The organism is Rhizobium sp. NZLR8 (assembly GCF_019685025.1).
Taxonomy (GTDB): Bacteria; Pseudomonadota; Alphaproteobacteria; order Rhizobiales; family Rhizobiaceae; genus Rhizobium.
In genome coordinates, this window is sequence record NZ_JABDVY010000013.1 from 1 (window position 1) to 199,461 (window position 199,461).

At 60.3% G+C, this 199,461-nt stretch carries 204 protein-coding genes, 2 tRNA genes and 6 pseudogenes; 113 read left to right on the forward strand and 99 right to left on the reverse strand.

From position 1 onward, the window contains the following. Positions 1-103: pseudogene (locus tag HJB89_RS24360) on the forward strand (IS110 family transposase); the annotation flags it as partial. 166 nt (positions 104-269) lie between these two features. On the opposite strand, the gene glyS reads toward HJB89_RS24360, so the two are convergent. Beyond that, a complete protein-coding gene (gene glyS / locus HJB89_RS24365) occupies positions 270-2,384 on the reverse strand; it encodes a glycine--tRNA ligase subunit beta (protein WP_207583154.1) in 2,115 nt (704 codons plus the stop codon). Between the two features lie 228 nt (positions 2,385-2,612). Here glyS and HJB89_RS24370 point away from each other — a divergent pair, with 228 nt between their 5' ends. The 5 genes from HJB89_RS24370 to ubiA all read left to right on the forward strand — a co-directional run bounded on the left by HJB89_RS24370 (position 2,613) and on the right by ubiA (position 9,075). Then, the gene (locus tag HJB89_RS24370; protein ID WP_207583155.1) at positions 2,613-4,922 is read left to right on the forward strand and encodes a Tex family protein; all 2,310 of its coding nucleotides are present in this window, start codon (positions 2,613-2,615) and stop codon (positions 4,920-4,922) included. A gap of 133 nt (positions 4,923-5,055) precedes the next feature. Continuing rightward, positions 5,056-6,315 carry a cyclopropane-fatty-acyl-phospholipid synthase family protein gene (locus HJB89_RS24375; protein WP_207583156.1) on the forward strand — a complete coding sequence of 420 codons (1,260 nt, stop codon included), beginning with the start codon at positions 5,056-5,058 and terminating at the stop codon, positions 6,313-6,315. A 55-nt stretch (positions 6,316-6,370) separates the two neighbouring features. Continuing rightward, positions 6,371-6,952: a histidine phosphatase family protein gene (locus HJB89_RS24380; RefSeq protein WP_221133211.1), complete on the forward strand. Its 582-nt coding sequence runs from the start codon at positions 6,371-6,373 to the stop codon at positions 6,950-6,952. A gap of 184 nt (positions 6,953-7,136) precedes the next feature. Further along, positions 7,137-7,949, forward strand: coding sequence for a MipA/OmpV family protein (locus tag HJB89_RS24385; protein ID WP_221150617.1), 813 nt, complete (start codon positions 7,137-7,139; stop codon positions 7,947-7,949). 166 nt (positions 7,950-8,115) lie between these two features. Then, entirely contained in the window at positions 8,116-9,075 is a 960-nt protein-coding gene (gene ubiA, locus HJB89_RS24390) for a 4-hydroxybenzoate octaprenyltransferase (protein ID WP_207584262.1), read from the forward strand. Between the two features lie 94 nt (positions 9,076-9,169). Here ubiA and HJB89_RS24395 read toward each other — a convergent pair whose 3' ends face one another. Then, positions 9,170-9,736, reverse strand: coding sequence for a DUF6101 family protein (locus tag HJB89_RS24395; RefSeq protein WP_221133212.1), 567 nt, complete (start codon positions 9,734-9,736; stop codon positions 9,170-9,172). A 297-nt stretch (positions 9,737-10,033) separates the two neighbouring features. On the opposite strand from HJB89_RS24395, the gene HJB89_RS24400 reads away from it, so the two are divergent. After that, on the forward strand, positions 10,034-13,369 hold the full coding sequence (locus tag HJB89_RS24400) for a DUF1217 domain-containing protein (RefSeq protein ID WP_221150618.1): 3,336 nt from the start codon (positions 10,034-10,036) through the stop codon (positions 13,367-13,369). Positions 13,370-13,378: 9 nt separating this feature from the next. Here HJB89_RS24400 and HJB89_RS24405 read toward each other — a convergent pair whose 3' ends face one another. From HJB89_RS24405 to HJB89_RS24415, 3 genes are all read right to left on the reverse strand, one after another. After that, a complete protein-coding gene (locus tag HJB89_RS24405) occupies positions 13,379-14,815 on the reverse strand; it encodes an FAD-binding oxidoreductase (RefSeq protein ID WP_221133214.1) in 1,437 nt (478 codons plus the stop codon). Between the two features lie 19 nt (positions 14,816-14,834). Then, positions 14,835-15,815: an L-threonylcarbamoyladenylate synthase gene (locus tag HJB89_RS24410; protein WP_207583166.1), complete on the reverse strand. Its 981-nt coding sequence runs from the start codon at positions 15,813-15,815 to the stop codon at positions 14,835-14,837. A gap of 93 nt (positions 15,816-15,908) precedes the next feature. Then, the gene (locus HJB89_RS24415) at positions 15,909-16,517 is read right to left on the reverse strand and encodes a DUF6656 family protein (protein WP_207583167.1); all 609 of its coding nucleotides are present in this window, start codon (positions 16,515-16,517) and stop codon (positions 15,909-15,911) included. Between the two features lie 433 nt (positions 16,518-16,950). Between HJB89_RS24415 and HJB89_RS24420 the strand changes: the two genes are divergently transcribed. Beyond that, on the forward strand, positions 16,951-18,195 hold the full coding sequence (locus tag HJB89_RS24420; protein ID WP_207584263.1) for an aromatic ring-hydroxylating dioxygenase subunit alpha: 1,245 nt from the start codon (positions 16,951-16,953) through the stop codon (positions 18,193-18,195). A gap of 239 nt (positions 18,196-18,434) precedes the next feature. Further along, positions 18,435-18,911 (forward strand): BA14K family protein, encoded by a 477-nt coding sequence (locus HJB89_RS24425; protein WP_221150619.1) that lies wholly within the window; start codon positions 18,435-18,437, stop codon positions 18,909-18,911. 244 nt (positions 18,912-19,155) lie between these two features. Here the strand turns inward: HJB89_RS24425 and HJB89_RS24430 are convergent, their stop codons facing one another. Both HJB89_RS24430 and HJB89_RS24435 read right to left on the reverse strand, forming a co-directional pair. Then, the gene (locus HJB89_RS24430; protein WP_164009858.1) at positions 19,156-19,419 is read right to left on the reverse strand and encodes a DUF982 domain-containing protein; all 264 of its coding nucleotides are present in this window, start codon (positions 19,417-19,419) and stop codon (positions 19,156-19,158) included. 248 nt (positions 19,420-19,667) lie between these two features. Further along, positions 19,668-20,663 (reverse strand): transporter, encoded by a 996-nt coding sequence (locus tag HJB89_RS24435; protein WP_221150620.1) that lies wholly within the window; start codon positions 20,661-20,663, stop codon positions 19,668-19,670. A gap of 214 nt (positions 20,664-20,877) precedes the next feature. Here HJB89_RS24435 and HJB89_RS24440 point away from each other — a divergent pair, with 214 nt between their 5' ends. Together HJB89_RS24440 and HJB89_RS24445 are read left to right on the forward strand one after the other, a co-directional pair. Further along, positions 20,878-22,656, forward strand: coding sequence for an acyl-CoA dehydrogenase (locus HJB89_RS24440; protein ID WP_221150621.1), 1,779 nt, complete (start codon positions 20,878-20,880; stop codon positions 22,654-22,656). Between the two features lie 11 nt (positions 22,657-22,667). Continuing rightward, positions 22,668-23,423, forward strand: a complete 756-nt coding sequence (locus HJB89_RS24445; RefSeq protein ID WP_207583171.1) for a crotonase/enoyl-CoA hydratase family protein — start codon at positions 22,668-22,670, stop codon at positions 23,421-23,423. A 36-nt stretch (positions 23,424-23,459) separates the two neighbouring features. Here the strand turns inward: HJB89_RS24445 and HJB89_RS24450 are convergent, their stop codons facing one another. Both HJB89_RS24450 and HJB89_RS24455 read right to left on the reverse strand, forming a co-directional pair. Beyond that, positions 23,460-24,464 carry an MBL fold metallo-hydrolase gene (locus tag HJB89_RS24450; RefSeq protein ID WP_207583172.1) on the reverse strand — a complete coding sequence of 335 codons (1,005 nt, stop codon included), beginning with the start codon at positions 24,462-24,464 and terminating at the stop codon, positions 23,460-23,462. Between the two features lie 149 nt (positions 24,465-24,613). After that, positions 24,614-25,432: an oxidoreductase gene (locus tag HJB89_RS24455; protein ID WP_221117821.1), complete on the reverse strand. Its 819-nt coding sequence runs from the start codon at positions 25,430-25,432 to the stop codon at positions 24,614-24,616. An 87-nt stretch (positions 25,433-25,519) separates the two neighbouring features. Between HJB89_RS24455 and HJB89_RS24460 the strand changes: the two genes are divergently transcribed. Continuing rightward, positions 25,520-25,978 (forward strand): helix-turn-helix domain-containing protein, encoded by a 459-nt coding sequence (locus tag HJB89_RS24460; protein ID WP_207583174.1) that lies wholly within the window; start codon positions 25,520-25,522, stop codon positions 25,976-25,978. Between the two features lie 52 nt (positions 25,979-26,030). On the opposite strand, the gene HJB89_RS24465 is transcribed toward HJB89_RS24460, so the two are convergent. Next, entirely contained in the window at positions 26,031-27,281 is a 1,251-nt protein-coding gene (locus HJB89_RS24465; RefSeq protein ID WP_207583175.1) for a class I SAM-dependent RNA methyltransferase, read from the reverse strand. Next, positions 27,278-28,063 carry a TlyA family RNA methyltransferase gene (locus HJB89_RS24470; RefSeq protein WP_405049049.1) on the reverse strand — a complete coding sequence of 262 codons (786 nt, stop codon included), beginning with the start codon at positions 28,061-28,063 and terminating at the stop codon, positions 27,278-27,280. Before HJB89_RS24470 ends, HJB89_RS24465 begins: the two co-directional genes overlap by 4 nt. 92 nt (positions 28,064-28,155) lie before the next feature. Here HJB89_RS24470 and HJB89_RS24475 point away from each other — a divergent pair, with 92 nt between their 5' ends. Together HJB89_RS24475 and HJB89_RS24480 are read left to right on the forward strand one after the other, a co-directional pair. Next, entirely contained in the window at positions 28,156-29,148 is a 993-nt protein-coding gene (locus HJB89_RS24475) for a DUF4424 domain-containing protein (RefSeq protein WP_221117819.1), read from the forward strand. Between the two features lie 235 nt (positions 29,149-29,383). Next, entirely contained in the window at positions 29,384-31,330 is a 1,947-nt protein-coding gene (locus HJB89_RS24480) for a methyl-accepting chemotaxis protein (RefSeq protein WP_221150622.1), read from the forward strand. Positions 31,331-31,597: 267 nt separating this feature from the next. Here HJB89_RS24480 and dxs read toward each other — a convergent pair whose 3' ends face one another. After that, positions 31,598-33,514, reverse strand: coding sequence for a 1-deoxy-D-xylulose-5-phosphate synthase (gene dxs / locus HJB89_RS24485; protein ID WP_221150623.1), 1,917 nt, complete (start codon positions 33,512-33,514; stop codon positions 31,598-31,600). A gap of 286 nt (positions 33,515-33,800) precedes the next feature. On the opposite strand from dxs, the gene HJB89_RS24490 reads away from it, so the two are divergent. Next, complete coding sequence (locus HJB89_RS24490; protein ID WP_221150624.1) at positions 33,801-35,777, forward strand: phospholipase D-like domain-containing protein; 1,977 nt, start codon at positions 33,801-33,803, stop codon at positions 35,775-35,777. A gap of 44 nt (positions 35,778-35,821) precedes the next feature. Here the strand turns inward: HJB89_RS24490 and HJB89_RS24495 are convergent, their stop codons facing one another. After that, complete coding sequence (locus HJB89_RS24495) at positions 35,822-36,745, reverse strand: pirin family protein (RefSeq protein WP_207583181.1); 924 nt, start codon at positions 36,743-36,745, stop codon at positions 35,822-35,824. Between the two features lie 99 nt (positions 36,746-36,844). Then, positions 36,845-37,723 (reverse strand): PhzF family phenazine biosynthesis protein, encoded by an 879-nt coding sequence (locus HJB89_RS24500; RefSeq protein ID WP_221117817.1) that lies wholly within the window; start codon positions 37,721-37,723, stop codon positions 36,845-36,847. A gap of 100 nt (positions 37,724-37,823) precedes the next feature. Between HJB89_RS24500 and HJB89_RS24505 the strand changes: the two genes are divergently transcribed. Continuing rightward, positions 37,824-38,366, forward strand: coding sequence for an AAA family ATPase (locus HJB89_RS24505; RefSeq protein ID WP_207583183.1), 543 nt, complete (start codon positions 37,824-37,826; stop codon positions 38,364-38,366). 35 nt (positions 38,367-38,401) lie between these two features. Here HJB89_RS24505 and HJB89_RS24510 read toward each other — a convergent pair whose 3' ends face one another. The 3 genes from HJB89_RS24510 to HJB89_RS24520 form a co-directional block, all read right to left on the reverse strand. Next, positions 38,402-39,169: an SDR family NAD(P)-dependent oxidoreductase gene (locus tag HJB89_RS24510; protein WP_207583184.1), complete on the reverse strand. Its 768-nt coding sequence runs from the start codon at positions 39,167-39,169 to the stop codon at positions 38,402-38,404. Between the two features lie 148 nt (positions 39,170-39,317). Next, on the reverse strand, positions 39,318-39,569 hold the full coding sequence (locus tag HJB89_RS24515; protein WP_047613900.1) for an exodeoxyribonuclease VII small subunit: 252 nt from the start codon (positions 39,567-39,569) through the stop codon (positions 39,318-39,320). Between the two features lie 2 nt (positions 39,570-39,571). Next, positions 39,572-40,507, reverse strand: coding sequence for a histone deacetylase family protein (locus HJB89_RS24520; RefSeq protein ID WP_207583185.1), 936 nt, complete (start codon positions 40,505-40,507; stop codon positions 39,572-39,574). A 189-nt stretch (positions 40,508-40,696) separates the two neighbouring features. On the opposite strand from HJB89_RS24520, the gene HJB89_RS24525 reads away from it, so the two are divergent. Together HJB89_RS24525 and HJB89_RS24530 are read left to right on the forward strand one after the other, a co-directional pair. Further along, positions 40,697-41,098 carry a thioesterase family protein gene (locus HJB89_RS24525; RefSeq protein ID WP_207583186.1) on the forward strand — a complete coding sequence of 134 codons (402 nt, stop codon included), beginning with the start codon at positions 40,697-40,699 and terminating at the stop codon, positions 41,096-41,098. A 55-nt stretch (positions 41,099-41,153) separates the two neighbouring features. Beyond that, positions 41,154-41,249, forward strand: a pseudogene (locus tag HJB89_RS24530) (LuxR C-terminal-related transcriptional regulator); the annotation flags it as partial. Positions 41,250-41,287: 38 nt separating this feature from the next. Here the strand turns inward: HJB89_RS24530 and HJB89_RS24535 are convergent. Both HJB89_RS24535 and HJB89_RS24540 read right to left on the reverse strand, forming a co-directional pair. Then, positions 41,288-41,902, reverse strand: coding sequence for a 2'-5' RNA ligase family protein (locus HJB89_RS24535; protein WP_221142361.1), 615 nt, complete (start codon positions 41,900-41,902; stop codon positions 41,288-41,290). Between the two features lie 180 nt (positions 41,903-42,082). Further along, a complete protein-coding gene (locus HJB89_RS24540) occupies positions 42,083-42,469 on the reverse strand; it encodes an ectoine synthase (RefSeq protein ID WP_221142362.1) in 387 nt (128 codons plus the stop codon). Positions 42,470-42,684: 215 nt separating this feature from the next. On the opposite strand from HJB89_RS24540, the gene HJB89_RS24545 reads away from it, so the two are divergent. Then, positions 42,685-43,578 carry a LysR substrate-binding domain-containing protein gene (locus HJB89_RS24545; RefSeq protein WP_221133221.1) on the forward strand — a complete coding sequence of 298 codons (894 nt, stop codon included), beginning with the start codon at positions 42,685-42,687 and terminating at the stop codon, positions 43,576-43,578. Between the two features lie 794 nt (positions 43,579-44,372). Beyond that, complete coding sequence (locus tag HJB89_RS24550) at positions 44,373-45,620, forward strand: acyltransferase (protein WP_207583191.1); 1,248 nt, start codon at positions 44,373-44,375, stop codon at positions 45,618-45,620. Here the strand turns inward: HJB89_RS24550 and HJB89_RS24555 are convergent. Genes HJB89_RS24555 through HJB89_RS24565 form a run of 3 tightly spaced genes read right to left on the reverse strand, consistent with a single transcriptional unit; the run spans position 45,593 to position 47,463 of the window. Further along, positions 45,593-46,156 carry a biotin transporter BioY gene (locus HJB89_RS24555; RefSeq protein ID WP_207583192.1) on the reverse strand — a complete coding sequence of 188 codons (564 nt, stop codon included), beginning with the start codon at positions 46,154-46,156 and terminating at the stop codon, positions 45,593-45,595. The two genes, HJB89_RS24550 and HJB89_RS24555, sit on opposite strands and share 28 nt — an antisense overlap. A gap of 24 nt (positions 46,157-46,180) precedes the next feature. Continuing rightward, complete coding sequence (locus HJB89_RS24560; protein ID WP_207583193.1) at positions 46,181-46,789, reverse strand: energy-coupling factor transporter transmembrane protein EcfT; 609 nt, start codon at positions 46,787-46,789, stop codon at positions 46,181-46,183. Continuing rightward, positions 46,789-47,463, reverse strand: coding sequence for an energy-coupling factor ABC transporter ATP-binding protein (locus HJB89_RS24565; protein WP_207583194.1), 675 nt, complete (start codon positions 47,461-47,463; stop codon positions 46,789-46,791). The genes HJB89_RS24560 and HJB89_RS24565 overlap by 1 nt, the downstream gene beginning before the upstream one ends. A gap of 141 nt (positions 47,464-47,604) precedes the next feature. Between HJB89_RS24565 and HJB89_RS24570 the strand changes: the two genes are divergently transcribed. Next, entirely contained in the window at positions 47,605-48,795 is a 1,191-nt protein-coding gene (locus tag HJB89_RS24570; protein ID WP_221150625.1) for a winged helix-turn-helix domain-containing protein, read from the forward strand. Positions 48,796-48,962: 167 nt separating this feature from the next. On the opposite strand, the gene ribB is transcribed toward HJB89_RS24570, so the two are convergent. The 3 genes from ribB to HJB89_RS24585 form a co-directional block, all read right to left on the reverse strand. After that, positions 48,963-50,066, reverse strand: coding sequence for a 3,4-dihydroxy-2-butanone-4-phosphate synthase (gene ribB / locus HJB89_RS24575; RefSeq protein ID WP_221116887.1), 1,104 nt, complete (start codon positions 50,064-50,066; stop codon positions 48,963-48,965). A 12-nt stretch (positions 50,067-50,078) separates the two neighbouring features. Beyond that, entirely contained in the window at positions 50,079-51,176 is a 1,098-nt protein-coding gene (gene aroC, locus HJB89_RS24580; RefSeq protein ID WP_207583197.1) for a chorismate synthase, read from the reverse strand. 209 nt (positions 51,177-51,385) lie between these two features. Next, a complete protein-coding gene (locus tag HJB89_RS24585; protein WP_221150626.1) occupies positions 51,386-54,559 on the reverse strand; it encodes an EAL domain-containing protein in 3,174 nt (1,057 codons plus the stop codon). A 240-nt stretch (positions 54,560-54,799) separates the two neighbouring features. Here HJB89_RS24585 and HJB89_RS24590 point away from each other — a divergent pair, with 240 nt between their 5' ends. Both HJB89_RS24590 and HJB89_RS33380 read left to right on the forward strand, forming a co-directional pair. Beyond that, positions 54,800-55,060 carry a DUF1344 domain-containing protein gene (locus HJB89_RS24590; protein ID WP_003569889.1) on the forward strand — a complete coding sequence of 87 codons (261 nt, stop codon included), beginning with the start codon at positions 54,800-54,802 and terminating at the stop codon, positions 55,058-55,060. Positions 55,061-55,151: 91 nt separating this feature from the next. Then, positions 55,152-55,346: pseudogene (locus tag HJB89_RS33380) on the forward strand (type II toxin-antitoxin system HicA family toxin). A 14-nt stretch (positions 55,347-55,360) separates the two neighbouring features. Here the strand turns inward: HJB89_RS33380 and HJB89_RS24595 are convergent. From HJB89_RS24595 to HJB89_RS24610, 4 genes are all read right to left on the reverse strand, one after another. Then, on the reverse strand, positions 55,361-55,951 hold the full coding sequence (locus HJB89_RS24595; RefSeq protein ID WP_207583199.1) for a histidine phosphatase family protein: 591 nt from the start codon (positions 55,949-55,951) through the stop codon (positions 55,361-55,363). Between the two features lie 21 nt (positions 55,952-55,972). Next, positions 55,973-56,791, reverse strand: coding sequence for an enoyl-ACP reductase FabI (fabI, locus tag HJB89_RS24600; RefSeq protein ID WP_207583200.1), 819 nt, complete (start codon positions 56,789-56,791; stop codon positions 55,973-55,975). Between the two features lie 122 nt (positions 56,792-56,913). Next, entirely contained in the window at positions 56,914-58,104 is a 1,191-nt protein-coding gene (locus tag HJB89_RS24605; RefSeq protein ID WP_207583201.1) for a DnaJ C-terminal domain-containing protein, read from the reverse strand. 283 nt (positions 58,105-58,387) lie between these two features. Beyond that, on the reverse strand, positions 58,388-58,846 hold the full coding sequence (locus HJB89_RS24610) for an RT0821/Lpp0805 family surface protein (protein WP_207583202.1): 459 nt from the start codon (positions 58,844-58,846) through the stop codon (positions 58,388-58,390). A gap of 65 nt (positions 58,847-58,911) precedes the next feature. On the opposite strand from HJB89_RS24610, the gene pdxH reads away from it, so the two are divergent. After that, a complete protein-coding gene (pdxH, locus tag HJB89_RS24615; RefSeq protein WP_207583203.1) occupies positions 58,912-59,532 on the forward strand; it encodes a pyridoxamine 5'-phosphate oxidase in 621 nt (206 codons plus the stop codon). Between the two features lie 6 nt (positions 59,533-59,538). Here the strand turns inward: pdxH and HJB89_RS24620 are convergent, their stop codons facing one another. Then, positions 59,539-60,576, reverse strand: coding sequence for a polysaccharide deacetylase family protein (locus tag HJB89_RS24620; RefSeq protein ID WP_221150627.1), 1,038 nt, complete (start codon positions 60,574-60,576; stop codon positions 59,539-59,541). Positions 60,577-60,796: 220 nt separating this feature from the next. Between HJB89_RS24620 and HJB89_RS24625 the strand changes: the two genes are divergently transcribed. Both HJB89_RS24625 and HJB89_RS24630 read left to right on the forward strand, forming a co-directional pair. Further along, positions 60,797-62,080 (forward strand): D-alanyl-D-alanine carboxypeptidase family protein, encoded by a 1,284-nt coding sequence (locus HJB89_RS24625; protein WP_221150628.1) that lies wholly within the window; start codon positions 60,797-60,799, stop codon positions 62,078-62,080. A gap of 83 nt (positions 62,081-62,163) precedes the next feature. Then, a complete protein-coding gene (locus HJB89_RS24630; protein WP_207583206.1) occupies positions 62,164-62,481 on the forward strand; it encodes a pyrophosphatase in 318 nt (105 codons plus the stop codon). 19 nt (positions 62,482-62,500) lie between these two features. Here the strand turns inward: HJB89_RS24630 and HJB89_RS24635 are convergent, their stop codons facing one another. From HJB89_RS24635 to HJB89_RS24645, 3 genes are all read right to left on the reverse strand, one after another. Then, positions 62,501-62,992, reverse strand: coding sequence for a GNAT family N-acetyltransferase (locus HJB89_RS24635; RefSeq protein WP_221141044.1), 492 nt, complete (start codon positions 62,990-62,992; stop codon positions 62,501-62,503). A gap of 17 nt (positions 62,993-63,009) precedes the next feature. After that, the gene (tldD, locus tag HJB89_RS24640) at positions 63,010-64,425 is read right to left on the reverse strand and encodes a metalloprotease TldD (RefSeq protein WP_221150629.1); all 1,416 of its coding nucleotides are present in this window, start codon (positions 64,423-64,425) and stop codon (positions 63,010-63,012) included. Between the two features lie 399 nt (positions 64,426-64,824). Next, complete coding sequence (locus tag HJB89_RS24645; protein WP_207583209.1) at positions 64,825-65,490, reverse strand: invasion associated locus B family protein; 666 nt, start codon at positions 65,488-65,490, stop codon at positions 64,825-64,827. A gap of 317 nt (positions 65,491-65,807) precedes the next feature. Here HJB89_RS24645 and coxB point away from each other — a divergent pair, with 317 nt between their 5' ends. The 7 genes from coxB (at position 65,808) to plsY (ending at position 71,913) form a co-directional block, all read left to right on the forward strand. Further along, positions 65,808-66,692, forward strand: a complete 885-nt coding sequence (gene coxB, locus HJB89_RS24650; RefSeq protein ID WP_207583210.1) for a cytochrome c oxidase subunit II — start codon at positions 65,808-65,810, stop codon at positions 66,690-66,692. Between the two features lie 17 nt (positions 66,693-66,709). Then, the gene (gene ctaD, locus HJB89_RS24655) at positions 66,710-68,416 is read left to right on the forward strand and encodes a cytochrome c oxidase subunit I (protein ID WP_207583211.1); all 1,707 of its coding nucleotides are present in this window, start codon (positions 66,710-66,712) and stop codon (positions 68,414-68,416) included. A gap of 66 nt (positions 68,417-68,482) precedes the next feature. Further along, on the forward strand, positions 68,483-69,433 hold the full coding sequence (locus tag HJB89_RS24660; RefSeq protein WP_207583212.1) for a heme o synthase: 951 nt from the start codon (positions 68,483-68,485) through the stop codon (positions 69,431-69,433). Next, on the forward strand, positions 69,433-69,573 hold the full coding sequence (locus HJB89_RS24665; protein WP_207583213.1) for a hypothetical protein: 141 nt from the start codon (positions 69,433-69,435) through the stop codon (positions 69,571-69,573). Before HJB89_RS24660 ends, HJB89_RS24665 begins: the two co-directional genes overlap by 1 nt. Continuing rightward, positions 69,570-70,178 carry a cytochrome c oxidase assembly protein gene (locus HJB89_RS24670; protein ID WP_207583214.1) on the forward strand — a complete coding sequence of 203 codons (609 nt, stop codon included), beginning with the start codon at positions 69,570-69,572 and terminating at the stop codon, positions 70,176-70,178. Before HJB89_RS24665 ends, HJB89_RS24670 begins: the two co-directional genes overlap by 4 nt. 60 nt (positions 70,179-70,238) lie before the next feature. Then, positions 70,239-71,117, forward strand: coding sequence for a cytochrome c oxidase subunit 3 (locus tag HJB89_RS24675; protein ID WP_207583215.1), 879 nt, complete (start codon positions 70,239-70,241; stop codon positions 71,115-71,117). Between the two features lie 118 nt (positions 71,118-71,235). Continuing rightward, positions 71,236-71,913 carry a glycerol-3-phosphate 1-O-acyltransferase PlsY gene (plsY, locus tag HJB89_RS24680; protein WP_207583216.1) on the forward strand — a complete coding sequence of 226 codons (678 nt, stop codon included), beginning with the start codon at positions 71,236-71,238 and terminating at the stop codon, positions 71,911-71,913. A gap of 31 nt (positions 71,914-71,944) precedes the next feature. Here plsY and HJB89_RS24685 read toward each other — a convergent pair whose 3' ends face one another. Next, on the reverse strand, positions 71,945-72,385 hold the full coding sequence (locus tag HJB89_RS24685; protein WP_221116893.1) for a GNAT family N-acetyltransferase: 441 nt from the start codon (positions 72,383-72,385) through the stop codon (positions 71,945-71,947). Continuing rightward, complete coding sequence (locus tag HJB89_RS24690; protein WP_207583218.1) at positions 72,385-73,026, reverse strand: chloramphenicol phosphotransferase CPT family protein; 642 nt, start codon at positions 73,024-73,026, stop codon at positions 72,385-72,387. Before HJB89_RS24690 ends, HJB89_RS24685 begins: the two co-directional genes overlap by 1 nt. 119 nt (positions 73,027-73,145) lie before the next feature. On the opposite strand from HJB89_RS24690, the gene HJB89_RS24695 reads away from it, so the two are divergent. The 5 genes from HJB89_RS24695 (at position 73,146) to rnhA (ending at position 76,837) form a co-directional block, all read left to right on the forward strand. Next, positions 73,146-73,526, forward strand: a complete 381-nt coding sequence (locus HJB89_RS24695) for a DUF983 domain-containing protein (protein ID WP_221150630.1) — start codon at positions 73,146-73,148, stop codon at positions 73,524-73,526. Continuing rightward, positions 73,519-74,274, forward strand: a complete 756-nt coding sequence (locus HJB89_RS24700; RefSeq protein ID WP_207583220.1) for an SURF1 family protein — start codon at positions 73,519-73,521, stop codon at positions 74,272-74,274. Before HJB89_RS24695 ends, HJB89_RS24700 begins: the two co-directional genes overlap by 8 nt. 63 nt (positions 74,275-74,337) lie before the next feature. Further along, a complete protein-coding gene (gene ispH, locus HJB89_RS24705; RefSeq protein ID WP_207583221.1) occupies positions 74,338-75,339 on the forward strand; it encodes a 4-hydroxy-3-methylbut-2-enyl diphosphate reductase in 1,002 nt (333 codons plus the stop codon). Positions 75,340-75,419: 80 nt separating this feature from the next. Continuing rightward, a complete protein-coding gene (locus HJB89_RS24710; RefSeq protein ID WP_207583222.1) occupies positions 75,420-76,385 on the forward strand; it encodes a homoserine kinase in 966 nt (321 codons plus the stop codon). Then, positions 76,382-76,837, forward strand: a complete 456-nt coding sequence (gene rnhA / locus HJB89_RS24715; protein WP_207583223.1) for a ribonuclease HI — start codon at positions 76,382-76,384, stop codon at positions 76,835-76,837. Before HJB89_RS24710 ends, rnhA begins: the two co-directional genes overlap by 4 nt. 288 nt (positions 76,838-77,125) lie before the next feature. On the opposite strand, the gene HJB89_RS24720 is transcribed toward rnhA, so the two are convergent. The 3 genes from HJB89_RS24720 to HJB89_RS24730 all read right to left on the reverse strand — a co-directional run bounded on the left by HJB89_RS24720 (position 77,126) and on the right by HJB89_RS24730 (position 79,185). Continuing rightward, on the reverse strand, positions 77,126-78,193 hold the full coding sequence (locus HJB89_RS24720) for a putative zinc-binding metallopeptidase (protein ID WP_221116895.1): 1,068 nt from the start codon (positions 78,191-78,193) through the stop codon (positions 77,126-77,128). Positions 78,194-78,287: 94 nt separating this feature from the next. After that, entirely contained in the window at positions 78,288-78,479 is a 192-nt protein-coding gene (locus HJB89_RS24725; protein WP_007632797.1) for a CsbD family protein, read from the reverse strand. A 100-nt stretch (positions 78,480-78,579) separates the two neighbouring features. Further along, positions 78,580-79,185, reverse strand: coding sequence for a YqgE/AlgH family protein (locus HJB89_RS24730; protein WP_207583225.1), 606 nt, complete (start codon positions 79,183-79,185; stop codon positions 78,580-78,582). Between the two features lie 139 nt (positions 79,186-79,324). Between HJB89_RS24730 and HJB89_RS24735 the strand changes: the two genes are divergently transcribed. Together HJB89_RS24735 and HJB89_RS24740 are read left to right on the forward strand one after the other, a co-directional pair. After that, positions 79,325-80,164 carry a protein-disulfide reductase DsbD domain-containing protein gene (locus tag HJB89_RS24735; RefSeq protein WP_221132248.1) on the forward strand — a complete coding sequence of 280 codons (840 nt, stop codon included), beginning with the start codon at positions 79,325-79,327 and terminating at the stop codon, positions 80,162-80,164. Between the two features lie 156 nt (positions 80,165-80,320). Then, positions 80,321-80,806 (forward strand): peroxiredoxin, encoded by a 486-nt coding sequence (locus HJB89_RS24740; RefSeq protein WP_221132247.1) that lies wholly within the window; start codon positions 80,321-80,323, stop codon positions 80,804-80,806. A 396-nt stretch (positions 80,807-81,202) separates the two neighbouring features. Here HJB89_RS24740 and HJB89_RS24745 read toward each other — a convergent pair whose 3' ends face one another. Next, the gene (locus HJB89_RS24745; protein WP_221132246.1) at positions 81,203-81,412 is read right to left on the reverse strand and encodes a hypothetical protein; all 210 of its coding nucleotides are present in this window, start codon (positions 81,410-81,412) and stop codon (positions 81,203-81,205) included. A 509-nt stretch (positions 81,413-81,921) separates the two neighbouring features. Between HJB89_RS24745 and HJB89_RS33385 the strand changes: the two genes are divergently transcribed. The 4 genes and pseudogenes from HJB89_RS33385 (at position 81,922) to HJB89_RS24760 (ending at position 84,581) form a co-directional block, all read left to right on the forward strand. Then, a complete protein-coding gene (locus tag HJB89_RS33385; protein ID WP_259669774.1) occupies positions 81,922-82,050 on the forward strand; it encodes a hypothetical protein in 129 nt (42 codons plus the stop codon). Beyond that, entirely contained in the window at positions 82,047-82,796 is a 750-nt protein-coding gene (locus HJB89_RS24750; protein ID WP_221116897.1) for a metal ABC transporter ATP-binding protein, read from the forward strand. Before HJB89_RS33385 ends, HJB89_RS24750 begins: the two co-directional genes overlap by 4 nt. Then, positions 82,793-83,664, forward strand: a pseudogene (locus tag HJB89_RS24755) (metal ABC transporter permease). The gene HJB89_RS24750 and the pseudogene HJB89_RS24755 overlap by 4 nt, the downstream one beginning before the upstream one ends. A 17-nt stretch (positions 83,665-83,681) precedes the next feature. Beyond that, a complete protein-coding gene (locus HJB89_RS24760) occupies positions 83,682-84,581 on the forward strand; it encodes a metal ABC transporter solute-binding protein, Zn/Mn family (RefSeq protein ID WP_207583230.1) in 900 nt (299 codons plus the stop codon). 12 nt (positions 84,582-84,593) lie between these two features. On the opposite strand, the gene HJB89_RS24765 is transcribed toward HJB89_RS24760, so the two are convergent. From HJB89_RS24765 to HJB89_RS24795, 7 genes are all read right to left on the reverse strand, one after another. Next, positions 84,594-85,178, reverse strand: a complete 585-nt coding sequence (locus tag HJB89_RS24765) for a cation transporter (RefSeq protein WP_207583231.1) — start codon at positions 85,176-85,178, stop codon at positions 84,594-84,596. A 154-nt stretch (positions 85,179-85,332) separates the two neighbouring features. After that, positions 85,333-85,641 carry a Dabb family protein gene (locus HJB89_RS24770; RefSeq protein WP_207583232.1) on the reverse strand — a complete coding sequence of 103 codons (309 nt, stop codon included), beginning with the start codon at positions 85,639-85,641 and terminating at the stop codon, positions 85,333-85,335. A 159-nt stretch (positions 85,642-85,800) separates the two neighbouring features. Further along, the gene (locus HJB89_RS24775) at positions 85,801-87,981 is read right to left on the reverse strand and encodes a methyl-accepting chemotaxis protein (RefSeq protein ID WP_207583233.1); all 2,181 of its coding nucleotides are present in this window, start codon (positions 87,979-87,981) and stop codon (positions 85,801-85,803) included. 330 nt (positions 87,982-88,311) lie between these two features. Further along, complete coding sequence (locus HJB89_RS24780) at positions 88,312-88,737, reverse strand: hypothetical protein (protein WP_207583234.1); 426 nt, start codon at positions 88,735-88,737, stop codon at positions 88,312-88,314. A 194-nt stretch (positions 88,738-88,931) separates the two neighbouring features. Further along, a complete protein-coding gene (locus HJB89_RS24785) occupies positions 88,932-90,092 on the reverse strand; it encodes a M20 aminoacylase family protein (RefSeq protein WP_221150632.1) in 1,161 nt (386 codons plus the stop codon). Beyond that, positions 90,089-91,336, reverse strand: a complete 1,248-nt coding sequence (locus HJB89_RS24790; RefSeq protein ID WP_221116903.1) for a Zn-dependent hydrolase — start codon at positions 91,334-91,336, stop codon at positions 90,089-90,091. Before HJB89_RS24790 ends, HJB89_RS24785 begins: the two co-directional genes overlap by 4 nt. Further along, a complete protein-coding gene (locus HJB89_RS24795; RefSeq protein WP_221150633.1) occupies positions 91,333-92,544 on the reverse strand; it encodes a diaminopropionate ammonia-lyase in 1,212 nt (403 codons plus the stop codon). Before HJB89_RS24795 ends, HJB89_RS24790 begins: the two co-directional genes overlap by 4 nt. 104 nt (positions 92,545-92,648) lie before the next feature. On the opposite strand from HJB89_RS24795, the gene HJB89_RS24800 reads away from it, so the two are divergent. Both HJB89_RS24800 and HJB89_RS24805 read left to right on the forward strand, forming a co-directional pair. After that, positions 92,649-93,131, forward strand: a complete 483-nt coding sequence (locus HJB89_RS24800) for an Lrp/AsnC family transcriptional regulator (protein WP_221116905.1) — start codon at positions 92,649-92,651, stop codon at positions 93,129-93,131. Positions 93,132-93,509: 378 nt separating this feature from the next. Further along, a complete protein-coding gene (locus HJB89_RS24805; RefSeq protein WP_221150634.1) occupies positions 93,510-94,055 on the forward strand; it encodes a hypothetical protein in 546 nt (181 codons plus the stop codon). 243 nt (positions 94,056-94,298) lie between these two features. Here the strand turns inward: HJB89_RS24805 and HJB89_RS24810 are convergent, their stop codons facing one another. From HJB89_RS24810 to thrC, 5 genes are all read right to left on the reverse strand, one after another. Next, on the reverse strand, positions 94,299-94,769 hold the full coding sequence (locus HJB89_RS24810; protein ID WP_221150635.1) for a hypothetical protein: 471 nt from the start codon (positions 94,767-94,769) through the stop codon (positions 94,299-94,301). A gap of 156 nt (positions 94,770-94,925) precedes the next feature. Beyond that, entirely contained in the window at positions 94,926-97,838 is a 2,913-nt protein-coding gene (locus HJB89_RS24815) for a sensor domain-containing phosphodiesterase (RefSeq protein WP_207583238.1), read from the reverse strand. After that, complete coding sequence (locus HJB89_RS24820; protein ID WP_207583239.1) at positions 97,835-98,449, reverse strand: GNAT family N-acetyltransferase; 615 nt, start codon at positions 98,447-98,449, stop codon at positions 97,835-97,837. Before HJB89_RS24820 ends, HJB89_RS24815 begins: the two co-directional genes overlap by 4 nt. Before the next feature lie 26 nt (positions 98,450-98,475). Continuing rightward, entirely contained in the window at positions 98,476-99,774 is a 1,299-nt protein-coding gene (locus HJB89_RS24825; RefSeq protein WP_207583240.1) for a pitrilysin family protein, read from the reverse strand. A 3-nt stretch (positions 99,775-99,777) separates the two neighbouring features. After that, the gene (gene thrC, locus HJB89_RS24830; protein WP_207583241.1) at positions 99,778-101,202 is read right to left on the reverse strand and encodes a threonine synthase; all 1,425 of its coding nucleotides are present in this window, start codon (positions 101,200-101,202) and stop codon (positions 99,778-99,780) included. 276 nt (positions 101,203-101,478) lie between these two features. Between thrC and HJB89_RS24835 the strand changes: the two genes are divergently transcribed. After that, on the forward strand, positions 101,479-102,120 hold the full coding sequence (locus tag HJB89_RS24835; protein ID WP_221116988.1) for a hypothetical protein: 642 nt from the start codon (positions 101,479-101,481) through the stop codon (positions 102,118-102,120). A gap of 195 nt (positions 102,121-102,315) precedes the next feature. On the opposite strand, the gene HJB89_RS24840 is transcribed toward HJB89_RS24835, so the two are convergent. The 5 genes from HJB89_RS24840 to HJB89_RS33395 all read right to left on the reverse strand — a co-directional run bounded on the left by HJB89_RS24840 (position 102,316) and on the right by HJB89_RS33395 (position 106,648). Further along, positions 102,316-103,005: an HAD family hydrolase gene (locus HJB89_RS24840; RefSeq protein WP_221116906.1), complete on the reverse strand. Its 690-nt coding sequence runs from the start codon at positions 103,003-103,005 to the stop codon at positions 102,316-102,318. 163 nt (positions 103,006-103,168) lie between these two features. Next, complete coding sequence (locus HJB89_RS24845; protein WP_221116907.1) at positions 103,169-104,995, reverse strand: methyl-accepting chemotaxis protein; 1,827 nt, start codon at positions 104,993-104,995, stop codon at positions 103,169-103,171. 231 nt (positions 104,996-105,226) lie between these two features. Beyond that, a complete protein-coding gene (locus HJB89_RS24850) occupies positions 105,227-105,670 on the reverse strand; it encodes a hypothetical protein (RefSeq protein WP_221116908.1) in 444 nt (147 codons plus the stop codon). Positions 105,671-105,679: 9 nt separating this feature from the next. After that, positions 105,680-106,024: a hypothetical protein gene (locus tag HJB89_RS33390; protein ID WP_246762719.1), complete on the reverse strand. Its 345-nt coding sequence runs from the start codon at positions 106,022-106,024 to the stop codon at positions 105,680-105,682. Between the two features lie 51 nt (positions 106,025-106,075). Then, positions 106,076-106,648, reverse strand: coding sequence for a hypothetical protein (locus tag HJB89_RS33395; RefSeq protein ID WP_259671147.1), 573 nt, complete (start codon positions 106,646-106,648; stop codon positions 106,076-106,078). Positions 106,649-106,932: 284 nt separating this feature from the next. Between HJB89_RS33395 and HJB89_RS33400 the strand changes: the two genes are divergently transcribed. Both HJB89_RS33400 and HJB89_RS24860 read left to right on the forward strand, forming a co-directional pair. Then, positions 106,933-107,148 carry a hypothetical protein gene (locus HJB89_RS33400; protein ID WP_246762721.1) on the forward strand — a complete coding sequence of 72 codons (216 nt, stop codon included), beginning with the start codon at positions 106,933-106,935 and terminating at the stop codon, positions 107,146-107,148. 304 nt (positions 107,149-107,452) lie between these two features. Next, complete coding sequence (locus HJB89_RS24860) at positions 107,453-107,875, forward strand: hypothetical protein (protein WP_221116910.1); 423 nt, start codon at positions 107,453-107,455, stop codon at positions 107,873-107,875. Positions 107,876-108,018: 143 nt separating this feature from the next. Here the strand turns inward: HJB89_RS24860 and HJB89_RS24865 are convergent, their stop codons facing one another. Next, positions 108,019-108,912: a LysR family transcriptional regulator gene (locus HJB89_RS24865; protein ID WP_207583247.1), complete on the reverse strand. Its 894-nt coding sequence runs from the start codon at positions 108,910-108,912 to the stop codon at positions 108,019-108,021. Positions 108,913-109,131: 219 nt separating this feature from the next. On the opposite strand from HJB89_RS24865, the gene HJB89_RS24870 reads away from it, so the two are divergent. Together HJB89_RS24870 and HJB89_RS24875 are read left to right on the forward strand one after the other, a co-directional pair. Continuing rightward, positions 109,132-109,866, forward strand: coding sequence for an SDR family NAD(P)-dependent oxidoreductase (locus HJB89_RS24870; RefSeq protein ID WP_221150636.1), 735 nt, complete (start codon positions 109,132-109,134; stop codon positions 109,864-109,866). A 76-nt stretch (positions 109,867-109,942) separates the two neighbouring features. Then, a complete protein-coding gene (locus tag HJB89_RS24875; RefSeq protein ID WP_207583249.1) occupies positions 109,943-110,542 on the forward strand; it encodes an NADPH-dependent F420 reductase in 600 nt (199 codons plus the stop codon). Between the two features lie 176 nt (positions 110,543-110,718). Here the strand turns inward: HJB89_RS24875 and HJB89_RS24880 are convergent, their stop codons facing one another. Continuing rightward, positions 110,719-111,297, reverse strand: a complete 579-nt coding sequence (locus HJB89_RS24880) for a TetR/AcrR family transcriptional regulator (protein WP_221150637.1) — start codon at positions 111,295-111,297, stop codon at positions 110,719-110,721. A 166-nt stretch (positions 111,298-111,463) separates the two neighbouring features. On the opposite strand from HJB89_RS24880, the gene HJB89_RS24885 reads away from it, so the two are divergent. From HJB89_RS24885 to HJB89_RS24895, 3 genes are read left to right on the forward strand one after another with little or no spacing between them, the layout of a single operon-like run. Continuing rightward, positions 111,464-112,099, forward strand: a complete 636-nt coding sequence (locus HJB89_RS24885) for an NADPH-dependent F420 reductase (RefSeq protein WP_207583251.1) — start codon at positions 111,464-111,466, stop codon at positions 112,097-112,099. A 52-nt stretch (positions 112,100-112,151) separates the two neighbouring features. Then, positions 112,152-113,093: an SDR family oxidoreductase gene (locus tag HJB89_RS24890; protein WP_221150638.1), complete on the forward strand. Its 942-nt coding sequence runs from the start codon at positions 112,152-112,154 to the stop codon at positions 113,091-113,093. A gap of 5 nt (positions 113,094-113,098) precedes the next feature. Further along, positions 113,099-113,761, forward strand: a complete 663-nt coding sequence (locus HJB89_RS24895) for an NADPH-dependent F420 reductase (RefSeq protein WP_259672111.1) — start codon at positions 113,099-113,101, stop codon at positions 113,759-113,761. A 161-nt stretch (positions 113,762-113,922) separates the two neighbouring features. Here the strand turns inward: HJB89_RS24895 and HJB89_RS24900 are convergent, their stop codons facing one another. Then, positions 113,923-114,609, reverse strand: coding sequence for a helix-turn-helix transcriptional regulator (locus HJB89_RS24900; protein ID WP_221150640.1), 687 nt, complete (start codon positions 114,607-114,609; stop codon positions 113,923-113,925). 70 nt (positions 114,610-114,679) lie between these two features. Here HJB89_RS24900 and HJB89_RS24905 point away from each other — a divergent pair, with 70 nt between their 5' ends. The 3 genes from HJB89_RS24905 (at position 114,680) to HJB89_RS24915 (ending at position 116,635) form a co-directional block, all read left to right on the forward strand. After that, a complete protein-coding gene (locus HJB89_RS24905) occupies positions 114,680-115,009 on the forward strand; it encodes an NIPSNAP family protein (protein ID WP_221132239.1) in 330 nt (109 codons plus the stop codon). Then, entirely contained in the window at positions 115,006-115,356 is a 351-nt protein-coding gene (locus tag HJB89_RS24910) for an antibiotic biosynthesis monooxygenase (RefSeq protein ID WP_221132238.1), read from the forward strand. The genes HJB89_RS24905 and HJB89_RS24910 overlap by 4 nt, the downstream gene beginning before the upstream one ends. Before the next feature lie 124 nt (positions 115,357-115,480). After that, positions 115,481-116,635, forward strand: a complete 1,155-nt coding sequence (locus tag HJB89_RS24915) for a site-specific DNA-methyltransferase (RefSeq protein ID WP_221150641.1) — start codon at positions 115,481-115,483, stop codon at positions 116,633-116,635. 176 nt (positions 116,636-116,811) lie between these two features. Here HJB89_RS24915 and HJB89_RS24920 read toward each other — a convergent pair whose 3' ends face one another. The 3 genes from HJB89_RS24920 to mutY are packed head-to-tail and all read right to left on the reverse strand — an operon-like array spanning position 116,812 to position 118,902. Then, positions 116,812-117,177 (reverse strand): nuclear transport factor 2 family protein, encoded by a 366-nt coding sequence (locus tag HJB89_RS24920; protein WP_207583259.1) that lies wholly within the window; start codon positions 117,175-117,177, stop codon positions 116,812-116,814. Positions 117,178-117,181: 4 nt separating this feature from the next. Next, positions 117,182-117,796: an HAD family phosphatase gene (locus HJB89_RS24925; RefSeq protein WP_221150642.1), complete on the reverse strand. Its 615-nt coding sequence runs from the start codon at positions 117,794-117,796 to the stop codon at positions 117,182-117,184. Positions 117,797-117,798: 2 nt separating this feature from the next. Next, positions 117,799-118,902 carry an A/G-specific adenine glycosylase gene (gene mutY / locus HJB89_RS24930; RefSeq protein ID WP_221150643.1) on the reverse strand — a complete coding sequence of 368 codons (1,104 nt, stop codon included), beginning with the start codon at positions 118,900-118,902 and terminating at the stop codon, positions 117,799-117,801. A gap of 108 nt (positions 118,903-119,010) precedes the next feature. Between mutY and HJB89_RS24935 the strand changes: the two genes are divergently transcribed. Continuing rightward, positions 119,011-119,508, forward strand: coding sequence for a DUF721 domain-containing protein (locus HJB89_RS24935; protein WP_221116925.1), 498 nt, complete (start codon positions 119,011-119,013; stop codon positions 119,506-119,508). 186 nt (positions 119,509-119,694) lie between these two features. Here the strand turns inward: HJB89_RS24935 and HJB89_RS24940 are convergent, their stop codons facing one another. Further along, positions 119,695-120,060: a hypothetical protein gene (locus HJB89_RS24940; RefSeq protein WP_221150644.1), complete on the reverse strand. Its 366-nt coding sequence runs from the start codon at positions 120,058-120,060 to the stop codon at positions 119,695-119,697. A 238-nt stretch (positions 120,061-120,298) separates the two neighbouring features. Here HJB89_RS24940 and HJB89_RS24945 point away from each other — a divergent pair, with 238 nt between their 5' ends. Beyond that, on the forward strand, positions 120,299-120,598 hold the full coding sequence (locus HJB89_RS24945; RefSeq protein WP_221150645.1) for a type II toxin-antitoxin system ParD family antitoxin: 300 nt from the start codon (positions 120,299-120,301) through the stop codon (positions 120,596-120,598). Positions 120,599-120,672: 74 nt separating this feature from the next. On the opposite strand, the gene HJB89_RS24950 is transcribed toward HJB89_RS24945, so the two are convergent. Further along, entirely contained in the window at positions 120,673-121,344 is a 672-nt protein-coding gene (locus HJB89_RS24950) for a Fic family protein (RefSeq protein WP_221150646.1), read from the reverse strand. Further along, complete coding sequence (locus HJB89_RS24955) at positions 121,337-121,519, reverse strand: hypothetical protein (RefSeq protein WP_221150647.1); 183 nt, start codon at positions 121,517-121,519, stop codon at positions 121,337-121,339. Before HJB89_RS24955 ends, HJB89_RS24950 begins: the two co-directional genes overlap by 8 nt. 455 nt (positions 121,520-121,974) lie before the next feature. On the opposite strand from HJB89_RS24955, the gene HJB89_RS24960 reads away from it, so the two are divergent. The 3 genes from HJB89_RS24960 (at position 121,975) to ppdK (ending at position 129,599) form a co-directional block, all read left to right on the forward strand. Further along, positions 121,975-122,745: a DsbA family protein gene (locus HJB89_RS24960; protein WP_409201832.1), complete on the forward strand. Its 771-nt coding sequence runs from the start codon at positions 121,975-121,977 to the stop codon at positions 122,743-122,745. 102 nt (positions 122,746-122,847) lie between these two features. Further along, positions 122,848-126,309: a chromosome segregation SMC family protein gene (locus HJB89_RS24965; RefSeq protein WP_221150649.1), complete on the forward strand. Its 3,462-nt coding sequence runs from the start codon at positions 122,848-122,850 to the stop codon at positions 126,307-126,309. Between the two features lie 605 nt (positions 126,310-126,914). After that, positions 126,915-129,599, forward strand: a complete 2,685-nt coding sequence (ppdK, locus tag HJB89_RS24970) for a pyruvate, phosphate dikinase (RefSeq protein WP_221150650.1) — start codon at positions 126,915-126,917, stop codon at positions 129,597-129,599. A 53-nt stretch (positions 129,600-129,652) separates the two neighbouring features. Here ppdK and HJB89_RS24975 read toward each other — a convergent pair whose 3' ends face one another. Both HJB89_RS24975 and HJB89_RS24980 read right to left on the reverse strand, forming a co-directional pair. Next, positions 129,653-129,928 (reverse strand): hypothetical protein, encoded by a 276-nt coding sequence (locus tag HJB89_RS24975; protein WP_221116929.1) that lies wholly within the window; start codon positions 129,926-129,928, stop codon positions 129,653-129,655. Between the two features lie 366 nt (positions 129,929-130,294). Then, entirely contained in the window at positions 130,295-130,492 is a 198-nt protein-coding gene (locus HJB89_RS24980) for a hypothetical protein (protein WP_221150651.1), read from the reverse strand. A gap of 104 nt (positions 130,493-130,596) precedes the next feature. Here HJB89_RS24980 and HJB89_RS24985 point away from each other — a divergent pair, with 104 nt between their 5' ends. Continuing rightward, positions 130,597-130,842, forward strand: coding sequence for a hypothetical protein (locus tag HJB89_RS24985; RefSeq protein WP_207583269.1), 246 nt, complete (start codon positions 130,597-130,599; stop codon positions 130,840-130,842). A 29-nt stretch (positions 130,843-130,871) separates the two neighbouring features. Here the strand turns inward: HJB89_RS24985 and HJB89_RS24990 are convergent, their stop codons facing one another. Then, complete coding sequence (locus tag HJB89_RS24990) at positions 130,872-131,261, reverse strand: hypothetical protein (protein ID WP_207583270.1); 390 nt, start codon at positions 131,259-131,261, stop codon at positions 130,872-130,874. A gap of 367 nt (positions 131,262-131,628) precedes the next feature. Here HJB89_RS24990 and HJB89_RS24995 point away from each other — a divergent pair, with 367 nt between their 5' ends. Then, a complete protein-coding gene (locus HJB89_RS24995) occupies positions 131,629-132,537 on the forward strand; it encodes a DUF1499 domain-containing protein (protein ID WP_207583271.1) in 909 nt (302 codons plus the stop codon). A 140-nt stretch (positions 132,538-132,677) separates the two neighbouring features. Then, positions 132,678-133,100, forward strand: coding sequence for a hypothetical protein (locus HJB89_RS25000; RefSeq protein WP_207583272.1), 423 nt, complete (start codon positions 132,678-132,680; stop codon positions 133,098-133,100). Between the two features lie 275 nt (positions 133,101-133,375). Here HJB89_RS25000 and HJB89_RS25005 read toward each other — a convergent pair whose 3' ends face one another. The 3 genes from HJB89_RS25005 to HJB89_RS25015 are packed head-to-tail and all read right to left on the reverse strand — an operon-like array spanning position 133,376 to position 136,478. Continuing rightward, complete coding sequence (locus HJB89_RS25005) at positions 133,376-135,109, reverse strand: SDR family oxidoreductase (RefSeq protein WP_221150652.1); 1,734 nt, start codon at positions 135,107-135,109, stop codon at positions 133,376-133,378. After that, positions 135,106-135,564, reverse strand: a complete 459-nt coding sequence (locus HJB89_RS25010; RefSeq protein ID WP_259672112.1) for a thiol-disulfide oxidoreductase DCC family protein — start codon at positions 135,562-135,564, stop codon at positions 135,106-135,108. Before HJB89_RS25010 ends, HJB89_RS25005 begins: the two co-directional genes overlap by 4 nt. Beyond that, a complete protein-coding gene (locus tag HJB89_RS25015) occupies positions 135,561-136,478 on the reverse strand; it encodes an MBL fold metallo-hydrolase (RefSeq protein WP_221150708.1) in 918 nt (305 codons plus the stop codon). The genes HJB89_RS25010 and HJB89_RS25015 overlap by 4 nt, the downstream gene beginning before the upstream one ends. A gap of 164 nt (positions 136,479-136,642) precedes the next feature. Between HJB89_RS25015 and HJB89_RS25020 the strand changes: the two genes are divergently transcribed. After that, positions 136,643-136,716, forward strand: a tRNA-Gln gene (locus tag HJB89_RS25020). 38 nt (positions 136,717-136,754) lie between these two features. Here HJB89_RS25020 and HJB89_RS25025 read toward each other — a convergent pair. Continuing rightward, a pseudogene (locus tag HJB89_RS25025) lies at positions 136,755-137,600 on the reverse strand (helix-turn-helix domain-containing protein). A gap of 161 nt (positions 137,601-137,761) precedes the next feature. Here HJB89_RS25025 and HJB89_RS25030 point away from each other — a divergent pair. After that, a complete protein-coding gene (locus HJB89_RS25030) occupies positions 137,762-138,256 on the forward strand; it encodes a hypothetical protein (protein WP_221150653.1) in 495 nt (164 codons plus the stop codon). Between the two features lie 48 nt (positions 138,257-138,304). Continuing rightward, a pseudogene (locus tag HJB89_RS33645) lies at positions 138,305-138,881 on the forward strand (DUF429 domain-containing protein); the annotation flags it as partial. Positions 138,882-139,223: 342 nt separating this feature from the next. Here HJB89_RS33645 and HJB89_RS25040 read toward each other — a convergent pair. From HJB89_RS25040 to HJB89_RS25060, 5 genes are all read right to left on the reverse strand, one after another. After that, positions 139,224-139,559 carry a hypothetical protein gene (locus HJB89_RS25040; RefSeq protein WP_221150654.1) on the reverse strand — a complete coding sequence of 112 codons (336 nt, stop codon included), beginning with the start codon at positions 139,557-139,559 and terminating at the stop codon, positions 139,224-139,226. Positions 139,560-139,652: 93 nt separating this feature from the next. After that, positions 139,653-140,432, reverse strand: a complete 780-nt coding sequence (locus HJB89_RS25045; protein ID WP_221150655.1) for an SDR family NAD(P)-dependent oxidoreductase — start codon at positions 140,430-140,432, stop codon at positions 139,653-139,655. Positions 140,433-140,568: 136 nt separating this feature from the next. Next, positions 140,569-141,837 carry a type II toxin-antitoxin system HipA family toxin gene (locus HJB89_RS25050; protein WP_221150656.1) on the reverse strand — a complete coding sequence of 423 codons (1,269 nt, stop codon included), beginning with the start codon at positions 141,835-141,837 and terminating at the stop codon, positions 140,569-140,571. After that, positions 141,834-142,064 carry a helix-turn-helix transcriptional regulator gene (locus HJB89_RS25055; RefSeq protein ID WP_207583279.1) on the reverse strand — a complete coding sequence of 77 codons (231 nt, stop codon included), beginning with the start codon at positions 142,062-142,064 and terminating at the stop codon, positions 141,834-141,836. The genes HJB89_RS25050 and HJB89_RS25055 overlap by 4 nt, the downstream gene beginning before the upstream one ends. A 423-nt stretch (positions 142,065-142,487) precedes the next feature. Then, positions 142,488-143,093: a TetR/AcrR family transcriptional regulator gene (locus HJB89_RS25060; RefSeq protein ID WP_221150657.1), complete on the reverse strand. Its 606-nt coding sequence runs from the start codon at positions 143,091-143,093 to the stop codon at positions 142,488-142,490. A 111-nt stretch (positions 143,094-143,204) separates the two neighbouring features. Here HJB89_RS25060 and HJB89_RS25065 point away from each other — a divergent pair, with 111 nt between their 5' ends. From HJB89_RS25065 to HJB89_RS25075, 3 genes are all read left to right on the forward strand, one after another. Next, positions 143,205-143,891, forward strand: a complete 687-nt coding sequence (locus tag HJB89_RS25065) for a PspA/IM30 family protein (protein WP_221150658.1) — start codon at positions 143,205-143,207, stop codon at positions 143,889-143,891. 50 nt (positions 143,892-143,941) lie between these two features. After that, on the forward strand, positions 143,942-144,223 hold the full coding sequence (locus HJB89_RS25070) for a YiaA/YiaB family inner membrane protein (protein ID WP_003588051.1): 282 nt from the start codon (positions 143,942-143,944) through the stop codon (positions 144,221-144,223). A gap of 93 nt (positions 144,224-144,316) precedes the next feature. Further along, positions 144,317-147,712, forward strand: coding sequence for an acyl-[ACP]--phospholipid O-acyltransferase (locus tag HJB89_RS25075; protein ID WP_221150659.1), 3,396 nt, complete (start codon positions 144,317-144,319; stop codon positions 147,710-147,712). Between the two features lie 611 nt (positions 147,713-148,323). On the opposite strand, the gene HJB89_RS25080 is transcribed toward HJB89_RS25075, so the two are convergent. The 4 genes from HJB89_RS25080 to HJB89_RS25095 all read right to left on the reverse strand — a co-directional run bounded on the left by HJB89_RS25080 (position 148,324) and on the right by HJB89_RS25095 (position 152,391). Next, positions 148,324-148,608, reverse strand: a complete 285-nt coding sequence (locus HJB89_RS25080; protein WP_221116990.1) for a GIY-YIG nuclease family protein — start codon at positions 148,606-148,608, stop codon at positions 148,324-148,326. Between the two features lie 295 nt (positions 148,609-148,903). After that, entirely contained in the window at positions 148,904-150,097 is a 1,194-nt protein-coding gene (locus HJB89_RS25085; protein ID WP_221150660.1) for a TCR/Tet family MFS transporter, read from the reverse strand. A gap of 446 nt (positions 150,098-150,543) precedes the next feature. Further along, entirely contained in the window at positions 150,544-151,731 is a 1,188-nt protein-coding gene (locus tag HJB89_RS25090) for an alpha-hydroxy acid oxidase (RefSeq protein WP_207583284.1), read from the reverse strand. Between the two features lie 252 nt (positions 151,732-151,983). After that, positions 151,984-152,391, reverse strand: a complete 408-nt coding sequence (locus tag HJB89_RS25095) for a hypothetical protein (RefSeq protein ID WP_221116950.1) — start codon at positions 152,389-152,391, stop codon at positions 151,984-151,986. Positions 152,392-152,655: 264 nt separating this feature from the next. Here HJB89_RS25095 and HJB89_RS25100 point away from each other — a divergent pair. The 5 genes from HJB89_RS25100 to HJB89_RS25120 all read left to right on the forward strand — a co-directional run bounded on the left by HJB89_RS25100 (position 152,656) and on the right by HJB89_RS25120 (position 154,689). Further along, positions 152,656-152,732 (forward strand) — tRNA-Pro (locus tag HJB89_RS25100). A gap of 158 nt (positions 152,733-152,890) precedes the next feature. Beyond that, positions 152,891-153,157 carry a hypothetical protein gene (locus tag HJB89_RS25105; RefSeq protein WP_221150661.1) on the forward strand — a complete coding sequence of 89 codons (267 nt, stop codon included), beginning with the start codon at positions 152,891-152,893 and terminating at the stop codon, positions 153,155-153,157. A 339-nt stretch (positions 153,158-153,496) separates the two neighbouring features. Further along, the gene (locus tag HJB89_RS25110; RefSeq protein WP_221150662.1) at positions 153,497-153,793 is read left to right on the forward strand and encodes a hypothetical protein; all 297 of its coding nucleotides are present in this window, start codon (positions 153,497-153,499) and stop codon (positions 153,791-153,793) included. A gap of 240 nt (positions 153,794-154,033) precedes the next feature. Next, positions 154,034-154,357 (forward strand): hypothetical protein, encoded by a 324-nt coding sequence (locus HJB89_RS25115; protein WP_221150663.1) that lies wholly within the window; start codon positions 154,034-154,036, stop codon positions 154,355-154,357. Next, positions 154,357-154,689: a hypothetical protein gene (locus HJB89_RS25120; protein WP_221150664.1), complete on the forward strand. Its 333-nt coding sequence runs from the start codon at positions 154,357-154,359 to the stop codon at positions 154,687-154,689. Before HJB89_RS25115 ends, HJB89_RS25120 begins: the two co-directional genes overlap by 1 nt. Positions 154,690-154,691: 2 nt before the next feature. Here the strand turns inward: HJB89_RS25120 and HJB89_RS25125 are convergent, their stop codons facing one another. Then, the gene (locus HJB89_RS25125) at positions 154,692-155,390 is read right to left on the reverse strand and encodes a hypothetical protein (RefSeq protein ID WP_221150665.1); all 699 of its coding nucleotides are present in this window, start codon (positions 155,388-155,390) and stop codon (positions 154,692-154,694) included. Between the two features lie 80 nt (positions 155,391-155,470). Here HJB89_RS25125 and HJB89_RS25130 point away from each other — a divergent pair, with 80 nt between their 5' ends. The 3 genes from HJB89_RS25130 to HJB89_RS25140 all read left to right on the forward strand — a co-directional run bounded on the left by HJB89_RS25130 (position 155,471) and on the right by HJB89_RS25140 (position 157,644). After that, entirely contained in the window at positions 155,471-156,082 is a 612-nt protein-coding gene (locus tag HJB89_RS25130; protein WP_221150666.1) for a hypothetical protein, read from the forward strand. Continuing rightward, positions 156,079-156,375 (forward strand): hypothetical protein, encoded by a 297-nt coding sequence (locus tag HJB89_RS25135; RefSeq protein ID WP_221150667.1) that lies wholly within the window; start codon positions 156,079-156,081, stop codon positions 156,373-156,375. The genes HJB89_RS25130 and HJB89_RS25135 overlap by 4 nt, the downstream gene beginning before the upstream one ends. Before the next feature lie 96 nt (positions 156,376-156,471). Further along, entirely contained in the window at positions 156,472-157,644 is a 1,173-nt protein-coding gene (locus tag HJB89_RS25140; protein WP_221150668.1) for a hypothetical protein, read from the forward strand. Between the two features lie 453 nt (positions 157,645-158,097). On the opposite strand, the gene HJB89_RS25145 is transcribed toward HJB89_RS25140, so the two are convergent. After that, positions 158,098-158,397, reverse strand: a complete 300-nt coding sequence (locus tag HJB89_RS25145) for a hypothetical protein (protein ID WP_221150669.1) — start codon at positions 158,395-158,397, stop codon at positions 158,098-158,100. Positions 158,398-158,775: 378 nt separating this feature from the next. On the opposite strand from HJB89_RS25145, the gene HJB89_RS25150 reads away from it, so the two are divergent. The 4 genes from HJB89_RS25150 to HJB89_RS25165 all read left to right on the forward strand — a co-directional run bounded on the left by HJB89_RS25150 (position 158,776) and on the right by HJB89_RS25165 (position 160,557). Continuing rightward, positions 158,776-159,060 carry a hypothetical protein gene (locus HJB89_RS25150; protein ID WP_221150670.1) on the forward strand — a complete coding sequence of 95 codons (285 nt, stop codon included), beginning with the start codon at positions 158,776-158,778 and terminating at the stop codon, positions 159,058-159,060. Between the two features lie 12 nt (positions 159,061-159,072). Next, positions 159,073-159,426: a hypothetical protein gene (locus tag HJB89_RS25155; RefSeq protein ID WP_221150671.1), complete on the forward strand. Its 354-nt coding sequence runs from the start codon at positions 159,073-159,075 to the stop codon at positions 159,424-159,426. After that, complete coding sequence (locus tag HJB89_RS25160) at positions 159,423-159,800, forward strand: hypothetical protein (protein ID WP_221150672.1); 378 nt, start codon at positions 159,423-159,425, stop codon at positions 159,798-159,800. The genes HJB89_RS25155 and HJB89_RS25160 overlap by 4 nt, the downstream gene beginning before the upstream one ends. A gap of 199 nt (positions 159,801-159,999) precedes the next feature. Continuing rightward, on the forward strand, positions 160,000-160,557 hold the full coding sequence (locus tag HJB89_RS25165) for a hypothetical protein (protein WP_221150673.1): 558 nt from the start codon (positions 160,000-160,002) through the stop codon (positions 160,555-160,557). A gap of 16 nt (positions 160,558-160,573) precedes the next feature. Here the strand turns inward: HJB89_RS25165 and HJB89_RS25170 are convergent, their stop codons facing one another. Beyond that, on the reverse strand, positions 160,574-161,182 hold the full coding sequence (locus HJB89_RS25170; protein ID WP_221150674.1) for a hypothetical protein: 609 nt from the start codon (positions 161,180-161,182) through the stop codon (positions 160,574-160,576). A gap of 716 nt (positions 161,183-161,898) precedes the next feature. On the opposite strand from HJB89_RS25170, the gene HJB89_RS25175 reads away from it, so the two are divergent. From HJB89_RS25175 to HJB89_RS25190, 4 genes are read left to right on the forward strand one after another with little or no spacing between them, the layout of a single operon-like run. After that, complete coding sequence (locus tag HJB89_RS25175) at positions 161,899-163,359, forward strand: ATP-binding protein (protein WP_311044381.1); 1,461 nt, start codon at positions 161,899-161,901, stop codon at positions 163,357-163,359. A 1-nt stretch (position 163,360) separates the two neighbouring features. Further along, positions 163,361-166,093, forward strand: a complete 2,733-nt coding sequence (locus HJB89_RS25180) for a Z1 domain-containing protein (protein ID WP_221150675.1) — start codon at positions 163,361-163,363, stop codon at positions 166,091-166,093. Beyond that, a complete protein-coding gene (locus HJB89_RS25185; RefSeq protein ID WP_221150676.1) occupies positions 166,080-167,036 on the forward strand; it encodes a PD-(D/E)XK motif protein in 957 nt (318 codons plus the stop codon). The genes HJB89_RS25180 and HJB89_RS25185 overlap by 14 nt, the downstream gene beginning before the upstream one ends. After that, complete coding sequence (locus HJB89_RS25190; protein ID WP_221150677.1) at positions 167,033-169,132, forward strand: AIPR family protein; 2,100 nt, start codon at positions 167,033-167,035, stop codon at positions 169,130-169,132. The genes HJB89_RS25185 and HJB89_RS25190 overlap by 4 nt, the downstream gene beginning before the upstream one ends. On the opposite strand, the gene HJB89_RS25195 is transcribed toward HJB89_RS25190, so the two are convergent. Further along, complete coding sequence (locus HJB89_RS25195; RefSeq protein WP_221150678.1) at positions 169,129-170,649, reverse strand: DNA cytosine methyltransferase; 1,521 nt, start codon at positions 170,647-170,649, stop codon at positions 169,129-169,131. The genes HJB89_RS25190 and HJB89_RS25195 overlap by 4 nt on opposite strands. Before the next feature lie 58 nt (positions 170,650-170,707). Here HJB89_RS25195 and HJB89_RS25200 point away from each other — a divergent pair, with 58 nt between their 5' ends. After that, entirely contained in the window at positions 170,708-171,175 is a 468-nt protein-coding gene (locus HJB89_RS25200; protein ID WP_221150679.1) for a very short patch repair endonuclease, read from the forward strand. 427 nt (positions 171,176-171,602) lie between these two features. On the opposite strand, the gene HJB89_RS25205 is transcribed toward HJB89_RS25200, so the two are convergent. Together HJB89_RS25205 and HJB89_RS25210 are read right to left on the reverse strand one after the other, a co-directional pair. Continuing rightward, positions 171,603-172,523 carry a hypothetical protein gene (locus tag HJB89_RS25205; RefSeq protein WP_221150680.1) on the reverse strand — a complete coding sequence of 307 codons (921 nt, stop codon included), beginning with the start codon at positions 172,521-172,523 and terminating at the stop codon, positions 171,603-171,605. 164 nt (positions 172,524-172,687) lie between these two features. Beyond that, the gene (locus HJB89_RS25210; protein WP_221150681.1) at positions 172,688-173,425 is read right to left on the reverse strand and encodes a lysozyme; all 738 of its coding nucleotides are present in this window, start codon (positions 173,423-173,425) and stop codon (positions 172,688-172,690) included. A gap of 374 nt (positions 173,426-173,799) precedes the next feature. On the opposite strand from HJB89_RS25210, the gene HJB89_RS25215 reads away from it, so the two are divergent. After that, a complete protein-coding gene (locus tag HJB89_RS25215; RefSeq protein ID WP_221150682.1) occupies positions 173,800-174,633 on the forward strand; it encodes an IS5 family transposase in 834 nt (277 codons plus the stop codon). 291 nt (positions 174,634-174,924) lie between these two features. Here the strand turns inward: HJB89_RS25215 and HJB89_RS25220 are convergent, their stop codons facing one another. Beyond that, complete coding sequence (locus HJB89_RS25220; protein ID WP_221150683.1) at positions 174,925-175,191, reverse strand: hypothetical protein; 267 nt, start codon at positions 175,189-175,191, stop codon at positions 174,925-174,927. Between the two features lie 291 nt (positions 175,192-175,482). Here HJB89_RS25220 and HJB89_RS25225 point away from each other — a divergent pair, with 291 nt between their 5' ends. The 3 genes from HJB89_RS25225 (at position 175,483) to HJB89_RS25235 (ending at position 177,195) form a co-directional block, all read left to right on the forward strand. Then, a complete protein-coding gene (locus tag HJB89_RS25225) occupies positions 175,483-175,731 on the forward strand; it encodes a hypothetical protein (protein ID WP_221150684.1) in 249 nt (82 codons plus the stop codon). 3 nt (positions 175,732-175,734) lie between these two features. Next, positions 175,735-176,271 (forward strand): hypothetical protein, encoded by a 537-nt coding sequence (locus HJB89_RS25230; protein ID WP_221150685.1) that lies wholly within the window; start codon positions 175,735-175,737, stop codon positions 176,269-176,271. Between the two features lie 69 nt (positions 176,272-176,340). Continuing rightward, complete coding sequence (locus tag HJB89_RS25235) at positions 176,341-177,195, forward strand: DUF3800 domain-containing protein (protein WP_259672114.1); 855 nt, start codon at positions 176,341-176,343, stop codon at positions 177,193-177,195. A 97-nt stretch (positions 177,196-177,292) separates the two neighbouring features. On the opposite strand, the gene HJB89_RS25240 is transcribed toward HJB89_RS25235, so the two are convergent. Beyond that, the gene (locus tag HJB89_RS25240; RefSeq protein ID WP_221150686.1) at positions 177,293-178,309 is read right to left on the reverse strand and encodes a hypothetical protein; all 1,017 of its coding nucleotides are present in this window, start codon (positions 178,307-178,309) and stop codon (positions 177,293-177,295) included. 97 nt (positions 178,310-178,406) lie between these two features. Here HJB89_RS25240 and HJB89_RS25245 point away from each other — a divergent pair, with 97 nt between their 5' ends. After that, positions 178,407-179,144, forward strand: coding sequence for a hypothetical protein (locus HJB89_RS25245; RefSeq protein WP_221150687.1), 738 nt, complete (start codon positions 178,407-178,409; stop codon positions 179,142-179,144). Here HJB89_RS25245 and HJB89_RS25250 read toward each other — a convergent pair whose 3' ends face one another. The 5 genes from HJB89_RS25250 to HJB89_RS25270 form a co-directional block, all read right to left on the reverse strand. Continuing rightward, positions 179,145-180,161 (reverse strand): nucleotidyl transferase AbiEii/AbiGii toxin family protein, encoded by a 1,017-nt coding sequence (locus HJB89_RS25250; RefSeq protein WP_221150688.1) that lies wholly within the window; start codon positions 180,159-180,161, stop codon positions 179,145-179,147. A gap of 78 nt (positions 180,162-180,239) precedes the next feature. Further along, complete coding sequence (locus HJB89_RS25255) at positions 180,240-181,091, reverse strand: hypothetical protein (RefSeq protein ID WP_221150689.1); 852 nt, start codon at positions 181,089-181,091, stop codon at positions 180,240-180,242. A gap of 130 nt (positions 181,092-181,221) precedes the next feature. Next, complete coding sequence (locus tag HJB89_RS25260; RefSeq protein WP_221150690.1) at positions 181,222-181,845, reverse strand: hypothetical protein; 624 nt, start codon at positions 181,843-181,845, stop codon at positions 181,222-181,224. A gap of 59 nt (positions 181,846-181,904) precedes the next feature. Beyond that, a complete protein-coding gene (locus tag HJB89_RS25265) occupies positions 181,905-182,105 on the reverse strand; it encodes a hypothetical protein (protein ID WP_221150691.1) in 201 nt (66 codons plus the stop codon). Positions 182,106-182,485: 380 nt separating this feature from the next. Further along, positions 182,486-182,827: a hypothetical protein gene (locus tag HJB89_RS25270; protein ID WP_221150692.1), complete on the reverse strand. Its 342-nt coding sequence runs from the start codon at positions 182,825-182,827 to the stop codon at positions 182,486-182,488. A 635-nt stretch (positions 182,828-183,462) separates the two neighbouring features. Here HJB89_RS25270 and HJB89_RS25275 point away from each other — a divergent pair. From HJB89_RS25275 to HJB89_RS25330, 12 genes are all read left to right on the forward strand, one after another. Next, positions 183,463-184,926 (forward strand): hypothetical protein, encoded by a 1,464-nt coding sequence (locus tag HJB89_RS25275; protein ID WP_221150693.1) that lies wholly within the window; start codon positions 183,463-183,465, stop codon positions 184,924-184,926. Then, positions 184,923-185,765 (forward strand): hypothetical protein, encoded by an 843-nt coding sequence (locus HJB89_RS25280; RefSeq protein ID WP_221150694.1) that lies wholly within the window; start codon positions 184,923-184,925, stop codon positions 185,763-185,765. The genes HJB89_RS25275 and HJB89_RS25280 overlap by 4 nt, the downstream gene beginning before the upstream one ends. A gap of 194 nt (positions 185,766-185,959) precedes the next feature. Beyond that, a complete protein-coding gene (locus HJB89_RS25285) occupies positions 185,960-186,502 on the forward strand; it encodes a metallophosphoesterase family protein (protein WP_221150695.1) in 543 nt (180 codons plus the stop codon). Next, entirely contained in the window at positions 186,499-187,197 is a 699-nt protein-coding gene (locus HJB89_RS25290; RefSeq protein WP_221150696.1) for a hypothetical protein, read from the forward strand. Before HJB89_RS25285 ends, HJB89_RS25290 begins: the two co-directional genes overlap by 4 nt. Continuing rightward, a complete protein-coding gene (locus HJB89_RS25295; protein WP_221150697.1) occupies positions 187,187-187,636 on the forward strand; it encodes a hypothetical protein in 450 nt (149 codons plus the stop codon). The genes HJB89_RS25290 and HJB89_RS25295 overlap by 11 nt, the downstream gene beginning before the upstream one ends. Continuing rightward, entirely contained in the window at positions 187,629-187,916 is a 288-nt protein-coding gene (locus HJB89_RS25300; protein ID WP_221150698.1) for a hypothetical protein, read from the forward strand. Before HJB89_RS25295 ends, HJB89_RS25300 begins: the two co-directional genes overlap by 8 nt. Then, the gene (locus HJB89_RS25305) at positions 187,909-188,577 is read left to right on the forward strand and encodes a hypothetical protein (protein ID WP_221150699.1); all 669 of its coding nucleotides are present in this window, start codon (positions 187,909-187,911) and stop codon (positions 188,575-188,577) included. Before HJB89_RS25300 ends, HJB89_RS25305 begins: the two co-directional genes overlap by 8 nt. Next, complete coding sequence (locus HJB89_RS25310) at positions 188,567-189,208, forward strand: hypothetical protein (RefSeq protein WP_221150700.1); 642 nt, start codon at positions 188,567-188,569, stop codon at positions 189,206-189,208. The genes HJB89_RS25305 and HJB89_RS25310 overlap by 11 nt, the downstream gene beginning before the upstream one ends. Further along, positions 189,205-189,648, forward strand: a complete 444-nt coding sequence (locus HJB89_RS25315; protein WP_221150701.1) for a hypothetical protein — start codon at positions 189,205-189,207, stop codon at positions 189,646-189,648. The genes HJB89_RS25310 and HJB89_RS25315 overlap by 4 nt, the downstream gene beginning before the upstream one ends. Before the next feature lie 146 nt (positions 189,649-189,794). Continuing rightward, positions 189,795-190,085, forward strand: coding sequence for a hypothetical protein (locus tag HJB89_RS25320; RefSeq protein WP_221150702.1), 291 nt, complete (start codon positions 189,795-189,797; stop codon positions 190,083-190,085). A 248-nt stretch (positions 190,086-190,333) separates the two neighbouring features. Next, positions 190,334-190,816 carry a hypothetical protein gene (locus HJB89_RS25325; protein ID WP_221150703.1) on the forward strand — a complete coding sequence of 161 codons (483 nt, stop codon included), beginning with the start codon at positions 190,334-190,336 and terminating at the stop codon, positions 190,814-190,816. Next, positions 190,817-192,391 carry a hypothetical protein gene (locus HJB89_RS25330; protein WP_221150704.1) on the forward strand — a complete coding sequence of 525 codons (1,575 nt, stop codon included), beginning with the start codon at positions 190,817-190,819 and terminating at the stop codon, positions 192,389-192,391. It begins immediately after the preceding gene. Positions 192,392-192,543: 152 nt separating this feature from the next. Here the strand turns inward: HJB89_RS25330 and HJB89_RS25335 are convergent, their stop codons facing one another. Further along, positions 192,544-194,130 (reverse strand): hypothetical protein, encoded by a 1,587-nt coding sequence (locus HJB89_RS25335; RefSeq protein ID WP_221150705.1) that lies wholly within the window; start codon positions 194,128-194,130, stop codon positions 192,544-192,546. A gap of 267 nt (positions 194,131-194,397) precedes the next feature. Between HJB89_RS25335 and HJB89_RS25340 the strand changes: the two genes are divergently transcribed. After that, entirely contained in the window at positions 194,398-194,637 is a 240-nt protein-coding gene (locus HJB89_RS25340; RefSeq protein WP_207583287.1) for a DUF982 domain-containing protein, read from the forward strand. A gap of 26 nt (positions 194,638-194,663) precedes the next feature. On the opposite strand, the gene HJB89_RS25345 is transcribed toward HJB89_RS25340, so the two are convergent. The 4 genes from HJB89_RS25345 to HJB89_RS25360 all read right to left on the reverse strand — a co-directional run bounded on the left by HJB89_RS25345 (position 194,664) and on the right by HJB89_RS25360 (position 196,851). Next, on the reverse strand, positions 194,664-194,891 hold the full coding sequence (locus tag HJB89_RS25345) for a hypothetical protein (protein WP_221132212.1): 228 nt from the start codon (positions 194,889-194,891) through the stop codon (positions 194,664-194,666). An 11-nt stretch (positions 194,892-194,902) separates the two neighbouring features. Continuing rightward, positions 194,903-195,166 carry a hypothetical protein gene (locus HJB89_RS25350; protein WP_221141130.1) on the reverse strand — a complete coding sequence of 88 codons (264 nt, stop codon included), beginning with the start codon at positions 195,164-195,166 and terminating at the stop codon, positions 194,903-194,905. A gap of 415 nt (positions 195,167-195,581) precedes the next feature. Then, positions 195,582-196,043: a retropepsin-like aspartic protease gene (locus tag HJB89_RS25355; protein WP_221150706.1), complete on the reverse strand. Its 462-nt coding sequence runs from the start codon at positions 196,041-196,043 to the stop codon at positions 195,582-195,584. 160 nt (positions 196,044-196,203) lie between these two features. Further along, entirely contained in the window at positions 196,204-196,851 is a 648-nt protein-coding gene (locus tag HJB89_RS25360; protein ID WP_011650846.1) for a S24 family peptidase, read from the reverse strand. A gap of 83 nt (positions 196,852-196,934) precedes the next feature. Here HJB89_RS25360 and HJB89_RS25365 point away from each other — a divergent pair, with 83 nt between their 5' ends. From HJB89_RS25365 to HJB89_RS25395, 7 genes are all read left to right on the forward strand, one after another. Next, positions 196,935-197,144, forward strand: coding sequence for a hypothetical protein (locus HJB89_RS25365; RefSeq protein ID WP_259671337.1), 210 nt, complete (start codon positions 196,935-196,937; stop codon positions 197,142-197,144). 184 nt (positions 197,145-197,328) lie between these two features. Further along, positions 197,329-197,553, forward strand: coding sequence for a sigma-70 family RNA polymerase sigma factor (locus HJB89_RS25370; RefSeq protein ID WP_207583290.1), 225 nt, complete (start codon positions 197,329-197,331; stop codon positions 197,551-197,553). Positions 197,554-197,599: 46 nt separating this feature from the next. After that, positions 197,600-197,965 (forward strand): hypothetical protein, encoded by a 366-nt coding sequence (locus HJB89_RS25375; RefSeq protein ID WP_207583291.1) that lies wholly within the window; start codon positions 197,600-197,602, stop codon positions 197,963-197,965. Then, positions 197,931-198,329 carry a hypothetical protein gene (locus HJB89_RS25380; protein ID WP_207584270.1) on the forward strand — a complete coding sequence of 133 codons (399 nt, stop codon included), beginning with the start codon at positions 197,931-197,933 and terminating at the stop codon, positions 198,327-198,329. Before HJB89_RS25375 ends, HJB89_RS25380 begins: the two co-directional genes overlap by 35 nt. Beyond that, a complete protein-coding gene (locus tag HJB89_RS25385; protein ID WP_207583292.1) occupies positions 198,326-198,637 on the forward strand; it encodes a GcrA family cell cycle regulator in 312 nt (103 codons plus the stop codon). The genes HJB89_RS25380 and HJB89_RS25385 overlap by 4 nt, the downstream gene beginning before the upstream one ends. Beyond that, on the forward strand, positions 198,634-198,831 hold the full coding sequence (locus tag HJB89_RS25390) for a response regulator transcription factor (protein ID WP_207583293.1): 198 nt from the start codon (positions 198,634-198,636) through the stop codon (positions 198,829-198,831). The genes HJB89_RS25385 and HJB89_RS25390 overlap by 4 nt, the downstream gene beginning before the upstream one ends. 14 nt (positions 198,832-198,845) lie before the next feature. Beyond that, on the forward strand, positions 198,846-199,461 hold a 616-nt coding region (locus HJB89_RS25395; RefSeq protein WP_221150711.1), incomplete at its 3' end, for a hypothetical protein.

Here is a 199,461-nt window from a genome sequence, read left to right on the forward strand (position 1 = left end):
GGCCGGCAAGCCCAAGATCGTCGCAACCGTCGCAACTATGCGCAAGCTGCTCACCATCCTCAATGCCATCATCAGGGACGGACGACCATGGCAAAACGCTTGACAAATAAGACAGTCGCTCTCCCCGCAGGCGGGGCGAAGGGGGACATGCCGCGACCTCTCCGTCCCCATCTACCCCTCGCGGGGCAAGTCCCCTCGCGCCGTTTACGGGGAGAGGGTTAGGGTGAGGGGCAGATTTCGGCTCTAACCGGACAGCCGAACCCCTGTTCTTACCCCGAGATCTTCGAAAAATCCGCGACCGTTCCCGTCGCCGCACGGATCAGCCGGAGCAAGGCGAGGCGGTTGGCGCGGATGGCGGCGTCCTCGTCGTTGACGAGAACCCCTTCAAAGAAGCGGTCGACCGGGCCGCGCAGCTTGGAAAGCGCCTCCATCGCCGAGCGGAAGTCCTCGCCGGCGACGGCGTTCGAAGCATCCTTAGAGGCGCCTGAAATCGCCGAAAACAGCTCCTTCTCGGCGTCGAGCTTCAGCAGCGCTGCCGAAACGCCATCGGCGATCACGGTGCCCTTCTTTTCCTCGGCAGCGAGCAGCTGCGTCGCCCGCTTGGTGCCGGCAAGCAGGTTTTTGCCATCCTCGGAGGTGATGAAGGCGGTCAGCGCTTCGACGCGGCGTGCCACCATCAACAGATCGTCGGCATCGGCTGTCAGCACGGCGTCGATGAGGTCGTAGCGGGCGCCCTGGTCGCGCAGATAGACCTTGAGACGGTCATGGAAGAAGGAGAGCAGATCGGCGTCCTTGGTCGTCGCCACCAGCGGCAGGCGGACCCTTCGCTCCAGCAGGATACGGACGACACCGAGTGCCGCACGCCGCAGTGCGAACGGATCCTTCGAGCCGGTCGGCTTTTCGTCGATCGCCCAGAAGCCGGTCAGCGTGTCGAGCTTGTCGGCAAGCGCAATGGTGATCGCCACCTTGTCCTCCGGCACGCGATCCGACGGACCCTGCGGCTTGTAATGGTCCTCGATCGCTGCGGCAACGGAGGCATCCTCACCCTGAAGCACCGCATATTTGCGGCCCATCAAGCCCTGCAGTTCCGGGAATTCGCCGACGGCTTCGGTGCGAAGATCGGCCTTGGCGAGCACCGCGGCGCGATCGGCGAGCGCCGCATCCGCGCCGATGATCTTGGCCAATTCCTTGGCCAGCGCCCGGATGCGCGAAACGCGCGCCCCCTGCGTGCCGAGTTTGGCATGGAAGGTCACGTCGAGCGCATCGAGCTTGGCCATGCGCTGGTCGAGCGGCTTCTTCAGGTCGAGATCGAATTTCTTTGCGGAAGCCTCAAGCGTCTCCAGATCCGGCAGGTCGCCCTGATCGCGCTTCCAGAAATGCAGCGCATCCGAAAGCCGGGCCCGCACCACCTTGCCGTTGCCGTGGACGATTTCCTTGCCGCCGTCGATCGCCTGGATATTGGCAACCAGGATGAACTTGTTCGACAGCGTTTCCTCACCCGGTTTGCGCGTGACGAAGCACTTCTGGTTGGTCTTGATCGTCAGCCGGATGATCTCGGAGGGGATGGAGAGATAGTCCTCCTCGAAGCTGCCCATCAGCACCTGCGGCCATTCGACGAGGCCGGAGACTTCCTCCAGCAGACCTTCGTCTTCTACCAGCTCCAGCCCATTGGCGAAGGCGATGTCGCGGGCGTCGTGCAGGATGATGTCCTTGCGCCGCTCGGCGTCGAGGATGACCTTGGCCCTCTCCAGGTTCGCCGCATAGTCGTCGAAGCGCCGCACGGTGATCGGCTCGGGCGCGTGGAAGCGATGGCCAAAGGTGATGTTGGAAGCGGTGATACCGTCGATCTCGAAGGGGATGACGGTGGTCTCCTCATGCTCCGGGCCGAAGGTGCAGACGATCGACTGCAGCGGCCGCACCCAGCGCAGCGCGCCGGGTCTCGTGGAGGCCTTGCCCCAGCGCATCGACTTCGGCCAGGGAAAATCGCGGATGATGCCGGGCATCACCTCGGCGACGATCTCTTCGGCCGCGCGGCCCGGCCTGGAGATGACCGCGACGTAGAAATCGCCCTTCTTCGGATCGCTCACCACCTGCGCCTCGGAGACCGACGAAAGGCCGGCGCCGCGCAGAAAGCCTTCGATCGCCTTCTCGTTGGCGTCGGTGCGCGGCCCCTTGCGCTCCTCGCGCACATCGGCCGAGCGCGCCGTCAGACCGTGAATGTCGAGCGCAAGCCGCCGCGGCGTCCAGTATTCGCGTGCGCCCTCATAGGACAGACCGGCTTCGACTAGCGCATCGGTGACGAGCTTCTTGAGGTCGCCGGCAGCCTTGCGCTGCATGCGGGCCGGAATCTCTTCGGAGCGGAGTTCGAGAAGAAGGTTTGGCATGTCGAATTTCCTTGGCCCCCGCGACAGGGGAGAGGTGGCAGGGGCGCCGGGTCAAAACGTTGCTTCTGCTAGCAAAAAATGGCGTATCTGCACAACCGCAAAATCGCCGCCTTTCCGGCATGCTTTCCTGTGGATCGGCACCTGTCTGTTAACTCCAACATTGCCTTGCCGCTTTTCGCCGCTATGGTCCCGCAACTTTCGTCGAAACAGGAAATCCCAGGAAACCTCATGGCCGCTGACCTCCGTTTTCTCGCAGCTCGCATCTCGGCCGAAATCAGCGCCCGTCCCGAACAGGCCAAAGCCGCCATCGAGCTGCTCGACGAGGGCGCCACCGTGCCCTTCATCGCCCGCTACCGCAAGGAAGTGACCGGCGGGCTGGATGACACGCAGCTGCGCAATCTTGCCGAACGGCTGGTCTATCTGCGCGAACTCGAAGCCCGCCGCGATACGATCGTCGAATCGATTGCGGGCCAGGGCAAGATGACCGATGAGCTGAGGGTGAAGGTGGCTGGTGCCGAGACCAAAGCCGAACTCGAAGACCTCTATCTGCCCTACAAGCCGAAGCGCCGCACCCGCGCCGAAATTGCCCGCGAACGCGGCCTCGGCCCGCTTGCCGAGACCATTCTTTCCGACCGCGGCCGGGAGCCGGCGGTGCTCGCCGAAGGCTTCATTACTGCTGACGTGCCCGATGTGAAGACGGCGCTCGAAGGCGCCCGCGACATCATCGCCGAAGGCATTGCTGAAAATGCCGACCTGCTCGGCAGATTGCGCGCCCATATGCGCCAGGCTTCGCTGCTGAAGGCCAGGGTCGTCGACGGCAAGCAGGCGACGGGCGAGAAGTTCTCCGATTATTTCGACCATTCCGAACGCTGGGCGACCGCCCCCGGCCACCGCGCGCTCGCCATGCTGCGCGGCTGGAATGAGGAGGTGCTGACGCTGACGATCGAGGCCGACGCCGAGACCGCCTCTCCGAACAAGCCGGTCGAACGCATGATTGCGTCAGCCTACGAGATCGGGGCGAGCCGCCCCGCCGACCGCTGGTTGATGGAGGTCGCAAGCTGGGCCTGGCGCGTCAAACTTTCCATGTCGCTCTCGCTCGACCTGATGCGCGAACTGCGCGAAAGGGCCGAAGAGGAGGCGATCCATGTCTTCGCCCGCAATCTCAAGGATCTGCTGTTGGCAGCCCCTGCCGGCTCGCGCGCGACGATGGGTCTCGATCCCGGCATCCGCACCGGCGTCAAGGTCGCCGTCGTCGACGGCACCGGCAAGGTGATCGCGACCTCGACCGTCTATCCCTTCCAGCCGAGGAACGACGTGCGCGGCGCCCAGGTCGAACTCGCATCGCTGATCCGCAAGCACAATGTCGAGCTGATCTCGATCGGCAACGGCACCGGTAGCCGCGAAACCGAAAAGCTGGTGGCCGACATGCTGGCCGAGTTGCCGGCGCCGAAGCCGACCAAGGTCATCGTTTCGGAAGCCGGCGCCTCGGTCTATTCCGCCTCGGCGACCGCAGCGGCGGAGTTTCCCGATCTCGACGTATCGTTGCGCGGCGCCGTCTCCATCGCCCGGCGCCTGCAGGATCCCTTGGCCGAACTGGTCAAGATCGAGCCGAAGTCGATCGGCGTCGGCCAGTATCAGCACGACGTCGACCAGCAAAAGCTGTCGCGCTCGCTGGATGCAGTGGTCGAAGACGCGGTCAACGCCGTCGGCGTCGATCTCAACACCGCCTCTGCGCCGCTGCTTTCCCGCGTCTCCGGTCTCGGCCCGTCGATTGCCGATGCCATTGTCCGCCACCGCGACAGCGAGGGCCGTTTCGAGACCCGGCGGGACCTCATGAAGGTCGCCAGGCTCGGCGGCCGCACCTTTGAGCAATGCGCCGGCTTCCTGCGCATCCCCAACGGCAAGGAGCCGCTCGACGCCTCCTCCGTGCATCCGGAGGCCTACGGCGTCGCCAAGAAGATCGTCGCCGCCTGCGGCCGTGATCTGCGCGCGTTGATGGGCGATAGTGCGGTGCTGAAATCGGTCGATCCGCGCCAGTTCATCGACGAGAAATTTGGTCTGCCAACGGTCAGGGACATCATCTCGGAGCTGGAAAAGCCGGGTCGCGACCCGCGTCCGAGTTTCAAGACCGCGACCTTCGCCGAGGGCATCAACGAAATTTCCGACCTCAAGCCCGGCATGGTGCTGGAAGGCACGGTGACCAATGTCGCCGCCTTCGGCGCCTTCGTCGATATCGGTGTGCACCAGGATGGTCTGGTGCATCTGTCGCAGCTTGCCGATCGCTTTGTCAAGGATCCCCACGAGGTCGTCAAGGCGGGTGACGTCGTCAAGGTGCGGGTCGTCGAGGTCGATGCCAAGCGCAAGCGGATCGCTCTCTCGATGAAACGCGACGACGGTTCTTCGGCACCTGCGCAGCGGGGTGATTCTCGCGGAAACCAGGCTTCCAAACCCCAGAACGAGCGCCGTCCTGCGGCCCCGAAACCGGAAAGCCAGGGTGCTTTCGGCGCGGCTCTTGCCGAAGCCATGAAGCGAAAATAAGAGTTTAGCCGGTATTTCGGCAAAAATGCAACAGTTTGGCAACGTTCTGAGCGGAGTGCTAAATCCGGCGCTTGTAAGGCGAAAGAGAGCGACTAAGTTGATGTGACCATTCTGTCACATTTGCGAGGCGTCCATGGCGTCGGCTTTCCTATCGATCGTCCAGCAGATCATCCGCAAGGGTTCGTTGAAACTTACCCTTGCCAATGGCGAAACCCACATGATCGGCGACGGCACCGGTGAATCCGTCGCTGCCCGTCTTGCCGATCAGGAGGCCGAGGACGCCATCCGGCGCGACCCGACAATGAAGCTTGGCGAAATGTATATGCAAGGCCGGTTCATTCTCGAACAGGGCAACATTTACGATTTCCTGTCGCTGGTGAAGCAGAACACCACCAACGAGATCTTCGATTTCAAGATGGCAATGTTGCTCGTTGGCCGCATTGCCTGGCAGCAGGTGAAGAGCCGCATGCCTGGCAATCGCAACAAGCACAACGTCGCCCATCACTACGACCTGTCGGCCAAACTTTTCGATCTGTTCCTCGACGAGGACTGGCAATATTCATGCGCCTATTTCGAACCACCAGACATCGGTCTCGACGAGGCGCAGCTTGCCAAGAAACGCCATATCGCCGCCAAGCTTCTGCTCGAGCCGAACCAGCGCATCCTGGAGATCGGCTCCGGCTGGGGCGGTATGGGCATGTATCTGACGGAAGCGACCGAAGGAGCCGATTTCACCGGCATCACGCTGAGCGAAGAGCAGCTCAAGGTCTCACGCGGCCGCGCCGAAAAGCGCGGTCTGTCCGAGCGTGTGCGTTTCGAGCTGCAGGACTACCGCACCATGACGGGCAGGAAATTCGACCGCATCGTTTCGGTCGGCATGTTCGAACATGTCGGTATCGGCAATTACGGCAATTTCTTTCGCAAGGTATCGGACCTGCTCGACGACAACGGCGTCATGGTGCTGCATTCGATCGGCCGTCCGAAGCCGAGCTTCGGCACCAATGCCTTCATCGAGCGCTACATCTTCCCGGGCGGCTATATCCCTTCCGTCGGCGAAGTCGTGCCGCCGCTCGAAAAGGCCGGGCTGCTGGTCAAGGATGTCGAAATCCTGCCGATGCATTATGCCTATACGCTGCGCCATTGGCGCGAGCGTTTCGTGGCGCGCAAGGCCGAAGCGGTGGCGCTTTACGACGAGCAGTTCTTCCGCATGTGGGAATTCTATCTGGCCGGTTCCGAAATCGGTTTCCGCTGGGACGAACTCTTCATCCTGCAGATCCAGATCGCCAAGAACCAATTCGCCGTTCCCGACAACCGCAATTACATCGCGCGGAACGAGGCCAAGCTGAAGGAATTCGAGGCAAGGCGCGCACCGCTGGAAAAGGTGGCGTTCTGAGCGGCAGCACTTGTGCCGGTCACAATGAAAGCCGGCCACAATGAAAGGACTGCGGATGAGCAGTGCGTTTCCCGAAATCTATCTCGTCCGCCATGGCGAAACCGAATGGAGCCTGTCCGGGCGCCATACCGGACGCAGCGATATTCCGCTGACGGCGAACGGCGAGGACGCCGCCGGCAAACTTGCCGAACGGCTCGCCGGTCACGCCTTCTCCGCCGTCTGGTCGAGCCCGTCGGCGCGGGCCCGCAAGACCTGCGTGCTTGCCGGTTTCGGATCGGGTGCGGTGATCAAGGAGGATCTCGCCGAATGGGACTACGGCGCTTACGAAGGCATCACCACCAAGGCGATCCTGGCGGAGCGCCCCGGCTGGCAGCTCTTTCGCGATGGCTGCCCGGATGGAGAGTTCGCCGCCGATGTCGGTGCCCGTGCGGACGCCGTCATCCACGCGCTTCGCCAAGCGGACGGCACCATCCTGATCTTCTCGAGTTCACATTTCCTGCGTGTGCTCGCCGCCCGCTGGCTCGGCATGCCGCCGGAAGGCGGCGCGCTTTTGGTGCTCGATACGGCTTCTATCAGCGTGCTCGGTTACGAACACGATCTGACGGAGCCGGTCATTCGCCGGTGGAACCAGCGGTAGGGCATCTGGGGGGAGCGGGTTTGCGGAATTCGATAGCAGATGCCATCAGCCGTGTGGGCCACACGGCACGACTCCCAACAGCGTCCTTTGTTCACCGTGGTTAACATTGGGGTAACGACATCCGGATAAGTGTAGCCGTCGCCGCTCTCCGCGGCTTTGTTTTTGCGTTTTCTGGAGTGCGGACGTGTCTCATCGGTCAGTCGTATCGATCTCTTTGGCTATTGGCCTTTTTTCCTTTGGTTCGGCGGCGGCGCAGGAAAGCGGCCAGCATTTCTGGTCCGGCGACTGGTATCTGAGCGTCGGTGTCGCAGGCTTCTCCGCCCCGAAATTCGAGGGCTCGTCGCATAATGAATTCAAGGTCAGCCCGCTGATCTCGGTCGGCCGCCAAGGCGCCGGCCCGCGTTTTTCCTCGCGCAACGACAATCCGTCCTTCGCCCTCATCGACAAGGGCGCCTTCCGCGCTGGTATCGTCGGCAGGTTCGTGCCGTCGCGCGATGACGGCGACGGCCATGAGCTGAAGGGCTTGAAGAAGGTCAAGTGGGGTGCCGAAGCCGGTGGTTTCGTCGAAGTCTATCCGACCGATTTCTTGCGCGCCCGTGCCGAAGTCCGTCAGGGCATCCGCTCATACGACGGCGTCGTCGCCGATCTCGCGGTCGATGCCTTCACCGATATCGCGCCCGACCTGCAGCTGTCAGGCGGCCCGCGCGCGACATTTGCGACAAGCGGCTATTACGACGCCTATTACGGCGTCAGCGCCAAGCACGCCGCCGCAAGCGGCCTTGATCCCTACAAGCCATCGTCGGGCATCCAGTCCTATGGCGCGGGTGCCGCCCTGACCTGGAAGGCGACCGAAAACCTCTCGGCAAGCTCCTTCCTCGAATATAAGCGGCTGGCAGGTCCCGCCGCCGACAGCAGCCTGGTGCGAGACCGCGGTTCGAAGAACCAGGTCCTGATCGGCGTCTCGGCGACCTACAAGTTCAATTTCTCCCTGCAGTGATCCAATGCATGTCGCCCGGAAGTGTGTAGCGGTTCCGGGATAACGACATCCATTAAACATCCAACGCATGTCGCCCGGAAGTGTGCAGCGGTTCCGGGATAACGACATGCATGAGACAAAGAGATCGCTTCTTGACCGGATCGCCGGCCGGTCGCTAGATGGCGGCATGCAAGATACCGGCGACTTCAACGATCGCGTTTCCGACGCACCTTCCGACAACTGGGTCTATCGGATCCTGCCGCAGTGGCTCTGGCCTTATGCCCAGCTTGCGCGGTGGGATCGCCCGATCGGCTGGCAGTTGTTGATGTGGCCGTGTTTCTGGTCGGCAACCCTTGCCGCCAATGCGGCGATCGGCGAGGGCCTCTATTCCGGCAGTCTGCTGGTGTCTCACCTTTTGCTCTATTTCATCGGCGCGGTCGCCATGCGCGGCGCCGGCTGCACCTATAACGATCTCGTCGATCACGAAATCGACATGGAAGTGGCGCGCACCCGTTCGCGTCCGCTCCCCTCGGGCCGCGTTACGCGCGCCCACGCGAAGATCTTCATCGGCCTGCAGGCGCTGGTCGGCCTCGTCGTGCTCTTGCAGTTCAACTGGCTGACCGTTTTCCTCGGCGTGCTTTCGCTCGGGATCGTAGCGTTTTATCCCTTCGCCAAACGGTTTACCGACTGGCCGCAATTCTATCTGGGGCTTGCCTTCTCCTGGGGCGCGCTGATGGGCTGGGCCGGCATTTTGGGCGGCCTCTCCTTTGCCGCCATCCTGCTCTACGCCGCCTCCGTCGCCTGGACGATCGGTTACGACACGATTTACGCCCATCAGGACAAGGAGGACGACGAACTGATCGGCGTCCGCTCCACCGCGCGGCTGTTCGGCGACAGGACGAGGCAATGGCTGATCGGCCTTTATGGACTGACGCTGGCGCTGATGTTTATCGCTTTCGTTCTTGCCGGCGCCAATATCATCGCGTTCCTGGCGCTGCTCGGGGCCGCCGGCATGTTCGCCTGGCAGATCGTCCGGCTCGATATCGATGATGCCGGCCAATGCCTGGCGCTCTTCAAGTCGAACAATCGCGTCGGCCTGATCATCTTTTTCGGCTTGTTCATCTCGCTGCTCTTCGCCATTCCCTGAATGGGGCGATGACTTCAGCGATGCATGAAACGATAAACCCGGCGCGGGCGCCGGGTTTCAAAATGCTTGCCAAAACGGAGTGTCGCTATTTCGCTCAATTGCGGGCGATGATTTCCTTGCCCTCGATCTTCATGGCGACACCCAGCCGACCGGTGGTGCGGCGCACGAGGAAGCGCGGGCGCCGGTTGGCGAAGTAGGAATGACGGCGGCGCGGCTTGAGATCGCTGGTGCGCAAGGCACCAATATGGTCTTCGAGCGGACGGGCGACGCCGTCGGCCTCGACCATCAGCATCGGAATGCGGAAGGCTTCCGACCAGCTGCGCCAGTCGGCGGCGATATCGCTGAGGTCATGGGCGACGAGCAGCGGAATGCAGAGCTCCGGATCGGCGTGGTGAAGCTCGAGAGTGACGGTGACTTCGCCGTCGCCATGGTCGATGGCGCGGGCAGCGACGCCCTTGAAGACGCGCTTCGGCAGGGCAATCGAGAGCGGCAGGCCGCTGGAAGGGAGGACCTTGCGCAGCACAGCGCCGCGTTCGTCTATGGTAATGTTGACGTCATCCGAACAATCATGGATGGCGTAGCTGACCTGCTGGGGAAAGCGGGCCGGATCGAGGCGTAACGTCGTGCCAGCCCAGGCGGGCTTCATTGCGGGATTGTTCATGTCATTCTACCCTTGTCTTACCTGAGAGCCGATTTCCGGTCTTCTCCTTGGGACTTTTCGTCCTCTATGGCCGACAATAGGGGCCTGCCGTTCCGTACAGCTTAAAAATTGCGGTTAAGAAAACTTTGCCTCCTATGATGGTTATCAAAACCGAATCCGGCAGGGTTTCCGGAAGGTGAACGGTGTGGTGTGCTGAAATGATGCATCCTGAGGTAAGCCTCAGGTAAGCTTTCCGTGGCAAAATATGCTTACCAGCAGTTCGTTCTTTTAGAGAGTTTGCCGAAAAGGGCGCTTTTAATGATCACGGCTTCCCTCGCTTACACGATCCTGTCGAAGGATATGACGTCGAGCCTCAACAAGGTTGCGTCGCAGGCGACGGTCAAAAAGGACGCTCAGTACTACGCCGACCATATCAACAAGGTCACATCGGTCGACGACTTTCTCGGTGATTACAAGCTCTACAGCTATGCGATGAAGGCCTATGGTCTGGAGGATATGACCTACGCTAAGGCCTTCATGAAGAAGGTGCTCGAAAGCGATCTCACCGACGCCAACAGCTACGCCAACAAGCTTTCTGATACGCGTTATCGCGAATTTGCCTCCGCCTTCAATTTCAATGCGCCTGCCAAGGATGTGCAGACGGACGCGCAGGAGGACGATCTCATCGGCCTCTACAAGCAGTCCTTCGTCGATGCCGACAAGGCGGCGAGCACCGAGAGCACCTATTACAGCAACAATATCGATAGCGTGCAGACCGTCGACGATCTGGTCAACAACACCCGGCTGCGCACCTATGTACTGACGACTTTCAAAATCGATCCCACCTATGCGTCGAAGGATTTTCTGCGCCAGGTGCTGACGAGCGATCTCAGCGACCCCACGAGCGTCGTCAACACGCAAGGTGGCGACAAGTACAAGGCGCTTGCCGCCCAGTTCAGCTTCAACGCCGACGGTACAGTCACCGGCACGGCGCAGACGGCGGCGCAGAAGGCGTCGGTCGTCGAGACCTACACGCTGAATTCCCAATCGGTGATCATCGACAATTCGGTCGGCTCCGACGTCTACTATGTCGGCAAGACGGCGGCTGACTACAACAAGGCCTATTATACCGCCAAGATCGGCACGATCACCAATGTCGACGATCTGGTCGCCGACAAACGCCTGACCTCCTACATCACGACGGCCTACAGCATGGGCGCCGACTTTACCGCGGCAGCGTTGCGCACGGTGCTGACCGACCCCGGTTATGCCCAGCTGATGGGCTTTACCAATGTCTACAACGCCTTCAACTTCAAGGCGGACGGGTCGACCTTGAGCACGGCGCGCGTCCAGACGGTTGATCAGGCGAACAAGCTGTCATCGGCAGCGTCGAGCACCGCCAACTATTATAATGTGACCTCGCAATCGAGCGGCATCACCAATGTCGACGACCTGCTCGCCGACAATGTGCTGGCGCGTTCCATCAAGGATGCCTATGGGCTTGGCACCAATTTCAGCAATGCCGACCTGAAGAATATCCTGACGGATTCGGCCTATGCCGCGGCCCAGGGCCATGCCGGTCTCAATGCCGACTTCAATTTCCAGGCGGATGGTTCGATCAATGGTTCGGTGATCCAGACCGCGGCGCAGCGGAAATCGACGACCGACAAGTTGGCGGCGAACGCAGCGCATTTCAACAGCATGATCGGCAATGTCACCAATGTCGATGACATCATGTCCGATACTGTCGCAGTCAGCTATCTCAGAAACAGCATGCAGATCGCCGACAGCGTCTCCGATGCGACGTTGAGGACGTTCCTCGTCGACCCTGCGGCTGCCAGCACCCAGGGTTACAGCGACGTTAACGACCTCTTCAATTTCAAGGCCGACGGTTCGGTCGCGACGCTTTACGCCTCGCAGAGCGCAACCCAAAGCGCCAGCACTGCCAGCAAGGCCAATGATGCGGCCGTCTATTACCAGGCGACCATCGCCGGCATCTCAAACGTCGAGCAGTTGCTGTCGGATCAGAAGCTGAACAATTTCGTGCGCAACGCCTTCGGCATCCCCTCCACCGTCACCGACGTCGCTCTTCGCAATATTCTGACCGATCAGAGCGGCACCGGCACCTATGTCGATGTTGCCGCCGCCTTCAACTTCAAGGCGGATGGCACGCTCGAGGACGGCATGCAGGCGCAGACGGCGGCACAGATTACCAACACGAAAATTGCCGCCGGAGCCCGCACCGACGATTATTCCGCCCGGATGGCGACAATCGGTAATGTCGACGATCTCATCGCCGATGACGCCATCACCAATTTCCTGAAGAGCACCTACAATCTGCCATCGGCTACCTCGAACGCTGATCTGAAGAGCATTTTGACCGATGCGACTGCGGCAGCCGCAGCCGGCCACGCCGATCTCAATGCCGACTTCAACTTCGCCGCCGACGGATCGCTCCCGGTCGTCAGCTCGGTCCAGACGGCCGATCAGGCGCAAACCACCAATGACAATTATATGGCTCGCTATGACGACGAGCGCGACGAGGCGATCGACGAAGTCACCTCCAATTACACGAGCATGATGGCCGATAGCACCAGCCTGCTCGATTTCTCCGAGATCAAGAGCGTCAACGATTTCCTGCGCAGCAATTCCTCGGCCGATTTCAAGAAAAGCAACGACAAGCTGCCGGATCCCTACCATGTGGCGCTGCAGGCTTTCGGTCTGACCGACCAGGAGGTGCCGCGCTCGATGATGCGCAAGATCCTGACGAGCGATGCATACGACCCGAAAGGCTATATCGCCTCGCTGAAGGACGAACGCATCACCAACCTTGCCCGCGCCTTCAACTTCGGCCCCGACGGCAAGGCGGCGTCACCCTTCCAGGCGCTTCCCGATGCGACGTTGGCCAAATACGCCACCGATTATAAGGCGCATGTCACCATGCTGTTGAAGGCCGGCCCGTTAAAGGACAAGGCATCGAAGGACGCGACGACCGAGGTGGATTACTTCGCCAAGGGCATGGCGAAGGTGAAGTCGCTCGACGATTTCCTCGACGACAGCCGCCTGACGAATCTGGTGCTGAAAGCCAACAACCTCGACCCGAAGGATTACGACAAGGCGACACTGAAGAAGATCTTCACCTCCGATCCCGACGACAAGAAGAGTTATCTGAACACCAAGGCCGATGCGCGCTTCAAGGATATCGTCGCCGCTTTCAACTTCGACAAGGACGGCAATCTCACCCGCGCCAAGGTAGGCACTATCCAGAACAAGGCTGCCGAAGACCACACCCAGAAGCTTTTCGTCCAGCAGACGATGGAAGCCCAGCAGGGCGAAAGCAATGACGGCGTCCGCCTGGCGCTCTATTTCAGCCGCAAGGCCCCGAACATCACCTCGATCTATTCGATCCTCGGCGACAAGGCGCTCTATCAGGTGATCACCACCGCCTACAGCCTGCCTTCGCAGATCTCGGGCATGGATGTCGCCAAGCAGGCCGACCTCATCAACCGCTTCGTCAAGCTCGAGGATCTCCAGGATCCGAAGAAGGTCGACAAGCTGCTGCGGCGCTTCACCGCCATGTACGACGTCAAGAACAGCACGCAGCAGTCGCCGGCGCTGCAGATCCTGACCGGCGGCGGCGCGCAGCAATCCTGACCGTCGGTCTCACACGTCGAGACTGACGACCTTTCCAGGGTTCATGATGTTGGCGGGGTCGAAGGCGCGCTTGATGCGGCGCATCAGCTCGATTTCGATTGCCGGGCGGATGGCAGCCAGTTCGTCGCGCTTCAGCTGTCCGATGCCGTGTTCGGCCGAGATCGAGCCGCCGTGAGCAATTACCAGCCCATGAACGATGTGGTTCATCTCGTGCCAGCGGGCGATGAAGGCGTCCTTGTCGGCACCGACCGGCTGGGAAATATTGTAATGGATATTGCCGTCGCCCATATGGCCGAAAGCGCAGATGCGGGCTCCGGGCATTGCCGCCATCACCGCTTCTTCGGCCTCGGCCATGAAATGCGGAACCTTCGACACCGGCACGGAAACATCGTGCTTGATCGACCCGCCTTCCGGCTTCTGGGCATCCGACATGCTTTCGCGCATGTGCCAGATGGCCTTCTGCTGGGCGACCGATGAAGCGATCGCCGCATCGAGCACCAGCCCGGCCTCGAAGCCTTGTTCCAGTACGCCGTTCATCATCCGCTCCGCCGTCTCGGCCGAGTCCGACGTGGAGATGTCGATCAGCACATACCAGGGATAGGGCGCTTCCAGCGGATCGCGCACGCCGTCGATGTGGCGCGTGGTGATTTCGACGCCGAAACGCGGCATCAGCTCGAAACCGGTGAGCGAGGCGCCGCAGAGGCTGGAGGCGAGATCGAACAGACCAAGCGCATTCTCCACCGAATTCAGACCGGCGAATGCCACCTGATGGCCGAGCGGCTGGGGAAACAGCTTCAGCACCGCGCCGGTGATGATGCCGAGCGTGCCTTCGGCGCCGATGAAAAGGTCGCGCAGGTCGTAGCCGGTATTGTCCTTCTTCAGGCGGCGCAAGCCGTCCCAGATCTCGCCGGTCGGCAGCACCACTTCGAGGCCGAGGCAGAGCTGGCGCATATTGCCGTAGGCAAGCACGGCCGTGCCGCCGGCATTGGTGGAAAGGTTGCCGCCGATGCGGCAGGAGCCCTCCGAGCCGAGCGACAGCGGAAACAGCCGCCCGTGCGCCTCGGCTGCCTTCTGCACTTCGGCCAGGATGGCGCCGCCATCGGCCACCAGCACGTTCGCCACCGGATCGATATCGCGGATCTTGTTCATGCGTTCGAGCGACAGGATGATATCGGACTTGCCCTCACGCGGCGTCTGGCCGCCGACCAGGCCGGTATTGCCGGTCTGTGGCACGATCGCCGCTCCGGTCTCCGTCGCAAGTTTCATGATTGCCGAGACTTCTTCGACAGAGCCGGGCTTTAGGAGGAGAGGGGAGGAACCGTGATAGAGCCCGCGGTTCTCGATCAGATGCGGCGCCAGATCGGCCTCGCTGGCAAGCGCGTATTTGTCGCCGACGATGGCGGCGAAGCGGTCGAGAAGTTCGGCGGAAATGCTGGGGCTGCTCATCGGGTTCGATCCTCCGTCATTATTTCAAGTCGCGGGGTGCAGCTGCCCGCTGCAGGCGGTCGTTGATCGCTTCGCCCAACCCCTCCTCGGGGATGGCCGAAAAGGCAATGCTCGAAGCCCCACTGGCATCGGCCCGCTTCATGTAGTCGAAAAGATTGGCCGCCGCCTCGGCAAGGTCGCCCTGCGGGCTGAGATCGAGGACGATCCGGGCGCCGTTTGCGCCGGAGACCGCCGCGCCGCCGAAGGCGATCAGCGCTTCGCCGGGTTCGACCGTCGTCGCATTGAGGCGCACCGACGCGCCTGGCGCGTAGTGCGAGGCGAGCATGCCAGGCGCCTCGATCGCCGCCGATGCCGTTTTCGCCCGCAGCAGCGGCCGGCCTGCGACGCGCTCGATCTCGCGTGCCGCCAGACCGCCGGGGCGAAGCAGCCTTACCCGGTCGCCCTCCACCTTGACGATCGTCGATTCGACGCCGACAGCGCTTGGGCCCGCATCGAGGATCAACGGGATCTTCGCCCCAAGATCGGCCTCGACATGGGCGGCACTCGTTGCGCTGATCGCGCCTGACGTATTGGCGCTGGGGGCTGCGAGCGGCCGCCCGAAGGCGCCGATCACCGCGCCTGCAAAACCCTTCGGCACGCGGATGCCAACGCTGTCGAGCCCGGCGGTCGCCAGCGAATGGATCGGGCTTTCGGTCTTCAGCGGCAGCACGAGGGTCAGCGGGCCGGGCCAGAAGGCGGCGGCGAGAGCCCTCGACACCGGATCGAATTCGGCGTGCTCTTCGGCCATGGCGAGATCGGCCATATGGCAGATCAGCGGGTTGAAGCGCGGCCGTCCCTTTGTCTCATAGATGCGGGTGATCGCCGCCGGATTGGTGGCGTCGGCGGCAAGGCCGTAGACCGTCTCGGTCGGAATGGCGATGGCAAAGCCGTCGGCAAGAGCGGCGCAGGCCGCCTCAAGCGCTGCCTGCCTGTCTGCCTCAATGTCGATCGTGCGTGCCATGTGCTGCCTGGTGCTTCAGTTCCGGCAGTCATTAGGCTTTCCGCTCTTCGCGATCAATCGCGTTGTTGGCCTCACGCTTCGATGCGATGCGCTTTATAGCTGGCGGATGATTTCGCGCAGCTGTTCGTTGCGGGCGCCGAGCAGCAGGATGTTGCGGATCGCTGCCTGCGGATCATGGGTGCGGAAGAGCAGGCCGTTGCCGCGCACTGACCGGTCGATGCTCATTTTTTCCTGGGAGTGCTCGCCGGGTTTGATCGCGACGGCGAAATACATGCGGGAATAGCCGACATCGATGCGTTCGAAGAAATTGTCGTTCTGGCCGATGTCGGAATAGAAATTGGCGATGTAGAAGGCCCAGCTCACGTCTTCGTAATGCGCGAACTTCGTCCGCGCAGCGGTGACGTGGCAATAACCGAGATGCGGGCTGTCCTCCAGCGTCCGGTGAAAGATCATCTTCGGAAACTGGATCGAGTGGTGAAAGCCGTTGATGTGCTGATGCGTCTTTTCGCCGGCCACCTGCAGCTTGCGGCCAGTCTTTTCGGCGACCTCATCATGGGTGAAATAGCGCTTTTCCTCGGCCAGCCAGTGCCGCCGCTCGCGCGGTATCCGGCCGGTGCGCAGGAATTCGGAATGCGCGGCAATCGGCTGCCGCTCTTGCAATCTGCTTGCATCTTTCGCGTCGAAATAACGGAGTCTGGCCATGTTCGCGTTCTTCGCTCGGTCTGAATCAACGGCAGGATAGGGTGGCATGCTTAAGGCGATGTTAAAATCGCCCGCCGGCCGGCCGGCCAGAGACCTAAATGCCGGCAGCTGTCGCAAACGCGATGGACGCCGATATCACCCAGCGAACCTCTTTGCGCAACGGCCCTTTACGCCATGTCGCAATTGACGATAATCGCCTGGAGAGTCGGACGAATGTCAGCGACTGGGATCAGTAGCTTTTGGCTTGCCGCACCCTGTCGTCAATTTCGAAGCCGATGTCGCATTACAACCAAGCGGCAGGGATGCCAGGTGATTAAATGGGCCCAGGTGATTAAATGGCGCCATGAACAATTCTCCCGAAGGAGAAGGAAGCGGGCGCGCTTCCGCCGGCCTTCTGCTCGAGGGTGGCAACCGGGTGCACGAGGACATGAAGATGGATATTCGCAGCAACGTTTTGCGTCAGCTCAAGGGCCGTCGTGAGGGCTTCAGCCTCGAACGGCCGTTTTATATCGACGAGGATTATTTCCAGCTCGACATGGAGATGATCTATTATCGCGACTGGCTGTTCATCGGCCATGATTGCGAATTGCCGAAGCCCGGCGCCTATTTCACCGTCCAGATCGGCAGCTATCCGGTCGTCGTCGTCCGTGGCCGCGACAATGTCATCCGCGCCTTCCACAACAGCTGTCGTCATCGCGGCTCGCGCGTCTGCACCAAGGAGCACGGCTCTTCCGTGCGTCTCGTCTGCCCCTACCATCAGTGGACCTATGATCTTGAAGGCAAGCTCGCCTTCGCCCGCCACATGGGCGATGATTTCGATAAGACCGGCTTCAACCTGAAGCCCGTCCATTGCGAAATCGTCGCGGGCTATGTCTTCATCTGCCTTGCCGATACCGCCCCGGACTTCCAGCCGGTGCGCGACAAGATCGAGCCCTATGTCGCGCCGCACCGGATCAGCGAGAGCAAGGTCGCCTTCCAGAGCACGATCATCGAGAAGGGCAACTGGAAGCTTGTCTGGGAAAATAATCGCGAGTGTTATCACTGCGCCGCCAATCACCCCGAGCTTTGCCGCACCTATCCCGAAGCCCCGAGTGTCACCGGCACGGATGGCGGCGCCGACGATCCCGAGATCGCCGGCCATTGGGCGCGCTGCGAGGCCGCCGGCCTGCCGAGCAAGTTCCAGATGTCGCCGGACGGTCAGTTCCGCACCGCCCGCATGCCGCTGATCGAGGACGCCGAGAGCTACACCATGTCGGGCAAGAGCGCCGTCAAGCGTCCGCTCGCCGACGATATCTCGATCAGCCATATCGGCACCATGCTGCTCTTCCACTACCCAACGACGTGGAACCACCTATTGGGCGACCACGCCATCTCCTTCCGGGTGCTGCCGCTCAGCGCCAATGAGACGGCGGTGACGACAAAGTGGCTGGTCCACAAGGACGCGGTCGAAGGCGTGGATTACAATCTCGAGGAACTGACCCACGTCTGGACCGAGACCAACGACCAAGATCGCCGCATCGTAGAAGAGAACGCCTTCGGCATCCACTCGCCTGCCTATGAACCAGGCCCCTATTCCTCCCTGCACGAGGGCGGTGTCATGCAGTTCCTCGAATGGTATTCCAACTTCATGGTGAACCGCCTGCAGGGCGACCAGGCGAAAATCTCCGCCGTGGCGTAACATTTCGCCCGGAACTGTGCAGCGGTTCCGGGATAACGACATACATAAGACAAAGGACTAAAGCGCGTCCCGGCCGCAATTCCGGGCGCCGTTATCGAGGGCGGCCTCGCGGTTAATGCCCGGTTCAGATCGATTTCTTTAAAGATACGAAAGCAGCCGGCCCCCGGCCGCTTTCGGAACCATTCGGGCACGAAAGCGTTGCTAAACAGGCGGTTATCGCTGTTGAATGGGAGAGAAGAATGTTCGGTTTGAGTAACAAGATCGCGACCGCAGTTCTGGCTGCCGCCGTCGTTCTGACAGGCTTCGTGCCGTCGCAGGCAGTCCAGATGCCAACCGCCCCGCAGGTGGAAAAATCCTCCGCCGTCGAGAACGTCCAATACCGCCGCTACTATCGTCCCGGCTATCGGCCGGGCGCCTATTATCGGCCGGGCTACGGCGGCGGCTACCGCCCCGGCTATTACGGTGGCTATCGCGGATACAGCTATTACCGTCCGGGCTATCGCCACTACAACGGCTACTGGTATCCGCTCGCCGCCTTCGGCGCCGGCGCGGTCATCGGCGGCGCCATTGTCGCGCAACCGCGTTACGTCGAGCCTGCGCCCAGCATGGGTTCAGGCCATGTCGCCTGGTGCGCCAACCGATATCGGTCCTATCGCGCCTACGACAACACGTTCCAACCCTATAACGGCCCGCGTCAGCAGTGCTATTCGCCGTAATGAGGCCGGAATAGGAAGTGGGCATTGCCCTCACGCTAACCCTCTCCCCGTAAAAAACGGAGAGAGGGGACGTGGCAAACGTGGCGTCGCGCGGCCGTCCATTCGGCTTTCTCGGCAAGGTTGACCAAGCCGAGTCCCCACGCCGGCCCGTACCAGCCGCCGCGCAGGGACCTGCCCATGCAGCGGAACGAGAGGGCGGTGGCGTGAAGAAACCGTGAACTCATTTCATCATCGGCTGCGAAACTCAGTGGACGACGGTGATCACCGAAATGCCAGCTTCGTCGGCGGCACGGATAAGCGCTGCTCGCGCGTCCTGAGCCGGAATCTCCCCGTGTATTGCATCCCGGCAAGCCATAATCGCCACGAGGTATTCTTCTCCATCGTCGATCGGCCAGCCAACGGTCAGCATCTCGGCAGCCTGCACGAGAGTTGCGACGAGCTTGTATTTTTCCGGCCCACTCACCACGAGCATCAGAGGGACGAACTCTCCGGATGTGCACCATTTCATGACATTAGGTCTCCCCACGGTAAATACATTAGTAACCGTGCAAGAACCGTTCCGAGCGAGGTGGTGGCATGAACCAACGGATTACCCGAGCGTCGATCGCTGAGATTGTAAAAAACGGGGAGAGGGGACGTGCCCTTAGGGGACGTTAGCGAGGGACGGAGACGTTGCGGCATATCCCCTTCGCCCCGTTTACGGGGAGAAGGGGCCGGCAGGCGGATGGGCAGCAGCGCCCACCCCACCTCTCAGATTCAAAGAATATCCACTCGCCGCAGCAGCCACCAGGCAAAGGCAATCGAGGCGACGATGAGGGCGACGGCGTATTCGGTGCCGTAATCGCCGACGGCGAAGGGCAGGTTTGCGGTGTTCATGCCGAAGAAGCCCGTCACCAGGGTCGGCGGCAGCAGGAAGGCCGTCATGATCGACAGCAGATAGAGGTGGCGGTTGGTCTCGGAGGATTGTTTGGAATCGATTTCTTCGTGCAGCAGGCGCGCCCGGTCCTGCAGCGCGTAAATATCGTGGTCGACCGTTTCCAGCCGGCTTGTCAGCCGCCGCGCCACATCATCGAAGCCGAATGGCATCTCGTCGTCGTCGGCCGCCGCCGCACGGCGCATCAGCGCCAGCACCGTGCGCAGATGGCGATGCAGCCGGACGACGGTGCGCCGGACCGGCGCCAGCCGCCGGCGTTCGTCGCGCGGCGCATTGTCGTAGACAAAATCCTCGATCAGGTTCAGCTCTTCGGTGAGTTCCATGACGATCGCGATCAGCGTGCGCTGAAACTCGATCACCAGCAGTTCGAACAGATCGACCGGCCGTGAAAATTTTCCCGGATTTTTTTCGATCAGCGCCCGCGCCCGCTCGACGCTGCGCAGCGGCTGCAGCCTCGTGGTGATGATGAAACGGTCGGACATGGCAAAATGCAGCCAGCCGAGATTGTTGGTATCCTGGGCGAAATCGCGCTGGCAGTCGACGAGCGTGCCGTAGAGCATCTGCTCGTCGACGGTGATGGTCGCGTGCGTGTCACGCGTCGTCAGCGCCGATTTCGCGTCCTCCGTCAGTCCGGCGAGCGTTTCGAGCAATGCCGGCACGCGGGCGTCAACAAGGTTGAGGTGCAGCCAGTAGAAACAATTGTCGGCGATGAGGTCCGCCACCTTCGCACTGTTGTTCAGACGCACCGCCGTCTTTTCATCCGGCGAGAAGCGATAGGCCCAGACGAAACCGGGTATGTTGACGGGCAATGTATCCATTGGTCGCCGATCCCTTGCGAAGGCGATGTCCTTACAGCCTCTTCATGACGTTCATTTGTGCAAGAGTGCAAGAGCCGGGCTGTGATGTCGGGCAAACTATTGCACGACAGTCAATGGAATCGAAATTGACGTTTACGTAAAAATCAATTAGCCCTTTGCCTCGGAGGGGCTTTGCCCAAATACAGGAAGTGCAGGCCGTCTGCGGAGGAAAACCATGTACAAGGCGCCCGTCGAGGAAATCGCGTTCACGTTGAAGCATGTCGCCGGCATGGGCGAGGCGATTTCAGCAGGCTTGCTCCGCGATCTCGGCGAAGATCTGGTCGATGCGATCCTGGCCGAGGCGGGACGTTTTGCCACAGAGGAAGTGGCGCCTCTCGCAGACATCGGCGACCGGCAGGGCGCCCGTTTGATCGATGGTGAGGTCCGGCTGCCGGATGGCTGGCGCGATCTCTATCGCAACTGGATCGCCGGCGGCTGGAACGGCCTGACGGCACCCGAAGCTTTCGGCGGCCAGGCCCTGCCGCATATGCTGAATGTCGCAGCGCTGGAAATGTGGAATTCCGGTTCCATGGCCTTTGCGCTTGCCCCGACGCTGACGATGGGCGCCATCGAGGCGGTCAGCACCCATGGCAGTGCTGCGCTGAAGCAGAAATACCTGGCAAAGATGGTGTCCGGCGAATGGACCGGCACCATGAACCTGACCGAGCCGCATGCCGGTTCCGATCTCGGCGTGCTCAAGGCCCGCGCCGAGCGCCGCGCCGACGGCAGCTACCGCATATCAGGCCAGAAGATCTTCATTACCTGGGGCGACCACGACGCGGCCGACAATATCATTCATCTGGTGCTGGCCCGCCTGCCGGATGCGCCGGCCGGCACCCGCGGCATCTCGCTCTTCCTGGTGCCGAAATTCCTGGTGAACGATGACGGCTCGCTCGGTGCCCGCAACGATCTGTTCTGCCACTCGCTGGAGCACAAGCTTGGCATCCACGGCTCGCCGACCTGCACGATGATCTATGGCGACGGCCGGTTCGGCGACGAAAAGGGTGCCGTGGGATGGCTGGTCGGCGAGGAGAACAAGGGGCTCGCCTGCATGTTCACGATGATGAACAATGCCCGTCTGGCCGTCGGCATTCAGGGCGTGGCGATCGCCGAGGCCGCTACCCAGAAGGCGCTCGCCTATGCCAAGGAACGCACCCAGGGCAGGGCGCCCGGCTGGAGCGGCGCCGGCATGAGCCCGATCGTCGACCATCCCGATGTTGCCCGCATGCTGCTGACGATGAAGGCGCTGACGCAGGGGTCACGCGCCATTTCCTATGCCTGCGCCCATGCGATCGACATGTCCCACCGGGCGGGCGATGACAGCCGTCACTGGCAGGAGCGTGCCGCGCTGCTGACGCCGATTGCTAAATCCTTTTCGACCGATGCCGGCGTCGAGGTTGCCTCGCTCGGCATTCAGGTGCATGGCGGCATGGGCTTCATCGAGGAGACGGGGGCAGCGCGGTACTTGCGTGATGCCCGCATCGCGCCGATCTACGAGGGCACCAACGGCATCCAGGCGATCGACCTCGTCACCCGCAAGCTGCCGCTCTCCGGCGGCGATCAGGTCAAGGGCTTCATCGCCGCGCTGAAGGAGATCGCCGACAATGTCCGCCGCTCCAATCTCGGTGGTCTTGGCGAAACCGCCGCCAGGCTCGACACAGCGATCGCCGATCTCGAAACGGCGACCGGCTGGCTCATCAAGATCCTGACCGATGGCAAGGCCACCGAGGCGCTCTCAGGTGCAACACCCTATCAGCGCCTGTTCGGCCTCGTGCTCACCGGCTGTTACCTCGCCAAGGGGGCTCTTGCCGAAAGCGGCGATGGCAGAGGCGAGGGCCGCATCGCGCTCTGCCGCTTCGCCGCCGAAAATCTGATGGCCGAGACCACAGCCCTTTGTGACCGGGTGGTGAATGGCGCTGCAAGCCTCGCCGCCGCCCGCATTCTGCTTGCTTGAGGACATTTCCAATGACCGATCACATCATCGTCGAGCAGCCTTCCGCCCACCCTGGCGTCCAGCTCATCCGCTTCAACCGGCCGGAGAAGAAGAACGCCATCACCCGCGCCATGTACCGGACAATGGCCGATGCGCTGAAGGCGGCCGATGCCGATCCCGCCATCCGCGCCACCGCCTTTCTTGGTACCCAGGGCTGCTTTTCCGCCGGCAATGATCTAAACGACTTCCTTGTCGCCGCAGTCGGTGGCAGCGGCCTGGAGCAGGAGATCCTAGATTTCCTCTATGCGCTGGTGAAGGCCGAAAAACCCGTGGTCTCGGGCGTCGACGGACTGGCGATCGGCATCGGCACGACGATCCATCTCCATTGCGACCTGACCATCGCTTCCAGCCGCAGCCAGTTCCGTACTCCCTTCGTCGACCTGGCTCTGGTGCCGGAAGCGGGTTCCAGCCTCGTTGCGCCACGCCTGATGGGCCACCAGCGCGCCTTCGCCCTGCTGGCCGCCGGCGAAGCCTTCTCGGCCGCCGAGGCGAAGGACGCCGGTCTCATCTGGAAGGTGGTTGAACCCGGCGAGGTCGATGGGCTGACGCTGGCGACCGCAGCTCGGCTCGCCGCCAAACCGCCGGAGGCGCTGCGCATCGCCCGTAATCTCATCCGCAGCGACAGCGGCGAGATCATCGCCCGCATCGACGAGGAGGCCCGCCATTTCTCCGCCCGTCTGAAAAGTGCCGAGGCCCGGGCCGCCTTCGAAGCCTTCATGCGCCGCTAAACCGTATCAGATGAAGCAAGTTTGACGCGACGCGCTTTAGAGCTTGGGCACATCGAAGACCTCGCCCGCCCTGAGCGCCCGGAATCGTTCCGGGGGAATATCATGTTCGCTCATAGCGTTTTGCAGCGCTCTTGTCGGCGCGTCGACCGCCTCGTCTGTCAGTTGGAACGTCGCGAAGTGATGCCCCGCCACATAGGCCGCATTTGCCAACTTCATCCCGATGACCGCTTCCTGCGGATTCTGGTGCTGGCCTTTCATGAACCATCGCGGCTCATAGGCGCCGAAGGGTAAAATCGCCAAGCGAAAGCCACCATGCTTCTGCTGTGCCGCCTTGTAATTGATGCCGCGGTGAAAGCCCGTATCGCCGACGTGATAGATTTTTCCGGCGGGAGTCGATAAGGCGAACGACGCCCAGAGCGCCATTCGGCGATCGGCGCCGCCGCGGGCGGACCAATGATGTGCCGGCTCCGCATCAATGCTGATGCCGGCGTGCGAGATGCGCTCGCCCCAGTCCATCGATGTCATCTCTATATCGGGCACGGCGCGGCGGATGATCGTGTCATTGCCGAGTGGTGTCACCACACGCGGCCGATGCTTGGCGCTCAAGCGCCTGAGTGTCGCGATATCGAGATGATCATAATGATTGTGCGATACCAGCACGAGATCGATTGGCGGCAGATCATCGAACGCGATGCCCGGTTGGACGACGCGTTTGGGTCCAGCAAAAGTAAAGGGGCTTACGCGCTCCGACCACACCGGGTCGGTAAGGATATTGAGCCCAGCGACCTGTACGAGCACTGTTGCATGGCCAACCATGGTCACCCGTAGATCCTCGCCGTCGACACGTGGATCCGGCTTGGCCGCCGCATATGGACTTGGCACCGACCGCGGCCAACGCTCACGGCCACCGCCGAATTGCCACCGCAGCAAATCGCGGAAACCAAGGGGCTCGATACCTTCGGGATTGAAGAAATGCGTGCCGTCGAAGTGATCGGACACCGGGCCGTTATAATAGGGATTGCGTCTTTTGGTCTTGCGCATTTGAAATCGGTCTCGTTTGCTTACAGCGCCGCGCGTCTTTTCAGACGCGTAAACGACGCTGTAACACTTTGAATCGCCGCATATGCAGTAGAACAGGATGATTTTAAGCGTGTCGGCTCAAAATCTGAATCCTGTTCTAAAATAGAGAGTCAGATTGATGCAGGAAGCTCGTTGACCTTGCGCAGCAGGCTGTCGACCAGACGCTCCGGCAGGTAGCGGCGAAGCGAGCGGACCTGACGCGACTGCTTGCCGGCGGAATAGCGCAGCTTCGGCTTCTTGGCGGTTGCGGCTTTGACGACCATATCGGCGACGACCTGCGGCGCGTCGCCCGCCGCTACCCACTTGCGCATCAGAGCCTCGCTCCGGGCCCGCTCCGAGTCGTAGACCGGAAGCGGTTGATCTGCGCGTGTCAGGTTCTCCTCGAAGGATGTTTTGGTGACGCCGGGTTGGACGAGAACGACACGGATACCGAAGTTGCGCACTTCATGATCGAGCGATTCCGAATAGCCTTCGATTGCATGTTTGGTTGAGGCATAGAAGGCGTTGTAGGGGGATGGGATCAGTCCGAGGATCGAGCTCATGTTGACGATCCGGCCGCTCTTCTGCTTGCGCATGACCGGCAGCACGGCATTGACGACACGGGCGACGCCGAAAAGGTTGACGTCGAAAAGCCGCTGGGCCTGGTCGATCGATGATTCTTCCGCGCCTCCAAGCAGGCCGACCCCGGCATTGTTGACGACAAGATCGATCCGGCCGGCCTGTTGCAGGATCTCGGCAATCACAGCCTCCACCGAGGCCTTATCCGTCACGTCGCAGATCAGCATGGTGATGCCAGGCTTGTCAGCAACCTGTTTGCGGCTGGTCCCATAGACGCGATAGCCGGCTTTCGCCAGCGATTGGGCTGTGACAAGGCCAATGCCGGAGGAAGCGCCGGTAACCAGGGCAATGTTTTTGGTTCTGTCGATCATGCTGTCAGCTTTCACTAGGGTGTGGATCATTGGCTGACGCTGTGTTACTATCTTTTCGATATCGTGTCACTATCGAAAAGATACTCAATGAAAAATAATTCAATTCTCCAGTGCCCGGTGGCCCGCGGCCTTAACTCTGTGGGTGATGCGTGGAGCATTCTGGTCCTGCGGGATGCACATACCGGCCTTACCCGGTTCGACCAGTTCAGGAAGAGCCTCGGCATTGTGCCGACCATGCTCACCAAGCGCCTTAAAGCGCTGACCGACGACGGTCTGCTGGAAAAGCGCCTCTACTCAGAGCGACCGCCCCGCGAGGAATACTTGCTGACCGAAGCAGGCCGGGATTTCCTGCCGGTGCTGATGATGATCGGGGCTTGGGCGCACCGCCACTGCGATGGCGAACTCGCCCGCTATGTCGATGTCGAAACGGGCTCAGAGATCGAGCCCATCGCAATCGATGCGGTTACGGGTGCAAAGCTCGGAACGCGGGCAATGCGGCTGAGTGCTGGCCAGGAACGGAATTCGGCAACCCATAAAGATGCTTGAGGGCATAGCGCCCTCGGCACTGACGGAAGGGGTGAGCCGACGGGCGGCCCGCCTATTTCTCCAGCGTCGCCACCACCTCGACATGCGAGGTCCAGAGGAACTGGTCGATCGGCGTCACCCCGGTGATCCGGTAGCCGCCCTCGACGAGGATCGCCAGGTCGCGCGCCAGCGTCAGCGGATTGCAGCTGACGGCCACGATCCTCTTCACCGCTGAGCGGGCAAGCTCCTTGCACTGGAATTCGGCACCGGCCCGCGGCGGATCGAAGACGACGGCGTCATAGGGCTTGAACTCCTGCGTCATCAACGGGCGGCGGAAGAGATCACGCTTCTCGATGGTCACCGGCTTCAATCCAGGAGTGTTGCGGGCGGCATGATCGAGGGCGGCGAGCGCCTTTGCCTCGGCTTCGACGGCATGCACGCGGCCGATCCGCGCCAGCCGCAGCGAGAACGTGCCGGAGCCGGCAAAGAGATCGGCGATCCGCTTCGCCTTGCCGGCATGGGCAAGCACCAGCTCGGCCATCGCTTCTTCCGCCGGCTTGGTCGCCTGGGTGAAGCCGCCCGGCGGCGGTGAAACCTGAATGCTGCCGAAATCGACGAGCGGCTTCGACGGCTCGATGAGGATTTCGCCGTTCAGCGAAACACGGGCGATGCCGCGCAGGCCGAGCACGGTCTCAACCGCCTTGCGCCGCTGCGGATCGGACAGTTTCTTCACCTCGTCGACCGCAATGTCGAGGCCGGAAAGCGTTTCGAGCACGGAGACGCGAAAGGGTTCGGCATTGGTCGCCAGCGCGGCGGCAATGGCCCGGATCGCCGGTAGCCGGGCGATGATCCCTGCCGACGAGATCGGACATTCCTCGATGGCGACGATATGATGGCTTTCGGCCTGGTTGAAACCAACAAGCATGTCCTTCTCGGTCTTGCGCGCCGCAAACACCACGCGCCGGCGCTCGCCCGGCCGGGCCGGAACGATCTCGCCAACCTCAGGCGTCAGCCCCTTCGATTTCAGCGCATCGATGACCAGCTGGCGCTTGAAGGCGCGGTATGGCGCATCTGCCATATGCTGCAGCGTGCAGCCGCCGCAGGTGCCGTTGACGCCATCCAGGCCGAAATGTCGACAGGGCGGCTCCTGCCGGTCGGGCGAGGGCGTCGTGATCGACATGATCGTGCCCTGGCTTTTGACGCGGGCGATCGCCACCGTTTCCCCCGGCAGAGAAAACGGCACATAGACAGGGCCGCCGGCATTGCTGGCGATACCGTCGCCCTGGGCGCCGAGCTTCTCGATCGTGACGGTTTCGGTGCTCACGGTTTCAATCCTGCCAGAAGAAATTCCTGATTGCCGTCGCCGCCGGAAATCGGGGAGGGGATGAGGCCGAGGCTGTTCCAGCCCATGTCCTCGGTGAACCAGCGCGCAAGCTCCGCAGCGACGGCGGGAGCCGACGCGGGATCCTTCAACAGTCCGCCCTTGCCGATCGCTTCGCGCCCGGCCTCGAACTGCGGCTTGACCAGCAGCACGGCGACAGTACCCGGCTCGGCGATCTCGAGAGCCGGCGCCAGTGCCAGCTTCAGCGAGATGAAAGAGACATCGGAAACGATGAACGTGGCGGGATCACCGATATCCTCTGCCGTCAGATTGCGGGCATTGAGGCCTTCTTTGTTCGTGACACGCGGATCGCCTGAAATGCGCGGGTGCATCTGCCCATGGCCGACATCGATCGCGGTGACATGCACGGCACCGCGTTGCAGCAGCACCTCGGTGAAGCCGCCGGTGGACGCGCCGATATCCAGACAGTGATGGCCGGCGGGATCGAGCTGGAAATGATCGAGGGCTGCGGCAAGCTTCAGCGCGGCGCGCGAGACATAGTCCTGCGCCGGGTCGTCGATCTCGATCTCAGCGTCGTCGCCGAAGACCGCCCCGGCTTTCGTTATGACCTGGCCGGCGATCCTGACGGTGCCGCGTTGCACGGCGTCGCGAGCCCGCGAGCGGCTGGCGAAAAGGCCGCGGGAGACGAGAAGTTGGTCGAGGCGTTGGCTGTTTTGATCGGACATCGGCTGTGAATGACCGGCAAAGCCGCCGGTTGCAAGCATTTTGTTCCAGACAGCGTCATTGACCCTCGAAAGCTTTCGGCGATAATCCTGCCGCGGCGATCACGGGGCGGCCGCAGACACGGGGGTGTTTTATGCTGAAGCTCTTCACTCTTCTCGTCGCGGCGGGGATCGCAGCCCCCGCGCTGGCGAACGACACCATGGCCGAGGTCAAGACCGGCGGGCTGATTTTTGCCCAGTCCGACGATGTCAGCATGGCGGAGGAAAATCTCTTCATCTCCGCTTCGCAAGTGCGTGTCGACTACGTGTTCGAGAATACGTCCGACAAGGATGTCGAAAGCCTGGTCGCCTTCCCGATGCCCGATATATCAGGCCAGGTGGACAACAACTCCGCCATCTCCGACTACGACAGCGACAATTTCCTGCATTTCTCCACCGTGCAGGATGGTAGGCCGATCACCGCCAAGCTGCAGCAGCGCGTCGTCTCGCTCGGCATCGACGTCACCGACGAGCTGGCCAAAAACGGCATTCCCGTCCTGCCTTACAGCCAGAAGACCCGCGACGCGCTCGCCAAGCTTCCCGAAACCGTCCGGAAGGACTGGATTGCCCGCGGCCTAATTTATCCCATGACCGACGCCGATGTCGTGCCGCTCTGGACGCTCCGCTCGACCTATTGGTGGCGCACCACCTTTCCGGCCAAAAAGAAGGTCAGCGTCGAGCATCGCTACCAGCCGGCCGTCGGCGGCACCGTCGCCATCAGCTTTCTCGAAAACGGCGAGCCGAAGGGCGAACGCTTCGAGGAATATTCCCGCAAATACTGCCTCGACGCAGATTTCGTCCGGGTTGCCCAGCAGCATGTCCGGGAAGCCGAGGCCGGCGGCGCCAACTATACCGAAAGCTGGATCTCCTATGTGCTGTCGACCGGCGCCAACTGGGCGGGACCGATCCGGCGCTTCCAGCTGACGATCGACAAGGGCAAGCCCGGCAGTCTCATCAGCTTCTGCGGCAGCAACGTCGAGAAAATCGGCCCGACGACCTTCCGGATGACCGCCGAGGATTTCGATCCCGCCAAGGACTTCGACATCCTCGTCCTCAATCCGCCGGAAGCGGAACCGAAGCAGCCTTGATTTAAGCATTTTAATCACGGCCCTGATCTTTGTTGCGGTGCACAATTTAAACAAATTTAAAGCCCGCCCGCATAGGTTCGGTTCGATTGCGGCGGTTCATTTGAACCGCTTCGTGCCATGAAGGCAAAGGCGTCTGCACGCCGATCATGTTCCCAATTCAAAAAAGGCCTTGCGGTTGCGACTCGCGCGCGACCGGCCTTTCGCCGCGTCGACTGTCGTCAGGAGAAATTCACCGATGTCCGCCAAAAACATATCCTTGAACGGGAAGCTTGCGGCCACGTTCGCAGCCCTCATTCTGATTTTCGTCGCTGTCTCCGCCTTCGTTTATTCCAAGGCGACGGCGTCGGCGTCAGCGTCAGCCGAGCAGGAAAAGTCCGAGCTGCTCGTCAACCAGATCGACGATGCGCTGCAGGCGATGCTCGAGCAGGCCGTCAACCTGCGCGGCTTTATCCTGTTCCGCAGCGACAGCACCTATGGCGATGTCTTCGCCAATCGCGAGCGCATGCTGAAGGCGATTGCCGCCGCCAGGCAGACGGCGGGAGCCGAGCCGCAGCTGGTCGAGATGATCGACGGCATGCAGAAGGCCGCCGACCTCTATTTCCATGAACTTGCCGAGCCGCAGACCAAGGCGCGCAAGGAAACCGACATGCCGATCGAAGAGATCATCAAGATCGGCGTCAACGCCACCAAGGGCCAGCTCGACGGCTTCCGCCAGGCCTCGGCCAAGATCAAGGCCAGCGCCCGCGAAAAGTCCGATGCGCTGGCTGAAATCCGCGCCGATGCCAACAGCGATCTGAAGACGACGCTGCTTGCCGGCGGTATCGTCGCCTCGCTCGCCGCCGCCGTGCTCGCCTGGTTGATGTCGCGCACCATCGTCCGCCCGATCGTCGGCATGACCGGAGCCATGGATCGCCTCGCCGGCGGTGAGCACGATATCGAGGTCCCGGCGACCGACCGCGGCGACGAAGTCGGCGGCATGGCCCAGTCGGTGCTGGTCTTCAAGCAGGCGGCGATCGAGAAGCTGCGCCTTGCCGGCGAGACCGACCGCATGCGTGATGACGCCGAACGCCAGCGCCGGGCAGGCGACGAGCAGAAGGCCCGCGAGGAAGGCGAGATCCGCCATGCCATCGACGCTCTGGCGGGCGGCCTTGCCGAGCTTGCCAATGGCGATATGGCCGGCCGTCTCCAGACGCCGTTTGCGCCGCAATATGACAGCCTGCGCAATGACTTCAACCATGCCGTCGAAAAGCTGCAGGCAGCCCTGCAATCAGTCGGCCGCAACGCCTCGGCGATCAATGCCGGCGCCGGCGAAATCCGCTCGGCCGCCGACGATCTCGCCCACCGCACCGAACAGCAGGCTGCCGCCGTCGAACAGACCGCCGCAGCGCTCGAGCAGGTGACGACGACCGTCCGCGACAGCGCCAAGCGCGCCGAGGATGCCGGCAATCTCGTCGAGCGCACCCGCCTTGGTGCCGAAAAATCCGGCGAAGTCGTCCGCAAGGCGGTCTCCGCCATGCAGCAGATCGAAAAGTCCTCGGGCGAAATCTCCAACATCATCGGCGTCATCGATGACATCGCCTTCCAGACCAACCTGTTGGCTCTGAACGCCGGCGTCGAAGCCGCCCGCGCCGGCGATGCCGGCAAGGGCTTTGCCGTCGTCGCTCAGGAAGTGCGCGAGCTTGCTCAGCGCTCGGCCAAGGCGGCCAAGGAGATCAAGGCGCTGATCACCACCTCGGGCGAACAGGTCGTTGCCGGCGTCTCCCTCGTCGGCGAGACCGGCAAGGCGCTGGAAGCGATCGTCGCCGAAGTGCAGGAGATCAACCGTAACGTCAGCGCCATCGTCACCGCCACCCGCGAACAGTCGATCGGCCTGCAGGAGATCAACACCGCCGTCAACAACATGGACCAGGGCACCCAGCAGAATGCCGCCATGGTCGAGGAGCAGACCGCGGCAAGCCATGCGCTCGCTCAAGAAGCAAGTGCGCTGGATGAATTGCTGCGCCAGTTTAAGCTCGGCCAGACGAGGCCGGATGCCGCAGCATCGCGCGCCACCGTCGCCGCCCCCAACGCCCGCCCGGTCGCCTCGCCAGCCCGCGCCCTGACCCGCACGGTGGCCAAGGCCTTTGGCGGCAGGCAGGCAACGGCCGCAGCTGCGGTGCAGGAGGACTGGACGGAGTTCTGAGAGGGCGCTCTTCTTCGAAAGAGGACGTCAAATGCAGAGGGCGGTGCAGTGGATGCGCCGCCCTTTTTCATGGTGATATGGCCATTGTGGAGCTCGCGGCCCCCTCATCCGCCCTACGGGCACCTTCACCCCAAGGGGAGAAGGGGGAATCGCGACGTTGCCGCAAATCTCTTCTCCCCTCGGGGAGAAGGTGCCGGCAGGCGGACGAGGGGGGCGGAACGGCACGCCGTCAAAGAGGGCCGACAAAGCAAGCCCCCATCCAAATCACTACCCCGCAACCCCAACCGCAACGCCGCGCCCCAGCGCCTTGAACACCGTCGAAACGATGCCGGCGCGGTCGAGGCCGGCATGGGCGATCATTGCTTCGGGTTTGGCCTGTTCCATCCAGATATCGGGCATGACAAGCGAGCGGATCTTCAGCCCGTTGTCGAGCAGGCCTTCGCTCGAAAGATACTGCATCACCTGGCTGCCGAAGCCGCCGATGGAGCCTTCCTCGACGGTGATCACCATCTCGTGGTGGCGGGCAAGCTGGCGGATCAGATCATGGTCGAGCGGCTTGGCGAAGCGCGCATCGGCAACCGTCGTCGAAAGCCCGGCGGCATCGAGATCTTCGGCGGCCAGCAGACAATCGGCAAGCCGTGAGCCAAAGGAGAGCAGCGCCACCTTGGTGCCTTCCTTGACGATGCGGCCCTTGCCGATCTGCAGGATTTCGCCGCGCGCCGGCATGTCGACGCCGACACCTTCGCCGCGCGGATAGCGGAACGAGATCGGCCCGGCATCATAGGCGACAGCCGTGCGCACCATATGCTTGAGTTCGGCCTCGTCGGCCGCCGCCATCACCACGAAGCCGGGCAGGGTGGTGAGGAAGGCGGTGTCGAAGGAGCCGGCATGGGTCGGCCCATCGGCGCCGACGAAGCCGGCGCGGTCGATCGGAAAACGTACCGGCAGTCCCTGGATCGCCACGTCGTGCACGACCTGGTCGTAGGCGCGCTGCAGGAAGGTGGAATAGAGCGCTGCGAACGGTTTGTAGCCTTCGGCCGCAAGGCCGGCGGCAAAGGTCACGGCATGCTGTTCGGCGATGCCGACATCGAAACAGCGCGACGGAAAGGCGTCGGCAAGCTTATCGAGGCCGGTACCGTTCGGCATGGCGGCGGTGATGCCGACGATCTTGTCGTCGAGAGTTGCTTCCTGCACAAGCGCTTCGGCAAAGACGCTGGTATAGCTGGGCGCATTCGGCTTGACCCTGGCCTGGGCGCCGGTGATGACGTCGAACTTGTTGACGCCGTGATATTTGTCGGCTGCGGCTTCCGCCGGCGGATAGCCCTTGCCCTTCTGGGTGACGACATGGATCAGCACCGGTCCGCGGCCATTGTCGCGCACGTTGCGCAGCACCGGCAGCAGATGGTCGAAGGAATGCCCGTCGATCGGCCCGATATGATAGAAGCCCATCTCCTCGAACATCGTGCCGCCGGTGACATAGCCGCGCGCATGCTCGACGGCGCGGGTGATCGCCCGATCGATATTCTTGCCGAGATAGGCCGTCAGCTTCTTGCCGAGATCACGGAAGCCCATATAGGTGCGGCCTGAGGCGAGGCGAGCGAGATAGGCGCTCATTGCGCCTGTCGGCGGCGCGATCGACATGTCGTTGTCGTTAAGGATGACGATGAGGCGCGCATCGAGCGCGCCGGCATTGTTCAGCGCCTCATAAGCCATGCCGGCCGACATCGCCCCGTCGCCGATGACGGCGATGACGCGCCGGTCTGCTTTATCGAGATCGGCGGCGATCGCCATGCCGAGGCCGGCCGATATCGAGGTCGAGGAATGCGCCGCCCCGAAGGGATCATATTCGCTCTCGGCCCGGCGGGTGAAGCCGGAAAGTCCGTCTTCCTGGCGCAGTGTGCGGATGCGGTCGCGCCGGCCGGTGAGGATTTTGTGCGGATAACATTGATGGCCGACATCGAAGATCAGCCGATCGTCAGGCGTGTTGAAGACGTTGTGGATGGCGATCGTCAATTCGACGACGCCGAGACCGGCGCCAAGATGGCCGCCGGTGCGCGACACCGCATCGATCATTTCGTCCCGGACTTCGCGGGCAAGCTGCGGCAGCTCGCGATCCTCGAGCTTGCGCAGGTCGGCGGGGTAGATGACCTGGTCGAGCAGGGGGGTCTTCGGCAGTTGTGTCACGGGCGGGCGCTCTTTCTTGCTTTTCCTTGTTTCGCTTTATTCGATTAGATTGCGGCAAAACAAGTGCATTTCAGGAACCGAAGATTTTCACCTTAGAGCATGGCGGAAAAAAGTGTGAGCGGTTTCGGGAGATATCACGTTCTATTTCCGTGAGTTGCACTCGCCTGATCTTGCCGGGTCCCGCCCAGTTTTCCAGCCCGACCGATCGAACAGGCGAGGGCTCGCTAGCAGCTTGAATATGACACGGAATGGTAGCAATGTTGCCGCGCTGACTGGGGGACGGGTCATGGGAACGATTGTTGCAGCGCATGCCTATGTGAACAACGAGGTCGCCTATCTCGCCTGGGACATCGACGCCAAGATCGACGGATGCCTCGGGTTCGAAGTCGTCCGCGTCTATCTCGACGAGCAGGGCAGCGTGTCGAATAGACCCGATGGCAGCGAGGACCGCGTGACCTGCGCGGCATGGGTCGCCTTCAAGGGACAGCGCAATCCTCACTGGCTGCCGCAAACGACGTCGCTCTGGCCGGTGCAGAAGCTCTCCTGGCGCGACCTGACGCTGCGCAAACGGCGCAACGAAATGAAAAGGCGGCCGGACGAGGTTCGCGTACGTTACGAAATCCGTCCGCTTGGCGATCTGAAGCCGGGCATGCAGGCCGCACCCGATCCGACGCCTGAGCTCGTCGAGATCAACAAGCAGGACCAAAACGGCAAGCCGATCAAGAAAAATGACGGCACCTATGAGAAGATCGCGGTCAAGGCCTATGACGGTCCTCCGCGGCCGCTCGGTTATCTCGGGCCGGCCATCTCCACCAACCAGGTCCATGTGACGCGCAAGCGCGGCCAGTTCGAATCCACCTTCACCAATGGCATTCTCGCTGCCCAATGGTTGCGAAACGTCCTGCTGGAAGACGGCGTAAAGCAGCCGAACGAGCTGATCGAGATGATTTCCAATCCGGCGAATGGCATCCGCAAATATCTTGCCGGCGATGTCATTCCGATGCTCAAGGAATTCATGAATGCATCAGGCGCCTTCCTTGTCGCCCTCTACGAGTTGGAGGATGAGGAACTGCTGGCCCTGCTGCTTGCCAACAAGGACAGGCTACGCGTCATCCTCGCCAATACCGGAAAGGTCGGGGACGCCTGGGATGTGCGCAATGCGCATGCACGCCAGGCGCTGATCGATGCAGGCGTCGAGATTCACCACCGGATGTTCAACAATTCGAGCCAGATCGGCCACAATAAATTCGTCGTGCACATACCGCCGGATGGCGCTCCGCGCAGCGTGTTCACCGGCAGCACCAACTGGACGGCCACGGGGCTTGCCGGCCAATCCAACAATGCGTTGATCGTCAGAAACGATGCGGTGGCCGCAGCCTATGTCGCCTATTGGGGGCGGATGCTGGAAGACAATGCGACGCTGGAAGCTCCCATCGAATTCGACGACGGCATGCCCGACAACCAGCAGAGCAAGGAATTCCGGCGCTCGAACGAAACGCCTTCTCTCGTCCCGTCCGACGATGGAGCTTCGGTCGAAGCGTGGTTCTCGCCGAACATGCAGAGCCGCAAAAAGGGCAAGGCAACGCCGCCCGATCTTCGTGAAGTCTACCGTCTGATGCGCCGTGCCGAGCACGCTGTGCTGTTTCTTGCCTTCTATCCCGGTCAGTCGGGCAGGGATTGCATCGTTGGCGAGGCGATCGATATCGCCCTCAAGGATCAGAAGCTGATCGTTACCGGCGCAGTTTCAAGCGCCCAGGCCATGCCCAATTACGTCGCCGGCAAGGAGAACGACCCCGACGATCCCGACGACGATGAAGAGGCTGTCTCGCCCCACACTTTCGACGAGGCCAATGTCTCGATCGTCCGGGCGTCGCGCATCGATGACCGCCAGCTGTTGGCGGATTTCGGCGCCGAGGAACTGACCGCCAAGAAGGTGGGCGCCATCATTCACGACAAGGTGCTGGTGATCGATCCTCTGTCGGACGAGTGCGTCGTCGTCCTCGGCAGCCACAATCTCGGCTTCAAAGCCTCTTATGCCAATGACGAAAACATGCTGATCGTCAAAGGCGACCGCGCGCTCGCCGAGGCCTATGCCGTCCACATCCTCGATGTCTATGATCACTATCGCTTCCGCGCCGTCGAGGCGGAATTGAAGCGCCAGGGCAAGAAGGGCCGGTCGGGTTTTCTCAACGTCGACGACAGCTGGCAGGATGGCTACGTGAACCGCACCAAGGGAGCGCTGACCCGATATTTCGCGGGTTGAAATTCAGGTGGCAGGTCAACGGCGGTGGCGCATCGCGGCTGCCGTCACCTCTCCGGCAAAGGCACGAATTCCTCCTCGTCACCCGGAACGATATCGAAGCGGCCGGTCCGCCATTCCTCCTTGGCCTTTTCGATCCGCTCCTTCGAGGAGGAAACGAAATTCCACCAGATATAGCGTTTCGAATTGAGCGCCGCACCGCCGAACAGCATCAGGTGGCAGCCATCGCTGCCGGCTTCGAGCGTGATTGGATCGCCGGGCCTGAAGACCAGCAGCTGGTCGGCGGCGAAACGGTCGCCCGAGATGACGACCTCGCCCGAGAGCACGTAGACGGCGCGCTCTTCATGCGCCGCGCCGAAGGGAAATGTCGCGCCCGGCTGCAGGCTGAGATCGACATAGAGCGTGTCGGAGAAAACTCCGACCGGCGATGTCATGCCTTCGAACGAGCCGATGACCACGCGCCCACGCACGCCTGGAGTCTCGATCAGCGGCATGTCAGACTTTTCCGTATGAGCGAAGGCGGGATCGATCTCCTCCTTGTCGTCGGGCAGCGCCAGCCAGGTCTGCAGCCCCGACATCAGCAGCGGATGGCCGCGCAGATTGTCGGGCGTGCGCTCCGAATGCACGATGCCGCGGCCTGCCGTCATCAGGTTGATATCGCCGGGACGAATGACCTTTTCGGTGCCGAGGCTGTCGCGATGGCGGATCTCGCCGTCGAAGAGATAGGTGACCGTCGACAGGCCGATATGCGGATGCGGCTTCACATCAAGCGCCTCGTCCGGCTTCAGGATCGCCGGCCCCATGCGGTCGAAGAAGATGAACGGCCCGACCAGCCGCCGCTGCCGGGTGGGCAGCGCCCGCCGCACCTGGAACCCGCCGATATCGCTGGTGCGCGGAATGATCAGGTTCTCGATCGCATCGCAGGCGAAGGCATCGCCGGGCAGGGGATCTTTACCGGGAAAGAAGGACATGACGGATCTCCGATCGCTAGCGTATCGACCACAAATAGTGCCTAAAACGCCGCGCGTCCAACATCGCCGCCTTTCAAGCCATCGATGTCGAGCGCAAGCCTAAAGGATGGCGGTGCCTTCGATGCAGCTTGTCACAGCCCCGCCAATCCAGATTTCGCCACCAACCTGTTCCACATGGACGCGGCCTGCTCGCCCTAGAACCGTGCCTTGACTGGCCACATAGGCGCGGGGCGCGATGCCGCTTCCGATCAGCCATTGGGCGAGACCGGCATTCAGGCTGCCGGTGACGGGGTCTTCAAAACCAGCAGCGGTAAAGGCACGGACTTCGAAATCGGCGTCACGCCCGTCTTCCGCAGCATGCCAAGGCGCGACGACACCGACCCGCAATCCGGATATGACACCGAAATCCGGGCGCAAGGCCAGGAGGTCCTCTCGCGAATGCAGCAGCACCGCCATCCAGCCCGGTCCGTTGTCCACCCAGTTCGCATCGACGATCGCGTCTTCCGCCAAACGCAATCCCTTGACGATCCGCGCCAGCATCTCTGGCTCGACCGGTCCGCAGCGGTTCAGACGCGGGGCGGCGAAGGCGAGCCGGGCACCGTCCTGACGAATGCGGATAAGACCTGCTTCGCACTCCTGCACGATCTCGCTTCCTTTCGATTTGCCGCCGGACGCCAACCATACATGACAGCTCCCCAAGGTGGGGTGCCCTGCGAATGGAAGCTCGCGGGCCGGCGTAAAAATGCGGACGCGATAGTCGGCATCCCCCGTCGTCGGTTGGAGAAGAAACGTCGTCTCGCTGAGGTTCGTCCAATTGGCGAAAGAGGCCATCTGGCGGTCTGTCAATGCGTCTGCGCCAACGACGACGGCGAGAGGGTTACCCTTCAGGGGCTGGGAGGAGAAGACATCGACCTGTTGGAATACATATTTTGAAATGTTGTGCTGCACCCGTAGTTGCCTCGCTGATCGACCTGTCATTTGCGCAACGGAGTTCGCCAGTGTTGATTTGCGTGAGTCAGAATATTCCCGTTTATATTACGTAAACCTGGTGACATCGTCGAATCTTCACGAGGCGGGAATGGAATTTGGCAGTGCATCGGCAGCCTTCGAACGCGTTTTCATCATGGGAAACGGTGGGACCGGCAAGACGTGGCTCGCCCATCGCATTGGCGAGCGGCTCCTTCGTCCCATTATTCATCTTGACGATATTCATTGGGAGCCGGGTGGCTATGGCATCGCTCGCGATAGGACGCGTAGAGACACGATGGTCAAGGCGGCGGCCGAAACGGATCGCTGGGTTATGGAAGGGGTCTATGGCGAATTGGTGAACATGGCCCTCGACCGCGTGACCGCATTGATCTGGATCGATCTGCCCGACGAGGTGTGCATCGCCAATATCAAGGAAAGGGGCATTCAGGGCGGGGGGACCCAGACGCAGTTTGTCGACCTTCTCAAGTGGGTGGCGGAGTACCGAATCCGAGCAAACAACTGGAATTCCTTCGACGCGCATGCGCGATTGTTTTCAGCATTCCCCGGTCCGAAGTGGTTGCTGTCGGATCGTGAGGCAGTGACGCGTTTGGCCGGCAGTCTGCCTGTGGACATCGAGGTTGCCAGTAGGTGAGGCAGACTTTCCGGCCACCTGTCGCGGAGCCGGTTTCAGATCGCCGTAAACCCGTTGTCGACGAACAGGTGGGCGCCGTTGACGAAGTTCGATTCGTCGCTGGCGAGATAAAGTGCCGCTCTCGCGACATCCTCTGGCTCGCCGATCCGCCCCTGCTGCGCGGCGATGGCGGCATCGGAAACATCGACCCCGAGCGCCTGGAGGTCGGCCACCTCGCGCAGGCCGTGCGGCGTGCGGATGAAGCCGGGGCAGACGGCGTTGCAGCGGATATTGCGGTCACGGAATTCTACCGCAATCGCCCGGGCAAACATATGCACGGCGCCCTTGGTCGTGTCGTAGAGCACTTCCATCGGCGTGGCGGCGACCGCCGAGATCGACGAGGTGCAGACGATCGATCCGCCACCACTCGCAATCATCTTCGGCAGCACCGCCTTGGTCATCAGGAACATCGACCGCACATTGACGGCGTGCAGCCAGTCCCATTCCTGAAGCGTCGTTTCCAGGAAGGGTTTGATGACGATCGTGCCGGCGTGATTGAAAAGCACGGTCACCGCGCCGTAGCGTTCCTCCACGCCTGAGACGGCGGCATTGACGGCGGTTTCATCAGAGACATCGGCCGTCCAGCATTCGGCCTCGCCGCCGGCATCACGGATCTGCTTGACGGTCTCATCAGCCGCTTCCCCGTTGCGGTCGATGATCGCGACACGCGCGCCTTCGGCCGCAAAGAGCTTCGAGGCGGCACCGCCCATGCCGGTCGCGCCGCCCGAGATAATGGCGACCTTGCCCTTCAATCTGTCCGTCATTTTTCTGTCCCCTCATGGTTCTCGAAGGGGATCATAGATCGATCGCAAGCCGATCGCCAAGCGCCTTCAAAAGGGGCTTTTGCTACTTGTTTTCGTGCATGTCGTATCCCGGAACCGCGGCACACTTCCGGGCGACATACATCAGGCCTCAGGCCCCGTCGAGAGGCTCGACGGCCTGCGGCTTGCCGGCGCGGTCGAGCCTGATCTTCTCGATGCGGTTCTCGGCGGCCGAAAGCAGCGTCTCGCAATGTTTCTTCAGCGCTTCGCCGCGCTCATAGATCTCGATGGATTCATCCAGCGCCACGTCGCCGCGTTCCAGCCGGGCGACGATGCTTTCGAGTTCGGCGACCGCCTTTTCGAAGGAAAGGCCGGATACCTCCGGCTTGGCGCTGTCAGTCATTCTCAACCCTTCATCATTCGCAGAATATGCATGCCCGCCGATTCGGCGAGGCCTTCCAAATCATAACCGCCTTCGAGCAGGCTGACGACCCGGTTCTTCGCGTGCCGGTCGGCGAGTTCGAGCACGCGCCCGGTCGCCCAGTCGAAATCCTCGCCGGTCAGGTTGATCTGCGCCAGCGGATCGCGGTGATGGGCGTCGAAGCCGGCCGAAATGATGATGAGATCCGGCCGGAAATCGTCAAGCGCCGGCAGCACGCGCGATTTGAACGCCTCGCGAAAATGGTCGCTGCCGACATTCGGCGAAAGCGGCGCATTGACGATGGTGTTGTGCTTGCCCTTCTCGTCCTTGGCGCCGGTGCCGGGATAGAGCGGCATCTGATGCGTCGAGCAGAACAGCACCGAGGCGTCGTCCCAGAAGATATCCTGCGTGCCATTGCCGTGGTGCACGTCCCAATCGACGATGGCGATGCGCTCGGCGCCATGCGTCTTCTGGGCATGGCGGGCGGCGATCGCCGCATTGTTGAAGAAGCAGAAGCCCATCGCCGTCATCTTCTCGGCATGGTGCCCCGGCGGGCGGGCGGCGACGAAGACATTGTCGGCCCGGCCGGAAAAGACGTCGTCCACCGCTGCCATCGCTCCGCCGATGCCGGTCAGCGCCGCCTGCAGGCTTTTGGGACTGGCATAGGTATCGGCTTCCAGCTGATTGATCTCACCCTCTTCCTCGGGAATCTCCCGCATCACGGCGGCAAGATGTTCCTCCGGATGCGCAAGCAGCACCGCATCTTCACTCGCCTGCGGCGCCTGCCGGCGCTCCAGCCGCTCGAAATTCGGATGTTCCAGCGCGACATTGATGGCGCGGATCCTGTCCGATCGCTCCGGATGACCGGCGGGCGTCACATGTTCCAGGAAGATCGGGTGTTCATAAAGACGGGTGCTCATGAAGACACTCTATCGGTCGCTTACGTCATGTTCCACAGCAGATGGGGCATCGCCCGATGATTTCAACAAGCGCTGTCTTCGCGCCGTCCGACCGTCCGCCGCCTTGCAATTCCTGTCATATGCGGCGTTTACTTCGCCGAACCCCGTCGCTACTGTCGCTGATGGGGAATTCTGTAGGCAGAGTTGTTGATGAGTCAGTTGAAACGCCCTGGTGTGGCGGAAATACATGTGCCGTTTCGCGATGTCGATATGACCGGCCAGATGTTTCTGGCCTCCTATATTTCCTACGCCGAGTCCGTCATTGCGAGCTTCTGGTCGTCGCGTCCCGATATCGACGACGAACCGATCTACAGCGCCACCAAGATTTCCTGCATTCTCCACCGTCCGCTGCACTATGACGAGCCGGCAATCTTCACGGCCGCCGTCGACAAGATCGGCGTCCGCTCCATCGGCTTCATCGTTTCGATCGACACCGGCGAGGAGCGCGCCGCCGAGGTGGAGATTATCTGGCAGGCCCGCGCCCAAGAGGATCAGCAGCCGGTGTCTCTGCCGGAGGAAACGCGGGATTGGCTTTATCGATTTTTGGACTAACGTCCGTCATCAGTGCGTGTGCGGCCGTTTCATCTAAGATTACCATGTGAATTCCGTTGCATTTGGGACGGTCAGAACCCATCTGAGAAACATCTATTCCAAGCTTGGGGTCAACTCCCGGACCGGCCTGGTGTCGCTGTTGATGCGTTGAATGGCGCCAAAGCAGAGCTGTTCAACCAGCCGGAGTGACTATTCCGCGGCTGTGCCCCGGAGGAGCGGTTCGCTGAGTATATTGATCTCGACATTTGGATAAACGCGCTCTTCCAGCAATGTAACGGATCCAACCCGCATTTCCTTGGGCAAAGAACCGGCGTCGAAGTTGACCGCCGGCACCGGCTCTTCGGCAAAAAACCTGAACAGTGTTATATGCGCTATGCGGGGCGGGGTTGGACGCCACTGTTCGAAGCCGATGGCCTGTGAAATGGCCGAGCGAAGCCTGCGCAATTCCGCCGGCTCCTCCGCTTTGACGAAAACAGCAGCTTGCGAAGCCGCCACCTCGTGAAAATGAATGTCAAATGGTGGGGTCTCTTCGACCAGCCTCTCGACGATCTCCGTCCAGCTTTCCCCGTTCCGCTTCCAGACCTCATCGTTTGGAATACTGAATTGGGCCGCGGCGTTGACCAGGGTGACGACCGTCATGTGCAGGCTTGTTGCCGGAACGCGTGAGAGCGGCGCGGCGCTGTCTCGCTTGATACTGTCTTGCAAGTCGCAGAGCTTTGACCGCGTCTCGCGGTCGGGAAGAAACTGCAAGTGAAACGCGCAGCAGCGCTTGAACCACAGCGTATCGATCGTCGTGTGGATCACGGCAGGCCTCTCCACCCAACACGCCACGCCGCGCTGGGAGCGTGCATCCCGATACTTGCTGTCACATCGCCAAACGGTTCGCCAAGGTGACAGGCATCTGCCGGAGATCGACGATGATGTGAAGTCTTGAAACCGATCAAGAAGATTGCTGCGCCCTCCTGCCGGGTCGCCTGGCCCGGCTCAGTATTCGGAACCGCTTCCGTTGTTCAGATCGTGACGTTCCGTCCCTTTCAGGGGCGGGTTGAAGACGCTGACGAGAATAAGGTCCTTGTCCTTGCCGCCCCGCAAATAGTGACGGTCATGTTGATCGAGGACGTAGATGTCGCCGACGCGGATCGGAAAGACGTACCCGTCCATATCCTCGACCTCGCCTTCGCCCTGGATGCAATAGCAGGCCTCCAGGTGGTTGCGGTACTGCAGCAGGGCTTGCGTGTTGGCGCGGACGACAGTGTGGCAGACCGTAAATCCCATCCCGTCATCGTTGGTCAGCAGGCGATGGCTTGTGCCATTGCCCCAATCGACGAAGCGCTCGGTCTGCTCCACTTGTTTCAGGCTTCTCACAAACATGTTCTTTCCTCTCGCGAATGACGGAGATGTTTCTGATCTCCATGATCCATTAGGCACTGGAATCCATGCTTGCTTCAAATGATCAAAATTGAGAAATCTGTTAGAATAAATTACATGTCATATTTGAATTCGACGCATCGCGAACAAGATCTGGATGGGCTTTTACATTTCCAGCGGATGATGAATCCTGTCTGTCATGTGAGGAATTTGAACATATGCAGCTGCCGCCCCTGAATGCCTTGAGAGCCTTCGAAGCGACCGCCCGGCTCATGAGTCTGTCAAAGGCCGGAGACGAACTGCATGTGACCCATGCGGCGATCAGTCATCAGCTCAAACATCTGGAGGCGTGGTTGGGACGCAAGCTGCTGCAAAAATCCGGGCGCGGCGTTGCGCTGACCCCGGCGGGCAGCGAATATTATCTGGCCATCTCGGGCTCATTGACAGCCATCGCTCATGCAACGGGCAACATGCGCAGAGACCACAATATGCGTTCGATCACCGTCGGATGCATTCCTTCGATCGCGTCGCGCTGGCTGGTTCCGGCGCTTCCGTCTTTCCGGGAGAGCGATCCCGACCTCGACGTCAGGATCGTCTATGCAAAAGCGGAAGAGCGCTTCGATGACGAAAGCCTGGATGTTCTGATTACCATGGGAGAAGACCTGTCGGGCGGGCGTGAGAGCCGCCTGCTTTTCTCCCGCCGCAACCAGCCGGTGGCGAGCGTTCATTATCTGGCCAAGCGGAATTGGGCTGTCGGCGGCGTTCCCTTTGCAGCGGCCGACCTGCTGCACGACGAATCCGCTGATGGCTGGAGAGAATGGTTTCGAAAGACTGATATAAAGGCGCCCGTGCCGGTTCGGGGGCCGATATTTCAGGACTTCAACATTCTAGCGACGGCGGTGATCGCCGGGCATGGGGTGGCATTATGCCCGGTCGAAGTGTTTCGGCGAGAGATCGATCGCGGCGACCTCGTCGTGCTTTCTGATATCGCGACGGCAGAGACCCAGGGATATTACCTGATCACCAGTTCGTGGGCGAAAAAGCCGGTGCGTCGTTTTACCGAGTGGTTCATGCAGGAATGCCGATCCGCTGGTCCGCCGATCATTGAATAAGTGACGACAGCAGTCCGAGACAAAATACTCTGCGCTGTAACTCGGCGCCGCAGAGCGAGAGACTGTTTGAGGGGAGAGGGAGGTATTCCAGCGTGTCATGAAAGTTTCATATTGGAGCCCTTGCCGCGATCGAAATAGTAATCTACTATTTTAGTCAGGAAACAAGATTTCCTGAAACGAACGAAAGGATACTGATTGGAAACACTGTTCTCGAATGGCCTGCTCATCATCTACTTCATTCTGTTTTGTGTCGGAATCTCTGCCAATAGCCACAAGCCGGGTAGTTCTGGCGACGGCGGTGGAGATGGGGGCGACTTTTCACATGGCGGCGACTGCCACGGTGGCGCCTGTGACGATGGTGACGGAGGAGGGGGAGATGGTGGAGGTGGAGACTAGCTGAACTGAAATCGATAGTATGCCCGACCGCCTCAAGGCGGTTTTTTTGTTGCCGATTTTCCAAGCCGTAAGAGGCCGGCAATGGACCGGAACGCCAGACGTTCCGACACCGTGGAGACGGTTTTCCGTTGGAAATTCCTCATGCGCGACGCGCGCTCTCCACATTTCGATGCCAATACCGCTTCGTGAACCGCGCCCCAATGGGCGTATGCGATACCCCGCTTGACGATCTCGCCGGGGAAGAACGGGAGGCTGTGGCCGCTCGTCTTGATGATCTCTGACCGAGAAAGCTGACGAACTGATCCATCACGCAATCGTCGATTGCCGCGCGTTCTGCGCGTGCCTTGCATCAATATCCCAGCCAGGGTAGTACTGCCTCAGATATTGGGAGAACAGATATGTCGAAATCCGACACTGCCAGCCCGTATATTTACGGTATCGACGCACTCAGATTTGTGTGCGCGCTCATGGTAACGGTGTTTCATCTCGGATTTGCTTCCTGGGCGTCGCCCTTATATCTGAGACCCTACAAAATGCCCGCGATCGAGAATGTTGCCCAACCGGGATGGGTTGGCGTCGAACTGTTCTTCGTCATATCCGGGCTCGTGATCATCAACTCCGCCGCCTCGGCCACCGCCATGTCGTTCCTGAAGGGACGGGTCCTGCGGCTGTATCCGGCGGTGTGGATCTGCGCGTCACTGACGCTGATCTTCATCGCGACGCAGGATATCAACAGGCGCGTCATCAAGAACTATCTGCGGTCGATCACGCTCTATCCGGGCGGTCCATGGATCGATGGTCAATATTGGACACTGGCCTGCGAGATATGTTTCTATGCCCTTGTCTTCATCCTGTGTGCGACCGGTCGTAGGGCGAGGATGCCTGCGCTGGCGCTCGGCCTGTCGTTGGCAAGTACCGCTTTCATCGCTCTGTTAAACGCATTTCCCGATTCTGAGATCCTGGCCATATTCACCGACACCGCCTGGCGGGCCGTTCCCTTTTATTACGGCTGCCAGTTTGCCATCGGCATCTACATCTACATCTGGCTTTTGTCTCGAACGCGGATGAGCCCAATTTCCTGGGTGGGTTTGATCTGCGCGCTGGTGACCGGGGCTACTCAGATTTACATGGCAGCCGGCAGCACCAGCGATCGCACGCTCGCCGTGGCGGGTCATTCATTCTCGCCGCTTCCGGCAATCTTGATCTGGGCGGCGGGGCTGGTCTTCATCGCGGCCAGCGTCGGCTATAGCCGGCAGATCAGTCGTCTCCCGAAAGCCTTGCTCCAATCGGTCAAAACCCTCGGCTTGATGACCTACCCGCTCTATCTCCTGCATTTCGCCATCGGCATCCAGCTTCTCGATTGGCTGACCGATCTGGGCATGACACCCCTGCCGGCACTCGGTTTGGCCGTCGCGATCGTCTGTGCAATGTCGCTCGTCGTATGCAAATGGGGAGAGCCGCCCATCCGCAGAGTTCTGCGCATGGTTTTTGATAGGCTTGCTCACCGGTCGCTGGATTTGGCCAATAATTCAATCGATGTTGAAAGCAGCCGTCAACAAGCGACAGCCGCCTTCGAGCCGAAGGCGGCTGTCGGTGCAGGTGATAGCGTGCCTACGCCTTATGCGCGCAGCGGCAGCAGGGGATAGCCGACCATGACGGCGCGGCCGAGGAGGGCTGCGACGAAGGCCTTGACCACATCGCCGGGAACGAAAGCCATCGAGCCGATGAAAGCCTTCGTGAAGCCGAGACCAGCCACCGTCGCGAGATAGGTGATGCCGAAGGCGTAGAGCACGACGACGCCGCCGGCCACGGCGGTGAGGAAGAAGCTCACCGTCTGCACCAGGCCGGACTGCCGGTCATTGACCAGCCGCTCGCTGAGATAGCCGGTGACGAAGGCGGCAAAGATCCAGCCGATCAGGAAGCCGGCGGTCGGCGAGGCGAAGATCGCCAGGCCGCCGCGGCCGCCGGAAAGCACCGGCAGGCCGATGGCGACGAGCAGGAGCACGATCATCACGGCAATGGCGCCGCGCCGGGCGCCGAGCACGACGCCGGCCATCATCACGCCGAGCGATTGCGCGGTGATCGGTACCGGAATGAAGCCGAGCGGGATCGGCGGCAGCAGGCCGAGCGCCACGATGATTGCGGCAAAGAGGGCGGTGAGAACGAGGTCGCGGGTGCTCATCATGAATTCCGTGGTTAAAATTGGTTAACTTCCATGCCGCCGAATGCCGCGCGCGTCAATCGCCGAGGCGATATTATCCGCATCCTTGAGCGTCAGAATGATCAGTGGCGCAAGCAGGCTCGCCGGCCGGGCCTTCAGCCCACGCGCCCTGTGCGCCTCGCGGATCGCCTGATAACGCGTGACGATCTCGGGCACGAAGCGCAGCACCAGCCCAAGCGCCAGGCCGATATCGTCGGCCTGTACCCAGCCGGTGCGCTCCAGCGGGCGGGCAAGCGCCGTCACCTCGTCGATAAATTCGGTGATCGACGTCGTCGCCGTCACGGTGGCGGCGAAAAGCATCAGCGCCGTCAGCCGCAGCAGCGGCACGAGCGCCTCGTGCCAGGGATTGAAGATCAGGTTGAAGAGCGCGACGACGGCGATCGTCAGGAAGATCGGCCGCAGCCGCCTGAGCGCATCCGCAAACGGCAGGCCGACCATGCGGTAGAAAACCGCCGTCAGCAGCACGGCGGTGGAAAGCACGGCGAGATTGTCGGTAATGAACAGCACGACGCTCAAGGCCGCAAGCGACAGCAGCTTTAGCCGCGGCGAAAGCCGGTGCATCACGCTGTTGCCTTCGACATAGAGCGATTGCATCAGGCGGCGATCTCCCTGTAGCGCGCGATCGCCTCAATGGCCGGCGCATCCGCGGCAAGCCGCCCTTCATGAAACAGCAGCACTCGCTCGAAATCGGCGATCAATTCCAGGTCATGGGTGATGACGATGGCGCTTTCCGGCAGCCCGGCGATAATCCCTTCGACCAGCGCCCGGTTCTTCAGGTCGAGCTGGTTGGTCGGCTCGTCGAGGATGAGAATGCCCGGTCCCGTCGCCAGCACCGAGCAGAGAGCGGCCACCTGCAGCTCGCCGCCGGAAAGCTCGTGCGCTCGGCGACCGGCGAGCGCCTCGGCGCCGAAGCGGGCAAGCACGGCTTCGACCTTCGCCTCGATCTCCGCCTTGGTGAAACCGCGCCGCTTCAGCCCGAAGGCGATGTCGTCCCTGACGATCGGCAGGATGATCTGGTTCTGCGGCGACTGGAAGATGAAGCCGACATCGGCCACAGCCGTCTTCTCGTCGGCCGTATCGCGGCCGTTGACGGTGACGCGGCCGACCGTCGGCTTGCTCAGCCCGTTGATCAGCCGCGCGAAAGTGGTCTTGCCTGAACCGTTCAGCCCGATGACGCCGATACGTTTCCCAGAAATGCCGAGCGTCAGCGGCTCCAGCGCCACCCGCGCCCCGAAACTGACCCCGGCACCTTCGAAAACAATATCCAAACCAGCCCTCACCTCCATGTGATGCCGCTTTCTATACGGAGAATCCGGGGTGATGAAAGAGCAAATCTCGCTTTCGATAGCGGGGCGAATATAGGGTGAATATCGGGTGGCTAGGAAGATTTTCCGGATTATGATGTCGCCATGACGAATCTGCTTTCCAATTCCGACGCCCGCCGTGTCTTTCTTGCCAAGCAGGGCCTCAGCGCCCCGCCGAACCGCGCCTTGACCAAAGACGGCCTGTTGCAGCTCATCCGCGAGCTGGGTTTTGTCCAGGTGGACAGCATCCAGACGGTGGAGCGTGCACATCATCAGATCCTGTTTTCCCGCAACCAGACCTACCGGCGCGAGCACCTGACTGCGCTGCTCGAAAAGGACGGCGCGCTGTTCGAGCACTGGACACATGACGCCTCCATCCTGCCGAGCACCTTCTTCGTTTATTGGAAACACAAGTTCCGCCATCAGGAAAAGGTCATCATCGAACGCTGGCGCAAATGGCGCGGCGAGGGTTTCGAGACGGCTTTCGAGGAGACCTATGAGCGCGTCGAGCGCGACGGCGCGATCCTCGCCCGCGACATCAAGGCCGACGGCCATGTCTCCGGCGGCTGGTGGAACTGGCATCCGAACAAGACCGCGCTCGAATATTTCTGGCACACCGGCAAGTTCGCCATCGCCGGCCGGTCGAACTTCCAGAAGATCTATGACCTGACGGAGCGTGTCATCCCGGCCGAATTCCGCGAGCCGGAGGTAAGCCGCGAGGAATTTATCGACTGGGCCTGCCGCAGCGCGCTCGCCCGCCTCGGATTTGCCACCCATGGCGAGATCTCAGCCTTCTGGAACCTCGTCTCGCCCGATGAAGCCAAGGCCTGGGTATCAGCCCATCGCGATGAGCTGATCGAAGTGCTGATCGAACCGGCGCTCGGCGCCAAGCCGCGCCCCTCCTGGGCTTTCGCCGATTTCCTCTCGACGCTCGACAATTACCCCGGCGCTCCGCCGCGCATCCGCGTGCTCAGCCCCTTCGACCCGATGATCCGCGACCGCAACCGCACCGAACGCCTGTTCGGCTTTTTCTACCGCATCGAGATTTTCGTGCCCGAACCGAAGCGCGAATATGGCTATTACGTCTTCCCGCTGCTCGAAGGCGACCGGCTGATCGGCCGCATCGACATGAAGGCCGATCGGAAGAAATCGACGCTCGATGTCCGGCGGCTTTGGCTGGAGCCCGGTGTGAAGGCTTCGGCGGGGCGGCTGGAGAGGCTGGAGGCTGAACTGGACCGGGTGGCCAGGTTTGCGGGGGTGGAGAAGGTCGTGTTGCTCGACGGATGGAGAGGGTAATCTCTTCTCCCCAGCGGGGAGAAGGTGGCGGCAGCCGGATGAGGGGCTTCATAGCACGCCGCTCATTATTGCCCTTCGCTCGCGCTCAGTGCATTCGCTCCTAGCGTCGCTCACCCCCTTATCTGTCCTTCGGACATCTCTCCCCGCTGGGGAGAAGGGGGAAACCCTCAGCAGATCTCCGTCGTGCTGATCTTGATCCCAAAGCCTTCCAGGCCGACATAGTGGCGCTCGCGGCTGGTCAGCAGCTTGATCGAGCTGACGCCGAGGTCCTTGAGGATCTGGGCCCCGAGGCCGATTTCCAGCCATTCGCTGTCGCGCGTCTGGGCTTCGGCATGGGCCTCGCGGCCCTGGTTGCGGGCCTTGCGGCCATTGTCGTGGTGGCCGACGCCGACCGAGCCTTCGCGCAGATAGACGATGACGCCGCGGCCTTCCTCGGAAATCTTCTGCATGTAGAAATCGACCGGGCTGTTCTTGCCGAACAGATCCTCGGCGACATTTTCCGGATGCAGGCGCACCGGGATATCGACGCCGTCGCGAATATCGCCGAAGACGACGGCGAGATGCTGCATCGGGTCCCAGGGCAGGGAATAGGTATGGGCCTTGGCCTTGCCGAACGGCGTGTCGACATCGAAACTGGTGCCGAGTTCGATCAGCGTTTCCTTGCGCTGGCGATAGGCGATGAGATCGGCGACGGAGACGAGCTTCAGCCCGTGCTGCTCGGCGAAATCGACCACCTGCGGGCCGCGCGTGACGGTGCCGTCATCGTTGACGAGTTCGGAGATGACGCCGATCGGCGGCAGGCCGGCGAGCTTGCAGAGGTCGACGGCAGCTTCCGTATGGCCGGAGCGCATCAGCACGCCGCCCTCGCGGGAAACCAGCGGGAAGATGTGGCCTGGACGGACGAAATCGGCAGCGCCGACATTCGGGTTGGCAAGGTTGCGCACCGTCAGCGTCCGGTCGTCGGCGGAGATGCCGGTCGTCGTGCCATGCTTGAAATCGACCGAGACGGTGAAGGCCGTCGTATGGGCCGAATCGTTTTCCGCCACCATGGCGTTGAGGTTGAGGCGCCTGGCCTCCTCCTTCGGCATCGGCGCGCAGACGATGCCTGAAGTGTGTCGCACGATGAAGGCCATCTTCTCCGGCGTGGTATGGACGGCGGCAACGATCAGGTCACCTTCGTTCTCGCGGTCATTGTCGTCCATGACGACGACGATCTCGCCGGCCTCGAAGGCCCTGATGGCGTCGACGACGCGCTTCTGGTCATAAGACATGAGCGAGCACTCCTATTTCAGGCGGCCGGTCTGGCCGCGGTCGCGAAGATAATGGTCGGCGACGGCGCAGGCGACCATCGCCTCGCCGATCGGCACGGCCCGGATGCCGACGCAGGGGTCGTGCCGGCCCTTGGTGCGGATATCGACATTGTTGCCGCTGGCATCGATCGACTGGCGTTCTGTCAGGATCGAGGAGGTCGGCTTGACGGCGAAACGCGCCACCACCGGCTGTCCGGTCGAGATGCCGCCCAGAATACCGCCGGCATTGTTGGAAAGAAAGATCGGCACACCGTCATTGCCCATGCGCATTTCGTCGGCATTGTCTTCGCCGCTGGTCTCGGCAGCGGCAAAACCATTGCCGATCTCGACGCCCTTGACGGCGTTGATCGACATCAGCAGCGAAGCGATATCCTGGTCGAGCTTGGCGTAGATCGGCGCGCCGAGACCGGCCGGCACACCTTCGGCGATCACTTCGACGACCGCGCCGATCGACGAGCCGTTCTTGCGGATGCCGTCGAGATATTCCTCCCAGACCGGCACGATGGCCGCATCGGGGGAGAAGAACGGGTTCTGCCCGACCTGGTCCCAATCCCAGTTGCGGCGGTCGATCTTGTGTTTGCCGATCTGCACCAGCGCGCCGCGCACGGTGACGCCAGGCACGACGAGACGGGCGATGCCGCCGGCCGCAACCCGCGCCGCGGTCTCGCGCGCCGAGGAACGGCCGCCGCCGCGATAATCGCGAATGCCGTATTTGAGGTCATAGGTATAATCGGCATGGCCGGGGCGGTATTGCCTGGCGATCTCGCCGTAATCCTTGGAGCGCTGGTCGGTGTTTTCGATCAGCATCGAGATCGGCGTGCCGGTTGATGTCATCGTCTCGCCATCGGCATCGAGCATGACGCCGGACAGTACCTTCACCAGATCGTCCTCGCGCCGCTGCGTGACGAAGCGGGATTGCCCGGGCTTGCGCTTGTCGAGCCAGACCTGCAGATCCGCGAGCGTGAAGCGCAGCCCCGGAGGGCAGCCGTCGACGACGCAGCCGAGCGCCGGACCATGGCTTTCGCCCCAGGTGGTTACGCGGAAGAGGTGACCGAATGTATTGTGCGACATGTGTTCCCACGGTGGCGCGCCAAAGCCGGTCGCGCCATTGCTTGAAAAGGCGCGACACTCATAGGCCAAAAATCCGTCGAGGCAAAAGCCTTTCTTTGCGCCAAACCGGCAGTCGCGGAAATGCTGTTCCGGATGGACGGCCCATCGTTAAGCCACCTCCACTCCGCCAGCCGAAAGAGCCGAGGACGAGGGCGATCAGCGGACGTCGATCACGACGCCAGCCGCCATCCCGTTCCTGTCGCCTCGTTGGTGAAATCGTCGAATGAAAGCGGCCGGGAAAAGGCAAATCCCTGCAGGATATCGCAGCCGAGATCGCGCAGCAGTTCGGCATGCGCCGCCGTCTCCACCCCTTCGGCCACTGTCTCGACGCCGAGCGAGCGGGCGATCTCGATGATCGAGCGGACCAGCGCCCGCTCCTGCGAGGCATTGACGATCGGCTGCACCAGCTGGCGGTCGATCTTCAGCCGCTTCGGCTTCAGCTTCAACAGGCTGACGATCGAGGTATGGCCGGTGCCGAAATCGTCGATCTCGATATCGATGCCGAGCGCCTTGATGCGCTCGAGGTTGTGCGAGACCACATCCTCGCTCTCGTCGAGGAAGATCGATTCCACCAGTTCGAAGGAGATCTCGCCGGGGCGGATCTGCAGATCTGTAAGCGATTCCAGCAGGCTGCCGTCATGCAGCCGCCGCGCCGAGACATTGACCGAGACCTTGGGCACGGCAATCCCCAGCGCCGTCCAGCGCATCTTGTCGCGCAACGCTGTTTCGAGCACGATCCGGTCGAGCATCTGCACCACATTGATCTCGTCGGCGATGCGCAGGAACTTGTCGGGCGCGAGCAGACCTTTGGCCGGATGGTTCCAGCGCACCAGCGCCTCCACACCCGTCAGCTCCATCGTCCGGGCGCAGAATTGCGGCTGATACCAGGCGGTGAATTCGCCATTGTCGATGCCGGCGAGGATCTCGTCGGCGGTGCGCTTGGTATTGATGATATCGGCCTGGAGATTGTGGTTGAAGAATTCGAAGCGGTTGCGGCCCATGCTCTTGGCGCGGTAGAGCGCGATATCGGCATTGATCAGCACCTTGCGCGCGTCGACATGAATGCCGTTGGCGAGCGCCACGCCGATCGACACGCCGCAGCGGCAGGAAAAACCCTGGAAATCGATCGGTTGGCGCATCTCCTCGATGATCCTGGTCGAAAGTTGCGCCATCTCCTTGTCGCCGACCTCAAGCGCGAGGATGACGAATTCGTCGCCGCCGATGCGCGCCACGATGTCGCTGCCGCGGACATTTTTGGCGAGCACCTTCGAGGCGTGCACCAGCATGGCATCGCCGGCGGCATGGCCAAGCGTGTCGTTGATGTCCTTGAAGCGGTCGAGGTCGATGTGCAGGATCGAGAATTTCTGCCGTTGCCGGCGGCCGTCATTGGTCAGTTCTTCAAGCGCGATGTCGAGCTTGCGGCGATTGGCGAGTGCGGTCAGCGGGTCGTGCAGCGAATTGTGCTCGATCCTGTTCTTGGCAAGCTCGAGCTCGATATTCTTGGCGACCGCCTCGTCCTTGGCCGCCTTCAACCGGATGGTCATCAGCACGTCTTCGGTGGCGTCGAAGGCGATGCCCATGATCTTCATCTCGCCGGTCCCCGTCTGGTGGACCTTGCCGACCGAGCGCACGTAGCGCACTGAGCCGTCGTCGACGATCACCCGGCAGACGAGGGTGTGCGTATCGCCGTTCTGCTTGAAGTGGCGTGCGCTTTCGAGCGCCAGGGCCCGATCCTCGGGATGGATGCGCGAAAGCCAGATCTCCTCGGTCATGAAGCCGTTGCGCGGCGCAAGCCCATAAAGCTCGTGCATCCGCTCGTTCCAGATCGAGCCGCCTCGGTGGGGCCGCGCTTCCCATATGCCGCATTGATAGGAATTGAGCGCCAGGTCGAGCCGGCTCGACAGCTCGGCGAGCTGCCCCTCGCGGCTGGAAAGCTCTTCAAGCGCCAGCTCCAGCTCGGCATTCTTGACCTCGCTCGTATCCTTGGCCTTGCGCAGCATGTCGGTGGTCACCGCATCGGCGGTCACGTCCCAGACGATGCCGATCGTCTTGCTGACGCCGCCGGCATCCGTATAGAAGGCCCCGACCGAGCGCAGGTGCCGGATGCCGCCATCGGCAAGCAGGATGCGGTACTGCGCCGTGCAGGCAGTACCGGCGATGCTGCAGCTGAAGAAATGCACTTCGGCGATGTCTCGGTCCTCCGGCAGGATCGCCGCCAGCCATTCGTCGAGCGCCCGGCTTCCTTCCTGCGCCGGCTTGCCGTGCAGTGCTGCGGCGCGCGCATCCCAGAGCAGGCTGCTCGTATGATCCTGCAGCTCCCAGATGCCGATATTCGAGGATTTCAGCGCCAGATTCAGCCGCTGCGACAGCTCCTTGAGTTTCGCCTCGCGCGTCTCCAGCTCGGTGATGTTGCGATTGCGCTCGCCGAGCAGGAGTGTGGCGAAGAAGATCGGGATGATGATGATGCAGCCGGCGGCAGCGACGATCAGGCGCAACTCGGTTCGGTTTTCCGGTATCGCGTCCCAGCCGCTGTTCGGGACGACGGAGAGTTCCCACTTGCCGCCGGCAAAGCCGATCTTCTGGCGCATCGGATCCTTGTCGTCGATATCGGACGACCCGAAGAAGGGCGCGGCTGTCACGGCCCTCGCCGGCGAGCCAATATCCCGGATGGCGATCGAAAGATGGTCGAGATGCGGATAACGTTCCCGGTTCTCGCGGTCGCGCGCCGGCATCAGCCCGGTCGCCTCGTAGAACATCTGCTGGTCGATGATGAGTTCAACCGCTCCCCAGATCCGCCGCTGGCCGTTCTCCTTGATGAAAACCGGGAAGAATATGGCAAAGGCGTCGCGGCCCTCGGCGCTGATCGGGCCATAGAAGCGGGCCGACTGATCGCCGGCTGCAGGCGTCATCGCCTGGCGTGAAAAAAGCGCTTCGCGCACGTCGCGGCCGATTCGCGGATTGCCCGATTGCGGTGGATAGACGTTGCTGACGATGAAATCGGGGGCGACGGCGATATGAATGAAGGATGGGTTCTGAATCAGCAGCCAATTGATCTGCCGCTCCATCTCCTCTCCGTTTGCTGCGCTGACGGAGATCAGATTGGTCAGGTCGCGGACGATGCTGAGGTCCATGTGGATCTCCGCCATGACCCGGGCGCGGATGAGGTTAGCCTCGCTTTCGGTGCGGATATGAAGTTCGCGCTCATAAGATGCCGTATTCGCGCGGTCGAGGCCGAAGCCGACCATGATGACGACAAGGGCGGCAAACGATGAAACCAGGAACGAGACGCGGGTATTCCTCAACACGCGCCGCAACTGCTTGTTGTCGCTCAGCCTGGATAGCAAAATGAAACCCCCATCGTCCGGGCAACTGTAGGGGGCGGGGGTTAATTTACGATTGCCCGCAGGCGATGCCAAAAATCATGGGAAGGGAAAACCGCGGTTAACGCGGCACCTTGATTATATTTAAAATCCTATTCATCAATTAGGCGGGAAAAGACATTCTTACGGGCAATTTTCGCCATATTCAGGAGGCTATGTGTGGCCAGTCATGTTCTCGTGCAGCGTTTGAAAAGGATTGTCGCCATGCGTTTCGTCGTCGCCACGCTTTTGGCAACAGCAAGTTTCCTGTCGCCGATGAGCGGTTTTGCCGAGAGCGCCGATGTCGAGGCGACGATCAAGAAGGTCGACACCGCCAATCTCGTGCTGACGCTCGATGACGGCAAAACCTATCAGGCGCCCGAGGAATTCAATTTCGATGGCCTGGAAGCCGGCGTGAAGGTGATCGTCTTCTATACCGAAGTCGACGGCAAGCGCGTCATCAACGATCTCGATATCGTCAAGTAGGAAGCCTAAACGTCGAGAGCGGCTATAAATTCCTCTTCATTCAGCTACTACATACACTATGACACGCCGGCCAATCCGACCTACTGAGCGCATGGCCGGCTATCTACGTGAACTCAAAGAGCTACTGTTGAAAGCCGGCTGCGAATATGTGCGACCGGGAAAGGGTGATCACGAAATCTGGTAAAGCCCGATTTCCAACCGCCATTTCACGGTCGATCATGGGGTAAAATCACGCCATACAGCCAATGAAATGCTGAAACAGGCGGGACTTCCGAAAGCATTTTGATTCAGATGCAATGCCTACAGCCAGACGATCGTCCGCTCGGCGGTGTCAATCCTGGCGATCTGGTCCTGCGGGATTGCGCCTTCGGCAGCGCTGCTCTTCGGCAGGTTGGAAATCGCCTGGAACAGCGTGCGGATGACGCCGCCGTGGGTGACGCAGACCGTCGGGCGATCGACGGATTGCAGCCATGAGCCGGTGCGCCAGGAGAGGATCTCGTAGCTCTCCGCGTCGTTGCCGGGCGGGATGAAATCCCATTTCGAGGCGTTGCGTTCGGCCACCCGCTCGCGCTGCGTCGCCTTCAATTCCTTGATCGTCGAGCCCTCCCAGTCGCCGAAGGAAATCTCGACCAGCCTCGGATCGGTGCGATAGGCAAGCGGCGGCAGGCCCATGGCGGTGCGCATGATTTCCATCGTCGCGCGGGTGCGGCCGAGCGGGCTCGCGACGAAATCGAATTCATCGACGGTGTCGCCGAGAATCCCGGCAAGCGCGATGCCGTTCTGCCGGGCCTGTTCCAGGCCCGTGGCATTCATCGGAACGTCCTTCTGACCCTGCAGGCGGCGCTCGGCATTCCAGGCAGTCTGGCCGTGTCTGATCACGTAGATAAGCACGGTCTCGGCTCCGGAAATGCTTTAGTCCTTGATGACGGAAATGTCGGGCGCGTCGACCGCCTTCATGCCGATGACATGATAGCCGCTGTCGGCATGGTGCACTTCGCCGGTGACGGAGCGCGACAGGTCCGATAGGAGATAGAGGCCGACATCGCCGACTTCCTCGATGGTGACGGTCCGGCGCAGCGGCGCGTTGTATTCGTTCCACTTCAGAATGTAGCGGAAATCGCCGATGCCGGAGGCGGCAAGCGTCTTGATCGGCCCGGCCGAGACGGCGTTGACGCGAATGTTCTGCGGCCCGAGGTCGACGGCCAGATATTTGACGCTCGCTTCGAGCGCGGCCTTGGCGACGCCCATGACGTTATAATTCGGCATCACCTTTTCGGCGCCGTAATAGGTCAGCGTCAGCATGGCGCCGCCATCCGTCATCAGCTTCTCGGCGCGGCGTGCGACCGAGGTGAAGGAATAGACGGAGATCTGCATCGTCTTGGCGAAATTGTCGGCCGAGGTGTCGACGTAACGGCCGGTCAGCTCGTCCTTGTCGGAGAAGCCGATCGCATGCACGAGGAAATCGATCTTGCCCCAGAGCTTTTCGACGTTTTCGAAAACGGCGTCGATCGTGGCTTCGTCGGCAACGTCACAGTGGCCGACCAGCGTCGCGCCGATTTCGGCGGCGAGCGGCTCGACGCGCTTCTTCAGCGCATCGCCCTGGTAGGTCAGCGCGACTTCTCCGCCCTGCGCATGAATGGCCTTGGCAATACCCCACGCAATCGAACGATTGTTGGCGACACCCATGATGACGCCGCGTTTGCCTGCCATGAGGCCGGATGCTTGAGCCATATTTCGCTCCCTAGGAATTCTGATTGATCCTGCCTATGGCATAGGCCGCTAATCGGTTCAAGCTTGGCCTGGATCATCAACTGTTAGGTATCGTAACAAAGGGTGCGAAAGTCATAAATATTTCACAGGAACAGGCCTTCGCGCATGCTCCGCATCAGATCGGTGACTTTGTCGTCGGGTTTTTCCCACAGGATAATGCGCAATTCGACGACTAGATCGCCTCTGCCGCCCTCTTCGCGGGGCAATCCCTGGCCGGGGATGCTGATCGTCTTGTCCGAGCCCGACCACGCGGGGACCGTGATGTTGAGCGGCCCGCTCGGTCCCTCGATGCGCGCCTCGGTGCCGAGAACGGCATTTTCGATGCTGAGCGGCAGCACGGCGTGCAGGTCGAAGCCGTCGACCGTGAAGCGCGGATCGGGCGCAATGCGGATATTGATGACGGCATCGCCGCGTTGCATGCCCGGCAGCTTGAAGCCCTGTCCCTTGAGCCGCAGTTCGTGGCCATCCCTCGTGCCGGCCGGCAATGCGAAGCCGATCTCGCGACCCTCCGGCAGTGACGCGGTGATCCAGCCGCTCTTCAACACGTCGTCGATCGTCACCGTTGCCGTCGCCACCTCATCCGGTGCTTTTTCCAGGCCGGTATCCTTGGCGCCGGTGAAACGGCGCACCAGGGAGGTCAGGATGCTGAGCGGCAGCGGCAGGTTGGCGCCGGCATTTGGCCCAGCCTCGCCGGCCTCCTCGTCGACCTTGGTGTCGGCCTCCGCGGCGTCGCCGTCCACGCGCCTGCTGGCCTCGCCCGCCTGCTGATTCTGGGCCTGCTGGTTTTGGGCCTGCTGGTATTGCGCCTGTTGCGCGCGGCCCTGCGCCTGGCCGCCGCCGGCAGCGCGTGCCTGGGCGCCGAAAATGCGCTCGACCATCTCGTCGGCGGGCTCAGCCGATCCTGCCTGTTGTCTGGGGCCTTCGGCAGCCGCCTTCTGGGCGGCGCGCGCAAGCTCTTCCATCACCCGCTCGGCATTGGCCTGCGCCGCCTTGGCGCGCACGGCAGCCTCGCGCGCGGCGTGCCGCTGCTGCATGATCGTCTGTTCGTTTTTCTTGGCTTCCGCCATCCGCACGGCATTGTCGAACAGACTGCGTTTGCGCGGGTCCTTCAGCGTTTCATAGGCGCGACCGATCTCGGCGAACCGGGCCGTCGCCGTCGGGTCGCTCTGATTGTGGTCGGGATGGGCAGATTTGGCCATATTGCGCCAAGCCGCCTTAATCTCGTCTGCCGCCGCGTCGCGCCTGACGCCCAGAATTTTATAAGGATCGCGCATGTCAAACCGCCGGTGTTGCGATGCGGGAGGCCACGTCCTTGCCCGGCATCCCCAAATTTCAATAGTAAAAGCTCAATATCAACTCGGAACGCGCCATCCCGCCGCAAAGGCAGGGACAACCCCTCTCAACGCTGATCGTGCGTCGGAGTTGCTAATCACTTCTTATTTCTGTGGGGAGATGTGCGATGTTTTGCGTCGAATGGTTAGCTTTTTGCTAAGCATGCGGCGGAAAGCCCGCAGGCGTTAACCTGTCGGCGATGCCGGATCAGCTCGTTTGCCCGAATTAACTTTCCGGCTGAAAGCTCAAAAGCTGCCAGTTGCCGCCACCGACGAGGCAGGTCTTGCCGTAAAATTTGGCGATACCGACATAGGAATGCCGCGTGGTGCGGAACTGGCGGCAGATCTGGCCTGATTCGTTGTTCTCGACGATCGTATCGATGACGCCGGCGCTGCCCGTCGATGCATTCGCCCAGGGAAGCGGCTGGCCCTCGAGCCTTTGCACATCGGCCGAGGTTACGGCATTGCGCACGGTCATCTCGTCGGAAAGCGTATCGGTGCTCGGCGGCGTCTGCGGCACGGTGCCGGTTGCCACCGACCGGTCGACCTTGGCTTCACTGAGAAAATCCATGCCGCCTGCAAGGCAGCCGGAAAGCGAAAGCATTGCAACGCCGATGACGAAGAACACGCTGCTGCGTCGCCGCAGGCCCTTTGTATGGCGATATGACTTTGCTATGACTTCCACCCTGCATCCTGTCCAGTTATCGAAAGCTGGGCGAGTTTTGAATAATCCGGGGCATTTGAACCAATATGTCGGCAAACGAGTTAACAAGCGGTGACTTTACCGAAAGTGGCGAACCCTTCAAGCTCTTTGCCGAATGGCTTGGAGAAGCGGAGGCTTCCGAACCCAACGACCCGAACGCCGTGGCACTGGCAACGGTCGATGAGGATGGTCTTCCCAATGTCCGCATGGTTCTCCTGAAGGGATTCGACGAAGACGGTTTCGTCTTCTACACCAATTTCGAGAGCCATAAAGGCCTTGAAATTCTGGGCCAGAAAAAGGCCGCCATGTGCTTTCACTGGAAAAGCCTGCGCCGCCAGGTAAGGCTGCGCGGCCCGGTCGAGATCGTCACCGATGCCGAAGCCGATGCCTATTTCAAGACGCGGGCGCGCGGCAGCCGCATCGGCGCCTGGGCTTCGAAACAATCCCGCCCGCTCGAAAGCCGTTTCGCACTTGAAAAGGCCGTGGCCGAATATACCGCGCGATATGCCATCGGCGATATTCCACGCCCCGCCCACTGGTCGGGCTTCCGCATCCGGCCGACCTCGATCGAATTCTGGAAAGATCAGAAATTCCGCCTGCATGACCGGGTCGAATTCCGCCGGCCCTCGCCGGAAGGCGCATGGGACAAGGTCAGGATGTATCCATAAGCGGCGCTATTTGCCCATCAGCTTCAGCGGAATGCCGGAGGCAAGGGCGGAGACGTAGCGTCGCTTCTGGTAGAAGCCGTTCAGCGAAATGCGTGAGAGATAGGCGGTTTGCTTCGCCGCCGGCAGGCCCGGCTGGGTGGTGACGGCAGCCTGAAAGCCGAGATTGCGGGCAATCGCCGCCTCGCGCGCGGTCACAGCCTCCGGTGTGCCGTAGGGGTAGGCGATCGTCACGGGGCGGATGCCGGTCAGCGCCTCGACGTAATCGGCCGAAACCTGCATCTCGATCCGCGCTTCGGCTTCCGGCAGGCGGGCCAGCGCCCGATGGCTGATCGTATGGGCGCCGAGGGTTGCAAGCGGATGGGTCGCCAGCCATTGCAACTGGCCGGGCTGCATCACCAGTTCGCGGGTGATATCGGTCGGCTCGATGCCGTTTTCCCGGGCCAGCATGTCGATTGCGGCGACCGCCCGCGCCTCGTCGGAGCGGTGGATATAGGCGGCGAAGCGGTCGAAGGCACCCCATTGCTGCTGCGGATTGTTGAGCATCAGTCGTTCGCTGCCGCGGCCGAAATCGAAGCGGAGTTCGCTTTGCCGGCGCAACAGGACGGCGAGCGTCTCCCACCAGATGCTGTGCGAGCCCTCGGCAAAACCCTTGGCGACGAACACCGTGAACGGCGCCCGATGCTGTTCGAACAGCGGCAGCGCATGCTCTAGATTGTTGATGTAGCCGTCGTCGAGCGTGAAGGCCGCGAAAGGCTTTCCGCCCTCGGGCTCGGCCAGCAGCGCCGGCACCTGATCGAGCGGCACGAAGCGATAGCCCTCCCGCCGCAGCCGCCGCAGCGCGGTATCGAGAAAACGCGGGGTGATTTCGAGATGCGCGTTCGGCTCGAAAGCCTCCGGCACGTGCGGGCGGACATGATGCAGCGTGAAGATGACGCCGCGCCCACGGGCTTCGCGCATCAGCCCGGCGGCGGCGAGAAGCCAGGAGAGCTCGAGCCCGGCGCCGATCGCTGCGCGTTTTGCCAGTCGCTTCAATTGTCCCGTCATGCGGCGTCCGTTCCCAATATTTGTGGGAAAATAGCAAGCGCGACTTAAGGCTTGCTGAATCCCGATTTTGCACAGGCCTCTCATTTCCTGTTAACCAAGACGATGAAAAGACTAGAAAAATGATAGTCGTTGCCTCAAAGTCGCGCCAAACTTACGGCTTCTGTCACATTACGGCACAAAGGCCGATCCATTCGAGAGCCGACGCATCAAGGGGAACTGCATGAGAACGCTTTTGGCGGCTGTTTTGACCGTAGCGCTTGCCGTTTCGGCGCCTCTTGCAGCCCTGGCCGGCAGCGCCTCGCTGGTCCTCGATGCCCGCACCGGCAAGGTTCTCGCCGCCGAAAACGCCGATACGCTGAACCATCCGGCCTCGCTGACGAAGATGATGACGCTCTATCTCACCTTCGAAGCCCTGAAGCGCGGCAAGATCGCCTGGGATACGCCGATCAAGATGTCGAAATACGCCGCCTCCCGGCCGCCGACCAAGCTTGGCGTCAAGGCTGGTGGTACGATCACCGTGCGCGAGGCGGTCTATGGCATGATCATCAAATCCGCCAATGATGCAGCCTCCGCCATGGGCGAAAAGCTCGGCGGCTCGGAAAGCGGTTTTGCCGGGATGATGACCGCCAAAGCCCGCCAGCTCGGTATGAGCCGCACCGTCTTCGTCAACGCCTCAGGCCTGCCGGACGGTCGTCAGGTCACCACGGCGCGTGACATGTCGACGCTCGCCATCGCGCTGATGAAGAATTATCCGAACGAATACCGGCTGTTTTCGACGGCGAGCTTCAATTTCCGCGGCCGGACCGTGCGCGGCCACAATAATCTCATGTATCGCTACCAGGGCATGGACGGCATCAAGACCGGGTATACCAACGCCTCCGGCTTCAATCTCGTCAGCGCCGTCAGGGACGGCAACCGCCGTGTCGTCGGCGTCGTGCTCGGCGGCCGTACCGCCCGCAGCCGCGACGACAAGATGGCCGGTCTGCTCGATCGTTATCTCGGCCGTGCCTCGTCTTCCGGCGGTGCAAAGCTGGTGGCGAGCGTCGGCGCCAGCGAGCCTGTCGAAGTCGCGTCGGCCGCCGACGATTCCGATGTTCCGGTGCCGCTCAGCGCACCACGCCAGGCCGACGATCTCGCAGCCAAGAGCCTGGCCTATGCCGATGACACCGTCGTGCCGCTGGAGCGTCCGGTCGCGATGGACGAAATCCTGAACGCCGGCAAGGCGCCGAAGATGTCGGCAGAGAAGAGCGATGGCGACTGGCAGATCCAGATCTCGGCCGCTCCGAGCGCCGATGCGGCCCGGGCGCTTCTCGCCCAGGCGAAGTCTGAGGGCGGCGCGCCGCTCGTTTCCGCCTCGCCCTATACCGAGGCGGTCGGGAAGGGCGCCAACAAGATCTACCGCGCCCGCTTCGTCGGCTTCGCCAGCAAGGACGCCGCGGTCTCCGCCTGCGCTGCGCTGAAGCAGCGCTCCTATGACTGCATGCTGCTGCCAGAGCACGGCTGATCGTCAAATCACCCACTCGGGCAATCCCCTCTGGACACACATCGGGAATCAGCGTCTCTTCCATAAACAAAAGGAGAACGCCGATGTTGCGTCGTCTTGCCGACCAGTTCGAAATCTCTTCCTCGGCGCATGTCGCCGCCAACGGCATCGAACGCGACGCCGACTGGTTTCTGCTGAAACTGCAGGAGGAAATGGGCGAGCTGACCCAGGCATGGAACCGGCTGACCGGCCGCGGCCGTGCGAAAGGCCGCTCGCCTGAAGACATGCGGCGCGATCTGGCCGACGAGACGGCCGACCTTCTCGGCCACCTTCTGCTGTTTGCCCGCCGCAACGATATCGACCTTGCCGCGGCGATTGAACGGAAGTGGCTGTTTCAGCCGGCGGAGGTGCTGAAGGGCTGAGGCATGCCGGCCGCTGGAGTCAGTCGACCTTATGTCGATAAAACTTACTGTCCACCGCCATCAACGGAAACGAGCGGGGCAGGGCGCTCTTGGCGATCTCGGTAAAGCCGTTCTTCTCGTAGAAGCGGTGGGCGGCGACGAATTTGTCAGTCGTGCCGAGGAAAATTTCGGTGAGGCGGGCATCCCTGGCGTGGGAAAACATCCGGTCGAGGAGCCGCGCCGCCACCCCGTGTTCGCCACCGCGAACCGCGGCGGCGACGAACATCTTGCGCAGCGCCGCCTGATGATTGCCGATATCCTTGAGCCCGAGCGTGCCGACGATCGCGCCATCCTCGACCGCGACCCAGAACTGCCCCTTGCCGGACTGATAGAAATCCGGGATCACCCGCAGATCCGGCTGCGCATCGGCTGATATATCGATGCCGAACTCCTGGCGCTGGATCGTCAGGATCACCGACAGCACGGCATCGGCGTCGTCTTCCGTGAAACGCCTGATCTCGACCTCCGCCATCACAGGCTCCTTTCGCCTCAGGTCTGAGTGCCGCCGACCGTCACCTGATCCATGCGCAGATGCGGCTGGCCGACGCCGACGGGAACCCATTGGCCGCCCTTGCCGCAATTGCCGATACCGGTATCGAGCTTCATGTCGTTGCCGATCATCGATACCCGCTTCATCGCATCCGGGCCGTTGCCGATCAGCATCGCGCCCTTGATCGGCGCGCCGACCTTGCCGTTTTCGATCAGATAGGCCTCGGTGCAGCCGAAGACGAACTTGCCGGAGGTGATATCCACCTGGCCGCCGCCGAAGGAAACGGCATAGATGCCCTTCTTCACCGAGGCGATGATTTCCTCAGGCGGCTTGTCGCCGCCAAGCATATAGGTGTTGGTCATGCGCGGCATCGGCACATGGGCATAACCCTGGCGGCGGCCGTTGCCGGTCGGCGCCATACCCATCAGCCGAGCATTTTGGCGATCCTGCATATAGCCGACCAGCTTGCCGTTCTCGATCAGCACATTATAGCCGGAGGGAGTGCCCTCATCGTCGATGGTGATCGAGCCGCGGCGGTTGTCGATCGTGCCGTCGTCGACGACGGTGACACCGGGGGCGGCGACCATCTGGCCGAGCAGGCCGGCAAAGGCCGACGTCCTCTTGCGGTTGAAATCGCCTTCCAGCCCGTGACCGACGGCCTCGTGCAGCATCACGCCCGGCCAGCCGGAGCCGAGAACGACATCCATAGTACCCGCCGGCGCATCGATCGCCTCGAGGTTGACGAGCGCCTGACGCAGCGCCTCGTCGGCGCCATATTGCCAGCTGCCCTCGGCGATGAAGTCGCCGAAGCCGATGCGCCCGCCGCTGCCGTAGGAGCCGCTTTCCTGCCGATCGCCTTCGCCGACCATCACCGAAATGTTGATGCGCGTCATCGGCCGGATGTCGCGCACGCGGTGCCCGTCGGCGCGCAGGATGTCGACCACCTGCCAACTCGCCGCAACCGAGGCCGTCACCTGCCGCACCTTGTCGTTCTTGCCCCTGAGATAGGCGTCGATGTCCTGCAGGACCTTGACCTTTTCCTCGAAGCTCGGCTGGCCGATCGGGTTCTGGTCGCCGTAGAATTTCTTGTTGGTGCGTTGGGGGGCGGCGGCGTAAGTGCCGGAGTAGCCGCGTGTCACTGCGCCGACCGCATCCGCCGCCCGCTTCAGCGCCGCCACCGAGAGATCGCCGGCATGCGCGAAACCGACCGCTTCGCCGGCAACGGCGCGCAGGCCGAACCCCTGCTCGGTGTTGAAGCTGCCGCCCTTCAGCCGGCCATTGTCGAAGGTCAGCGCTTCGGCCTGCGCATGCTCGATAAACAGCTCGCCATCATCGGCGCCGGCGAGCGCCTCGGCGACCAGACCACGCATCGTGGCTTCGTCGGCATCGAATAGCGTCAGGAGATCGGTGGTCATGGTCTGGCTCCAATGGGCATGCGTTCAGAAATGCGCTTACGCACTTAGATAGGGCTCCAATTGATAAGGAGTGAAGCCCTGCCGTCGAATTTTCTTTGTTGAGCAAGTTCATCTCAGGAGATGGGAGTGCGCGCGAAGGAGATATAAGTGTTTTGTCGCATTGCCCTGCAGGGGCGTTCCCGCCGGATGGCTTTCCCCGCGCCAGCGTCAAGTTTGGCTGGAACGTCACCCTATCCTCCGTCATCCTCGGCCTTGAGCCGAGGATCCATCCCCGCCACCGAGGGTGCCGCGTGGATGCTCGGGTCAAGCCCGAGCATGACGGAGGGTGGGATAAGCCTATGGAGCAAGTACAGCGACGGGGGAGGGGGCGAGCGTAGTTGCGCTACGCTCGCATAGCCCTCAAGGCAGGGCGTCGAAGCCTTCGGCGAAGCCCTTGAGGTCGACCGGGATGCCGATGCCTTCTTCGGGTGTCTGGAAGACGATGAAGGTTGCCTGGGCGCCGCTGCGGAAGGTTTTCAGCAGTTCGTCCTCGAGCACGACCTCGGCATAACAGCCATCGGCGAAGCAGCGGACGAAATAGGCACGGCCGATATCCTTGCCGTCGACATTGAGGCCGAGGCCGTTCGGCAGCAGCACGCCGAGCGGCGCCAGCACGCGGAGAATCTTCGACTTGCGGTCGGCCGTCTTCAGCACGACGACGGAAAGCCCGACCTCCGGCCGATCCTCGGCGATGACGTTCTGCATCAGCGCGCATTGTTCGGTCGAGGCGCCTGCCGGCTTGTCGCAGACGACGGACCATGCGCCGTGATTGGATTTCACCGTGCCCGGCGCCTGCGGCTGGGTCTGGCCGGGTGTCACCTGGATATTCGGACTGGCCGCACTCGGCTGCTGCGGCGTCGTAGCGGGAGCCGGGGCAGGGGCGGCAGCCGGCGGTTTGGCCTGGGCCGGCGTGGGTTGCTGTTGTGCGAAAACGGGCGTCGTCGCTGCGGCCGCGATGCTGGCGGTCACGAGAAGCGACTGCGCGAGGGAACGGAAACCCATGGAAACCTCTGGATATCGAATCATTTGCGGCTATTGTTGAAGCTGCCCACCAAAAATGAAAAGCCCCACCCCGTGAAAACCGGGGGACTGCGGCGGAAATTGGACCTTTCGGAAATAATGTGTGGCGCGCGGGTTGGCCGGAAAGCCGATTTTTCATATGCTGATGAAAAACTTGGGATGTTTTGCCGTTCTGGCCTGCCTGTGCTTTCAGCAAAAATGCCGCATAGACAATTGCTCTGACCTGTTGCGGCAAATGCCAAACTGTGGTTTGAAGCGCTGAAGATGGCAAGGATTCTGCGTCCTATTTTGCAGGTCAAGCGCTCGAGGGAGATAATAAGGTGATGAAGAAGGCTTATGCAGCTCTGACCGCGCTGGTCTGTCTGCTTTTTGCTTCCGGCACATATGCCGACCAGCCAATGCCGTGGCAGGCGACGCTGCAGCCGGCGGCAACGCCGATCATGCGGGAGATCCACTGGTTCGAACAATATACCCTGTGGTTTATCGTTCCGATCACGCTCTTCGTTCTGGTCCTGCTCATCGTCGTCTGCTTCAAGTTCCGCGCCAGCGCGAACCCGGTTCCCTCGAGGACGAGCCACAACACGCTGATCGAGATTGCCTGGACCGTGGGGCCGGTCCTGGTGCTGCTTCTTCTTGCGATTCCCTCGTTCAACCTGCTGACGGCGCAGCTGACGCTGCCCGAAAACCCCGATGTGACGATCAAGGCAACCGCCACCCAGTGGCAGTGGAACTACGAATATGAAGGTTCGGGCGACAGCCCGCTCGCTTTCGACAGCTACCTGCTGAAGGATCAGGACCGCGCCGCGGCCGGCAAGGAAGACAAGTCGGTTTATCCCAGGCTTCTCGCCGTCGATAACGAGTTGGTCCTGCCGGTTAACAAGACGGTCCGCGTTCTCGTGACCTCTGCCCCGACCGACGTCATCCACGCTTTCGCCATGCCGTCCTTCGGCGTCAAGATCGATGCCGTGCCGGGCCGCCTGAACGAGACCTGGTTCAAGGCCGAGCGCGAAGGCCTGTTCTATGGCCAGTGTTCCGAGCTCTGCGGCAAGGACCATGCGTTCATGCCGATCGCCATCCGCGTCGTCTCCGAGGACAAGTACAAGCAGTGGCTGACCGCAGCCGCCAGCGACCTGCCCGGCGCCTACAAGACACTCATGGCCGCAACCGATGGTCCCGCAAAGACCCTCGACGTCGCCGAAGCACAGTAATTAAGGGGACCGGGACAATGGCTGGACCTTCCGCTCACGACGATCATTCTCATGATCACGACCACGCGCATGATGATCACGATCATGGGCACGGTGATCACCATGCGCACAAGCCGAGCTTTGCCAATCGCTGGCTGTTCTCGACGAACCACAAGGACATCGGCACGCTTTATCTGATCTTCGCGATCATTGCCGGCATCATCGGCGGCGCGCTTTCCGTCGCCATGCGCATGGAGCTGCAGGAGCCGGGCATCCAGATCTTCCATGGCCTGGCCTCGATGGTCTACGGCTATGAGGGCGATGCCGCCATCGACGGCGCCAAGCAGATGTTCAACATGTTCACCACGGCCCACGCGCTGATCATGATCTTCTTCATGGTCATGCCGGCGATGATCGGCGGTTTCGCCAATTGGATGGTGCCGATCATGATCGGCGCGCCCGACATGGCCTTCCCGCGTCTGAACAACATCTCCTTCTGGCTGATCGTTCCGGCCTTCGCGCTGCTCTTGCTGTCGATGTTCGTCGAGGGCCCGGCAGGCGCTTACGGTACCGGCGGCGGCTGGACGATGTATCCGCCACTGGCAACAACCGGTACGCCCGGTCCGGCGGTCGACCTTGCGATCTTCGCGCTCCATATTGCCGGCGCCTCGTCGATCCTCGGTGCGATCAACTTCATCACCACGATCCTCAACATGCGCGCTCCCGGCATGACGCTGCACAAGATGCCGCTGTTTGCCTGGTCGGTGCTGATCACCGCCTTCCTGCTGTTGCTGTCGCTGCCGGTCCTGGCAGGCGGTATCACCATGCTGCTCACCGACCGTAACTTCGGCACCTCCTTCTTCTCTCCGGAAGGCGGCGGCGACCCGATCCTCTACCAGCACCTGTTCTGGTTCTTCGGTCACCCCGAGGTCTACATCCTCATCCTGCCGGGCTTCGGCATGGTCAGCCACATCATCTCGACCTTCTCGAAGAAGCCGATCTTCGGCTACCTCGGCATGGCCTACGCCATGGTCGCGATCGGCGCCGTCGGCTTCGTCGTCTGGGCCCACCACATGTATACGGTCGGCCTGTCGCTCGACGCGCAGCGCTACTTCGTCTTCGCGACGATGGTCATCGCCGTTCCCACCGGTGTGAAGATCTTCTCCTGGATCGCGACGATGTGGGGCGGCTCGATCTCGTTCCGCACGCCGATGCTCTGGGCGATCGGCTTCATCTTCCTGTTCACGGTCGGCGGCGTTACCGGCGTCCAGCTCGCCAATGCCGGTCTCGACCGCTCGCTGCATGACACTTATTACGTCGTGGCCCACTTCCACTACGTTCTGTCGCTCGGCGCCGTCTTCGCGATCTTCGCCGGCTGGTACTACTGGTTCCCGAAGATGACCGGCTACATGTACAACGAGTTGGTCGGCAAGCTGCACTTCTGGGTCATGTTCATCGGCGTCAACCTGGTGTTCTTCCCGCAGCATTTCCTCGGCCTTGCCGGCATGCCGCGCCGCTACATCGATTATCCGGATGCCTTTGCCGGCTGGAACTATGTGTCCTCCATCGGCTCCTACATCTCGGCCTTCGGCGTGCTGATCTTCCTCTTCGGCGTCTTCGAAGCCTTCGCCAAGAAGCGCGTCGCCGGCGACAATCCGTGGGGCGAGGGTGCGACGACGCTCGAATGGCAGCTGCCTTCGCCGCCGCCCTATCACCAGTGGGAACAGCTTCCGCGCATCAAGTAATTGCGCGGGTGTCAGGACGCCGCATTCGATACGGCGTCCTGATATTCTGACATTCAGGACGGAATGATGACGGTCATCGACAATCACGGGACGCTTGCAAAGGACGGCGAATTGTCGGAAGCGAGTGCACGCGATTATTTCGAATTGCTGAAGCCGCGGGTGATGTCGCTCGTGGTGTTCACCGCCCTTGCCGGCCTGGTGCTGGCGCCGGGCCACATCCATCCCGTCCTCGGCCTGATCGCCATTCTCTGTATCGCCGTCGGCGCCGGCGCCTCCGGCGCTCTGAACATGTGGTACGATGCCGACATCGATGCCATCATGAGCCGCACCGCCAATCGTCCGATCCCGGCCGGCCGCATCGCCCCCTCGGAAGCGCTGGCCTTCGGCCTGGTGCTTTCGGGCTTTTCGGTGGTGATCCTCGGCCTTGCCGTCAACTGGCTCTCGGCCGGCATCCTTGCCTTCACCATCTTCTTCTACGCCGTCGTCTACACCATGTGGCTGAAGCGCTCGACGCCGCAGAACATCGTCATCGGCGGTGCTGCCGGCGCCTTTCCGCCGATGATAGGCTGGGCCTGCGTGACCGATAGTGTGACGATCGAGAGCACCGTGCTTTTCCTGATCATCTTCCTGTGGACGCCGGCGCATTTCTGGGCGCTGGCGCTGTTCAAGATGCGCGATTACGAGGCCGTCGGCGTGCCGATGCTGCCGAACGTCGCCGGCGAGCGGGTGACCAAACATCAGATCGTCGCCTATGCAGTGCTGACCGCCGTCTGCGCGGTGTTGCCAACCTTCCTCGGCTTCGCCAGCCTCGGCTATGGCCTGGTGGCCGCCGCCCTCGGCGCGATCTTCATCTACTGTTCCATCGCCGTCTGGCGGATGCCCGACGGCGATCTGAAGATGATCCCGGCAAAGAAGCTCTTCGGCTTCTCGATCTTTTATCTTTTCGCTGTGTTCTCCGCCTTGATGATCGACCGGCTGGCGTCGGTGCTGGTCTCGCATACGGGAGGTTGGTTCTGATGGAATTGGTCAAGCTCACGGAAAAGCAACTCAGGTCGCGCCGCAACCGCAACATCGCCCTGGGGCTGGTGCTTGCCGGCCTCGTCGTTCTCTTCTACGTGATGGCAATCGTGAAGATCGGCGGGGGAACGGCGGGATGAGCGACAACGCCGCCGCACCGAAAAAGCCGGGCCGCAACAACGGCGCCGTGGTGATGATGTGCCTGAGCTTCGTTTTCGGCATGGGCGCGATGAGCTACGCTGCCGTGCCGCTCTACCGGATCTTCTGCCAGGTCACCGGTTATAACGGTACGACCCAGCGCGTCGACCAGGTGTCGAGCGTCGTGCTCGACCGCACGATGCGCGTCACCTTCGACGCCAATGTCGCGCCCGGCCTGCAATGGGACTTCAAGCCGGTCGAGCGCGAGGTCAATCCGAAGATTGGCGAAACGATAAAGGTCCATTTCACCGCCGAGAATCGTTCGAACGAAACCCAGCGCGGCCAGGCGGTTTTCAACGTCACGCCGGGCGAGGCGGGCGTCTATTTCAACAAGGTGCAATGTTTCTGTTTTACGGAAACGGACCTGAAGCCGGGCGAGAAGCTCGACATGCCGGTGGTGTTCTACATCGATCCGGAAATCGTCAAGGCCGTGGAATCGAAGAACATCCGTACGGTCACGCTGTCATATACGTTCTACCCGAAAGAGGGTCCGAAGCCGCTGGCTTCGAATGAGGGTGGAGCGGTAAAGATTGAAAAGAAACTTTGATCAAGGCTCGTTTCCGGCTAAGCCGGGAGCCGAGTGAAGGAAGACATCCGGGGATAATACATGGCCGATGCTCATCAGAAAAATCACGACTATCACATCATTGATCCGAGCCCGTGGCCGATTATCGCCTCGCTCGGCGCCTTCCTCATGGCGATCGGCGGCGTCTGCTACATGCGTTACCTGAACGGCGGCTCGTTCAAGGTCGCCGGCTTCGAACTCGCCAATCCCTGGCTCTTCTACATCGGCTTCGCGCTGGTTCTCTACGTCATGTACGGCTGGTGGGCCGATACGGTGAAGGAAGCCCATGAGGGCGCCCACACCCGCGTCGTCTCGCTGCACCTGCGCTATGGCATGATCATGTTCATCGCTTCCGAAGTGATGTTCTTCGTTGCCTGGTTCTGGGCCTATTTCGACGCCAGCCTCTATCCGAACGAAGCGATTCAGGCCGCGCGCCTGCTCTATACCGGCGGCACCTGGCCGCCGAAGGGCATCGAGGTCCTCGATCCCTGGCACCTGCCGATCTACAACACCGTCATCCTGCTGCTTTCCGGCACGACGGTCACCTGGGCGCACCATGCGCTGTTGCACAACGACCGCAAGGGCCTGATCCAGGGCCTGACGCTGACGGTGCTGCTCGGCGTGCTGTTCTCCTGCGTGCAGGCCTATGAATATGCCCACGCGCCCTTCGCCTTCAAGAATTCGATCTACGGCGCGACCTTCTTCATGGCGACCGGCTTCCACGGTTTCCACGTCCTCGTCGGCACGATCTTCCTGGCTGTCTGCCTGATCCGCGCGATGCGCGGCGACTTCACCCCGAAACAGCATTTCGGCTTCGAGGCGGCCGCCTGGTACTGGCACTTCGTCGACGTCGTCTGGCTGTTCCTGTTCTTCTGCATCTACGTCTGGGGCGGCTGGGGCGCACCGGTCGCAGCCGGCTGATTGCAGCGATATTCAAATAGAAGGCGGGCCTCGTGCCCGCCTTTTTTATGGCTTGATGCGTGTCGCCCGAAAACGACGAAATGATGATTGCCTGACATTCGAGCGGCGAGGTGCCTCCATGGTTTTCTGGATAACTGGCGTGGTTGGTTTGGCGATCGCTTATCTCATCGGTTCCATGCCGACAGGTTATCTCGCGGGGAGACTGCTCAGGGGCATCGATATCAGGGAGCACGGGTCTCGGTCGATTGGCGCAACCAACGTATTGCGAACGCTGGGGAAGTGGCCTGCGTCGGCCGTTCTCCTGGTGGATGTGCTGAAAGGCGTGGGGGCAATCCTCTTTGCCTGCTGGTTTTATCCCTGGTTCCACAGATTGCTGTACGGCACGCCGCCAGGGCTTGATCTGGAAACCTGGCTGGCCTGGACTGTTTGCCTGGCCGGATTGGCCGTGTTGCTGGGCCATAGCCGGTCGATCTGGCTGAATTTCAAAGGTGGAAAATCCGTTGCGACCGGGCTCGGCGTATTGCTCGCAATATCCTGGCCGGTGGGTTTGGGCGCCGTGGCGGTTTTTGGCGGCGTCCTCGCCGTCTTCAGGATTGTGTCCCTTGCTTCGATGCTGGCGGCTTTGACCGCGATCGCCCTCATCTGCAGTCTGGAGCAGCCGGTGCCCTATCGCTTGCTGGTGATTGCAGGCGGCGTTTATGTGATTGCGCGCCATCGCGCCAACACCCAGCGACTGCTGGCGGGGACGGAGCCGCGCCTGGGGCAAAGCAGCCCGGAATCGAAAACGTCTGCGTGAATTCAGAGCCGCGACCTGGACTGTTGCCCGATCAGGTGCCTCGAACGGATTGAATGTCCTTCACCATGAGCGGACTGCTTCTGTCGGTGTCGACCATGACCCAGCCGAGCTTTTCGTAGAAAGGCACGGCATCCGGCGCGGCATGGACCTCCAGGCGGCAGAGGCCGTGCTTGGCCGATAGTTTCTCGACTTCGGACATCAAAATCCGCCCGAACCCTTGTCTCTGGTGTTCCGGCAGGATGGCGACAAGCCGCACGACACCGGTCACACCATCCGACAGATCGAGGCGGACTGTGCCGAGAGCAACGCCGTCCTTCCTCAGCAGGAGCGGTATATGGCGCGCCTCATGCTCATCCGGATGCTGGTCATCGTAACCGTCGAGGCCGCGCAGTTCGAACAATACATGCCGCCGAATGGCATGATAGGCTTGCCAGCCCGCGGCCTCTTTCACCTGCTGAAGTTCTATAGCCATCAGCGCGCGCCAGCAATCCGCTCGAAAGCCGAAGGCACTGGAATGCCGAGATCCAGCCGCAAGCGGATCGCCTCGGCGCATTCGAGCGCGGTGAGCACCGACGTATCGACCTCCATGTCATAGATGCCCGGCCGGTGCACTTCATCCTGCCAGCGCTGCACCGGCTCGGGGACCGGCACCGCTTCGCTGGCGCGGAGATAGAGTGTCTCGCGGCCTTCTTGTTTGAATTCCCGCCGCTGCATGATCGTCTCGATCGGACAGTGCACGCCGACGAACAGCACGGAAAAGCCTTCCAGGCGTCGGGTACAGTCGCCGAGGATGCCGAGCGGCTGCGAGTAGCTGTCATGATGGCCGAGATCGGCCACTACATTGAGCCCCAATCCGGCGTGGATGGCGATCGACTCATAAAGGGCCGCATAGAGGAACGGCACCAGTTCTTCGAGTTCCGGCCGCTCACCGCCGGGCCTCAGGCCGATGCCGGGCAGGAAACGCTTCGGCGTCATGGTATTGTAGCTGTCGACGCCGAGGTTGATCCACGGCCCCTCGAATTCCTCCTGGATTGCGCGCGCAATGCTGGATTTTCCGCTTCTCGGCGCACCGTTCAGGATAATGATCTGTCCGGCATGGTTATCGCTCGTCATCAGTTTTCTTCTTCTGTTTGGCGCGAATCACCAACAGGTGGACGCGCAGGCATTTCCATTCGGGATGCGAATACTTTATGGGAGAGTTAAGGCAGCATGGACTGCCGAGAAGGAATGGCATGAGCGAAGATAGCGCCCATTATCCCCCCGTCGACCCGGTCAAGACAGGCATCAAGGGCTGCTGCCCGCGCTGCGGCCAGGGCAAGCTGTTCGATGGTCTGCTCGGGCTCAAGCCGCGCTGCGCGTCCTGCGGCCTCGATTATTCCTTCGCCGATTCCGGTGACGGCCCGGCCGTTTTCGTCATCCTCATCGTCGGCTTCATCGTCATAGGCATGGTATTGTGGCTGCAGGTGAATTACGGGCCGCCGATCTGGGTGCACATCCTGCTCTTCGGGCCGCTGACGATTATCCTGTCGCTGCTGACGCTGCACTGGTTCAAGGGCATCCTGATCGCCATGCAATACCGCCATAATGCCCGCGAAGGACGCCTGAGTGACTGATATAGAGCACGTAATGCCGCGCCGCCGGCTGCCTGTCATCACCGGCATCCTGGTACTGATCGCCCTTGCCATCCTGATTTCGCTCGGCACCTGGCAGGTGGAACGCCTCCACTGGAAGGAAGGCCTGCTTGCCGATATCGCCGCGCGCCAGCTGGCTGCCCCCGTTCCGCTTGCCGATATCGAGGCGATGGCAGCAAGCGGCGGCGACATCGAATATCGCAGGGTCACCGCCACCGGCCGCTATATCAACAACAAGGAGCGGCACTTCTTCGCCACCTGGCGCGGCCAGACCGGCTTCTACGTCTATACGCCCCTCGAGCTTGCCGACGGGCGCACGCTCTTGGTCAATCGCGGCTTCGTTCCCTATGAGAACAAGGAGCCGGAAATGCGCATGCAGGGCCAGCTGACCGACCAGCAGACCGTCACCGGCCTGGCCCGCGAAAAACTTCCCGGCAAACCCTCCTGGGTGGTGCCGGACAACGACGTCGCCAAGAACATCTTCTACTGGAAAGATCTCGACGTCATGGCCGAAAGCGTCGGGCTGGACAAGGCGCGCGTCATTCCGTTTTTCGTCGATGCAGATTCCACCCCCAATCCGGCCGGCCTGCCGATCGGCGGCGTCACCCAAGTGGCTCTGCCGAACGACCACCTGCAATATGCCTTCACCTGGTACGGGCTTGCCGCCGTGCTCGTCACCGTGGTCGGGATCTCCTGGTTCCGCAAACCCGGCAAGCAGCCTGCGCAATAGTATCGCTTCAATTCTCGCTTATATTGGGCTAGAGGTCCCTAAATCTCTCAACCCGGAACAGACATGAATATTGCGGCGAAACCTCCTTTGACGATCAGGCTCTGCGGCCCGCGCGGCTTCTGCGCCGGCGTCGACCGCGCCATCCAGATCGTCGTGCTGGCGCTGAAATCCTATGGCGCGCCAGTCTATGTGCGCCACGAGATCGTCCACAATCGCTACGTCGTCGAGGGGCTGGAGGCCAAGGGCGCCGTCTTCGTCGAGGAGCTCGACGAGATCCCGGCCGAGCATCGCGCCCAGCCGGTGGTCTTTTCAGCCCATGGCGTGCCGAAATCCGTGCCGGAGGATGCGGCGAGCCGCAACCTGTTCTATCTCGACGCCACCTGCCCGCTGGTCTCCAAGGTCCACAAGCAGGCGATGCGCCACAATCGCCTCGGCCGCCATGTCGTCCTCATCGGCCATGCCGGCCACCCCGAGGTGATCGGCACGATGGGGCAGCTGCCGGAGGGTTCGGTTTCGCTGATCGAGACGATCGAGGATGCCGACGCCTATGTTCCCGTTGACGCCGACAATCTTGGCTATGTCACCCAGACGACGCTGTCGGTCGACGATACCGCCGGCGTCATCACCCGCCTGCACGAGCGCTTCCCGAATCTGACGGCGCCGGCAGCGGACTCGATCTGTTATGCGACGACCAACCGCCAGGAAGTGGTGAAGCAGGCAGCTCCCGGCTGCGATCTCTTCATCATCGTCGGCGCGCCGAATTCCTCCAATTCCAGGCGCCTCGTCGAAGTGGCGCTGAGGGCAGGGGCGAAGAAATCGATCCTGGTGCAGCGCGCCGCCGAACTCGACTGGAACGAGATCGGCACGATTTCGACGCTCGGCCTTTCCGCCGGCGCCTCCGCTCCCGAGGTCATCGTCAATGAGATCATCGAGGCGTTCCGCGCCCGCTTCGACGCCCGCGTCGAGCTGGCCGAAACGGTGCGGGAGACCGAAAATTTCCTCGTCAATCGCGAATTGCGCAGCATCGAGCTGACGGCGGCCGACATGGCCTTCGTCAACGGCTGATCATTTTAAAACCCTATCGCGACCCCGGATCGTCAGTCCGGTGGATCCAATAACAGCAATGCATGAAGGCGAGACCTCACTTGGCAGTCTATACCGATATCGCCGAAGACGATCTGAAATGGTTCCTGACGGAATATGACGCGGGCACGCTGCTCTCCTACAAGGGGATCGCCGAAGGCGTCGAAAACTCCAATTTCCTGCTGCACACCTCCAAGGACCCGCTGATCCTGACGCTCTATGAGAAGCGGGTGGAAAAGACCGATCTGCCGTTTTTTCTCGGCCTGATGCAGCATCTTGCCGCCCGCGGCTTGTCCTGCCCGCTGCCGCTGCCGCGCCGCGATGGCGCGCTGCTCGGTTCGCTTTCCGGCCGCCCGGCGGCGCTGATTTCCTTCCTCGAAGGCATGTGGCTCAGAAAGCCGGAAGCCAAGCATTGCCGCGAGGTCGGCCGGGCGCTGGCCGAAATGCATGTCGCCGGCGAAGGTTTCGCGCTGAAGCGCCCGAACGCGCTTTCGATCGACGGCTGGCAATCGCTCTGGGAGAAGTCCGAGGCACGCGCCGGCGAGGTCGAGCCCGGCCTGCAGAACGAGATCCGCAGCGAACTCGATTTCCTCTCCGCCGCCTGGCCGAAGGGCCTGCCGGCTGGCGTCATCCACGCCGACCTCTTCCCCGACAATGTCTTCTTCCTCGGCGATCGGCTCTCCGGCCTGATCGATTTCTATTTCGCCTGCAACGACCTGCTCGCCTATGACGTCTCGATCTGCCTGAATGCCTGGTGTTTCGAAAAGGACGGCGCTTACAACATCACCAAGGGCACGGCGATGCTCGAGGGTTACCAGAGCGTGCGCCCGTTGAGCGAAGCCGAAATCGCCGCCTTGCCGGTGCTGTCGCGCGGTTCGGCGCTGCGGTTCTTCCTGACGCGGCTCTATGACTGGCTGACGACGCCTGAGGGCGCCATGGTCACCAAGAAGGACCCGCTTGAATATCTCCGCAAACTGCGCTTCCACCGGCAGATCAAATCGCCGGCCGAATATGGATTGAGCCTATGAAACACGTCGATATCTTCACCGACGGCGCATGCTCCGGCAATCCCGGCCCCGGCGGCTGGGGCGCGGTGCTGCGTTATGGCGACACCGAAAAAGAGCTGTGCGGCGGCGAGGCGGATACCACCAACAACCGCATGGAACTGCTGGCGGCAATCTCGGCGTTGCAGGCATTGAAGAGCCCGTGCGAGGTCGATCTCTATACCGACAGCGCCTATGTCAAGGACGGCATCTCCAAGTGGATTTTCGGCTGGAAGAAAAACGGCTGGAAGACCGCCGACAAGAAGCCGGTGAAGAATGCCGAGCTCTGGCAGGCGCTGGAAGAAGCCCGCAACCGCCACACGGTGACGCTGCACTGGGTCAAGGGCCACGCCGGCCACCCGGAAAACGAACGCGCCGATGAACTTGCACGCAGGGGCATGGAGCCGTTCAAGAAGGGCAAGGCGGTTTCGTTCTAAGTAAGCCGGATAATGGGCAGGATTGTTTCTCCTGCTGCTCGAGGCGCTGCCACGATTCCCCTTCTCCCCAGCGGGGAGAAGATGCCGGCAGGCAGATGAGGGGGTGAGCGGCGAGCGCGAATGCGCTGAGCGCGAGCGAAGGGCAATGATGAAGGGCACGCCGTGCGTGCACCCTCATCAGACCCTTCGGGCCACCGACCGCGGTCGAGCCACAGGTCTCGACCCGTCCTTCGGACCCCCGCTGGGGAGAAGAGGAAGCAAGCAGCAGCTCTCTCGCGCCGCCGCCTGCTACGATGCCGCCGCGCCTTGGATCAGCCGGTGCAGATATTCGAGCTTGGCCACGACAGGTGAGGAGAGCACGAAGGGGTAGGAATCCGGTTGGCCCATGCTGCGCTGGATGGCGTTGATCGCCAGGCTGAGCGGCACCCAGGCGCTGACCAGCTGTTCGGCGCTCCTTGCCCGGTAGGGGAGGAAATCCACCTCGCCGGCGATTTCCTCATGGCCGCGAGGATCGATGGCGATGCCGAAGGCGCGGGCGGTTTCGAGCGTATCGACGATATGGAGGTAGTGGGCGAAACATTCGGCAAAATCCTCCCAGGGGTGGGATGCCGCATAGGCGCTGATGAAATTGTCCTGCCATCCCGAGGGCGCGCCGCCGGCATAGTGGTTTTGCAGCGCGGCTGCATAATCCTGCCGCTCGTCGCCGAAGACGGCGCGGAAATCCGCCTGGCCGTTGCGGTCGCGCACCAGCTTGTTCCAGATGAAATGGCCGGTCTCATGGCGGAAATGGCCAAGCAGGGTGCGATAGGGTTCGTTCATCGAACTGCGCGCCTGCTCGCGCGTCGCATCGTCGGCCTCTGCGGCGCGGATGGTGATCAGCCCTTCCTCGTGGCCGGTCATGGCCGGCACGACGTAGCCGTTGCTCTCGATCGAATCTTCGAGGAAATCGAACACCAGGCCACCTTTCGGATCTTGCGCCCGATCGGGATGCGGCAGCCTCCAGCGCAACAGCGAATAAAACAGATGACGCTGCGCCTGGCTGATGCGCCGCCAGCGATCGATTCCGTTTTGGGTATCGGTGTTCGGAACCAGCCGGTTATGGCGGCAGGCAACGCAGAATTCGCTTTCGCCATCGCCATCCACCAGCCAGTTGCAGATATCGAGGCCGGCATTGGCGCAGAAGCGGACTTCACGGTCGGGGTCCGAAACGAGCTGCCAAAGCGTTTCGTCGCGCGGCTCCAGCGCATGCATGGCGAGATCGCCGGGCAGGAAGCCGAGGCGATGGTTGCAACGGACGCATTGGCGGTTGTCGAAGTGGACGACCTGATCGCAATTGTCGCAGGCGAAAAGCTTCATCGTATATCTCTGCACAGCCTGAGTGTGGTGGATTAAAAATGCCTGCCGCGCGAGGGGCGCAGCAGGCATGGTTCATGACGGATGAGCTTGCGGCTCAGAGCCGGTCGACGGCGCCCTTGAGCTTGTCCTTGACCTTGCCGGTTGCGACCTGTCCCTTGCCTTTGGCTTCCTGAACGGTGCCCTTGGCCTGCATTTCGCGATCATCCGTGGCCTTGCCGACGGCCTGTTTGGTCTTGCCGGCAATTTCGTTTGCCTTGCCGGAAATCTTGTCGCTGGTGCTACCCATAGGTGATGTCTCCTTCGTCAGCACGGGCCTCTTGCCCGTGTTTGCCGAAGTGAAACGTCAATCGCAACTATTCGTTCCCGCCACATTCAGGCCAGTCGGCTCAGGCATGCCCGGCTTCGGCCGAAAGCATGGCAGCGGTAACGCCCATGCCGGCGAGCGCCCGCTCGTATTTGTCGTCGAGGCTGCGGTCGAAGATCAGTTCCTCATTGGCCGCGCAGGTGAGCCAGCCATTGTTGACGACCTCGTTTTCCAGCTGGCCGGCCGACCAGGAGGAATAGCCGAGCAGCATCGTCGCGCGCGTCGGCCCATCGCCCTTGGAGATGGCGCGCACGATGTCGAGCGTCGCCGTCAGGCAGATGTCGTCGCTGACGGGGATCGAGGAGTCGCTGGAGTAATCGTCCGAATGCAGCACGAAGCCGCGGCCGCTTTCCACCGGGCCGCCGGTCTGGATCGGGAAGTCGCGCGCTCGCTTCGGCAGCACGATCGAATCTTCCTGCTTGATCATATCGAGATGCAGCAGCACATCGGTGAAGGTGAGGTTCTGCGGGCGGTTGATGACGAAGCCCATGGCGCCGGCATCCGAATGAGCGCAGATATAGATCACCGTGCGCGCAAAATTGCGGTCTTCGATGCCGGGCATGGCGATGAGGAACTGGCCATCGAAGAAGCCACGTTCCCGTCTGTTCTTCAGCGTCGATAAGGACATCGTTCCTCCTGCTGCCAACCGCACCGAGGCTTGACAAGAGAAACATGGGCCAATGTCACACATCAATCAACCAAAAATGAAGATTTAAATCGCCGCGACTTCTGGCGGCCAAACAGCACTTTCGATAAACCTTTGTTCCATGATGATTATTTCCTCGGTCCCGCGCCGGCTTTTAATTACGGTCGTCTCAATGGGCGCAGCCCTCGCCGCCCATTGTTCGGCCCACGCGGAAATGAGCGCCTGGGCGGAGAACGAAGGCGGCCGCATGCGCCTCGTCGCACTGGCGCCCGATGCCGCCGGCAAAATCCGCGCCGCTCTGCAGATCGAGCCGAAAGCCGGTTGGATCACCTATTGGAAAGAGCCCGGAAACACCGGCATTCCGCCTCAGTTCAGCATGGCGGCGGGCAGCGGCGTGACGCTCGATGCCATCGGCTATCCCGTTCCGAAGCATTTCTTCAACGGCGCGGTCGAGGATATCGGCTATGACGCGCCGGTAACGCTGCCGCTGTCGCTGAAAGCGGCAGGCAAAGGCGAAGTCGAGATCGACGCCTTGGCCTTCATCGGCATCTGCAAAGATATCTGCATTCCCTTCCAGGCGAATTTTCAGCTGAAGCTTGGCCCTGCCATCCAGTCGCACCGCCAAGAGGAGGCGATCCTTGCGGCGGCCGATGCAAGCCTGCCGAAGCCGCCATCGGCCGATTTCGATGTGACGGCGCATGCGATGGCGGCTGACCGGAAGACGCTGTCGCTGACGCTGGCCTTGCCGGCCGAGGGCAAGGGCGCGCCCGATATCATCGTCACCGGGCCGAGCGGCTATGCCTTCACCAAGCAGATCGGCGGCAAACGCGACGGCGCTGCCTTCAAGACCGATGTCGCCATCGGCAAGCTGCCGAAGGATTACGACATATCAGGCAAGCGCTGGGGCGTACTGGTGATCGATGGCGAAAGGGCAATGGAGACGACCGTTCCTTTTGAGTGACGGGCTTGCCTTTGAATGCTCGGCCTTGCCTTTGAAGGAGCGGATCTTATAGTCGCCGACAATCCCTCTGCGGTGCCCGCCGCCGCCAAGCCAGAACCCGCCAAGCCAGAACCCCAACAAGCCGGCCCCCAAAAGCCGGAATTCAAGGAGAAAACCATGACCATCGCGATCGGCGACAAGCTTCCTGCCGCCACCTTCAAGGAAAAGACCGCTGACGGCCCGGTCGAAATCACCACGGACCAGCTCTTTTCCGGTAAGCGCGTCGTGCTGTTTGCCGTGCCGGGCGCCTTCACGCCCACTTGCTCGCTGAACCACCTGCCGGGTTATCTCGAAAACCGCGACACCATCCTTGGCAAAGGCGTCGACGACATCGCCGTTGTCTCTGTCAACGACTGGCATGTGATGGGCGCCTGGGCGCAATCCTCCGGCGGCATGGGCAAGATCCACTTCCTCGCCGATTGGGACGCCGGCTTCACCAAGGCCGTCGGCCTCGACGCCGACCTCTCCGCCGGCGGCCTCGGCCTTCGCTCCAAGCGTTATTCGATGCTGCTGGAAGACGGCGTGGTCAAAGCCCTCAACATCGAGGAAAGCCCCGGCCAGGCCACGGTCTCGGGTGCAGCCGCGATGCTGGAATTGCTCTGAGCTTTCGATGGGTATCTGCCACTTAATACCTGGAAATCGACGCACTGAGTTTGGCCTATTGGCCCCCAACCCTCTGTCATCCCAGGCCTTGAGCCTGGGATCCACGCCCGGCGCTGATCGAGGACAAAGTGGATCCTCGGGTCAAGCCCTGGGTCAAGCCCGAGGACGACGGAGGGTGGGGCGGCTTTTGGAGCAAGGGCAGCGACGTGTGGGGACAAGTTGCATTGTGATCAACCAGAGGAACCGAACGCTCGGTATTGGGTGCGACATCTAAGCTGGAGCGCTGCGCCTGCGCGCATCAACAGATGAAGGCGCGGCCGTTCAGTCGGCCTTTTCCAATTGTTTGGGCAGTCCTGAGGTGTGATGCAGAAAAGTGCGAGCGGGTTTCGGCGGCTCTCAGGGCCATCCCCATTGCCCAGCCAGGCTTCCGATAGTGGCAAACGCGCCAAACAGCAGCATCAGCGGAAAAACCCGCTTTGCATACCAGCCGTGTTCGCCGGGAGTCATTTTCATCGGGTCGCGACGGCTCGTGATGGCTGGAAACATCAGCCAGAGCACAATAACGAACGTCACGCCTGCTGCGGCAAAGAATATGGCGCTTGTCATGGCCAGACACTACAACTTCGTTGAAATTCATCAATGATGTTTCGGCATCCTGAGTGCAGCGCACGCCAACGGCGAGTTTGGCAGAACCACGCTCCCAATCTCCTTCATCCCAGGCCTCCGAGCCTGGGATCCACGCCCGGTGCCGATCGAGAGCAGAGTGGATCCTCGGGTCAAGCCCGAAGAGGACGGAGGGTGGGGTGGCTTTTGGAGCTAGGACCGCGGCGTTTGGCCGGATGCACGCCCATTGTGCTTCTCGTCGGTCGCCCTCGCTAACGTCCGGCAGGCTCGGGCTTGGCCTCGAGCACAATGTCGCTGCTGGCCGACGCTGCTTCGACAGGTTCAGCCTCCACTCCGGCCTGATCATGGAGCAAGTCTGGCCTGACGCACTTGGCTGTCAAATGGCCGCACCTCGCTATCCCGCAATAACAACTTCGCGACGAAGCCGCGCCTCAATCTCGCCGCAATCGTTATAACATAACAGTAATGTTATTACATTTGTAGGATGAACCATGCCCCCGAGTCCCGACCGCCCCTTCGTTAGCCTGCTGGGACAGTCGGCTCTATCCAGGGTGATCGGCATCTCGCTGGTCGTTGCCGCCCTTTGGCTGGCCATTCATTGGGCGGTTCTGCTGCCATGACGCCGGCGATCCGTCTCGACAATCTGACGGTCGCCTATAACCGGCATCCCGCCATCCACCATGTCTCCGGCGCCTTTGCGCCGGGCAGCCTGACGGCGATTGCCGGGCCGAATGGGGCGGGCAAGTCGACGTTGTTGAAGGCGATTATGGGTGAGCTTCGCCCGGCCGAAGGCAGGGTCGAGCACCGGCTGGGGCGAGCGGAGTTCGGTTATCTCCCGCAGGCGGCCGAGATCGACCGGCGTTTTCCGATCTCGGTCATCGACACCGTCATGCTCGGCGCCTGGAAGACGGCAGGAGCCTTCGGTCGAATTGCTGCGGCCGAGGTGAAGAGGGCAGGCGAGGCGCTATCTGCCGTCGGCCTCGAAGGTTTTGGAAAACGTCATGTCGGATCGTTGTCGGCCGGCCAATTCCAGCGTGTGCTGTTTGCCCGCCTGCTGCTGCAGGATGCCGGCATCATCCTGCTCGACGAGCCGTTTACGGCAATCGATGCCCGCACCACCAGGGACCTGATCGATATCGTCACCCGCTGGCATGGCGAGGGCCGCACGGTGATTGCCGTGCTGCATGATTTCGAGCTCGTGCGCGCGCATTTTCCCGAGACCCTGCTGCTTGCCCGCGAGCTTGTCGGCTGGGGCCCGACCGCCGAGGTCATGTCTTCAGTCAATCTGCTGAAGGCCCGCGCCATGGCCGAGCGCTGGGATGAGGATGCCGAGGCTTGCGGCCCTGAACAGGCGCCGGCGGCATGACGGCTTACGATCTCTTCTTCGCGCCGTGTGCCGATTTCGGTTTCATGCGCCGGGCGCTGGTCGCCTGCCTTTGCCTCGGACTCGGCTCCGGGCCGATCGGCGTCTTCCTGATGCTCAGGCGCATGAGCCTGATGGGCGATGCCATGAGCCATGCCGTGCTGCCGGGGGCGGCGATCGGTTACCTCGTCGCCGGCTCGCTGTCGCTGACGGCGATGGGCCTCGGCGGCCTTGTCGCCGGCCTGTCGGTGGCGCTGCTTTCCGGCGCCGTCAGCCGGATGACCGTGCTGCAGGAGGATGCGAGCTTTGCCAGCTTCTATCTCGCGTCGCTGGCGCTCGGCGTGCTGATCGTCTCGCTGCGCGGTTCGAATATCGATCTGCTGCATGTGCTCTTCGGCACCATTCTGGCGATCGATGCTCCGGCCCTTTATCTGATCGGCGCGATCACCTCGCTGACCCTCGTCATCCTCGCGGTCATCTACCGGCCGCTGGTGGCCGAATGTTTCGATCCCGGCTTCCTGCGCGCCGTCGGCGGGCGTGGCCCGGTCTATCACGTCCTCTTTCTGCTGATGGTGGTCTTGAACCTCGTCGCCAGCTTCCAGGCGCTCGGCACATTGATGGCGGTCGGCCTGATGATGCTGCCGGCGGCGGTCGCCCAGCTCTGGTCGCGCAGCTTAGCCGTGATGATGGCGATCGCTGCTTCAAGTGCCGCCGCCTCCGGCTATCTCGGCCTGATCGCCTCCTACCATCTCGAACTCGCCTCCGGCCCGACGATCATCATGACGGCGGCGATCCTCTACGCCTTTTCGATCTTTTTCGCGCCCTCGGGCCTCGCCAGGCGCTTCTTTCCCGCCCGCATCTGAAGGGCTGATTCCCAAGGAGACCTCGATGACATCGCACAGACTGCTTCTCTCCGCAGCAATCCCCGCTCTGATGGCGCTGTCGGCCATGCCGGCCTCCGCCGAAACGCTGAAGGTGGTTGCCTCCTTCACCGTGCTTGCCGATGTCGTCAGGGAGGTGGGCGGCGACCATGTTGACGTGAAGAGCCTCGTTGGGCCGAACGGCGATCCCCATGAATTCGAGCCGTCGCCGGCCGACGCCAAGAATTTGAACGCGGCTCAAGTGACCTTCGTCAGCGGCGAAGGGCTGGAAGGCTGGATGGACCGGCTGATCACCGCCTCGGGCTACAAGGGCAAGCCGGTCACCGTCTCCGAAGGCATCGACACCCGCACCATGGATGAGGACGGCGAAAAGATCACCGATCCGCATGTCTGGAACAGCCCGGTCAACGTCAAGATCTGGGTCGCCAATATCGAGAGGGCGCTGTCATCTGCCGACCCCGCCGATGCCGCGGCGTTCAAGGCCAATGCCGAGACGTATACAAAGAGGCTGGACGAATTGAACACCTACGCCCACGCGAAATTCGACAAGGTAGCCGACGATCGCCGCAAGGTGCTGACCAGCCATGACGCCTTCGGTTATTTCGGCCGCGAGTATAATGTCAGCTTCCTCGCGCCCCTCGGCCTTTCCACCGAAAGCGAGGCATCGGCCGCCGACGTCGCCAAACTGATCGAGCAGATCAAGGGCGAGCACGTGAAGGCCTATTTCTTCGAGAATTCCAACGATCCGCGCCTGGTCAAGCAGGTCGCCAAGGCAACCGGTGCCGAGCCCGGCGGCGAGCTCTATGTCGAATCGCTGTCCGACGCCAAGGGACCGGCGCCGACCTACGAGAAGATGTTCCGCTACAATGTCGACCAGCTCGCCGCCGCCATGGCGAAATCGAGCTGAGCTGGCGCACAGTCAGGCTGCGGCCCGGTGCTCGTCACGGGCCGCAGTCCACACCTCGCGCGCCGCATCGACATTCATGATTGCGATGCCGATCCCGACGATCAGGTCGGGCCACGCCGACGTCCAGAAAAACGCGGTGATCAATCCCGCACCGACGATGGCGATATTCGCGACCGCGTCGTTGCGGGCGGACAGGAAGGCCGCCTTCGTCAGGCTTCCGCCGTGATGACGAAAGCGGGCGAGCAGCAAGGCGCAGCCCAGATTGACGACGAGGGCGCCGAGGCCAGTCAGGGATAACGCAAAGGCCTCGGGCGCAACAGGCACGGTGAACTTCTGCCAAGCGGTCCAGATCGTGGCGATCGCCGGTGCGAGCAGAATTGCGGCGAGCGCCATGCCGACGCGGGCTCGCGACCGCATCGACCAGCCGAGCGCCATCAGGATCAACAGATTGACCGAGGCATCTTCGAGGAAATCGACCGAGTCTGCGAAAAGCGAGACAGACCCGATCGAAAGGGCGACCGTGAACTCGATTCCGAAATAGGCGAGGTTCGCGAGCGCGACGATCGTGACGGCGCGGCGAAGGGCGGAACTTTGCATATCCGTATCAGTCTTTTCCATAAATCAGCCGAGGACGGCGCTGTTTGCTCGCGGCTGCGAGACACTGCTGCAAGCCTAAGTGCAGCATGTCCTTGCAGCACAAGGGGAGGGCCGCTCGGGCCGATCCCGTTTTCGCGTAGACCGCTTGCGGCTCTTACAGATTGAGGTCGAAGACCAGGATGCCGGCAAGGCCTCCATCCGTCGAAGAGACGATACGCTCGCCAACGGTCGCATGCTCGGGATGGATGAGATAGGCGTCGCGAGCCTCAGCACTCTCAAAGGTCACGGCAAAACCGTCGACGAAGCCGCCGTGCAGCCCCTCGGGCGAAACGTTCGGCCCGTATTTGATATCAAGGATGCCGGGAATAACCTGCTTGAGGGCGGCGATCGCCGCAAACAGCGACTGCTTGTCGTCGCTCGTCACCGCGGTCTTCAGCCGCAGGAATACGCAGTGCAGGATCATCAGTGCTCCTCCCGATTTTCTGTGCCGGCAGAATAGCCGCGAAAGCCGGGAGGGCAATGAGATTATTTCCACGCCGGCGTTGCGGCGTGAAGCTGGCTCTTTTGTTTATGCAGGTCGGTGTCTCGGAACCGCTGCACACGTCCTGATGACATGCATTGATCAGCTCGCCAGCTTCATCGCTGCTGGCGACTGGCTGGCGCGCGAAACTGCGCCGCCGAGGCCGAAGCGGCCGACGACCGCTGCCAGGTTCTCCGTTTCCTGCGCAAGCCCCTGTGCTGCGGCCGTCGTCTCTTCGACCATGGCGGCGTTCTGCTGGGTAACCTTGTCCATCAGATCGGCGGCGGCGGAAACTTCCCGCAGGCTGATTGCCTGCGCCTGCGCGCTGGTGGCGATTTCATTGACCGTATCGCTCATGCCGACAACGCGATCGACGATCTTGGAGAGCGCCACACCGGTTTCTTCGACCAGGTTGACGCCGGTCTGAACCTGCGACGACGACATCGAGATCAGCCCGCTGATTTCCTTTGCCGCCTGGGCGGAGCGTTGCGCCAGTTCCCTGACCTCCTGGGCGACGACGGCAAAGCCCTTGCCGGCTTCACCGGCCCGCGCTGCCTCGACGCCGGCATTGAGCGCCAGCAGGTTGGTCTGGAAGGCGATTTCGTCGATCACCCGGATGATATTGCCGATCTTGCCGGAGGAGCCCTGGATTTCGGTCATCGCCTCGATCGCACGGGCAACGACTTCGCCGCCCTTTTCGGCATCGGCGCGGGCAAGCTTCATCGTTTGCTGCGCGCTGTTTGCCCCTTCGGACGTGTCGTTGACGCCGCGGGTGACTTCACCGAGTGCCGCGACCGTTTCCTCCAGTGAGGCGGCCTGCTGTTCCGTGCGCCGCGCAAGATCGTTCGACGCCGTCGAAATCTCGCCGAGGCCTGAGCGGATGGTGTAAACGGCGTGGACGACGTTGCGGATGGTGTCTTCCAATGCGGAAACCGACGTATTGAAGTTCGCCCGGATCGTCTCGAATTCCGGCGCCACCTTGTCGTTCATCCTGACGGTCAGATCGCCCGAAGCCAGAAGGCCGAACCGGCTCTGCACGACTTCGACGAAATGGTGCAGATCCTCGGCCTTGGCCTGCTCGAGGTCGCCCTGGCGTTTGCGGTCGGTTTCGACCTGCGCCTGAAGCGTCTCCTGCTCGTCCTTGAGCGCCTCGCCGCGGGCGAGTTGATGGCGGAATTTTTCGAGCGCGCTCTTCAGGCTTCCAAGCTCGTCGGCGCTGCCATTATGGTCGATCTGCTCGCGATAATTCCCGCCCGCCATCTTCTGGACGGCGCTCAGAATCCCCTTCAGCGGCTTGCCGATCAGGGTGCGGCTCGCCGTCAGGATGACGCCGAGCATCACGGCCAGAATAAGAAGTCCGCCAATGACCGTATTGTAGATCTGTTGCCAAACCGGCGCCGAGAAGGTTGCGGCCGGCACATCCAGGACCGCCGCCCAGGTGGTGTTCATTCCGCGGGCGGTAAACGGATAGACCAGGCGGACGGCGCCATCAGGCAAACCAGATATCACCCGCATCTTGCCGTCGGCCAGCGCCTGCTTGACGTCATCTGCGCCGGCATCGGCGTAGTCCTTCATCAGATTGTCTTTGTCGGGATGGGCGAGCCACTTGCCGTCATTGGCAAGCAGCATGACCCGCCCGCCATCGAAGGGGTGCATCTGCGTCAAGGCGGCTGTGAGATCATCGAGCTTGATATCGACGCCGGCAAGGCCAACGACAGTCCCGTTCACTTGCATCGGCACCGAAACCGAGGTGACGAGCTTATTCATGTTGGTCAGATAGGGAGAGGTGATGATCGCCTTTCCGCTCTTCAGCGGCGCGCTGTAATATTCGTCCTCAGGCTTGATGCTCCATGTCGAGAATTCCATCTTGCCGTCATCGCCCTTGGTCCAATACGGCGTGAAAATACCTTCCTTGTTCAAGGCCTCCGTGCCGGTTGTCGGGTGGGGACCGTCGATCAATTCGCACATCCAGGCGCCGAACACGCTCGGATATTGCGGAGCCACGGCCTTGATCATCGCAACGATGTCGGCCCGGCTTTTCGATCCGCCGTCGACGAAACCGGAGAGGCTTGCGGCCAGAGCCGTACCGGCCGAGGTGGCCTCGGTGATATTGGTTGCCACCTGTTGGCTGACCACGGCCGCCTGCTCGGTCGCCAGCGCCATGACCTCCCGCTCGGTATTGGTCTTCACACTCACCGCATTGAAGGCGGTGTAAGCGATCAGGACGCCGGCGATCGCAGTGCCGGTCGCAAGGATGAGTTTCGCTGAAACGGTTCTGATCATCTAAAAAGCCCTTCATGTCGGCTGATGAAATCTGCTTCGGGCGCGAGGTCATCGAGGAAGGCTGGCGGCGCTGAATGAGGGATAGGCGAGCCACGCATGCGTGCGGGTGAGCACGCGTCTCTGTCTTCGAAACCAGGCGAATTGAAAATTTCGGCGGGTTCATCCCGAAGATGCAAGCGGAAACATCACCGCGCGCCGTGCGGATCGTCATCGGGAGCGGCAACATTGCCGGCTGCGATGACGATCATCATTGCGGTCAGTACAAGATCAGCAGGCTGTGAATAAAAGTTTAAGGGCTAGGAAATTCAATCAAAATCGGCGAGATGAAGACTACATCTGATCGGTCGTGACCATCGGGCGCTTATAGATCTTCTGGACCAGATCGCGGGACAAGGCGCGGGCCTGGTCTTTCTCAGCCGGCGTCATCGGCCGGCAGGTGTTCCTGAGGTTGGAACCATCGAGCACTGTCGCGGCACCCGAATTGGCGATGACGAGGTGCCAGCTGCAGGAAGCGACCTTGTCGATGGTGACGGCGCCATGGCATCCGGTGGACAGGCAGAAGGCGACGGTTACCTGTGCGCCGTGATCGCCTTTATGCGCCAGTTCCGTGGCTGTCTTGAAATCCTTGACCCAGCGCTCGCAATGCCCTTGTTTTTCCCCCGACAGGCAGCTTTTGGTGGCGGGAGTGAGTTCGCCGGCCTGAAGCGGCGCGACGCAAAAAACACCCAAGGACAGGGTGAGCAGAAATTTGAGCATGGGATTTTCCTTGTGCAAGCACTGAGAGGCGCACATCGCAGACCGTTGGTCAATGGTCTGTCGGAGGGGGTTGTAGACGCCTTCGTCTATTCCCGTAACGCGATGCATCCGAAAACGGGCGGCGAGGTCCCCGCGCGCCTCAGATGTCTTCGGTTTCGAGGCTCGGTGCAGGCCGCGCCCGATCGGATCGGATGTCAGTTTGCGTTCAGGCGCCGACGCACGATGCTCGTGTGGAATTTGGCCCCATGGATCAGTCCATCGTCGTTGAAATCGTAATTCGGATTGTGAAGCGGCGCGGAGTCTTCGCCATTGCCCAGGAAGACGAAGCAGCCGGGGACATGGTCGAGGAAGCGCGCGAAGTCTTCCGATCCGGTCATCGGCTCGCGCCGGGCATTGATATTTTCCGTGGGGAAGACACTGCTGGCTGCGGCAAAGGCTTCCTCCACAAGGACGGCATCATTGAGCAGCGGGACGAATTCTCTGGTGTAATTCACCTCGGCCGAAACATTGTGGGCAAGCGCCGTCCCCTCTGCGATCAGGCGCATCTGCTTCTCGACCAGCGCGCTGACCTCGGGGCGGAAGCTGCGGGCATCGCCGAGGATGCGCGCCAGCCCGGGCAGAGCGTTGCGGGTGCCGTCGGTCAGAAGTTCGGTCACCGAGACGACGCCGATATCGGTCGGATCGAGCCGACGGGAAACGATCGTCTGGAGGTTCGTCACCAGTGCGCAGGCGGCGACCAGGACTTCGTTGCCTGAGTGCGGACGCGCGGCGTGTCCGCCGACGCCCTTGAGGACAATCTCGAAATTATCCTCAGCCGACATGATCGCGCCGGCGCGGGTCTCGAAAACGCCGACCGGAAGACCCGGCATGTTGTGCAGGCCGTAGATTTCGTCGAAGGGAAAGCGCGTCATCAGGCCATCGCCGAGCATCGCCAAGGCGCCTTTGCCCCACTCCTCGGCAGGCTGAAAGATGAACCGGACCGTGCCGTCGAAATGGCCTTCCTCCGACAGCATCCTGGCGGCGCCAAGCAGCATTGCCGTATGGCCGTCATGGACGCAGGCGTGCATCACGCCGGCGGCCTGCGATCGATAGGACCGATCGCCCTGTTCGGTGATCCTGAGGGCATCCATATCGGCGCGCAGCGCGATGGAACGATTGCCGCCGCCACGCCTGAGCGTTCCGACAACCCCTGTGCCGCCAACACCTTCGACCACCTCGTCGAGCCCGAATTCCCGCAATTTCCGCGCGACGAAGGCCGCCGTCCGCTTCTCCTCGAAGCCGAATTCGGGATGGCTGTGAAGGTCGCGCCTCCAGGCGGTCATTTCCCGTTGCAGCATCTGGCTGTCGACGCTCATTTCGGCCGTTCCCCTGTTGCAAGTCCGCAAACGACGTCGAGGAGGATATTCGCTCCCGCGACAAGGTCCGTGTCTGATGTGAACTCCTTCGGATTATGACTGATCCCGCCGCGGCTGGGCACGAAGATCATCGCGCTTGGCGCGATGCGCGCAATCATCTGGGCGTCATGGCCGGCACCCGATGTCATGCGCCTGCACGCCAGGCCGCGATCCCCGGCGGCAACCTCAATCCGTTGAACGATCGCTCGATCGAACTTGACCGGCTCGAATCGTGCCAGCCGCTCGACGGATACGCCAACCTTTTCGTCTGAGGAAAGCAGATCGAGGAATGCGGCGAGCGCGTTTTCCTCTTCTTTCAGTCGGTCTTCGTCCGGATCACGCAGATCGACCGTGAACGTCGCGCGTGAAGGAATGACATTGATGGCGTTCGGTTCGAAGGCGATGCAGCCGACGGTCGCGACAGTTGGGGTGTTCGATGCCTTTGCGCGGTCCCGCAGAAAGGTGATGATGCGGGCAGCCGCGTATCCGGCGTCCCGGCGCATCGAGATCGGTGTCGTGCCGGCATGATTGGCATCGCCGTCGATGGTCACCCTCTGCCAGGAAATGCCCTGCAGGTCCTGGACCGCGCCGACCGATATGCCCTCCCTCTCGAGAACCGGACCCTGCTCGATATGCAGTTCGACATAGGCATTCGGCATCATGAAGCCGGGCGCATGGGTGCCGGCATAGCCGATCCGCGCGAGTTCATCGCCGAGCACCGTGCCATCCGTGCCCACCGTCTTCAGCGCCGCCGTGACATCGAGGCCGCCGGAATAGACCAACGAACCCATCATGTCGGGTGCATAACGCACCCCTTCCTCATTGGTGAACGCGGCAACAACGATGGGGCGCGACGGTTCAAACCCTTGGCTTTTGAGGGTCTGGATCACCTCGAGGCCGGCCAGCACGCCATAACATCCATCATAGATGCCCGCATTGATCACCGTGTCGATGTGGGAGCCGATCATGATTGGCTTTTCGCCGTCGACGCCCGCGGCATTCCAGACGCCGAAGATGTTGCCGATGTGGTCGACTGTAACCTCCAGCCCGGCCTCATCGAGCCAGGAGACAACCTGATCGCGCCCAAGCTTTTCGCTATCGGACGCCGCCAATCGAACAAGCCTTCCCTCCGCATCGCGGCCGATCGTGCCGAGCGTGGCGATGCGTCCGAGCAGGCGCGCGGGATCGATCGAACGATGGCTCATGCTGAAGCTCCGATCTTGCCTTTAGCGGCGACCACCGCCGGGGATAGGCCGACGATCTCTTCATATTTGCCGGGATCGGTCGCGCCTTCGGTGTTCACCAGGAAGATACGGGAATGGCCGTCGAGAGACAGGGCTTGTTTGATTGCGGGATCGCTGACCGCGCGGATCAGCCCGGCAAGCCCCACCCCGCCACTTTCGCCGGCGACCATCGCGGGATCGTTGCCAGCCGGATCGGCGAGCCGCTTCATCACCGAGATCGCCTCGTCTTCGTCCACGGTCATGAACGCGTCCGCGACCCGAGAGAGAATACGCCAGGCGACGAGCGAAGGTTCGTAACATTCGAGCATCGCCATAACCGTCGGCTCGCCATGGGCAACGGTCACCAAATGTCCCGCCCGCGCCGTTTCGAACAGGCAGGCGGCGCGGGCGGGATCGACGACTGTGAAGGTCGGGCGTTTGTCGCCGAAGGCGATGGCCATGTGGCCGGCCACGGCGGCAGCGATCCCGCCGACGCCTGCCTGAATGAAGACATGGGTGGGCGGCTGCGGCGTTGCTCTCAGCGCTTCCCGGACAAGGGCGGTGTAGCCCTGCATCACCAGCCCGGGAATGCGCTCATAACCCGCCCATGAGGTGTCCGACACGATCGTCCACCCCTTCTCCTCGGCAATGCGCGCCGCTTCGCGGACGGAATCATCATAGGTTCCGTCCACACGGTTCATCTCGGCGCCGAAGCGGGCGATGGCGGCGACGCGTTCGTCGCTGACACCGGCGTGCACGAAAATCGCCGCCCGGGCTCCCACCAGCTGTGCACCCTGCGCCACCGACCGGCCGTGATTGCCGTCGGTGGCGCAGGCCACCGTCATCGCCTCGGCGACCTCTCGAACATGAGAAGAATGCAATTCCGAGACATCGACGGCGCGGCCGAGCCTGTTTGCCGCTTCCTCGAGGACGAGCCGGATCACCGCATAAGCGCCGCCAAGCGCCTTGAAACTTCCGAGGCCGAGGCGGTGGCCTTCGTCCTTGATGTGGATCGAGCCGACACCAATCTCGGCCGCCAGTGCCGGCAGAGCAACGAGGGGCGTTTCCGCATGATTTTCCCGGAATGTCAGGTGGCTCTCGACGGCGTTTGCGGCATCCATGCCGAGGGTTTCGGCGTCTCGCGGGTCGAGCGGCTGACGGTAGTCGGAATTGGTGTTCAGCAGAAACATGCGCGCCTCGCTTAATGTGTTCGGCTAAATTATATTGCAGGCGAGGCGAAAAAGGCGCTGTATTTTGGCGTCGGTTTTGCAATTTTGTTTCGTTGGGGCCTGTTTTGAGCCGACCAGTAAATTCCCTCTTGGATGCGTTCGACCACAAGATCCTGGCGATCCTGCAGAGGGACAATACCACGCCGCAACGGACGATCGGTGAAGCCGTCGGCCTGTCTGCGCCTGCCGTCCAGCGCCGGATCAAACGGATGGCGCAGGAGGGGGTCATCCAGGCAAACGTCGCCGTTCTCGACCCCACGGCACTTGGCCAATCGATCACCATCTTCGTGGAGGTGGAGGTTATCAGCGAAACTGCAAAACAGATCGAACAGGCAAAAAGCCAGTTCGCCGCCGCGCCGGAAATCCAGCAGTGCTACTACGTCACCGGCGAGGCCGATTTCATTCTGGTCATCGTCGTCCCCTCGATGGCCGACTACGAGGCGCTGACGCGGCGGCTGTTTTTCGGCAACAACAACGTCAAGCGCTTCCGGACATTCGTCGCGATGGATCGGGTAAAGGTCGGTCTCAGCGTTCCTATTGAGCGCTGAGACCGGTAGCTCAGGCCGCTTGGTCAGCGGAAAGTGCTCCCGGACGTTCAGACGAAGCGGCGACCATAGAGGTTCCGTACGCTAGCCTGTGCCGTCCAAACTGAGCATTTAACCCTATCGTACATGCAAACGACACGAATCTGCTGGGTACGCGAAGCTATGCCCTACCAGAAGCATGCCGACGCCGTTCGCCGTCCGCGCCGGAATATCTAAGCTCCGGGATGCGATCCGCCACCTGGAATACGGTGAGGTTTTCTGTAAGACGTTTATCAGATATTTTCTCATTTTCGTGAGGCATCGAAGCACATAATGGATATGACGTAATAGATAAATACGTATATCATTTCTTGGAGATAAATATTGCGCTTGAGGCAACAAGTGGAAACGAATTTTTCGATCACGATCACAGAAAAAAGTCGTACAATTGACAGTGAATTAAGCGGTCAGAAGCATTATGGGCCGAACAACGAACTTCGCGAACTGTTGGAAAGGCTTGCGCGAGAGGCAGAGCTAGCGGGTATTGCCGTCTCGAAAGATATTCACCAGACTGATCTTGCCAGAGGCAGACATCACTACCGGCCGACGATAGACATTGTGACCTGGGTGGCAGCAACTTACGTTTGGGTGGCCCACGCCCCTGCCGTAGCAGACTTCGTTAAGACGCTATTGGAGATCGTCGAGAAAATTATCAGCATTCGCAAGGACCTTGCCAATCCCGATGAGATTGGCGGCTCGATGCAGACGCCAACGATAGAGGTACTTATTGATGGCAAGGTGCTCAACCTAACTGATGAAAAGAAGCTGCTGGACAAGCTACGCAAGATTGCAAAAAAGCAACTCGCCTTAGAAGATCAGTCCGAGCGATTGGTGAATGCAAAGCAACCCAAACCCAAAAAGAAGAAATCCAAGACAATCGACGTCTAGATGCGGATTCTCCGTGCCCGATCTGCCAGACGATTGAATATGCGACAAACGCCCGCCATTTTCTTGCAAAAAATTGGTAGGGCCCGCCGCCAAGCGTGAAGGCGTCATGCCATCTGAAGGCCGTCATGAGTCTTTCGGCGCGGCGGGCCTGCCAGATCATATCCGCCGACCGGCAGGTCAGCGAAGTTGTACTCTATCGGCAGATAAATGCGGTCTTACTCGTCCGCCTGGCGATACAAACGATCAAATACTCGCCTTGGTTCCGACAAACAAAATGACGCTGGAAGTGGCTGTTAGAATGCAGAGTGCTGAGGCGAAGAAAAATAAGGCCCGCCAGTAATTCAGTCGTTCAGCGGTCTTAATGCTCAACAAAATTTTTCGCCTGTCCTCCATCATCTTCCAATGCGTGTCCCAGTCCGCTTTCAATGAATCATCCAGATCAGGGTCGTCTTTGATTTCAAGCAAGAAATCTCGGGTTGCCGGGCTCTTCTCCCTCTCTCGAATGTCCCCATTGTAAATCATGATCACCATCTTCGAGCCAAAGGCGAAGATGAGCCCGAGGAAATATATCCACAGCGGGAAAGTGGGGATCGGGAACTTAATATTCGAGATCATTCCGGCCACGGCTGCGAGGCTTGCCGTAAGCGCTGTCCCGTTTGCCCCGAAGAGAATTGCAGTATCGTCTTCAACTTTGAAGAACTTCACCGTTGCCATTTTCGCCCCATTTGGTCAGCTTGTGACTCCATTGTACCGCCATCCTGCCGATGGTTTACACGAATAGAGAGGGGGCAACGCGCACCATTAAAGAAACCAAGTTTCCTGTTCTGCGAGAGAGCTTGCTGGATATAGTTTACTTGCCTGACGACGTGCTCACGCCCGCTTGGTCAGCGGAAAACGCTCCCGCAGCAGCCGCAGCACCGATTCCGAAGCGATCGGCGGCCCGAACAGATAACTTTGCCCGTAGTTGCAGCCCATCTTGGCGAGCTCGATCGCATCCTCGTTGGATTCGATCCCCTCGGCCACCACCTTCATTTCAAGTTCGCGCGCCATGGCGATCACCGATCTGAGCACGGTCGCCTTCTTGTCGCTGCCGTCGCGCACCAGGGCCTTGTCGAGCTTGATCATGTCGAAGGGAAAACGGGTGAGATAGGCGAGCGAGGAATAGCCGGTGCCGAAATCGTCGAGTGCCAGGCCGATGCCGGCTTCCTTCAGCTTCTGCAGCACGAGCCGGGCCTGTTCCGGATTTTCCATCACCATGGACTCCGTCAGTTCGAGCTTGAGGCGCGAGGGCTGGCAATGCGTCTTGGCAAGAACCGAACGCACGTCGTCATAAAGCTCGTTGTTGAGCAGCTGCACGCTCGACAGATTGATCGACACGAAGATCGGCAATTCGCCGGTCAGTTGCTGCCAGCTCATCAGATCGTTGGTCGCCTGTTCGAGCGCGAACATGCCGAGCGCGCCGATGAGATCGGAGGCCTCGGCGATCGGGATGAATTCGGAGGGCGGGATGTTGCCGCGTTTGGGATGTTCCCAGCGCATCAATGCCTCGAAACCGGCGACCTCGACATCCTCAAGCCGGGCGATCGGCTGGTAGACCATCGACAATTCCTTGCGCTCGATGGCGCGGCGCAGATCCGTTTCCAGCTGCAGCCGGTCGGTGCCGAAGTCGCGGAAGGCCGGCTGGAATGGCTCGACACGGTTGCCGCCGGCCCGTTTTGCCCGGTACATGGCAAGCTCTGCGTCGCTGAGCAGGCCGGTGGCGCTCTCCTGACGGTCTACCCAGGAGGTCAGTCCGATCGAGGCCGTCAGGATGATCTCGCGGTTGGCGAAGTTGATCGGCACCATGATCGCCTTGCTGATCGCATCGGCGAAATCGGCGACCTTGGTCGGATTGTGCTCGGAAACCAGGATCAGGCCGAACTGGTCGCCGGCCAGCCGCGCCAGCGTGTCCTGCGGTTTCAACAGCCGGCGCAGGCGCCGCGTCAGCGCGATGAGGATATTGTCGCCGGCAGCGACCCCGAGCGAATCATTGACCAGCTTGTAGCGGTCGATGTCGATCACCATCACCGTGGGCTTGAGCGTATCGCCGCCCGGCGCCAGCGCCAGGACCGACTGCAGCCGGTCGAGGAACACCTGCCGGTTCGGCAGTCCGGTCAGATTGTCGTGCAGCGCATCGTGCAGCAGCCGTTCGACGGAGTTCTTCTGCTCGGTCACGTCGACGATCGTGCCGACGCAACGGATGATTTCGCCGTTGGAGCCGAGCACCGGCCGGGCGCGGATCAACAGCCAGTGGAAATGCCCGTCCTCGGCGCGGATGCGGAACTCGTGGTTCAGCCGGCCGCGCCGGTGTTCGAGCAGCACGTCGAGCGTGGCGCGGAAGCGGTCGCGGTCATCGGGATGCAGCCGCGGCAGCCAGTTGCGCGCTGCGCCATGCATGGTGCCGGGGGAAAGGCCGAGCTTGGTCGAGACGTCGGGAATGGTGACGACGCGGTCGCGCGCCACGTCCCAATCCCACACCATGTCGCCGGATCCGGTCAGCGCCAGCGATTGCCGCTCAAGATCGGAAAACAGCCCCTGCTGGAAGGCGCCGCCGGCAAAAGCATGCTGCATGACGGTGAAGCCGATCAGAAGCACGATGAGCACCAGGCCGCCGCCGAGTGCCGGCTGGATGATGTCGTTGTCGAGCCGCCCGGTGACCGTCATCCATGCCCCGAACAGCCAGACGAGCGTCAGCGCCCAGGCCGGCACCAGGAGGATGGCGCGGTCGTAGCGATTGAAGCCGAGATAGATGATCAGCAGCAGCCCGGTCGCCGCCGTCAGCGCGAAGGAAAGCCTGGCGATGCCGGCGGCAATCGACGGATCGTAGATCGCCACGCCGAAGAGCAGGGCAAGGCCGAGCACCCAGGCAAGCGTCGCGTAGCCGAGATGCGCATGCCAGCGGTTGAGGTTGAGATAGGTAAATAGGAAGATGACGAAACTGGAGGCGAGCGCCACTTCCGCGCAGGCGCGCCATATTCGCTGGTCGGCGGAGGCGACGCTGATCAGTTTGCCGAGAAAACCGAAGTCGACGCAGATATAGCCGAGCACCGCCCAGGCGAGTGCGGCGGTCGCCGGCAGCATCGAAGTGCCCTTGACGACGAAGAGGATGGTCAGGAACACCGCCAGCAGGCCGGCAATGCCGAGCACGATGCCGCGATAGAGCGTGAAGGCGTTGATCGTGTCCTTGTAGGCGTTCGGTTCCCAGAGATAGATCTGCGGCAGCTCCGGCGTCGACAGCTCGGCAACGAAGGTGATGACGGCGCCGGGGTTCAGCGTAATGCGGAAGACGTCGGCCTCGTCGCTCGGCTGCCGATCGAGCGCAAAACCTTCGCTCGGCGTGATGGCGCTGATGCGCTGCGAGCCGAGATCCGGCCAGAACAGCTTGGAATTGACCAGACGGAAATGCGGCGCGACGATGACGCGTTCGAGCTGTTCCTCCGAAACATTGGCAAGCGCAAACACCGCCCAGTCACCTTGGTGGTTCTCCGAGCTTGCCCTGACCTCGATGCGGCGGCGGATACCGTCGGCGCCGGCAGCCGTCGAAACCTGAAAGGCCTCGCCCTGATTGACGTAGATTTCGGTCGTCGCGGTCAGGTCGAGCGCGGTGTCGTCACGGGAAATCTTCACCGGTTCGGCCGCCTGGGCAGCGCCCGCCACCAAGGCGAAGACTGCCAGGAAAAGGGCTGCGATCACCGCGATCATTCGTCCGGACGGTGACTTGGGCAGCATGCGGTCTCTGGTCATCGGCTGTCGGGTTTCCTGCCGTTATCCGTATCGGTGGCGAGACGTGAAAACATCACATGGTCATGCCACTGACCGTTGATCTTCAAATATCCGCGCAAATAACCCTCCTGCTGAAACCCGGCCTTTTCAAGCAGGCGGATGCTGCGCGCGTTATCTGGAATACAGGCTGCTTCGATACGGTGCAACTCAAGCCCGGCGAAGATGTAAGGAATAACCAATTGCAGGGCGGCGAACATATGCCCCTGGCCGGCATGGCGTTCGCCCATCCAGTAGCCGATCATGCAGCTTTGTGCCGCACCCCGCCTGATATAGCCGATGGTGACGCCTCCGACGAGGGTGTGGTTCTCCTTGAGGAAAATGAACAGCGGCACCGCTTGGCCCGAGGCATATTCCTGCTTGCCGCGGATGACGCGGGCGCGGTAGGCGCCCTCCGTCAGCTCGTCGCGCCGCCAGGTCGGCTCCCAGGGTTCCAGGAACTTGCGGCTTTCGGCGCGCAGCCGGTGCCATTGGTTGAAATCCTGATAGCGCGGCAGGCGCAGCAGATATCTGTCGTTCTCCAGCTCCACCGCTTCCGGTTGCCGCGACAGAAACCGAAACACCGATTTTGGCATCGATCACTCCCGGCAGGACGAACGGCTCAGCGGCCGGCCTGCATCGTCTTCGGTGCCGGGACCGAAAGCGAAGCGGTGATGTCTTCCATCGGTGCGAGCTGGTCCAGCGGTCCGATCGCCGAAAGCGTCGGCACCGTGTCGTAGAACAGCCGGCCGGCGAGATCCGTCAGCCGCTCGATGGTGATGCCCTCAAGCCGTTCCATCATCTCCGGATTGGAGATCGGCCGGCCGTAAAGCATCATCTGCCTGGCGATCTGGCCGGCGCGCGACGCCGGGCTTTCCTGGCCCATCAGCAATTGGGCGCGGATCTGGGCGCGGGCGCGCTCGATTTCCTTCTGGTGGATCTGATCGGCGGATTTGTGCAGCTCGTCGATGATGACGGGCACCAACTGCGGCAGGTTTTCGCCGCCGGTCGCGGCATGAATGCCGAAGATGCCGGTGTCGGAAAAGCCCCAGTGGAAGGCATAGACCGAATAACAGAGGCCGCGGAACTCGCGCACTTCCTGGAACAGCCTGGAGGACATGCCGCCGCCGAGGATATTGGCAAGGATCTGGGAGCAGTAGAAATCGCGGGCGTGGTAGGGTTTGCCCTCGAAGCCGAGCAGGATCTGGGCGTCCATCAGGTCGCGCGGTTCGCGCACGCTGCCGCCGATATAACGCGCCGCTTCCATGACCGGCGGCGCCGAAGGCTCGCTCGGCAGGCTGGCGAAACGATCCTCGACCATCCGCAGGAATTCGTCGTGTTCGACGGCGCCGGTGGCGACGATGAACATTCGATCGGTCGTGTAGTTGCGGCCGAGATAGCCGCGGATCTGCTGCGGCGTGAAGGAGACGACGGTCTCCGGCGTGCCGAGGATAGCCCGGCCGAGCGTCTGGTCGCGATAGGCGACTTCCGAGAACCGGTCGAACACCACGTCGTCGGGCGTGTCGTTGGCGGCATTGATCTCCTGCAGGATTACCTGCTTCTCACGCTCCAGCTCCTCCTCCTCGAAGGCCGATTCCGTCAGGATGTCGGCAAGGATATCGACGGCGAGCGGCACGTGGTCCTTGAGGACGCGGGCGTAATAAGAGGTCGTCTCGGTCGACGTCGCGGCGTTGACCTCGCCGCCGACATCCTCGATTTCCTCCGCGATCTGGCGGGCCGTGCGGCGCCCCGTGCCTTTGAAGGCCATGTGTTCGAGCAGGTGGGCGATGCCGTGCTCGTCTGCCGTCTCGTTACGCGATCCCGATTTGATCCAGACTCCGAGCGCAACGCTTTCAAGGTGCGGCATGGTTTCTGTCACTACTGTCAGCCCGGATTTCAGCCGGGTGCACTCAACTGTCATTGGCTATCTTTCTGCGCCTGCCGTCGTCTTGTCGCGGGCATGTCTGCCGATAAAGCTTTCTACGGCTTTGAGCTCCGGTTCGATGATCTGGAAGCGCTCCTCCCTGTGCATCAGATCAGCAAGCCACGTCGGAAGCGCCGGGTCAATACCGCAGGCCGATTTTACGGCGGCGGGGAATTTCGCCGGATGCGCGGTCGAAAGCGTCACCATCGGCGTATTCGGCTTTTCCTTCTTCTTGGCAACGAAGACGCCGATCGCCGAATGCGGATCAAGCAGATAACCGGTCTCGGCATGGATCGTACGGATCGTCTCGGCCACCTGCTTCTCGCTGGCGCGGCCGGCGCGGAAGTCGCGGCGGATCGCCTTCAGCGCTTGCGCGCCGATCTCGAAACCGTTGGATTGCTTGAGGCTTTCCATTGCCGCGCGCACCTTCGAGGCGTCGCGGTCATAGGCTTCGAACAGCAGCCGTTCGAAGTTCGACGAGATCTGGATGTCCATCGACGGCGAGCTCGTCGCCTTGACCGCCTTCATGTCGTAGCGGCCGGTCTTCAGCATCCGTTCCAGGATGTCGTTTTCGTTGGTGGCGATCACCAGCCGGTCGATCGGCAGGCCCATGCGCTTGGCGCAGTAGCCGGCGAAGATATCGCCGAAATTGCCGGTGGGCACCGTGAACGAGATCTTCCGGTCCGGCCCGCCGAGTGCGACCGCCGCCGTGAAATAATAGACGATCTGGGCCATGATGCGCGCCCAGTTGATCGAGTTGACACCGGAGAGGCCGACCTTGTCGCGGAACGCCGCGTCGTTGAACATCGCCTTCACCAGGTTTTGGCAATCGTCGAAATTGCCCTCGACGGCAAGCGCATGCACATTTGCTGAAGACGAGGTGGTCATCTGCCGCTGCTGCACCGGCGAGACCTTGCCATGCGGGAAGAGGATGAAGATGTCGGTGCGCTCGCGGCCGGCAAAAGCGTCGATCGCCGCACCGCCGGTATCGCCCGAGGTGGCGCCGACGATCGTCGCCCGTTCGCCGCGCTTTTCCAGCGCATAATCCATCAGCCGGGCCAGCAGCTGCATCGCCACGTCCTTGAAGGCGAGCGTCGTGCCGTGGAACAGCTCCATGACGAAGCTGTTCGGTCCGGTCTGGACGAGCGGCGCGATCGCCGGATGGCGGAAGGTGCCGTAGGCCTCGTCGATCATCGCCCGGAAGGTCGCCTCGGGGATCTCGCCATTGGTGAAGGGCGACAGGATGGTGAAGGCGATCTCCTGGTAGCTCTTGCCGCGCAGCGCCCGGATCTGTTTTTTGGAGAAGCTCGGAAATTCACGGGGAACATAGAGCCCGCCGTCGCGCGCCAGCCCGGTCAGCAGGGCGTCGCAAAAGCCGAGGGCAGGGGCCTCGCCGCGGGTCGAGATATAGTCCACGTTCGTCATCCTTGATCTATCGCTGGAGGAAATCCGGTCGGGCTGAGCGGTGGCCCGCACTGCCGGAAACCGGGCCCGGAAATCGAGAAGGGGCTGCCTTCAGGCCATACCATCGCCGTTATCTTGTTGAAGTTGCCCGCATCCGGCGGCGAAAAGTGCATCAAAACGGCGCGTACCCAATCGATTTTTGTTTTCGCCGCTGATATAGACCATCGCAAACCGTCGTGAAAGGCCTCACGGAAAAGACCTGGGGCCTCCAAGAAACGCTTGTACAAAGGGTGGAACATAGTGCTCGGCAAGGTCTCGCGTCTCATTATCTCAGCTTCCCTCCTTGCCCTGCTCGCCGGCTGCGATACGCTCGGCACCGGTGGTGACAGCAAGTCGGCGCCGACGCAGCCGAACGGCACCGCCCAGATCATGCCGCTGGCACCGGCCAACCCATCCTCGAACAATCCTTCGATCGGCACGGCCACGACGGCACAGGGCGCTGTCGCCCCCGTCGTCCAGGGCGCCTGCCCGCAGATCTTCATGCGCGACCAGGATGCGATCTTCCGCACTTATGCCAAGGGCAAGAAGGATGATCCGCAGCAGATCGTTTTCCAGGCCTCGTTCGGCGATTACACTCGCCAGTGCTCGCTGAGCGACACGAACCTGACGATGACCGTCGTTGCCCAGCTGCGCCTGATCACCGGCCCGGCCGGCGCCCCCGGCCCGGTGACGCTGCCGATCCGCGTCACCGTCGTCGACGGCGAGACGGTGCTCTATTCCGAAGTCACCAAATTCCCGACCGAGATTCCGGCGGGCGCACCGGGCACCCAGGTGATCTTCCGCAAGGACGGCATCAAGATGCCGGTCGGCTCCGGCGCGCTGGTGCGTGTCAACATCGGCTTCGACACCCAGCCGGCCAAGACCAAGAAGAACAGCTAAAGCGATATCGGCGACCGGGGCCGGATGCCCCACTTTGCCTCATTCCTGTGCTTGTCACAGGAATCCAGCCACGGCGCGTCGGCGCCGTGAATGACTCTGATGCGATGAAGCCGTTCTCCCGCGCCCAAGCACTTGGGCGCACTGGATTCCTGTGACCAGCACAGCAATGAGGGGGAGAGGCTCAGCGCCCAGACTTTAGAGAACGTTGTCCCAGGCGGCCAGGGCGGCGACGACGCCCGGCAGGTCGTTCATGCGGGAGATCGCCGTTTCGGCGCCGGCATCCGTCAGTTTGTCGGCATGGGCGGGATAGCTGTGCGAGGCACCGGTGAAGCCGATGACCCGCATGCCGGCGGCGCGCGCCGCATGCACGCCATGCACGGAATCCTCGACGACGACCACCTTGTCCGGCGACACGCCCATCTGGCTTGCGCCGTGCAGGAAGACGTCGGGTTTCGGCTTGGCGCGGTCGGGGCCGAGATCCTTGGCGGAGAAGATATTGGGCGCAAACAGCGGCTTCAGCCCCACCTTGCCCAGCATCATGTCGAGCCGCTTGCTGCTCGAATTCGAGCAGATGCAGCGCTTCATCGGCAGCCTGGAGACGGCGAATTCGACGCCTGGAATGGCCTTGACGTCGGCGGCCAGCCTGAGGTCGAGCATCTGCTCGGACTTTTCGAGCAGCGAGGCCGAAAACGGAATGCTCGCCTCACGTTCGATCTGCAGCAGGATGTTGCGCCATGTCATGCCGGCGAAGCGTTCGCCCATTTCCTCGACGCTGATCGGATATCCGGCCTCCGTCAGAAGCGCGGATTCAACCTCCGCGGCGATGATTTCCGAATCGACGAGAACGCCGTCGCAGTCGAAGATGATGAGGTCGAAGCCGTCCATATGTTCACGCCTTGCTGGAAGTCTGGGCTGGAAGTCCGGATCTTGTCTGGGAATGCTGCGGCTTTACACGAAGCCCGGCCAAAGCTCAACCGGATCCCAAGCATGGCTGCGATGCGGCAAGCGACCGGCTCCGTGGTCGCTGCCGAATCGCCTCGTCAGGCCGTCAGGCCGCCAGCTGCCCAGCCCGTCGTCCGGACTGCGTCGAAGCGGTCGCACGCAGCTTGAACCGGGAAACGAGTTCACGCAGCCTGGCGGCTTCCTGAGCCAAATGACCGGACGCGGCGGTCGATTGTTCGACCATCGCGGCGTTCTGCTGGGTCACCTGGTCCATCGAGTTGACGGCGGTATTGACCTCGGCAAGGCCGGTCGACTGTTCTCTTGCCGATACGGCAATGGCATCCATGTGCTGGTTGATGCGGGCGATCTGCTCGCTGATGGCGCTCAGGACCTGGCTGGTGTCGAGAACCAGTTTGACGCCGCTTTCGACTTCCACCGACGATTTCTGGATGTGGCCTTTGATTTCCTTTGCCGCCTGAGCCGAGCGCTGGGCGAGTTCGCGGACTTCCTGGGCCACCACTGCAAAGCCCTTGCCGGCATCGCCGGCGCGCGCAGCTTCGACGCCGGCGTTCAGCGCCAGCAGGTTGGTCTGGAATGCGATCTCGTCGATTACGCCGATAATGCTGGAGATCTGCTGCGACGAGGCCTCGATGCGGCGCATGGCTTCTTCGGCATGGGACACGACCTCGGAAGATTTGGCGGCATTGCGGTTTGCATCGGTCGCCTCGGTGCGCGCCTCGTCGGTCCGCTTGCTGGAGTTCGAGACATTGGCGGTGATCTGGTCGAGCGCTGCTGCGGTTTCTTCGAGAGAGGCTGCCTGCTGTTCGGTGCGTTTCGACAGATCACCGGCTCCGGACGCGATTTCCCTGGTGCCTTCGTCGATCGCCGCAATGGCAGCGGCGATGGCGCCGAGGGTTTGATCGAGCTGCCGGATCGACATGTTGAAATCATGCCGGAGGCCCTCGAAATCAGGTGCGAACGGTTCTTCGATCTGGAAGGCGAGATCGCCTGAGGCAAGCCGCTTCAGACCTGCGGCAAGGCCCGATGTCGCCGCCCGCAGCCGCTCGGCAGCATCCTCCTCAGCCTGCTTGCGGGCCGTGACCCTTTCGGTTTCGCCCTGCAATCGAGCCGCCGCGGCGTCCTGCTCCAATTGCTTGTTGGCAATCGCTGCCTGGCGGAAGATTTCGACAGCCGATGCCATCGTGCCGATTTCATCGGAGCGGCCAATGCCGGTGCAGGCAATGGCCGTGTCACCATCGGCGAGCTTCTGCATATCGCTGGAAAGCGCCAGGATCGGCTTGGAAACAGTCTTGCGGGTCAGGAAATAGAGGCCAATGGCGAACAACGCGGCCGCGGCCAGAAGCGCCTTCAGAACGATATCGACCGAGGCTTTGATGTCGGCGCTGCGCTTGGAAATGTCATCCGATACAGCGGTGATCTGGTCCCCGGCCTGTTCCATCGCCGTTTCCAATGTCGAGAACTGCTGCATGAAGTCCGGCAATGCCTTCAACGCGGCCGACGGATCCTTGCCGGCAAGGTCGACCATCTTCGTGGCGCTGTCGACATAGACGAGAAGGGGACGTTCGATGCCGGAAAGGACCGTTTTCGTTTGTCCATCGGAGACAAGAGCCTTGTTGGCGTCAATCATCTCCCGGAACGATGCCTCGTGCTCCACCAGATCCGCCTTTACCGCGGCTGGGTCGATGCCGGCTGCCGGGTTCGACGCCAGCAAGGCGGCGAGCACGTCGGCGCGCAACGCGTCATGCATCATATCGGCTTGCATGTGATTGCGCAGGATTTGCGCCGACTGGGCGACATCGGTGCTGTTTGCCGAGAGGGTGGAGGCAGACCAGATGCCGACCTCGGTGGCGCCGCCCGCCAGGGCGAATATCGCAACGCTTGCCATGATGATCTTGTTTTGGATCGACGCCATATCCGGGCTCTCACGTTAATGTAGAACCTGAGAATATCGGAACATGCTTAATGATTTCTCAGCGAGACGCCGTTAAGCCGCGTAAAAACAACGGGTTGTATTCTTTGCTTCATTCGATGAGCAGTTGAATGCTCTGGCCGATCGTGCAGGGGAGGAGCGCTTCAAGCACCGGGCGCCATTCGTGCCGAGGCAAAGGGCCCGCCCTTGTTCGGGTGAGCGAGCCCATCTAACCTACTGTTGCGGCAGGACGATCTTCTGATTGGTGGTATTTTTGACCGGTTTCTCGCCGGGCACATGCGACATCGTACGGGTTGTGCTTTCCAAGGCGCTGCCGTCGGTGCTGGTCTTTGTGCGGGACTTGCTGAAAGTTCCCTTGTCGACGGCCTGGGCCTTGGTCTGCGCCTTGAGCTTGTCGCCGTTGTCGTTGACATGCGTCTTGCTTTGCGCCTTTCCGTCGACGGTGGCCGCACTTCCTCCCGATCCGATTGAAGAGGTCGTGCCGCCGTCGGTCTGGCAGGTGCCTGCGGTGCCGAGCGAGCTTGCCGACGTGCCGCCGGCTGAAGCGCTTCCGCCCGTGCCGACCGTCCCGGCCGCTTTGCAATCCTGCGCAAGGCCGGCAGAGGTCGATGCCAGCAAGACGATCGACGCTGCTGCGATAAGGTTGATGTGTTTCATGGCCGTCTCCTATTTCGCCGGTTTCGTCAATGAGCAGGTTCCGTCGGACCGTTTGGTGATGACGGTGCCGTCAGGCCTGGTGATGCTTGCCGTCGAAAAGCTGTCGACGCTTCCCGATCCCGCCGAGGATCCGGCGGAGGCCGAGGACGAAGAAGAGCCGGCCGAGCCGCCGCCGGTCGTCGTCGATGACGACACGTGCCCGTTGCCCGCCGTCACCGTGGTGGACATGTCCCCCGCCTGCGACTGGACGATGGTGCATGTCGTTCCGTCGTCGAGCTTGATCTCCTCGGACAGGGTCTGCCCGGCGATCAAGGTGAGCGAAGCGGTCAGTGCGATCGTGGAAAATTGGGTCATTGGTTTTCTCCAAGGGATTGGCCGACGCCGCCAGGGCGCCGGCCGACATCATCAGCAGCCATGGCTGCCGGTGGCGTCCTTCTTGACCTGGCCGGGTGCACAGCCCTTCTTGCCCTTGCTGTCGTGCGAGGTTCCGGCTGCACTGCCGCCGGTGCCGACGGTGCTGCCGGTCTTGTCACCGTCCGCAGACGACGCGCCGGTTCCGACACTCGAGGCTGAGTTCGCATCGCCGGAGCCCGCGGCGGAACCGCCGGTGCCGACCGAGCTGCTGGATGTGCCGCCGCCGGCCGACGACCCGCCGGTTCCGAGCGTTGAAGCAGAGCCGGAGCCGGAGCCTGAGCCGGAAGCCGAACCGCCGGTGCCGACGGTGCTGCTCGAGGTGCCGCCGCCAGCCGACGAGGCGCCGGTGCCGACCGTCGAGGACGAGCCGGAATTGCAGTTGGTTGCGCCGGCAGGGCAGGTGCCTCCGGCAGAGCTGCCACCAGTACCGATCGTGCTGCTCGCAGTTCCGCCGCCGGCCGACGAACCGCCGGTGCCGACAGTGCTTGACGATTGAGCAAAGCCGGAAACGGCCGTACCGGCCAGAAAGGCCGCTGCCAAGGCGAGATGTGTTACCTTCATCATTGTGTATTCCTCCGTTTGATTTTCAGCTCTGTCACATCCGGAGCGGAAGGAGAGCTGCCTGACAAACTTCGGTCACACCCCACTGTTCCGGCCTTAGGCCCTCAGTCGGAGGGGCGCCAGACCTTGGTCCGAGCTCAACGGCACGGGTTTCGATCGCGCGTCATGGGACACTTTCCCGTCCGTCCGGCTGGTCGGAACACCAGTATTTCCAGGCTGGCGCGACACGACCCTCATTGCCGGCTCGCGGCCCTGAGCGTACCATGCAGGGCAATAGGAGAGGAACCATGAGGCTGTCAGCTCTTGTTCGATCGGCGGCAGCCGTCGCGCTGCTATTTGCCTTCACATCCACCGACGTCACCGCTAAGGGCGGGAAGCACCACAGAAGCTGTGCAGAGCTGCAGGCGATGATGGATCATGGCCTGACCGGCGGAAAACATGCAGGGGATGGGCCCGAAAAGAGGGCCAAGGTCGAAAGGAAGATGAGGAAGAAAGGCTGTTAGAGCCTTTCCTGGTTAGATTGAAGCATGGTGCTGAGTAGCCTACGAGCCGGCGACCAATGCCGACTGCCAGCCAACCTCTATTGCCGAAGCCAAGACAATTCGACCAGGACGTGCGCGACAGGCTGTTACCTCAAGCGAGGCGGGTGCGAGATCGATGAAATCCGCGTGATCACCGGCTCGACACAGCCCCGGGACTACCTTTGGCATTCTCCTGCACTAGATGGCGCTCGGGGAAGAGGACGCCACCGCCGCTATGGGAAGAGGAGAGGCGGCATGCCAAGGAACGGACCAAGAGGAAGACTGCATGACGATCGAGGATATCATCGAAACCCTGGAAAAGACCGATATGCCCGACGGCCGGATCGACGCCTTCATCACCTGCGCCTTTTTGTTGAAGCAATTCCGGCCGGCCGAGCCGAACGATTTCGACGGTCCCTACGACTACATGCCGAGCAGCATCAGGTCGCAGCACGGCTTCCTGATGGCGCGGCCCTTCACTCACGACGTCAATCACGCCATCGATCTCTGCCGGGAAGTCCGGCCGGATGCGGTCTGGCACCTGGCCCGCGGCCGCCAGACATCTGACGATTGGCTTTACGGCGCGCAGCTGCGCGAGATCGAGGAAGGCGAAAACGTGCTGGGTGAAGCCGAAAGCAATCACGCCGCACTGGCGCTCACTCTCGCGGCGCTGCGGGCGCATGTGCGCCAGCAGGATCGGGTCCGGTGAGAGGATGTCGGGAAACATATGCTAAGCGTCCCGACCATCGACTGATGCCATATTAAGCGGTTTCGGCGAATGACTCGTCAACCTCAAACATTGGGCAAAGTGGTCGAGATTCGTCGCTGCTTATGGAATGTGGACGATAGATTTTACCGAGACTTGTCACCTGCAAGAACACCCGCATGAGCACGCAGTCTCTCTGATATGTACTCCGTGAACAAGCGGACACGCTTGGTCTTTCGCGTCTCGCCCTGTGTCAGCACCCAGAGCGTTCCATGGGGACCGAGACCTGTGCCAGGAACTCTGACGAGCAGCGGCTCAGCATCTCCAACGAAGCTGGGAAGCGCCGAAATCCCTAAGCCAAGGCGCAACGCTTCGAGATGCGCTGCATCTTCTGGAACCCGGAACGGGGCTCCGGTAATTTCGACGGCATCGCCATGGGCCCACTCGGGCACGCCCTCTACGTTTTTCGTTATCCACCTGATGTGGCCCGAATTGCCGGCCGTCCAAGCCGCGAGCAGGTCGCGAGACATATAGACACCTACGGAGAGGTCTGGGCCTTTCACGCCGTGAAGGTTCTGTGGCAGCGAATTGCGGTCAAAAACGACTCTCAAGGCCACGTCGGCTTCGCGATTTGTCAGGTTCACATTTTCTAAAGAGGACTGGATCTCCATTTCGATTTCGGGGTGCTGTCGCATAAAAGCGGCAAAGTCAGGCATTAACAAATGTGTCGCTAGCGTGGGCGCCATTGTGACTCGCAGGGGACCACGCACGCCTTGATCACGGCCGGACACGCGGCTCACCAACAGATGAGAAGAAGCCTCCATCTGTTCCGCAAACTCTTGCACCTGTTTGCCAGCTTCAGTGAGGCGATAGCCCGCCGGCAGTTTTTCGAACATCTGCGAGCGGAGCCGGGCTTCAAGCTGGGCGATGCGCCTTAGCACCGTCGTGTGATTGACTTCGAGGTGGTCGGCGGCGGCGCGGACAGAACCGTGTCGTGCCACAGCGAGAAAATATCGAATGTCGTCCCAATCGATCGTCATGGTGTTCCTGGCCAACTCGTAATGCTGATGTCGTGAGGCGGTGCAATTAGCGTCATTCATATAAAGCAGTCGGTGTAATTATGCACCACGCTTGTGCATCTTTCTACACTGACAGCGCTGCTCTCAGCATCCTACCTGCATGGCGTACAAGGCGGGTCGGTGCGCTGCCCCTCAAGCCTTTCTCCGGCTTCCGACCAGTTCCAACAAAGGATGCACAACATGACTAGACTGAATGGAAAGACCGCCGTCATCACCGGAGGCGCTACCGGCATCGGCCTCGCCGCCGCAAAGCGCTTCATCGAGGAAGGCGCGTTCGTCTTCATCTTCGGCCGCCGTCAGGAAGCGCTCGACGCCGCTGTGGCAAACCTCGGGCCTAATGCCCGCGCGGTGATGGGTTCGGTTTCCGATACGGCTGACCTCGACCGACTCTACGCAGCGGTGAAGGCTGAGCGCGGGACCCTCGACATCGTCTTCGCCAATGCCGGGGTGGGAAGCCAGCTTGCGCTTGGCAAGATCACCGCCGAGCACATTGACGAAACCTTCGACACCAATGTGAAGGGTACGATCTTCACGGTCCAGAAGGCGCTGCCGCTGATGGGCGAGGGCGGTTCGATCATCCTGACCGGATCGAGCGCCGGCACCACGGGCGCCGCGGGGATGACAGCCTACAGCGCGAGCAAGGCGGCGGTGCGCAACCTGGCACGGACCTGGGCGGAGGACCTGAAAGGCACCGGCATCCGGGTCAACGTGCTGTCGCCCGGGGCGACGGCGACCGAACTCGCAAAGGAAGCGTTAGGCGAGGAGGGCCAGAAGGTTTTCGCCTCGATGACGCCGCTCCGGCGTATGGCCGATCCGGCGGAGATCGGAGCGGTGGCCGCCTTTCTCGCGTCATCGGACAGCAGCTTCATGACCGCCAGCGAAGTTGCCGTCGACGGCGGCCTAGCACAACTCTGACGCACTCCGCCCGGCCGGGCGCTCCATTCGATCGTTCGGAGCGCCGGAGGCGCGTGATAACCCAAGGAGAATATATATGAGCTATGCAATTATCGGCTTCGGCAATGTCGGCCAGGCTCTGGCCAAGGCGTTTGCCCGTAGAGGTATCGAAGTATCCGTTGCAACCACGCGCGACCCGGAAAGCTTTGCTTCCGCAGCGGCCGCGATCGGACCCACCATCATTCCCACAAAACTGGCGGAAGCGGTCAAGGCGGACATCATCTTTTTGGCTGTCCGTTTCGAGTCGCACCCGGATGTCGCAAAGGCACTCCCCACCTGGCAGGGGAAGACGATCGTCGATCTAACAAATGCCTACGGCGTGCCTCCTGAGGACCTGGGAGGACAGCCTTCTTCCAAGTTCGTCGCGCAGGCCTTCACTGGTGGACGACTGGTCAAGGGCTTCAACCATTTGGCCGCTGCCGTCCTCGACCAAGATCCGGCCGTACATGGTGGCAGGAGAGTTGTGTTCCTGGCGAGCGACGATGACGACGCCGCAATGGAGATTGGTGCGCTTGCGGAAAATCTCGGTTTTGCGCCGATCAAACTTGGCGGGCTTTCGGAAGGTGGACTGCTTGTGCAGGCGCGCGGAAAGAGCTGGGGTCAGCTGATCTTTAAGGACCTGGTCAGGTTCGACTGATCAATCGGGATCGCAAATTTTGATGCGATCCTGCCTCGTGGGTCACAACGTGTCCGCCTGGCTCGGACACAATTCCACGTAAGGAAAACGGAAAGATACGATGGGCATCGACGGCAGGCTAGTCCTTGCCGCCGATTGCGGGGAGTTGGCCTTCGATGCGGTCTATAGGCGGCGATTTAACAAGTCGCCTTCCTGATACCGTTGCTCGCCGGGTTTGTCAGGATGGCGCTCGCGATGATGTGAACGAGATGATTTGCCCTCGGCGCGAATGAGGGTAAGTCGACGAGCCAGCCGAGCGCCGACATCAGGCCGAACAGGTCGTCCCCATTCATATCAGAGCGCGCCGTACCTTCGGTCTGGGCACGGAGCAGTAGTCGCGCGCTCGCTGAGTGCACAGCTGCGCATGAAGGATAAAGAGCGGAGTCCGGGTTCGTGTGGGCCGCCGCCATCAGGGCGACAACGCCCTGATGGCTTTCGGCGAATGCTACCCATTCGCGGAACCAGGACAACAGCGCTTCGTCAGGGGCGTCAGACGTTTCGAGTTCACCTGCCCTCTGTGTCAGGGCGTCCAGGTTCGTACGCAGCAAGGCTTCGAACAAGGCTTCTCGCGTCGGGAAATGACGAAGCAGCGTCGCCAATCCGACGCCGGCCCGGCGGGCAATATCTCGCATCGACGCATCGACGCCGTGCTCTGTGACGACCTCACGCGCGACCGCGAGGAGATGGCTGTAATTCTTTTTCGCGTCGGCTCGCATGTCTGGCCTTGATAACTGGACCGGTGATCCGTATATGTGGATCACTGATCCAATTATAGCAGCTGGATCAGTGATCCATCAGATAGGGTGGATCCGCGAAAATCGCAACAGAGCCGCTACTCGACACGAAACCAGAAGTGATGGCGAACGCCCGAGGAACACGAACATGAGCACGATCAGCATCATCGGATCAGGCAGCATGGCCGCAGCGATCGGCGGGCTTGCTGCCAAGGCCGGACACACCGTCGAGGTGACGAGTCGCGACGCCGCGAAGGCGCGGGCGCTGGCCGCGCAGATCGGAGCCGGCGCGACGACAGGGACGTTTGGCGCTGCCCCGGCTGGAGACATCGTTATCCTTGCGGTTCCCTACGCCGCCGTACTCGACGTGGTGAAGCAGTACGGCGAAGGGCTGGCAGGCAAGCTCCTCGTCGACATCACCAACCCCGTTGCCTCCGACTACACGAGCTTCGTGACCCCTGAGGACAGTTTCGGCGCACGGGAAATCACCAAGGCCGCCCCTGCCGATGCGGTAGTCGTCAAGGCGTTCAACACCCTGTTCTCGCATGTCCTGGCTGCCGGTCCAGTCGAGGACCGCCCGTTGGACGTGCTCCTCGCCGGCGACGACGCACAGGCGAAGGCACGCGTCTCGGCGTTCATCGAGAGCCTCGGACTGCGCCCCATGGATACCGGGGAGCTGCTTATGGCGCGGACGCTGGAGCACGCCTGCCTGCTGTCGCTGGGCCTCATGACCCACTCCGTCAAGCACACCAATTTCTCAATCGGCGTCAGCCTTCTCGGCTGAGTGAACCGGTACCATCAACTCCCGCATCACATCACCCACAAGGAACAGTAACATGCACGTTTTCGTCACTGGCGGGACCGGCCATTCCGGTCCGTATATCATTTCCGATCTTATCGCAGCCGGTCACGAGGTCACTGCGCTTGCCCGGTCGGACAAGTCTGCGGAAACGGTGTCCGCGCTTGGCGCCAAGGTGCGTCGCGGCGACCTCGATGATCTCGATGGGTTAAAAGCGGCGGCCGCAGACTTCGACGGCGTCATCCACGTCGCGCACCGGCAAGACCTGCTTCCCACCGGTGGCCTCGACGCGGTGGCTGCCGCGGAGCAAAAGATCATGCTCGCATACGGTGAGGCTCTGAAGGGGACCGGAAAGCCGCTGGTCACGTCGGGGAGCATTGGCTCGCCGGGTTGGGAACATCTCGGCCGCCCAGCCACCGAGGAGGACGCCACCCTCTCTGGCGGCGAGAAGTTCAAGGGCACCTTGCGAGTTCGCAACATTGTCGAAACGACGGTGCTCGGTCTCGCCGAGCAAGGCGTGCGCTCTTCGGTCGTACGGATTCCGACGATCATGCACAGCACGAGCGACAATGCCGGTTTCCTCCCGATACTGATCGGGCTTGCGAAGGAGAAGGGCGTTGTCGGCTATCCCGGCGACGGCAAGAACAATTGGTCGGCCGTGCACGCCCGCGACCTCGCCGCCGTGTTCCGTCTGGCGCTGGAGAAGAGCCCCGCCGGGAGGAATTGGCATGCGGTTGCCGATGAGGCTATTGCGTTCCGCGAGATCGCCGAAGCCATCGGCAGCCGCTTGAACCTGCCGGCCGTGCCGATTCCCGCGGATGAGCTGATGCTGCCAGGCTTTTTCGGGTTCCTCGCGAATCTGGTGAAGCTGGACGTCGCCGCGTCCAATGCCATCACCCGCCGGGCCCTCGGCTGGGAACCCACTCAGCCCGGCCTGCTCAAGGACCTGGACAACGGCCATTATTTCCCCGCCGGCTGACCAGCTTGGACACAACGAGCATAACCCAACTCTTTAGGAGACTGCACATGAGCATTATCAGCATCATCGGCTCAGGAACCATGGCCGCAGCGATCGCTGGCCGTACAGCCAAGGCCGGACACACTGTCGAGGTTGTCAGCCGAGACCCCGCTAAGGCGCGGGCGCTCGCCGACCAACTCGCAGCCGGAGCGACCACAGGGGCGTACGGGACAGCGCCGGCGGGCGACATCGTCATCCTCGCCGTGCCATACCAGAATGCGGCTTCGGTGGTGGCCGACTTTGGGGAAGCGCTCGACGGCAAGGTGATCATCGATATCGCCAACCCGGTTGCCCCCGACCTCTCGGGCCTCGTCACCCCCCACGGCAGCTCTGGCGCGCAGGAGACCGCCAAGCGCCTTCCCGCCGGCGCGCATGTCGTGAAGGCGTTCAACACGATCTTCGGTCACGTGCTTGCCAGGGGTGGACGCCTCGACGCGTTCATCGCAGCCGACGATGCGGAGGCGAAGGCGCGCGTTTCGACCTTCCTCGAAAGCCTCGCGCTGCGTCCGTTCGACGTCGGCGGCCTGCACATGGCCCAGACGCTTGAGGCGCTCGGCCTGATGATGATCGGCCTGGCCAAAAACGGCGCTGGCACCTGGGACTTCGCCATGAACGTCGATCTTGGCTGAATCCACCGACACCACGTCTATACCGGCAGGTCCGCAACAACACTGGGAGCAAGTCGTTTCTCACGTCGTTCTCATCAACCAACCCAGTGGAGTTGTCTGGCGACGGCGGCTTTCCGGCTAGCCGGAACGGCGGTTGAAATTTTTTGCAGATCGCAGCAAACCTATGCATCGATCGGGAACAGCATCAGAAACTGCCGGTCGCCTTCCGGGGTAAAGAGGATCGAGCGGCTTTCAGCCGTGCGTCGCGCCCAGCTCTTGTCGAGGAAGTTTGACAGCAGCGCCTTGCCGAGGCTGCCGGCAAGATGGGCGCGTCTTTCGCTCCAGTCGAGGCAGGAGCGGCAGAGCGGCCGGCGCGACGATTTCAGGTCGCCGACATCGATGCCGATGCATTTGAGATCGTTTTCGCCCTTTTCGGTCAGCGCCAGCCCGTCGCCGACCGCGTCGATCGAGCCTGAAGCAATCAGGCTGTCGAGCATGCGCACGCCGTAATCGCCGGCCAGATGATCGAAGCAGATGCGCGCCTTGCGCAGCGCCGGCTCTTTCGGCCCCGGCTGGTGGCGCAGATGCCCGCGTCCGGCGGCAAAGCCCATCATGCTTTCGATCAGCCGGGCGACGGCCTCGTCGGCCAATGTGAAATAGCGGTGACGCCCCTGCTTGCGCTGGGCAAGCAGCCCGCCGGCTTCGAGCTTGGCAAGATGCGTGCTCGCCGTCTGCACTGTGATGCCGCCGACGCCGGCAAGCTCGGTCGCCGTCAATGCGCGGCCGCCCGTCAGTGCCGCCAGCATGTTGGCGCGGGCGGGATCGCCGATGAGCGCGCCGATCTGGGAAATATCAGGACCTTCCTTCATACTTCGATCGTAACCGAAGCATCGCCGTCAGGCAATGTGCGAAAAGGATGGAGAGCAAAAGGAGAAACCGATGATTACCTGCTTCATCCGCTACGAGATCGATCCTTTCAAGAAAGAGGCGTTTGCCGAATATGCCCGCAACTGGGGTCAGGCCATCCCCAGGAATGGCGCCGATCTGATCGGTTATTTCGGTCCGCACGAGGGGTCGGCGACCACGGCCTATGGCGTCTACAATATCGAAAGCCTCACCGCCTACGAGGCCTATCGCGCCAGGCTGGCCGCCGACCCGCTCGGCCGCGAAAATTACGAATTCGCCAGGCGCGAAGGTTTTATCCGCAAGGAGGATCGAATCTTCCTCAAAAACGTCTCCGCCCCTCACGCCAAGCTGGTGCTGTCATGATCGCCGTCATCTTCGAAGTCGTGCCCTATATGGGCGAGCGCCATAAATATCTGGATCTAGCCGGCGAATTGCGCGGCGAACTCGAAAAGATCGACGGCTTCATCTCGATCGAGCGTTTCGAGAGCCTGACGAACCGCGGCAAACTGCTGTCGCTTTCCTTCTTCCGCGACGAGGAGGCCGTCCGAAAATGGCGCAACCTCGAAGCCCACCGCGCCGCCCAGCAGGCCGGCCGCGGCGGCATCTTCGCCGATTACCGCCTGCGGATCGCCAGTGTCGTGCGCGATTACGGCATGTTCGAACGCGACGAGGCGCCGGCCGACAGCCGCAACGTGCACGATGCGGCGTGAGGACGGGGAGGGGCGATGTCATCAGCAATAAATTCCCGAAATCGGCCGCCGCTTCAGGCTTTGGTAACGAAGTTGGGTAACCATAACGGAGAGTTAAGCGTCAAGCGTATGAGTGAGTATCAGAATGGCATCAGTTTTTCCGCTTGCCGGCCTCAAGGCTTCCGTCCGGTCGGGTTCCCGGCCGGATTCTCGGTCGGGGTCTTGGGTCGACACGATCATCAAGGGTGATTGCGTCAGCGCCCTTGAGGCTCTGCCCAGCCACTCCGTCGATATCATCTTTGCCGATCCCCCGTATAATCTCCAGCTCGGCGGAACGCTGCATCGTCCCGACCAGTCGCTGGTCGATGCCGTCGATGACGAATGGGATCAGTTCGCTTCGTTCGAGGCCTATGATGCCTTTACCCGCGCCTGGCTGCTGGCCTGCCGGCGTGTGCTGAAGCCATCAGGCTCGATCTGGGTGATCGGCTCCTACCACAATATCTTCCGCGTCGGCGCCACGCTGCAGGATCTGAATTTCTGGATCTTGAACGACATCATCTGGCGCAAGACCAACCCGATGCCGAATTTCAAGGGCCGCCGCTTCCAGAACGCCCATGAGACGATGATCTGGGCAAGCCCCAATGCCAAGGCCAAGGGCTATACCTTCAATTACGATGCGATGAAGGCCGCCAATGACGACGTGCAGATGCGCTCCGACTGGCTGTTCCCGATCTGCAATGGCAATGAGCGGCTGAAGGGCGAGGACGGCAAGAAGGTGCATCCGACCCAGAAGCCGGAAGCGTTGCTTGCCCGCGTCATCATGGCCTCGACCAAACCAGGCGATATCGTGCTCGATCCCTTTTTCGGCTCGGGAACAACGGGTGCCGTCGCCAAGCGCCTCGGCCGCCACTTCGTCGGCATCGAGCGCGAGCAGGATTATATCGATGCGGCCTCGGCCCGCATCGCCGCCGTCGAGCCGCTCGGCAAGGCGGAACTGACCGTCATGACCGGCAAGAAGGCCGAAGTTCGCGTCGCCTTCAACGTGCTGGTCGAAAGCGGCCTGATCAAGCCCGGCCAGGTGCTGACCGATGCCAAACGCCGTTACAGCGCCATCGTGCGCGCCGACGGCACCGTGGCGTCAGGCGGCGACGCCGGCTCCATTCATCGCCTCGGCGCCAAGGTGCAGGGTCTCGATGCATGCAACGGATGGACCTTCTGGCATTTCGAAGACGGGCAGTCCCTGCGCCCGATCGACGATCTCAGGTCCGTCATCCGCAGTGATCTGGCAAAGGTGGGTTGAGCAGCACCCAAATCAGAAAACTGCAGCATGATGTCGTCCGAAAACCGCTTACACTTTTCGGCATCATGCTCCGGCGGATCGAAATATCTTCTTCCGGTTTCCCTCCAGTTGCGGAAGAAGGCTAAGACGCCCGGGGTTCGAACCCCGGGCGTCTTCAATTCAAAAAGTCCCAATCATCAGAAATCCTTGTAATCGGTGACGTCGACGCGGGTGATGCGGCCTTCCGAATTGAAGGTGATCGTCTCCTCACCGTCGCGGATCAGCGGCTTGCCCGTTTTGCTATGGGTGGCGCGAAGCGACCAGACCGCCCGGCCGGACAGCGGTGTCAGTGTCTCCACCAGCGAATTTTCCGCCGTCTGATCGGGATAGTCTTCGAAATATTTCCGGAAGGCCGCCATGATCTCAGCCCGGCCGGCAAGGCTGCCGACGCCGTTTGAGACATAGGTGGCGTCCTCGGCGAAATAGGCCTCGATCGCCGGGAAATCCAGCGCGTTGATGGCGGCGTGAAAGCGGTCGATTTCCTCTGCCGGGTCGAAAGCCATGGGGTCAGACCTTCAATCCGTACGCGGCGAGATCGCTGCGCAGTTTCTCGGCACCCGAAAACAGCACCGCATTCCAGCCGAAGGCCTTGGCGCCTTCGACATTGACCGGCGCGTCGTCGATGAAAATCGTTGCCTTGGGATCGAGGCCGAAGCTCTTCGTATGGCTCTCGTAGATCGCCAGATCCGGCTTGATCAGGCCGACATCGCCGGAAACGGTGACGCCGCGCGGTTTGGTGAGGAAGGGGAAGCGCGCCTGCGCCTCGCGAAAAGTGTCGGAGGCGAAGTTGGTCAGCATCGTCACGTCGCGCCCTTCGGCGATCAGCCCCTCCATGATCGCGACGCTGTCCTCATAGGCGTGCGGCACCATCTCGTGCCAATATTTGCGGAAGGCGCGGATATGCTCTTCGCGGGCAGGGTGCTCTTTAATCAGCAGCGCTTCGGCCTCCGCCCATGTGCGGCCGCGGTCCTGCTCGATGTTCCAGTCATGAGTGCAGATATTGGCGAAGAACCAGTTGCGCTCGGTCTCATCGGGAATGAGCCGGCTGAAGGCAAGATGCGGATCGTAATGAATAAGGACTTTGCCGATATCGAAAACAACATGCTTTATCTCGGTGGTCATGGTCATCCCTTGGATGTTTTGAACGCGAGAGGAATAGCCGCTGCGATCGCTTTTTTCATGATGGTGGGCAAGGCCTGCGCTTCAAGATTTGTAACCGGCTCCCACCATTCGTCATCCCCGCCGCCATTCGTTCTCGGCTTGCCGGCGATCGCCGCCCGCCAGATCGAAAGCCGGAGTTCGAAATGGGTGAAGACATGGATGACCGTGCCGCAGGCCTGCCAGGCCGCCTCGAAGGGCGCGGCTGAGGCCGAGGTTTCGCCGTCGAGGCGCGCCGTCCAGGCCGTTGTCGGCACCTCGGTCATGCCGCCGAGCAGGCCGCTGTCGATGCGCCGCCGCAGCAGGATCTCGCCATCGCCAGTCACCGCGATGAAGGCCGCGCCCTGCCGCACCGGCTTTTCCTTCTTTGCCGCCTTGACCGGAAAGAGCTCGGGATCGGAAAGTTTCAGCGCCTCGCAGGCACCGCGGAACGGACAGAGTGAACAGGCCGGCCGTTTCGGCGTGCAGATCATCGCACCGAGATCCATCATCGCCTGAGCAAAATCGCCGGGCCGCAGAGCCGGCGTCAGCGCCGCCACCTTCTGCTTCATCAGTGGCTTTCCCGCCGGAAGCGGCGTGTCGATCGCATAGAGCCTGGAGATCACCCGCTCGACATTGCCGTCCATCACAGCCGCCTGCCGGTTGAAGGCAATGGCCGCGACGGCCGCTGCCGTATAGTCGCCGATCCCGGGCAGGGATTTGAGCCCTTCTTCGGTATCGGGAAAGACGCCGCCATGCTCTTTCGCCACTGCTTCGGCGCATTTCTTCAGGTTGCGGGCCCGCGCGTAATAGCCAAGCCCCGCCCAGGCGGCCATCACCGCGTCGCTTTCGGCCGCGGCAAGATCGGTCACCGCAGGCCAGCGTTCGAGAAACCTGGAGAAATAGGATTTGACCGCCTGCACCGTCGTCTGTTGCAGCATCACCTCGGAAAGCCAGACGCGATAGGGATCGGGTTTGACGCCGCCGGCCGCCATGCCGGGCGAGATACGCCAGGGCAGGTCGCGGTGGTGGCGGTCGTACCAGTCGAGCAGGGGCTGTGCGGAGGGAGTGTCGGGTTTCGTGAGCGTCATGATTTGCCGGGATCGGGGGAAGTGCCTATACTTGGCGAAGCAATGCCGCGCGATCAAGCCGGTGATGCGAATTGCCTGTGCGATTGGCAGGGGCATCCAAGGGTTTCGATGAGTTATCCACGCAAAGGTGCAAAGCAGATTTCCGAGCTGGCGAACGGGCTGATCGATCCCGTCCTGGCGCGCCGCGCCGGTATCAACACGGCCCTGCTTGGCTCATGGAGCGAAATCGCCGGCGAGGATTTTGCCGATTGCACCCGCCCGGAAAAGATCGCCTGGGCCCGCGGCGGCAATGAGGTCGGCGGCTTCCGCCCCGGTGTGCTGACGATTGCCTGCGAAGGCGCGCGCGCGCTTTTTCTCACCCATGCCCAGGGCGAACTCATCCAGCGCATCAACAGCTTCTTCGGCTTTGCCGCCGTCCACCAGATCCGCATCGTCCAGAAGCCGGTCTCAAACCCCGCCCGCCGCTCCCGCACCCCGCCGCCGCTGAAGGGCGAAGCCGCCCGCAAGCTCGAAGGCATGATGGAAGGCATAGAGGGCGACAAACTGCGCCAGGCGATCCAGCGCTTAGGGACCGCCGTGATGGGCAAGCGGGGCAGTGGGCGCTGATGAGCAAAACGCTCAGGTTGATTGGCAATCCTGAGATCGGCGGCTGACCCAGGCCCGTGCCGAAAAGATCAGTGCGGTTGAAGGCCTGGTGCTTAGCCCGCACATGCGTCGCCGAGACCAAGGATCAGCCGCCGAACAACGCCCCGCCAGGCGGTTCTCCGGCTCAATGGCGACCGAGCCGCATGTTTAGTTTTTTGATCCTGATTCAACAAGCTCGCGAGTGACAGTGAATTCGACCCTGCCGGAGATCGAATTATAGGGCTCGCACTGTGTGATCGCGTCAGCAATTATCGGGGCCGCGGTCTTCTCCCATTCGGATGGCGGCGCGCGAAAATTAATGGATAAAAAATCGGCAGATCCATCCTTCATGTCCGCCACAACCGGGAGGCTATAAACGCTCGGCGCGTTCGCAGGGAGCTTCAAACACTTAAGCATCTGAATAGAAACAATATTTCCACCGTCGTCAGAGGCGGGGGCGCTCGTGACGTTTATTGCCAATGCGGCGGAAGCGGCAAGCAGATTATGGAGAAAAGTCTTAGTCAGGGAATGCATTCAAATTTATCCTTCTGAATAGCTGTCCGAAAAATCAACCCTCGACCTGCTCTATACGGCAATGGCGTTATTAGAAATTGAAAGTCCCTCAAGTCTTGACTGCGGCCACCTGCGCCAGGCGATCCCTCGGTATGGCGGTAATGGGAAACGGGGACGATGATCCAGCCTGAGACGTCAAACCTCTCTTGAACTGCAGCGCATGGGATTACACTGTAATCATCTCGCCGGAGTAAACAGGATGCGCAGCAGCAAACCCATTACAGTTACGCTCGGCAGCCAGCAGAAAAGCTTGGACGCGCGGCTGCAATCGGGTGCCTATAGCTCAGCAAGCGAGGTCATCCGCGCCGCATTGCGCGCTCTGGACCGCGAAGAAGATGCGATCGACGAAATCATGCGTCAGAGAATTCGCGAGGCGATCGACGATCCGGGTTCGGATATTGATGCCGATACGGTTTTTGAGCGGCTCGAACGCCTGCATGCGGAACGGATGAAGGCTGAGGGCGGTGGCGCCCAAGGTCGCGTTTCGTCCGAAGGTTGAGAAGGATTGGCTTGAATATCGTGAAGCATTGCTGCTGATAATCGTTCGGCAGCGCTAAAGCGCATCGGGAGCCGTCACTCGTGCGAAAGAAAGTGCTTTCCTGTTGCCGTTTCCATGACACTGGCGAGCTGCGTGGCTAGCATACCCTCGATCAACTCCTCCATTTTCGACAGATCAGAGGCGCCATGCTCGGCTGCGCGATCGGCGGCTTCCAGGGCGTCGAAATAGGGCTTCCGGTTGTCGACGATCTGGTCAGGAATCGTTTTGATGCCGGGCAGGGGCAACTGAAGTTTCACGCACAGGACGACATAAGACACCATCCGAGAGGTGCGGCCATTGCCGTCGCTGAAGGGATGAATCCAATTCAGCCGCCACATAACGTATGATGCCAAATGGACGGGAGTTTTGTCCCAGTTGTCGTTGACGTAGTCGCAAAGCTCTTCGATCAACTCCGGCACACGGTGCGCACCAAGCGGCTTGTGTTCGCTTCCCTGTATCGCCACATCAGCTGGCCGGAAGTTCCCGGCATAGGCGCTGATTCCCTGCAAAGCTTCGCGATGCAGCGCCAGCAGCAAAGAGGGCCGAAGCTTCCACTTCGCACCCTTGTCTATGGCGTCGATGATCATATCGCGCGCCGTATCGAACTGGCGAAGGCCGTTGCGGGCCTCCGCCTCGGCGCGTTCCCTATCGTCCTTGATCAGATACGCTTCCGTTGCAACGCTATGGCGGCGGGTGCCTTCAGTCATTTTTCTGTTTGTCTGCCATCTCGTCAGCCAAGCGATCTATCATCTCGCGCGTGATCAACTCGTTTTCGAAATGCGTATTCCCATAAGCGAAGCTGCGACGCTGAACTTCGATTTCGCTCTGCGACGGCTGCAACTTCCTCGCGGCTTCGAGCAGGTTTTTGAGTGGTTCGTTCATTGCAGCCTTCCTTTCATGCGCCGGTTCATAAAAGCGGTTTTCCGATCTCAAGCAACCTTAAACCGGATACTGAAACGGAATTGTGCCAAGCTTATGAAGCAGGTGTTACCCGGACAGCAATTGTACACGTCTGGATGTGATCTTATGTAGGTTGGAAGCAGGGGAGTTTGAAGATGGGAGTACGGGATCTGCCACCAGGCGACAATGGTGGAAGCTGACCCGTCAACGTGCAGTCGCCGCCCCGCATTGCCTTGGCGACTTTGAGGCGCCTAACGTCATTTGAGAAGTGAACTTGATCGATTGGGTGGCCAACGCCACATCTTTCACTGCTCGCGGTCCCATCACGGTCACAATTCTTTGAAGGAAGTTGGTGAACCGTGGCTTGTGAGCGGCCGCTAGCCGTTATATCGCACAGTCACGCCGTCACTCTCATTGCTTATGGGGAACCCATGCAGATGTCTGAAATGCAACTGACGAAACGCCGCCTCCTGGGTGGGATCGCCATCGCCGCAGCTGCCGCAGCGCTTGTCGCCTGCAACGACAGCAAGGACGCTGCCGATGCTTCGTCCTCCGGCAAGACCCTGGCCGACGGCACCAATGTCGACACCATCCAGACGGCGGCGACATCGCCGGCCGAAACGCCGCAATCCGATGGCGATGTCGACATGGCCGCAGCGCTGAAGCCCGGCCCGCTGCCTGAGATGGCGCTCGGCAAGGCTGACGCCCCGGTCAAGATTGTCGAATATATGTCGATGACCTGCCCGCATTGCGCCCATTTCCACAACACCACCTTCGATGCGATCAAGCAGAAGTATGTCGATGCCGGCAAGGTGCAGTTCATCATCCGCGAATTCCCCTTCGACCCGCGTGCCGCCGCCGCCTTCATGCTCGCCCGCTGCAGCCCCGCCAATCCGGAGCAGCTGAGCACGCCGGAGCAATATTTCCCGATGGTTTCGATGCTGTTCAAGCAGCAGCAGGTCTGGGCCGCCGCCGATGACGGCCGCAGCGCACTGCTGCAGATGTCGAAGCTCGCCGGATTTACTGAGGATAGCTTCACGAAATGCTTGACGAACCAGAAGCTTCTGGATGAAGTGAACGCCGTGCGGGAAAGAGGTTCCAAGGATTTCGGCGTCAATGCCACGCCGACTTTCCTCATCAATGGCAAGCGCTACTCTGGAGACATGCCGGTTGAAACCTTGTCGGGGCTCATCGACAGTCTGCTCTGAACCGATCCGTTTGACGATAACGGGCGACGGTGAAAGCCGTGCGCCCGTTTTTTTGTGGCTGCGGTGCGGCTCCTTGCCCACCCCGCGCCGCGGAGCTTCTGCATGAAGTTCAACAAGCTGCGCCTGGTCGGCTTCAAATCCTTCGTCGAGCCGACGGAATTCATCATCGAGCGGGGGCTGACCGGCGTCGTCGGCCCGAACGGCTGCGGCAAGTCCAACCTCGTCGAGGCGCTGCGCTGGGTGATGGGCGAGAATTCCTACAAGAACATGCGCGCCTCCGGCATGGACGACGTGATCTTTTCGGGCTCGGGAAACCGCCCGGCCCGCAACACCGCCGAAGTGGCGCTCTATCTCGACAATGCAACGCGCACCGCGCCTGCCGCCTTCAACGACAGCGACGAGATCCAGGTCACCCGCCGCATCGAGCGTGAACAGGGTTCGCTCTACCGCATCAACGGCAAGGAAAGCCGCGCCAAGGACGTGCAACTGCTGTTTGCCGACGCCTCCACCGGCGCCCGTTCGCCCTCGATGGTCGGGCAGGGGCGGATCGGCGAGCTGATCCAGGCAAAGCCGCAGGCCCGCCGCCAGCTGCTGGAAGAGGCGGCCGGCATCTCGGGCCTGCATTCCCGCCGCCACGAGGCCGAATTGCGGCTGCGGGCCGCCGAGGGCAATCTCGAGCGTCTCGACGACGTCACCTCGCAGCTCGAAAGCCAGATCGAGAGCCTGAAGCGGCAGGCCCGCCAGGCAAACCGCTTCAAGACGCTGTCCGCCGATATCCGCGCCCGCGAGGCGATGCTCTTGCATATTCGCTGGGTGCAGGCCAAGGAAGCTGAGGCCGAGGCGGACAGCGCGCTGAACCAGGCGACGGTCGTCGTCGCCGAAAAGGCGCAAGCCCAGATGGAGGCGGCGAAGAACCAGGCCATCGCCAGCTTGAAGCTACCGGAACTGCGCGAGGGTGAGGCGCGCGCCGCCGCCGCTCTGCAGCGGTTGCAGATCGCCCGAAGCCAGCTGGAGGAGGATGTCGGCCGCATTCTGCGCCGCCGCGACGAGCTGACACGCCGTCTCGCCCAGCTTGGCGAGGATATCCGCCGCGAGGAGCGGCTGGTCGCCGACAATGCCGGTATCCTGGCAAGGCTCGATGCCGAAGAGGCCGAGATTTCCGAAGTGCTGGCCGATTCCGGCCGTTATGCCGAGGAAACCCGCGAGGCCTTCGAGGGAGCGGCGGCAAAACTTGCCGACAGCGAACGCATCTTCACCCAGCTGACCGCCGAGCGCGCCGAGGCCGCTGCCGGCCGCAACCAGCTGGAGCGCGCCATCCGCGATCTCGCTGACCGCAGGATGCGCCTCGAACGCCAGATGAATGAGGCCAACCACGAACTCGCAACCATCGGCGACAAGATCGCCGGCCTGCCTGACCCGGATGAAAAACGCGCCATCGTCGAGGCCGGTGAAATCGCGCTCGCCGACGCCGAAGCCGCCGTCCAGCTCGTCGAGCAGGCGCTTGCCGCCGCCCGCCAGACCGAGGCGCTGGCGCGCGCACCGGTCGAACAGGCCCGCTCGAGCCTCAATGCGCTGGAAACCGAAGCCCGCACCATTTCCCGCATGCTTGCCGCTGGTGCCGCTGCCGGCAAATTTCCGCCGGTTGCCGATGAGCTGAAGGTCGATCGCGGCTTCGAAACAGCACTGGGTGCTGCCCTCGGCGACGATCTGGAATCGCCGCTCGCTGCCGAGGCCCCGGCTCATTGGTCTGACAATGGTGATGGCGCCGGCGACCCGGCACTGCCAACCGGCGTCACGCCGCTGCTTGCCCATATCAGCGCGCCCGCCGCACTCACCCGCCGCCTGCGCCAGATCGGCCTGGTCGGGGCGGGGGATGCCGAGCGCCTGATGGCGGCGCTGCAGCCAGGCCAGCGGCTGGTGACGAAAGACGGCGCCGTCTACCGCTGGGACGGCCACGTGACAGGTGCCGACGCCCCGAGCGCTGCAGCCCTGCGGCTTGCCCAGAAGAACCGCCTGGCCGAACTCGAAGGCGAGGCGGCCCTTGCCCGCGACGTGCTTGCCGAAGCCGAGGAGCGGCAGGCCGCCGCCGCTGATGCGATCCGCGGCGAAGAACGACGGCTTGCCGAGGCCCGCGACATGAGCCGGCTGTCCTCCCGTCATCTCGCCGAGGCGCGCGATGCGCTTGGAGCCGCCGAGCGGGCCTCTGGCGATCTGATCCGCCGCCGCGATGTCGTCAGCGAGGCGGTCAGCCAGCTGGGCGCGCAGCTGGAGGAGGTCGCCATCCAGGAAGAGAATGCCCGCATCGAGCTGGAGGACGCGCCCGATCTCACCGCGATCGACGAGCGGCTGCGCTACCAGCAGGCGGAGGTGGCGACCGATCGCGGCGCGCTGGCCGAAAGCCGCGCTCGCCACGAAAGCCTTGCCCGGGAAAATGAAGCCCGGCAGCGCCGCATCCTGGCGATCGGCCAGGAGCGCGAGACCTGGCGCCAGCGGGCGGCAAGTGCTGAAGAGCACGTCGCCACGCTGCGCGAACGCGAGGAAGAGGCGCGCGAAGAGGCAGCCGAGCTCGAATTGGCGCCGGACGAATTCGACGACAAGCGCCGCGCTTTGATGAGCGAATTGCAGAAGGCCGAGGAGGCGCGCCGCAACGCCGGCGATCTTCTGGCCGAGGCCGAACGCATCCAGCGCGAGGCCGACCACAAGGCGACCACCGCACTGTCGGAACTTGCCGAATGCCGTGAACGCCGCGGCCGCGCCGAGGAGCGCCTGGTTTCCGCCCGCGAGAAGCGCCAGGAAGGCGAAAGCCGCATCCGCGAGGTCCTGAATGTCGCCCCGCACGAAGCGCTGCAGCTGACCGGGCGTCCGGCCATGCAGGCGCTTCCCGACCCGCGCGAGGTCGAGCGCGAGCTGGAGCGCCTCAGGATCGAGCGCGAGCGGCTCGGCGCCGTCAACCTGCGCGCCGACGAGGAACAGAAGGAGCTGAGTGACAAGCTCGAAGCGCTGATCAGGGAACGCGACGACGTCATCGACGCGATCCGCAAGCTGCGCGGCGCCATCCAGAGCCTCAACCGCGAGGGCCGCGAACGGCTGATCGCCGCCTTCGACATCGTCAATGCCCAGTTCAAGCGGCTGTTCACCCATCTTTTCGGCGGCGGCACCGCCGAGCTGCAGCTGATCGAATCCGACGACCCGCTGGAAGCCGGCCTCGAAATCCTGGCCCGGCCGCCGGGCAAGAAGCCGCAGACCATGACGCTGCTCTCAGGCGGCGAACAGGCGCTGACGGCGATGGCGCTGATCTTTGCCGTCTTCCTCACCAATCCGGCGCCGATCTGCGTGCTCGACGAAGTCGACGCGCCGCTCGACGACCACAATGTCGAGCGCTACTGCAACCTGATGGATGAAATGGCGGCGTCGACCGAAACCCGCTTCGTCATCATCACCCACAATCCGATCACCATGGCCCGCATGAACCGCCTCTTCGGCGTCACCATGGCCGAGCAGGGCGTCTCCACCCTCGTCTCCGTCGACCTGCAGACCGCCGAGCGCCTGCGCGAGATCGCCTGAGCAATTCCAGCCTGGATCAGCGCAATTTCAGCAAAGCCGTGACGCGGTTTTGCGCCCAGAAATTGCGTGAAATCAGAAAACTGGGAATAAACACCAAAAAAGGTCGGCTCTCTTGCCGCCTGTACCCCATTTGGGTGATGCTCTTTTCGCTGACTTGCATTAGAAGTTGTTTCGACGCAACCTAATTACCCAGCTGAAAAGCTGGCAATCAAGCGTTGCGCATTGTCGAATTTGCGTGCGGTTTTCCGGGCGAGGGCAAGAACCGGAAGCCGTTAGAGTAATTCCAGGGAAGGACAGATCTGTTTTCCCCGGAGTTGCGTAAGATGATGGTCAGAGCGGTTCCTTTTTCAAAAAGCTGAACCGTTCCTGGGTTGTGGGACCCCCCGTCCGGTTTTCCTGGCCGGACGGAAACAAGGCTTTGCGGGACATTGTTGCAGTCCCGCAAAGCTTTTTTTGTACCTTTTTCTTGTTCCCACCGGCTTTCAATCGTTTCGACCGCGGCCGTGCCGAAGATTTATTGTGCAACGCAACATTTTGCCGCATTTGTCGATTTTCATCTCAACACCAACGGATTAAGCTAATCCCGGTTTGGTGTTGGGGGGAAGATGACCAAGTGGGTCTATACGTTCGGCGACGGGCAGGCTGAGGGCCGGGCGCGCGATCACGAGATTCTCGGCGGCAAGGGCGCCAATCTCGCGGAAATGTGCGCCCTGGGGCTTCCCGTTCCGCCGGGGCTGACGATCGTCGGCGATGCCTGCAACACCTATTACAAGAACGGCCGCCATATCGAGAACGCTGTGAAGGTCGAGGTGCGCGCCGGCATTGCTGGCATCGAGGCAATCACCGGCCGCCGCTTTGGCGCCGGCAGCCAGCCGCTGCTGCTTTCGGTGCGCTCCGGCGCCCGTGTTTCGATGCCGGGAATGATGGACACCGTGCTCAATCTCGGCCTCAACGACGAGACCGTGCAGGCGCTCGGCCATGATGCCGGCGACGCGCGGTTTGCCTGGGACAGCTACCGCCGCTTCATTCAGATGTATGCCGATGTCGTCATGGGTCTCGGCAACGACGCCTTCGAGGAAATCCTCGAAGACGAGAAGGCCAAGCTCGGTCACGAATTCGATACCGAACTCAGCGCCTCCGAGTGGCAGCATATCGTTTCTCTCTACAAGCGGCTGATCGAGGAGGAGCTGGAGCAGGAATTCCCGCAGGATCCTGAGGTGCAGCTCTGGGGCGCCGTCGGCGCGGTCTTTTCCAGCTGGATGAATGCACGCGCCGTCACCTACCGCCAGCTTCACAATATTCCGGGAGCCTGGGGCACGGCGGTCAACATCCAGGCGATGGTCTTCGGCAATCTCGGCAATGCGTCCGCCACCGGTGTTGCCTTCACCCGCAACCCGTCGACCGGCGAGAAGGCGCTGTACGGCGAATTCCTCGTCAATGCGCAAGGGGAGGATGTCGTTGCAGGCATCCGCACGCCGCAAAGCATCACCGAGGAGGGCCGGATTTCCTCCGGCTCGGAAAAACCGTCGATGGAAAAGCTGATGCCGGAGGCGTTTCGCGAGCTTTGCGGAATCTGCACCGAACTCGAGATCCATTACCGCGACATGCAGGATATCGAATTCACCATCGAGCGCGGCAAGCTGTGGATGCTGCAGACCCGCTCCGGCAAGCGCTCGACCCGGGCGGCAATGAAGATCGCCGTCGATATGGTCGACGAGAAGGTGATTACCGAGGAGCAGGCGGTGCTGCGCATCGAACCATCAAGCCTCGACCAGCTGCTGCATCCGACGATCGATCCGCGTGTCACCCGCCAGGTGATCGGCACCGGGCTTCCGGCTTCGCCGGGCGCTGCCACCGGCGCCATCGTCTTCACCGCCGAGGAGGCCGTCGAGGCCGAGGCCGAAGGCCGCAAGGTCATTCTGCTGCGGGTCGAGACCAGCCCGGAGGATATTCACGGCATGCATGCCGCCGAAGGCATCCTGACCACCCGCGGCGGCATGACCAGCCATGCGGCGGTCGTTGCCCGCGGCATGGGCATCCCCTGCGTCGTCGGCGCCGGCACCATGCGCATCGACATGCGCAACGAGCGGCTGCTCGGCATCGGCGTCACCCTGAAGAAGGGCGATATCATCACCATCGACGGCTCGGCCGGCCAGGTGCTGAAGGGCGAGGTGCCGATGATCCAGCCGGAACTGTCGGGCGATTTCGGCCGCATCATGGGCTGGGCCGACCGCGCCCGCCGCATGACGGTGCGCACCAATGCCGATACGCCGGCCGATGCGCGCGCCGCCCGTTCCTTCGGCGCCGAAGGCATCGGCCTTTGCCGCACCGAGCACATGTTCTTCGAGGGCGAGCGCATCCATGCCATGCGCGAGATGATCCTCGCCGTCGACGAGAAGGGCAGGCGGCTGGCGCTCGACAAGCTGCTGCCGATGCAGCGGCTGGATTTCACCGGCCTGTTCACCGTCATGCACGGCCTGCCGGTGACGATCCGCCTGCTCGACCCGCCGTTGCACGAATTCCTGCCGAAGACCGACGACGAGGTGGCCGAAGTCGCCTTCGCCATGGGCATGGAGGCGGCAGCGCTTCGCCAGCGCGTCGATGCGCTGCACGAGTTCAATCCGATGCTCGGCCATCGCGGTTGCCGGCTGGCGATCTCCTATCCCGAAATCGTCGAGATGCAGGCCCGCGCCATCTTCGAGGCGGCGGTTGCCGCAGCTAAGGAGACCGGGGCGGCCGTCGTGCCGGAGATCATGGTGCCGCTGGTCGGCCTGCGCTCCGAGCTCGATTACGTCAAGGCGCGCATCGATGAGGTCGCCGGCAAGGTCATGAACGAGGCCGGCATGAAGATCGATTATCTCGTCGGCACGATGATCGAGCTGCCGCGGGCCGCGCTTCGCGCCCATGTGATTGCCGAAGCCGCCGAATTCTTCTCCTTCGGCACCAACGACCTGACGCAGACCACCTTCGGCATCTCCCGCGACGACGCCTCGGCCTTCATCCCCACCTATCAGCGCAAGGGCATCATCGAGCACGATCCCTTCATCTCGCTCGATTTCGACGGTGTCGGCGAATTGATCAGCATCGCCGCCGAACGCGGCCGGCGCACCCGCAACGACATGAAACTCGGCATCTGCGGCGAACATGGCGGCGACCCGGCCTCGATCCGCTTCTGCGAGACGATCGGGCTCGACTATGTCTCCTGCTCGCCGTTCCGCGTGCCGATCGCCAGACTGGCGGCGGCGCAGGCGGTCATCTCAGGAGGTCTGAAAGACCTCGGGGGGAAATAGTCAGAGATGGGCTGCCCTGTGGGCGCCCTGGGCAGCCCTTGCGGGCGCCCGGCTTAATGATGATGGTGCCAGTGATCGTGGTAGACATAGGGACCGTTGAGATCCCAGGCCATGCTCTGCATCATCTCGGCACTTTGCGCCCGCGATTCGGCCCGCCGGTCGAGATCGATGCGCTGCAGGCAGTTGGCAAAACCATCCGTGCCGCGCCGGAAGCCATAGCTCAGGCACCGCCCTTCATCCGCCGCCCGCCGCTCCTCTGGCGTCATCGTCTGGCAGGCGGAAAGCGCGGCGGCGACGGTGGCAACGGTGATGAGGAGCGGAAGGCGCATCGGGGTATTCCTTGCTTTTCCCTGAGGAAATGCCATTCGGGTGCGGGCGTCAAGCTGCGGCGGTGAGGCGTGTAGTGGATGTGAACGGTTTCTCCCGCCTATCCCACCCTCCGTCATGCTCGGCCTTGAGCCGAGCATCCACGCCGCATCCATCAGCAGCAGCCGTATGGATCCCAGGCTCAAGGCCTGGGATGACGGAGAGTGTGGTTGGCGTTTCCGTCAAACTCGTCGCCAGAGAACAGGGACACACTACACCGGGTGCTCAATTGGCCCAGCGTTTACTAGGTTCCAGTGCCTGTCACAGTGCGCCCAAATCCTTCGGTAGGGGACACTCCGCACAGGAGCGAGCGGGCGTGAAGATGACGCTCACGCCGCCCCAGCCGGATCCCCAATCGGCAGCAGGGCCGGATCGAGCGGTGGGTCCTGCGGGTTCTTCGTGTCCGACGGGTCCTGCACCGGCGTCAGCGGCGGTTTTTGCTGGGTGGGGTCGGGAATGCCCGGCGTCGGCGTCGGGCCGCGTGGGGTGTCGGGACTGGGGATCGGCATCGGGTCTCTATTGGGCATGATCGCCTCCTTTTCAAAAAAAGGAACGGCATCCCCCGCATATGGTTCCACTTTCGCCATCGGAGATTCCTCTGTATGAGGGGCTTGCAAACACTGGAACGAGCATGGCCATCCGCGATCGATTTTCGAAAAAACTGAACTGCCCGCAATGCGGCAATGAGGGCTTTGCCGAAGCCTCGGAAGTTGACGATCCGAAGCGCAAACACCCGGATTTCAAGGTCGATCGGCTGCCGCGCGGCTTTGGCGTGCAGCGTCCATCCAACCACCAGGAAAATTTCGTCATCAAATGCGAATGCGGCCGCAAGTTTCCCTTCCGCAGCGTTGCGGAAGCGGCGGCCGAGCGGCGCTAGCCCATCTCTCGGCATCACGCTCCGAAGCTCTAAATCCGCTCCAGCACTTCGATAAAGGCTTCGGCGAAACGCACCAGATGCGCAGTTTGCTCATCGGGCGCCTGCATGCGGATTTCGGTGCCGGCATAATCGAGCAGCGCCAGCACGACGCGCATCTCACTGCCGTCATCGGGAATGCGCAGCACCGCGATGCGGCGGCAATCCTCGATAAGACCCCCGGCCGGCAGGTCGAACAGCAGCTCGCCACCCGACCGTTGCGCTGCCTGGCGCACCGCCTCGCAGAAGCCGGCATCGCCGCCGGCATACCCTTCGAGCGAAAGTTCGAGCTCGACGAGCTCCATCGGCAGCATCGGCTCGCTGTGGTCGATCCCGCCAAGCGCAGACGCCTGCGGCCTTGCGGCTATCTCGGTTGAAATCATCCCGTCGCTCCTTGCCTTTAAAATCGGAGATGAAACCGCGGCAGAATGGCTCTTTTTTACCATATCAGCAAGAGCTTATGGAATCGCCCCGTCTTCGCCCCGGTCTTCATCATGGTCTCGTCATGGTCTTCGCTCGCGAATTCCATCTGATATTCCGAGACAACAGTTTCAATTCAGCCGAATCTTGCCCAGATCCGGATGATTTTAGGCCGGGCTGGCCTAAAATCTGAATCCGGATCTAAATCAAAGAAATAGAGCATGATGTCGTCCGAAAACCGCTTCACACTTTTCGGCATCATGCTCTAAACAGGGATATGGCGATTTGCGTGGTTGAAGGCGCGGCGCTGACGAGCAACCGGTAAGTTTGATGGCCATCCGTTTCGACCGTCCCGTTTCCAACGCCGCCCGCTTTTCGCGGCTGCTCGGGGCGTTTTCCCTGGTGCTGGCGCTGGCGGTGCTGGTCGCCCATCGTTTCGGCGGCCTCGCCACCCCCTATCTGGTGCTGCTGTTGATCGCCGCCGCCGGCGGCGCGCTGCTGGCCGCCCTTCTGGCCGTCGTCGGGCTGCGCAGCCTCTGGATGACGGGCGCCGAAGGCGGGCTGGCCGCACTCGCCGCGCTGATCTACGCCGCCTTTCCCTTAGCGCTCGGCGCCTTTGCCACCGAGCATTATCTGACCTTGCCGGATATCTACGACGTCTCCACCGATCCGGTCTCGGTGCCGGATTGGCTGTCGCCGCCGAAAGCCGACCAGATCTGGCTGAAGCGCAATCCGGTGATGCCGGAGGATCGTGAAAAGCAGATGACCGCCTATCCCGAGCTGACCGGCCGGCGTTATGAGGGCGCACTCGACCGCGTGCTGGAGGCGGTGCGCAAGGTCGCCAAGCTGCGCGGCTTCACCATCATCCGGACCACCGGCGATACCGAGCCCGACCGCGACCCCGAGGACCGGCCGGCCAAGCCTGAGCCGAGCGATGATGCTGCCGTCGCCGATGCGCCCGATATCGTGCCCGTGCCGACGCCGCGCCCCTATGACGACGATGTCGCCAAGCTGATCCGCGGCGCCAACGGCGTGACGCTGCAGGCAACCAATCGCACACTGATCCTCGGCCTGCGCTTCGATATCCTCATTCGCCTGCGCGAAGAGGCCGAAACAACCTTCGTCGACATCCGCGTCGCCTCCCGCTACGGCCAACACGACCTCGGCTTCAGCGCCGACATCGCCGGCGATTATCTGAAGGCGCTGGATTCCGAATTGCTGGGGATTGCGGGTGGGTGAGCCGCGGTGCCGCCAGAGGCGGCAGCAATCGATCCAGCGAATCGATTGCAGCGGCGAACGCCCTGAGCCCAAAGCGAAGGGCCGGGATAGGGTGCGGCAGGCTCGACAACCTTATGCCGCACCAAAGGAGGAGAGCTGTGATGGGAAGCAAGGCCGATTTTCTGAGTGTGCCTGACCAGGACACTCTTGATACTTCAGGTTTTGTGAAAACGCTCTCAGGCGAGATTTATCTCAAATTTGTCAGCGGCTGCCGCTTTATGGAGTTTCCCATAGGGAAGCTCTTCTCTCTTCATGTTCCGGATGACTTTCTTGAGTTTGATCGGGTTGTGAAATGTGCACTGCAGATTCAGCCCGATGTTAAAAATTCAGTCATCCATACATTTGCCGTTCGAAAGCGGGGAGGGGTGAGTGTAGCTGCAGAGAAAAGGCCGGATGATCTTTACATATATGTTCCTGAGAAATGTGAGGTCGATGTTCAGTTATTGAGCAGTTTGACAATCTCAATTCTCTCGATGGAATACACGACCGAGCCCCATCCATTGAACAAGCTCTATGTTAGTTGACCGGTGGATGGGGCCTCTTACGTCTCCAGACGCAGCCACCCTCTATTACGCCACCACCCGTCAGCCCCCCTCTGCCCTGCCGGGCATCTCCCCCACAGGTGGGGAGATTGGCAAGTGGCGAAAACTTCCCGTCCCTCCGCCGTTTCGCCGGGCTGTGACACCGGTTGTTTGGGGAAGCCAGCGAGCCCAGCCAATCTCCCCACCTGTGGGGGAGATGCCCGGCAGGGCAGAGGGGGGCTCACACGGCAGGCCGGCTCAGGTGAGGAAAAACGACCTCACGCCACCACCAACCACCCCGTATACCGCACCACCAGCCCGGTCAGCCGCCCGCCGATCTCCACATGAAAGTGGAATCGCCCCTCACGCTCCTCCTCATAGGTCTCGCCACCCGGCGCCAGGAACAGCGGCAGCGGAACCCCAAAAAACCGCCAACCCCTCACCACCAGCCGTAACCTGTTCCCCTCCTGCACCAGCGCCACCAGCACCCGGAACGGCCCGAAGACTTCGGTAAGCAGATGCCGGTCGCGGCCGTTTCCTTCGAGCTGCAGGCTGTGGAAACTCTTGCCGCCGAAATCCCGTGTCCAGATCTCCTTGTCGCCATCGGCCACGAAGCGCACCGTCACCGGCACATCCTCACCCGCCGGAGGGAAGCCGATCAGCCGCGCGACGATCCCCGCAAGCCATCCGCCGCCGCGTTCGATCCGCGCCCGGCCGGAGGCGACGCGCGTCCCGCCGGCATGCCCGACCGAATGCATGGCGGCAATCGCCGGCGGCAGCCGTTCGAAGGCGCTGCCGAGAACCCTGTGGTAGAGCGGCAGGCAGGCGCCCTCGCTTTCCACCCGGATCCCCGTCGTGATCGAAAACCGCCGAAACTCCGCTTCGAATCCGGCAAGCTGCAATTCGCCCGTCGCCGGCCGCGCGCCGTTTTCCGGCCGGATGCCCTGGAGCAGCCGGCGGACCAGCGCCGCGACGCCGGCGATGGGAATGAACGGCCCGTCATCACCCTCGGCAATCAGATGCCAGCCGCATGTGAGGCTCTTGCCCGCGGCATCGATGCCACTGACCCGCATGAACATGCCGCCGCGATGTTCGCCGATCGCGAAACCATGGCTGGCGCGCTGCAGCAGCGGCGAAAACGGTAGCAGCGATGGAAGCAGCTTCAGGTGCACCAGCCGGGCGGCGAGGCTGAGCAGGCGCTGCAGCGGCTGCGGCTCCGTTCCGACCCCGGTGAAGCTGGATTGCAGAGTGGGAAGGCGCGCCGGCAGCAGCGCCAGATCCGGCGCATCGACCAGCAGGAATGTCCGGCTGCGCAGCGGCACCGCGCCCGGCGGCGCCACCGTCACCCGCATCGCCTCGATCAGTCCAAGCCCGGTCGAAGGCTGCCCCTCGCGCAGCACCGCCACCGGCTTGCCGGCATAGGTCGATATCGCCCTCACAACATTGAGCCCGATCTTCACATGCGCCGACGGGGCAATGCCCGCAGCCACCCGATCGATCCGCGCAAACGGAGGCGCCATGACATCGAGCGCCGCAAAGGAAAGCGCCGGCAGGCTGCTCAGCCCCGACAGCGCGAAGATGCCCTTCGCCCTGGCCGCGGCATCGAGCCCGCCAAAACCGGCGACGAAGCCGGTGCTGTCGGCGATATCGGCATAATCGATGCCGAGGCCAATGCAGGCGCGCACCACCTTATAGGGGTCGTCCCCGAAGCTCTGAAACGGCCCGGAGGCATCGATGACGAGATCCGGCCTCAGCCGCGTCAGCTGTTCCGCCAGATTGCCATCACGATCGAAGCGCACGGCCTGTAGCGTCGCCCCCAGATTGCTGCTTCCCAAGCCCTCGGATCCATCTTTCGGGGCTCTGAGATCCGCAACGAAATCGTCTGCCTTTTCAAGCGACCGCCCGGCGATCAGCAGTCTGAGCCGCGGTTCATCGCCAAGCAGCCGCGCCAGCCGGCCGCCAAACGTGCCGTAGCCGCCGATGATCAGCAGCGAAAGCCTGTCGCCGCTCATGCGATGAAGCGGCTGCGCTGCTCCGGCGTCGGCACCATGCAGCTCTGCCGGCCGGCGATCTTCAGCCGGTTGCGGGCGATGAATTCATAAAGCGTGTCGGCCACCCGCCGCGGCAGCAGCCGGAAAAGCCTGATCAGCGAATAGGGAAAACCGAGGCCGGCGACCATGCGGATCGAGCCGTCGGATTTGAAGAAGGCGCGGCCGTTCTCGATCAGGATATTGGTCTCGTAGTCGCGCCCATCCAGCCCATAATGCCGGTAGAGCGCGGCGCCGAGCGGCGTCTGCGCGGCCAGGAAGCGGTATCGCCGCTGCTTGTCGTGTTTCAGCGCGAACTTCACCCAGCCGGAGCAGAACACGCATTCGCCATCAAAGACGATCAGCGGCCGGTCATCGGCAAAATCGGGCACATCGGCATCGTCGCGATAGCTGTAAGCGGCTAGCATCGCCTGGCTCATCTCCCTGCTGCAGGCCGGTAGAGGGCGGAAAGCGAAGGCAGCCCATCCGCGGCAATCTCGCCGCGCTCGAAGAGATCCTCGATATGGGCGAGCACGGAAAGCGCTGCCGCCCCATGCAGCTTCGGATCGGTATCGCTGTAGATCGCCTTGACCATCTCCGGGATGCCACGGTCGCCCGCCCGGATGCGCGTCAGGATCGCCTGCTCGCGCCCGAGGCGATGCGCCTTCAGCGCCCGGAGGAATGTGGCCGGATCCGTCACCGGCCCGCCATGGCCGGGCAGCAACAGCCCGTCATCGCGGGCGATCAGCTTCTCGAGCGAGGCCATGTAATCGGCCATCGAGCCATCCGGCGGCGCGACGATCGAGGTCGACCAAGCCATGACATGATCGCCTGTGAATAGCAGATCGCCGCCGTCCAGCGCGAAGGCGGCATGATTGGCCGTGTGCCCCGGCGTCGGCACGCCTGAGAGCACCCAGCCGTCGCCCTTGATGGTCTTGCCGTTGCCGATCGAAATGTCGGGCACGAAGGCCATGTCGGAGCTTTCGGAAAACGGATTGATCTCGCCGGCGCGCAATGGCCTTGCCGGCCGGTGCGGCCCCTGGCCGACGGTCACCGCCCCGGTTGCCGCCCGCAGCCGGCGGGCGAGCGGCGAGTGGTCGCGATGGGTATGGCTGACGAAGATATGCGTCACCTCGCGGCCGGAAAGCGCCGCCATCAGCGCCTGGAAATGCGCCTCGTCCTCCGGCCCGGGATCGATGACCGCGACCGAGGAGCCGCCGACGATATAGCTGTTGGTGCCGTAAAAGGTGAAAGGCCCGGCATTGTTCGCCGTGATCCGCTCGACCCCCGGCGCCACCGGCACGGCCCGCCCATAGGCCGGCTCGAAGACGAGGTCGAATGCGGGACTGTCCATGAAGGCAATGATCTCGAGGCCGATGACACCGCCAATTCCTAGCACGGCCCACCGCCCCGCGCGCGCATAAATCTGCTTGAGGCGCAACTTAGTCATTGTGACGGACGGAGAGCTTTGCTAATCAGGCGTCGATTTGAGCCGGCGGTTTCCGCCGAAAGCTCTGATGGGGCGTCGCCAAGCGGTAAGGCAACGGTTTTTGGTACCGTCATCCCTGGTTCGAATCCAGGCGCCCCAGCCAATTTTGTTTTGGTCCGTTCTGGACACATGGGTTACGATTTATTCCTGAGACATAGGTAACACTTTTGCGCCGAAAGGGTTCGGCAATGGTTCGAGCCTGCACGTCTCGTCATCGAAGTATCCCAGATCATAATCCATGAAGCTTGCGAGCCAGATATGGTCTTCGACCTGTTTGATTCCCACGGCCTGCCCGGCAAAGACCAGGCTGAGGTTGATCTTCTTTCGCTTATAGCAGATGCGGCCGCATGTTGTGACGGTAACGGTCTGGTCGTGGAACGGATAGTCGAGCTCCGGTAGGCCGCGATAGGGTCGTGGTGAAGCCTGGTAGCGCTCTGCCGGGCAAGCCATGTCAAGGGCTTGGTGGGGCCGCTCTGTATTGAACTCTTCGACGAAGTCGTCAAAGCGGGCCTGCTGTGTCGGCGAGCATGAACTCGCCTTTGTAATCGGCGCACCACAAGTCGTTGGGTTGGCGAGGTTGGGAGAGTGGTGTTCCCTGTGCCCTGTTGCGTCGTCGCTTGCGGTGCTGGACCAACCCGTTGCGGTCGAGCACCGCATGCACGGTCGAGATCGCCGGCGTTTGCACGTCCGGGTAAAGCCGCGCCAGTCGCTCTCTGATCTTCGGCGCGCCCCAGCTCGGCTTCTCCTGCTTGGCACGCACAATCAGCTTCTCGATTTGGAAAGGAAGCTGATTGGCGTGCCGGTAGGGACGCGCGAGCGGTCAGTCAGTCCTTCCAGCCCGCAGGCATTATAGCGGCTGATGATCTTGTGGCCGGTCTTGCGGGAGATGCCGAACTCGCGGCACAGCGCCGCTATCTTCTCGCCATCCAGAACCCGCGCAACGAATTTGAGACGCTCGTCCATACGGTTGCACTCCTGCCAAGGCACCTTCGCTCTCCTCGCAAAGGCCAAAAGTGTAACCCATGTCTCCGGTATGAACTGTCACCCTTCTCTCGGGAAGGACAGAGTGAGTATTGTCATCGATTTACGCTAGCCAGCTGCTCCCTGGGCTCTTTCGCAACAGGCCAGAAATGTGGTTGTTTCCCACCTTGAAGAGCAAGAAGGATTTGGAAGGCGAGGCACCTGGAAAGCTTGGGCCCGACGCGAGGAAAGCTTGGGCGAGCCAACGTTACCAGCTTGCTTTGGATGCTCTTCTGTCGGATCTGGGGGCTAACCTTGTGCCCGGAGCCATCTTAGACGCCGAGTTTACAAATGGCGAGTTGAAGTTCTTCATCGGCGGCCACGTCGCAATCGACAAGATATTCTTGTCCGAGGCCGAGGGAGAGTTCATCGCCGCCCAGTGGAAAGTCTTGGCCTCGACATATTCCATCACCGAAAAGACCGATGGCAAGAAGTTTGCCAACGCGCTGAGAAAAATAGGAGAAAGCGGCAACGCCGCATTGGTCGCCCAGATCATCGAGCGGCAACAAAAACTTGCCGAGATCGAGGCGGAGATCGCAGAGGCCGAGGCCGCGGTGAATGCCCTTGTCTATGCTCTATACGGCTTGAATGCCGCGGAAATTGCTACAGTCGAGAGAGCTTGATGTGATGGTCTTGCTCATCAGCCACGAGGTGTGGTTATGCTGCCAAAGCGTCCCGTCGACAAAGGGGCGGGATCTTTGGTCTCCTGGATCGGAGGCGGCGTTCAGCCTGCAAGCTGGTCGAAGATTGGTATGTTCGACGACGCCGCACCGATCTGGCGCTTCAAACAGGCGCTGGGTGCGAAGGAAGAACCGGAGCTTGCAAGATCGGCGGCCAGCGGCCTTTTTCTGATCGAGGTTTCCCCGGCGCTGGCACTGGCTGCTATCGAGGCCACCTTCTGTTCGAGGCCTGCAGCTCCGAAATACAGCTCAACAGGAGGCGCTTCAGAATCACTGACTGGCAGGCAGTTGCGGAATCCACGAGGCGCTTCGGCATGCTGAACTCGTTGAGACACTTGGATGATTGGTGTTCGGTAGCGGTGAGCTTTGAGGCGCCGAGCAAGGCCGATCAGGACAAACTTGACGCGCTAATCTGCAGCCTGATCGGGCTGCATGGCTTATCGCCCCGCGAGACCAATCCGTAATGATCGGCGATCTGGAAAGTGGCTATATGATTGCGCCGGCTACGCGAGGGGTGCATGAAAGATTGCGCGCTGCGGCGCTACAGAGGGATGTGCCGATCGCGTGAGTCGAGTGACCAGCGTTCAAGACAACATAACCAGCTCGGTCTCAGCTGCGATCACGCATGGACTAGCGGTATCCCCATGTAGGCGGCCGTGGCATGAGATCTTCACGTGATATCGAGCGAGACCGCCTTCATCCACGGAATCCGGCTCTCCTTCCGGTTCGAAGAAACAATTTATCACCGCCGAGGATGGCGACCGTCCATCCTCCTTTCCCGGCAATAGACAGTTCACAATTGCGCCCGGCAGTCTGAACGTTCCTTGCGGCCGATCACGCCCATCAATCTTAACGCTGTGTGGGAAGAGCTTGACACGGTTGATCGGCGTCGCTTCGAGATAATGGACATTCAGTGGACGCCGGTTTCGATAACGATGATCTGAGCGATAGGCGAGAAATCCTCTCCGACCGTGCAGCGGGCTATCATATTGGGCTCGACGTTGCCTAACTGATGATCAATTTGCTTCTCCTGGGCCGCAACCTGCCTTCTAAGGACAAAAAGAGTGACGAATGCAGCGAGGGCCGCCGCCCAACCGCTCGTCGCACTCAACCATTCGCGCAAGCAAATCTCATCTTCCCTACAGAACAGCGACCGTGTTGGCGCGAAGCCGGAAATCACGATAACGACAACCGTGATCATGATCGCCCCGGCGATAGGGGCGGCCCACTTGTCCATGAATTTCATATCATTGGCTCCCCAGATCGAACGCGATTGTATTCATTGCGCATGCCGGGGGGCAAGTGTTGACCGTATGATCCTGCTGGAGAATTTTTCGCCTCAACCGCCCTCTTCAAACAACCGGACGCTCGTCAACCCCGCCAACCTCTCCACCAGCGCCTCCTGAAACCCAACATCATTCACCTCCACTGCCGCATCTCGCTGCTGCCGGTGATACCAATACCCGCCGCTGACCTTCGCGGCTCCTTCATCGCTCGCTGCAAGCCACGTCTGGGTGAGATGCCCCATTTCGAGGTCATCGGGCGCGCCGGCGCCGCCCATTTTTGTCGGCACCCAGCCGGGATCGACGGCGTTGCTGAGAACATCCGGCCAGTGGCGGGCGATGGCGGCGGCGAGGGTGGCGATGTAGAGCTTGCTTTCTGAATAAGCCTGGCTGGCGTTCCATGGCCGCTTCTTCCAGTCGATATCGTCAAGGGTGTTGCCGCCGCTGCGGTGCATGCCGCTGGTGAGATAGATCAGGCGGGCGGGGCGGGTGATCCAGGCGGTGAGGAGATAGGGGGCGAGCGTGTTGACCGCGAACGTCCTCGCGTGGCCTTCCGGGGTGTCGCCGCGGCTGCGCTCGAGGTAGATGCCGGCATTGTGGATGACGGCGTCCATGCGGCCGATGGTGTTGACCTGCTCGGCGATGGAGCGCACCTCGGTGGCGCTGGCGAGATCGCCGATGACGATGCCGAGGGCGGCAGCTGATCTCTCTGATATGGCGGCGGCGCGTTCGCGGGAGCGGGCGTGCAGCACGACGTCGTGGCCCTCGTTCATTAGGGTGCGGGCGGCGGCGAGGCCGAGGCCATCGGTGGAACCGGTGATGAAGATGCGGCTCATGGGGGTTCCTTTCGCGTGCGGCGTGGGTGGGCCCAGAGTGCTTGGCCATGGGTCCTCGGGTCAAGCCCGAGGGCGACGGAGATTGAGGTCAGCGATCGGCAAGAGGCGCGACGTTGGGAGCAATTCCTCTTTTTCCTCAATCTTTCGAGGTCAGCCTGGCTGCCTCGGCCCGGCTCTTTATCAAGCCGGCGATTTCATCGATTGGGTCTCGATCAGGCGATATGTCTGCGAGCTCGTCAGCGACCTTATCGGCCGCTGCTATCACCTTGTCGCAAACTTCGTTTACCCGGCGGCGCAGCAGCGGAGTGCCAACGCCGGCTTCTCGCGCAAAGACCTGCCAGCCCTCCGCATCCATCTCGGCGAGCGTGGCACGTTTGCCGATTCTCATTGCCAGCTTTGGCGACAGCTCCGGATAAATCACGGTGGAGAGGAGGTCGTAGAGTTTTGCCAGCCGCGGGCCTTGGCTATCGTAAAGGATGGAGAAGTTCTTGCCGTGGGCATCGGCATTTCCGGCGATCAGGTTGAAGATGGCAGCGTCCAGCAGCTTCAGAACATCGACCGCCGGTCTTGCCGAAATCCGTCTCAGCAATTCGAAACAATCCTTGAAGGTCGGCCCGCCTTCGCTCGCATATTTCGTTTCCGGCGGTACGCCGAGCGCCTGGCAGAAATCCTCCTGATGGATGCGGCGAACCAGGCCGCCGGCGTCGCGGACGCGGTCATATCGTTCGACCAGAAGAAACGGGCGTTCCCGCACATGTCGCGGTTCGACGGCTGCGACATCCAGCTCGATGGCGGCTGCGAGCCTCATCACGAAAGCTTCGTTTTCGGTCGTCGCCTTGAAGCGCGCTATTGGTGGCTTCAGAATATGAGTGGTCGCCTGGCCAGGCAGGGGAAGGCCGATACGGCCGTCGATCAGAACAACCGGCACCTTGGATTGCGCGCCGGCGAGCGACAGTCTCAAGCCTTCCTCGCCGGCCAGCAAAGGGCGCACGGGAAGCGCCTCCAGCACCCGAACGATGCCGGCGTCGTCCAAAGGCGCGGATTGGCGATCTGCAGTCGTCGCTGTCTCCGCGGGCTCCTGGCCCTCGGCAAGCAGTTGCAATGCACCGGCGACATCGCCGCCAAGGTGATCGAGAAGCGCAAAGTCATTGGCGGGAGAAACGCCCAATGCTTGCGCGGCGGCTATCCGCTGGCTTTCCTCGGGCAACAGGCCGCCGAAAAACGGCCGGCATTCCCGGCGGGAAAATCGCTCCGGTCGTTTCGGGAGAGAGGCCGAGAGCGGCAGCGCATCATCATCGCCGAGCCAGCCTTCAGCATAGGCAAAGCCGATATCACCGTGTCGGTCCTGCGTGAATTGACCGACAATGCGGCCGTTCCACCAGACGTTGAGGATCCTGTCCGTCATCGTCTGCGCTCGCCGGGCGCCAGAATGTCGATGGAGCAGCCGAGCGTTTGCAGAACCTGCAGGACTTTGCCGATCTGCGCCGTGGGTTTGCCGGCTTCAAGGTCGACGATAAACCGAAGCCCGACGCCGGCAACGCCGGCAAGCTCGTCCTGCCGCAGGTTTTGCTCCTTGCGCGTGCTTCGAACCAGGGCGCCGATATCGGCTGGAGTTTTAATCTGTTTCGACATGTGATTTTCCCGATCGGGAAAATATAGTGGAATTTCGGCGGGCGTCCAGGGGAATTTACCGATCGGGATATTTTGACGATATGGAATGGGTTGGGGCCGCGAAATTCCCCGCTCGGTAAGATGGGTAGTGGTTTTGGCAGGCGCGACATCCGGCGCAGAAGATTGGCGAGGCCCAGCCCCTCATCCGGCTGCCGCCACCTTCTCCCCGCTCGCGGGGCGAAGGGGATATGCCGCGGCCTTTCCGTTTCTCTCCAACGTCTCGCGTAACACGTCCCCTCGCCCCGTTTACGGGGAGAGGGTTAGGGTGAGGGGCATTTTTGGGGAGGAGTTTCCTCTCCGGGCATGGGTCCTCGGGTCAAGCCCGAGGACGACGGAGGGGAGGAGGGCTCTTGCCAAACCCACCCCGGCCGCACTCACCCGTCATCACCTCCGCCGCTCCGCCCCGGCCGCAATCGTCTGCACCAGCTCGTCCACCTCCCGTGCCAGCCGCTCCAGCGGCAGGCCGACGAAGCGGCCCTCGAGGCTGATGCTGACCACCCCGTGCACCGCCCCGAACAACGTGCGGGCGCGGATGGCGCGGTCTTCGGGGGGCATGTCGGGCTGCAGTTCGGCCAGCGGTTCGGCGATCACGTCCATCAGGAAGAGATGTTCGTCGAGATGCCATTGCGGCGTCGGGCTGCTTTCCGGGGGCGAGTGCTCGAACAGCGCCTTCCAGAGATTGCGGTGTTCGACAGCGAAAGCGAGATAGCCCTGGGCGAGGTTGCGTAAGCGATCGGTCGGTGGCCGGTCCTTGGTTTCACCAAGTGTCAGCCTGGCCTCCAGCGCCTTCAATGTGGCGGAGTTGACGTGGATGACGAGCTCGGCGAGATCGGTAAAGACGGTATAAAGGCCGCCGAGCGCGCAGCCGGCATCCTGGGTGATGTCGCGGGCTCGGAGGTGGGCAAGCCCGTCCTTGGCGATCCGCTCGCGCGCTGCCTCGATCAGCCGGGCCTTCAATTCCCAGCGTTTTTCTTCTCGCCTGCCGGCCATTCACCATTTTCCTTTGATTTTTTGAACGTCGTTCAAAATTGTTCTTGAACAACGTTCACGATTCTGCCATAACTCAACTCGTGAACAACGTTCATAAACCGGAGGAAGGAAATGTTCAAACTGATTTCCATTTTATTGCGGGGCAGGGCGCATGATGCCGAACTGGCCTTCGCCGATCGCAACGCCGTGCCGCTGCTCGCCCAGCAGATCCGCGATGCGGCGCAATCGATCCAGTCGGCCAGGCGCAGTGTCGCCGTCGCCATCGCTCAGAACGAACAGGAGAAGGGGCAGCATGCGACGATCGTCGCCCGCATCGCCGATCTCGAGATCCGCGCTTGCGCGGCGCTTGATAAGGGCAATGACGGGCTGGCCCGCGAGGCAGCCGAGGCGATCGCTTTTCTCGAAGCCGAGCGCGATGCCTCCGAGAAGGCGCAGGCCCAATTCGTCGGCGCCATCGACAAGCTGAAGGCCATCGTGCGCGCCTCCGAGGCGCGGCTGCAGGAGCTGCAGCGCGGCGAGCGGCTGGCCCGCGCCACGCAAGAGGCGCAGAAGCTCGATGTCGCGGTGGCCGGCCCCGGCCTGGCGACGCTCGACGATGCCGAGGAGACGCTGGCGCGCCTGCGCCTGCGCCAGAGCCAGAATGAGCTGACGGCCTCCGCGCTGAAGGAGATGGAAGGCTCCGTCCGCCCGGCCGGCATCATCGAAAAGCTGGCCAATGCCGGCTGCGGCCCAGCCCTCCACTCCACAGCCGATGACGTGCTCGCCCGGCTGAAGAGCCGCATCACGCCGGCCGCCTGAAATCGCCTTCATCCAACCATCCAATCCATAGAACCTTGAGGGTTACGATCATGAACGACAGTTTCCAGAAACACTCCTCCAGCTGGGTCAGCTTCTCCTACATCTCCTTCGGCTCGGCCGCCTTCATGTTGGCGCTCGGCCTGTACATGATGCCGCTCGATCTCTGGGGCAAAGGTTATCTCGCCATGGGCATATTGATGCTGGTGCAGACCACGGTGAACATCACCAAGACGCTGCGCGACAATGCCGAATCCGAAAAGCTGATCCGCAAGGTCGAGGATGCCCGCACCGAAAAACTGCTCGTCAAATTCAATCGTAGCGATGAAGATTGACCTTCGTTAACCACAGCGCAGAGTTGTTTTCGCACTCAACCATTGCGTAACAACTCTGTGGCCTTCTCTGCCAGCCGATAGAGGGACGAGCCCGTGCACAACAAGCTGATGACATCCAGGAAATTCGCGCCGCTGTTCTGGACCCAATTCCTGACCGCGTTCAACGACAATTTTCTGAAGAACACCCTGGTGTTCCTCATTCTTTTCAAGATGTCGGCGAGCGAGGGTGCCGCCCTGGTGACGCTTGCCGGCGTCATCCTCATCGTGCCCTTCCTGCTGCTCTCGGCGCTCGGCGGCGAACTGGCCGACAAACACGACAAGGCCAAAATCGCCGAACTGCTGAAACGCTGCGAGATCGGCATTGCCGCCTTGGCCGTCGTCGGCCTCGGCTTTTCCTCGATCTTTGTGCTGATGGCCGCACTCTTCGGCTTCGGCGTCATCTCGGCGCTGTTCGGGCCGATCAAATACGGCATCCTGCCCGATCACCTCGAACGCCGCGACCTGCCGAAGGCCAATGCCTGGATCGAGGGCGGCACCTTCATCGCCATCCTCGCCGGCACGATCATCGCCGCCCTTGCCTTCTCCAGCGGCGACAATGTCTTCCTGTTCGGCTCGATGATGATGGGGCTGTCGGTGCTCTGCTGGCTGGCCAGCCGGATGATCCCTCCCACCGGCTCCAAGGCGCCGGATCTTCAGATCGACCGCAATGTCATCCACTCCAGCTACACGCTGGTGATGGAAATCCGCCAGGACAAACGCCTGTGGCGGTCGGCGCTGATGAACTGCTGGTTTTGGCTGGTCGGCGCCTTCGTGCTGTCGATCCTGCCGACTATGGTGACCGAGCTGCTCGGCGGCTCCGAGCTGGTCGTGCCCGCCTATCTCACCGTTTTCGCCATCGCCGTCGCCGTCGGCTCGGCCATTGCCGCCTGGATGTCGTCAGGCCGCATCGTGCTGCTGCCGGCCCCGGTGGGAACGGCGCTGCTCGGCCTCTTCAGCCTCGACCTCGCCTGGAACCTCTGGGGCCTGGCATCGGCTGTCCACGCAACGACGATTGCCGATTTCTTTGCCGGTCAAAATACCATCCGCGTCGCCATCGATCTCGCCGGCATGGCGATTTCGGGCGCCTTCATCGCCGTTCCCACCTTCGCCGCGCTGCAGACCTGGGCGCATGAGGACCGCCGCGCCCGCGTCATCGGCGCCGCCAATGTGCTGTCGGCGCTGTTCATCACCGTCGGCCTCGGCCTCGTCGCCGCCATCCAGGCGCTCGGCGCTTCTATTCCGCAGATCCTGATCGGCCTCGGCATCATCAATTTCGCCGTCGCCTGGCTGATGCTGAAAACGCTGCCGACCAATCCCTTCCGCGATTTCATCTCGATCCTGTTCCGCGCCTTCATGCGCCTCGAGGTCGAGGGGTTGGAGAATATCAAGAAGGCCGGCCGGGCGCCGATCATCGCCCTCAATCACGTCAGCCTGCTCGATGGCGCCTTGGCGCTCGCCATCACCGAGGAAGAGCCGACCTTTGCCGTCGATTACAAGATCGCCCAGGCCTGGTGGGTGCGGCCCTTCCTGAAAATGTGCAAATTCCTGCCGCTCGACCCGACCAAGCCGATGGCGACGCGCTCGCTGATCAAGGTGGTGCAGGACGGCAACCCGATCGGCATCTTCCCCGAGGGACGGCTGACGGTGACCGGAACGCTGATGAAGGTCTATGACGGCGCCGCCATGGTTGCCGACAAAACAGGCTCGATGGTGGTGCCGGTGCGCATCGACGGGCTGGAGAAGAGCTATCTCTCTTACCTTGACAACGGCAAGATCCGCCGCCGGCTGTTCCCCAAGGTCAAGGTCACCATTCTCGAGCCGGTGAAGCTCGACGTTCCCCCGGAGCTGAAAGGCCGCAAGCGCCGCACCGCGGCGGGGGCTGCCCTCTATCAGGTGATGTCGAACCTGATGTTCCAGACTGCCGACACCTCATCGACCGTTCTTGGCCGCGTCATCGAGGCCGGCCACGAATTCGGCATGAAAAAGCCAGCCGTCGAGGATCCGGTCAACGGCAGGCTGACCTATGGCAAGCTCCTGACCGGCGCTGCCGTGCTCGGCGCCAAATTCCGCGCCAAATTCCCGGAGACGAACCTCGGCGTCATGCTGCCGAATGCCAATGGCGCCGCCGCCACGCTGCTCGGCGTGATGAGCGCGGGCAAGGTGCCGGCGATGCTGAATTTTACTGCCGGTGCGGCCAATATTCTCTCCGCCTGCAAGGCCGCCGAGATCAAGCACGTGCTGACCTCGCGCGCCTTCGTCACCCAGGCCAAGCTCGGCGCGGTGATCGAAGAGATGGAAAAGCAGGTGACGATCGTCTGGCTCGATGATCTCAGGGCCGAGATCGGCCTGATGGACAAGATCCGCGGGCTTCTGCGCAAGGGGCGGCCGCTGGTGAAACGCCAGCCGGACGATCCGGCGGTGATCCTCTTCACCTCGGGCTCCGAGGGCACGCCGAAGGGCGTGGTGCTGACCCACCGCAACATCCTGTCGAACGCCGCCCAGGCCGCCGCCCGCATCGATTTCCACAGCGGCGACAAGGTGTTCAACATCCTGCCGGTGTTCCATTCCTTCGGGCTGACGGCCGGCACCGTGCTGCCGCTGATCTCCGGCGTGCCGGTCTATTTCTATCCGTCGCCGCTGCATTACCGCATCGTGCCGGAGCTGATCTATGTCTCCAACGCCACGATCATCTTCGGCACCGATACCTTCCTCAACGGTTATGCCAGGACGGCGCATCCCTACGACTTCCGCTCGATCCGCTATATCTTTTCCGGCGCCGAGCCGGTGAAGGCCTCGACCCGCCAGACCTATATGGAAAAATTCGGCCTGCGCATTCTCGAAGGCTACGGCGTTACCGAGACCGCGCCGGTGATTTCGATCAACACGCCGATGTACAACAAATCCGGCACCGTCGGCAAAATCCTGCCGGGCATGGATTGGAAGCTCGAACCGGTGCCCGGCATCGACGAGGGCGGCAGGCTGCATGTGCGCGGCGCCAATGTCATGGCCGGTTATCTCCGCGCCGAAAAGCCCGGCGTGCTCGAGCCGCTCGCCGATGGCTGGCACGATACCGGCGACATCGTCACCATCGACGAGGACGGCTTCGTCAAGATCCGCGGCCGCGCCAAACGCTTCGCCAAGATCGCCGGCGAAATGATCTCGCTCGCCGCCGTCGAAACGCTCGCCGCCGAACTCTGGCCCGGCGCCCTCTCGGTCGTCTCCTCGCTGCCCGACGCCAAGAAGGGCGAGCGCCTGGTGCTGCTGACCGACGCCCCCAACGCCACCCGCACAGAATTCCTCGCCTTCGCCAAGTCGAAGGGCGCCATGGACATGATGGTCCCGGCCGAAGTCACCATCGGCAAGGTCCCGGTGCTGGGCTCCGGCAAGGTCGATTTCGTCGCGGCGCGCAAGCTGGCCGAGGGTGCGGTGCAGGCGGGGGAGGCGGCGTAGGCGGGGCTTGGCCGGCGTCAGGCGCCGAACAAATTCAAGCGAAATGCTTGCGGCATCGATACTCGGGTCAAGCCCGATACCTCGGGTCAAGCCCGAGTATGACGGAGGGTGGGGCACGCGGGGCAAGAGGCGAGACGTCTGGAGGGAATTCCAGCAAAATGGGAATTGCGTAAACAACGACCGCACGACGGCAATTCTAACAAAACATCACGCGTTTGCGGCCCTTGCCCCATAGGCTCCACCACCCTCCGTCATACTCGGGCTTGACCCGAGTATCGGGCTTGACCCGAGGACCCATGCTGCAAGCGCTGCGTTGCGCTCACACTGACAATAGCGATCGCCGAACAAATTCAAGCGGAGTGCTTGCGGCGTGGATACTCGGGTCAAGCCCGAGTATGACGGAGAGCGGGGACAACGAGCGGCAAGAGGGGATACGTCCGGAGGAATTCTAGTAAAATGCGCGAGCGGTCTTGCGCGGTAATCGCGTAAAATTAATAGGCGGCAATTCCAATAGACCGCGGCATACTTCGCTATTTGTCGCGCTCGCTCCCCACCCTCCGTCGTCCTCGGGCTTGACCCGAGGACCCATGGCCGCAAGCACTGCGTTCGCGTCACCACAGCGTAAGATAGAGATCATCCCACCCGGGATTCATCGCCTCGACCAGATCGATCTTCCATTGCCGGTACCAGCGTTTCAACGACTTCTCACGCTGGATCGCGCTGCCGATATCCCAATGTTCCTCGTACCAGACGAGGCGTGTGCACCCATATTTCCAGGCAAAGCCCTTCGTCAGCCCTTCGCGATGTTCATAGATGCGGCGCTCCAGATCGGATGTCACGCCGATATAGAGCGTGCCGTTTTTCTGGTTGGTGATGATGTAGACATATCCCGCCATGCCCGCAGAGTGCTTGGTTGTGGATACTGGGGTCAAGCCGGATCCTCGGGTCAGGCCCGATACTCGGGTCAAGCCCGAGTATGACGGAGAGCGGGGACAACGAGCGGCAAGAGGGGAGACGTCCGGAGGAATTCCAGTAAAATGCGCGAGCGGTTTTGCGCGGCAATCGCGTAAATGATAGGCGGCAATTCCAATAGACCGCCGCACACGTTGATATTTCTCGCATGCGTTCCCCCACCCTCCGTCGTCCTCGGGCTTGACCCGTGGACCCATGGCCGCAAGCACCGCGTTCATGTCACCAAACCGCCGCCCGCTCCGCCGTCTTCAGCCGCAAGCCGAGAACCAGCGGCACGGTGAGCGCGTAGACGATGACGACCGATAGCCAGATGGCGCCTGGCCATTCCTCCCGGGTGAGGAAATAGAGGCTGGAGAAGGCGAGCGGCGCCACGATCGAGGCGAGGCTGACGGCCGAGGCGAGCACGCCCTGGAACTGGCCCTGGCTGTTCTCGTCGACCTGCCGGGTGGCCAGCGACTGCAGCGCCGGCACGCCGATGCCGCCGAGCGCGAAGATCGGCATGATCGCGAAGATCATCCAGCCGCTTCCGGCAAAGGCCATGACGGTGAGCGCGATTGAGACGCCTGCGACACCTGTCAGGATCGCCGCGCGTTCGCCGAAAAGCTTGACGGCCGGTCCGGGCAGAAAGGCCTGGGCAAGGGTCTGGCAGATGCCGAAGGCGCCGAGGGAAAGGCCGATCGAAAGCCCGTTCCACTGGAAGGCATCCTGTCCCCACAGCGCCCAGCAGGTGCCGTAGGCCTCGCCGGTGGCGCTGAAGATGAAGAACAGGATGACGAGCGGCAGCAGGCTTTTGACCTCCAGCACCGAGCGCAGCGGTTTCAGCGGATTGAGCGAGGAAAGGTCGATTGTCTCGCGGCTGCCCGGGCGCGATTCCGGCAGGATGAACAGGGCGAGCAGCAGGTTTGCGCCATTGAGCACCGCCGCCGCAATGAACGGCAGCCGCAGCCAATGGTCGCCGAGCACGCCGCCGGCGACCGGGCCGATGATGAATCCGAGGCCGAACATCGCATTGAAAAGGCCGAAGCGGCGGGCGCGCTTCTCCTCCGGCGAAATGTCGGTGATATAGGCGGTCGCCACCGAAATGTTGGCGCTGGTCAGCCCGGCGATCGCCCGGCCGAGGAACAGCATCCAAAGATTGGGCGCAAACGCCAGGAACAGGTAGTTGACGGCGGCGCCCGCCAGCGAAATCAACAGCACCGGCCGGCGGCCCAGCCGGTCGCTGAGGGCGCCGAGCACCGGCGCGAAGATGAACTGCATCACCGCATAGAGCGCGGTCATCGTGCCGATCATGGGCGCGACGTTTTCGGCATGGGTGATATCGCGCAGCAGCGACGGCAGGATCGGGAAAATCAGCCCGATGCCGACGGCATCGAGGACAATGGCGGTGAAGATGACGATAAGGGATCTGGTCATGGTGCGTTCCGGGTCGACGCGAGCCTGCAGCACCGCCGGAGCGGTTCCAGCCTTCATCAAGGCGAAAAACGGCTCCAGCCTTGGTCGCCGGGCAATCCCTGGACAAACCAGTGGAATTGCTCGGGGACGCCGATGGCTCACGATGAAGTCTGACGCTGTGTCAGGCGTTTGGTTTCTGGGAAATGCTGGCCGAACCATGCGCTGGCGCATGGATGGCGTGTGCTCGACCGCCTGGACGACAATTCGTCCACCTGTTTACTCCGCCACTGAGCGGATCAAGGGAAGCAGCCGCTTTTCGCGACGGCCAATAGATACGCCGGACGGTTGAGTGCGGCAAGCCCCTTTTTGAGACGGGGTTTGGTCGCAGGTGTGCCGTTGGATCAACAAATCTGTCGACCTGCCCGCGCGCTGCTTGGCGGGCGCACCGATTTAAGGCGCACTTCTCTTTAGCCGTGATGTCGCAGAACGTGCTGTTCATTGAGCTCGGCAAGCGAGGTAATGCCGAGCAGCGCCATGTTCTGCTGAATTTCCGTCTGAAGGATCTCGATTGCGCGCTCGGCGCCCGCCTGTCCGGCAACTGCGGCCGCGTAAAGAAACGGTCTTCCAACGAATGTGAACTTCGCGCCCAACGCCAGCGCCTTGAGAATATCGGTTCCCCGCCTTATGCCGCCATCGATCATGATGGTCGCGGACTGTCCGGTCTTTTCGACGATTCCCGGCAGCGCTTGCAATGGCGACATTGCGCCATCCAGTTGCCGGCCGCCATGGTTCGAGACGATGATGCCGTTGGCGCCGGCCTCCACCGCCTTGACGGCATCGTCTTCGTGCAGAATGCCCTTGACCACCAGGTTCCCGCTCCATCTGCTGCGGATGCGCTGCAAGTGCGACCAGTTCAGATGATCCCGCTTGGCGAAGTCACGCATCACCTTGGAGGAGATGATCGGCGCACCCCGCTCGGCGTAGGAATTCTCGAAATGCGGCATGCCGTGGTTTGCGAGTGTGGGAAGAAATGTGCCGAGGCTCCAGCGCGGGTGTGACAGGCCTTCCCAGAGCAGCCGAAGACTGGGACGCAGCGGCGTCGAAAACCCCGCCCTGATGTTGTTCTCACGGTTTGCCAGCGTTGCGGTATCGACCGTCAGCAGGATGGTTTTAAAACCGGCAGCCGCAACACGGTCTACCAGGGCGTCAATTCGATCCGGCGCGCCAGGCAGATAGGCCTGGAACCAGGCATCGGGATTGACTTCTGCCACCTCCTCCATCCGGATCAGCGACGAGCCGCTCATGATCATCGGAATGCCTGCCTGCGCCGCTGCCGATGCCAGAACCAGGTCGCCGCGATAGGCCATCAAGGCGCTGATCCCCATCGGCGCGATGCCGAAAGGCCCCGCATATCTGGTTCCGAAGATCGATGTTTCGCTGCTGCGCGCCGAAACGTCGATGAGCACTCTCGGCTTGAAAGCGTATGTCTGAAACGCATCCCTGTTCATCCGCAGGGATGCGTTGGTCTCACTCGCGCCGGCAATGTAGCCGAACAGCGGGCGCGGCAGATGGCGCCGCGCTTTGGCCTCGAAATCGTCCAGCGCCAGGACGCCTCGCAACGGATGGCTCGCCGGCTTCGTTCGAGCGACTGTCATCGCTTAGTCCAGTCCTCGCTCGCATCGAATGCCGCTTTGCGGCCCTTTCGGATCGCCGGCAGAATGAGTGTCAGCAACATCAAGGCGGAGCCTTGCGCAAAATGTAGCCGAGAGCACCGAAGAGCACAACCAGGGCCACATCCTTCGACGCCCACAGTGAACCGACGATCACCCGCAGGTCTTCGTTTTTTCAGCCAATACAAAACAGGCGGCACATCGGCCGCCTGTTTGCTCGTCTCTTAAGGTCGACCGTTACTTCTGTTCGGGCGCCAGGAACTCGGCGCAATAGGACGGGCCGTTGACGCCGGGAATGTCGGCGACGGTGCGGACGTCGCGGATCGTGTAGTCCGAGCTGGTGGTGATTTCGGTCTGGCAGCGCAGATAGGAGGTGCGGGCCGACGCGATCTGCTTGCCGCGCTTGCCGTCGGCGCCTTCGGCATATTTAGCCGGAATGCGCACGGTCTTGTAGCCGCCGCGCCAGGTATAGACGGTAGTCGACCCTTCCTCGCGGTCGCTGAGCGGCGGCCCGTAGGCGGCAAAGAAGATGCCGGCCGATTTGCCGACCCAGCGGGCCTCGATCGGATTGCCGGCGGAAGGTATGGTGGTGCATCCGGCAAGCCCAATTGCAAGCCCGGCCGCGGTGATGGTGCGGAGTTTCATCGTGTCGTCCCTGATCTCTAGCGCAGTGGCTGCGAATCCGCTCTTTACGCGCGCTTTCGCCTGTCCCGTCGAGCCCTTTAGCGCGGAACCCGGCAAAAGAAAATTGCCCCTGTGGCACTTCCCGACGATTTGCTCCGAGTGTGTCTTTTTGCAGCAGCGGCGCACCGCCCGCCCTGTCATCAACCCGTCAAAAAATCCACCGGCTTTTTGGAATTTGGTGCTTGTGCAACCAGATAGGCTGTTCTATAGAAGCGCCGCTGGTCACGGAGTGTAGCGCAGTCTGGTAGCGCACCACGTTCGGGACGTGGGGGTCGAGTGTTCGAATCACTCCACTCCGACCAGCTTGATTTTAAACGCTTTTTCCCGAATTTTTGCGAGCGTTTTTCGACCCTAAATTGGCGGACCCGACAGAAATCCCGACAGTTATTTTTTTGCTGTCGGGATGCGGCTTTCACCGATAACTTCTATTTGAATCAGGCTTCAACCTTAGGTGTGCGCTATGCGTAATATTAGAACATATTCGAAGCAGGTCACTTTTAGGCATCCGTTCCAGCTTCCGAGCGTCGGCCGTGAGCTTTTGTCCCCTGGTACCTACGCAATCACTGTCGAGGAGCGAACGGATTTCATTGCTGGACACCCCAAGGTGTCGACGGTGAATCACATCAATTTCCCAGAGAGCTTTTTCAAGGAAGGCCAGCTTGGCATGTCGGCCATGCTGAACAAGGGAGAGCTTGAAAAAGCGATTGCCGATGATGCGGCGGCTTGAAACTGGTACCGGTGCTGGAATTGAACCAGCGCACGTAGCGGTGACTAATCGCTACCTCGCAGCTTCCGGCCAGTCATGCTGGTTGCCGCTATGTCCAGGCCACAAGGCCTGCGCTCTACCAGACTGAGCTACCCCGGCATATTAAAGTCATCCCAGTGCCCCCTCAGCCGGAATCGAACCGGTCTTCGTTTGCGTGCGCACCATTACACTGCAGAGGGGATACCACCGTCGCCAGTTAGGTCGTCTCAGTGACATCACTGTGAACGACCAAATCAAGTGTTGACACAAATGCCCAAGAGAACAAACTAGGAACATATTCCGTCCTACCGGAGTGTGATCGTGAGACATCGCCGCAGCATCGACCTGACAAAAACACCCGATCCTCCCGTGATCGTCGACAAACCGAAAGAGGTTGGGGACCTCTATGATATTGCCGGACGCTTCTCTGATCTGTCCGGCTGGGCTTTGATCGGCGGCAGGTGCGCGAGGTGTGAACGCGAAGGCTGGATCGACCGTGATTGGTTGGAAGCAAAGTATCCATCCGTTGTGATTTCAGACCTGGCAGGAAAGCTCCGTTGTAGGAAGTGCGGTCACAAAGGTGGCAACAGATGGATACTCGGCAAGCCGCCGCGATAACGAATAGGTTCTAAATTTCCACAGAAGTATAATAGATAGATTACTAGAACATTCAGAAGTCCAACTGTTACAAACAAGGGGCAAAATCGGGAAATTGCCCCCGATTTGTAAAAGTTGCGGGCATTGGCCCACACTTTTTTACATTAAAAATGATTTGGTCGTTGAGTTTATAGATTCAATTAATATGTTGTTTACGAATCTTACTGCAGATTGTGCGCGTTGAATTTGAAGGAGCCGGTCATGTCGAATATGTTTACGAGCAAGAATCCGGCTGGCGTCGCCGTCGGCCAAACGGCCGCGATTTTTGGTGTTTTGGCAGCCGGTGCTGTCAACGCACACATGCAGGGTCTCCAGGCGATGAGGGCCGCTCGCGAGAGCAACAATTCGCATGTCCTCCGTCACCAGCTCGACGGCGCAATCCAGTATGCTGAAACCCTCATGACCCTTGCGGAGCAGCAGGCTGCTGAGATCGTTCGGCTCAAGGCTGAGAACGAGCGTGTGAAGACTGCAGCTCGGACCCACTACGAAAGCGCCCGTCGCTTGGCTCAGAAGGTCGCCGCGTAATGGATGTCGTTGACGCAATTGATGCCTGGATCAGTCAGCGACTGACCACCAAAGAAGTTTTCATGATCACGGGCTTCAGGTCGGTCAGAGCGCTTTACGAAGAGGTCCGGTTTGACCGTCAGGATCGTGAGAACGAAGAGGAAATGAAGGACATGAGCGCTTTTCACGCCGCTGTAGAAGCTGACGAACTGGAAGCCGAGGCTCGGTACCAGTTCCACCATTTCCTTCAAGAACATCCTGACCGGGTCGACGACTGCGTCCGTGCGCTGCGTCACGAAAAAAAGCGGCAGCTGATCGAGATCGGCCGCCGCTTTTCAAACAGGGCTGCCTGAATTTACTGCAGGCTGTATGATGATTGAGGGTGAGTTAGCGCAGGCTGGCTCGCCCTTTTTGCTGCCAACCGATGAGCGAAGACAGTGTCGTCCTTTGGTGCTGACTGGCCGACTGACAGGATCGCCATGAGCGAGTGAGGCTTGCCGTCCAGGGCAGCGGCTACCCGTCTCTCGGTCGCTTCCTTGACGACCTGGAGCTGGTCGTCGGTTAGCACGTTGAGCCAATCGATCTGGTCCTTCGTTAATGCAGACAGGTCAGCGAGAATGCGATCCTCGACCGGCATCGACGCAAACACCTGGACTTGCTGTGCCGGTGTCAGGCGGTTGTTGATGACTTCCACAGCCTTTGCTTCACCAGCAGCTAGCTCCTCAGCGCGGCCGAGGCGTTCTGGTTCTGGAAGGGCCATCTCCAGGTTCGCAACCGGGGCGGCCGGTGCAGCACCTCCGCCACTCAACCGGCTCGTAAGCCAGTCGAGGAAGGCGGTAGCCGTGTTCAGCCCCGCCGCCATGAATTGCAGGATCGCCTGCACGATTGCCATAATAAATCTCATATTGAAGCTCCCAACTTCTTGTTGGTTTGATAACATCACTGTGGGAATCGGCGGCGAATTAAACAAATCCGCCGATGAACCAAATAAAAAAATAGTTGACGCGATCAGAAAATAGTTTTGATCCGAAAATGGCGTGAGATTTTTTCTCACAAAATGCTTGTGGTCAACGATATTCCGTCAAATCATTGTTCTTGAGAGCGCAGTTGCTCCCCAAAAACAGGGGAAACATCATGTTTCAATATTCAAACTACATGTCACCGGCGCAGGTCCGCGACATGCTCAATCACGCACTCAACTGGCTTAAAATCTCAGGCACTGCACCGACCGTCGCCACCGCCGCACAGCTCATCAACAAAGCTCCTCGAACCTTGGAGGCATACCGCGCCAAGAACGATCCGCGCCAGATCAGCGCCGACGATCTCCTGAAGCTCTTCGGCGAGGCGGTCTGGACGTTCGGTCAGTTTCCTGCCGATCCAATCATGCCAATCACCGTCTTTGACGAGAGTGGACAGCCGGTCGTGCGTGTTCGTTCTATCCACTCGGCTTCCTTTATCGCCGACTGCAAGCACGGTTCCGGGTACTACGAGATCAACGACGGCGTCTATGTGTCTTACTATCTCCGCGATCTACCAGAACGGACGGTCCGGAAGAGCCGTTTGCGCAGGCTGATGTTCTCCCGCGCGGTGAACTGCGACCAGGCGTGCAAAGCGTTGAACTGCTGCGAGTATGCTCTCGTAGCAATGATGCTTGACGCTCCACTGGTCGATCTTGCAGCGCCATCCGAAAAGGGTCTGCGAGTGCTGGAAGCAATGACAACCGCGAACCTGGGAGAAGCAGCATGATCGAGATCGAATATCTCCACTTCGTGGCGAATGGTGACGACTTTATCGAGCGTCGGTTTCGGTCCTCGCTGCCGTGGCCAAAGAACGGTCGGCTTTATGCGGTAACGGTCGAGCGTTCGAAGCTCGGTCATATGATCGTTGCGGAGGACACACGAAAGAAGTTGTACGGCCGGGTGGCGCTCAAGCATGAACACCCTCTGGATGAGCATATGGAGATCGTCGACAACGGACCAGCAGCCGTTTCGCTTACAATGCTCAGCCTAGTGATTGAGGGAAAGGTACCGCTCGGGTAGTATCTTTGCCGTTCGAACGGCATCCACGCCCTCGAACCAAAGATAGGGATAGGTGCGCCGTTGGACGTGAAGGGGTTCACCTGGGAAAGAGGGCCATTGTCTACCTGCGCGGCCTGTAAACAGGAGACGTTCGGTCTACTGCGAGCTGGCGGACACACGCTGACAATGCGTTGCTCAAAGTGCCGCTATTCCGAGGATGCCGAACTTCCTCCGGTCGACAAAAAAGTAATCTACCTCGATCAGTTCGTTTTCAGCCTGCTGTTCAATGTTACCTCAGGCGGGCGTCTGTCAATTGGTCACGAGGCGTTTGCCAAGGAACTCCATGAGCGCTTGCGCCGACTGGTCTTGCTCCAGCAGATCGTCCTACCGCATTCGGATATCCATCGGGAAGAGACGACCGTCTTTCACTCTGCTGCGGCGTTGCGGGAGGCATACGAATACATCGGAGGCGATATCTCATTCTCAGACGTATCGACTGTCGAGCTTAGCCAAGTGCTGGATGCGGCCGATGCGTTTTTGAAGGGTAGCCCGCTTGACCTGGACCTGTCCGTCGATGAGGTCCTGGAAAGCAAGCGCAACGAATGGCTCTCGGACATGCATATATCCGTGCGATCTGATTACAGCCGGTTTGCGGATGGATTGCGCAAGATGCGCGACGGAGCCCACGCTGACATGGAGCAGCTCGCGGCCAGTTGGGCTGCTGATAAGCCAAGTTTCAGTGACGTGCTCAAACTAGAGCTGGACGCTGTCCTACAGGGAAAAGTCGGGGCGGTCGCGGCGACCGAGAGAAAGAAATTGAGCAACGATCCTGATGTGGTCTTCGACGCCGTGAACTCCCCGATCCAAAGAGAGGTCCGAAATCTTCTAAATTTCATGAAAAAAGAAGGCATCCCTGCCAATGAATCAGGCCAGAAAGTCCGAGATTTGTGGGATTCAGATGTCTACCGGCAGCTGCCACATCACCGCATCTCGGCTTACCTGTTTGCCGCCATCGCCCGTCGAGTGGTCGGCGGGCAGAAAACCGTAGTCAACAAAGGCATGATGAATGATGTCCGTGCCATCGCGACGTACGCTCCATATGTCGACGCCATGTTCGTCGACAAGACATCGGCTCAAATGCTGCAGGAAAAACCGCTTTCGGATGACCTGCATTACAAAGCCCGCATTTTTTCCTTTTCAAACGGTGATGAATTTTTGGACTACCTCGACGATCTGGAGGCCAAAACACCTCCAGATGTCAGAGAATTCTCATCACGCATCTACGGCTGAGACATACCGGGGTCCGGTCGGTTCATACCCGCCGTCTGGGTGCATCAAGCATAGGAAGACATGGCCGGAAGCATACTGGATAGCGTGGCCATGAGCCCTGGTCGTCGCGTCGGGGTCCCAGCGCTCCTTGAGGTCGGAGCATGTTCCAACGGAAACCACACCGTCGTCGATTGTTGGGGTGTGGGGACGGCCGCCGCCGATTGGGTATCCGAGGGCCTTGAACTGAGATGCTAGGCCTGGTGAGCCGCTGACGCCCCTGTGGAAATGAATGCCATGCTCAACGCCGTTCACTTTGGTGGAAGTGCCAGGGTAACCGGTCTGTTCGGGTTTCGGGTTCGTCATTCACTGTCTCGATGAGGGATATCGAGGTCAGCCTGACGACCGCCGCTGCAAGATTCGATGCTATTCGCAAAGGCCGGAAAAGAAAAGGCCCGGGCGGTCCCGGGCTTGAGATCAGATGTTTAGAGGCGTGCCTTCCGGCGGCAGAGGCCAGAGCCCCATCTCTGAATACTTTTTGCGGAAGTAACTCTTGCGGCATTGTCTTTCGATAGCGCGGCGAGTGCGAGCTTCGGCTTGGTGAGCACGCTCCTCAGCCTCGCGTTCGTGGAACGCATCGACGGCAGCAAACAAGGAGTTCGCGAGCTGGTTTGCTCGGCGTTCAAGAGCTGTCAGTTTTGGTTTGGTCGGCACTTTCATCGGGTAGTTCTCGGTTGCTATGAGTAAATGGTCGCTCGAAAATGCTGCCTTCGTCAACAGAATTTTCGAGCTAACTCATTGAGAAATGTTGACATTTCTCCCATCCATCGGATTCGAATACGTTATTTCTCCTCCGATCCATCGAGATTATTTTCGTTACTTCCAAAGCCGAAAGTATTGTTTGGAGATGAACCGTCAGCCTTTGCCAGAGTGATCGGCGAGCGGACAACAGCCTGTTTGTCCCAGTATTCCCGCGTGGTCGAAGCCATGCCCGGTAGGCCGCTCATCTTACGAAGAGCATCTTCATCTTCCGGCTGCGGCGTGATGAACGCGTTTCGATACCTAAATGATTGTCCGACGGCTTGTCAGCTTCAAGCGAAATCACTGGAAATATTGCCGTTTCCTAGTAAGAAGGATGCAACCAGGAGGATTTACATGCCGTTTGATGCCAAGATCGTTGACCCAGCTAAGAACGTGTCGACAGTGACCTTTCCGACGGACGATCCGACCGATGTGGAGCTGATTGCAGCCCTTGGCGGCGGTGCTGACGTCGATATCCACCCGGTGGGCGACGTTGAGCCCTGGGCGGTTTTAAAGCTGAGCGGGGGCACTGACAGACTGATCATCGGCAAGTGGTCTCATGGTGACGGTCCTTCCAAACGACGGATAACCTGCGACATAACCGATGCTGAGGCAGTCAGAATTGCCAATTTCTGGTAGTGGTTTGGCGATATGACAACTGTCTCGGACTACGAAGAATGGTCTAAAACCTACGGCTGCAAGCCCAAAGACTTCGAGACCCAGCAAGCGTTTGAAGGGTGTGTCTCTGAGCGCAAAGAGAAATACTTTGCCGATATCGCTCAAGCGCAGGCCACTGTCGAGCGTCAGCAGACGATGGAATACGTCGGGATGGCGGCCGTCGTCGTTGTAGCTTTGCTGCTCGTTTTAGCCAGGAGGCCGACCTGGCGATTGATCGAAGGTCTGTTCATCAGCTCGGCCGCCAAGACGATATCGACCAAAAGAGACCTGACCGCATACAAGGATGATGTCGCTCGTCGCATCAGAGAAAAGGCAGATAGCAAATGAAGCGTACGGTCCTGGTAATCATGTCCATGCTGGCTGCATCGACGGCGCTGGCGGAGAGCAAGCTGACCGTCCAAGGAATGCTCGACAACGTTTGTGTAACAGGCCGCCTGGATGAGAAACGGCTGGGGCCGGATGTTGCGACGATTGCAAAAGTAATGAACATGCGGTCGCAAGCTCTTCCTGCAGAGATGCTACCGACCATCAATCCAGACGCAACTGAAGCCTGGGGCCTCGCTGGTGGCGATCAGACCTTCATCTTCGCGTTCGCCCGGAAGAAAATGGATGGCAAGACCAGCGACAGTTGTTCTGTGTCTTCGCCCGTTACGGCTCAGGATGTTGCAGCCATCAAGACGCACATCGAGACCCGGTACTAGGTCGTCAAAATCGCCCAGCAAGAGCAAGGTGCGTCGACAATCACCGCGTATCGGGCGGAACTGATCGGATTTCAGACGCCAAAATATTTCAGCCTACAGCATGTCCATCCAGGCGAAGGCCTCCAGGAGATGGTCATGGTGTCGTTCTTCGACGCACCTTAACCAAGAAGCAGGGGCGAACTGACACAAGGAAAAATGGATGACCCGGCCTCCACCAAAATTTTTCGGCTTGGCGTCATCCACAGGCCTCTACCTCAAGCTGATGTTCGATATTGAGCGCCTGAAGGCCGGTGGCGGCACGAAAGCTGTCCAGTATGCGGCCATGGATGCTGCTGTCACAGCCTCTCACATCCTCGACTGGGTGCTCAATGAACTGACACCTGACGCACACTTACGTCTGACGGGTCTCAAGAGAGGCGCGAAACGGAAGAGAGACGAGCCTGGGCCGATCATCACGTTCATCGAGCGCAATCGGAATGAGCTGGGCGGGATCGACTACTGTCGGCAGATAGCCAACTCCATGAAGCACATGAAGATTTCACTCGGACCAGCGATCAACGGTATCGGCTCGACCGTGAAGCTCAAATGGACGGAAAACCAAATCACAAGCGCCCATGCTATCGCGTACATCCAAATCAAAGATAACGGTGACAAGATCAACATTGTCGAACTGTTCGAGGATACGGCCGAGCAGTGGCGTGGTTTCCTGATCGAAGAAGGTCTTTGGGTTAAGCAAGCGCCTGAGATCGAGGACTAAGTCGCGCCAGCGCAGATCATCGTCGCCTCATCGGATTTTCCCATGGTTTTTTCTCCAGCCAGTTCATCATGACGTCAAAGGCTGCAAGCTTTGCCTCGTCGGAGGTCTTATAACGTCGTGAGGCACTTCGCTTATGCTTACTGGCGCGGTGCGTGATACCCGCGCTCCAGTAGTCCGAGACGGGATAGACACTGATCACCATCCCATCAGTCCGGAGGTAGTGGCCGCCGGTCTTGCAGGAGTTTTGCCATTTGCGGCTGAGCCAGTTATCCCGACGCTTGCTTCTGTTCCGGTAGCGAACCTCTCGCTGACGGGCACCTTCGATGTCATTTTCCATATGACCGGCGCAAACGCAGCCCACCTTCAAGTCATCAGCATACTCTTCATGTCGCATGACATGCACAAACATGACCATTTGCCGTTCGCACATCTCGCAGAGCTGTTCTCGATCATCGAGCTTGTAGTAGTCCACGACATGCCAGCCCTTGTGCGGCACTCCGTGCTCTGACCATTTGCCACCGCCTGGAGGGACCGACGGGTCCTCATATGCACCAGTTTCACGCTCGTTCACTGAAAGAACGGACTTCAAAAGCCTGGCAAGTGGGCTATCTTCAAGTTCCATCATGCGATCCTTTTCCTCGACCGCATGATGATACATTCTGAATGGTTGACAACGAAGAATCCGGGAAAAGCTACCGACCCTGACAAGTTTGAATACTGGCTGGCGGCATCATGCCGTGCGCGACGAAGTGATCCCGGATTTTAGTCTGTTTCTGTTGATTGCCACTGAGAACTGACAGCACTTGCGGGACAGGTTGATCACTCGCGAAATCCTTGGGCACCCGGCTCCTTTGCTGAGGGAAACTACCGAGTTTGTCTAAATCAGGTCCGTAAGCGAAGCCTCGAAACCCGTCCCGGTTCCCACCGCTCGGAGGCGTCCGCACATGCTCGCAATGCTAATCGCAGCGGCTCAACGGTGAAAAGCTTGAACGGCTGACAACACCACTAAACTTGTCGATCAGGGCGGTCGCTGGCCAATTTAATTATAAATAAGACTTCTCGGAGCATTAAGAATTTCTGGGTTCTGGACTTCATGCCGAAGCTAACGTGATTTAACTTCCAATGAGTCTGATCGGTCTTTTTTCCCCTTGATGTCCAATAACAGTCATTATCGGACATCAATACTATAGTGACACTGCCCGGGTGACTTAAGCCGCCATCGAATTCTGATGCAATTAACGATTGAGTTATGTAGTCTCGTTTGCGGGCGATTCTCACGAGTGTGAAATAGATGAACTTGGTTGCGTTAAGGGTATAACGGTGGGGCAAGGCAAACGTCGCGTGGACGCGACTCCATTCGCATCATCGCTGATCGAAGGTCATCGCGATATTGGTTACAGCATTGAGACGGCAATTGCTGATATCATCGATAATTGCATCACCGCGAAGGCGCGGCGCGTAGATATTATCGCTGATACTACCTCCGACGATCCTATGCTCGCGATTATCGATGATGGGCACGGAATGGACGATGTGGAGCTAATTGACGCAATGCGTCTAGGCTCCAAAAATCCGCTTGATGTGCGCCACGCAAAAGACTTGGGACGGTTTGGCTTGGGGCTGAAGAGCGCCAGCTTCTCGCAGTGCCGTCGGCTGACGGTGATCTCTCGCAAAGGCCAGAAAGTCACGTCAGCCACTTGGGACTTGGATATCGTCGCAAAAAGAAATGACTGGAAGCTCGAAGTCACCGACAACCCCTTGGACAGAGACGTCCTTGATCGACTTTCAGGCAGTGGCACTGCCGTGATCTGGGAGAAGCTTGATCGACTTGGGGGCGGTATAGCGAATGACCGCAAGAAGCGTGCAGAGCACATCAATGCCGCTCTGGTCAGTGCCGAACACCACATAAGGCTCGTTTTTCATCGATTTCTCGAAGGAAGTCGGCCGAAGTTACGCATCTTCCTCAATAGTCGGGCACTGCAACCTATCGATCCCCTGGCAACTCGTAATCCTGCCTGCCAAATCGAGCCAGAGGAAGCGGTCCCGCTTTCTCAGGGAGCTGTTACCATCCAGTGCTACACGCTGCCTCATCATAAACTAATGACCGAGGCGGAGTGGCTGGAGGTCGGAGGCCCGGAAGGGCATCTCCGGTCCCAAGGTATCTACCTCTACCGTGGCGACCGTCTCATCATCGCGGGCGGCTGGATGGGATTGGCGCGTCAGACGGAGTTGACCAAACTGTGCCGCGTACGTGTTGATATTCCGAACAGCATGGACGCTTTATGGAAAATCGATGTAAAAAAGGCGTCTGCACAGCTACCTCCTGCGGTCGCCACACGACTGCGGCGTGTCATCGAAAGCTTCCTCGGCACCTCACGACGCGTTTATCGAAGGCGGGGTCAAAAGCTCGTCGATCATGACCGACTGCCACTTTGGGTCCGCATGCAGCAAGATGGTAGGGTGATTTTCCGACCCAATCTGGACCATCCAACATTCCAGCAATTTGAACACCAATTGCCTGAAGCATATCGAGCTGGCTTCCAGATATGTCTGAAACTTCTCGGCTCCGGCCTTCCGATAGACGCTCTTCATGCTGATCTGCTCGGGAACGCTGAGGCGGTTGTCGAAGATATGCCAGACGAAGCACAGGTTCGAGAGATGGTCGAGGCCGTGGCCGCCACACTACTCGATGCAGGCATTGGGAAGACGAAGGTAAAGGAAGTTCTGCAGGGACAGGACTTTTTCAGGAAGGCATGGCCCTTGGCACAGCCGTTGATCGATCAATATCTGGAGGATTTGTGATTTGACCCCCGCGCAGTCGAGCCTTTTGAGCGTCGTCGAGTCTGCCCTGTTTGATCAACCTCGAAAAACCGAGCCTGAACTGCGTACACTGATAACTTCGCTGAACGCGGCACTCCAAGCGGGTCTGTCAGTCGATGAGGTGGAGCAAGTCGCACGGACAGTCGAGGAGAAAAATGGAATTCGCGCAGGCCTTGGTGCAATAGTTGACGGCCCGGACTTCGTTCCATGGCTGGATGACGCGAAGTCGGCAATCGATCCATATTATTGGACACGATATCGCAAGCTTCTGATCCAGCAGGGATTGCCCAAGGATGTCGTCATCTCGCTCGACACGGTTACTGACACCATCCTCAGTCGTTTGGGCAATCCAAATCTTCTCCAACAATGGGACCGACGCGGCATGGTGGTCGGTCACGTACAAAGCGGGAAGACGGCGAACTACAATGGCCTTATCTGCAAAGCGGCAGACGCTGGATATCGGCTGATTGTCGTGATTGCCGGGATTCACAACAACCTGCGGAACCAGACGCAGGGGCGTATTGATGAGGGCTTTATCGGTCGCGACACCGGCCGTCAGCAGGGAAAATCGAGCCTGGGCAAAAACATAATTGGGGTTGGTCAGTTCGATCCGAATAGAACGCCAGTAAGCCTTACCAACACGCTAAGTGACTTCAACATCGGGACCGCCTCGACCAATACCAGCGAAATCGACTCCTATAAGGTCCCGGTTGTGCTGGTGATCAAGAAGAATCATCGCACTCTTAAAAACCTTCTTGGTTGGTTGAAGGACAACAGTGCTCGCGGTGATAACGAAATGATCGATCAACCGATGCTGCTGATTGATGATGAAGCTGACAACGCATCCATAAACACGAAATATGGCAAGAAGCTTGTCACAACCATAAACGGCCAGATACGCGATCTTCTGGGGATGTTTCACCGAAGCTGCTACGTCGGCTACACCGCAACGCCTTTCGCGAACATTTTTATCGATCCTGACCAAGAAGATGAGATGTTTGCAGAAGACCTCTTTCCGCGCGATTTTATCATTGGGCTCGATGCGCCGACAAACTATTTCGGTGGCTCGAAGGTGTTCATTGAAGGGCTGCCTGAGGATGGCGATCCTGTTTGGCTCCGCCAGATTACCGATAATGAAGATACTCTCCCGATCAAGCATACTATAGACCTTCAGGTGGAAGCTGTTCCGGGGTCATTGGCGAGAGCGCTTCGTCTTTTCCTTGTTGCCCGCACCATCAGAGATTTAAGAGGGCAGACCAGAAGCCATTGCTCGATGCTCGTGAACGCTAGTCGGTTTACGCGCGTCCAAAGCCTCCTTCGCAACCGGCTACATGAAATTCTTGAGCGTATTCAAAACGCAGTTCGAATAAATGGCGCATTAGGAAACCAAGGACTGAACGATCCCGAAATCGAAGCACTCCGTGCTGTTTGGGCCGAGGAATACTCCGAGGCATGGCCAGACTGGCCTTCCATTCAAAAAAATCTTCTTGAATCGATTGCGGCGGCTAAGGTCGTTGAAGTCAACAGCAAGGCGAATGATCTCAACTACAACGGTGGCGGAGATCGCGGACAAACAGTCATCGCCGTTGGCGGCTTTTCGCTTTCACGCGGTCTTACGCTTGAAGGGCTAACGGTTACTTGGTTTCTTCGCAACACGATGATGTACGACACCCTAATGCAGATGGGGCGTTGGTTCGGTTACAGGGCCGGATATGAAGACCTATGCCGTATCTGGATGCCGCTCCAGGCCATTGATTGGTATGCTTTTATCGCCGGTGCGACAGAAGAACTTCATCAAGAGCTGAAAACCATGGAGAAGGTAAAAGCGACGCCACGGATGTTCGGTTTGGCGGTAAGGAGCCATCCATCGGCACTGCTTATTACAGCAAAGAATAAGCTTGGGTCCGGAAAGAAAGTGACTGTACTTGTCGGCTTGGCAAACAAATTCGTTGAGACTGCCAAAGTTAGTTTGAAGAATACTGACCTAACGGCAAACAGGGAATTGGCAAAGCGGTTTCTGGCTGCTTTGGAAACTGAAGGCCATACGCCTGCCAGGAGCAAACGCTTCAGCGGGAGCTACCTGCTGGAGAAAATTTCAGTCAATATCGTCGATGAATTTCTGGCTGGTTGGCGCAATGCGGACCAGAGCAACACCACTGAGACGGGGCCGATCAGGCGTTACATTCATTCGAGGATGGAGGATGAACTAAGGTTCTGGGACGTACTCGTTGTCTCTCTTCAACGCGGGAAGATCGCCGCAGATACTGCGCTCGGCTGGGATATCTGGCCCGCAAGCAGATATGTTGATCTCGGGGACCTGAAAAACGGCTACATGTCTTTCAGCGGCAAAAGGATGCGCGTTTCTTCGCGGGGTATCGAAAAAGCGGGCGTCGATCCGGAGAAAGCATCCAGAGCAGAGGAGGAATACCGCCTGTCCAATGCCGAGAGCACGAACTTTCCGGACACGATATACCGGGAGGTCCGCGACCGTCCTCTGTTCATTTTGCATTTCGTTCAGGCCACCGAACCAGAGGGCGCTGCCGGTGATTCACGCGGGGCTCAAATACCCGATTCTCCCGTCGTGGCATGGAGTATAAGTCTGCCAAAATCGAGCAGACCAAACGAGCGTGTCGAGTACGTGGTGAACACCCAAAAAATGCGAGAGCTTTTTGGCGAACCTGATGACGATGAGGATGCCGAAGGTGACGAAGAATAATCCTTGGGATCGACTCGGTGTTGGTGATGCTCGTCGGGTCAACAGCCAGGGAAAGTACGACTTTTTCTGGATCATGCTCGAAGGTTTACGGCCGGGCCTGATCTTGAAGCTCGATGAGGGTCAGCTGCTGGTCGAACCTTTACCAATACTCCGCAGCATCGACACGAGATATCGCCTCGTCGGTGATCGACTGTCGCTCGTACTTTCGCTCGGTGACAATGGTCTCATCGAATTGTTCGAGGCGCTTTGCCGAAACATCGCGGACGGCGGTGAGCAGGCTGCAAACCATCAGGATGCGCTGTTTCGCACTGTTCAGCGAACTAGACGCTGGCACCATCTCTTGCGCGGCGGTTCGACTGGCGAGCTCACTCTTGAAGAGCAAAGGGGGCTGATCGGAGAGATAGCCTTCCTGCAGGAATTGGCAGCAACGATTGGCCCGGATGCTGCTATCGAGGCGTGGAAAGGCCCGGACGGAGCGTCCAAGGACTTTGAGTTTCCAAATATTTGTGTCGAGTTGAAAGCGCGGCGAAGTGCGGCGAAACCATACGTAGCGATATCGTCGGTCGAACAGTTGGCGGATGTCGATGGAGCCAGGGTTTTTCTAAGGGTTACCGATGTCACTGCTGCTATGACGCCAGAAGGACTGACATTGCATGACCATGTTGCGGCGACCTTGCTTGCGCTTCAGACTTCGGCATTTGCTGTTGCCCGCTTCGATCAGATGATTTTCGACTTTGGTTACGATCCCGTTCACAAGTACGATGGTCGAAGATGGTTCATTGGCGAGAGTAGAGAATTCGAAGTTTTGGAAGGATTTCCACGTATCGTTCCTCCAATCGCAAGTGGGGTCACGGACGTCAGATATTCGATTGGTTTGGCGGAATGTGCTCCCTATGCGCTCGCGGAGCCACTGTTGGATATTATTCGGGAGGAAAGCGCGTGAGCGAGCTGGAGGATTTCCATCGGCAAATCATCGCGGATGTGCAGGGCGACGCCGACGCTCTGGGTCGAGTCAATGCGGTGGCCTTCTTCGAAATAACGGGAGAGTATCTCACCGAAGCTGGCGAAATCGATAGCGCCAGCTGGTCGTATTTCGAGGGAAAAGCCTCCAGTTCCACGCTACAGGTGCACGGATACGGTGGTGATCCTCGGGACGCCGAGGGGATTTTGTCTCTGATTATATGCGATTTCGAAATAACGCCGGAACCACGGACGGTGAATTCCGACCATGTGAAGCGACTTTTCAAGCGTCTTGTGGACTTTCTGACGCAAGCACGAAAGGCATCCTTCCGGTCTGGCCTAGAAGAATCCAGTTCCGGTTTCGGACTGGCTGATCTGATTTCCGCGACGTGGTCGGAAGTGGACAAGATCAAGCTCATCTTGGTCACGAATGCCGAATTCCGGGCGAAGTCCGACGCGGTGCCCGCAGGTTTGATCGATCAGAAACCTGTTACCTACAGCGTCTGGGACTTGAAGAGACTTGCTCGATACGTCGAGCAGGGAGTGACACGGCAAAGCTCGGAAGTTGATTTCGTCAAGGATTTCGGCGGACCCGTCCCTGTCTTGAGAGCGTCATCCGGTGAAGCAGCGCTGGAAACGTACATTGCAGTAATGCCCGGGCATCAGCTTGCTTCGATCTACGACAGATGGGGCCCAAGGCTTCTGGAATCCAATGTGCGAAGCTTCTTGCAGGCACGAGGAGCGGTTAACCGAGGTATCAGGGACACCATCGTAAAAAAACCGGAGATGTTTCTGGCGTACAACAATGGGCTGAGCGCAACGGCAGATTCGGTTGAGATCGAGGAAACACCGAGAGGATTGGTCCTGACTCGCGCTGAAAACCTCCAGATTGTGAACGGTGGCCAGACAACGGCATCAATACACGCGGCACGAAAAGCGGCACCTGAGCAACTGAATCAGGTGTTTGTTCAGATGAAATTGAGCATTGTACCGCAGGAAATGTCCGAGGAGGTCGTCCCGCTCATTTCTCAGTTTGCAAACTCCCAGAACAAAGTAGCTGCCGCCGACTTCTTCGCAAACCACCCATTTCACATTCGCATCGAAGGCTTCTCGCGGCGGCTGCTCGTTCCGGCAGGCTCTGACGGCTACCGCGAAACGAAGTGGTTTTATGAACGTGCACGCGGACAGTTCGCCGACGAGCGGGGGCGCAGGACGATTTCGGAGCGCAAGATATTTGACTCCGAATACCCCCGTAGTCAGTTCTTCAGCAAGACTGACCTTGCTAAGTATGAAAACACTTGGAGCGAACTACCGCACGAAGTCAGTAAGGGGGCGCAGAAGAATTTTACCGAGTTTGCAAAAGCCATCGGTACTCGATGGGGCAAGGACGGAACTTCATTCGATGAAGTCTGGTTCCGGCGCTTGGTCGCCAAGACAATTATCTTCCGACGCACGGAAAACCTTGTCTCCTCCGCGTTATGGTACCAAGGAGGTTATCGCGCGAACATTGTGACCTACGCTATTGCAAAGCTGGTGCACGATGCCGGAAAGCTAGGACGCCAGATTAACCTCGACGCTGTATGGCGGCAACAAGGTACGTCCGAATTGCTGGATCGGGTGCTTCAGATCGCCGCAGAAGACGCTCAATCAATTATCCTATCGCCACCGAGCGGTATCAGAAATTTCAGCGAGTGGGCAAAAAAGCAAGGTTGCTGGAAAGCTTTGGCAGATCGTAAGCTCGAATATCCGGAGAATCTCGAAGACTTGCTTGTAGCTCCTGACGAGGCGGCGGCTGAAGTCAGAGAGGCCCGAGCGGATAAAGCTTTGTCGGTGAGCGTTTCTGCAGAGGTGAAGGTTCATCAACTGGGAGCGGCGTTTTGGGCCCAAGTCGCTGCGTGGGCGCGTCAAAATAAGAGGCTCTCACCAACCGATACCGGAATTCTGGAAACTTGCGCAGCTATCCCCAGAAAAATGCCCAGCGATAGGCAATGCAAGTTCGCGCTCAGTATTCTTGAAAAGCTGGTTGCAGGAGGGTTCCGCCACCCGGCTATCGTCGAGCGACCCTTGGAAAAAGTTTAGACGTAGTCGAAAATCGGCAAGATGGCTTCCGCAATCTGCAAGGCCAAGAATGGGGGAACGGCGTTTCCAACTTGAACATACTGCTCGGTCCGAGTTCCCAGGAATACATAATTATCGGGAAATGTCTGGAGTCGGGCGGCCTCGCGCACTGTTAGGGAACGGCACTGACAGGGGTCAGCGTGGATAAAATAGTGGCCGTCCTTAGAAATGTGGCTTGTCACCGTTGATGAAGGATGGTTCCACCGCTGAACACGGAAGCGATCATCAAATTTGCCACTGGTCCAGTTAACGTGTTGTGGAGCAATAGCCGGGGGAAATTTGGGTGATTTCGGGCTTGATCCCTCCGCAATGGCATAGCAGGCAGCAAAGAGATATCGACTCAGGTCGCTTGGCATATGGGCCCTCGTTTCATGGCCATGCAACGTACTAAGTCGCGGGTCATTGAGAAATGATCTCAATTTGGACGGAATAGTCGCAGGAAGAGCTGTGCGCACGGGCGACCACCGCCCCTGCAGAGAACTCGATGCTAGACGAGCCCTAACCTCATTCACAGTTGCGACGAAAGTGCCTTTATCCTCCCCGCTGTAATTCGCTATCGATCCCTCTACGTGTTGGATGGCTGTTTCCATGGCCTCCCTCCACGCGGCTGGGCTGTCGTTCCTGCTCAAGCCGCTTCGCAGTAATGGCATGTTCGACAGAACGTCAGCGACGGTCACGATACGTTCGGACTTTTTCAATCTTGGCGAGAACCAGTGAGGCAGGCGGGAAGCGATATCACGTCGAACGCCGACAATGATCACGCGATGCCGAGCTTGAGGAATTCCGAAATCCTCAGCCTGAACAAGAAAATGTTGTGGGGTTAGTTCGGTGTTTTCATCACCCGATAGGGCGTAAAGCTTGTAACCGCGACCCGAGCTTTCGAGGTCAGCCCTGACCTGTCCAAAAATTGCCAGCCCCTCCACGGTGGAGGATAACATTCCCTTCACGTTTTCCATCACGAACACTGCAGGGGAAAATTCATTCAAGACCCTGCAATATTCCCTGTAAAGGAAATGCCTTTGATCTTTCGCGGGAACATAATCCTTTTTTCCGGAGTTCCTTGCCCTGCCGACCAACGAGTAAGCTTGACAGGGCGGCCCTCCAATCAAGACCGTACGACCATTCGCAGCGCCGCCGATCCGCTTGATTGCGCTAGACAGCAGTCCTGTAGCGTCCGGAGTCCCTAGCTCCGCACAAAGTGCCTCCTCAGAAGCCCTCCGCCATTCATCAGGATAAAGGTCTTTCCAATCTGGTCCGTCGCCACCATCTTTAAGCCAGCAATAATATTCGGGAGGAAAATCAGAAAACTCTCGCAGGAATGACCGCAGTCGTAGCGTCCGGTGTGCTGCCTTCTCCTTTTCGACGGAGATCCCTATCGCATAAGCGTTCTGGCCCTCCTTATTCTTGCAAGTGGCAAAGCCTTCGCTGAGGCCGCCCGGTCCTGAAAAAAGATCGACTATTCGTATTGGCTCAAACATACCGAACTCCGCGCACTTTCCTTTCCCAGGTATTGCGTCCGAGAGCAAGGGAGAACTGATGGACGTTGTGGATAAAGCGACGCGGTCGCGCATGATGAGCAACATCCGTGGCCGCGACACTCGTCCCGAAGTGATGCTGAGGAAAGCGCTACATCGGCTTAGTTTTCGCTTCCGGCTCCATGTGAAGGGTTTGCCGGGAAAGCCTGATATTGTCCTCCCGAAGTATCGCGCGGCGATATTCACACACGGTTGTTTCTGGCATCGCCACCATGGATGCCGATTTGCGACTAGCCCTGCGACCCGCGCAGAGTTCTGGAACGCGAAGTTTGCGGGAAACGTGGAGAGAGATCGCAGAGTACGTGACGCGCTAAATGGCGCTGGCTGGCGCGTTGCTATCGTTTGGGAGTGCGCTCTTCGAAAACCCCAGGACGTAATTGTCGCCGCCAAGGTCGTTGCCGAATGGCTCTCTTCAGAATCTGTCACGCTGGAAGTCGGTTCTGGGGATTTGGACTCCGATAGAGCTTGATCACGCTTCGGGCAACTGCGCCTGACGGCCGGGTTATTTGCGATCACTCAAGAAAAAACATGGCTCATTGGCGTTTTCTGTAATTCTTCGTCCGCGCCTGTTGTCTTAGTCCGTGCGCTTTGTCCAATCATGCCCGCCATGCCTGCCATGCCTGCAATGACTGCGTTGCTCAACATCGACTATCGAATTTCATTCCAAGTGCGTGCGGGGTACTGCTTACGGACCAGATCGTCAATGCACTGTCTGCAATCGACTTCGCGCGAAAAGGGCGTTCTGGTGAAGAACACCCTTTGGTTTCAAAAGCTGCAGTTAAACTCTGCCGCGTAAGACAGATTCCAAACGCTTTGCTCCGACGCCCGTTGGATCGAAACAATGTACCTGGCTTCCCAATTGCGTCTTAATCGCCGAGCGTACAGATACGCACTGCTTATGGTGATGAGCAACTGTTCTCGGAGTTCCACGCGTCACAGGTATTTAAACACGCGAGCTGACGCGTCGTTAGTGGGGTCCAAGTCTCGGAGATGTCATCGGACTCTATAGTTATGCGCTTAACAGCGTTCAATCGAGTCTGCGCTTTGTTAATCCAGTAAATATTGGCTCCGGCCCTCGTTAGGGCGATTGCTAGCTTTCTAACTTTCGCAAAATCGTAATCTGTAGTGCAAGTTATACCATTTGTGGCCATCTCATTTTCGGATATGCCTGGTTGGTAGTTTATGTCGAGGCTTGAGAGAACCTGCGTCACCACGCCGTTGTCAGTTTCTTTCGGAAAGTAAACCACCCTTATGCCGATGTAGTCAGGATTTGGATCGCCGTCGCAGTTGCGGAAACCTGCGCGCACCCATTTTAAGCTTGTTTCGGCGTTCTCATAATTGTCGGAGCCATCCCCGCGTAGATTTTTCACAAGGCTTTCTAAAGGGGCCCATTGACCCTTAAGACGCGCAACCGCGCACCCACCAGAATAGTCCGCTTGAAGTTCTTTCATCTTCCGAGGCATGTGTGCCGCCGACGTGTCGTGGGCGTTAAATATGTGACCAAACTCATGGCCAAGAAGGAAGTTAATACTTAGGTCGTCGGAGTTAAGTTTCTGATCTACCCACGCTTTTTTATAGATAATGTAGTCGGCATTAGTGTAGTCAGCGGGAAGCCCATCCCTCTCGACCGTATGGAAGGCGACACCATTATCGACTTTGTCACAAGCTATTACATGCACCAGCAAGAGGTTGCCCAAGACATACTGTATGTGCCTCACTTGTTTTTGAGCATCTGACTCTGCCAAGCCGACCAATTCGTCGTCGCCATGCTGATCCACAGAAGCGACACCTTCCGCGTCGCCATGATTTTGGTCCACGGGAGCTACATCTCCCTCCTTACCTGCTTGGGCAGTTTGCAGGTGATAAGCTTCTCTGACGCAGTCGACACCTTGTCCCCTGGTTATTGCTAACGCTGGTGCGTGGCTCCAAACAGCGATTAGGATAGTGAGGCAAGCGACGTGGAACCTCGAACTCAGCGTCTTCATTGCGTGACCTCTCCAACGTTAACGTCTATCGCGTCGGCGTCGTTGGCAGCAAATGACGTAATAGAATCACAAACCGAGGTGTCGAATTTTCCATTATCCAGGAGCGTCCCGTTACCTCGGAAAAGCTCATACTCGCAATTGCGTCTTCGCACTAAACCGTCCAGAACAACGCCCTTTGCGTGAACCCATCGTCTAAATTCCCTCGCTGCAAGATCATAGCGTCCTGTGTTTAGGTGCTTAAGCATTGTGGATCGGCTAAAGTTAGTCGCTCCAATGTTGTATACAAAAACAGTCAATGCGCCGAATTGTCGATTGTTCAGACGAGTTTTCACAAGGTTTTGGATTGTCGCGCGTGCGGGACGGGTGTCCCTAAGCAAGAGTTCATTTCCTTTCTGCGCCGACAATCTTGGGGAATACTCACCAAGGTTGAAGTCGGCTACGGTTGCGCACCTTTTCTTTGCGATTAGGTGGCCCCATCCGATTGTGCAGTAGCCAACGGGGTCGTCGTACACATCGGGGGCCCATCCCTCGAATGATTTGATGAGCCCTATTGCAATTTTAACGACCTTGCGAGGTGGAACAGTTTCGTCGGCGGCTCCGGGTAACGAGCCTTCGACTTGCTCCATCTGAAGGAGAGAGGGTACCCAATCGTCGGGGATTATTTTATCCTGTGCGCCGACGCTCAACGCTTGGGCAAAGATCAGGGCAAAATAAGTAAAGAATTTACCTCGCATGAAAGCCCCCCAAGCAGATACGAGCTACGCAGGCACTATATTAGAGGTTGCTTTACAAATCAATCGCCAGTTGGGTACCGCAACGGTCTCACAGCCAATCTGTCCGCAGTGCGCCTGAAAGCCTTCCTTTGAACGTAGTGAAGGAGTTGTTCGGCTTCGACAACAATCAGAGAGTAGGTCGCAGGAAGGCTCGAAAGGAGCATATCGAAGCCGTGCTCGGCAAGGAGCGCCTCCGAGCCATCGGCAATGCATCTGAAGGGTTTGAACCCAGTTGGGAGGACAATGAGGACCTAAGAGCCTGACTGAAAAAGAGTTGAGTGAAATCAGCCAGTTGTGATTCCTTCGGATTTGCTTAGGATTCGATGGAGACTACAATGGGCTGGACTGATTTCACCCGTGGCCAATATGGCCGACGGACGGGGCGTTATGCAAGCGATCTGACGGATAGGGAATGGTCGCTGATTGCTCCATTCATGCCGACGCCGCGCAGGCTTGGCAGACCGCGTAGGACGCAGTTGCGCGAGGTTGTGAACGCGCTGCTTTATATTGCGTCGACCGGTTGCCAGTGGCGGATGCTGCCGAAAGACTTCCCGCCCTATTCAACCGTGCAGGGTTATTTCTATGACTGGCGGGCGATGGGCCTGTGGCCGCGGATCAACCATCATCTCGTCATGGAGACGCGGGAACTGGAGGGGAGGCAAGCCTCGCCGACGGCAGGCGTGATCGACAGCCAGAGCGTCAAAACGACGGAAAGTGGCGGGATTGCAGGCTATGACGCGGGCAAGAAGATCAAGGGTCGCGAGCGTCATATCGTCGTTGACACGCTCGGCTTGATGGTTGGCCTCGTCGTCCACAGTGCCGATATTCAAGATCGTGATGGCGCAGCGACGGTCCTCAAGACCATTTTAAAACGCTGGCCGTGGCTCAGACACATCTTCGCCGATGGTGGCTATGCCGGACCGAAATTGCGCGGCGCATTGAGCAAGATTGCAAAATTCACGCTCCAGATCGTCAAACGAACCGACAAGGCCAAGGGCTTTGAAGTCCTGCCGCGTCGCTGGGTCGTGGAGCGTACCTTCGCGTGGCTCGGAAGGTGCAGGCGATTGGCCAAGGATTGGGAAAAATCAATCGCATCTGCAGAAGCCTGGATGCTCATCGCCAACATTCGGATGCTCACCCGAAGGCTCGCAAGATATTACGTCTATTGAGTGCTTTTCGAGTCAGGCTCTAAGAAAATAGGTAAGCTGGAATTTCATTCCGATGGCACTTCATTCCGAGGCTAGCCTTTTCGGGAAAGCGGCGTGTGCGGAGGCAATTACATCGGTCGCGTGGGCGGAAGAAACTCGTACTATCTACCCATGACAAGATTGCTGTATAGCGAGGCATCATCATAATATCGTGCCATTCGGTTCCCCTCCCACCTGAACAACGCCGCAATATTATCACAGGATACAAAGAAGTTGTATCCTGCTCTTCAGGCAATCCTCTTGAGTTCGTATTTATCCCTTCACCTCCAACACCACAGACACCGAGCCGTCCTCGTTTGCCATCGCCTCACTGCTCAGGACCTTCACCTCACGCACGTCGAGCGGATGCGGCTGTCCGTCCATTCGCCACCGCATGGTTGCGGTGTAGACGACATATTCTTGCGGGATATCTTCGAGATAAGCGGCATGAACTTCCATGCGCACGAGCGTGTGACGGTTGGACGCTGGGCTGAGTCCAAGGATTTCCACTGGGCCGAGGTCGTTCGTGTATTCGGTCATGCCACCACCTGCTTCTTGGCCCGAAGCCATTGCCGCACTTGTTTGAAATAGGCATCGTGCGTCTGCTCGGGTGTGACCTAGTAGCTGTAGATCGCGCCTGACGATACGCCGCCCGAGACGCCGGTTTCATAGGACGCGGCTCCCTAACGCGTTGCGATACCTAATCGTTGATCGTCGGCGGAACTGACACAAGGGAAATCGGGGAAATCTTGCCGTTTCCTAGTATGAAGGATGCAACCAGGAGGATTTGCATGCCATATTGATGCCAAGATCGTTGACGCAGCCAAAAACGTGAAGACAGTTACCTTTCCGACGGATGATCCGACCGACCCGGAGCTGATTGCGGTCCTTGGCGGCGGTCCTGATGTCGACATCCACCCGGTCGGCGATGTCGAGCCCTGGGCGGTATTCAAGCTGAGCGGTGGCAGTGACAGACTGATCATCGGCAAGTGGTCTCACGGTGCTGGACCTAGTAAGCACCGGATAACCTGCGCAATAACCGACCCCGAAGCCATTAGGATCGCGACGTTCTGGCCGTAGATCATGAAGCCAGACAAAACTTTCGGCCTGAAATCGGCGACTGATCTCTATCTCAAGCTTTTGTTTGATATCGAACGCTTAGGTATGGCCTGGGGAAGCACGAAAGCAGTCCAGTATGCTGCCTTCGACTGTGCTGTGACGTCGAGTCATATCCTGGACTGGGTGCTACACGAACTGGATGAAGCCCATCACCTTGAGCTTACCGGCGTGAAGAAAGGTGATCGGAAGGCGATTTCGGGTTTCATCGAGACCAACCGGAACCGGATGATTGGGCTGGAATACTGCAGGCAGATCGCAAACTCGGTGAAGCACGTTGTCATTACGTACGGACCGGTCGAAAAGGATATGACAACCGGCGCATCCGTCAAATTCCACCGGCACGGTGGAAAGATCACCCAAGCCTATGCGGAGGCCTACATCAAACTCCTCGATAAGAAACACCCAGTCATTCACGTCTTTGAGCTGATGGCGCAGCACTGGAAGGCTTTCTTGGACGAGGAAGGTCTTTGGGTCGAGCAACCGCCTGATCATGAAGAATGATAGCGTTGACAAAACAACAGCGGATAACCCGAACAATAGAAGAACAAACTTCCTTGTGAGCAACTCCGCTTGTTTTCGCAGAGACAACTATTCCGTTATATAATCGGTGAAGATGAATCGCTGGAGACCACGCCGATTTTCCTACCAACGCCCACTCCTGGGCAAACTGATGCCGAAGCGGAAAATCCGCGCGACCAGCTTTGCTATTTCTGTGATGAAAGTTCGCAGTCCGACGACACGTACATGGCCGTGGCCGGGATCGCGGTCGCACGTAAAGCGATCCCGTATATCATCGGCAAGATGACCCCGATCAGAGAGAAGTATGCGAAGATCGGCGAGGTTAAGTGGAAGAACGCTAAATACTGCGGCGGCATGGTCCACGAGGGTTATATCCGGCTCCTGTTCGAACTGATCGATGAGGGACGGCTACATTTCCATATCCGGTTCAGCCGAATGGACGAATACGACCACAAGCTGTCTGGACCTCGAAAGAAACTGGATACGGTATCGAAATCATTCTACCAGCTGCTTCTTCACCGGCCTCTGGCTTACTACGGCAAAGACGTTGATCTGCACGTCTATCCTGATGATGGAAGCTGCACCCGTCTTCTTCCTGACCAGATCGGTGCATTGCACTACGAGAGTGGTCTGAACTGCATTAAGACCATTCAGCCGCGCAGCTCGGAAAAGGAGCCAATGCTGCAGCTCCTGGACTGCACTCTGGGCGCTCTGGCCGCTTACCGGAATGGCCGACATCTGAAGCCAGAGATCAGCGATACGAAGAAAAGGTTGAGTGAGTTGGCGTTTGAACTGACGGGGTGGCCCGATATCACCGGCAGCTGCTTCAACAAGAAGAAGCTCAGCAGGTGGAACGTGATCCCGAAATATCAGAAGAGCGCGGCCGGAGGGACTAGCCTTGGTTAAAGGCGGTCTGGTGGACCCAGGAGTTCGTCCGCACCGGCATCATGAAGGTAGTGAGAAGTTGCGAGATTCGCAACTGCATGTTCGTTGTAACGAACGATTACAGCACACCTCCGACGACCTTCTCGATCTCTTCCTGGATGATCGCCCGCAGGAAATCATGTTCCCTCAAGCTCATCGGCGTCAGGAAGCGGCGAGCGTGCGTGTGGATCGTGTTGACGGCCTTGTCGGTCGCATCGTCAGTAATCCGGCGTCGGGCTTGATATTGGGCTTCGTCGACAGCCTGGGATTGCTGCGAGCGGTTTAATGGCACGATTTTCGGCCTCTGTGCATCCCGATTGAGAATCGTTTGCCGGGCCTGATTGACTGTCTGGATCGCCTCACGCTCGTCACTTGTATTGAATGAGCGAACGTAGGCCATGACCGCAAGCTCAAACTCAATAAGCTGGGCTTCCAAGTCGACTGCTTTCGGTTCCGTGTCAAAATAAGTGTCGTCAGCATGCAATGCCATAAAGCTACCCAGCGACGTCGACAGTTCTTCGTTGACCTTTCCCTCGATACTGACGTCCCACCTGGAAGACTCCTCACCAAGACCGGCGGCTTCCAAGTCGACTGCTTTCATCGGGTCGATATCGCCACGCTCTGGAGCGGTCCATCTCCCACCAGCGTCACGGAATTCTTTGAGCTTCTCACCAGCTTTGGCTGCAGCATCCTCGCGCTCGATCTCTTCCGAAATCGACATCGCCCAGTCCAGGCATGGAGCCTCTACGGCAATCCGCGAGGCTTCAGCGCGGCCACGGCGCTCGGCTTCCAGGCATGTGGTCATGTCGAAACGCGAGTGCATCATGTAGCTATGCGCGGACCCACCCAGCGACTTTCGAGGCTTTTCAACCCAGTCGAAGATTTCTTGGATGATCTGTTGGATATCGTCAGCGTGAAAGCCCAGTAGATCGAGGTCTTCTTCGCCGTTCCCAGCAAAACCGTATTTGCCAGGGTAGGTATACGTGCTGACGAAACCTAAATGATCGGCGTATCCGGCCAACTTGAATGAGATTTGGAATTCGTTTTTGAAGACGTCGTATCCGACAATACGGACTTTTTTCGTAAGCTTGGCCATGTGCAGCGGCTCCCTACCGCTTTTATCGTTGCCATTACATAGATGGTTGCCGCAAAGTCCGTCGGCTGCAAGCCCGCATGCAAGAAACAGGAACCGGATGAGCATTTTCGAAATCACCATCGGGCATTCGGCACCGCCGCCGTCATTGTTGGCAGCCATTTTTCCTGGCCTCGTTGTTGCTCTGGTCGGCGGGATCGTGGTGTGGGGCCTGACATGGCTCAAGGAAGTGACCATGGCCAAACGGAACCGTCACACCGAGGCCGAGGTGCTGGCATTCTCATTGGCATCCGAATTAGATCGGTTGGTCTCAGCTTGTTATGAGGTCGTCAACGACCCTCAGGAAGAAGACCGCGAGACAGGCTATTGGGAGCCGACCGTCGACACACCAAAGCTTACCTGGGGAAGCGATCTCAAATGGTCTTCGTTTCCAAGATCGTTGCAGTACCGAATACGAGCCCTGCCTAATAAGATCGATGCTGCCGTGAAGTCCTGTGCCGCCGAAGGTGAATATGGTGACGGACCGCCGGACTTCTCTGACTACTTCCGAGAACGTGAATTCAGGTTCAGCTGGATCGGTCTGGAGGCGTCTGCACTACGGTTCGAGCTGTCGAAGAACTATGGTGTCGAGTACCTGGATCGCGGGAGCTGGGACCCGGACGATAGCTTTAAGGAAAAGATCGCGAAGATCGAGAAGCAGAAAGAGGAGCTTGCCAAGGCTCGAAAGAACCATCCATTTTTTCAGCAGAAGGTTCCGATTGAGGAATTGGAAAAGCGCCGGTCCGAGTTGGGCGCGGCGCTTGAAGTGGCGAAGGCCAAGGCGAACACTACCTGGTGATCAGAATTTCGGCCGGAAGGCCAGGGTTGCTGGATCGCGGTAGTCGCCCATCTGAACGACGACGCCGTCGGTCGCCTTTGTATGACGTTCCCGCAACTTGTTCATGATCTCAGCCTGCCTCTGGACGCGCTGACGGCGTTCCTGGACAAGCTTCAGGTCGGCAACGATATGTCGACGGACTTGGACATACAGCTCGCGGCCGTCGCACAGGACGTCGATGAACTTGTTGACGTCAGGCGAGTGCTTGTCTTTCCAGGCATGCCAGAGCTTTGCCTTCTCCTGAGCCAGTTCCCATTTTAGAGCTTTGGGCTCCTCCGGAATGACGTTCATGATCGAGAAATCGCTGAGTTGCTTGCGACGAAGCTTGTGGAGGATTTCCTCAGCGATGTGCTTCGGGTCCAGGTTCATGCCGTTCAGCATCGAGAGGTCGCGGAAATCTTTCCAACGCGTGGTTTCCTGGTTCGTGACGACCTCGATCAGCTTGTCGGCAGCCTGGCTCTCAAACGTCTGGTACAGACCGAGAAGTGGCTCCTGACCCTTGAAGAAGACCGATCCGTGACGGCGCTCCGGACGGAATTTCGGAAACAGCTGGGTGCCGCCGGTCACCTCGATCTTGTTGTTGATCCGGGTGTTCCCGGCATACGCACAGACCTTGTATCGGTCGCCACCATGACCGTCGATATGAAGCGGCTCGGGTTCACGGGTGTAGCTGCGAAGCTCGATGCCTTTTGCGGCCAGGTCCGGCTTCATCAACTCGAATGCCCGGCAGATTTCGTGTGGCTCGATCTTCCGCTCGAATAGGATATCGAGGTCGCTTGTCTCGCGGGTGACCTGCGGATGCAGGAGACCGCCCTTGATCATGTGGCGAGGGATGAGGTGCTTGGAAAGGCCCCGCGAAATTTCCTCGGCCAACATGCGTTCAGTGGCCTTGCGGGTGTCGATGCCGTGCAGCTGGCAGGCAGACTTGATGCGATTGATGAGACGAATTCCTTCGTCGTAAACGGCGGCGTTGGCCATTGTAGCTCTCCCAAAGCTTTTGTTTGGAAGAGCGTGTGGTCAGCTGACGCATACGACGAATTTCGGCGGATCGGCCGATCAGGGCCGGTTGATAAACCAGGTCTTCTTGGCTTGCAGGGCCCGGACGAAGTTGGCTTCCGTCATGGCCTGGGCGTAACCGGCATGAAGGGCATCGTCATAGTGGATCGTAACAGGTGTCCGCACCGTCGGCTGAAAGGCCAGCAACAGCTTCAGTGTCGAACCAGGTTTCGTCCATGGCATCGACGATCCGCCGCGACGTCCACCGGTCGAGATGTGTCCTGGCTGGCTTCTAGCTGCGTTGATGATGCCGCTGCGCTCTGCGTTGCCATAACGCTCGGGCCGCTGCCAAAGTCCGTGAGTGCCGTTCACAACACCCCAGAACATGCCGGGGGCATTACGAGACGCGCCAACCCATTTAAGGCTCCGGGGTAGCCTTCCAGGACCTTGGGAAGCAGATCGCTGGGCTCTGAGAGCCGACCGCTTGATCACCTCATCCTTGGCCCTCTTGGTCAGCCGTTTGAATTGCACCTTGTTGAAAGCACCGCCGAAAGCTGACGGGGTGGCCGAGTAGGAAAGGATATCGGTTCTGGCGGTTCCTGGATCACCAGGGTGTCGAGCCTGACCCGTGATTGGAAAATACAGATAGTCCGCTTGAGTGGGCAGCATATCGACGGATGCGAACATGCGGTCCCCATCCCGCCACTTTGCACGGGTGACTTTCATCGGCCGTAGCGTAAATGGTCTTGGACGGTCGACAGATCGGCTGATTTCGTCCTGGACTTTTCTGCCGACGACGAATGCCGTGTCGTCTAGCTGTTGAGCCAGAGCGCGAGGAAAAACCTGACGGCCGATAGCGTCGAGTTCGCGTTGGATCAACGGGCCGTTGAAATTGAAGGCTACGCTGACCATGAGCAGCTCCCAAAAAAATGACCCGGCAGCGGATGTCCGCGCCAGGCCAGGTGGGCGCAGTTGGAAAAGATCGGTCGCGCCGGGGAGTAATCATCGTGAGTCCTGGCGGAGAGAAGCGCAAGCGCCATTGTCAGCCTCCTAGTGCTGTAACGCGAGCTTCCAGAGAAGCGACACGTTGGATGAGTGGGTCATGAGTAACATTCGGCTTCGCGTCGCCGTACACGCCCTCCGCTAAGGATTTAATCGATGTCACCCAAGTCGCTGCCCGGGTGGCGTTGCCGAACATCAGTTCGAGGGCGGTCTTTGTCCCGATGGCGGTGATCATCTCGGGCGTGCCGATTGCCTTCTCGGCCAGGCTCTTCCCGCTGAGTGCATCCAGAATTTCCGGGGAGCCGACTGTAACTGTCGATAGGCTCTTGCCGTTCTGGTCGAGCCAAGCAGCGATATCGGTATCGTTGCCATACGTCAGGCGCATTACCGACGAACTTGTCGTTTGCGTGAGGAACTGGGTCCAGGCCGCACCGTATCCGTCGATACCGAGGATGACAGAGAAAAACGATCTTTGGCGGTCGGGATCATCGAAGTATGTTTCGGACCGTGGATCACTTGACCAACCGCCACCGTCGGTACCTGACCCGGTCAGGACGATTTTGTAGAGCCGGTCAATGGCCTCGATCAAAGCTGTAAGCTCAGGGCTCTCCGGTGCCGTCAGGTCTTTGACCTTTTCGCGTAGATCAAGAACGACAGCTTCCATTTCCGTCGTTCGCAGAAGATGGTCAGATGGGGAAGTGGAATCGGATGAGTGAGCCACCATTACCGGGTGCTCCCAGGCCGCTGACGGCGGTTTTTAACGTCACGGATGGCGCAGGCGGATGCAACCCTTGCAATGCGGCCGTCGCCAGCAGTTTCGGCCTCCAGCAGGGTCAGACCGTATAGACGGCAATTTGCCAGCTTTCGGCGGGTGTATTCCTCAATCTCTTCATTGGTCAGTTTCGAAAGATCGGGATGTGGCATAGTGGTTCTCCGTAGACTCCCCATAGGAGAACCCGGTCGGCCGAAACGACCAAGTCAAACGTCGAGGCTGGTCTGGGTGGGTTGGTCGACGAGTAGCCGTGGCGGAAGCTGACGACGATATTTCCGTGCCAGCTTAACGGCGATCAGCCCGAAAGCCCAATGCCGGATGACGATCTCCGTCGGCCACTTAGCCAAGCTATGCCCTAGCCGAGTATCAGACTTGCTAAAGCCGGATTTGTTGGCTTTCTGTGCATGGTCAAGATCGAGAGCGGCCAGGTACCGGACAGCCTCATGCGCCCGGGTCAGGACCTCGTCACTATGTGACTGTTGATAAATCGGTTTCGAAACTACTGAGTAATGGGGGGAGAGACCGGCTTCACTCATAGCTGGATACCCCGCTTCGTGTACCAGCTAGCCTCTGGGTCTTTGAAGCTCTCCTTCAGCCAAGTCAGCCGACGGTGCATAAGACGGCCAGCTGAACGGCCGTTGTAACCTCGGCTCTTGAGAGCCTCGACTGCGGCCACCAGGAGCCTGTCGAGAATGTCCTTTGATCCGGAAACGGCTTTGCCTTGCTCAAGGTCGATGACCAACTTTGCCACAGCCATGGCCGCTGCCGTGTCCAGCTCGGCGGTCTCAGGCTCGGCTGCCGCGTTGAGGCGGGCACGATAGCGTTGCTGGCGCTGGCGCTGCTTCTCACTTCGTCCTGTTGCTTGTCTTGGCATTGTCGCTCTCCCGGCGGTCACTACGTGTCGTCACTACGTTATGCCGGGATGTTGCAAGTGACACGGCTTGCGCCATTGCTGCCGTGAAGTAATGATTTACCGGCTCGCTCCTAAGCCCTTGCCGAGCCATCCTCCGTGCAGCGGTCAAGGCGGGCACCAGCGGTGCCTCTTGGTTTAAACAAAATCGCGAAGCGCAAGGGCAAACTAAAATAACCAAAAGCGAAGCGAACCTAGTTGGACTTAGTATTAGAGGCGAAACCCGGAAGAGCCTCAACAAAATCGCCAGGATAAATACCTTCTCGTCAACAATGTTTTCATCCCAGATTTCCCAACTCGGCCTCTGGGTCAAATATGTTTATATCCCGGATTTCCCAACTCGGATTTTTACCTCGAAACCCCATTGATCTATTTTCATCCTCGTCAACAAAATTTGGGATTTAATGCTTGCGTCTTGTTCCGCCGTCGACAACACTTGTTGTTAAGGGAACAGAGCAATACCGATGAATACCCAATCCGCGACACCGATTGCCGGTCGCAAGAGCTTTCGCCCGGGTCCTCAGGGCAGCCTTCAAATACTCGAAAGGCATCCACACAAGTTCGGTGAGGTCGCCCCATCATCACCCAGGCCGCCTGAAATGATGACCGGTATCCGCGTCAAGAAGGGCAGTCTTTCGGTCTTTGATATCGGGGTCTGGGAAATCCTGCTGGCAAATGCCTATGAAGTCGACCCGTCGATGGAGCGCCTGGACTATTCCGTTTCGATGAAGGCGTTGACGAGGTTCATGGGTAAGGATGCCCGCGCGGCTGGCGTGATTGCTGCCGTCGACAGGCTGACGGATATCAGACTGGATTTCGGCGATAGCGACGATCCTCATCGCAAGTTCGCAAACGTCCCCATGGTCACAATGTGGGAAGAGCTTACCCGCGACGATCACCGGATCGAGTATTCCTTCCCGACGCCGATCCGCAAGCTCATGAGCAAGATGCCTCGTTTTGCCTATGTCGAGTTGGCCGCCATTGCTGACGGATCGATGTCGTCGAAATACAGCCCAGCACTCTACAAGCACCTGGCTCTCGAAAGCCACAAGCGCAAATGGATACCAGGCGAGGCCAACGAGGTCTTCGTTCAGCTTACACCTGCGCAGCTCGCCGACATCATCGGATTCCCTCGGGATGCTGATGGCAATATGAATACGGGTAAGCTCCGTGACTTCGTCGACCGTTCAATTCAAGACTTGAAAAAGGTTCGCCGGTTCCGCACGGCCGTGGAAAAAGTAACCGAGAGTGGTCGCGGGAAAGCCATCCGGTACTATAACTTCACGCTCACGCTTCAGCCACCGCGACCGTGCCTTGTTCCGGGCGATAAGGTTACCGTTGCCGATGGTGGTGCTGACGATCCACTTTATCAGATCAATTCCGGCACCTGGGCCAAGGCCGTCCACCTCTTTGGCCGTGGCGAGGTCTTCGCTGGGTATTACGAACGACGGTTCTTCGAGTTTTGGTTGGCAGTGCTTAAGGAATCCCTCGACAAGAAGCCTTTATCGGCTGGGTATGACTTAAGGACGTTCAGGGGGGAAGGTCTCCTGGCTGCTATCAACGAGTCCGGTGCCGAACATGCCCTCTGGGCGATGTTGGCTGAGGAAGCTGGCGATCCCGATCTCGCAGGTAAGATGACCTACCAGGATCGAATCGAAGGACAGATCGGCCGGGCTGAACGGATTGGTGCGAAAACGACCAAGCTCAAGAAGCTGATTCAGATCGAAGCGGAAGCTGTCGAGCGCGAGAAACAACAGGTCCTGGCTGCTGCCCGTGCCGCCGCTGAGGCTGCGCTTGTGATCCCTGCCGGGACCGGCGGAGGCGAGTTCGAGGATTGCGTGAAGGCGATCCTCCAGCTGAACGACATCGAAGACCAACATTGGCAGAACATCGTCGCTCGGATCGAAGAGACCCGATGGACCGGCAATCGAAAGATCGTCCTCCGGGTCTACACCGTCAGCGGCCATCATCGCTCGACCTTCAAAATCTCACCAACAAAAACGGAATGGTCATCGCTGATCGAAGAGGTCGCGTCCATCACAGCCGAGGTAATCTATCAATGATCCCTGATATCATTCCACAAGCACTCGTATTCAAAGTCGATGAAGGCGTCCGGGATGAAGCGTTCCGGGATGTCATCGACGACATCCGACGGCTGACGAGGAATTGGATTGGACCAGCAACTCATCATGCCGTCTTCAGCTACCAGCTGAACGGAAGCTCCAGGCAATATGTACCTCTCGGCTTGGAGCTTCCTGACGACACCGACGGCATCGATGAAATCCTATCCGACCTATCGGAGCTGAGCCGCGTTTATGTGACGCAAAACCTCAACTGGATGGCGGAGAACCGTAAGGTGGCGAGACCGACAAGCCGGGTGAAAAAGAAGGAACCTGAACCCGATCCGGAAGACATGAAGTATGGCTTCAATGTCGCAAAAATCCGACCCTCGTTGCGGCATATGATCGAGCCTGAAGCAAGGGCAGAGGGAAGGAAGTTTGCCGCTCTGCTCGACGGTTTTCCGTTCGCTGATAAGACAGCGCGGGAGAACCAGACCTGGATCGAGATGGACGTCATCGCCATCCTTCGTGACCAGTATCCAAATATCTATGACGCCAACATCGCCCTGGAAGGCGCGGTCGTACGGGAGCTACGCGTCATCGGTGATCCTGCGAACCAGCAGCGTCTGCCTGAAAGCTGGGCAGTGTTCAGGCGACAGTTTGGATGGAACCACCCCGGCGCTTTCAGCAACTGCTGCCAGAACGTATCCAGGCATTTCGCCTTTGAAAAGCTGAAGGAGATGATGGATGCGAAGAAGAAGAAGCCACAAGGCATCGTATCTCGATACAACGAGAGCGTCCTCGAAAGTGGGGTGGATTACATTGGAAATCAGGCCGTTTAACTTCGGTTAACCTTCCGCCATTTTCCGCTTGATCCATGGACTCCCTCGTGGTTGTATACCCGCAGCCATTAATGCCCGAAAGGCACCTAAACATGCGAGTCCAGTCACACCTATCTGCGAAAATATCAGCCTAACGGTTGATGCCGCGTTGGCGGTTTTCGGAGAATTGTGACTAGATTAAAGGACTCGCAGAAATGGCGTTCACCTCGCAATACTTCACCGCCGACCATCATTTTGGTCATAGCCGCATGCTCGAAAACCGTCCGTTCTCCGACACGGACGAGATGGACCGACACCTGATCGACGCCTGGAATTCGGTCGTCCGAGATGGTGATATCGTCTGGCATTTGGGCGATTTCAGCTATCATTCGGAAGACCGTACCGCCTCGATTTTCTCGCAGTTGCGGGGCCGGAAAAGGTTGATCCTTGGGAATCACGATCTAGACAACAACGGCGACATCCGGAAATCAATTGCCGGGCTGGCCTGGGATATCGAGCCGACCCATTACGCCGAATGCAAACTCGACGGCGACCGTATTGTCCTAAATCATTATGCCCAGCGCACCTGGAACGCGAGCATCCATGGTAGCTGGCACTTGTTCGGTCATAGCCACGGTCGCCTGCCTGCGTTTGGCCGGTCGCGGGATTGCGGCGTCGATTGCCCTGATGTCGGATTTGCGCCTGCCTCTTTCAAAAATCTGACCGCCAGCATGCGCAACGCGGAGGTGGTCGCATGAGCCCTGACGTCATCGACCGCATCCGCGTGATGCATCGCAAATACTATCATGAGTCTATCGATACGCTCCCTGACGGGTGGTTTCAGCTCGTTGACGACTTTCTTCACGTCATTAATAGCATCGGCGACATGACCGACGGCGTCTCCGTTCGCTTCGAGCGGACCCCGTCCGGCCTAAAAGCTTTTTGCTTTCCAGAGATGAGCAGATGGCATCCGGAGCAGGACATCGCTCTTCGTGTTGCGCAACGCACGATCTACGGCCTCAGCCAGCAGACGTGCGAGGTTTGCGGACTCCCCGGCGCTTCCGACGGGCACCATATCCGGTGCATCGGTCACGCCGGGGCTGATCCCGCTGAAGCCAGGGCGGCGGCGATCTATCAGGAAGTCCGCGATCTATTCCCGTCGATCCACGGCAAGGCCATCGACCTGGACGTCCCCGATCACCTTTTCGATTTGCTTGCCAGCACCCTCCGTTCGATCCACAAGCTCGTACAGCAAGAGGATATCGTCGGCAAAGTCCTAATCACGCGCCTGGAGATGGACGACGGTGCGCTCTTCATTCGGGTCCGTTATATCGATCTGACGGCCGTACATCTCGGTGCTCAGATGTCGATCAACACAATGATCGCTGACCTGGAAGCACAGGCTGACGAACTTGTACGCAAGCACAAGCAGGGAGGCTCCAATGCTTCCTAAAAATTTCGACCGCGAGACTTTCATCGCCCAGCTCCGTCAAGAACACAGCCGCATCCTGCCGCCGCACGTCGAGTTTGCAGTCGAAGACGGCTGGCTGCAACTGATCGCCGACCGGCTCCGCGATGCAGAGACTATCCTTGAAAAGCACGGCTGGATTAATCGCGCGGGCATCCGGCAGATCAAGGAAAAATTCGGGGAGCTACGAATCTACATCCGACCCCGGACCGAAGACGAAAGCTACCCAGATGAGTTGGCTGCCGAAATGGAAGGCCTCCGTCGCGTGGTCGCCGACAACTCAGCTTACACTTGTGAAATCTGCGGCGACCTGGGCGAAATCGGCAATTTTGGTGGCTATTACCAATGCCTTTGCCCCAGGCATGCTGATCAACGCCGTGCTTGGATCGCACGCGGACGTGAAGGAGACATTTTCCATGACTGACACCGTCCACACCCGCACTCCAGCGCACCAACACCTGATCGACGCCCGGATTCGAGAGGCTGACCTGATTAAGGCAGTCATCCACGCATACATCGTCGAGAACCGAGACGTCCCGTTCGCCGAGCGCATTGATGTCGTCCGGCGCAAAGCTTTCGCGACGCCGTATTTCTATCACCTGACTGGCATCGAGAAAGCATTTGTGATCGCACAAACGACGATGAAAATCAGCGACGTTCTCTGGCGGATCGAACGAGAACGCCGGGAGGCTGAAGATGCCTGACCGCATCGTCGGCGGCCGGATTGTTCCTGATCGCCGCAAACTTCTTACAATGTCACCGCTCCAAGAGGCGGCGGATACAGTCCTGGAGGCGCTGTATCCGGGTATCTGGCGGCGTGCTGAAAACGATATCGACCAGCTGCCACGACTATTCTATGACGGCGTCTGGCGGGATCACCACGACGAGATCATTGCTGATATCCATGCTTTTGCTGATCTTCACCCAGTCGACGACCAGCGCACGGAACAGGCGATCAAGGCGTGGTCGGATCAGAGTGCAGGAGAGCTTCGAGGCGAATACAGCCAGTCGTATTACCGCACCGCCGTGCACGTCGGCTTGCTTGCATATGTCAAACAGATGCGAGAGCTGCGACAAAAGATGCATTCCGAGGAAGGATGGCATCGCATCGTCGAACGTTTCCATGACGCTTGCTCGGGCCAACCGGGCTACGGCTTCCTTGGCGCTCATGAAAAGTGGGGCGGTCTTCGTCTCGCTTATCGATGTGATACGTCTGCGAATGACGCATGCCGGGCAGCGGAACGTGTCGCTGTCGAACGAGCTGCCGTGACCTGCGAGATGTGTGGTGCTCCCGGCGAGTTACGGTGGACGACCTGGCGGAAAACGCTGTGTGATGTGCACGCAGGGAACCGATATGATGACTGATCTCATGAAATGCCACGAAGCCGTCCAGGCGCTGGGCGTTGATCTCCTGAATCTTATCGACATCCTTGCTATCGGCGATATCATCCCCACCGCACCTGACGGCCTGACCGGAGCAGAGGTCTGGGCCAGGAACGAGGAAATCCGACTGTCAGCTAATGATATCGACCTGATCAAGGTCGAGCTGCGCCGCCGCCGGTTTGATGATTTCAGGGTGGAATACGCCGATGTCTATCAGCCCGATCCGCGTCCTGGTTATGGAGGGCTTCAATTCGGACCAGGATGGACCGGCATTCTCGTCGATTACGCCGATGGCATACGTGATCTAACAAAGCGAGGGCGACCTGCCTGGCTCCGTCGGGGTAAAGAAAAATTCGGAGCCCTCAGATTGTATTCCGACCACATGCTCTCAGCGGAATCGGAGGTCATCCAGCTTCATCGCATTGCGTTGCAAGCGAGCCTGGTGACGTGCCAGGAATGCGGGCAACCAGCTCGACTGCGGTTTGGGCATTCAATCTGTCTGACTCTTTGCGACCGACACGCTCATATCATCGGTGAGCCCGATCCGGGCCGAGACGGTATCATTTTAGATGTCGACGCCTGGGCCATGAAACACGGAGAAGATGGAGAATGAAGCCGCTTCGAGCTGCCAACGACACCCTCATTGACTACACGACGACCCTTCAATTCCTTTGCGGAGACCTTATCGGCGAAGGATGCAGCGTCGTTCTCGATGAGCGCCAGTATCCGGTGCTGCTCGCATTCCTGGAACGGATCGCGGCCATCGGCGATATCAATTTCCGATTGGAAATGTGTGTCGACCATCGCCCGGGATATTCGGTCAGCTGGGATAATGATGGCTCCGAAGAGCAAGACGACGAAGTCGACCGGGTCATGGGTGAACTCGTCCAGTCACTCGGATTCGACGCCGGAAGCATCGCTAAGCCCGGGGTGATCGCTGATCCCGCCGATATCCTCAATGCGATCCACCTGCAGGATGCGGCATTGTCGGTGTTGGCCAAGGTCCCATACGCCGAGCCAGAGGGCTGGGACGAGATGCCGGAGGACAAGTAAACCCAGGCATCTTCGCCACCGGGCGGAACCTAACCGGCTCTAGCTACCAAACTGATTGATGAGCACCGCAATAGGATTAAATTCCGTTGGCGGCCGACGAGAATGTCCAGCAGACTGGTCTTCAAAGCAATGTTTTGGAGACGGGAATGCATGAGAAATTTTGGACAAGAGCGGACTTCGAGGCGCTGGTGAAGCTGTACATCGCCGGAAAATCGAACCCTGAAATTGCGGAGGCGCTTGGCCGGACGAGACAGGCCGTTGCAACAAAAGGATCGAGGATCGGTCTATATTCGCTGACACGAGATGAGTTGCAGGAGCCCGGAGTTGCTGTTCGGACTTGCCTGAATCCGGAAATGCCGCACCTGTTCGTTTCCACCGGCATTCACAATCGTACGTGCGCGGACTGCAAAAAGACCCAGGTTTTCCAGGCCGCGTAGAATATATTTGCTTGTGCAGTTGATCAGTAAAAAAGCAGAAATTCCCACTTTCTTGCTGATCGCATTTGACTTCAAACGCTTATCAAAAATTCGTTAAAATGCCGATGTCCTAAACGTCGGTGTCAACGCATTTGGCCCCGACATTTGGGACAAGCATCTGAAATCATTTTGCTTTTTGTTTCAACCTGTTGCTTCCACGTAGTCCGACAGCTATGTTCTGTCGGTCGAAACCGGAACTAATTGAAAAGATGTCCGAAATTAACGAAACCGTTCACGCGGTAGCGGCTCTTGTTGCGCGTTCAAAAAGGGTCAGGGCTAACATTGAGAAGGCGCGGGAAGCTCTTCGGATTTACTTGCCGGGAGAGCATGTAGAGCTGCCGTTCAGGCGGGCGGTTTGTCATCCGCTTTTGGGAGGCATTCTCCGGAAAGATGAAGCTCACGACATTCCTGGGCCCTCGTTCACGGTAAACTCGTTGCGCCGTGCCGCCGACAAGGGCGAGCTGCAGACGTCGTGGCACGGGTCAAACCAGTTCACATCTGCAGCTTCGCTCCGAGACTGGATCGCGATGAGGCAAGGAGCACGGCCAGAGAAGGCGAAGGTGGTTCAGTATCTTTCCCCGAAGGCCAAAACGCTGGACGAGAAGCGGCAAGCCAAGGCTTCGGTTGAGAACGCAACCGCTCGGTTGATCTCCATGAAAGCTGCACTCGCGAAGAAAAAGCAGGGGAAGTGAATGGGACGAAAGTCAGACGGTATCCGCGCTTGGTACGACAAGAAGATCGACAAATGGCACATCATCGATCCCGAACCTGGTGCCCCAAAATATCGATGGAGCCTTGGCTTCGGCGGCGAAAAGACTGGAGCAGCGGCAGCTCACAGGGCGGCAGATAAATATAAGCAGGAGAAAATGGCGGGCGGTCGCTTGATGATGACCCGTCAAGCGACGTCAGATGTCACAGTCGCCGACCTGATTACATTCTACATTGACCGCCGGATCGAAAATTTCACTCCGGACGACGACTATCCGAACGAGATCGCTCGGCCAGAGGATGTTCTCGGCCGTTTGGGGATATTGTTGGAGTTCTTCGAAGACTTACCCCTCGATTCGGTCAGCCGCGTTCGGTGCCTGGACTTCGGGAAATTCGTCCACAATCGGGAGATCGCCCGGGCGAAGGCACTTCACGACCGCCAGGTTGCGGTCTATCAAGAGAAGTTGGTCGCTTTCCAAAAGAAGGCCGATGCCCGTCAGAAGTTCATCATTGACCTGGCTGAACGGGGACATCATCGAGTTCTACCCCCGTTGAGGTCCAAGCCGCCCGCTCTGTTGGAACCGTTCAATCCGGCGATGTTCCCGTACCGCCGGTCAGCAGCTCGACGCTATCTGGAAGAATTGAGCGCTGCCGTGACGTTTGCGGTGACGTACGAGTTTATCCGGCACAAAATCCACATCCACCTGCCGCCAAAATATGAGCCGAGAAAACACGCCTTCACTCTCGCTGATGTTCGCCGGATGATCCGGGCGGCTTGGAAGCATAAGGGGATGGGCTGGATCAACGGTAAGCCGGTGAAAGACCTTCCAACCCGGAGGCATCTCGCACGCTTCGCATTCCTGGCGATCACGACGGGATCGCGAAAGGACAAGGTGGAACGAGTGTCCTTTCAAAACGATGGTGATCGACCTTGGATCGATCTCTACCAAGTGATTGATGACGATACAGGCGAGCTAGTTTGGAAGGGTCGATATCATCGGCTCGGCGACGAAGAGGTCGAGCACAAAACGAAGCAAGCCCCGTCTTTCCCTATCCCTGATATCGTCGTTAAGCGGCTTGTCCGTTGGCGTGACGAGGGCATCATCTACCCCTGTGCCTATCCTTATCACCGCCTTGGGAAGGAAGAGCCAGGCAATGTGAAGGACGGGATGAAGGCAATCTTCGAAGAGACGTTCGGCGACGAAACCGAGTCAGTCATTCACACTTTCAGGCATTCTGCAGCGACTTGGCTCTGCGGCCAAAAGGATTTGCCGCTGCCGTCTATCGCGGCCTATTTGGGCATGTCGACTGAAACCTTGGTCAAGACCTACGCCAAACACCGCGAGGAAGACATGCAGAAAATCGCCCAGGCGGTCTCCGATCCGAAGCGAAAAAGCACGGGCGTTCACGCGGTCAAGTTGCGCGAGACAAATCCGAAACAGGTCAAGAACGCCCGACAGAAATCGACAGAAACCGACAGAATGGAAATCAATGAGGGTAAACGAGAATCAACGAGTTCGGGAAAAAGCCTTGGAAAATCAAAGCGAAGTGCGGCGTAGCAAGGTGACTCAACACCTGCCTCTGGTCGTTCGGGACGTGGGGGTCGGAGGTTCGAATCCTCTCACTCCGACCAGATAGAACCCCCGCTCCGGCGGGGTTTTTCGTTTCTCGCTGATGTCTGCAAAAATCCCCCAGCATGTTTGCTGCGATCTCAGCCGCCGACTGTGATCTCACCATCGGCAACACGTTTCACAAATATCTTCAAACCTTCATGCCTGAGTTTCTTCCAACTGCCGTCGGAAACCATTGATTTAGCCAGATCGGCAAACCCCGTGGTGAGGTAGGGAACCTGCGATGCCGGTCGTTTGCCGAGCGCTTGAATCAAGCAGTCAGTTCTTGGCGGGGACGAGAACGTGTTTCCGGAACGTTGCATGCCGATCTCCACATGATCTGAGCCGTCCGGAAATTTGATCGTCCCATAGCCGCACTTGGCCGCCGCATTCACTTCGGCCTTGGAGAGCTTGTCTTGCAGAAGAAATGACAGCTGGCTGAACGTGTTGCCAGCGTAGTCGAACTGACCCAGTATAATGAAGTCCAGCTCGTTCTGCCCCTTCTTGGCGCCTTTGATCTTGCCAAAGAAGTCGGAATTCACCTTGGTGTCTTTGCCGGTCGTCATGGCAAGCATTTCGCCCAGCTTGATATAGATCCTCGGCTTTGACGAAACGTTTTCGGAAGCCGCCGCGGCGTTGCCTGAAGGCAGACTTGCGGTCTCAGGCTTGGCATAGGCGTCAGCGAAGGCTTGCAGCGTCGTGAGGTTGAGCGCCTCGGGAAGCGAACCGCTCTTGAACTTGCGGCAAGAGAGCGCGGCTTGCCGTGTTGTCTTGTCAGGCTTGCCCTCAACATTCCCTGGCTTGCAACCCAAATGAGCCAGTTGCTGCTGCAACCTCTTGAGCAAGCCTGCTTGTTCGGCGGAATAGTCGCTGACACCGCGGGTCACACTGATATTGCGGACATCGATGCCGATACCATCGCGCTGCACCACGTCAAACTGGGACGTATGATTGTCATAGGTCTTCCAGTCATGACCCCAACCCATCATCACCGGGCCGAGAATGAAGTTGAATGATTTCGGGTCGCGGTGTGATTGCGGCTCGCACTCGTTCGATTCCCAGCAATTCGGAGCCTGGTTGGTTGCTTCGCCTTCGGCGGCGTAGATCACCTTGTTGTCGCAGCTTGCCGTAACCCATCCGCTCTCATCGCTTGCCCATCGGATTTTCAGCGAGAATGTCGCCCATTTGCCGAAATCTCCCGGTTTTTGGCACTGGTGGGCGAGAAAGTTCACGCCGTTGCGCGTGTCGGCTTTCAGCATGTAGATGAAATTGTGGACTGCCGGCCCTTCCCAGGAGGCGAAACGCAAATGGCTGTCCCGGCCATCGGGATAAAAGCCATTTGCGGAGTTGTTGTGCCAGCCTTCGTAGGCAAAAGTCGGATCGAGCCGGAAATCAAACGTGTATTCGACGCTTTCGCCAGCCTTCATGTCTCGCGTATAGCGAATCGTCGAGCGGACGTTGCCATTGCGACAATCATTTTCGCCGCGTCCATCTCCATAGTCGACATTGGAACATTGACGGTCGAATATCTGAAACCGGGTCACGCCGTCCTTGGCCTCCGGTCTGACAGATCCGTTGAACTTGTGGCGTTCAAAACCTTTGGGGAGCGGGTCGGCGGTCGCGACTGCGTCGGTCAAAAAAACCGCAAGCGCGCCAACCGCCAGTCCAACTATATGATTTTTCAACATAGTTGTTTCTCCAAATTGGACTCCGAGCATATCACGATCTCGTTTGGAAGGTAGGGTTTAGATCGGTCCCTTGCCGCAGAAGGCCTTCACCAGCTCGCTCTTCTCTCCAGTTATAATTTTTCTGCCGGAAAATTATAACGACGCGATTGAACAGCAGCGCGCGGCATCGGCATTGCCCGAATCAGCTTTGATGCGCCGGTTTTCGAATCAACCGGAACGAGTCCCAAAGTGATTCGTTGAGTCGAGTTCCGTGTGAGATACTGCGCCATGAGCAAGCGACGAAGCTTCAAACCGGTGAAGATCACCATCAATGGCAAGGTGAGGACGGTCTATAATGTCGTCCAGGCCGGCAACACTTTGCTGAATGACTGGCCCGACCAGACGGCGGCGGCCAAGGTTGCTGAGCGGCTTGTGCTTGACGTCTTCAACGATGCCGCCGAGCCCGAGCAGGTGCGGCGGGCCTTCATCACTGCGGCCAAGGCGAGCGACATCAAGTACAGCTCGTGATCGGTGATATCGGGCAAAATCCTGGCTCACTTCCATGAGACCTGTTCCTGATCGGTGCGATCCTGGTGCTTGAACTGCGTCTCCATCCAGGCGGCCGTGATGATCGCGGCGAGGAAGCCGAAGGTAAGGCAGGCGATGGCCTGCTTGCGCCGGGAGATGAAGGTTACCGGCGCCGGGGTGAGGGGCTTTTCCACGCATTCACGGCTCAAGCAGGAGCAGCCGGAAAACGCCTTGATGATGCAATCGGCAGGCATCTCCGTTCTCCTCAGGCGTAAAGCTGATCGTGATCGGTCATGCCCATGATCTCGCGGGCATAGCGGTAATGCTCCTCGACCGAGGCCGCAGCGCCGCGCAGCCAGGAGGGGCCGCGGATCGAATGTTCGGGACGGCGCAGGAAGGCAAAGCCGAGGGCGCCCATGCGCTGCGCCTCGATCGCCATATAGGCGCTGCAGTCGTTCATCCCCCACGCGCCATTCCAGCGGGCGTCACGTTTGCTCTCCTCGGTCTCGATATTGCGGATGTGCTGCATCGCCTGTCCCCTCACGCGCCTCTGATCGGTTTGTGAGAAGAAGGTATATATCATACCCGATTGCGTCAATGGTATCAGGTATAAAAAATACCCTACAGATTGACGAGGTACGAATCATAGGCGTATGTCTGTCGCCAGTGATTGGGCGACCGGGTGCAACTCCCGAGCTGACGAAGCCCAGCGGCGCGGGAAGCGAAAGTCCTTAAGTGCGCTGTCAGAAAATCAGGACGAGGGCGAAGCGAATGGCCCCTCTGGCACGTGTCCCATCCCGGCTCCGGCCTTCAGGACCTGGCCAATGCTCTCCCGGCTTCATGGGCTTTGCTCAGGGGGTAGGGGGAAGCTTTGGCCGGAACCCTCCCTCACCAGCCTTCAGGGACGAAGAAAAGAGAATAGGAGAGAGATATGGTGAAAGAGATCAGGATACCGTATGCGCGAGACGGTTGGAGCTATCCACTCTGGAAAGACCAGGCAGAACAAGTTTCCATGCCCGTCTTTGCGGATCGAAGCCAAATTCAAACATCGTCAGAAACGAACGGCCGAGTATCATGTCATAGGGCTTGCCCGATGAACGAAAGGGCGCCATCTGGAGATCCGCCTGAAGATCTGGAAGGCCATCAATCCAGATAGTGGCCTTGTGAATTGTGGTTTCTGTTGAATGGCCGACGGCGAAGAAAGTGTCTTTCCCGACTACTGGCAGGCCCGTCTTCCTGATGATTTCAGGATCAGCATATATCGCGGCAGCCCCTGAATCGAGCAGCGCCACAGCTTTAACAGTGGCCACAGAACCAACAACTACCAAGTCAATGCAAGGGGAGCAGTTAACGTTGTCCGCGTCACGATTGCCAGCCTTGTCGACAAGAAAAACAGGGATGCTCACGCTCACTGTATCATCTCGCGGGCGGCGCTGAAGGCCAGGAGAAACACCGCGAATGTAACGATATAGAACCAGATTCGGCCGGCGCGCGAGGAAGGGCGGATCATCTTGGTTTCCTTGATGAATAGGGCTGATTTGCAGTATTGCTGCCGAGCATCGGTCCCTACATCTCGATGATCGATCGGCGGACGCGGCCGACGATGGTGACGGCGCCCTGGAATTCCGGCGGCGGCACGTCCTCGTAGGAGGCGGGCTGGAACGGCGGGTCGTCGTTCGGGCGATAGCGCTTGTAGGTGGCCGCACCCGTCTCGTCGGCGACGACATAAAGCGCGTTCGGCGCCAGGCGCTTGTCGCGAAGATTGACGAAGATGATCGAGCCCGGCGGCGAGATCTTGTTCATCGAATTGCCTTCGACTTCGAGCGCGATCCATTCGCCGTCGGGCAGATCGAGGGCGGCGACCGTCGGGAATTCCGAAAAGTCGGTGATCGGCGCCTGCTCGCTCAGCTGTCCGGCGCTGACCCAGGAGATCTTCGGCACGTCTGCAACGGAGGCCGGCAGCTCATCCGGATCGAGCGCGTTGCCGGTGCCGAACTGCAGCCAGTTGAGATTGACCTTGAAGGCGCGGGCATATTTCTTCGCATCGGCGATGCCGAAGCCGTTGCGGCCGGACTCATGCGCCTTGTAGACATTGGCATTCCAGCCGAACCGATCGACGATCGCCTTCGGCCCGGCAAAGCCGGCGTTTTTCCTGGCCATGACCAGCCGCTTTGCGCGTTCTTCGCGTTCAAATTGTTCCTGATCTTTCAACATGATATGAAAAATACCCCAATTTAGGGTATATGTCATGCCCTATTGTGCTTGACATTCAGGGTATTAAATATACCCTAGCGCACATGACAAACAGCGAGACCATCAGCCCCTCCACCCTGGCGGCAATCGGCCTGATCCAGCGCGGAAGCCGCCGCTTCACCGGCTGCCCGATGTGCGGCAAGGCGCTGTCGATTGCCGAGGTGATCGAGCGCCACTGCGAAAATTGCGACCGGCAAACGAGCCCGAAAGAGATGCGGAAGATCACCGATCCCGATAGCCCCACCCCTCCCTGACGGCTGTCGGTGGCTGGCGTCGTCGCCTCCCTCGGCGACGCCGGCATCAATTCCCCGGGTAGTAGCCCGGCAGACGACCGGAGCCTTTGCTCCCCCAACAGAATTCGAAATCAAGCACCGGGGCAGCCCCCGCTTCGGCGGCAACGGTGCGCTGCGCTCGAAATGGACAACAAGGATCACTGGCATGAACGCGCTCGAGCTCTTCCGCACCGGCCGGGACTATATCGAAATCGCAGCCATCCTCGGCGTGTCGGTGCCTTCGGTCGAGACCGAGATCCACCGGCTTCGAAGCGCCGAGAAGGGCGACACCGCGGGGCTGGATCATGCCGGCGCTGAGATCCGCCGGTTTTCCCCGCGCCTCAAGCCGGGCACTTCAGTCAATTTTTTCGGCGGGCAACGGCGGATTTGAGGTCACGGCGGGGCCGTGGCTCGATCGGCGAGAGAAAGGAAACGGTATGGCGAAGGACGCAATGAGCAAGGACATCATGGACATCCTCAGCCCGGTGCTGGGGGAGGAGCTGGCGGCAGCCGTCATCGAGCATCGCAAGCGCACGCTGAGGAAGCCGCTGACGGCCTATGCCGCCCGGATGCAGGCCAGGGAATATCTGCTGACCGGCGATCCGGCCGGCGCCGCCGAGATGCAGATCTTCCGCGGCTGGCAGGCGATCAAATGCGACTGGTACCTCAAGGAGAAGGCGAGGGAAGCCGGGTCGATCAACAGCAGCACGAGAAGGACGACAGTCGATGCCGCAAGAGATTTCCTCTCCGGTGAAGATCATAGCGGGGATGCTTTCGGGCTTCCCGGCATCCGCCGGCACTGATCCCGATATGCAGATCCGCGCCTATCTCGTCGCCATCGACGGCATTTCGGCCGAGGCGGTCTGGCGCGCCGCCAGAGGCTTCATCTCCGGGAAGGTGAGGGATCATAACCGCGCCTTTGCCCCGAGCAGCGCCAGTTTTGCCGAGGAGTGCCGAAATCAGCAGGCGGCGATGGCAGCCCAAAGCCGCCCGCGCATCGAACGGGAAGCCGAGGCACCGAAGCCGAAGGTCGCCGCCTACAAGATGCAGCTGCTGCGCGATGCCGCCAATGGCAGCTGCAGCGCCAAGCGCGAGCTGGCGAAAATGTTTCCCGACAACCCGATCATCGCAAGAGCCGCGCGCGACGCGCAGGAGGCAGCAGGGTGAGAGACCTATTCTGGACGGAAGACAGGATCGTCAAGGCCGCGCAGCTTTGGCAGGAAGGGCGCTCGGCAAGAGCGATCGCCGAGCTGTTCGGCTCGAAGAAGAACACCGTCATCAACATGGCGCACCGCAACCGCGACAGGTTCCCCGCCAGGCAGGACGCCAGGCAGGACACAAGGCAGAAGCCGCCGGAGGCCGATGCCGCGCCGGCCGCGCCGATCCGCCATCCCGACCGCGTCCGGCGGGTGACGTTTTCCGGCGCCGAAGTGACGATGCCGCGCGTGCCGTTCATCGATGGGCCGGCGCCATGAGCAAGATCACCCCACGCGAGACCGAAATCATCGGCTGGATGGCGGCCGGAAAGACCGCCGCCGAGATCGGCACCATTCTCGGCATCTCCCACATCACGGTGAATACCCACATCGCCAACGCCAAGGCGAGACTCGGCATCTTCAAGGATACCGCCCTGGTCGCCGCCGCACTGCGCAACGGCATCATTCGATAGGAAGGACAATCAGCATGGGTGGCAAAGCAGCCAAGGCTAGGACACAACGGGCAAACAAGGGCGCCGGCCGGCCGCGCAAGGAGAATGTCGAGCGTTTTCCCTGCGGCAAGATCAAGCCTTTCGAGACCGAGAAGGACAATATCAGCGTCGCCATATCAGCCCGCCGCCGCATCCACGGCTTCGGCCGGACGGTCGATGACGAGACGGTCAAGAGCCCGTTTGCCGGTTATACCCTCGGCCGCATGTTCCTCGACGGCTTGATCAGCGCCGAGCAGCGCCAGGCCGGCGACGACTATGCCGAGGCCATGGCCCGCTACCACAAGACCACCGGCATCCCGGCCCCGAGCCCGCGCGCCCAATCGCTCTTCACTGTCAAAGGCCACGAAGGCGAAGTGACCGAAAGCCTCGCCGACCGCGCCCGCAAAGCCAGTAACCGCATGATGGCCCTGCAGGGCATCCTGCTGCGCTGCCAGGACGGCCCGCAGGTCAGGAGCACGGTCTATAACGTCACGGTGATGGACTACGAACACCTGCGCCAGATGCCGCCGCAGCAATTGCTGTGGCTGCGGCGGCATCTGGCGCAGGTGTTCGTAGTCCATCACCGTGACGTTATAGACCGTGCTCCTGACC

What these genes read in the sequence shown, in the direction of transcription:
- glyS (WP_207583154.1), bottom strand. Translation starts at nt 2,384, where the DNA reads ATGCCAAACCTTCTTCTCGAACTCCGCTCCGAAGAGATTCCGGCCCGC.
- HJB89_RS24370 (WP_207583155.1), top strand. Translation starts at nt 2,613, where the DNA reads ATGGCCGCTGACCTCCGTTTTCTCGCAGCTCGCATCTCGGCCGAAATC.
- HJB89_RS24375 (WP_207583156.1), top strand. Translation starts at nt 5,056, where the DNA reads ATGGCGTCGGCTTTCCTATCGATCGTCCAGCAGATCATCCGCAAGGGT.
- HJB89_RS24380 (WP_221133211.1), top strand. Translation starts at nt 6,371, where the DNA reads ATGAGCAGTGCGTTTCCCGAAATCTATCTCGTCCGCCATGGCGAAACC.
- ubiA (WP_207584262.1), top strand. Translation starts at nt 8,116, where the DNA reads ATGCAAGATACCGGCGACTTCAACGATCGCGTTTCCGACGCACCTTCC.
- HJB89_RS24395 (WP_221133212.1), bottom strand. Translation starts at nt 9,736, where the DNA reads ATGAACAATCCCGCAATGAAGCCCGCCTGGGCTGGCACGACGTTACGC.
- HJB89_RS24400 (WP_221150618.1), top strand. Translation starts at nt 10,034, where the DNA reads ATGATCACGGCTTCCCTCGCTTACACGATCCTGTCGAAGGATATGACG.
- HJB89_RS24405 (WP_221133214.1), bottom strand. Translation starts at nt 14,815, where the DNA reads ATGAGCAGCCCCAGCATTTCCGCCGAACTTCTCGACCGCTTCGCCGCC.
- HJB89_RS24410 (WP_207583166.1), bottom strand. Translation starts at nt 15,815, where the DNA reads ATGGCACGCACGATCGACATTGAGGCAGACAGGCAGGCAGCGCTTGAG.
- HJB89_RS24415 (WP_207583167.1), bottom strand. Translation starts at nt 16,517, where the DNA reads ATGGCCAGACTCCGTTATTTCGACGCGAAAGATGCAAGCAGATTGCAA.
- HJB89_RS24420 (WP_207584263.1), top strand. Translation starts at nt 16,951, where the DNA reads ATGGATATTCGCAGCAACGTTTTGCGTCAGCTCAAGGGCCGTCGTGAG.
- HJB89_RS24425 (WP_221150619.1), top strand. Translation starts at nt 18,435, where the DNA reads ATGTTCGGTTTGAGTAACAAGATCGCGACCGCAGTTCTGGCTGCCGCC.
- HJB89_RS24430 (WP_164009858.1), bottom strand. Translation starts at nt 19,419, where the DNA reads ATGAAATGGTGCACATCCGGAGAGTTCGTCCCTCTGATGCTCGTGGTG.
- HJB89_RS24435 (WP_221150620.1), bottom strand. Translation starts at nt 20,663, where the DNA reads ATGGATACATTGCCCGTCAACATACCCGGTTTCGTCTGGGCCTATCGC.
- HJB89_RS24440 (WP_221150621.1), top strand. Translation starts at nt 20,878, where the DNA reads ATGTACAAGGCGCCCGTCGAGGAAATCGCGTTCACGTTGAAGCATGTC.
- HJB89_RS24445 (WP_207583171.1), top strand. Translation starts at nt 22,668, where the DNA reads ATGACCGATCACATCATCGTCGAGCAGCCTTCCGCCCACCCTGGCGTC.
- HJB89_RS24450 (WP_207583172.1), bottom strand. Translation starts at nt 24,464, where the DNA reads ATGCGCAAGACCAAAAGACGCAATCCCTATTATAACGGCCCGGTGTCC.
- HJB89_RS24455 (WP_221117821.1), bottom strand. Translation starts at nt 25,432, where the DNA reads ATGATCGACAGAACCAAAAACATTGCCCTGGTTACCGGCGCTTCCTCC.
- HJB89_RS24460 (WP_207583174.1), top strand. Translation starts at nt 25,520, where the DNA reads ATGAAAAATAATTCAATTCTCCAGTGCCCGGTGGCCCGCGGCCTTAAC.
- HJB89_RS24470 (WP_405049049.1), bottom strand. Translation starts at nt 28,063, where the DNA reads ATGCTTGCAACCGGCGGCTTTGCCGGTCATTCACAGCCGATGTCCGAT.
- HJB89_RS24475 (WP_221117819.1), top strand. Translation starts at nt 28,156, where the DNA reads ATGCTGAAGCTCTTCACTCTTCTCGTCGCGGCGGGGATCGCAGCCCCC.
- HJB89_RS24480 (WP_221150622.1), top strand. Translation starts at nt 29,384, where the DNA reads ATGTCCGCCAAAAACATATCCTTGAACGGGAAGCTTGCGGCCACGTTC.
- HJB89_RS24490 (WP_221150624.1), top strand. Translation starts at nt 33,801, where the DNA reads ATGGGAACGATTGTTGCAGCGCATGCCTATGTGAACAACGAGGTCGCC.
- HJB89_RS24495 (WP_207583181.1), bottom strand. Translation starts at nt 36,745, where the DNA reads ATGTCCTTCTTTCCCGGTAAAGATCCCCTGCCCGGCGATGCCTTCGCC.
- HJB89_RS24500 (WP_221117817.1), bottom strand. Translation starts at nt 37,723, where the DNA reads ATGACAGGTCGATCAGCGAGGCAACTACGGGTGCAGCACAACATTTCA.
- HJB89_RS24505 (WP_207583183.1), top strand. Translation starts at nt 37,824, where the DNA reads ATGGAATTTGGCAGTGCATCGGCAGCCTTCGAACGCGTTTTCATCATG.
- HJB89_RS24510 (WP_207583184.1), bottom strand. Translation starts at nt 39,169, where the DNA reads ATGACGGACAGATTGAAGGGCAAGGTCGCCATTATCTCGGGCGGCGCG.
- HJB89_RS24515 (WP_047613900.1), bottom strand. Translation starts at nt 39,569, where the DNA reads ATGACTGACAGCGCCAAGCCGGAGGTATCCGGCCTTTCCTTCGAAAAG.
- HJB89_RS24520 (WP_207583185.1), bottom strand. Translation starts at nt 40,507, where the DNA reads ATGAGCACCCGTCTTTATGAACACCCGATCTTCCTGGAACATGTGACG.
- HJB89_RS24525 (WP_207583186.1), top strand. Translation starts at nt 40,697, where the DNA reads ATGAGTCAGTTGAAACGCCCTGGTGTGGCGGAAATACATGTGCCGTTT.
- HJB89_RS24540 (WP_221142362.1), bottom strand. Translation starts at nt 42,469, where the DNA reads ATGTTTGTGAGAAGCCTGAAACAAGTGGAGCAGACCGAGCGCTTCGTC.
- HJB89_RS24545 (WP_221133221.1), top strand. Translation starts at nt 42,685, where the DNA reads ATGCAGCTGCCGCCCCTGAATGCCTTGAGAGCCTTCGAAGCGACCGCC.
- HJB89_RS24550 (WP_207583191.1), top strand. Translation starts at nt 44,373, where the DNA reads ATGTCGAAATCCGACACTGCCAGCCCGTATATTTACGGTATCGACGCA.
- HJB89_RS24555 (WP_207583192.1), bottom strand. Translation starts at nt 46,156, where the DNA reads ATGAGCACCCGCGACCTCGTTCTCACCGCCCTCTTTGCCGCAATCATC.
- HJB89_RS24560 (WP_207583193.1), bottom strand. Translation starts at nt 46,789, where the DNA reads ATGCAATCGCTCTATGTCGAAGGCAACAGCGTGATGCACCGGCTTTCG.
- HJB89_RS24570 (WP_221150625.1), top strand. Translation starts at nt 47,605, where the DNA reads ATGACGAATCTGCTTTCCAATTCCGACGCCCGCCGTGTCTTTCTTGCC.
- ribB (WP_221116887.1), bottom strand. Translation starts at nt 50,066, where the DNA reads ATGTCTTATGACCAGAAGCGCGTCGTCGACGCCATCAGGGCCTTCGAG.
- aroC (WP_207583197.1), bottom strand. Translation starts at nt 51,176, where the DNA reads ATGTCGCACAATACATTCGGTCACCTCTTCCGCGTAACCACCTGGGGC.
- HJB89_RS24590 (WP_003569889.1), top strand. Translation starts at nt 54,800, where the DNA reads ATGCGTTTCGTCGTCGCCACGCTTTTGGCAACAGCAAGTTTCCTGTCG.
- fabI (WP_207583200.1), bottom strand. Translation starts at nt 56,791, where the DNA reads ATGGCTCAAGCATCCGGCCTCATGGCAGGCAAACGCGGCGTCATCATG.
- HJB89_RS24605 (WP_207583201.1), bottom strand. Translation starts at nt 58,104, where the DNA reads ATGCGCGATCCTTATAAAATTCTGGGCGTCAGGCGCGACGCGGCGGCA.
- pdxH (WP_207583203.1), top strand. Translation starts at nt 58,912, where the DNA reads ATGTCGGCAAACGAGTTAACAAGCGGTGACTTTACCGAAAGTGGCGAA.
- HJB89_RS24620 (WP_221150627.1), bottom strand. Translation starts at nt 60,576, where the DNA reads ATGACGGGACAATTGAAGCGACTGGCAAAACGCGCAGCGATCGGCGCC.
- HJB89_RS24625 (WP_221150628.1), top strand. Translation starts at nt 60,797, where the DNA reads ATGAGAACGCTTTTGGCGGCTGTTTTGACCGTAGCGCTTGCCGTTTCG.
- HJB89_RS24630 (WP_207583206.1), top strand. Translation starts at nt 62,164, where the DNA reads ATGTTGCGTCGTCTTGCCGACCAGTTCGAAATCTCTTCCTCGGCGCAT.
- HJB89_RS24635 (WP_221141044.1), bottom strand. Translation starts at nt 62,992, where the DNA reads ATGGCGGAGGTCGAGATCAGGCGTTTCACGGAAGACGACGCCGATGCC.
- tldD (WP_221150629.1), bottom strand. Translation starts at nt 64,425, where the DNA reads ATGACCACCGATCTCCTGACGCTATTCGATGCCGACGAAGCCACGATG.
- HJB89_RS24645 (WP_207583209.1), bottom strand. Translation starts at nt 65,490, where the DNA reads ATGATTCGATATCCAGAGGTTTCCATGGGTTTCCGTTCCCTCGCGCAG.
- coxB (WP_207583210.1), top strand. Translation starts at nt 65,808, where the DNA reads ATGAAGAAGGCTTATGCAGCTCTGACCGCGCTGGTCTGTCTGCTTTTT.
- ctaD (WP_207583211.1), top strand. Translation starts at nt 66,710, where the DNA reads ATGGCTGGACCTTCCGCTCACGACGATCATTCTCATGATCACGACCAC.
- HJB89_RS24660 (WP_207583212.1), top strand. Translation starts at nt 68,483, where the DNA reads ATGACGGTCATCGACAATCACGGGACGCTTGCAAAGGACGGCGAATTG.
- HJB89_RS24665 (WP_207583213.1), top strand. Translation starts at nt 69,433, where the DNA reads ATGGAATTGGTCAAGCTCACGGAAAAGCAACTCAGGTCGCGCCGCAAC.
- HJB89_RS24670 (WP_207583214.1), top strand. Translation starts at nt 69,570, where the DNA reads ATGAGCGACAACGCCGCCGCACCGAAAAAGCCGGGCCGCAACAACGGC.
- HJB89_RS24675 (WP_207583215.1), top strand. Translation starts at nt 70,239, where the DNA reads ATGGCCGATGCTCATCAGAAAAATCACGACTATCACATCATTGATCCG.
- plsY (WP_207583216.1), top strand. Translation starts at nt 71,236, where the DNA reads ATGGTTTTCTGGATAACTGGCGTGGTTGGTTTGGCGATCGCTTATCTC.
- HJB89_RS24685 (WP_221116893.1), bottom strand. Translation starts at nt 72,385, where the DNA reads ATGGCTATAGAACTTCAGCAGGTGAAAGAGGCCGCGGGCTGGCAAGCC.
- HJB89_RS24690 (WP_207583218.1), bottom strand. Translation starts at nt 73,026, where the DNA reads ATGACGAGCGATAACCATGCCGGACAGATCATTATCCTGAACGGTGCG.
- HJB89_RS24695 (WP_221150630.1), top strand. Translation starts at nt 73,146, where the DNA reads ATGAGCGAAGATAGCGCCCATTATCCCCCCGTCGACCCGGTCAAGACA.
- ispH (WP_207583221.1), top strand. Translation starts at nt 74,338, where the DNA reads ATGAATATTGCGGCGAAACCTCCTTTGACGATCAGGCTCTGCGGCCCG.
- rnhA (WP_207583223.1), top strand. Translation starts at nt 76,382, where the DNA reads ATGAAACACGTCGATATCTTCACCGACGGCGCATGCTCCGGCAATCCC.
- HJB89_RS24720 (WP_221116895.1), bottom strand. Translation starts at nt 78,193, where the DNA reads ATGAAGCTTTTCGCCTGCGACAATTGCGATCAGGTCGTCCACTTCGAC.
- HJB89_RS24725 (WP_007632797.1), bottom strand. Translation starts at nt 78,479, where the DNA reads ATGGGTAGCACCAGCGACAAGATTTCCGGCAAGGCAAACGAAATTGCC.
- HJB89_RS24730 (WP_207583225.1), bottom strand. Translation starts at nt 79,185, where the DNA reads ATGTCCTTATCGACGCTGAAGAACAGACGGGAACGTGGCTTCTTCGAT.
- HJB89_RS24735 (WP_221132248.1), top strand. Translation starts at nt 79,325, where the DNA reads ATGATGATTATTTCCTCGGTCCCGCGCCGGCTTTTAATTACGGTCGTC.
- HJB89_RS24740 (WP_221132247.1), top strand. Translation starts at nt 80,321, where the DNA reads ATGACCATCGCGATCGGCGACAAGCTTCCTGCCGCCACCTTCAAGGAA.
- HJB89_RS24745 (WP_221132246.1), bottom strand. Translation starts at nt 81,412, where the DNA reads ATGACAAGCGCCATATTCTTTGCCGCAGCAGGCGTGACGTTCGTTATT.
- HJB89_RS33385 (WP_259669774.1), top strand. Translation starts at nt 81,922, where the DNA reads ATGCCCCCGAGTCCCGACCGCCCCTTCGTTAGCCTGCTGGGACAGTCG.
- HJB89_RS24750 (WP_221116897.1), top strand. Translation starts at nt 82,047, where the DNA reads ATGACGCCGGCGATCCGTCTCGACAATCTGACGGTCGCCTATAACCGG.
- HJB89_RS24760 (WP_207583230.1), top strand. Translation starts at nt 83,682, where the DNA reads ATGACATCGCACAGACTGCTTCTCTCCGCAGCAATCCCCGCTCTGATG.
- HJB89_RS24765 (WP_207583231.1), bottom strand. Translation starts at nt 85,178, where the DNA reads ATGCAAAGTTCCGCCCTTCGCCGCGCCGTCACGATCGTCGCGCTCGCG.
- HJB89_RS24770 (WP_207583232.1), bottom strand. Translation starts at nt 85,641, where the DNA reads ATGATCCTGCACTGCGTATTCCTGCGGCTGAAGACCGCGGTGACGAGC.
- HJB89_RS24775 (WP_207583233.1), bottom strand. Translation starts at nt 87,981, where the DNA reads ATGATCAGAACCGTTTCAGCGAAACTCATCCTTGCGACCGGCACTGCG.
- HJB89_RS24780 (WP_207583234.1), bottom strand. Translation starts at nt 88,737, where the DNA reads ATGCTCAAATTTCTGCTCACCCTGTCCTTGGGTGTTTTTTGCGTCGCG.
- HJB89_RS24785 (WP_221150632.1), bottom strand. Translation starts at nt 90,092, where the DNA reads ATGAGCGTCGACAGCCAGATGCTGCAACGGGAAATGACCGCCTGGAGG.
- HJB89_RS24790 (WP_221116903.1), bottom strand. Translation starts at nt 91,336, where the DNA reads ATGAGCCATCGTTCGATCGATCCCGCGCGCCTGCTCGGACGCATCGCC.
- HJB89_RS24795 (WP_221150633.1), bottom strand. Translation starts at nt 92,544, where the DNA reads ATGTTTCTGCTGAACACCAATTCCGACTACCGTCAGCCGCTCGACCCG.
- HJB89_RS24810 (WP_221150635.1), bottom strand. Translation starts at nt 94,769, where the DNA reads ATGGCAACGGTGAAGTTCTTCAAAGTTGAAGACGATACTGCAATTCTC.
- HJB89_RS24815 (WP_207583238.1), bottom strand. Translation starts at nt 97,838, where the DNA reads ATGACCAGAGACCGCATGCTGCCCAAGTCACCGTCCGGACGAATGATC.
- HJB89_RS24820 (WP_207583239.1), bottom strand. Translation starts at nt 98,449, where the DNA reads ATGCCAAAATCGGTGTTTCGGTTTCTGTCGCGGCAACCGGAAGCGGTG.
- HJB89_RS24825 (WP_207583240.1), bottom strand. Translation starts at nt 99,774, where the DNA reads ATGACAGTTGAGTGCACCCGGCTGAAATCCGGGCTGACAGTAGTGACA.
- thrC (WP_207583241.1), bottom strand. Translation starts at nt 101,202, where the DNA reads ATGACGAACGTGGACTATATCTCGACCCGCGGCGAGGCCCCTGCCCTC.
- HJB89_RS24840 (WP_221116906.1), bottom strand. Translation starts at nt 103,005, where the DNA reads ATGGACGGCTTCGACCTCATCATCTTCGACTGCGACGGCGTTCTCGTC.
- HJB89_RS24845 (WP_221116907.1), bottom strand. Translation starts at nt 104,995, where the DNA reads ATGGCGTCGATCCAAAACAAGATCATCATGGCAAGCGTTGCGATATTC.
- HJB89_RS24850 (WP_221116908.1), bottom strand. Translation starts at nt 105,670, where the DNA reads ATGAAACACATCAACCTTATCGCAGCAGCGTCGATCGTCTTGCTGGCA.
- HJB89_RS33390 (WP_246762719.1), bottom strand. Translation starts at nt 106,024, where the DNA reads ATGACCCAATTTTCCACGATCGCACTGACCGCTTCGCTCACCTTGATC.
- HJB89_RS33395 (WP_259671147.1), bottom strand. Translation starts at nt 106,648, where the DNA reads ATGATGAAGGTAACACATCTCGCCTTGGCAGCGGCCTTTCTGGCCGGT.
- HJB89_RS33400 (WP_246762721.1), top strand. Translation starts at nt 106,933, where the DNA reads ATGAGGCTGTCAGCTCTTGTTCGATCGGCGGCAGCCGTCGCGCTGCTA.
- HJB89_RS24860 (WP_221116910.1), top strand. Translation starts at nt 107,453, where the DNA reads ATGACGATCGAGGATATCATCGAAACCCTGGAAAAGACCGATATGCCC.
- HJB89_RS24865 (WP_207583247.1), bottom strand. Translation starts at nt 108,912, where the DNA reads ATGACGATCGATTGGGACGACATTCGATATTTTCTCGCTGTGGCACGA.
- HJB89_RS24870 (WP_221150636.1), top strand. Translation starts at nt 109,132, where the DNA reads ATGACTAGACTGAATGGAAAGACCGCCGTCATCACCGGAGGCGCTACC.
- HJB89_RS24875 (WP_207583249.1), top strand. Translation starts at nt 109,943, where the DNA reads ATGAGCTATGCAATTATCGGCTTCGGCAATGTCGGCCAGGCTCTGGCC.
- HJB89_RS24880 (WP_221150637.1), bottom strand. Translation starts at nt 111,297, where the DNA reads ATGCGAGCCGACGCGAAAAAGAATTACAGCCATCTCCTCGCGGTCGCG.
- HJB89_RS24885 (WP_207583251.1), top strand. Translation starts at nt 111,464, where the DNA reads ATGAGCACGATCAGCATCATCGGATCAGGCAGCATGGCCGCAGCGATC.
- HJB89_RS24890 (WP_221150638.1), top strand. Translation starts at nt 112,152, where the DNA reads ATGCACGTTTTCGTCACTGGCGGGACCGGCCATTCCGGTCCGTATATC.
- HJB89_RS24900 (WP_221150640.1), bottom strand. Translation starts at nt 114,609, where the DNA reads ATGAAGGAAGGTCCTGATATTTCCCAGATCGGCGCGCTCATCGGCGAT.
- HJB89_RS24905 (WP_221132239.1), top strand. Translation starts at nt 114,680, where the DNA reads ATGATTACCTGCTTCATCCGCTACGAGATCGATCCTTTCAAGAAAGAG.
- HJB89_RS24910 (WP_221132238.1), top strand. Translation starts at nt 115,006, where the DNA reads ATGATCGCCGTCATCTTCGAAGTCGTGCCCTATATGGGCGAGCGCCAT.
- HJB89_RS24915 (WP_221150641.1), top strand. Translation starts at nt 115,481, where the DNA reads ATGGCATCAGTTTTTCCGCTTGCCGGCCTCAAGGCTTCCGTCCGGTCG.
- HJB89_RS24920 (WP_207583259.1), bottom strand. Translation starts at nt 117,177, where the DNA reads ATGGCTTTCGACCCGGCAGAGGAAATCGACCGCTTTCACGCCGCCATC.
- HJB89_RS24925 (WP_221150642.1), bottom strand. Translation starts at nt 117,796, where the DNA reads ATGACCACCGAGATAAAGCATGTTGTTTTCGATATCGGCAAAGTCCTT.
- mutY (WP_221150643.1), bottom strand. Translation starts at nt 118,902, where the DNA reads ATGACGCTCACGAAACCCGACACTCCCTCCGCACAGCCCCTGCTCGAC.
- HJB89_RS24935 (WP_221116925.1), top strand. Translation starts at nt 119,011, where the DNA reads ATGAGTTATCCACGCAAAGGTGCAAAGCAGATTTCCGAGCTGGCGAAC.
- HJB89_RS24940 (WP_221150644.1), bottom strand. Translation starts at nt 120,060, where the DNA reads ATGCATTCCCTGACTAAGACTTTTCTCCATAATCTGCTTGCCGCTTCC.
- HJB89_RS24945 (WP_221150645.1), top strand. Translation starts at nt 120,299, where the DNA reads ATGCGCAGCAGCAAACCCATTACAGTTACGCTCGGCAGCCAGCAGAAA.
- HJB89_RS24950 (WP_221150646.1), bottom strand. Translation starts at nt 121,344, where the DNA reads ATGACTGAAGGCACCCGCCGCCATAGCGTTGCAACGGAAGCGTATCTG.
- HJB89_RS24955 (WP_221150647.1), bottom strand. Translation starts at nt 121,519, where the DNA reads ATGAACGAACCACTCAAAAACCTGCTCGAAGCCGCGAGGAAGTTGCAG.
- HJB89_RS24960 (WP_409201832.1), top strand. Translation starts at nt 121,975, where the DNA reads ATGTCTGAAATGCAACTGACGAAACGCCGCCTCCTGGGTGGGATCGCC.
- HJB89_RS24965 (WP_221150649.1), top strand. Translation starts at nt 122,848, where the DNA reads ATGAAGTTCAACAAGCTGCGCCTGGTCGGCTTCAAATCCTTCGTCGAG.
- ppdK (WP_221150650.1), top strand. Translation starts at nt 126,915, where the DNA reads ATGACCAAGTGGGTCTATACGTTCGGCGACGGGCAGGCTGAGGGCCGG.
- HJB89_RS24975 (WP_221116929.1), bottom strand. Translation starts at nt 129,928, where the DNA reads ATGCGCCTTCCGCTCCTCATCACCGTTGCCACCGTCGCCGCCGCGCTT.
- HJB89_RS24980 (WP_221150651.1), bottom strand. Translation starts at nt 130,492, where the DNA reads ATGCCCAATAGAGACCCGATGCCGATCCCCAGTCCCGACACCCCACGC.
- HJB89_RS24985 (WP_207583269.1), top strand. Translation starts at nt 130,597, where the DNA reads ATGGCCATCCGCGATCGATTTTCGAAAAAACTGAACTGCCCGCAATGC.
- HJB89_RS24990 (WP_207583270.1), bottom strand. Translation starts at nt 131,261, where the DNA reads ATGATTTCAACCGAGATAGCCGCAAGGCCGCAGGCGTCTGCGCTTGGC.
- HJB89_RS24995 (WP_207583271.1), top strand. Translation starts at nt 131,629, where the DNA reads ATGGCCATCCGTTTCGACCGTCCCGTTTCCAACGCCGCCCGCTTTTCG.
- HJB89_RS25000 (WP_207583272.1), top strand. Translation starts at nt 132,678, where the DNA reads ATGGGAAGCAAGGCCGATTTTCTGAGTGTGCCTGACCAGGACACTCTT.
- HJB89_RS25005 (WP_221150652.1), bottom strand. Translation starts at nt 135,109, where the DNA reads ATGAGCGGCGACAGGCTTTCGCTGCTGATCATCGGCGGCTACGGCACG.
- HJB89_RS25010 (WP_259672112.1), bottom strand. Translation starts at nt 135,564, where the DNA reads ATGAGCCAGGCGATGCTAGCCGCTTACAGCTATCGCGACGATGCCGAT.
- HJB89_RS25015 (WP_221150708.1), bottom strand. Translation starts at nt 136,478, where the DNA reads ATGGACAGTCCCGCATTCGACCTCGTCTTCGAGCCGGCCTATGGGCGG.
- HJB89_RS25040 (WP_221150654.1), bottom strand. Translation starts at nt 139,559, where the DNA reads ATGAAATTCATGGACAAGTGGGCCGCCCCTATCGCCGGGGCGATCATG.
- HJB89_RS25045 (WP_221150655.1), bottom strand. Translation starts at nt 140,432, where the DNA reads ATGAGCCGCATCTTCATCACCGGTTCCACCGATGGCCTCGGCCTCGCC.
- HJB89_RS25050 (WP_221150656.1), bottom strand. Translation starts at nt 141,837, where the DNA reads ATGACGGACAGGATCCTCAACGTCTGGTGGAACGGCCGCATTGTCGGT.
- HJB89_RS25055 (WP_207583279.1), bottom strand. Translation starts at nt 142,064, where the DNA reads ATGTCGAAACAGATTAAAACTCCAGCCGATATCGGCGCCCTGGTTCGA.
- HJB89_RS25060 (WP_221150657.1), bottom strand. Translation starts at nt 143,093, where the DNA reads ATGGCCGGCAGGCGAGAAGAAAAACGCTGGGAATTGAAGGCCCGGCTG.
- HJB89_RS25065 (WP_221150658.1), top strand. Translation starts at nt 143,205, where the DNA reads ATGTTCAAACTGATTTCCATTTTATTGCGGGGCAGGGCGCATGATGCC.
- HJB89_RS25070 (WP_003588051.1), top strand. Translation starts at nt 143,942, where the DNA reads ATGAACGACAGTTTCCAGAAACACTCCTCCAGCTGGGTCAGCTTCTCC.
- HJB89_RS25080 (WP_221116990.1), bottom strand. Translation starts at nt 148,608, where the DNA reads ATGGCGGGATATGTCTACATCATCACCAACCAGAAAAACGGCACGCTC.
- HJB89_RS25085 (WP_221150660.1), bottom strand. Translation starts at nt 150,097, where the DNA reads ATGACCAGATCCCTTATCGTCATCTTCACCGCCATTGTCCTCGATGCC.
- HJB89_RS25090 (WP_207583284.1), bottom strand. Translation starts at nt 151,731, where the DNA reads ATGACAGTCGCTCGAACGAAGCCGGCGAGCCATCCGTTGCGAGGCGTC.
- HJB89_RS25095 (WP_221116950.1), bottom strand. Translation starts at nt 152,391, where the DNA reads ATGAAACTCCGCACCATCACCGCGGCCGGGCTTGCAATTGGGCTTGCC.
- HJB89_RS25105 (WP_221150661.1), top strand. Translation starts at nt 152,891, where the DNA reads ATGCGTAATATTAGAACATATTCGAAGCAGGTCACTTTTAGGCATCCG.
- HJB89_RS25115 (WP_221150663.1), top strand. Translation starts at nt 154,034, where the DNA reads ATGTCGAATATGTTTACGAGCAAGAATCCGGCTGGCGTCGCCGTCGGC.
- HJB89_RS25120 (WP_221150664.1), top strand. Translation starts at nt 154,357, where the DNA reads ATGGATGTCGTTGACGCAATTGATGCCTGGATCAGTCAGCGACTGACC.
- HJB89_RS25130 (WP_221150666.1), top strand. Translation starts at nt 155,471, where the DNA reads ATGTTTCAATATTCAAACTACATGTCACCGGCGCAGGTCCGCGACATG.
- HJB89_RS25135 (WP_221150667.1), top strand. Translation starts at nt 156,079, where the DNA reads ATGATCGAGATCGAATATCTCCACTTCGTGGCGAATGGTGACGACTTT.
- HJB89_RS25150 (WP_221150670.1), top strand. Translation starts at nt 158,776, where the DNA reads ATGCCGTTTGATGCCAAGATCGTTGACCCAGCTAAGAACGTGTCGACA.
- HJB89_RS25155 (WP_221150671.1), top strand. Translation starts at nt 159,073, where the DNA reads ATGACAACTGTCTCGGACTACGAAGAATGGTCTAAAACCTACGGCTGC.
- HJB89_RS25160 (WP_221150672.1), top strand. Translation starts at nt 159,423, where the DNA reads ATGAAGCGTACGGTCCTGGTAATCATGTCCATGCTGGCTGCATCGACG.
- HJB89_RS25165 (WP_221150673.1), top strand. Translation starts at nt 160,000, where the DNA reads ATGACCCGGCCTCCACCAAAATTTTTCGGCTTGGCGTCATCCACAGGC.
- HJB89_RS25170 (WP_221150674.1), bottom strand. Translation starts at nt 161,182, where the DNA reads ATGATGGAACTTGAAGATAGCCCACTTGCCAGGCTTTTGAAGTCCGTT.
- HJB89_RS25195 (WP_221150678.1), bottom strand. Translation starts at nt 170,649, where the DNA reads ATGTTTGAGCCAATACGAATAGTCGATCTTTTTTCAGGACCGGGCGGC.
- HJB89_RS25200 (WP_221150679.1), top strand. Translation starts at nt 170,708, where the DNA reads ATGGACGTTGTGGATAAAGCGACGCGGTCGCGCATGATGAGCAACATC.
- HJB89_RS25210 (WP_221150681.1), bottom strand. Translation starts at nt 173,425, where the DNA reads ATGCGAGGTAAATTCTTTACTTATTTTGCCCTGATCTTTGCCCAAGCG.
- HJB89_RS25215 (WP_221150682.1), top strand. Translation starts at nt 173,800, where the DNA reads ATGGGCTGGACTGATTTCACCCGTGGCCAATATGGCCGACGGACGGGG.
- HJB89_RS25220 (WP_221150683.1), bottom strand. Translation starts at nt 175,191, where the DNA reads ATGACCGAATACACGAACGACCTCGGCCCAGTGGAAATCCTTGGACTC.
- HJB89_RS25230 (WP_221150685.1), top strand. Translation starts at nt 175,735, where the DNA reads ATGAAGCCAGACAAAACTTTCGGCCTGAAATCGGCGACTGATCTCTAT.
- HJB89_RS25240 (WP_221150686.1), bottom strand. Translation starts at nt 178,309, where the DNA reads ATGGCCAAGCTTACGAAAAAAGTCCGTATTGTCGGATACGACGTCTTC.
- HJB89_RS25245 (WP_221150687.1), top strand. Translation starts at nt 178,407, where the DNA reads ATGAGCATTTTCGAAATCACCATCGGGCATTCGGCACCGCCGCCGTCA.
- HJB89_RS25250 (WP_221150688.1), bottom strand. Translation starts at nt 180,161, where the DNA reads ATGGCCAACGCCGCCGTTTACGACGAAGGAATTCGTCTCATCAATCGC.
- HJB89_RS25255 (WP_221150689.1), bottom strand. Translation starts at nt 181,091, where the DNA reads ATGGTCAGCGTAGCCTTCAATTTCAACGGCCCGTTGATCCAACGCGAA.
- HJB89_RS25260 (WP_221150690.1), bottom strand. Translation starts at nt 181,845, where the DNA reads ATGGAAGCTGTCGTTCTTGATCTACGCGAAAAGGTCAAAGACCTGACG.
- HJB89_RS25265 (WP_221150691.1), bottom strand. Translation starts at nt 182,105, where the DNA reads ATGCCACATCCCGATCTTTCGAAACTGACCAATGAAGAGATTGAGGAA.
- HJB89_RS25270 (WP_221150692.1), bottom strand. Translation starts at nt 182,827, where the DNA reads ATGCCAAGACAAGCAACAGGACGAAGTGAGAAGCAGCGCCAGCGCCAG.
- HJB89_RS25275 (WP_221150693.1), top strand. Translation starts at nt 183,463, where the DNA reads ATGATGACCGGTATCCGCGTCAAGAAGGGCAGTCTTTCGGTCTTTGAT.
- HJB89_RS25280 (WP_221150694.1), top strand. Translation starts at nt 184,923, where the DNA reads ATGATCCCTGATATCATTCCACAAGCACTCGTATTCAAAGTCGATGAA.
- HJB89_RS25285 (WP_221150695.1), top strand. Translation starts at nt 185,960, where the DNA reads ATGGCGTTCACCTCGCAATACTTCACCGCCGACCATCATTTTGGTCAT.
- HJB89_RS25290 (WP_221150696.1), top strand. Translation starts at nt 186,499, where the DNA reads ATGAGCCCTGACGTCATCGACCGCATCCGCGTGATGCATCGCAAATAC.
- HJB89_RS25295 (WP_221150697.1), top strand. Translation starts at nt 187,187, where the DNA reads ATGCTTCCTAAAAATTTCGACCGCGAGACTTTCATCGCCCAGCTCCGT.
- HJB89_RS25300 (WP_221150698.1), top strand. Translation starts at nt 187,629, where the DNA reads ATGACTGACACCGTCCACACCCGCACTCCAGCGCACCAACACCTGATC.
- HJB89_RS25305 (WP_221150699.1), top strand. Translation starts at nt 187,909, where the DNA reads ATGCCTGACCGCATCGTCGGCGGCCGGATTGTTCCTGATCGCCGCAAA.
- HJB89_RS25310 (WP_221150700.1), top strand. Translation starts at nt 188,567, where the DNA reads ATGATGACTGATCTCATGAAATGCCACGAAGCCGTCCAGGCGCTGGGC.
- HJB89_RS25315 (WP_221150701.1), top strand. Translation starts at nt 189,205, where the DNA reads ATGAAGCCGCTTCGAGCTGCCAACGACACCCTCATTGACTACACGACG.
- HJB89_RS25320 (WP_221150702.1), top strand. Translation starts at nt 189,795, where the DNA reads ATGCATGAGAAATTTTGGACAAGAGCGGACTTCGAGGCGCTGGTGAAG.
- HJB89_RS25325 (WP_221150703.1), top strand. Translation starts at nt 190,334, where the DNA reads ATGTCCGAAATTAACGAAACCGTTCACGCGGTAGCGGCTCTTGTTGCG.
- HJB89_RS25330 (WP_221150704.1), top strand. Translation starts at nt 190,817, where the DNA reads ATGGGACGAAAGTCAGACGGTATCCGCGCTTGGTACGACAAGAAGATC.
- HJB89_RS25335 (WP_221150705.1), bottom strand. Translation starts at nt 194,130, where the DNA reads ATGTTGAAAAATCATATAGTTGGACTGGCGGTTGGCGCGCTTGCGGTT.
- HJB89_RS25340 (WP_207583287.1), top strand. Translation starts at nt 194,398, where the DNA reads ATGAGCAAGCGACGAAGCTTCAAACCGGTGAAGATCACCATCAATGGC.
- HJB89_RS25345 (WP_221132212.1), bottom strand. Translation starts at nt 194,891, where the DNA reads ATGCCTGCCGATTGCATCATCAAGGCGTTTTCCGGCTGCTCCTGCTTG.
- HJB89_RS25350 (WP_221141130.1), bottom strand. Translation starts at nt 195,166, where the DNA reads ATGCAGCACATCCGCAATATCGAGACCGAGGAGAGCAAACGTGACGCC.
- HJB89_RS25360 (WP_011650846.1), bottom strand. Translation starts at nt 196,851, where the DNA reads ATGTTGAAAGATCAGGAACAATTTGAACGCGAAGAACGCGCAAAGCGG.
- HJB89_RS25365 (WP_259671337.1), top strand. Translation starts at nt 196,935, where the DNA reads ATGACAAACAGCGAGACCATCAGCCCCTCCACCCTGGCGGCAATCGGC.
- HJB89_RS25370 (WP_207583290.1), top strand. Translation starts at nt 197,329, where the DNA reads ATGAACGCGCTCGAGCTCTTCCGCACCGGCCGGGACTATATCGAAATC.
- HJB89_RS25375 (WP_207583291.1), top strand. Translation starts at nt 197,600, where the DNA reads ATGGCGAAGGACGCAATGAGCAAGGACATCATGGACATCCTCAGCCCG.
- HJB89_RS25380 (WP_207584270.1), top strand. Translation starts at nt 197,931, where the DNA reads ATGCTTTCGGGCTTCCCGGCATCCGCCGGCACTGATCCCGATATGCAG.
- HJB89_RS25390 (WP_207583293.1), top strand. Translation starts at nt 198,634, where the DNA reads ATGAGCAAGATCACCCCACGCGAGACCGAAATCATCGGCTGGATGGCG.